Below are 230,686 nucleotides of genomic sequence, written 5' to 3'. Positions count from 1 at the left end.
ACCGACCTTACCACCCTGTCGCGCGAATTGTCGCCGGGCGATTTCCGCCAGACGCTGGAAAAACTGGCGCTCTACAAGCTGAACGATCCCGACCCGGCCAGTTCCGACGATGTCGCCGCCTGCGCCCCCGCCACGTCCGAGGCCGCGCTGGATGACATCCTGAACATCGTGGCCGAGGCACGAACGGCCGAGATCGGCCCGATCCTGAACAAGCTGCAGGCGCAGGGCGTCAACGCGGTCAGCCTGTGCATCAACGCGACCCGGCATTTCCGTACGCTCTATGCCGCCGCCGCGGATCCCGGCGGCGCAGCGCAGGGCGTGGCGCGGATGCGGCCCCCGATCTATGGCCCGCGCCGCGACCGGATGATCCGGCAGGCCCAAGCCTGGGGCGCGCCGAAACTGGAAACCGCGCTAACGCTGCTGACCGACACCGACCTGCAACTGCGGTCCGCCGGGCAACGCGCCCCGGCGATGGCGCTGGTCGAACGGATGCTGATCCGCCTGGCGATGCTGGCGCGGCGTTGAATGCAACGAAGCGTCCGGGTGGATTTCCCGGCCGATTTGCGGTCTGCTGATTCCCAACAGGGAGGAAATGGCATGTATGAAGTGATTGGTCATCCATCGAGCCGCGCTTTTCGGGTTCTGTGGATGCTGGAAGAAATGGGCGAGGCCTATACCAACATCCCCGCCAAGCCGCATTCGCCCGAAGCGCTGGACTGCAACCCCTCGGGCAAGGTCCCCGCATTGCGTATCGATGGGCAGGTGATCACCGATTCCACCGCGATCATGACCTATCTGGCCGACAAGCACGGGCAACTGACCTATCCCGCCGGAACGATCGAACGGGCGCGGCAGGATGCGGCGACACATCAGATCATCGATGAGCTTGACGCCGTTTTGTGGATGGCGACGCGGCACAAGATCATCCATCCCGAAAACCGCCGGGTGCCTGCCGTCATCGATAGTCTGAAATGGGAATACGAACGCAATATCGGCCATATCGCCGACCGGTTCGTCGGACCCTTCGTGATGGGCGACAAGATGACCATCGCCGACATCATACTGACCAACTGCCTGAATTGGGCCTTCGCCGCGAAATTCCCCGCAGCGCCCGAAAAGCTGACCGCCTATGCCAAGGCGATGCGGTCGCGCGACGCATATAAACGGGCGACAGGGAAGCCTTAAGCGCCCCCGGTTTCATTCCGGATTCGGTCCAGGTGACGCGAAAATTCGTCAATCCGAATTTTTTGATCAAATTACACCCGGTCCGGATTGACACCCCATGACCCTTGGGAAAGTCTTGCCACGAAATCGCGGCCCCGGGCCGACAGCGCAGGCCGCCGCGCCCGCGCTTTGCCCCGGACCGCGACATAAGACAAAAGGCGAGGACCCCGGAATGACAGGCCTGATGACATTCGACGAACTGAAAACTGCCGTGGCGGATGCCGACATCGACACCGTTCTGGTCTGCACGATCGACATGCAGGGCCGCCTGATGGGCAAGCGCTTCCATGCCCAGCACTTCATTGACGACGCCTGGGAAGAAACCCATTGCTGCAATTACATGCTGGCCACCGACATGGAAATGGCGACGCCCGATGGCTATGCCGCGACCAGTTGGGCGGCAGGGTACGGTGATTACATCATGAAGCCCGACCTTGGCACGATCCGGCCGGTGCCGTGGCTGGAGGGCACCGCGATGGTGCTGTGCGACCTGCTGGACCACCAAAGCCATGAAGAGGTCGAACACGCCCCGCGCACGGTGCTGAAGAAACAGATCGCCAGGGCCGAGGCGATGGGCCTGACGCCCTTTACCGCGACCGAACTGGAATTTTTCCTGTTCGCACAAAGTTTCCAGGACATCACCGATTCCGAGTTTCGCGATCTGACCCCGATTTCCGGCTACAACGAAGACTACCACATCTTCCAGACCACCAAGGAAGAGGCGATCATGCGCCCGGTGCGCAATCACCTTTTTGCCGCCGGCATCCCGGTGGAAAATTCCAAGGGCGAAGCCGAGGCCGGCCAACAGGAACTGAACATCAAGTACAGCACCGCGCTGAAAACGGCCGACCACCATTCGATCGCGAAGCATGCCACCAAGGAAATCGCATGGCAAAACGGCCATGCTGCCAGTTTTCTGGCCAAGTGGCGCGCCGACCGGGTCGGATCGGCAAGCCACGTTCACCAGTCGCTTTGGCGTAACGGGACGAACGCCTTCTATGATGCGGATGCCAAACACGGGATGTCCGATTTGATGCGCAGCTATGTCGCCGGTCAGATCAAGTATGCCCGTGACATCACACTGTTCCTGGCGCCCTATGTGAACAGCTACAAGCGGTTCCAGAAAGGCAGCTTCGCGCCTACCAAAACCTCCTGGTCGGTGGACAACCGTACCGCCGGTTTCCGGCTTTGCGGCGAGGGATCGAAATCGGTGCGGATCGAATGCCGGATCGGCGGATCGGACCTGAACCCCTACCTTGCGACCGCGGCACTTCTGGCCGCTGGGCTGGCCGGGATCGAGGAAGGCCTGGACCTGGCCCCGCCGATCACCGGGGACGTCTATGAACGCGACGACGTACCCGAGGTGCCGCGCAGCCTGCGCGAGGCGACCACGATCTTCCGCGACTCGAAGATGCTGCGCGTGGCGATGGGCGATTGGGTCGTCGACCACTACACCCGCGCCGCCGAGGTCGAGCAGGAAGATTTCGACAACGCCGTCACCGACTACGAATTGCGTCGGGGCCTGGAACGCGCCTGAGTGCAGCGGGGTCTGCCGGTCGCGATGCGCCCCGCCCCGGCGCGGGCGCATCCCGTTGCGGAGCGGCGGCATCAACAGCCCCCTCCCCGCTGGCGGCGCCGCAATTGGGCAAGCCTGCCACATTTCCGCCACATATAGGCAGTCGGAGCGAATCAGGCCTGATTTCGGCCCCAAAATCTACACTTTTGGATGTTTTTCGAATCACCTTTCGAGAAATTCAGCCCCACATTTCGGACAATCTAATGAAATTAAGCCCACTGTTTATCAACTTACATCGACTTAGAGTTGTTTTTTAACCAAATGTGTCATTATCTTGTCCGCCTTTTGGCCATACCAAACGGTTAGTCCGGTTGCCCCCGTCCCTTCGGAAACATGCGACGCGACCGGTGGTTTTGACATTTCCCGTCAATATTTCGCCTTCGCCGGGCAAAACAGACGGGAACGAAAGCCAAACCTGAAAGGAGTGCTACTGTACATGCACCTTCATCAATTGCTTTATAACGCGCCATATTGCCCCCAATTACGCGACAGTTACGACGCACAGAGCGTCAATTTTTTAGTCATTCATCGGATTTGAGCCGGCAACAAGAGGCCGTCACAAAGCGCAATACGTTTCTGAACCAAGCGAAGGCCACAGGCCGAAACACACCGCAAAACAGGACAATAAGGCGAATACCAGTACTTTCCGCCTAAGGTCTCCCCTGAGTTGCAAATGCCCTGATCTCGTTGACTGAATTCGGTTTGCTGGGCATAAAAGGCCTTACTGATTGGTTCAAATTCGCGGAAATTTTTCGCCAAACTCCACTCGAATTTGAAGAGTGCAGAAGCCTCTGGGAAAGAGGTGCGGCAGCGAATTGAGCTCCAAAAACTTGCTGCCGGGCAGGCGCTGCCTAACTGCCCGCGGTCCAGAAATACAATTTGGTCATGTCGCTCGTTGCCACGCCTACGGCAATGGGATGGGTATTTGCACGCCGCTGAAATGGCAGGACCACGCCCGATGCTCTGACGACCCTGGGGAGGGTACGCGATGAACATGCAAGTTAATGCGGTCATGGACACTGCCAAGATCGATATGGCGACGATGGTCCCGGCAAACACCCTGACCAAACGCGCGCCGGTCAAGCTGTACCGTTCGATCGGCAAACGTGTCCTGGACCTCGCCCTGGTGTTCCTGATGGCCCCGTCCGTTGCACTTGTGGTTGTTGTTCTTGCAACGATCATCGCGATGGACGGAAAATCGCCCTTCTACGCCCAGATGCGGGTCGGCCGCGACGGCCGCGTGTTCCGGATGTGGAAACTGCGCAGCATGATCCACAATGCCGACGACGCGCTGGAACATCACCTGCAGCAGAACCCCGAAGCCCGCCGCGAATGGGACCACAATCAGAAACTGAGCAACGACCCCCGGATCACCCGTTTCGGCCGTTTCATCCGCCGCACCTCGCTGGATGAATTGCCGCAGCTCTGGAATGTGCTCAAGGGCGAGATGTCACTGGTCGGCCCGCGCCCGATGATGTGCGAACAGCGCGTGCTGTACCCCGGCACCGAGTATTACGACATGCGCCCCGGCATCACCGGTTACTGGCAGACCTCGGTCCGCAACGAAAGCAGCTTCAGCGAACGCGCCGGTTTCGACGCCGCCTATCACCGTGACCAGTCGCTGGTGACCGATATCAAGCTCATACTGGCGACCGTTTCGGTGGTGCTGGCCGCGACTGGCCGGTAACCGGACCAGCTACGCGCCGCGATTTTTCACCGCCGCCTCGATCAGCTCCGCGGTGGTTTCCGCCCAGGCGTCCCAGTTCAGGCGCTGTTCGTATTCGCGCCGGGTCGACGCCCTGAGCGCGTCATAGCGTTCCGGCGCCGCGATATGATCCCGCACGACATCGGCAAAGGCCTGCGGCCCGGCATCGGGCGGCAGGGCAAACCCGTTCACGCCGTCGCGCACCGGCACCCCGCCCACCTTGCGACAGAGCGACGGCAACCCGAAGGCCGAGGCTTCGCAGAACGCGAAACCGTAGGATTCGAAGGACGGCATCATCATGAAATGCGCCTGCCGATACTGATCCTGGAACAGGGCCAGCTCCTCGGGGATCGACTTGTCCAGCGACGGGTAAACGGTCAGCGCCTCACCCAAACCGGTTTCGGGCGGGGTGCAACCCACCACGGTCAACCGGGCATCGACCCCGCTGTCACGCAGCAGCTGCACCGCCTCCGCTGTGACCGGCCCACCCTTGGCAAACCAATCGCGCCCCACCAGCAGTATCCGCACCGGCTGGCCCGCCTCGATCCGTGGCGCCTCCCTGCCCGTTCCGGGATCGGGAATATTCGCTCCCCAGGGCACCACCTGCCCGTGCGACGGATCGAGCCCGAACCAGCTTTCGGTTTCCGCCTTCAGCCAGTCCGACGGCCACAGCAGCAGTTCCGTGCTTCGCAAGACCTCCGACTCGGCCCGCCGGATCAGGGGATCGAAGCGGCGCGACAGGCTGAACAAGTTGTCGAACGCCTGCCCGACCTCGGAATTCTTGTAAACCGTCGGCGTCGCGTCCGAGGTGAAGACGGTGGTGATCTGGTAGGGCAGTTTCAGCCGGTACAGCGAATGGAAGCTGTAGGCGCAGAACAGAACGTCGAACTGCTGCCGTTTCAGCTCTTTCGCCACCGCCCTTGCGATGAACCGTGAAAACAGCAGGTGCAGCCGCCACTTGGCCCGCAGGATGATCGGTTCCGGCATCCTCAGAACCAACCGGCGCAGCGGTTCGGCCCATCCCCAGCCCAGCGGCAGGACATGGATATCGTCGAACCGCGTGCCAAGCGCGTCGAAAATCCGGGCGTTGCCCCCCGAATACAGGTTCCGGTCGCGCGGATCGGCATCGCAGAGATATGCGATCCTGATCGGGCGTTTCGGGGCAAGATTTTCCAAGGTCACCGGGCTTTGTCTGAACAGGGTCTGTCAATCATGTCTAAAGCGGCATCCTGATGGTAACACAGCGGAAAATGCGAAATCTTTCTTAAAAACCGCGGCAACGCCATCATTATGCCCTAACGTGACTATAAACGGATCGCGTAATTGATATGAAAGAAACTGGGTCAGAATGTGACGTCGGACCCAAGGGAACGAACAGGCGCTGAATGCCAAACACTTTTGCATTGCTGGTTCTGGCGCTGTGGCCGCTGGTATCGGTCGGACTGTTTCGCAGCCTGTCCGCCTGGCGCGCCCTGCTGGCAAGCCTGATCGTTGCCTACCTGTTCCTGCCGCCACAACCCGCCGCCTTCGATTTCCCGCTGGTTCCGCCGCTGACAAAGGAAACCCTGCCCAGCCTGTCGGTGGTTCTGATCTGCCTGGTGATGTTTCGCGGCAAGCTGCGGCTGATCCCCGAAAGCAAGCTGGCCGCCGGTGCATTGCTGGTCTTCATCTTCGTTCCGATCCTGACCGGGCTGACCAACCTCGACCCGGTCTTCTATGGCCAGGTCGGCCTGCCCGGCATGGGCATCAAGGACATCGTTTCGCTGATCTTGAATCAATTCCTGCTGGCTGCGCCGATGCTGCTGGCCCGCGCCTTCATGACCGGCGAACAGGACCTGAAAGACCTGCTCTACGCGCTTGTCATTGCCGGTCTGGTCTATTCCCTGCCGATGTTGCTGGAGGTCCGGCTGAGCCCGCAACTGAATGTTTGGATTTACGGCTACTTCCAGCACAGTTTCGAACAGATGGTGCGCTATGGCGGGTTCCGGCCCATCGTGTTCCTGTATCACGGGTTGTGGGTGGCGTTTTTCGCCCTGATCACCCTGACCTCGATCACCATCCTGTTCCGCGCGGAACAGGGCGGCAGGAAGGGCATGCTGATGCTCGCCATGATCTACATGGCGGTGGTTCTGGTTCTTTGCAAATCGGTCGGATCGATCCTTTATGCGCTGTTTCTGCTGCCGCTGCTGCTGTTCATTCCGAACGGGCTGCAGATCCGGATCGCGATGGTTCTGGTCGTGCTTGCCATCGCCTATCCGACATTGAAAACCGTCGATCTGGTGCCGGAAGAAGCCATCGTGCAACAGGCCGAAAAGATCGACGAGGAACGCGCCGGATCGCTTCGGTTCCGCCTCGAGAACGAAAACGTGCTGCTGGAACACGCCTTGGAACGTCCGCTCTTTGGCTGGGGCAGCTGGGGCCGCAACCACATCCTGGACCCGGTCACGGGTCGGACCGAAACGGTGACCGACGGGCTGTGGGTCATCACCTTCGGCGTCTACGGCTGGGCCGGGTTTTTCGCGCAGTTCCTGCTGCTGACCGCGCCGATCTTCCTGGTCTGGACAAAATTCCGCGCCGACCCGACGGCGATCATTCCCAGCTATGTTGGAGGTATGTGCCTGATTCTCGCGATCAACGTCCTGGACCTCCTGCCCAACGCGACATTGACGCCGATAACCTGGCTGCTGGCCGGAGCGCTGCTGGGCTATGCGGAAAAAGGGACGGTCGAACACAAGGCGCCGAAGATGACACTGCAAAGCTTGATGTAGCCATGACGCCCGACCGCCGCCCCACCCAACGCCCCCTGCGCGTTCTGATTATTGCCGAGGCTGCCAACCCCGAATGGGTCAGCGTGCCGCTGGTGGGCTGGTCGCTGGCCCGCGCCATCGGCCGGCGGGTCGATATCCATATCGTCACCCAGATTCGCAACCGCGACGCCTTCCTGCGCGCGGGTCTGGTCGAGGGGCGCGATTTCACCGCCGTGGATTCCGAGGCGATCGCCCGGCCGCTCTGGTCGCTGGGCAAGCTGTTGCGGATGGGCGAAGGCAAGGGATGGACCGCGCTGCAGCTGATCAACGCGCTGTCCTATCCCTATTTCGAGCGCCTGATCTGGAAACGGTTCGGCCCGTTGTTGCGGCTGGGGTTCTACGATGTGGTGCACCGCGTCACCCCGCTCAGCCCGACGATTTCCAGCCCGCTCGCCCGCAAATGCGCCCGCGCTGGCATACCCTTCGTCGTCGGCCCCCTGAATGGCGGAGTGCCTTGGCCGAAGGGCTTCGATGCCGAACGGCGGCGGGAACGCGAATGGCTGTCCTACCTGCGCGCGGCTTACAAGCTGCTGCCGGGGCGGCGGGCGATGCTGCGACACGCCTCCGCGATCATCGTCGGATCGCGCCACACCCGGTCGGAAATCCCCGCCCGGTTCCAGGCCAAGACGATCTATATCCCCGAAAACGCCATCGACCCGGCCCGGTTCAACGCCCGCGCCACCACGACGGCCACTCCTTTGCGCGCCTGTTTCATCGGTCGTCTGGTCCCATACAAGGGGCCCGACATGCTGCTGCAGTCCGCCCTGCCGTTGCTGCAAGCGGGCAAGCTGCATCTTGACCTGATCGGCGACGGGCCACTGATGCCGGAACTGAAGTTTTTCGTCCAGAGCCACGAAAGCGAGGATGCCGTCACATTCCACGGCTGGCTGGACCACCAACAGGTGCAGGACGTGGCGACCCGGTCACGGCTGCTTGCTTTCCCCTCGGTGCGTGAATTCGGCGGCGGCGTGGTGCTGGAGGCGATGGCGCTCGGGCTGGTGCCGCTGATCGTCGATTACGCCGGGCCGGCGGAACTGGTGACACGGGAAACCGGCTTCAAGATACCGATCGGCAGCCGCGATGAGATCGTGCAAAGGTTCCGCGCCAAGCTGACAGAACTTGCCGACGCCCCCGCGCCACTGACCGTAATGGGCGAAAACGCCCGTGCGCGGGCCGAAGAATACTTCACCTGGGATAGAAAAGCCGGACAGGTCTTGGCAGTCTATGACTGGGTGCTCGGCAAACGCGACGACAAACCGGCCCCGTTCGACGGCCACGACAACACGGGACACCACACCGGATGAGACTTGCCCCCCTTTTCAGCCTGCTTTTCCTGCTCATCGCCGCGCCGCTGCGGGCGCAACAGGACAGCGATTTCAAGGTGTTCTTCTTCGGCAATTCCCTGATCCAGCATCTCAGCGACAGTCCGGAAACCTCGGTGCCGCACTGGCTGCATGAAATCGCCAAGGCGCGCGGCCGGGGATTCGCCGTCGACGGCACCTGGGGCTTCCTCCGGCAATTCAGCGCCAATCTGCCGCCCGAACCGAACTGGTCGTTCGAAACCCTGCCCAATGCATGGAACTCCGAACGTCAGAGCTTCGCCGCCGCCGGCTTCGACGCGGTGGTGATCAACACGGCCAATTTCATCCAGTACCAGCCGCCGACCGCCGAATTCGACGGTGACAACCCGCGTGGCGAAAGCCCGCTGAGCGCGACGCTGGACGTGTTCGACTGGGCCGCCGCGCACACCCCCGAAGCGCGGTTCTTCATCTATGAAGGCTGGACGGAAATGGCCGGCAAGGTACGTTCCTTCCCCCCCGATGACGCCGGGTTCAGGACCTATCTAGAAGCCAACAAGGGCAGCCATCACGGCTGGCACGAAGCCTATGCAGATGCTGTCCGCGACGCCCGACCCGATCTGGACCTGACGCTGATCCCGGTCGCCTCGACCCTGCCCGACCTGCTTAACGATACCGCGCTGTCGGGGCTGACGGCACGGGACCTTTTCACCGACGATGCGCCGCATGGCACGCCGACGCTTTATTTTCTCGCCGCCCTGATCACCTATGGCCCGCTGTTCGGGGACAGTTTGCCGGACGCGATGGAGCTGCCTGCGTCGATCCACCGGCTGGTGCGGCAGAATTTCAAGGCCATCGCGGCGGCCCTGTCCGGCGGACATACCGCATCGGTCATGCCCGAACAGGTGCCCGCAGCCGCACCTGAGGTCCCCGGCATACCGGCTCTGGCCATGGGGCTGAACGGGATCGCCGACTGGTCGACCGAATACCCGTTCATAGACGTGATGAAGACCGCCCGCCCGTGGATCGGCCACCTGCCGGATCAATGGGGCGGCTGGGATGCCGACCGGCTGCAGGCCGAAGGGTACCTTGGCGAAAACGGCTGGCCTTTGCGTCTGCCGGATGGCGTCAACCGGCTGGAAAGCTTCATCCTGTCCGACCTGCTGGAACAGGCGGCGAACTTTCGCGGCCGCTACCGGCTGACCTATCGCGGCAAGGCCAAGCTGCAACTGCTTGGCCGGGCCAGGGATGTGGTATCCAAGCCCGGTGAGGTCTGGTTTTCCTTCACCCCCGGCGAAGGCCTGGTGGCGCTGTCGCTGACCGCGATCGACCCGGACGACCCGATCCGCGACATCCGGGTCATTCATGAAAACCACATCCCGTTTCATGATCTGGGCGAGGTGTTCAATCCCGACTGGATCGCCCTGATCCGCGATCTGCGCGCGGTACGGTTCATGGACTGGATGGATACCAACGCCTCACCCGTCGTGGGCTGGGACGACCGCCCGGCGCTGTCCGATTACACCTATGTCCGCCGCGGCGTGCCGCTGGAACTGATGCTGCGGCTGGCGAATGAAATCGGCGCCGATCCGTGGTTCAACATGCCGCACAAGGCCGATGACGATTTTGTCCGGCAATTCGCCGAAACGGTCAGGGCGGGGCTGAAACCGGGGCTGAAAGCCTATGTCGAATATTCCAACGAGCTGTGGAATTTCGGCTTTGCACAGACACGCTGGGCGCAGGAACAGGCGGCGGAACGCTGGCCGGGGAACAAGGCCAAGGATGCCTGGATGCAATTCGCCGGGATGCGTGCGGCGCAGGTGGCCGGTATCTGGACTGACGTTTTCGGCGATGAAACCAAGGACCGGCTGGTGCGGGTGATCGCCACCCATACCGGATGGCCGGGGTTGGAAGAGGCTTTGCTGCAGGCACCGCTCTGGCTTCAAGAAGGAAAGGGCATCAAGCCACCGGCAGGGTATTTCGACGCCTACGCGGTGACCGGGTACTTCGGATACGAGATGGGCGGCGACGATTTCGCGCCACGGATCAAGAAATGGCTTCGGGCCGGGACAGACGAAGCGATCGCACAGACCCTGAAGGCGTTGAAGCAAGGATCGGTGCGGGAACTGACCCAGGATCTTTTCCCCTATCACGCCAAGGTCGCCAACGAACACGGTCTCGATCTGGTGATGTACGAGGGCGGCACCCATGTCGTGGGCCACGGCACCTGGATCAATGACGAAGCCCTGACCGCTTTCTACGAACGCTTCAACTACAGCCCCGAAGTGGCGGCGCTTTACCGCGACGTGATGACAGCATGGACGGAGGTGGGCGGCACCCTGTTCAACGCCTTTGTCGATGTTGCCAACGCGTCGCAATGGGGCAGCTGGGGGGCACGCCGCCACCTTGGGGATCAAAATCCCCGCTGGGACGCGTTGATGCACTATAACCATAAACGGCCTGCCGATTGGGATCCGCGCCCGGGCGCGGCGTTCAGCAACGGCCTGTCGCTTGGCGGCCGATCCGGTCAGGACCTGGTGGAGGGCACGCCGCGGCGCGATGTCCTGGTCGGGCGGGGCGGCGACGACTGGATGATCGGCAACGGTGGCGCCGATGCGATGCATGGCGGCGACGGCACCGACACGGCCGTTCTGCCCGGTGCGTTCACCGACTACCGGTTCAGCTGGATGGGGCCGTTCCTGATGGCGGATGGCCCCCAAGGCGAAGTGAAGATGCTGTCGGTGGAACGGCTGGAATTCGACAGCGATCCGGGCCAGCTCTATGCGGTGACGCCGAAGGGCTGATCCAAGGTTCTTATTCCCGCGACGCTTCGCGGATCAGCGTATCCGCCCCCCGGCCCGCGCCGAACCGATCGACGATGGCTTGCCGCCCCGCCCGCGACAACCGGCGGCACATCTCGGGATCGCCTGCCAGCGCCGCGATCGCATCGGCCAGGGCCTCGGGCGATTTCGGAGGCACCAGAACGCCGTCCCGCCCGTCGCTGATCAATTCGCGCACCCCGCCGGCATCGGTACCGATCACCGGAACCTCGCAGCTCATCGCCTCCATATAGGCCACTCCTAGGGGTTCGCTCCAACTCGCCAGCACGAAAAGATGCGCGCCCAGCAGCTTGTCCCGCACGGTTTCTTCCGGCACCGCACCCAGCAACGTCATGTGATCCTGCAAGCCCAGTTCCGCGATCCGCTGATCCAGCACGGCATGGAACCCGCCACCGCCGACATCGTCTTCGCCAGCAATTTCCAACCGCACGTCCAGCCCCCGGTCCAGCAGCAGCCGCATGGCCTGCAAAGCCTCCAGATGCCCCTTCACCTGATGCAGCCGCGCACAGGTGAACAGGCGCAGTACCCCGCCCGGACGCGGCGGATCATAGGGCGCATCGCGGCGCAACCGGTCGGTATCGACGCCCATGGGCTGGATCACCACCCGGTCGGGAAGCGCCGCGCCCAGCTTGGGCCGGATGTCCTGCAACAGCGTTTCGGTGATCACCGTGGCGAATTTCGCCCCGCGCCATTTGAAACGCTGTCCCGGTCCGTAATCCTCCAAAGGCCCATGCAGGCTGAGGCTGTAGCTGAGACCGTACAGCCGGTGCGCCAGCGCCGCGATCATCGCCGCGCGGCCGCAGGAATGGACATGGACATGGGTGATACCCTGCGCCTTGCAGTGCTGCGTCAGCTTTCGCGCCGCCGGCAGCGAAATCAGGACGTCGCGCCAGAATGCGCGTCCCGCTCCATCGCGCAAAAGCTCGGCCAAGGGCAGGCGCGGCAGGGTTGCCAGCAAATCCGGGATCGACCTGCTGGCAAGGTATATGGTCCGGTTCATCGCCGCCTGCGACCAGGCGTGTGAAATCAGACCCGGCGGCGGCGGACGCGTGGAAAACAGGCAGACCTCGGTCCCGGCTTCCTCGATCTTCAGGATTTCGCGCCAGAAAAAGATATGGGTCTGCCCCGGGAATTGCGGCACAAGATATCCAAGCTTGGAAATACGCGGCACGTCCGGTCCCTTTCTGCGTCAAATCCCTGCGTAAAACGGCTTTAACACAGAGAAATCCACGGCAGGGACAAAGTTAAACCACAAACTGTTGCTGAACATCGGCGGCGCTGGCAATCGGCTGGGCGCTGTTGCAATATTGATTCAACTTCCGCCGCCCATCCGGGCAGAGGCGGCCCATTGGGAAGGTCATTCGGATAAGCTGATGATTTCAATAATCATCCCCGCCAACAACGAAGGCCCGCTGATCGGCGCCTGCCTGACCAGCCTGCTGGCGTCTGACATGGCCGAAGGCGGGATGGAAATCGTCGTCGTCGCCAATGGCTGTAGCGACGACACCGCGGACAGAGCGCGGGCGTTCTCGCAACAAGTACGGGCCAAGGGATGGGGTTTCGAGGTGATCGAAATGGCCGAGGGCTGCAAGCTCGGCGCGCTCAACGCGGGCGATCTGGTCGCCACCGGGTCCAGCCGCGCCTATCTCGATGCCGATGTCACGGTCAGCCCGGACCTGATGCGCCAGATCGCCGAAGCGCTGGACACCGACGCGCCGCGCTATGCCAGCGGGCAAGTCCGCATCCCGATGCCGGAAAGCGGGGCAAGCCGCGCCTATCGCGCCTTCTACCTGACCGTCCCCTTCATGACCGACGGCGTGCCGGGCTGCGGGCTGTTCGCGATGAACGCGGCGGGACGTGCCCGCTGGGACGCGTTTCCCGACATCATTTCCGACGATACCTTCGCCCGCCTGTCCTTCGCGCCCGAAGAACGGGTGCTGGTGCCCGCCCCCTATGACTGGCCGCTGGTGGAAGGGTTCGGGAACCTCGTCAAAGTACGGCGCCGGCAGAATATAGGCGTCGCCGAGATCGCCACGAAATACCCCGACCTGCTGCGCAACGACGACAAGCGACGCTATGGAACGGGTCGGCTGATCGCGACGATCCTGCGCCATCCGCTGGGCTTTGCCGTTTACGCGCTCGTTGCGCTGGTGGTGAAAATCGGCCCGAACAATTCCGGTTGGAGCCGCGGAAGATGACAGCGCCCTGTTCAAAGGTTTCCCCCGCATGATCAACGCCATTCGCCGCTTCAGCCTCGGCAGTAGCCTGACCGAACGTGCGCTGCGCAGTTCGACGATCACCTCGATGGGGTTCGTGACCTATCAATTCCTGCGGCTGCTTTCGAACCTGATCCTGACCCGTATCCTGTTCCCCGAAGCCTTCGGCCTGATGGCCTTGGTGTCGGTGGTGATGATGGGGCTGGCGATGTTTTCCGATGTGGGCGTCAGCCCGTCGATCATGCAAAGCGAACGCGGCGACGACGAAGATTTCCTCAACACCGCCTGGACGATCCAGATCATCCGCGGCACCGGGCTTTGGATCGCCACCTGCGCCTTGACCTATCCGATGTCGCTGTTCTACGAAGAACCGCAGCTGCTTTACCTGCTGCCGGTGGCGGGGCTGACCCTGCTGATCAACGGCTTCAACCCGACCAAGCTGGAAACCGCGAACCGTCATCTGCGCGCCGGGCGGGTCACCCTGATCGACATCGGCGTGCAGGTGGTCGGGCTGATCGTCGCCGTCACCGCCGCCTGGATCACCGGATCGGTATGGGCGCTGGTGATCAGCGGCATCGCCAGCGCCGTCGCGCAGGTGGTGTTCCTGGCCCATTTCCTGCCGGGCAACCCGAACCGGCTGCGGTGGGAAAAGCGGGCGGCGGACGAATTGATCCATTTCGGCAAATGGATTTTCCTCAGCACCATCTGCGGTTTCTTCATTGGCCAGAGCGACAAGCTGGTGATCGGCAAATACCTGTCGCTGGACGAATTCGGCGTCTACAATATCGGCTTCTTCCTGGCCTCCTTCCCGCTGCTTCTGGGCGGCATGGTCACCCGCAAGGTGCTGATCCCGATCTATCGCGAAAACCCGCCCCGTGAATCGCTGGAAAACTTCCTGCGGCTGCGCAAGATGCGAATCTATGCCACCGCCCTCCTGCTAGCGATGGTGATCGCCGTGGCGCTGCTGGGGGTGTGGCTGGTCGATCTGCTCTATGATCCGCGATATCAGCGCGCCGGCGCGGTGGTGGTGGTTCTGGCCTGCATGCAGATGCCGCAGATCATCGTTCTGACCTACGATCAGGCGGCGCTGGCGGCGGGGGATTCGAAACGGTTTTTCGTGCTGGCGGCGGCGCGCGGGATCCTGATCTTCGGTGGACTGCTGATCGGGCTGGAACTGGCCGGTATGCTGGGGGCGCTGCTGGGGCTGGGCGCGGCCTATGTCTGCGCCTACCCGGTGGTGGTCTGGCTGTCGCGCCACCAGGGTGCGTGGGATCCGCTGCACGACACGATCTTCGCGCTGACCGCCTTGGTGGCGGCAACCTCGATCCTGTGGCTCCATTGGGGCGAGGTGCAAAAACTGCTGCCATGAATTGTTGACGGATTCGGGGCCGGAAACGGCGATTAAGGCCAAAAAGCCGGTACAAAGCCTCAAAACTACCCAAATCTGCCCGTATCGTTACTATAAGTGTTTAAAGGAAACGGTTTGTTTTAATGTCGGAAACAAGGGACCCTGCGCCGCCCCACGCGGCGGACATCGCCATCGTTGGCATGGCGGCGCATCTTCCGGGTGCGCAATCGGTGCAGGAATACTGGACCAACCTGCGCGACGGCATCGAATCCATCAGGCATCTGTCGAGGGAAGAATTGCTCGCCGCCGGCGAAGCCCCGCACCTGATCCAGCGTGACGATTACGTCCCCGCCGCCGCGCCGCTGGACGGGTTCAAGGAATTCGACGCCGAGTTTTTCGGCTTTTCCCCGAAAGAGGCGGCGATCCTCGACCCGCAGCACCGGCACTTCCTCGAAGTATCGTGGGAAGCACTGGAAAATGCGGGACATCCGCCGGAAAACTTCGACGGTCCGATCGGCGTTTTCGGCGGCTGCGGCATGGGCAGCTATTTCTATTTCAACATCTGTTCCAACCGCGATCTGGTCGACAGCACCGGCATGTTCCTTCTGCGTCATACCGGCAATGACAAGGATTTCATGGTCACGCGCCTCAGCCACGTGCTGGACCTCAAGGGCCCGTCGGTCAACGTGCAAACCGCCTGTTCCACATCGCTGGTGGCGACCCATTATGCCTGCCAGTCGCTGCTGAACGGCGAATGCGACATGGCCTTAGCGGGCGGCGTGACGATCGAACTGCCCCAGGGGCGCGGCTATCTCTACAAGGAGGGCGAGATTCTGTCGCCCGACGGCCATTGCCACGCCTTCGACCACCGCGCGCAGGGCACCGTTTTCGGGTCCGGCGCGGGTGTCGTGGTGCTGCGGCGGCTGGAAGACGCGATTGCCGATGGCGATCACATCTGGGCCGTCATCAAAGGTTCGGCGGTCAACAACGACGGCGCGGCGAAGGCCGGATACCTTGCGCCCTCGGTCGACGGACAGGCGGCGGCGATTGCGGAGGCCCAAGCGCTATCGGATGTCAGCGCCGACACCATCGATTACGTCGAATGCCACGGCACCGGCACCTATCTGGGCGACCCGATCGAGGTCGCCGCGCTGACCCAGGCATTCAATGAGACCACCGACGAGACCCGGTTCTGCCGCATCGGGTCGGTGAAGACCAATATCGGCCATCTGGACACGGCGGCAGGCGTGGCCAGCCTGATCAAGGCCAGCCTTGCGCTGCACAACAAGCAGATGCCGCCAAGCCTCGGGTTCGAAAAACCCAACCCGGCGATTGATTTCGACCATTCGCCGTTCATCGTGAACGACCGCCTGACCGACTGGGTATCGCACAAGGGACCGCGCCGCGCCGGGGTCAATTCGCTGGGTGTCGGCGGCACCAACGCGCATGTGGTGCTGGAAGAAGCCCCCGAACGGGCGGCCTCGGAAGAAAGCGACTGTCCATTCCAGATCCTGACCGTTTCGGGCCGCACCAAATCGGCGCTGGAGGCCAACGCCGCCAACCTCGCCGCGCATCTGCGCGCCCATCCCGAACAGCCGCTGGCCGATGTCGCCTGGACCCTGAAGAAAGGCCGCCGGGCTTTCGAACGCCGCCGCGTGGTGGTGGCGGAAACTCATGAGGAAGCCGCCGACCTGCTGGAGGCGAATGATCCCCGCCGGGTTTTCACCCATCAGGTGGTGGGCGACCGCCCCGAGGTCGTCTTCATGTTCCCCGGCGGCGGCGCGCAATATGCGGGCATGGCGCATGACCTCTATGAAACCGAACCGGTGTTCGCCGAATGGATGGACCGGGGGCTGGAGGTTCTGCAGGCCAAGATCGATTACGACATTCGCGCGCTGTGGCTACCCGAACCGGGGCAGGAACAGGCGGCGGATGAAAAGCTGAAAACGCCCTCGATCCAGCTGCCGCTGATCATGATCGTGGAATATGCGCTGGCGCAGCTGTGGATCAGCTGGGGGGTGAAGCCCTCGGCGCTGGTCGGCCATTCGATGGGCGAAAACACCGCCGCCTGTCTGGCCGGCGTGATGAGCTTCGAGGATTGCATCGGGCTGGTGCATCTGCGCGGGCAGTTGTTCGACACGGTGCCCGCCGGCGGGATGCTGAGCGTATCGCTGCCCGCCGAGGAGTTGAAGCCGCTGCTGGGCGATGATCTGGACCTGGCGGGGGTGAATGCGCCCGGCCTCTCCGTCGCCTCCGGCCCGCAGGCGGCGCTGGACCGGCTGGAAGCCGAGCTGAAAGCGCGCGACGTGGACTGCCAGCGCATCCCGATCGACATCGCCGCGCATAGCCGGATGCTCGCCCCGATCCTCGACCCATTCCGCGCCTATCTGAAGTCGATCCAGCTCAACCCGCCGCAGATCCCTTTCACGTCGAACCGCACCGGTCAATTCATCACCGCCGATCAGGCCACGGACCCCGATTACTGGGTCGGCCACCTGCGCAACACGGTGATGTTCGCCGACTGCATCGGTACGCTGGCCGCCACCGGCGACAAGGTGTTCATTGAGGTCGGACCGGGCAAGGCGCTGTCTTCGCTCACCGGGCAGCACCCGGACGTGTCCTCGAACCAGGTGATCGGCACCCTGCACCACCCGCAGGACAATATCGCCGACGATACGTATTTCGCCGCGATGCTGGGGCGGGCCTGGGCCGTGGGCGTCGATTTCGACTGGCACCAGATCTGGGGCGAGGCGAAACGCAACCGCGTGGTCCTGCCTTCCTACGCCTTCCAGCAGCAGGAATATTTCATCGAACCGGCCGAGGCAGGCGCCCCCCAAGCCGACACATGGCTGATGCGGCAGGACGACATGGACGAATGGGCCTATCGCCCGGTCTGGAAACCGCGTTATGCCGATTGCGCGGTGGATGTGGCGGGCGATCTGTCCGGGGCCGCGAAGGAAACCTGGCTGATCTTCGAAGACGATACCGGCGCAGGTGCGGAAATTTCCAAACGCCTGCGTTTGGCGGGGCATAAGGTGACGTCGGTCCGGCCCGGCGATGCCTTTGCGCGCACCGAAACCGGCTATGTCCTGCCGCCCGAGCAGGGGCGAACGGGATACGACCAGTTGCTGCAGGACCTGTCGGCGCGGGGCGAATTACCCAGCCGCATCCTGCATCTGTGGCTGCTGACCGAGGACGAAAAATTCCGCCCCGGTTCCAGCTTCTTCCACCGCAATCAGGAACACGGCTTCTATTCGCTGCTGTTCCTCGCGCAGGCGATCAGCGAACAGAACGCGCCCGTGCCGCTGCATATCACCGTAGTAACCTCGGACGCGGCGCAGGTGCGGGACGAGGTCTTGCGCTATCCCGACAAGGCCACGGTGATGGGGCCCGCCCGGGTGATCCCGCGCGAATTCCCCGGAATCACCTGTTCGGTGCTGGATGTGCCGCGCGAGGGCAGGAAACCCCAAGATGCGCGGATCGCCGATCAACTGCTGGAAGAGGCGCTGGCAACGCCCGCCAACACCATCGCCGCGATCCGGGGCGACAAGCGGTTCGAACAGGATTTCGCCGAAGCCCCGTTCGAGGCGACCGAAGACCTGCCGATCCGGCAGGGCGGCACCTACATGATCACCGGCGGTTTCGGCGGCATCGGCACGACACTGGCCAAGGCGCTGATCACCCGCGCCGGGGCCAATATCGTGCTGCTGGCCCGCACGCCCCTGCCCGACCGGGCCGACTGGGACGCCATCCTGATGAAGACCGCGCCGAACGACGCGGTGGTGCGCCGCATCCGGGCGGTTGAAAGCCTGGAACAGGCCGGGGGTCAGGTTCTGGTCCTGCCCGCCGATGTCAGCAATGTCGAAAACATGCGCGGCGCCGTGCAGATCGCGACCGAAAAATTCGGCGGCATCAACGGCGTCATCCATGCCGCCGGCGTCATCGCCGACGCGCCGATCCTGGGCAAATCGCTGTCCGATATCGAGGACGTATTCACCCCGAAAATCCACGGCACCCAGGTTCTGGACGGGCTGTTCCCCGATGGGGCGCTGGATTTCATGGTGCTGTTTTCGTCCAGCTCGACCGCGACGGCGCCCGCCGGTCAGGTCGATTACGTCGCCGCCAACGAATACCTCAACGCCTTCGCCAAATCGCGGGCGGGGGGCAAGACGCGCGTGATGGCGATCGACTGGGGCATATGGGCCGATACGGGCATGGCCGCCGATGCGATGGCAACGCGGACCGGCGCAGCGAACAGGGCGGACCCGGAACCGGCGGGGCAGGCGCTGCTGGACCAGAAATGCTTCGATGCCGATGGCACCCGGACTTTCACCAGCACGCTGGCCCCCCGCGACCGTTGGGTGCTGAACGAACACCGTACCCGGCAGGGCGATATCCTGCTGCCCGGTACCGGCTATCTGGAACTGATCGACGAGGCGCTGAGGGCACAGGGCGAAACGGGGCCTTACGAAGTCCACGACCTGTTCTTCCTGTCGCCGATGCAAGTGCCCGCGCAGGGCGAGCGCCAGATGCGCCTGCGCCTGCCGCGCAGCGATCAGGGCTACGAAGTGGAAATCCAAAGCGCCGAGGCCGGGATTGACCGGTTCGAATTGAATGCACAGGGTTCGGTTGCGCTGCTGCCGTTGCAAGCCCCGGACAAGTTGGACCTGAGCGCCATCGCTGCGCGTTGCAGCGCCCCGCGAACAGCCCCCGAGGGCGGGTCGTTGACAACGCCGCAAGAAAAGCACCTGATTTTCGGACCGCGCTGGCGGGTTCTCAATACGGCATCGTATGGCGTGAACGAAGGCATCGCCCGGCTGGCGCTGCCGCTGCAGTTCCGCGGTGATCTCAATACCTATACGCTGCATCCCGGGCTTCTCGACATCGCGACCGGCTGGGCGATGGAACTGATCGACGGATACGCGGCGGCGCAGCTTTGGGTGCCGGTATCCTATCACCGTCTGAGCGTCTTCGCGCCGCTGCAGGGCGAGGTGATCAGCTGGGTCCGCAACGCCGGGGAAAACACCGATGCCGGGCCGATGGCGACCTTCGACATTACCATCGCCGCACCGGATGGTACCGTTCTGCTGGACATCGAAGGGTTTTCCATCCGCAAGCTGGACGCTAATGCAGCCTTCGCCCGGACCGAAGCGCAGGCAACCACCCCCGAACACCGCCCTCTGTCGCCCGCCGAGGAGCGGCTGCTGCACAACCTGTCGCAGGGCATCCGCCGCGCCGAGGGGGCAGAGGCGTTTTTCCGCGCCCTGGCCAGCGGGCAGTCGCAGATCGTGGTCTCCTCGCTCGACCTGCACGGCCTAATCGATCAGGCCGGGGAAACCCAATCCGAAAGCGCGGAGCAGAAATTCCAGCGCCCGGAGCTGGATCAGGATTACGCGGCGCCGGAAACCGAGGTGGAAAAGCGCTTGGCCCTGTTCTTCGAGGAACTCTTGGGCGTCGATCAGGTCGGCATCGACGACAGTTTCTTCGATCTGGGTGGTCATTCGCTGATCGCGGTGCGGCTGTTTGCCCGGATCAAGAATGCTTTCGGCACCGATTTCCCGATCTCGGTCCTGTTCGAAGCCCCCACCGTGCGCAAGATCGCCGCGATGATCCCTAATCAGGGAACGGCGGCCGGGGATGCCGCGAAACCCGCCGCCCCCGAACGCCGTTTCACCCATGTGGTGCCGATGCATCAGGGCGAAGGCGGACCGAAAACGCCCTTCTTCCTTGTCGCAGGAATGTTCGGCAACGTGTTGAACCTGCGCCACCTGGCACATCTTCTGGGCACCGACCGGCCGTTCTATGGGTTGCAGGCGCGCGGGCTTTACGGCGACGCCGATCCGCACAGTTCCATCGAAGACGCCGCGCGCGACTACATCGCCGAAATGCGCCAGCTGCAACCGCACGGGCCTTACCTGCTGGGCGGGTTTTCCGGCGGCGGCATCACCGCGTATGAAATCGCGCAGCAGCTGAAAGCGGCAGGCGAAGAGGTGGCAATTCTGGTGATGCTCGACACGCCCCTGCCGGTGCGTCGGCCGCTGACCAGACGCGACCGGGCGATGATCCAGTGGTTGGAACTGAAGCAACGCGGCCCCGCCTATCCGCTGCAATGGGCGGCCAACCGCATCCGCTGGGAATTCGCCAGGCGGCGCAAGGGCGCGGAAACCGGCGACGGCCCGGCGCAGTTCCACAATGCCGAGATCGAGGCCGCCTTCCTGCAGGCCGTCGCCGGCTACCAGCTGAAGCCCTGGAACGGGCCGCTGCATCTCTACCGCCCGCCGCTGCGGGGCAAATGGCAGGTGGCGCCGGACCGTTTGGTGAATTCCGAACGCGCCTATGTGCTGCCCGACAACGACTGGACCCAATGGGTTCCGGATCTGCAGGTCTTCGAGGTGCCGGGCGACCACGATTCGATGGTTCTGGAACCCAATGTGCGGGTGCTGGCCGCCCGTATCCGGGCCGGGATCGAAGCGGCGGAACGCCGACCGGACCAAGCCCTTGTCCACGACAAGGCCGCGGAGTGAACCGATGAACAGCCCGCGCCTTCTGACCGTGATCCTGAACTACCGCACGCCCGACATGACCGTGGAATCGGTCGACACGGCGCTGCGCGCGATGGAGGGGATCGACGGCGAAATCGTGGTCGTGGACAACGATTCCGGCGACGGGTCCTTTGAGCGGCTTTCCAAGCATGCGCAGGCGAAAGGATGGACCGATGGCAACCGGGTCCGGGTGCTGCTGTCGGACCGCAATGGCGGTTTCGGGGCGGGCAACAATTTCGGCATCCAGACCGGGCTGAGCGACGGCAGCCAGCCCGATTACATCTATGTTCTGAATTCCGATGCCTTTCCCGCAGCGGATGCGATCCGGCGTCTTCTCGATTACCTGCAAATCCATCCCGAGGCCGGGTTCGCGGGCAGCTACATCCACGGCCCCGAAGGTGATCCGCACCTGACCACCTTCCGCTTTCCCTCGATCGCCAGTGAATTCGAAGGCGCGATCCGCCTCGGCATCGTCAGCAGGGCGCTGTCCCGCAAACGCATGCCGGTGGACATCCCCGATCATACCTGCCCGGTCGACTGGCTGGCCGGGGCCAGCCTGATGATGCGGCGGTCTGTGCTCGATGAAATCGGGCTCTTCGACGAAACCTTTTTCCTGTATTTTGAGGAAACCGACCTGTGCCTGCGCGCGCATCGTGCCGGGTACCAGACCGTTTTCGTGCGCGAAAGCGACGTGACCCATATCGGATCGGTCAGCACCGGCATGAAGGAATGGCGCCGGGTACCCAATTACTGGTTCGATTCCAGGGCGTATTATTATGCCAAGAACCACGGCGCGTTTTACGCCGCGCTGGCGACCCTGTCGCATCTGGCAGGCGGCGTTCTGCACCGGATGCGGCAATACCTGCAGGGCCGCAAACCGGCCGACCCGCCCCATTTCCTGCGAACCTTGCTGCGCCATGACCTGGCCGCGATGTTCAAACCCCGCCGCCGCGCGGCCGTTCCCCGCCTGACCGAAGACTTGCCTCGGCCGGACGGGTCCCTGTTCGTATCGGAGTAATCCCATGTCGCAGTTTTCCAGCGTCCTGATCGGCAACGAATCCCTAGTGATCCAGTGCGGGGAAATCCTGCGCGGCAAGGAGCACGGGATTGCCGCCGTGGTCACCCGCAACGCGGACATCGCGAAATGGGCGACGGGCGCGGGGCTGCGGGTCGAAGCGCCGGGCAACGATCTGGGCGCTCGGCTGGGTGGGCTGCAATTCGATTGGCTGCTGAGCATCGCCAATCTCGACATCATCCCGGGCGACGTGCTGACGATGCCCGCCAAGGGCGCGGTGAATTTCCACGACGGACCGCTGCCCGCCTATGCCGGGCTGAACGCGCCGGTCTGGGCCGTGGCCGCGCAGGAACCGCGCCACGGCATCACCTGGCACATGATCGAAGGCGGCATCGACGAGGGCGATATCCTGATCCAGCGCCGTTTTGCAATCGCACCGACCGATACTGCGCTGACGCTGAACACCCGCTGCTACGAGGCGGCGATCGGCAGTTTCTCGGAACTGGCCGATGCGCTGGCCAGCGGCGCACCGGCACGGCAGCAACAGGACCTGTCGCAACGCAGCTATTTCGGCCTGTTGCATCGCCCCACAGCGGCCGGACGGCTGGATTTCACCAAACCCGCGGCTGAGGTCGACGCGCTGGTCCGGGCGCTGGATCACGGCGATTACTGGAACCCGCTGTTCTGCGCCAAGATCGACGTCGGCGGGAAGCTGGTTCTGGTCGGAAAATCCGCCCCGTCGGAAGCGACGGGTCAACCCGGCGAAGTGATCGAGATTACCGGCGACCACCTCACCGTGGCCTGCGGTGACGGCGCGGTGGAACTTCGCGGATTCAGCGCGCCGGACGGGTCTGGGGTGAACCTGCCCAAGCTCGTTTCCAAGAGCGACCTGCTGCCCAGCCCCGACGCGGCGCTAAGCGACACGCTGGACGCGGCGATGCAGAAGGCAATCAAGGGCGAACCGACCTATCGCGCCCTGTTCGAAACCTTCACCCCGGCGCAACTGCCGTTGGTCGCCACGGCATCCGAAGGGGTGCTGGAACAGCCCTTGTCGCTGGACGCGGACAGCGCGGTGAATTCGCTGGCGCTGGTCGCCGGGCGGCTGGCGGCGACCAGCACGGTCGATCTGGCGTGGGGCACCGCGACTGCGGCGCCCGAGGGATACCTGATGCCGTGGGCTCCGGTCCGGCTGGATGCCTCCGCCAGCGTCGAAACCGCCCTTGCCGGGTTCCATAACTCTCTCGCCGCCGCGCGCCGGTACGGGCCCGCGCCCGCCGACATGCCCGCCCGCCTGCCGGGGCAGGCGCGGATCGACACCCCGCAACTGGGGCTGAGCGATCAGGCCGCGCTAATCCCTGGCACGGCGATCACGCTTTGCACCGCCGGGGGCGCGGTGAAGCTGCTGGGCGATGCGGCCAAGGTCTCGCCCGAGTTCCTGCGACTGATGGCGGCCCGGATCGAGAAAGCCGCGAGTGCCGACCTGCAGGCACAGATCAAAACCCTCGACATCCTGCCCGATGCCGAACGTGAGCTGATCCTTTACGACTGGAACGCGACCAAGACGGATTACGATCCCGACCTGTGCATCCACCAGATGTTCGAACGGCAGGTCGCCAGAACGCCTGAGGCAGAAGCCCTGGTGGTGGATGGCGAAAGCCTGACCTACGCCGAATTGAACGCGCGCGCCAACCAGGTGGCGCATATTCTGACGCAGATGGGTGTGAAGCCGGGCACACTGGTGGGACTTTACACCTATCGCAGCCCGTCCCTTCTGATCGGGGCGCTTGGCATCCTCAAGGCAGGCGGCGCCTATGTGCCGCTTGACCCGGTCTACCCGACCGACCGCATCGCGCTTTACATCGAAGACAGCGCCTGCCCGGTGATCGTAACGCAACAGGCGATGGCCGTCGGCCTGCCCGATCACACCGCGCAGGTGCTGGCACTGGATACCGATCCGCGCATTCTGTCGGCGCCCACCGACAATATCGACAGCCGCGCGAAGGGCCATGACATGGCCTACATGATCTATACCTCGGGATCTACCGGGCGGCCCAAGGGGGTGATGGTCGAACACCGCAACGTGTCGAATTTCTTCACCGGAATGGACGACCGGATCGATCATGCGCAGGGCGGCGTCTGGTTGGCTGTGACCAGCCTGAGCTTCGACATCTCGGTGCTGGAACTGTTCTACACGCTGGCGCGGGGCTTCAAGCTGGTGCTTTCGAGCGACGATAACCGCGCGCTGGTGTCGAAGGGCCGGATGCCGATGACCGGCAAGGGGATGGATTTCAGCCTCTTCTACTGGGGCAACGACGATGGCGTCGGACGCGACAAGTACGAATTGCTGTTCGAAGGCGCGAAAATCGCCGATGCGAACGGGTTCTGCGCGGTCTGGACCCCGGAACGCCATTTCCACGCCTTCGGCGGCCCCTACCCGAACCCGTCGGTCACCGGCGCCGCCGTTGCCGCACTGACCAAGAACCTGGCCGTGCGCGCGGGCAGCTGCGTCGCGCCGTTGCACCACCCCGCCCGGATCGCCGAGGAATGGGCAGTGATCGACAACCTGACCAACGGGCGCACCGGGATCGGAATCGCCTCGGGCTGGCAGCCGCACGATTTCGTGCTGCGCCCGGAAAACAGCCCGCCCAACAACAAGCCCGCGATGCTGGAAACCATAGAGACCCTGCGCAAGCTCTGGGCCGGGGAAGAGGTCGAATTCCCGATGGCTAACGGCGAAATGCACGGCCTGGTCACCCAGCCGCGCCCGGTGTCGAAGACACTCAACATCTGGGTGACCACCGCTGGCAATCCCGAAACCTGGAAGGAAGCGGGCCGGATCGGTGCCAACGTGCTGACCCACCTTCTGGGCCAGAGCATCGCGGAGGTGGGAGACAAGATCAAACTCTACCACGCGGCGCTGCGCGAGGCGGGGCATGATCCGAAAGATTTCACCGTCACGCTGATGCTGCACACCTATGTGGCCGAGGATCGCGAACAGGCCCGCGAAATCGCGCGCGGGCCGATGAAGGATTACCTCAATTCCGCCGCCGGGCTGATCAAGCAATTCGCCTGGGCCTTCCCCGCCTTTAAACGGCCCGAAGGGGTGAACAATCCTTTCGAACTGGACCTCGGCACGCTGGATGCCGAAGAACTGGACGCGATCCTCGAATTCGCCTTCCTGCGCTATTTCGAGGATTCGGGGCTGTTCGGCACGGTCGAGGATTGCCTGAACCGGGTTGAACAGTTGAAACGGATCGGCGTCGACGAAATCGCCTGCCTGATCGACTACGGGATCGAGAAACAGACGGTCCTGAACGGCCTTCACCTGCTGGCCGAGGTGCTGAAAGGCGCCAATACCGAGGTTGAGCTGGACGAAGACGATTTTTCCATCGCCGCCCAGATCGTGCGCCACGGTGTGACGCACATGCAATGCACCCCGTCGATGGCGCGGATGATTTCGATGAACGACGAAGCGCGCACCGCGCTGAACCGGATCGAACACCTGATGATCGGCGGCGAAGCCCTGCCCGGCGCTCTGGTCGGCGAATTTTCCGAAATCACCCGCGCGGGCATCGAAAACATGTACGGGCCGACCGAAACCACGATCTGGTCGACCACCGAAACCGCCGCACCGGGCGACAGCGTGGTCAATATCGGCCGCCCCATCGCCAACACGCAGGTCTATGTGCTGGACGATGACCTGCGGCCGGTGCCGGTGGGCGTTCCGGGCGAGCTTTACATCGGCGGCGACGGGGTGACGCGCGGCTACTGGCAGCGGCCCGAACTGACCGCCGAACGGTTCGTCGCCGACCCTTTCGTGAAACCCGAAACCACCGCCCCCGGCGGGGCACGGATGTATCGCACCGGCGATCTGGTGCGCTGGCGCGCCGATGGCAAGCTGGATTTCCTTGGCCGGGCCGACCATCAGGTCAAGCTGCGCGGCTACCGGATCGAACTGGGCGAAATCGAAGCGGTGATGACGGATCATCCGCATGTCACCCACGCCGTGGTGATCGCACGCGAAGACACACCGGGCGCGCCCCGGCTGGTCGGCTACATGACCGCGAACGGTCCTGTGAATGAACCCGCGCTGCGCAAGCGGTTGTCGGATGCCCTGCCCGACTTCATGGTGCCGGCGCAGTTCGTGACGCTGGATGCCTTCCCGCTGACCCCGAACAAGAAGGTGGATCGCAACGCGCTACCGGCCCCCGAGGAACGTCAGGCCAATGTGCAAAGCACCGGCTTCGTCGCCCCGACCAATTCGGTCGAACGGGATATCGCGGCAATCTGGTCGCGCATTCTGGGGGTCCAGAATATCGGGTCGAAGGACAATTTCTTCGAACTGGGCGGACATTCCCTGCTGGCGGTGCAGGCGCACCGGGAAATCCGCGAAAAGCTGGGCGCGGCAAAACTCGGCATCACTGATATCTTCCGCTTCCCGGTGTTGTCATCCCTGTCCGAACGGGTGTCGGAAACGCTCGGACGGCCCAGGCCGGAACAGGCCGGGCCAGCGCCCGACACGTCCGCGCGCGCCGATGCGATGTCGCGGCGCAAGGAAATGCGCGCCCGCCGGATGGCGCGCCATACGCGATGACGCGCGACGCCATCCGAACCGGGTTGGTGCAGGTTTTCGGCGGCCGCATCGGCATCGGCTTGACCGATCCGGCATCGCCCGATCACCGGCTGCGGCCCGGGGAACGGGCGGCGGTGGCCAAGGCAGTGCCGAAACGCGTCCGCGAATTCGCCGCCGGACGGGCAGCGGCCCGCGCGGCCTTTGCGGAACTGGGATTGCAGCAACCCGCGATACCGGTGGCGGCAGATCGCAGCCCGGTCTGGCCCGGGGGTATTTCCGGGTCGATTTCGCATACCGATGAGCTTTGCCTCGCGGTGGTGTCGGATGCACCGCATTGGCGGGCGATCGGGCTGGATGCCGAAGCGACCACCCCGCTGTCGCCGGATATCTGGGACATCGTCCTGACCCCGGAAGAACTACGGGCGGTCGGTCACCTGCCGCAGGAAAAGCGCGGCCATCACGGCAAGCTGATCTTCTGCATCAAGGAAGCGGCCTACAAGGCGCAGTATCCCGTCAGCAAAACCATTTTCGATTTCCAGACATTGGCGGTTGAACTGAAAGGCCACCGCTTCCGCGCCGAGTTCCGTCGCGACGTTCCGCCGTTCCGAAATGGCGTTACAATCCAAGGCGTTTTTTTCGAAGCAGACGGGCATTTCGTCGCCGGGGCGATCCTCCCGAACGCCTGATCGCAGCGCCGCCACATTTCAGCCTGAATTCCGACCTTTTCGCGATTCGCATTTTCGGGCGATCCGCCACATTTTGCTGTATAACCCTGCCTTTCCCCTCGCCCCTAGGTGAAGTCCCCTCCAGCCGCTTGGTTCCACAACGCGCACAATCCCATGCATATCGGCGCAATTGGCGCCGTTGGGTGCATTTCCGTAGGACAAACACGCCGAAATCATCGCAACTTCATGAAAATATGGCGAAAATGTGGCGCAAAATCCCGTTTTCGAAATAGTTTGTTTCCGCAAAATGTGGCGTAAAAATTGGAAAAAATAAGGCGAAAATGGTAATTTGTGGCGCAATCAAGGCAAATTTCTGGCTCTATTAGGCGCCAAATTCTCTCTCGCTTCTGAACGGTTTTCGCAATGAACAGTCTTCTTTCTCTCTCCAGTCTGCGACGCGCGCTGAAACGGCGCGCGCTGCTGATTGCAACGGTGTTCATTTGCGGAACCATCATGGCGCTTCTGTTCGCGATCAAACGCCCCGCCGTTTTCGAGGCCACCGCGGTCATCCAGATCGAGGCGCCCAAGGTCACGACCAATCTGGCCAGCGGCGCCACCGTCACCACGACCAGCGGAAACCGTTTGAAACTGATCGAACAGAAACTGATGTCGCGCGACAGCATCCTGGCGGTGATCGAAAAATTCGACCTGTTCGGCGGCGACGCCGCGCCTTCGGATTCGATCCGGGTCGGGCTGTTCCGGGATTCGGTGCAGATCACCGAACTGATCGACCCGGCGCAGGCGTGGCGCCCGGATGTGCAGCCTTCGGGCCTGTCGATCACCGTTCGGCTGGGCGACGCCCGAAAGGCGGCCGATATAGCCAATGAACTGCTGGCGCAGGTCCTGGCCGAGGGAAAGAAACGCAGTGAAATCCGCGCGTCGCAGACGCTGGCGTTTTTCGAAACGGAAGAGGCGCGGATCGGCGCCGAAATCGAAGCCCTGTCGCTGGAATTCGCCCGTTTCAAGGAACGCAATGCGGCGTCGCTGCCCGGCAATACCGAAGCGCAGCAAGATCAGCTGTCACGGTTGCAAGAAACGCAGCTGGAATTCGAAAACCGTTTCGTCGAACTGGAAACCAACAGCAGCCGGCTGCGGGCCGAGGAACGGCAGCGTCAGTCCGAATTGCTGAGCCAACAGCTGTCGCTGGTCGAAACCCGCATTGCCGATATCGAAAAGGCCCTTGCCGCTGCGCCCGAGGTCGAACGGCTTTACCGCATGATGGAACGGGAGCTGGAACAATTGCAGGGCCAGTACTCAACCATCACCACGCGACGCACCGAAGCCGCGATGGCACAACAACTGGAAAGCCAGAACCAGTTCGAACGCTTCGAAGTCCTGGAAACCGCGCTGGTGCCGGAATACCCGGTATCCTCGGGCAAGAAAAAGATGGTTCTGGCCGGCGCCATCGCATCGCTGCTGGTGGGGCTTGGGCTGGGCTTCATCTTCGAATGGTTCAGCCCCGTCTTGCGGACCAGCGAACAGGTCGAACGGGAACTGGGCTTGCGCCCCGTGGTCATCATCCCGGTGCTGCAAAAGCCACAGACCGGCTGGCGCGGAAAGCTCGGGCTGCGCGCTGCCTGATCGCGATCAGTATCCGTATTCTTCACCGGTGGCGTTTTCGGCCTTGTTGAGCACAACGCCCAGAAGCGGGCAATCCTCGCCCAGTCGCCGCATCACTTCGCGCACCTGCGCCCCGTGGGTGCGCGTGCCGTCGATCACCACCAGCACACCATCGAAATTATCACGGAACGCGATCACGTCGTCATGCGCCAGGGCCGGCGGCAGGTCGAGAAGGATGACATCGGGCTTCAGGGCTTCTTCCATCGCCACAAGGGAATCGGCGGTGGTCGGTTCCTGCAGCAATTCCGAAGAATACTGCTCCACCCGGTCGTTCATCGCGATGGCCAGGTTGGCCCCGATGTTCAGGGTGTTGGCCCCGAACTTGAAGAAATGTTCCCGCAGCGGATCAAGCCCGCGCAGATAATCGCCGATGCTGCCGACATGTTTTTGGCCCAGCGTCTTGGCCACGCTCGGGTTGCGCATGTCCAGATCCATCAACACGGTGCGGCAGTTTTCATAGCGCGACAGCGCGATGGCGAGGTTCAGAGACAGGAAGGTTTTGCCGCAATCCCGCGTTGGCGACGTGATCGCCACGCGTTTCCAACCATTTTCCGTCAGAACCTGCATCAACCGCGCCCGCAACACATCGAAAGCCGCGTGCGAGGGATCCTTGCGCCGGGCGGAGACGATCAGGTTGCGGTCGAGCACGGCCGGATCAACGGGAATGGTCGGCAGGTCCGCCCAGAATTCCGGCGTAAGGTCCAGCACCGCGATATCTTCTCCCCGGTCTTCGTGCCCTTCGGCATACTGATCGGGTTCCCCGCCCGGTTCGCCCCATGCGAAGGCTTCACGCAGCGCGCGCTCCTGGGCTTCGACCTCGGCCTCGGGCACGCGCGGGGGGCGCGGGAATCCCGGCGATCTATCCTTCTGCGCCCGCGACTTGCGGCGGAATTGTTTCGACTGCTCTACCATCTGGCCTTTCCCCGACTACCCGGGACGGACTTTTCGGCGATTCGATGAATCACACTTATGCTTGGAGGCAGGAAAACCCAAGAAATTGGCAAAATTAAGCCTCCCCCGGGGCTAAAGGCCAAACAGGTTCGCCTCAACGATGCCGCGGGTGGCGAAACGATCCGGATCGGTTTCGGGCTGCCATCCCAGAACCGTCTTGGGGTGGCTGTTGTCGAAGGGGGAAAAATGCGCCCGCGATTTCCAGTCGCTCAGCGACGGGCGCACCACGCCCTTGCGGCGCAGCACCTTGGTTTTCAGAGCGTATTTCACCGCATCCGCGATCCAGAACGCGGTCAGGTTGCCCGGCCGCACCTTGATCCGCGCGCCCATTTTCCGCTGGATCGCGTCGAAATAGCCGCGCGCCGACCAGATCGGATCGCCGATCAGGTTGAAGCTTTCGCCCACCGCCGCGTCCTGTTCCATCATCGCGATCAAGCCATCCGACACGTCATCGGCCAGGACGAAGGGCAGGATAAGTTTGCCATCGCCCCAGATTCGCACCGCGCCCGCCCCGTGCCAGCGTCCGATGCCCCAGTGCTGCAACGGCCCGCCTTCGCCGATCACGATGCCGGGCCGCGCGATGACCAGAGGCAGGCCCTTTTCGGCATGCATCCGCATCAGCCGCGTTTCGCATTCGGCCTTGGACCGGGCATAAAGATTGCGCTCGGTCATGTCGCCGAAATCGGTGTCCTCGGTGATCGTGACGTCCGGATCCGACATGTCGTAGGACGCGATCGTGCCGGTATAGATCAACCGCTTCACCCCTGCGTCCAGCGCCGCTTCGGCCACCCTGACGGCGACGCCCACGTCGTTTTCCAGCGCCGCATCCCACGTCTTGTCCATCGACTTGGCAAGGTTGAACACCGCATCGATTCCGTCCATCGCCCGGCGCAGCCCTTCGTCATCCTTCAGCGGCACCGACACCGTTTCCACGTGTTCGGCGATATCGGCAAAAGGACCGTAGCTGCCCCGGCTCAGCACCCGCACATCGTATCCGCGCGCCACCAATGCCCGGGTCAGGTTGCGGCCGATGAACCCGGTGCCGCCGATCACCATGACGGTCGGGTTGGGCTTGCCCTTGGCGGGCACCGCCTCGACCGGGGCGGGCATCAGGGCCAGCGTGTCGTCGATGGCCTGCATCACCTGCACCACCGATTTACCTGCATAGCGGGGATCTTCCGCCGCGCCGCTGCGCAACGCGCCGTAAACCGCCCCGACCGTGCCGCGGAAGCTCAGCCCATAGGGCGATTTCTGGTTCAGCGACACCAGCTGCCGCGCGGCATTCACCACGCCTTCGCGCAGATGCTGCCCGGCGAGGTTCATCTGCTTCAGGAACGGGTTCAGCACCAGGTCGGCGGCATTGTCCTGCGAAATGATTAGCGTGTCGGCAGCGTAATCCATCCGCGCCACCCCCGAGGATCCTCGCAGGGTGACCGACCGGTCATCATGGGTTTCCACCAGCGACAGGTTGATTGTCACATCCACGTCGCCCGCACGGGCAATCACCCGCCACGACTGATGCCGCACCGCGCCGCCCGGCAGGGTGATCGGCTGCCCCAGTTCCAGATGGCGAATCTCCAGCGGCCCGAACAGATCGACGGCAAATGAAAACGGGTGCGGCCCCAGTTCCAAGAGCAGGTTCTTCGCCTCGCGCAGCAGCCAGATCCCATATGGCCCTGATCGCAGCGGCGCGAGCGGAAAACACCAGTTGATTTCCACCGACGACACCCGGCCAAGCCTGCCCGCCTCCTGCGCCGCTTTCAGGCGGCGATAGGCCGGCAACCCGAGGAAGTTATGCCCGGCGGCAAATCGCACGCCGTTCCTTTCCGCCGCCGCGAGCATTTCCGCCGTGTCCGCCGCCGACAGGGCGACCGGCTTTTCCACCAGGCAGTGCAGGCCCGCCCCGAGGCATTGCAACGCGATATCCTTGTGAAAATCCGGCGGCGTCAGGATGTGCACCGCATCACAGGTCTTTGCCGCGACCATCTCCTCGACCGATCCGAAGGCCGGTACGCCATAGGCATCGGCCAAACCTTTCGCCGCCCCCTTCGAGACGTCGCAGATGCAGGACAGTTCGGCATCCTTCACCGCGCGCAGCGCGTCAGCGTGCCAGTTGGCGATGTAACCGGCACCGATGATGCCTACTCGGATCGGGGAATGGGTCACGAAAATCTTTCCCTACTTATACTCGATGATACGCATGGCGCTGCCGCGCCATTTTCGCAGGTGATAGCGGGCCATGCCGATCAGGTTTGGAAACTTGGACAGGCTCAGGAAAACCGACTGGCGCAGCGCCATCGACCTTTCCAATCCTTCGCGCTGCAATCCCTGCGCAGTACGCAGGTAGGACAGGCCATAAAGGGCAAGAGCCGTGATCAGCACGAGGTAAAACCCGACCAACAGCGCGGTCAGAACCATCGCGGGCAAGAAGAACCCGTAAAGCATCACCCGGCGCCGTTCCTGGACGAAATAATCGGGATGCAGGTCGCCGACCTGGGCGAACCCATGGCCGCTGCGCACCGCGCGTTGCCACCATTGCGAAAACCGGGTCATCGCCGCGTCGTGCCGCGTCATCGGCAGGGGCAGGCGGATAATCCGGTGCCCCGCCTTGCGCACCCTTGTGCAGAACTCATCATCCTCGGCCGCGATCACGGTCGGGTTGAATCCGCCCACCGCATCGAACACGTCGCTGCGCACCATCATGTCGCCGCCGCAGGCCAGAATTTCGCCCGCCGGGCGGTGCCATTCGAAATCGGCCAGCGCATTGTAGATGCTGGCATCAGGGTGGATTTCCAACCGCCAGCCGGTGACGATGCCCAGGCCCTCTTGCTTGCCGAACTCGGCCAGGGCCGCCGCGATCCAGCCCGGTTCGACGCCGCAATCGCCATCGACGAATTGCACGAAATCCGGCAGGCCGCTTTTCTTCAGCGCCGCGAACCCCGCATTGCGCGCCCGCGCGGCGGTGAAGGGTTGCGCGCTGTCCAATTCCACCACCTCGATCCCTAGATCGCGGGCGGCCTGCACCGATCCGTCCGATGACCCGCTGTCGACATAGACGACGCGGTCCAGCTGATCGGTCAGCGTGGTCAGGGAGCGGATCAGCCGTTCGCCTTCGTTGCGGCCGATCGCGACCGCCGCGACAGTGCCCGTCATGCCCCGCCCTCCGGCCGTTTTACCTTGGGCGGCGCGCCATCCAGATAGCCGCGGATCAATTGGCCCAGCCAGCCCGCCTCAGATTCGATATTGAATTCCCGCGCGACCTTGACCCGCCCCCGCGCGCCCATGTCAGAGGCTTTCGCCGGATCGGCCAGCACCCGCAAAATCGCCGCCTCCAGCGCCTTTTCATTGCCCGGCGGCACCAGGATGCCGCTTTCGCCCTGCTCCACCAGTTCCGGGATTCCCGCGATCTGCGTCGCCACCACCGGCAGGCCCGCTGCCATCGCCTCCATCAGCACCACCGGAACGCCCTCGGCGAAGCTCGGCAGCACCAGCGCATCGACCGTCTGCAGCACCCCGGCCACCTCGGATTGCGATTTGTACCCTGCGAATGTGACGTGATCCGACAGGCCCATAAAGCGCGCTTCGGTTTCTAACACAGCCCGATTCGGCCCGTCGCCGATCAGCGTCAGATGGACATCGGGGCGCTGCGCGATCACCGCTTTCAGCGCCTCGAACAGCACCGGCAACCCCTTCACCGCTGCCAGCCGCCCGACGAACAGCAGGCGATTTCCCGCCCGCTCGCCGGCGCCGGCATAACGCCCCGGTTCCACGCCGCAATGCACGATATGCATCCGTTCCCAGTGGTCGCGATGGGCGAATGCCATCCCCTGCGAGCGGCAGAAATCGCTGATACAGGCGGTGAAAGCGGCCCGCGCGATTTTCTCATCCAGACGCCAGCGTATGGTCTCGAAAAAGATATCCGGCCCGTGCAGGGTGAAACTGTAGGGAATGCCGCTGATTTCATGGCACAGCATCGCCACGGTGCAGCTGGCCTTGGCGATATGGTTATGTAGGTGTAGCACGCCCCTGTCCTGCAGATACGCCGCCAGAACCACCGCTTCGGCGAAATAGAACAGCTGGTAGAGCGTCGCGCGAAACCCGCCGGGCGACGTTTGCCACGCCAGCCGCAGCGCCCGGAAATAGGCGCCCGGATTTCGCAGCGCGCGCAGATGGGCGCGCAGGCTGATCATCGGATTCGCCGCGGCGCGCAGCACGTAGAAGGTGCGCGCGGCCTCTTCGCGCTGTTCCGGCCCGACAAGGTGTTCCAATCCAGTGCGGCGGATTGAAGTTGTTTCGACCTCGAACCCCTGCTTGCGCAGCTCGGCCACTTCGCGCTGGATGAACGTATCGGTGGCACGGGGATATTCGCCGGTCAGATAGGCGATGCGGACGGGATCAGTCATCGACGGGCTCCCGCGCTTGCCGCATCAAGTCCTCGAAACGCCCCTCGGACCGCCAACCGATATCGTGCAGGCGCCGGTTGTCATAGCGCAGCGGCATCAGCCGCGCCCGCAAAACGGGCATGCGAAGCAACCCGGGCCGCGCTGTCCAGCGGCCCAGCCGCCGCGCGGCGAATTCCACCATACGCAACGGTATGGTGATTTTCGGCCAGCCGCGCCATTTCAGGGCTTTGACGAAACGTTTGCGGTCGGGCAGGTCGTCATCGACCACGTTCACCACGCCGGACCGCTCCTGCGCCGCCTCTTCGGCGGCCAAAACTAGCGCCTGCGCCGCGTGGCGGACATGGGACAGCGGGATTTCCCCGTCCTTGCCGACCTGGATCAGCAACGGCCCCAGACCGACCCCGATATGCGCGTTCCACACCCGGCCCGGACCGTAGAGCGCCCCGATGCGCATGATCTGCAGCGGCAAACCGGCATCGGCAGCCACAGTGCTACAGAGCACTTCCTGCGCAATCTTGCCCCGGCAATAAGCGTCGCGCTGATCCGCCCGGTCCTCCAGCGGGGTGTTTTCGTCGATCAGATCACCTTCGTTGACCAGCGCGCTGGAATAGACCGACATCGAACTGGCCAGCACAATGGCGGGCGGTTTCGGAAGCGACAGGCAGGCGGACAGAAACGCCTTGGTCGCATCGACCGTATCGCTTTGCTGCGCGGCATCGTCGCCTTCCAGTGATGCGGCCAGATGGACCACCACGTCGATATCCGGCGGCAGCACCTTCAGATCGTTCAGGTCGCTTGCGATCACCTGCACCTGTTCCGGCCAGTCCTGCAACAGCGCGGTCCGGTCACGTATGACCGCCGTCACCCGATGCCCCGCCGCCACAGCATACGATACCGTATGCTTCCCCAGAAATCCGGACGCCCCGGTGATCAACAGGTTCAGACCGCCCATGACATCGGCTCCATCGGATCGCATCTTGTGGTCATATCCTGTACCCCGGCGTGATCGCCCGCGTTCTGGATCGCCAGCGTCACCTCGTTCAGGTGCAGCGCGAAATCGGCGGACAGTCGGCAGGGCCGCTCTTCAGCGATCGCCTGCAGCATTTCCAGCGGGCCAAGCGCGAAGTTCATCGACGCCGCGCCCCACCGGCCCACCATCGGATGGGTCGGCCCCGGCAGCGTCACCCGCCGCCCCCACGGGCTGTCGATCAGCCGCCGGCGCAGGCGGAAGCGTTTGTGGAACTTCACCGGCGCGCCGTTGGCCCAGGCCTGTTTCACCTGCAACACGCCCTTGTCGCCGATCACCCGGATACGGTGGTCATGCGGCGCCACGATGGAACAGGTCAGCCGCGCCACCGGACCAGCCGCGAAAAACAGCGTGGCGACGGAAAAATCCGGCGCGGTGCCGGTGACACCCTTCTTGTCCGGGATCACCTCGGCCGAGGCCGCCACAACCCGGCGTACGGTGCCGAACATGGCGATCAGCCAGCTGAGGTAATATCCGGCATGTTCCAGTGTGCAGCCAACGCGGAATTCATCCTCATAGGGCCAGGGCACGCCGCTTTCGGTTTTCCAGTGTTCGACCGGAGCCTGCGAAATGAACCCGTCATCCAGTTCGGCATAGATCACCCGTGGGACCCCTGCGGTTTCGTTACGAACGGCGTGAGCCAGCGTCTGCGCCGCCTCGCCCAGCACGCTGCAGGGGGCAGAGCCCAGCATCAGCCCCTTTTCCGCCGCCAAGGCGTGTAGCGCCCGGGCCTGATCCATATCCAACGCCAGAGGTTTTTCCGAATAGGTGTGGAACCCGGCCTGAAGGCAGACCCGGTTCACCTCGAAATGCGCGCCCGGATTGGTCAGGTTCAGCACCACGCCGTCGCGCGGCAGCGCCGCGAACAGGTCATCCAGCGTGGAACATTGCGGCACCCCCCAATGGGTACAAAACGCCCCTGCCCGGTCCGCGTCGATATCGAAGGCCCCAACGACCCGCACCTGCGGCACGCTTTGCAGCGACCGCATGTAAAGGTCGGCGACAAAGCCGCAGCCGATCAATGCCACCGCCGGGCCGTTTGTTTTAGTGCTGCTCATCGTGCTCAAATGCCTGTCATTATGCCGCCGGTTCGATCATAGGAACGTGTCAAGAATTTGTCGCGCCTATAGCGTTGCCGAGGAAATGCCATCTGTGCAAAAGCGGAATTGCCTGTTAGCCATTTCACTAAGCCATTCGGGCAATTCCAGGCATTTTTTAGGTATTTGGCATGAAATTCTGGGTCGGGGCCTATGAAATCGACATCAATATCGCCGATCGGGCGGGGTTGGAGCAGGCGGTAACGGATCGCTTTGCTGCCCGTCAGGGATTTGCCCTTGCCACGCTGAACATGGATCACCTCGACAAGCTGCGCCGTGACGGCGCGTTTCGCGCCGCCTATTCCGCGCAGGATCTGGTGGTGGCCGACGGTAATCCCATCGTCTGGATGTCGAAACTTGCCGGACGGCCGGTCGACCTGATGCCCGGTTCCGACCTCGTGCTGCCGCTGGCCCGGCTTTGCGCGGCGCAGGACGTGCCGATGGCGCTGGTGGGCAGCACCGAAGACAGCCTTGATAAAGCGGCCGAGGTCTTGCGCCGCGAGGCGCCGGGGCTGGAGATCGCCCGCTGCATCGCGCCGCCTTTCGGGTTCGATCCTGCGGGCGAAGAGGCCAAGGCGATCCTGCAGGACGTCGCTGCCTCGGGCGTGCGGCTCTGTTTCCTGGCGCTCGGCGCGCCGAAACAGGAAAACTTTGCGGCACTGGGGCGGGACCTGGCGCCGGGGATTGGTTTCGCCTCGGTCGGGGCTGGGCTGGATTTCCTTGCCGGGTCGCAGGTACGCGCGCCGCGATGGGTGCGCAGGCTGGCGCTGGAATGGTTGTGGAGGCTGCTGTCCAGCCCGAAACGTCTGGCCGGGCGCTACGCGCGCAATTTCGCCATCCTGCCGGGTCATGTCATCCGGTCGCTGACGCGCAAACAATCATAGCCGCCGCCCCGCCGCCCGGCGCAACAGCAGCGCGTCCTTGATCCGCCCCTTCAGCCCGCGGGCAGGCGGGATTTCGCGATCCATCTCGAACACCGTGCCGGTCAGCGACGGGTCGTGCCACAGCGCCATATCCGCCCCCCATTTCGCCGCATGTTCCGGGGCCAGACCATCCGGAATGCCCATTTTCGTGGCCAGCATGCCGGGCATCCAGTCGTTGATGACGATATCGGGAAACCGGTCGGACAGATCGGCCACCGCCGCGCGGGTGAATATCCGCGCCGCGCCCTTGGACACGGAATAGGCCGCGCTGGCGGGCAACGGGTGCATGTCGGCGAAGGTCGAAACAGTCACGATGCGCCCGAACCCGGTCTGCACCATGCCGCGCAGCGCCGCCTGCGTGCAGGCCACCACACCGCCCAGGTTGACCGATACGGTCGCCATGAAACTGTCCGCAGTTTCGTCGAGCAGGTCGCGGCGCGGGTAAACGGCAGCGTTGTTGATCAGCAGCGCAGGATCGCCCAGATCCCGCGCGATCTTCTCAAAAGCCGCCTCGACCGCGGCGTATTCCGACACATCGGCCTGTACCGGGGAGAAAGACCCTGCGGCAAGCTCGGCGGTCTCTTGCAGCCCTGCCTCGCCGCGTCCGATCCCGGCCACCCGCACCCCGCGATGCGCCAGTTCGATGGCAAGCGCCCGGCCCAAACCGGCCCCGGCCCCGGTGACGACAGCGACGCCATCGGTCAGTCTGTGATCATTACGCGCCATCGGCTTTCCTTTCGAACTGATCGGCGATGCGGTCGGCCACCCGCAGGGCATTGGCGGCGATCGTCAGGCTGGGATTGACACCCATCGAGGTCGGGAAGACCGAGGCGTCGGTGACATAGAGGTTGTCCAGCTCATGCGCCCGGCAATCGGCATTCAGAACACTGGTCCGCGGGTCATGCCCGAAACGCAGCGTGCCGCAGGGATGGCCGAAATTCAATTCGGGCTGGAATCCCAGGAACATGCGGCGATGCCCCCTGAACGCCGCGCGGATCAACCGGCGGAACCTGCGCCGCCGCGCCCGCATTTCGCCGGATATGGTGTATTCGAAGCGGATCGCACCCGCGTCGTCGGGGTCCAGCACCACCCGGTTTTCTGGGTAGGGCAGATCCTCCATCAACCCGACGAAGACCTGCGCGGAGCCGAACAGCTTTGCTGCGATCAGCGCCGGTATCCACGTCAGCTGCTTCAGCGGTTTGATCCGCCGCAGGACAGATCGTTCCAGCAACTGGTTGAGGTAATGCACGATTTCGCCATAGCGCACCTCGACCCCCATCGCCTGCACCATGCCCAGCCGCTCGCCGCCCGCGTGATAAAGGTCGCGGAATCCCAGCGCCTTGCCCGATCCCCCGGCGGCAATGGCCTTGCCCGGCCAGACCGCGATCATCTCGTTCAGATGGAACATCAGATTGCGCCCCACCATGCCGCTGCCATTTGCCAGACCGCCTTGATCCGATCCCAGCAGCAGCCGTGGCGACCCGAAGGCCCCGGCGGCAAGCACCACGATGGGCGCCCTGAATGTCACTGCCCGCCCGTCCCTTTCCGCCTGCACCCCCGTCACCCGCCGCTTTTCTGCGACCAACCGCCGGACCGCGCAACGATCCAACAGCGCCGCGCGACCGGTTTCCAAGGCCGGTTCCACCCCGGCGGAGCGACCGTCCATCTTGCACCGCTTCGGGCACTTGAAACCAAGGCAATTCCTGCACCCCTCGACCCGGCGCAGCGCCGTATGCAGTCGGTAAGGGTGCAGCCCGTTCGCGCTCAGCCGCGATTGCAGCGCCTGATCGGCTGCCGACATCGGGGCCGGTTCGCGCAGCGAGGTACTGGCGAAGCCCGCCAGTGGATCCGGGTCGCCGCTGACATGGAACAGGTCCTCCGCCAAGTCGAAATAGGGTCGCAGATCGGCATGGGACACCGGCCAGCCACCGGTTGGGTGTGGATGTTCCGCGCTGTCGTCCAGATCATGCGGCGCGGGCCGTTCCAGCGTCGCGGCATAGAACACGGACGATCCGCCGACACCGCCACCGATGGGACCGAAGAATTCGCTGTCGCGCCCATCGATCCGGGCTTGCATCGGCTTCGGCCACGCCCCGCGCACCTGCCGTGCGACCGGATCGAACATGTCCGGATTCAGCGCGGTCTGTTCGGCCCGGTATCCCGCCGGCCCCTGTTCCAGGAACAGCACATTCAGCCCGCGTTCGGCCAACCGCCGCCCGGCCACGCCGCCACCGATCCCGGTGCCGATGACGATGACGTCCCAGTCGCGGCCAAGGGCATCTTCCAATGTCATTGCTCCGCCCTTTCGAACACCCGCCCGAACGCTGGCCTGAACACCGGTGCCACCACGGCCGCGCCTGCATTGGTCAGGTGATTGTTGTCGAAATAGATCACCCTGTCCCCGGCCCAGACCGAACAGATTTCGGAATCGCACAGATACGGGCGCGGATCGAGAAGCGAGGCGTTTTCCGTTCTGGCCAGTTCGGTGACCATCGGGTCCGAACTGGCCTGCCGGTCCTCGACCGCGCTCAATGGGGTTGAAAAGCTCTGCTCCAGCCCCTCGGCCTTGCCATGCGCCAACCGGCGCGCGCTCCTCCAGGATTCGTAGAACGGCACTTCGGGGATTTGCCGCAGGATATGGACCCGCGCGTAAGACCCGATTTCACGCACCGTTTCCCGCAGCAGATCGCGCAACAATTCGGGCTGTGCCTTGCCCTCGGGCAACAGTCTGATCTTGTTCGACTCATCGAGCCCAACACCCTGACCCTCCGCGTAGTAGCTCCACCGCCCGATCAGCACGACCTCACGCAGCCCCAGCGACGGCAGCGCCTGCCGGATACGGGCATTGTCTGCACGACAATCGGCATCCTGCGCCGGAGTGGCGGCGCTTTCGCGTTTCTTCACGCCGAAAACCGGCGGGCATCCCGCGTGCCAGATGATCCGCCCCGGCGTGTTCATCCGCATCGCCTCGGCCGCGATCCCGTCCATCAGCGCGCGCAAATGGCTGTCACCCCAGAACAGGACCTCCGGGTTGCCCGCAGGCCCGATGGCGCAGGTTTCGACCCCGGCCAGAGCACCGCTATCGGCGGTTTCGCAGCGGCTCCAATCCTGCAGGAAATCGCCCGAGGCGTCGATATGCGCACGGATCTCGACCGGGAACCGGTCGGGGAAACCGTTCCGCACGAACGCCGCCCCACCGATCGCGAGTGTCAGCGCCGAAGCCCCGCCGGCCGCCGCCAGTGTCAGCGGCAGACCCGGCCACCTGGCATGGCGCGTGGGCCGTTCGACGAAACGCCACGACAGCACGGCCAACAGGCCCGACAGCGCCATCCATGCCGCCGCTTCCAGCGGGCTGGCATAGGTTTCACGCAGGTATGTCGAAAACACCGCCACCGGCCAATGCCAGAGATAGAGCGAATAGGAAATCAACCCGACGAACACCGCCGGACCGGAACGCAGCACGCGGTTGATCCAATTGTCGTGCTGCCCGTTGAGGATGATCAGAACCGTACCCAATGTCGGGATCACCGCCCATGCGCCGGGGAATCCCGGCCCCGATTGAACGAAGACGACGCCGCAGATCACCAACGTCATCCCGGCATAGGACAGCGCCGGGTGCAGGTTCCAATCGCTGCGCGTCTGGTATCCCCAAACCGCCAGTAGAACACCCGCCAGCAATTCCCAGGCCCGGAACGGAAACAGGAAAAAAGTCGCGGTGTGATTGTCGGCCGTCAGCAAGACGCAGGAAAACAGCGACAGCAGGAAAAGGCCCAGCAACAGGTGTGGCAACTGCCTGCGCCAACCGATCAGTCCAACCAGTAGGATCAGCATCGGCAGGAACAGGTAGAACTGTTCCTCCACCGCCAAGGACCATGTGTGCAGCAGCGGCTTTTCCTCGGCCGCGGCGTCGAAATAACCCGCTTCGCGGTAGAACTGCACGTTGGACAGGTAGACCGTGGCGGCGATCAGGCTCTTGCCGAATTCGCGGTATTCGAACGGCAGCAGGACAACCCATGCCACCGCCGACACGACCAAGGCCATGACGAAAAACGCCGGCGCCAACCGCTTGAACCTGCGCAGGTAGAAATGGCGTAGCGATATCCGCCCGGTACGGTCCTGTTCCGACCACAGCAAACCGCCGATCAGGAACCCCGAAATGACAAAGAAGATGTCGACGCCAACGAAGCCGCCGGCAATACCGAAGACGCCGAAGTGGTAAAAAACCACCGACAACACGGCGATGGCGCGCAATCCATCGATTTCAGGCCTGTATCCGCTCGAAATCATTCTTGTTGTTCAGTTCCGGTTGCGGCGGAACCCGCCGATTGATTTTTCAGCGTGCCGCGAGGGCACCCGCAGGTGAACCATACAGCCAAATGCGTCAGAAATCCGAAAGGATTTGGGAATTTTCCCGCGTTTTCTGACTGTTCTCTAATTTTGGCGGTACCGGTTGCGAGGCCCGCCGTCACAAAACGTTAATCAAACTGTCAAATTGACGATTCTGTGCTGCCCTAAGCCAAGCCCCGAATGGATGGGACGCTCTATGCTTAAAATCGAAAATCTGACCAAGACCTTCGGATCGGTGAACGCTGTCGACAATATCAGCTTCACGGTGGACCGCCCGATGATGATCGGCGTGATCGGGGCGTCCGGCGCCGGGAAATCCACCATGCTGCGGATGCTGAACCAGCTTGAAACCGCCAGCAGCGGCAGGATCACCGTGGAAGGTCGGGATATCACCGGGCTGAAAGGCGCCGACAAGCGCCGCTGGCAGCGCGATTGCGCGATGATCTTCCAGCAGTTCAACCTGGTGCCGCGAATGGACGTGGTATCGAACGTGCTGCACGGCACGCTGAACAAGCGCTCGACGCTGGCCACCATGTTCAACCTCTACCCGGCCGAGGACATCCACCGCGCCATCGACATCCTGGACCGGCTGGGCATCGCCGCCCATGCCGCCAAACGGGCCGAGGCACTGTCGGGCGGCCAGCAGCAGCGCGTCGCCATTGCGCGTGCCATCATGCAGGACCCGAAAATCGTGCTTGCCGACGAACCGATCGCGTCGCTCGATCCGATGAACGCCCAGATCGTGATGGACGACCTGCGCCGCATCCACGACGAAGACGGCCGCATGGTGATCGCCAACCTGCACACGCTGGATACCGCGCGGCGCTATTGCGACCGGGTGATCGGCATGCGCATGGGTCGCATCGTGTTCGACGGCACCCCCGAACAACTGACCACCGGCGTTGCCCGCGACATCTATGGCGCCGACGCAAGTTTCAGCGAGGCCGCGACCAGCACCAGCCTCGACGCACTGGAGCGCGAGGCCGCACTGGCCTGACGCCCACACCATCGCCCGCGGCGGTGAGGCCGCGGGTTTCATCAAACCGGAGAGAGACTGATGAAAAAACTGATCGCCGCCGTTCTGGCAACCACCGCCCTGACCGCCCCGGCCATGGCTGAAGACATCAAAGAATTCCGCATCGGCATCCTGGGCGGCGAAAACGCCCAGGACCGCATGAACAACAACGAATGCCTGCGCGCCAAGACCGAAGAGCTGCTGGGCGTCGAAACCAAGCTGTTCGCCCCGGCCGATTACAACGGCGTGATCCAGGGCCTGCTGGGCGGCACCATCGACATGGCATGGCTGGGCGCATCGGGCTATGCCAAGACTTTCCTGTCGGACCCCGAAGCGGTCGAACCGATCCTGGTTAAGGTGAACAACGACGGCGGCTACGGCTACTACTCGATCGGTTTTGCCCGCAAGGACAGCGGCATCACCTCGCTGGAAGACATGAAGGGCAAGGTCTTCGGCTTCGGCGACCCGAACTCGACCTCGGGCTTCCTGATCCCGTCGATCGAAATCCCGCAGGCCACCGGCGCCAGCATGACCTCGGGCGATTACTTCGGCGAAGTGAAATTCTCCGGCGGCCACGAACAGACCATCGTCGGCGTCTATAACGGCGACTTCGACGGCGGCGTGACCTGGGCCGACGGGCTGGGCAACTGGGAAGACGGCTACAGCTCGGGCGCGCTGCGCAAGGCGGTCGATGCAGGGCTGGTGGATATGAACGACCTGGTCCAGATCTGGCAGTCGAAGCCGATCCCGGAAGGCCCGGTGGTTCTGCGCAAGGCGCTGCCGGAAGACGTGAAGCTGAAGATGACCGGCCTGATGGCTTCGCTGAAGTCGATGGACGAAGACTGCTTCTACGGCGTCGCCGCGGGCGAAGCCAAGGGCTTCATGCCGATCACCCACGACGCTTACGAAGTGATCGTCGAAGCGCGCAAACTGAAGTCGAACTGATCGCTTCACCTTATTTGAACAGGCCCCGATTCCGGGGCCTGTTTTTCTGCCCGAGGTACCAATGCCCGACCTGACCAACCATCCCGCCGCTCGCGATGTCCGATCCGACTACATGGACATGACCCGCAAGAAGCGGGCCTATAACGCCATCATGCTGGCGATCTTCGTGGCCCTGATGGCCGCGGGCTTCGTGACTGCCGACGATCGCAACGCAGGCGGCTTCTGGGACGGGCTGCACCAGCTGTTCGATTTCCCCGCCGAGGTGCTGGGCGAAGCCAGTGGCAAGCTGGCCGAAATGCCCGCGCATTTCGGAAAATTCCTTCCCTCGCTGATCGAGACGATCAATATCGCCGGCGCCTCGACCCTTCTGGGCGCGATCATCGCGATCTTCCTGTCGCTGCTGGCGGCCAACGGGCTGGCGCGCTGGCCGCGTTTGATCCCCGTGTTCCGCCGGATGATGGACATCATGCGCGCGATCCCCGAAATCGTCATCGCACTGGTGCTGATCTTCGTACTGGGCGGCGGCCCGGTGCCTGCGATGATCGCCATCGCTTTCCATACCAGCGGCGCGCTCGGCAAGCTGTTTTCCGAGGTGAACGAAAACGCCTCGCTGAAACCCGTCGAGGGGCTGCAATCCGTCGGCGCCAGCTGGGCACAGCGGATGGTGCTGGGGGTGATGCCGCTAGTGTCGCCGAACTACCTCAGCTACGCCTTGCTGCGGTTCGAAATCAACATCCGCGCCTCGGCCATCTTGGGATTCGTCGGCGCGGGCGGCATCGGTTACGACCTGAAAAACGCCATGTCCTGGGGCCAGGGCCAATATGACGAAGCCGCCGCGATCTTCCTGCTGCTGTTCGGCGCGATCATCCTCGTCGATCAAATCTCATCCATCCTGCGCCACCGCCTGACCCATGGCGCGCATATGGAGGCCACGCTATGACCATGACTGCCAACGCCGAACTGAAGGGTCAGGCCGACGCCCTGTTCCAGCGCAAGCGCCTGACCGCTTTCGGCCTGCCCGTGCTGATCCTCGCCTACCTGAGCTATATCTTCTTCGCCTTCGACATGCCGGGGCTCAACGAACGGGCCGATCTGGAAAACGGCAAGACGCTGATCCGTGACAGTTACAGCTACAAGACCCATGTCACCCGCGACAACCGCAGCGGCGATGTCACCATCGCGGTGGAAGGTGAACGCAAGGGCGCCTATGCGCCGAGCGCCGCCCCCGACTGGGTGAGCCTGGGCAACGACACGGTGATCGATCTGGGCGACGGACATGTCGTGACCTTCGGCGAAACCACCGTCAGCTACGACATTCCCGGCTATGGGTTGATCACCGCTGAACCGGGCCGCCGCGGCGTGCAGGCGGTGCTGCCCGAAGGCGACGTCCCCGACTGGATCAACGCGTCCAAGAACCGTCTGGCGATCACCACCGATGCCGGCCGCCTGACCATCACCCGCAACCGGTCGGAAGTGTTCCGATACAGCCTGGGCTGGGAACTGTTCTTCTTCACCCTCGAAAGCCCCTATCACGGCATGGGCGCGGGCGAATTGCTGTCTCGCGCCGTCAACGGCGAAGCCGGCGCGATCGTTTCGGATGTCTGGAACAACAAGATGTGGCGCCACGCCGACGTGGCCTGGGCCTTGTTCGAAACCATCCTGATGGCTTTCCTCGGCACCTTCGGCGCGGCCCTCGTGGCACTGCCGCTGGCGTTCCTCGCGGCACGCAACTTCGCGCCGCTGATGGCGATCAGGTTTGCCGCGCGCCGCCTGTTCGATTTCTTCCGCGGCGTTGACGCTCTGATCTGGACCATCGTTCTGGCCCGCGCCTTCGGCCCCGGGCCGCTGACCGGGGCATTGGCGATCCTGATCACCGATACCGGCAGCTTCGGCAAGATGTTCTCGGAAGCGCTGGAAAACGTCGACGGCAAGCAGATCGAGGGCATCCAGTCCACCGGCGCCAAGCCGCTGCAGCGCTACCGTTTCGGCGTGATCCCGCAGATCACCCCGGTGCTGCTGAGCCAGGTTCTGTATTTCCTTGAATCCAACACTCGCTCGGCCACCATCATCGGCGCGATCACCGGCGGCGGCATCGGTTTGCTGCTGACTCAGGCGATCATCACCCAGAAGGATTGGGAGGAAGTCAGCTATTACATCGTCCTGATCATCCTGATGGTGATGCTGATGGACTGGTTCTCGGGGCTGCTCCGGCGCAAGCTGATCAAGGGATAACCCGCCGGCAGCCGCCGGTCGGAACCAATGAACGAACGAAAGGATAAGCGCATGGCGAAACTGCGCGCGGATGAACCGGTGATTCATGACGATGTATCGCTGACCGAGGTGACCTTCGGCCGTTATTGCGAGATCGGCAAGGGCAGCCGGATCGGCCACAGCCATATCGGCGATTATTCCTATTGCGACCGCTACGCCGATATCGCCAATGCGGAGGTGGGCAAATTCGCCAATATCGCCAGCTTCGTGCGGATCGGCGCGACCGATCACCCGATGGACCGCGCCAGCCTGCATCATTTCCTCTATCGCAGCGCCGATTACTGGGACGACGTCGAACACGACGCCGAATTCTTCGCCCATCGCCACGGCCGCCGCGCGGTGATCGGCCATGACACATGGATCGGCCATAACGCGCAGGTGAAGCCCGAGGTGACCATCGGGCACGGTGCCATCGTTGCCTCGGGCGCGGTGGTGACGCGCGACGTGGCGCCCTACATGATCGTCGCGGGCATCCCGGCGCAGCCGATCCGGGAACGGTTTCCCGCCGCCATCGCGGACCGCCCTGATGGCGCTGGCCTGGTGGGACTGGTCGCATGACGCGCTGACGGATTTCCGGCGAATGAGCGTCGAGGCGTTTTTGGAAAAATACGAATAGGCCGCAATCGCGGAACGAAGGTTCCCTATTCGGCCGCCATCCGCAGCAGGTTGGTCCGCGACATGAAGCGGTGTGCGGCTTCCCCGGCGAGGTAGGCCAGACGCCCGTCACTGATCGTCGCCTCGATCGCGCGGGTGCGTTTGTGGATCACCACCAGGTCGGCGCGCTTGCCGTAATCGATCACGCCGCGATCGGCCAGCCGCAGGATCTGCGCCGGGCGTTCTGATACCAGCGCCCAAGCCTTGGGCAGCGACAGCACGCCCATATCGACCAGCCGGAAGGCCGCCTGCGCCAGCGCGGGATAGAAGTAGTCCGACACCAGCGCGTCGCAGAGCCCTTCGCGCACAAGCTGCGCGGCCGGGATATTGCCCGATTGCGACCCGCCGCGCACCACGTTGGGCGCGCCCATAAGGACCGGATCGCCCATTGCGGCGGCGGCCGCCGCCGGGGCCCGCTTGGTCGGGAATTCGCAAATCCGCGCACCGATCATCGCAAAGTGTTCGCGCGCTTCCGCCGTGGCATCGTCATGCGACCCATAAGCGATACCCATCGTGTCGAAGGCCTCGGCCAGCCTGCACAGGTGGCGCGGCACCTCGGCACGGCGCGCCGCCGCGACGCGCACGATGTCCATATGTTGCGCGGGCGTGCGGCCATTTTGCGACGCCCAGTGCGCGATCTTTGCGGGATTGCTCGTCACCGCTTCCAACGCCTCGTCCAGGTGGTTGTTGAAAACGACGTAGTCGATGCCATGACGACGGATCGCGGTCAGCAGCCGGTCTTCGCTTTCGACCATGTGGGTTTCATAGCGCAGTTGCAGCCGCAGATCGATCAGGCCTTGCGATCTGTACCGTTCCAGCGCCTGCATCACCTCTTCGGCGAAATCCGGGCCGCGCCTGCCGCCTTCCCAGGACCAGCTTTGCGCCAGCCAGGCCGTTGTCACCCCGTTGGCCGCCGCTTCGCGGTCGGTCGCGCGCAGCCCGGTTTCGATCGGGAACGGCGCGGTGGGGCGCGGTGCGATGTGGCGTTCGAACGCATCGCCATGCAGGTCGATGATCCCCGGCAGGATGTAGTATCCTGACAGGTCGATGGCGGGCTGTGGCCCCTTGGAAATGCGCCCGTGCTCGATCACAACCGACCGGTCCTGCATCTGCCCGTCGCGCAGAACCGTTGCCCCGGTCAGGCGCAGGGGGGGTAAAATCTGCGACATCAATCCACTCCGTCCTCGAAACGGTCAGTGGCGTTTTACGGCCCGTCTGTATCGGGCATATGACAAAGATCTTTGCTTCTAGTCCTCCACGACCAGGGTGATGCGATCACCGACAAACCAGGTATGGCCGTATTCCACCGGGCAGCCATCGGTATCCACGTTGATCCCCACCGTCCGCAAAATCGGGGCGCCTTCGGCGATGTTGAGCTGCAACGCCTGCGTCGCGGTCGCTGTCTTGGCCGTCAGCCGGGTCGAGGCACGGGTGTAGTCCTTTACCCCCACGGCCGCCAGGGCCCGGGTCACCGACCGCATGTGATCCAGATCCTCCAGCAGCCCCGGAAACCTGTCAGCGGGAAAAACCGACCGGAACAGCGCCACCGCCACGTTGTCGGCCAGCGACAGGCCCTCGTAGACATGTACCGGATCGCCCGATTTCAGCTGCAGCGCGGAGGCCTCGTCACGGTCGCAGGGGCGGGTCTGCAAGGTCAGGATGCGCTTGGCCGGCATCCGTCCGGCCGCTTCGAGGTTCTGGTGGAACCGCACCCGCTTGCCGATGGGATAGTCGGTGGCTTCCGCCAACACGAAAACCCCGGCGCCGCGGCGGGCATGTGTCAGGCCCTTTTCCTGCATGTCCTGCAGGGCGCGGCGCACCGTGTGCCGGTTCACACCGAAGCGCGCCGACAGTTCCGATTCGGTCGGCAACTTGTCCCCGGGACGGTAATGCCCGGCGGCAATTTCCGATGTCAGGGCCGTCGCAATCGATTTCCAGACCGGGGTCTTCGGCATGTCGTCACCAATGTTTCACAATTCTGCGTCTTCTTTTCCGCCGCGACTCGGCGTATGATTTGTCTAGTTGTATAGTTAAATAGACAAATCGACAAGGTGTCTAGATGCACGAGATCGAAGAGAGAAAAGGCTGGATCGGCCTGCTGGCCAAGGCGCCGGCAGACCGTTTGGCGGCATTGTGGGAAACGGCGGCGGAAAGGCCCGGTTTCACCCATTTGCGCGCCCCCGAAGTGGGGGGCGCGATGGTGCGCGGACGGATGGGCGGCACCGGCGCGCCGTTCAACCTTGGCGAAATGACGGTGACGCGCTGTTCTGTACGGCTCGACAGTGGCGAGGTCGGCCATGGCTACGTGCAGGGGCGCGACAAGGCGAAGGCGGAAACCGCCGCGCTGATCGACGCGCTGATGCAGACCCGCGCCGCCGGGGCGATCCGCGACGCGATCCTGACCCCGCTGAAGGCCGAGATGACCAAGGCCAAGGCCGACCGCGCCGAAAAGGCGGCAGCGACCAAGGTCGATTTTTTCACCATGGTAAGAGGGGAAGACTGATGCACGCCACCGCATTGACCGGCGGTTTCGCCGAAGCGCCGCAGGATGCCGCCCGCGCCTTTCGCGCGGTGATGAACGTGATGGCCCGGCCGGGCCTGATCGAGGTTCTGACTGGCGCGGAACCGCCCGCGCCGATGTCCCGTGCCGCCGGAACGCTGGCGCTGACCCTGCTTGACGGCAACACGCCGGTGCATCTGGCCGGGGCGCTGGATTGTCCCGACCTGCGCGACTGGATCACCTTCCACACCGGCGCGCCCTTTGCCGGACGCGAACACGCCGCCTTCGCTTTCGGCGAATGGGACGATTTGCTGCCGCTCAATGGCTACCCGATCGGCAATCCCGAATATCCCGACCGCGGCACCACCCTGGTGGTGGAAATGCCCGCGCTGGAAACGACCGGCGCCACGCTTCGCGGGCCGGGCATCAAGGACACCGCGGCGCTGAACCTACCCGATCCGGCGGCGTTGCAGGCCAACGCGATGCAATTCCCGCTGGGCCTGGATTTCTTCTTCACCTGCGGCGACCGCATCGCGGCCCTGCCGCGCAGCACGAAAGTGGAGGCGGCCTGATGTATGTAGCAGTCAAAGGCGGCGAAAAGGCGATCGATGCCGCTCACGCATGGCTGGCCGAGGAACGGCGCGGCGACGTGAACGTGCCCGAACTGTCGGTCGAACAGATCCGCGAACAGATGACGCTGGCGGTAAACCGGGTGATGGCGGAAGGATCGCTTTACGATCCCGATCTCGCAGCGCTTGCGATCAAGCAGTCGCGCGGCGACTTGATCGAGGCGATCTTCCTCATTCGCGCCTATCGCACCACCCTGCCCCGTTTCGGTTCCACCAACCCGGTCGACACCGAAGCGATGCAGTGCGACCGCCGCATCAGCGCGACCTTCAAGGACGCGCCGGGCGGTCAGATCCTGGGCCCGACCTTCGATTACACCCATCGTCTGCTGGATTTCAAACTGGCCGCCGATGGCGAGGCGCCCGAGGCCCCGAGGCGTGAGACGCAGGCAGGACCGGTACCGCATATCACCGATTTCCTGAACAAGGAGGGGCTGATCCAGACCGAGGCGGACAGCGATGAAACCCCGCGCGATCTGACCCGCGAACCGCTGGAACTGCCCGCCGACCGGGCGCTGCGGCTGCAATCTCTGACCCGTGGCGACGAGGGTTTCATCCTCGGCATGGCCTATTCGACGCAGCGCGGCTACGCCCGCAACCACGCCTTTGTCGGCGAATTGCGCATCGGCACCTGCGCGGTGGAAATGGACATTCCGGAACTGGGGTTCGCGGTCGAGATCGGGGAAATCGAGCTGACCGAATGCGAAACGGTGAACCAGTTCGCCGGATCGAAATCTGAGCCGCCCCAATTCACCCGCGGCTATGGATTGGTTTTCGGCCAGACCGAGCGCAAGGCGATTTCCATGGCGCTGGTCGACCGCGCGCTGCGCTGGAAGGAAATGGGCGAGGACAACATGGGCGCGCCCGCGCAGGACGAAGAATTCGTGCTGTATCACGCCGACAATATCCAGGCAACCGGGTTCCTCGAACACATCAAGCTGCCCCATTACGTCGACTTCCAGTCGGAACTGGAACTGGTGCGGAAAATGCGGGCCGAAGCACAGGCCCAAACGATGCCGGAGGCTGCGGAATGAACCAAGAATATAACTTCGCCTATCTGGATGAACAGACCAAGCGGATGATCCGCCGCGCCATCCTCAAGGGGTTGGCGATCCCCGGTTACCAGGTGCCTTTCGCGTCGCGCGAAATGCCGATGCCTTATGGCTGGGGCACCGGCGGCGTGCAGGTCAGCGCCTCGGTGCTGACGCCCGAGGACACGATGAAGGTGATCGATCAGGGCGCCGACGACACCACCAACGCGGTGTCGATCCGCAAGTTCTTCGAGAAGACGGCGGGCGTGGCGACCAGCGAGGAAACCGCGAAAGCGGACGTGATCCAGACCCGCCACCGCATCCCCGAGGAGGACCTGCGCGAAGACCAGATCCTGGTCTATCAGGTGCCAATCCCGGAACCGCTGCGCTTCCTGGAGCCGCGCGAAACCGAGACCCGCAAGATGCATGCGCTGGAAGAATACGGGCTGATGCATGTGAAGCTTTACGAGGACATTTCGAAAAACGGTGCGATTTCGACCTCCTACGCCTATCCGGTGAAGGTCGAGGGGCGCTATGTGATGGACCCCTCGCCGATCCCGAAATTCGACAATCCGAAACTGGAAATGGCGGCCATTCAGCTGTTCGGCGCGGGCCGGGAACAACGGATCTACGCGCTGCCGCCCTACACCAAGGTCGTCAGCCTGGATTTCGAGGATTACCCGTTCGAGGCCAGCAAGGCCGATCACGCCTGCGATCTGTGCGGGTCGGAAACGTCTTATCTGGACGAAGTGATCATGGACGACGCGGGCGGGCGAATGTTCGTCTGTTCCGACACAGATTTCTGCCATTCGCGCCGCGCCGCAGGCCATGTCGGCGCGCAGGGCGTCCCATTTGAGGAGGATGCGGCATGACCCCGCTGTTCCAGGTCAAGAATCTGACCAAATTCTACGGTAACCGGATCGGCTGCAAGAACGTGTCCTTCGACCTTTACCCCGGGGAGGTGATGGGCATCGTCGGCGAATCCGGGTCGGGCAAATCGACCCTGCTGAACTGCCTGGCGGGCCACCTGGCCCCGGATGCGGGCGAGGTTCTGTTCGACACCCGCGCCGACGGCATGCGCGACACGGTGACGATGAGCGAACCGGAACGCCGGATGCTGGGCCGCACCGACTGGGCCTTCGTGCACCAGCATGCCCGCGATGGGCTGCGCATGGGCGTTTCGGCGGGCGGCAATGTCGGCGAACGGCTGATGGCCGTGGGCGCGCGCCATTACGGCGATATCCGGCACAAGGCGATCGACTGGCTGGGCCGGGTCGAAATCAACGCCGAACGGATCGACGACCGGCCAAGCGCCTTTTCGGGCGGCATGCAGCAGCGGCTGCAGATCGCGCGCAACCTGGTGACCGGGCCTCGATTGGTGTTCATGGACGAACCCACCGGCGGTCTGGACGTGTCGGTGCAGGCGCGGCTGCTGGACCTGCTGCGCGGGCTGGTGCGCGAAATGGGACTGAGCGCCATCATCGTGACCCATGACCTGGCCGTGGTGCGGCTGCTGGCCGACCGGCTGATGGTGATGAAGGACGGTCACGTGGTGGAAACCGGTCTGACCGACCAGGTGCTGGACGATCCGCAGCACGGCTATACCCAGCTGCTGGTCAGTTCGGTGTTGCAGGTGTGATCGTGGGGGCGCTGCCCCCACACCCCCGGGGTATTTGTGCCAAGAAAAAGAGGCAGATGAGATGATTGAGATCAGCGGTGTTTCGAAGAGCTTCGTGCTGCATAACCAGGGGTCGGCGGTGATCCCGGTGATGCAGGATGCGGAGCTGAAGGTAGCGCCCGGCGAATGCGTGGCGCTGGTGGGCGCGTCGGGGGCGGGAAAATCGACCCTGATGCGGATGATTTACGGCAATTACCTTGCCAATGCGGGGCGCATCGTTGTGGGTGGCGTCGACGTGGCCCAGGCCGAACCGCGCGAGATTCTAGCGCTCAGGCGCGAGGTCCTGGGCTATGTCAGCCAGTTCCTGCGCGTGGTGCCGCGGGTGGCGACGATCGACGTGGTGGCCGAGCCGCTGCTGCAGGTCGGCGTGGATGGCGAGGCGGCCCAGGCTAGGGCCGAAGAGCTGCTGCGACGGCTGAACATTCCCGAACGGCTGTGGTCGCTGTCGCCCACGACCTTTTCGGGCGGCGAACAGCAGCGGGTGAACATCGCGCGCGGCTTCGCCCATACCTTCCCGGCGCTTCTGCTGGACGAACCGACGGCGAGCCTGGATGCGACCAACCGCGAAGTGGTGCTGAGCCTGATCGAAGACGCCAAGGCGCGCGGCGCGGCCATCGTCGGCATCTTCCACGACGAGGCGGCGCGCGAGCGGGTCTGTGACCGCGAAATCGACGTGACCGGCTTCACCCCCGGGATGGCGGCATGATCCCGGGCCGGTTCATAGCGGTGGTCGGCCCGTCGGGCGTTGGCAAGGACACGGTGATGGAGGCGGTCTGCGCCCGCCATCCCGAAATCCGCCGGGTCCGCCGGGTGATCACCCGCAGCGCCGAAGCCGGCTGCGAAGACGCCGAGGCAGTCACGCCGGAGGAATTCGAGGCACAGGTCCGGCGCGGCGACTTCGCGTTGCACTGGCAGGCACACGGGATGCGCTATGGCATTCCGGCCTCGGTCGATGCCGAGCTGAGCGCCGGGCGCGACGTGCTGGCCAACCTGTCGCGCGCGGTGCTGCCCGAACTGGAAAAGCGCTTCGACCGGTCGATGATCGTTTCGATCACCGCATCGCCGCAGGTTCTGGCGGCGCGGCTGGCCGCGCGCGGGCGCGAAACGGCCGAGGAGCAGGCCAAGCGCCTGCAACGCGCCGATTTCCGGCTGGCCGAGGGATTGAACCCGGTCGTGATCCGCAATGACGGCACCCTGGACGAGGCCGTCGCGGCCTTCAGCGCCGCGCTTCAGCCGGAAAGGGCGTAACGTTGGATCAGGTGGAACATGCCGTCATCATCCTCGCCCACCAGGCACAGGTCGTTGATCGCGAAGGGCGCGGGCAGCAGCGGCGCGACCAGCGGGTCGAGACGCTGCCGCACGGTTTCGGCCCGGTCCTTGCCCAACTTGCCAGTCAGGGTGATGTGAAACCGGAATTCCTCCATCACGTAGGGGTATCCCCATTGAAGCAGCAGCGCCTCCTGCCGGGTGCTCAGGTTGGCCTTGCGGCGGCGCGCCAGTTCCTCCTCGGAGGCCGGGGCGCGGAAGCCATCGAGCCCGCGCACAATCGCCGCCGCCAGATCGACGAGCGCCGCGGTATCGCCGGTCACGGTCAGCGCCAGGAACCCGCCCAGCCGGGTCAGCGCCAGACCGTCCTGCACCACCGGGGCCTGCCCCGCGCAAAGGCTTTCCGCCGCCGCCGACAGCCCGTCGAAATCGGTGCCGTCTGCCAGCCGGAACGGCGGCTTCACCGTACCGTGCAGCCCGTATTTGCGCGGCGTTTCGGTCAGCGCGGCGACATCCAGCCCCTCGACCCGCGCATGGGCCACGGGCGTACCCGCCGTCAGGTCCCAGCCCAGCCAGGACGCGCCGAAATCGGCAAACGGCCCGGGATTGGGGGCGTAGTAAATCGCGAAACGTTTGAAATGGGTCACGGGGCAGCCTCTGATCTTCTCTGCGGGGCGGCATGACGCCCAAAGGTAACAGGACAATGACAAATCAGCTTATCCTTGCGAACGCAAATGTGGTTTTGGAAAACGAGGTGATCCGTGGCGCGGTCACCGTCACCGACGGCGTCATCACCGCCATTGACCAGGGCGACACCGTCGCGCCCGGGGCCGAGGACATGGCAGGCGACCTGCTTTGCCCCGGTCTGATCGAGCTGCATACCGACAACCTCGAACGCCATATTCAGCCGCGCCCCAAGGTCGACTGGCCCCATGCCGCCGCCATCGTGGCGCATGACGCGGAACTGTCCGGGATCGGCATCACCACCGTGTTCGACGCGATGCGCGTCGGTTCGATCCCGTCGGGCAAGGGCCGTTACCTGAAATACGCGCGATCGCTGTCCAAGGAATTGTGGGGCCTGCGCGAAGCCGGGGCGCTCAGGATCAGCCATTACCTGCACCTGCGGGCCGAGGTCTGTTCCGAAACGCTGGAAGAGGAAATGGCCGAATTCGGCCCCGACGACCGGGTCGGCATCGTCAGCTTGATGGATCACACGCCGGGGCAGCGGCAGTTTCGCGACATCAGCAAGCTCAAGGCCTATGTAATGGGCAAGAACAACATGAGCGAGGACGATTTCGCCGATCACGTCGCCAACCTGAAGGACATGCGCGACCGCAACGGCGCCCGACACGAAGCCGTCGCGGTTGCCGAGGCGAAACGCTACGGCGCCGTGTTGGCCAGCCATGACGACACCACCGGCGATCACGTGGCGACATCGTCCAGATATGGCATCAGGCTGGCCGAGTTCCCCACCACGGTGGAAGCGGCGCGGGCCTGCTACGATCACGGTATCGCGGTGATGATGGGCGCCCCGAACCTGATCCGGGGCGGATCGCATTCGGGCAACGTGGCCGCCGGGGAACTGGCCGAACTGGACCTGCTGGATATCGTGTCGTCGGATTACGTGCCGGCGGCGCTGCTGTCTTCGGCGCTGCTGCTGGGCGACATGTGGGGCAATATCGCGCGCGGCATCGCCACGGTGACCAAGGCGCCGGCGGATGCGTCCGGCCTGACCGACCGGGGCCGCATCGCGCTTGGCGAACGGGCCGACATGATCCGCGTGGCGCGGATCGGCGGCGCGCCGGTGCTGCGCGGCACCTGGGTACAGGGCAAGCGCGTCGCCTGACCGCTTGCCCAATCGGGCCAAAGCGCATAGCGTCCGCCGGATTTTCGCCGCAGACGGAACGGAGACGCTATGCACCCCCCGCCGCAGGACCTGGTCGCGCTGCTGGCGCAACGGCACCGGCTACCCGCGCCCGAAACCTGGGTTGCCCTGCCGGGCGGGCAGACCAACCGGTCCTGGCGGGTTCGCGTCGATGGCGCGGTCTGGGTGGTGAAGCTGTTTGCCCGGCAGGACGACAATCCGCTTTTCCCCAATTCCGCCCGGGACGAGGCGCGGATGCTGCGCCTGCTGGGCCCCGTCGGCCTGGCGCCGCGGTTGATCGACGAGGTGGAAACACCACACGGGCCCTGCCTGATCTATGACCATGCCAAAGGGGCGCCCTGGCACGCCGAACCTGCGGCCGCTGCGCGGGCTCTGGCGCTGCTGCACCGGCAGGAAGTTCCGGACGGGCTGCGGCGGTTGGAAGGCGGGTCGGAACACCTGACCGCGCAAACCGAACGGATCATCGCCTGTTTACCCGGTTTGGACCAGAAACGCCTGCTTGCATTGCGGCCCGAAGGATCGGTTCCGCCCACACGCAGGCTGGCCCTGCTGCACGGCGATCCGGTGCCGGGCAATGTGATCGTCGATGGATCACGGGTCACCCTGATCGATTGGCAGTGCCCGGCGATCGGCGACCCGGTGGAGGATATGGCGATCTTCCTGTCCCCCGCGATGCAGCGAATCTATCGCGGCAAACCGCTTTCGGAAGCGGAGACAGCCGCCTTCCTGGATGCCTATGGCGATGCGAACATACGGGGGCGTATTGCAGCCCTCGCCCTGTGGCATCATTGGCGCATGACGGCCTATTGCGCGTGGAAAGCGGCGCAGGGATGCGCCGAATACGAAGCGGCCGGGGCGCTGGAGATCGCGGCGCTGACGGTTTAGGCCCGGCGGCCTGACGGCCTCGTTCCGGGCCTGGATTTCCTCTGAACGAAGCGGCGCCTACCCCAGCATCACCGCCAGAACGGCCCCGGCGACGCCCAGCCCGGCCCCGGCCAGCAGCAAGGCGATCCGCCCGACCCAACCGTTTCCAGTCACTTCCGCCGGCTCCGCGGCCTGGCGGATCAGGATCGCCTCGACCAGACCGGGCAGGCGCGGCCCGAACCGGCCCAGAACGGCGGCGGTTTTCGCCAGATCGCCCAGCACGGCCTTTGGCCCGATGCTTTGCTTGATGTAATCCTCGACCACCGGCTTGGCGACTTCCCAGATGTTGATCTGCGGGTGCAGCGACCGCGCCACGCCCTCGACCACCACCATGGTGCGTTGCAGCAGGATCAGTTCGGTCCGGGTTTCCATGCCGAAGCGTTCGGTCACCTCGAACAGGTAATTCAGCAGACGCCCCATCGAGATATGGCTGGCATCCATGCCGAAGATCGGTTCGCCCACCGCGCGCAGGGCGCGGGCGAATTCATCGACATCCATCGTCGCGGGCACATAACCGGCCTCGAAATGCACCTCGGCAACGCGCTTGTAGTCGCGCCGGATGAACCCGAACAGGATCTCGGCGTATACCCGGCGGGTATATTCGTCGATATAGCCCATGATGCCGAAATCATAGGCGATGATATCGCCGTTGGCGGCGACCTTCAGGTTGCCCTGATGCATGTCGGCATGGAAGAACCCGTCGCGCAACGCGTGGCTCAGGAACAATTGCAGCACCCGTTCGCCCAGCACCCGCCGGTCATGGCCCGCCGCATCCAGCGCGTCGTTGTCACCCAGCGGTTCGCCATCGGCCCAGCCCATGGTCATCACCCGGCGGCCCGACAGGTGCCACTTGACCTCGGGCAGCTGGAACCCTTGGTCGTTCGCGGTGTTGGCCGCGAATTCCGAGGCCGAAGAGCTTTCCAGCCGCAGGTCCAATTCGCCCTTCACCACGCCTTCGAAATGTTCGATCACGTCGCGCGGCCGCAACCGGCGCGAGGCGGGGGACAGCAGCTCGATCACGTCGGCGGCGAAATAGAAGGCGTCGACATCACGGCGGAACGCCTTCTCGATCCCCGGCCGCAAAACCTTGACCGCCACCAGTTCGCCGGTATCGCGCAGTCGCGCCCGGTGCACCTGCGCGATCGAGGCCGCCGCGACCGGTTCGCTGAATTCCGAAAACAGCTCGTCCACCGGCAGGCCCAGTTCGGCCTCGACAGCCTTCTTCGCCGCCTCGACGGAAAACGGCGGCAGCTTGTCCTGCAACACGCGCAGGTGCCGGGCCATTTCCTCGCCCACCACGTCGGGCCGGGTCGAAAGGATCTGGCCGAACTTGATATAGGCGGGGCCAAGCGCGGTCAGCGCCCGGGTGGCGGGCGGCATCGAAGGATCGCCCTTGTAGCCCAGGAACCGGAACGGCCAGGCCAGGACCCGCACCGCGATGCGGATGGAGCGCGGCGCCTCCATCCCGTCCAGCACTTCGCGCATCGCGCCCGAACGTTCGAACGTGGCGCCGGTGCGGATCAGCCGCCAGATGTTGTGAGGTCCGCGCATGTCAGATTTTCCATCCCGAATGCAAGCAGGCGATACCCATGGTCAGGTTGCGGTACTTGGCATTCTCGAACCCGGCCTGTTTCACCATGGAAAGGAAGGTTTCCTGATCGGGAAACTTGCGGATCGATTCGACCAGGTACTGGTAGGAATCGCGATCATTGGCGATCAGTTGCCCCATACGCGGAATTATGTTGAAGGAATAAAGGTCATAGACCTTCTGCATCAGGTGGTTCGGGATCTGGCTGAATTCCAGCACCATCAGGCGGCCGCCGGGTTTCAGCACGCGGTAGGCTTCGTTCAGCGCTTCTTGCGGCCGGGTCACGTTCCGGATGCCGAAGCTGATCGTGTAAACGTCGAAGGTGTTGTCCGCGAAAGGCAGGTTCATCGCGTCGCCCACCACCCAATCGAGGCTGTCGGCCATCGCCGCCGCCTCGGCCCGCTTGCGGCCCTCGACCAGCATCGGTTCGGTCAGGTCCAGCACCGTGGCGTGCGCCTTGCCGGCGCGTTTGAGGTAACGGAAGGAAATGTCGCCGGTGCCTCCGGCCACATCCAGCAGTTTCGTATTCGGACGCGGCGCCAGCCAATCCATCATCGCGTCTTTCCAGATGCGGTGGATGCCCATGCTCATCGCGTCGTTCATCACGTCGTATTTCGACGCGACCGACCCGAACACCCCCTGCACGCGCCCGGCCTTTTCCGACTCGGGCACGGTTTCAAATCCGAAATGGGTGGTTTTATCGGTCATGATGATCGCCTAGCTTTGACTTCGCCTCTTTATAGATGTCGGGGGCCGGATGACAATCCGAGCATATTGAAGCAGGGAAAATGATTGCAGCATTGTTCAAAGACAGGTTCGCAAAGCGTTTCGGGATTGGAGTTACGCTTTTCGCCAGCGGCTTACTAATAGCCCGATCCTATGACGGCTTCATCGCGGCGCTTGGAATTGTTTTGATCGGTGTTGGGACCATTCTATGGACAACAGGTCTGGGATGGATCGGCGCGGACACTGACCCGATCGAACCTGACGATAGCATCGTGTCCCGCTACCCAATCGGGCACGCGCTGTTTTTTCTGATCCCCGCAGTGATTGGGTTCGCCCTACTGGGAAAAGGTTTGTTCCTGTGGGACAGCGCGCCGGGTCTCCGGGAACGAAGTCTCGTCATATCCATCGGTTCCGTCATGCTTTTCTCCGGGGCGGCAATCGTCGCGCATTTCGCAAGCTTCCGGATCGTTCTGAGAGATGGTCAAATTCAATCCTCCGGCGGCATCAGGCCCAGGAACCGCAAGGGACCCTACCCGTTAGCCGAGATCAGCAAACGCAAAGGCGTCGACCTTGTTGACGGCATGTCCCCAAGAACGTACCGCCTTGCTTTCATGGGTAAACGATCCCTCGATCTGAATGCGCACATGACGGGAACAAAACATATCCTCGAAAGGGCTGCCGAGTTCTACGATCATGATTATATGTACGATCAACTTCCGAAACACTGGTAACGATAAGCGAAACGCGAATGCCTGAACTCCCCGAGGTCGAAACAGTCCGCCGCGGCCTTGCCCCGTCGATGGAAGGCGCCGTGATCGAAAGCGCGCAGGTGAACCGCCCCGATCTGCGCTGGCCATTCCCCGAAGGGATGGCTGAGCGGCTGAGGGGCCGCCGGGTGCTGTCGCTCAGGCGGCGGTCGAAATACATCCTGGCCGATCTCGATTCGGGGGAAACGCTGCTGATCCATCTCGGGATGAGCGGCCGGATGCTGGTGTCGGGCGATCCGTTGGGGCAGTTCGTGCATGACCATCCCGCGCCGGAAAAACATGACCATGTGGTCTTCGACATGGATAACGGTGCGCGCATCACCTTCAACGATCCGCGCCGCTTCGGGGCGATGGACCTGCTGGAGACCGCCACGTCGGAGGATCACAAGCTGCTGTCGATTCTCGGGCCCGAACCGTTGGGCAATGCATTCTCCGAATCCTACCTGGTGGCGGCGCTCAGGGGGAAGAACACGCCGATCAAATCGGCGCTGCTGGATCAGGGAATCATCGCCGGTCTGGGCAATATCTATGTCTGCGAAACGCTTTACCGGGCGCGCATCCACCCCAAGCGCAAGGCGGGGCAGATTGCCGCTGCACGGGTGGCCACGCTGGTGCCGATCATCCGCGACGTGCTGACCGATGCCATCGCGGCGGGCGGATCCAGCCTGAAGGATTTCCGCAGCGCAGGCGGCGAGTTGGGTTATTTTCAACACCGATTCGATGTCTACGACCGCGAAGGACAAACCTGCCACGGCGACGGCTGCAGCGCGCAGATCCGCCGCATCGTGCAGTCGGGCCGGTCGAGTTTTTACTGCCCAAGCTGTCAAAGATAGCTTGATCCGGGCGCCCGGATTGGCCATCAATCGGGACTGACTGCAACAAGGGAAAGCAAAATTCATGGCCTATGAGACGATCATCGTCGAAATAGAAGACCACATCGCGCTGGTGAAACTGAACCGCCCCGACGCGATGAATGCGCTGAACGATCAGTTGCTGACCGAACTGGCCGACGCGATGAAGTCGGCACAGGAAAACGACAAGGTGCGCTGCATCGTGCTGACCGGCTCGGAAAAGGCATTCGCCGCCGGGGCCGACATCAAGATGATGAGCGAGAAGAGCTATACCGAGGTCCTGACCGAAGACCTGTTCGGCGCCGAAATCGCTGAAATCAAGAGCGTGCGCAAACCGATCATCGCCGCCGTGTCCGGCTATGCCCTGGGCGGCGGTTGCGAATTGGCGATGATGTGCGATTTCATCATCGCGGGCGACAACGCCAAGTTCGGCCAGCCCGAAGTCAACCTGGGCGTGATGGCCGGCATCGGCGGCACCCAGCGGCTGCCCCAGGCGATCGGCAAGGCCAAGGCGATGGACATGAACCTGACGGGCCGCTTCATGGATGCCGAGGAAGCCGAACGTTCGGGCCTCGTCAGCCGTGTGGTTCCCGCCAAGAAGCTGATGGAAGAAGCGATGGCCGCCGCCGCCAAGATTGCCGAGAAATCGATGATCTCGGTCATGCTGATCAAGGAAGCGGTCGACAAGAGCTTCGAAGTGCCGCTGTCCGAGGGCTTGCTGATGGAACGCCGGATGTTCCATTCGCTGTTCGCGACCGAGGACCAGAAGGAAGGCATGGCCGCCTTCATCGACAAGCGCACACCGCAATTCCGCGACAAGTAAGAGGATCACAGCCGGTATGGTTGGAAACGGGCGGGGTTTTCCGCCCGTTTTCAGTTGCAATTCCGCAAATCTTGGCTAGAAGGGCGCGATACATGCGCGTGAAGCCCGCCTAGGCACGAATCGTTCCCGACAGAATGCACTGTCCGGTGGGGAAGCGCGTTAAACACATGCAACCCCGAACCCAAGGGAAGATTCGAAATGGCAAATTCGCCCCAGGCAAAAAAACGCGCCCGTCAGAACGAAGCGCGCTTCGCAGTTAACAAAGCCCGTCGTTCGCGCATCCGCACCTATCTGCGGAAAGTCGAAGAAGCCATCGCTTCAGGCGACAAGGAAGCCGCCGCAGCAGCACTGCGCGCCGCTCAGCCCGAACTGATGCGTGGCGTCACCAAGGGCGTGTTCCACAAGAACACCGCATCGCGCAAGATGTCGCGCCTGTCGGCCCGCGTCAAAGCACTGGGCTAATTCCGGCACCCCGGAGTTCAGACAGAGCTTATTAAAAGGCGTCACAATGGTGGCGCCTTTTTGCATTTTGGTTCTGCAATCCTGACGCATGTGTTGCAGAAAAATTCGACCGAAGAGATTCTTTTTCGGATTCTCCGAGTCAAGCCCCGAAGATCAGTTGCCCCCTCTACAGCCGTCTTGCTAGCTTCAGTCCAGCGATTCACATCGCCTTGGGGGGACAGGCGCGCCGAACCGTTCACGCGACGCAACGGGACGGCAGGTTCGAAGTTCCTGTACGGACGCATTCCATGCGGTGGATGCATTCTGTACGGGCTCGGTGGGTATTTTCCCACGCCAGTCCAACAAGTTTTTTACGCGCTCGGTGGCGCAACCTTCGATACCCCTTGCTGTTGCGTTGGGGTCACGTCGACGCGTTGCTGTTCCGGCGCTGGTTCGGTCCGGTACGGGACGGCATAACTGTTGCATGTGCTTGCAACGGTGAGGGTCGTTTTGTGCCGGTAATACAGGTCACAAGTCATGCGGCAAATGTGCAGGATGCCGCAAAAAGAGCTGATGAATAGTCGATGACAGGCTGGAATGGGGAACATGACGCAAGAACAATGGGGCAAACTGCAGCAAAACCTTCTCACCACGGTTGGCAAGAATAATTACACTACGTGGATAGAGCCGCTGGAGTTTCTTGAGATCAATGATGGCGTTGCCATCTTCGAGGTTCCGACCTCCTTTTTGGGGAATTACGTATCGCAAAATTTCGGTGACCTGATCCTGCATCAGCTGACCGAGGTCGGCGCAAGCGTGCGCCGGATCAACTTCCGCGTTGCTGCCAACCTGACCCAACGGCCTGCACCGGTTGCCAAGAAAGAGACGCCGAAGGAAGTACTGAAACAAGACGAACCCGCCGCCGCAGCCGCCGCCCCGCAGGCTGCGCGCGAAGACACCGTTCCCGGCGCGCCGCTGGATGCGCGCTTCACCTTCGATTCCTTCGTCGTCGGCAAACCGAACGAACTGGCCCATGCCGCCGCGCGCCGCGTTGCCGAAGGCGGACCGGTCACCTTCAACCCGCTGTTCCTCTATGGCGGCGTCGGTCTTGGTAAAACCCACCTGATGCACGCCATCGCCTGGGAATTGCAGACCCAGCGGCCCGACCTGAACGTCGTCTACCTGTCGGCGGAACAATTCATGTACCGCTTTGTGCAGGCGCTGCGCGATCGCAAGATGATGGATTTCAAGCAACTGTTTCGCTCGGTCGACGTGCTGATGGTGGACGATGTTCAATTTATCGCCGGCAAGGACAGCACCCAGGAAGAATTCTTCCACACCTTCAACGCGCTGGTGGATCAGAACAAGCAGATCATCATTTCCGCCGACCGTGCGCCCGGTGAAATCAAGGATCTGGAAGACCGGATCAAGTCGCGCCTGCAATGCGGGCTGGTCGTCGACCTGCACCCGACCGATTACGAACTGCGCCTTGGCATCCTGCAGTCGAAGGTGGAACAGCACCGCCAGCAATATCCCGAACTGGAATTGGCGCCCGGCGTTCTGGAATTCCTCGCCCACCGGATCAGCACCAACGTCCGCGTTCTCGAAGGCGCGCTGACCCGCCTGTTCGCCTTCGCCTCGCTGGTCGGCCGTCCGATCACCATGGAACTGACCCAGGATTGCCTCGCCGACGTGCTGCGCGCCTCCGAACGCAAGATCACGGTCGAGGAAATTCAGCGCAAGGTGTCCGAGCATTACAACATCCGACTGTCCGACATGATCGGCCCGAAGCGGGTGCGCACCTATGCCCGTCCGCGCCAGGTCGCGATGTATCTGTGCAAGCAACTGACCAGCCGGTCCTTGCCCGAAATCGGGCGCCGTTTTGGCGGCCGCGACCACACCACCGTCATGCACGGGGTGAAACGGATCGAGGAACTGCGCCAGCAGGACGGACAGATCGCCGAAGATCTGGAAATGCTGCGCCGCGCGCTCGAAGCGTAACCGGAAACGCACAGTTTGGCGTCGCTCCTTCATCGGAGCGGCGCCCTTCCCCTTGACGACCTTCCCTTTCCGACAGACAAACCAATAAAAGGCTTGAGCCGATTGGGGATTTCGCTAGGTTGCAAACCCCCGGGCATGCGCCGGAACAGGGATAGGAGCGAGGGAATGAAATTCAGCATCGAACGCGGGACGCTTCTGAAAGCCGTGTCGCAAGCGCAGTCGGTCGTCGAACGGCGCAACACGATCCCGATCCTCGCCAATGTCCTGATCGAAGCCGAAGGCGACAGCGTGTCGTACCGCGCCACCGACCTGGATATCGAGGTGGTCGACAAGGTTCCCGCCCAGGTCGAAAAGGCCGGCGCCACCACGGTGTCCGCCGTTACCCTGCACGAGATTGTCCGCAAACTGCCCGATGGCGCGCTGGTCACCCTGACCGATGACGGCGTCGCCGGCCGGCTGACCGTCGAAGCGGGCCGGTCGAACTTCAATCTGGCCACCCTGCCGAAAGAAGATTTCCCGGTCATGGCGACCTCGGAATACCAGTCGAATTTCAGCGCCCCGGCGCCGGTGCTGCGGCGGCTTTTCGACAAGTCCAAATTCGCCATCTCGACCGAGGAAACCCGTTATTACCTGAACGGCGTCTACCTGCATGTGGCCGATGCCGATGGTGGCAAGGTGCTGCGCGCGGTGGCGACCGACGGTCACCGGCTGGCCCGGATCGATGCCGACCTGCCGATGGGCGCCGAGGAACTGCCCGGCGTGATCGTGCCCCGCAAGACCGTGGGCGAGCTGCGCAAGCTCTTGGACGATGACGAGATGGAAATCGCCGTCTCGGTCTCTGAGACCAAGATCCGCTTCGCCACCCCGAACATCACGCTCACCTCCAAGGTGATCGACGGCACCTTCCCCGATTACAGCCGGGTCATCCCGGTCGGCAACACCCGCAAGATGGAAGTCGACGCCGCCGAATTCGCCGCCGCGGTCGACAGGGTTGCAACCGTTTCGTCGGAACGGTCGCGCGCGGTGAAGATGTCGCTGGACGAAGACAGGCTTGTTCTGTCCGTGAACGCCCCCGACAGCGGTGCGGCCGAGGAAGAACTGGCCGTGGCCTATAACGACGAACGGCTGGAAATCGGGTTCAACGCCAAGTACCTGCTGGAAATCGCCAGCCAGGTGGACCGCGAAAACGCCGTCTTTCTGTTCAATTCCGCCGGCGACCCGACCCTGATGCGCGAAGGCAATGACACCTCGGCGGTTTACGTGGTCATGCCCATGCGCGTCTGAGGCGCGGCGGAATTTGACACGAATTCCACCGCGTTTTCTGTGCCGGAAAACGCGGGCACCTAATGGCTGATCTTGCGCTCAAAGAACTGACCCTGTCGCATTTCCGGTCCCATAAAACGGGCCGGATCACTTGCGACGGGCGGCCGGTCGCCATTTACGGCGCCAACGGATCGGGCAAGACCAACATCCTCGAAGCGGTATCGCTGTTTTCCCCCGGCCGCGGGCTGCGCCGCGCCTCGGCCGAAGAAATGATGCGCCGGCCCGAAACGCTGGGCTGGAAAATCACCGGAGTGCTGCAGACCGGATCGCGCCTGCACGAGATCGAAATCTGGTCCGACAAGGGGGCCGCGCGGCAATTGAAGATCGACGGCAAATCGGCCGCGCAACTTGAATTGGCCCGGCTGTCGCGGGTGTTGTGGCTGATCCCCTCGATGGACCGGCTGTGGATCGAGGGCGCCGACGGGCGGCGCAGATTTCTGGACCGGATGGCGCTGTCATTCTTTCCCGCCCATGCCGACGCGACGCTGACCTATGAAAAGGCGATGCGCGAACGCAACCGGCTGCTGAAGGATCAGGTCCGCGATGCGCATTGGTATGGCGCGCTGGAATCGCAGATGGCGCAAAGCGGCGCGGCGATTCACGCCCATCGCGTCGCCACGCTCGACTTCCTGACCGAGGCGCAGGCGCGGGCCGAAACCGCCTTTCCGACCGCGACGCTGGAACTGGTGCAGAGCGAAGGCGATTTGCCGCAAACCGAAGAGGACCTGCGCAGCGCGTTGGCCGAAAGCCGGTTCCGCGATCTCGCCGCCGGGCGCAGCCTCGTCGGGCCGCACCGCACCGACCTTTACGGTGTCTTCGAAACCAAGGGGGTACCGGCGAAGGATTGTTCGACCGGCGAACAGAAAGCGCTGCTGGTGTCGCTGATCCTGGCCAATGCACGCGCCCTGTCGGACCGGATCGGCATGCCGCCGATCCTGCTGCTTGACGAGGTCTCGGCGCATCTCGATGCCGGGCGGCTGGCGGCGCTTTACGATGAAATCGTGGGGTTCGGCGCGCAAGCCTGGATGACCGGCACCGGGCCGGAACTGTTCGACGCTCTGGGCGATCGCGCACAGTATATCGAAGTACGGGAACGTGACGGAATCTCCGAACTACACCAGATTGCGGATTAAACCGCAAAGCGGAACTTGATTTCGCATTTCGGACAATCGATACTGCGCGCGACCAACGCGAAGGAGGACGCGCATGGGCCTTGTCACACCGGCCAAGCCAGCAGAAGACCCACAAAAAACCGTTACCGACGCCATCCGGGAACGGGCCAAGGAAGCCCCCGGAAAAGAGGCGATCGTCTGCGGTAATACCCGGCTGAGCTGGGCCGAATTCGACGCCCGCAGCAGCCGCGTCGCCAATGCGCTGATCGCGCTCGGCGTCGGCAAGGGCGACCGCGTTGCGGTGCTGTCGCCGAATTCCGCCGCCTATGCCGAGATCTTCATCGGCACGCTCAAGGCCGGGGCCTGCATCGTGCCGCTGTCGACCATGGCCTCGTCCGAGGCGCTGGAAAAGATGGTGAAGGACAGCGGGTCCAAGGTGTTTTTCCTCGCCGATCACTACCGCGACCTCGCCGCGCCTTTCCTCGGTGGAATCGCGGCGCATTGCGTGGCGCTGGATTTCGACGCCCCGGGTTTCGACAATTACGAAACCCTGCTGGCCGATCAGACCGAAACCGATCCGATGGTCCCGGTCGACTGGGACGATCCGCTCAACATCATCTATTCGTCCGGCACCACCGGCACGCCCAAGGGCATCCTGCATGACCACTGGATGCGCGCGGTGCAGATGGAACGCGCCGAACCCAGCGGCTATTGCGACGATGCGCGCACGCTGCTGTCGACGCCGCTTTATTCCAACACCACCATCGTTTCCTTCCTGCCGACGCTCTATGGCGGGTCCACCGTCCACCTGATGCCGAAATTCGATGCGCGCCGGTATCTCGAAATCGTCGAAAAGGAAAAGATCACTCACACGATGCTGGTACCGGTGCAATACAAACGCATCATGGACGTGCCGGATTTCGACAGCTTCGACCTGTCCTCGATGCGGGTGAAGTTTTCCACCTCAGCGCCGCTGCGCGCGGATGTGAAGGCGGACGTTCTGGCGCGTTTTCCCGGCAAGCTGATCGAATACTACGGCCTGACCGAGGGCGGTGGGGTGACCATTCTTGTCGCCGACGAAATGACGGACAAGCTGCACAGCGTGGGACAACCGGGTCCGGGCACCGAGATCAAGCTGATCGGCCCCGGCGGCAAGGAGGTTCCGACAGGAGAGATCGGCGAAATCTGCGGCCGCAGCCCGGCGATGATGGCCGGATATTTCGGGCGCGATGACCTGACCGCCGATTACATCTGGCGTGATGGAAACGGGGATATGTATTTCCGCTCCGGCGACATGGGCCATTTCGACGAAGACGGTTTCCTGATCCTGTCGGACCGAAAAAAGGACATGATCATTTCCGGCGGGCTGAACATCTATGCCAATGACCTGGAACTGATCCTGCTGCGCGATCCCGCTGTCACCGATGCCGCGGTTATCGGCATTCCGTCCGAGCAGTGGGGGGAAACGCCGCTGGGCCTGGTGGTGCGCAAACCGGGATCGGAAAAAACCACCGAGGCGATCCTGGCCGATGCCAACGCGCAGCTGGGCAAAAGCCACCGGCTGTCGCAGGTGGAAATCCGCGATACGCTACCGCGTTCCTCGATCGGGAAAATCCTGAAACGGGAATTGCGCGCGCCCTACTGGAGCGATTGATCAGGCCTGTTCACGGCGCGGCGGCGGTGATACCTAAATCCTCAGGCAAATGCGGCAAGGGTATCATCGCCGGTGACGGTCCAAGACACGAAAACAGTTCTGGTATTGGGGGCGTCCGGCAAGGTCGGGCGCCTTTTACGTGCCATCTGGACGGCCGAGCCGCCGGCCGGATTGCGCGTGATCTATCAGTTCCGCGAAACCCCGCCCGAAAGCCCCAATTGCATCCGCTTCACGCCCGGCGATCCGGCTGGCGGGCTGGGCCGGATCGATGCGATCCTGTCGCTCTGGGGCGTAACCTCGGGCGATGACCGCGCGCTGGCCGCCAACACCGACCTCGCCCTTGAGGCGATGCGGATCGCACGCGCCACCGGTGCCGATCGGGTGCTGCATGCCTCCTCGATCGCGGTCTATGCGCCATCGGATGCCCCGCTTGGCGAAAACGACCCTACCGGCGCGATCAATCCCTATGGTGCCGCCAAGGCAGCGATGGAAACGGCCGTGCGATCCGAATCCGACCCGCGCAGCTGCTGCCTGCGCATCGGGTCTGTGGCAGGGGCGGAAAGCCTCGCCGCGTCGGTCGACACCTATCTGGCGGCAAAGGCCAAAACCCCGCTGACCTTGCACCGTTTCGCATCGGGGCAGGGTCCCGCGCGCAGCTATATCGCCCCATCCGACCTTGCCGGGTCGATTGAGGCGCTTCTGCGCTGCCCGCTGGCACAGCTGCCCGAGGTTCTGAATGTCGGGGCATCCCAGCCCGTCACGATGGATGCGCTTCTGACAGCGGCAGGGATCCCCTTCGAATGGCAGCCGGCCCCGAAGGGCGCGCGCGAGATTGCCGTTTTGAATACCGAGCGCCTGCACCGCATCACCGCGCAGCGCCACGACGACGGAGACCCGGGCCGGATCGTCGCGGACTGGCTGAAATGGAGGGCGCGCGCATGACCTTGTCCAAGCGCCTGTTCGACCTCTGTGTGGCGCTGTTTCTCGCCATTCTCTTGTTGCCGCTGATCATCGTTCTGACGCTACTGATCCTGATCCGGGATGGCCCCCCGGTGCTGTATATCTCGGAACGGATGAAAACCGCCGATGAACCCTTCATGCTGTGGAAATACCGCACCATGACGGTGGTCGATCACGATAGCGGTGTATCGGGCGGCGACAAGTCGGCGCGGATCACACCGACCGGGGCCTTCATGCGCCGGTACCGGCTTGATGAAATTCCGCAGCTGTGGAACATCCTGCGCGGCGATATTTCCTTTGTCGGCCCCCGGCCGCCGCTGCGCCGCTATGTCGAAATGTTCCCCGAACTCTATGGCCGGGTGCTGCAATCGCGCCCCGGCATCACCGGGTTGGCCACCGTGCTGTTTCACCGGCACGAAGAAAAGATACTGGTCAAATGCCAAACCCCGGAAGAAACCGAACATGCCTATATCCGCCGCTGCATTCCCCGCAAGGCCGCGTTGGACCTGATTTATCAGCGCCATCGGAATCTGTGCCTGGATTTTTTGCTCATGTTGAAAACGGTGTTCCGAAAACTCCCGCTGAAGTAGGCAAATACGGCAATAACTCGCCTAAAAACATGCATGTACCGGATTCCAGCCTTGCGCGACCTGAATGCGAAAAATACAGTCAAATTGGATTTGCTGGTCACGCCTACAATTGACCGGCATCTTTTTCACTTGTGTCCCATATGCTTTCAGTGTGTTGCGTCCTGTTTGAATACCCCGGCCATCCTGGAGGCTGATAATGTCCTTGTTTAGCTTAGCCATCAGCCTGAAGGATTGGCACAAAGCTCTCATCTTTCTGTTCATCGACATGGTGCTGGTTCCCGTGTCACTGGGCATCACGCTGCTGCTGAGCCACCCAGATCTGATCCAGGGCCAGCTCCCTACCGGCCTGATCGCGCTGACCACGATTCTGACCCTGCTGGCCCCGGGTATCGCGCAGACGCTCGGACTGCCGCGGATTCGACTGAACGCTTTCGAAACCGGCGGGATACACCGGACCGCCGGATTGGCCAGCATCCTGTCGCTTGCGGGCCTGGCCCTGAATATCGTGCTCGGCGGTCCGCTTCCCGGTGCTTCTCTGGCAGTTTTCGGGATGGTTTACCTGATCGCGGTGGTGTCATCCCGCATGGTGCTGCGCGAAATCGTCAGGACGATTTACCGCCGCGGCCGAAAGCATACCCGCGTCATCATCTATGGATCGGGCCAAACCGGGCAGCAGCTGGCCGCCGCCTTGCGCACCGACGACCAGTTGGAACTGGTCGCTTTCGTCGACGACAATCCGCGACTGCAAAGCCTGACCCTGGGCGGCGCGCCGGTTTACGCGCCAAGCCGGCTGAAGGATCTGATCGCGCGCAAGGCGATCGACCGGGTGATCCTGGCCATGCCAACCGCGGCGCCATCGGTTCAGGCCCGTATCGCGCTGCGCCTGCGCGCGATGGGTTGCGAAGTGCATTCGCTTCCCTCCTTCGCCGAACTGATCACTGATCGCGACATTTCCAAGCGCAGCACACCGGTGTCGATCGGTGACCTTCTGGGCCGCAACGGGTTGGAAAGCGAATTGCCCACCGTTGCCCATACCTTCAAATCGCAAAGCATCCTTGTCACCGGCGCCGGCGGATCGATCGGATCCGAACTGTGCCGCCAGCTCGTGGCCTGCGAGCCGGAGAACCTGATCCTTCTCGACCACAGCGAACTGGCGCTTTATTCGATCGAGAAGGAATTGCAGGACCTTGCGCCCAACGTTCAGCTGACGACGGTACTGGGATCGGTGTGCGACACGATCCTGCTGCAACGGGTCTTCAGCGACTATTCGGTGAACATCGTCCTTCACGCGGCGGCCTACAAACACGTCCCGATGGTGGAAAAGAACGAACTTGTCGGGCTGTGCAACAACGTGATCGGCACCCGCACCGTTGCCGAGGCGGCCCGCCTTGCCGAGGTCGAGCGTTTCATCCTTGTCTCGTCGGACAAGGCGGTGCGGCCGACCAATATCATGGGTGCCTCAAAGCGCCTGGCCGAACTGGTGGTGCAGGATCTGGCGACCCGGTCGCAGACGACGCTTTATTCGATGGTCCGGTTCGGCAACGTTCTGGGATCCTCGGGGTCGGTCATCCCGCTGTTCGAGGAACAGATCGCCCGCGGCGGACCGGTCACGCTGACCCATAACGACGTCGCGCGGTATTTCATGACCATTTCCGAAGCGGCGCGGCTGGTGCTCCTGGCCGGGTCCTTTGCTCGCGGCGGCGATCTGTTCGTGCTCGACATGGGCGACCTGGTGCCAATCCGCAAACTGGCGCGCCAGATGATCGAAGGGGCGGGCTTCACGATAAAAGACGACGACCACCCCGACGGCGACATAGAAATCAAGGTCACCGGCCTGCGGCCGGGTGAAAAGCTGATCGAGGAATTGCTGATCAGCCCCGACATGTTGACCACGCCGCACCCGAAAATCCTGAGGGCGCAGGAAGGCTTCCTGTCCGAGATCGAAATGGCCACCGCGCTGAAGGAACTGCGCGCCGCGATCGAAGCCTGCGACACCGAAGCCGCCCGCGCCGTAGTCACCCGCTGGGTCGAACAGAATCCGGCGGTGACCCAGGAACCGGCCAGCCTGACCGAAGCCTGAAATCGCTCTGAAAATCCCGCCTGCCCGGGGACCGCGAAATCTTGTGCGGGACGTGACAATCCTCGCAAGGTTTCGTATATATTCCTGACAATAACAAAGGATGGGCGGAATGTCCGAAACCGAGCAAAACTCGCAGGAATATGGCGCAGATTCTATCAAGGTTCTCAAAGGCTTGGAAGCCGTTCGCAAGCGGCCGGGCATGTATATCGGTGACACCGATGACGGATCGGGCCTGCATCACATGGTCTACGAGGTCGTCGATAACGGCATCGACGAAGCGCTGGCGGGTCACGCGGATTTCGTTCGGGTAAAGATTCACGCCGATAACAGCGTGTCGGTGCGCGACAACGGGCGCGGTATTCCGGTCGATATCCACGAGGAAGAAGGCGTTTCCGCGGCCGAGGTCATCATGACCCAGCTGCATGCCGGCGGTAAATTCGACAGCAACTCCTACAAGGTGTCCGGCGGCCTGCACGGCGTCGGCGTGTCGGTGGTGAACGCGCTGTCGGTGTGGCTGGAACTGCGCATCTGGCGCAACGGCAAGGAACATTACGCCAAGTTCGAACATGGCGAATGCACCGAACATCTGCGCGTGGTCGGCGACGCGAACGGCGAAAAAGGTACCGAGGTGCGCTTCCTAGCCTCCACCGATACGTTTTCGAATCTCGACTATATTTTCGAAACACTGGAAAAGCGCCTGCGCGAACTGGCCTTCCTGAATTCCGGCGTCCGCATCATCCTCGAAGACGAACGCCCCGCCGAACCGCTGAAGACGGAACTTTACTACGACGGCGGTGTGAAGGAATTCGTCAAGTACCTCGACCGTCACAAGCACCCGCTGATGGATGAACCGATCTACGTGGTCGGCGAAAAGGACGATATCGGCGTGGAACTGGCGATGTGGTGGAACGATAGCTACCACGAAACCGTGCTGCCGTTTACCAACAACATCCCGCAGCGCGACGGCGGCACCCACCTGGCCGGTTTCCGCGGCGCGCTAACCCGGACGCTGTCGAAATACGCCCAGGACAGCGGCATCGCCAAGAAGGAAAAGGTCAACTTCACCGGCGACGACGCCCGCGAAGGCCTGACCTGCGTGTTGTCGGTCAAGGTGCCCGACCCGAAGTTCAGCTCGCAGACCAAGGACAAGCTGGTCAGTTCCGAAGTGCGCCCGGCAGTGGAAAGCCTTGCCGGCGAAAAGCTGGCCGAATGGTTCGAGGAAAATCCCAACGAAGCCAAGATGATCGTCGGCAAGATCGTCGAGGCGGCGCTGGCCCGCGAAGCGGCCCGCAAGGCGCGCGAACTGACCCGGCGCAAGACGGCGATGGATGTGAACTTCCTGGCCGGCAAGCTGAAGGACTGTTCCGAAAAGGACCCGTCCAAGACCGAAGTCTTCCTCGTCGAGGGTGACTCCGCCGGCGGTTCGGCGCAGACCGGCCGCGATCGGCGCACCCAGGCGATCCTGCCGCTGCGCGGCAAGATCCTGAACGTGGAACGCGCGCGGTTCGACAAGATGCTCGGCAGCCAAGAAATCGGCAACCTGGTGATGGCGCTTGGCACCGGGATCGGGCGCGACGAATTCAACATCGACAAGCTGCGCTACCACAAGATCGTCATCATGACCGATGCGGATGTCGACGGCGCCCACATCCGTACCCTGCTTTTGACCTTCTTCTATCGGCAGATGCCGGAACTGATCGAGGGCGGGTACCTCTACATCGCGCAGCCACCGCTTTATAAGGTCAGCCGCGGCAAATCCGAGGTCTACCTGAAAGACCAGGCCGCGCTGGACGATTACCTGATCGAACAGGGGACTCATGATACCGTGCTGAAACTGGGCAGCGGCATGGAAATCGCCGGGGCCGACCTGAAACGCGTGGTGGAGGAAGCCCGCCAGCTCAAGCGCGTGCTGGATGCCTTCCCGACCCATTACCCGCGCCACATTCTGGAACAGGCCGCCATCGCCGGGGCCTTCGTGCCCGGCGCGGTGGATGCCGACCTGCAGGGCGTCGCCGATAAGGTGGCGAAACGGCTGGACGACATCGCGCTGGAATACGAACGCGGCTGGCAGGGCCGGATCACCCAGGATCACGGTATCCGACTGGCCCGCATCCTGCGCGGTGTGGAAGAAGTCCGCACCCTGGACGGCCCGATGCTGCGCTCGGGCGAGGCGCGCAAGACCGGCAGCTTCACCCGGTCGCTGCAGGAAGTCTACGAATTGCCCGCCACCCTGATCCGCAAGGACCGCAGCGTGTTAATCCACGGGCCGCTGGACCTGCTGACGGCGATCCTGAAGGAAGGCGAAAAGGGCCTGACGCTGCAGCGCTACAAGGGTCTGGGCGAAATGAACCCCGATCAGCTGTGGGAAACCACGCTGGACCCCGAGGCGCGCACCCTGCTGCAGGTCCGGATCGAGGACATGACCGAAGCCGACGACCTGTTCACCAAGCTGATGGGCGACGTGGTTGAACCGCGCCGCGAATTCATCCAGCAGAACGCGCTGAGCGTGGAAAACCTCGATTTCTGATCGCTTGTAGGGAAGCGGATAAAATTACGCGGCGCGCATGAAGTTGCGCGTCGCAAAAAAGGAGAAGTGGCCCGCAGCAGCCGTTTTCGACCGCACATCATCAGGACGTGTGCTCGACTTGGCAGATTGAGCCATGGAAAATCGCACACCCTTGCTGAGCAGGAAGCGCTGGAAGCGCACTCCTTTTTTGTCGTTCACCGCGCAAACCACAAGCAATGCACCGGTTATGCGACCGCCGGGCCGATCAGTGGCAACGGATCAGCGATCCTCCTCCCACGCCTCGTCGGCGCGGCGCAGAAGGTTGTAGATCTGAAGGGCGCGCCCATCCAGCGGGCGTTCCAATTCGCCCATCACGTCAGTTTCCTGTGCCAGATGCGCCACCACCTCTTCCAGTTCCACCATCGTCGCGCCGCTGTTCATGATCTCGACGATCATGTGGTCGTTGATATCGCCGAACAGGCGCTTCACCTCGTCATGCGTGATTGTCATGCCGTCACTCCGTTTCTGTTTTGCTCTCGGCCGGGGCCTTGATGTCGTTGATGACGTCATCGACGCCCAAAATGCTCCAGCAATCCGCCTCGGCCATGGCACGTTCGGCCGGGCTGCGCACGATGCCGGTCAGGCGCACCACCCGGCCGCGCACGCCGATACGGATCTGGGTATCGTCGACATAAGGATCGCGGTCGAGAACGATGCGCGCAGCCTCCTCGATCCGGATCGGGGCATCTTCCTCGGGCGGGTCGGGCTGCAGGCTGTTGACCACGTCGCGCACGCCCGGCACCCACCAGGCCATCGCCCCGGCCAGCCGCTGCGACACCAGCCCCGGCACAGTTCCGTTCAGGATCACCACGCCGTCATGCACCTCGTAATCGATCCGCCCGCGCGCCGCGTCGGTCGGGCCGGACACCTGGGTGAAGACCGGCGCTTCGGGCCCGCCACCTGCTTCAAAGATCGCGAAATCCCGGAATGCCGGTTCATCACAGAAAAATTCGCGCAGATGCTTGTAGATGTCGCGATCCTTCATCTGCGTGGCGGCCGCAACCCGCACCCGGTCGACCACCGCGCGCACCTGTTCAGGTGCCGCCGCCAGTTCCAGCGCGCGCTTCTTGGCGGCGACGCTTTCCACCTCGGCAATCACGGTCAGCGCCCCGTCCGGGCCGAATTCCATCTTCTCAGGCGTGAAATCCGGTCCAAGGCGCGGTTCCCGCCGAAACGCGTCCTGGATGGCATTCAGAAGCTCATGATCGTTCATGATCCGATCCCCCTTCCCGACACAACTTAGGCAAGGCGGCGGCCTCTTACCTTGACACATCTCAAGGCGCCCGGCGCCAGAATTGGCAAAGCTAGCCAGCGAGGAGGACTGCAATATGGCGGATGACGCCGGATCACCGGGCTGGAGCCATTTCCCGCATCAGGGCGATGTGGGGGTGCGCGGGATCGGGCGCAGCATGGCCGAGGCGTTTGAAAACGCCGCCCGGGCGCTGACCGAAGTCGTCGCGCCGCTGGCGTCTATCCGTTCCGAACAAAGCGTCACCGTCAGCTGCCGCGCCACCGATCCGTCGATCCTGCTGCTCGACTGGCTGAACGAGGTGACCTACGCGATGGCGACGCGATCGATGCTGTTCGGCGAATTCCATGTCCGCATCTCGGGCGATGTGCTGAAAGGCGAAATGCGCGGCGAACCGGTCGATCGTGCGCGACACGAACCCTCGGTCGAACCCAAGGGCGCAACGCTGACCGAACTGTGCGTGAAACAGCAGCCCGACGGGCTGTGGCTGGCGCAATGCGTGGTGGATGTCTGAAAGGGGGGCGCTTTGGATCCGACGACACTGGAAAGGATTTCCCCCTACGAATGGCGGATTCCGCAGACCGGCGACATGCGGGTGCCGGCGGAGATCATCGCTGACGAGGATCTGATCAGGGGCATGGACGAAAAGGTCCGCCAGCAGATCACCAACGTGGCCTGCCTGCCCGGAATCGTGCGCGCCGCCTATGCCATGCCCGATGCCCATTGGGGGTACGGATTTCCCATCGGCGGGGTGGCGGCCTTCGATCCCGATCAGGGCGGCGTGATTTCGGCGGGTGGCGTGGGTTTCGACATTTCCTGCGGCGTGCGGATGCTTGCGACCGATCTGACTGCCGCCCAGATCCGCAGCAAGCAACAGGATTTCGCGCATGAAATGTCACGCTCGATCCCCGCCGGGGTCGGCAGCCAAGGACATATCCATCTCGACGACGCGGGGATGTCGGCGATGCTGTCGGGCGGCGCCCGCTGGGCGGTGGCCGAAGGATACGGAACGGTCGAGGACCTGGCGCGGATCGAGGAACAGGGCCAAATGGCGGGCGCCACGCCCGATATGGTGTCGGCAAGGGCCAAGCGGCGCCAGCGCGACGAAATGGGCACGCTGGGATCGGGAAACCATTATCTCGAAGTGCAGGAAGTGACCGATATTTTCGATGAAGCCGCCGCGCTGGCCTACGGGCTGAGCCCCGGTCAGGCGGTGGTGACGATCCATTGCGGATCGCGCGGGCTGGGCCATCAGATCGGCACCGAATACCTGCGCGAAATGGCGCTGGCCGCGCCCGGCTATGGCATCGCCCTGCCCGACCGCGAACTGGCCTGCGCGCCGATCGATTCGGAACTGGGGCAGCGATATCTGGGCGTGATGCGGGCGGGGATCAATTGTGCTTTGGCCAACCGGCAAATCCTGACCCATCTGGCGCGCGACGTTCTGGAACGGTTCTTCCCCGGCTGCAAGGCGCCGCTGCTCTACGACGTGTCGCACAACACCTGCAAGGAAGAGCTGCACGAGATCGATGGCGAGGAAAGGCGGCTCTTCGTGCATCGCAAGGGCGCGACACGGTCCTTCGGGCCGGGCATGGGCGACCTGCCCCCGCCGCTCAGCAAGGTGGGGCAGCCGGTTTTGATCGGCGGAAGCATGGGCACCGAATCCTGGGTCCTGGCTGGCGATGACCGGTCCGAAACGGTTGCTTTGAGTTCGGCTTGCCACGGCGCGGGCCGCGCGATGAGCCGCCACCAGGCCGCCCGGACATGGACCGGCAGCGGCATTCGGAAAGACCTCGCGGCGCGCGGCATCATCGTCACCAGCCCGTCGCGCCGGGGCATCGCCGAGGAGGCCCCCGGGGCCTACAAGGACGTGACCCGGGTGGTGGAAAGCGCCGAGCGGGCGGGATTGGCCCGCCGGGTGGCGCGGTTGGCGCCGCTGGTCTGCGTCAAGGGGTGATTGTCAGCCCCGCCGCGGAGCGTGATACAATTACGGTGGTTACTGCCGGAGAAAACGGAAAAGGAGCCTGCAATGAAGCTTGAACACGGAACCTGGGTCGTCGTGGCCGACGGCCAGAAATATCTGCTTTTGCGCAACAATCTGGATAGCAAGTTCATCGATCTTCGAGTCATCGGCTCGGAGGAAATCGAAAACCCGCCCGCGCATGAACATTCCTCGGATCGCTCCGGCCGGATGCATGACGCGGGTCCAGGCGGCAAAAGCGTGTGGGCCGAAACCGACTGGCACCAGATCGAAAAGGAACGCTTCGCACGGCATCTGGCCGAACAGCTTGAAACCTTTGCTGACAAGGGCCTGTACGAGGCGGTCGTGATCATCGCCGACGCGCATTCGTTGGGACAGTTGCGGGCCGCTTATGGCGCCAAGACCAAGGCGCGTCTTCAGGGCGAAATCGCCAAGGATCTGACCAATCTGTCAGTGGACAAAATCGAAGCGGTGGTGACCGCAGCATGACTGGCGGCGCCCGTCTGAACTTGCCTGTCTGACGGATCTTGGCGGATTGGGCGCCTTCGCCCCAAGCAAGGCAGGGGGCATCCGTGCGAAATCACATGGGCGCCGCGGCTTTCCAGCCTCTTCCGGCCGGGTTGCGCGACCGGGTTGCCGGCCAATCTGAATGTTTCAACGCCCTTCTTCGTTTCGTTCGCACCGGGGGCCCCGCATGCTCTCCCTTGATCATCGGGCAGTTTAGGCACTGCGGTGCTGTCGGCCGCTGGCGTTCAACTCCTGCCGGATCGTCAGGTAGGACATGATGTCCCGCAGCGTCAGCATCCCCCTGAGCTCACCGTTCTTGGCGACCATCAGGCGGCTCGTTTCCAGCTCCCGCATCCGTTTCAAGGCCTCCATCACCGGTGTTTCCGGGGTGACTGTGCCGATTTTGCCCGCTGTGGGCAGAACATCTCCGGCTGTTTTCTGCGCCCATTCCTCGCGCGCGATCCGCCCGACGTCCTCGACCCGGATGCAGCCCAGAAGCGTACTGCCGCGCACCACCGGGAATACTCTGTGATGCCTGCGGTAGAAGTAGTCTTCGATCACATCCTCGAGCGGCGTATCTGCCGGTATGGACACTGGATCGCGCACCATGATCTGGCCAACTGTCTTGTCTTCGAACCCGGTTTTGAGGGTCATCTGAAATTCGGACGAGTTCGCAACTGCGATGATGAAGAAGCCGATCAGCCCCTGCCAAATACCGGCAATGGGATTTCCGGCGACCAAGCTCAGGACCCCGGACATGATCAGGACCATTCCGAAAAACCGCCCCAGTGATGCCGCGATCCGCGTCGCCTTGGCGTAATCGTTTGTCTTCCACCACAGCGCGGCGCGAAACACGCGTCCACCATCCAGCGGAAAGGCCGGGATCAGGTTGAACGTAGCGAGCATCGTGTTGATCGTCGCCAGATAAGTAAGCAACGCTGCAAGCATTTCAACGGGCAGAAGCCCGGACAGCCCGTAGAACAGAAGCGCCAGCGCGTAGCTCATGAGCGGGCCGGCGATCGCCATGAAGAATTCGGCCCGCGCGCTTGGCGGTTCGTCCTCCATTTCGGCCACGCCGCCGAAAATGAAGAGCGTGATGCCCCGGATCGGCATGTCGAACTGCCGCGCGATCCAGGAATGCGCGAATTCATGCAGGATGATCGACGCGAAAAGCCCAACCGCCCCGGCCGCGCCCAGCCACCACGCGGCAACGGGGCTCACCCCGTCGATGATCCGCGGGAAATAACCCGTGGCGAGCGACCAGGTGATCAGAACCGCAAGAATAATCCAGCTCAGGTCAACACTGACCCTGAAGCCAAGGATCGAAAACAGCTCGATGCGATTTGAAAACACCCTGTACTCCTTGCTTGCCATCCGCCCGGGGCGCTTCGCCGAGTATCAGGGCCGGTGCTGACACCGCGCCCTGTCAGACTGCCGCCCTTTGCGGACATGTCGGACTTGGCTGCCTTACTCGGGGTTGTATTTCATTGGGCCGATCGGGCGCACCGTGCTGGCCTGCGGACCGATGTCGCTTTCGTCGGTCTGCACCACCAACTCCACCGCGTCACGGGGCTTGAGATCGTCGAAGGCCCCGCCCACGACGCTATTGCGGTGAAAATAGATCAGCCGGTGATCGGTGGCGATGATCTGACCGTAGCCTTCGTCGTAATGGATTTCGACGATCTTGCCCTGGAGCGCGCCTTCATGCAGCTTCACCTCGCCCTTCACCCTGTCCTTCCACTCCTTCAGTTCGCGCTCCATCGCGTGAAAGGCGTCGCGGATCGCGACTTCGGGATGTTCGTGTGCCGGTTCATCGCCTTTTTCGCTGCTCACGAACAAATCGTTGCCCGGCAGCCGGACCTCGATATGCACGCCATAGAGGTTGCCCGTCTTGTGCCGCTGATGCGGTGCTTTCACATAGACGTGGCAGCTGTTGATATGGTCGGCGAACTTTTCCAGGTGCGCCACTTTTTCGTGGACCAGCGCCTCGAGCTGCGGGGTGCCGTCCATGTTGGTGAATGTCAGTTCAAGGGGTGTATCCATTTGGCCCTCCCAAGAGGCAATGCATGTTCCGCTGGCTTGGCCCGTGTCACTTCTCATCCGCGGAATTTATCGCTCGCTGCGAATCACGATGACTTCCGGGGAACAAACCGAAATAAGCCACAATTTGTACCCTTCGCGAAGAATGTACCTTGTTCTGTGTCAATCAAGGCCGGATATGGCCAGATTGACCCAGAACCCTTCCACGCATGTCCTGCACCCGTCTCGGCCAAACCCTGGGCATGTGCCGCATCGGGGTCAGTTCGGCGGCGCCGGAAAACGGACCTGCCCCGATTTTGGAAAGCGTTTGGTTCACTTCCCGGGACATTCGCTTGAAGGGGATGGGGATCGCGAAACCATTCGATCGCAGTTCCCGACAATTGGACAAAACACCGTGTGAAGGCCGTCCCCTCGGGGCGCCCTCAGATTTCGCCCTCGGTACGGATATGCAGCACCGTGCCGCAATGCTTGCAATGCACCGCGTCGGCATCGTGCAGCACCAGGCCGCAGACCTCGCATTCGTGGCGCACCTTGGAGGGGCGGAACAGCACCTGCAGCAGCCGCAGGAACAGGGTGACGCCGAATATCATCACCCCCACCGACAACATCCGCCCCCATGATCCGGTCAAGGTGATATCGCCGAATCCTGTCGTGGTCAGCGTCGTGACGGTGAAATAAAGCGCGTCGGCGTAATTGCCGATCAGCGGGTTCACGCTTTCCTGGGTGGCATAGATAAGCCCGGTCATCACGAACAGGAAAACCCCGAGGTTAATCGACGCCAGCACCACGTCTTCGTTTTCGCGGAAGAATTTGAAGTCCTGGCGCAGCCGCGTGAGCAGCTGATAGGTGTGCAGCAATCGCAATGTGCGCAGAATGCGCAGGAATCCGAAACCTTCGCCGGTGATCGGCGCGAGGAAGGACAGCACGGCGGCGATATCTGCCCAGGTGGCCAGCCGCAGCCACATCCGGGCCTTTTCGCGCTCCAGCAAGAACCGGACGATGAAATCCAGCAGGATCAGGATGCCGAAAACCGCATCGGCAAATTCCAAAATGGCGGTCCGCTGGAAAAACGAAGTCGCGACAACGAAAAAGACGGTGATGAAATCAAAGGTCAGAACGGCATAGCGGAACCGATGCGCCTGGGGGGTGTCCCCTTCGTAAAGCGACCTGATCTTTTCCAGCACCTGTCGTTCCCCTGCTTACTGGCACCGGATGTTCGCACATGGGAACGGCTGTGACCAGATCGGACCGATGCAGCGGGCTGGCCTCAGTTTCCGTGCACGTAAGGGGCCAGTTTGGCCCGGTTCACCCGCAGCAACCGGATCGGCCCGTCGCCGGTATCGACGGGGCTAAGCCATGGCGGCGTTTCTCCGCGCGCAAGCCGCGATCCGATGCTGTCCTTGTCGCCATAGACCTCGCCGTCGCAGACCAGCACGTAATCGGCCAGCGTCGCCCGCAGCCGCAGCGCCATGTCCATATCCGTTCCACTGAAGGCCAGGGTGCCGTTCCAGTATCCCTCGGGCGCGCGGTGATAAGGCGCGGCGAAGATCGAATGCGGGGTATAAAGCAGGATCTTGGTGCCAAGGTTGAGCGGCGCCAGGATGCTTGCCGGTTCCAGGTCGTTCAGCCCCGCCAGCTTATCGCGGCGACTACAGTTCTGATCGGCACGCCCCAGTTTCTGGTTCTCCGACTGCGGTTGCCCCGCCAGCTGCAGCGCCTTGCCGAAAACCGGGTTGCTGGTGACGAGATGCGGGTACAGAACCAGCAACGCCACGATCAGCAGGACCACCGGTTTCGATCGGCGCAACCTCTGCCAGTCGGTGGTCACCGCCCAGTGCATGCTAGCCCCAAAGGCCATCGGCATCGCCGCCAGACCCCAGATGACGGTGCGAATCTGGTAGAACGAACCCAACAGCCCCATCAGCACGAAAACCAACAACACCGCCGGTGCTGATGTGCGCCCGGCGGGGCTGCGGATCAGTTGCCAAGCCAGCAATGCGGCCAGCAGCATCTGCGGCAACACCAGTTGCGTGGCAAGACCCGGATCCCTGTTGAACATCCGTATCGCCGACATGGATTCGGTGATGCGGCTCAGGATCAGATCCCGGATTTCGGGTGGCAGTACCGAAAACGGCCCTTCCCGGCAGGGGCTCAGCACCGGCCAGAGCGCGGCAAGTATCGCCGCGCCCATGACCATGGCCATGATCAGGCGCCCACGGACCGACCGAACGGATTCGCGGCCGAGATAGGTGATCACCGCAAAGGCCATCGCCGCCGAGGTGATCGCCAGCGTGGGCCGCGACAGCTGATCGCAACGCGGCACCGCCCACAGCGCCGGGTCGATCTGGATCAGGAACAGCAGCGGAGCCGCACCGCCCAATGCGATACCATATCCCATCAACTGATCGGTGGCGCCGGGACGGTCCAGGACATGCTGCACGGTCAGAACGATACCCGCCATGGCCAGCACCACGATCGTTTCCAGCCCAACCGCCAATGACAGCGCAGCGGTCAGACCCGCGATGATGCCGCGCCGGACCGGCGGCCCCGGCACGATCACCGAACAGATCACCACCAGCATGCAGATCAGTTGCACGTTGTTATGATCGACCCGGCCCACCGAGAACACGTTGCTGGCGATCATCGGCGTCACCGAGGCGGCGATCACCGCGAAACTTGCCGCGACATAGCCGAAGACCCGCGACACCGCCCACCCCGTGACGGCCAGGAACACGACGAACAGCATCGCCGGCCAGACGATGGCCGTCAGTGCCAACGCCCGGTCGTCGCTGGTGAACAGCGAAAACAACAGTTCCAGCCCCGCCAGCGGCATGTCGACCAGCCGCGACCAATGTATCGACAACCCCTCGGGCGGCATCGCACGATGCTGCACCATGTCGTACCAACCCTGCCCGTTCAGGAAATCCCGAACCTGCACCAGCCGCATCTGATCGTCGTTGTCGGGCAGTTCCAGATAGTTCCAAACACCCAGAAGCCGCAGGTATTGCTGTTTCAGATAGATCAGCAGGGCCAGGCCGAAGGCCACGAGGTAGCCCCGGCAATGGCCGAAAAACATCTTTTCATCAGATTGCATCGCCGCCATCCGTTCCTGCGCTCACCACACCCCGGGCTCACTTGCTTTCGTGATATTCTTCTTCGGTGTTGATGTCCCACAGTTCGTCGCGCACATCGCGGCCTTCGACGATACCGTCGACCGCGATCATCGCGGTCAACATCGAATGGTCCTGGTTGTTGTATCGGTGCATCCCGTTGCGGCCGACGCAGAACAGGTTTTCAAACTGCCTCGTATAGGTTTCGACTTCCTCGAACCGGTCATAGGTCCCGAAATAGGCCGGATAGGCCTTTTTCGTGCGCACAATCACGGCATCCAGAACGTCGGCCGGATCGGCCACGCCCAGCTTGTCCAGCTCCGCCGCGCCGAATTGCTTCAAGGCGTCCTCGTCCATGGTCCAGAAATCATCGCCTTCGTTGACGAAGTATTCCAGCCCGACCCAGATCGTATCCGGATCGGCCACGAGGTACGGGCTCCAGTTGTTGAAGATCTGCAACCGGCCGACCTTCACATCGTTGTCCTGAATGTAAATCCAGTTGTCGGACACCTTTTCGGCCAAGGTCGCGGCATCGGTGCCGCCGCCCAGCTTCAGCCGCTTCAGCAACAGGCCGACGGTCATGAAATCACGGTAGCTCAGCCCCTCGGAGACTTCGCGTATCGCCGGCGGCGCCGGCGGGGTCCAGCCGCCGATCAGTTCGGTGACCGGCATCGATGAAAACAGGTAATCGGCCTTCACCTCGCGCGTCTCGCCCTCCGGTCCCGTCACGGTGGCGCCGGTGATCCGGCTGCCGTCATGGGAAATGCCGCCGACGAAATTGCGGTAATGAATCTCGCCGCCGCGCGCCTCGATTTCGCGCGCCACCACTTCCCACAGCTGCCCCGGCCCGTGCTTGGGATAGAGGAACCGTTCGATCAGGCTGGTTTCGGTATCCTTCTGCGACAGCGACCCGGTGGCGGGCTTCAGCTTGCGCAGCATGTTCTTGATCAACCCGGTGATCGACACGCCCTTGATCCGCTGCGCGCCCCAATCGGCGGGAATGTCTTCGCAGGGAACCCCCCAGACCTTTTCGGTGTAGTCGCGGAAGAAGGTGGCATAAAGCTCCGCGCCAAATCGGTTGACGATGAAATCGCGCAGGTTGACCTCGGGCCGGATCGGGCGCAGCCGCGCCTTGGCATAGCTTGCCACGATCTTCAGCGTGCGCAGAAAACCCAGGTTGGCAAAGGTCTGCACGCTGAACTTCAGCGGGTAATCATACATCTTTCGGTCATACAGGATGCGCGACACCCGGTTGCGCACCAACATCACCTCGTCCGCCTCGTCGGGATCGGGGCCCGGCCCCGCCGCGACCTCGCGCTGACGATTGTGATAGGTGATGGTCAGCCCTTCCTCACCGTCCTTCAGCGCCTGCAGCGGCAGGATATGCGTCCACCATTCCATCACCCGGTCGGATTTGGAAAAGAACCGGTGGCCGCCGATATCGATCCGGTTGCCCTTGTAATTGACGGTCTTGGAAATGCCGCCGACCTGGCTGTCGGCCTCGAAAATGATCGGCTTGATATCGGTCCGGGTGACAAGTTCGTAGGCGGCGGTCAATCCGGCAGGGCCGGCCCCGACGATGACGGCGATCTTCTGGGTCATTCGTGATCCCTATGCGAAAGGAGAATTGGATTCGGCGCGGGCACTGCGGAAACTGACATGCCTGTGCGCGAAGAAAGAATAAAAGGCGGTGAGGCCGACCGCCATGACATGCGCGGCGACCTCCAGTGCGACCGGCAGGCCCCACTGCCCGACCGCCAGCCATTTCAGGCCGCTCAGGAAAAGGCGCGCCATCATCGTGGTCAGGGCCAGGCCGAAAACCGAAACGAAGAAGAAATCCCGCAACTCCTCTTTCGGATGGCGACCGGACGGGTCGTAGGTATAGGCACGGTTCAAAATGAAACTGACCCCCATCCCCATGACAAAAGCCAGCGCAACCGAAACCGGGTATCCCAGCGAGCCGTTGAATCCCAGCACGCCGTAGAACAGATACCCCGCCGCCAGGTTCACCGCGGCAGCCAGACCGGAGCAAAGTAAAAATTTAACAAACATAACTGCCTTTCGGGCGTCTGAACTGAAGCGCGGCCTGCGGACAGACCGGGTGTGGCCCACACTTGTCGCTGAAAATGCGGGCAGAAATGGGCGGAATCCGGGGAAACTTTACGAATCGATAACCTAGAAAACAACGCCTAAGCACCCGTATTCCGAGTTAAAATCGCTTCGGGCACGCCGCACCGGGGCGAATTTCGCTGTTGCATCCGCACGCCTCGTGCAGTCTAGAAAGGCGCCAAAACCCCTCTATCAAGGAAAAAGCGATGACCGATCCGCTCCGTTTCCCCCCGATCCCCGACGCGGCCTGGCCCGATCAGGTCGCCGATCTGCGCGACGGTTTCGCCGGCCGCCTGAACGTCTATCGCACCATGGCGCACAATCCCGAACTGCTGAAGGCCTGGGCGCCGCTGCGCCAACACGTGGTCATCGACAACGCGCTCGGCGCACAGCTGAGCGAGGTGACGATCCTGCGCACCGGCCACAACCTCGGCTCGTCCTATGAATGGAACCAGCATGTCCACCGCGCCCGCGTCTGCGGCATGTCGGACGCCCGGATCGGATCGATCCGCGGGCCGCTGTCGGGCATGGACGCGGACGACGCCACCATCGCTGGCGCTGTGGACGAATTGTTCACTGCAAAGCGCCTTTCGTCGGAAACGCAAAAGGCCCTGATCGCGCTGGTGGGCGAAAAGGGCCTTTTCGACGTGATCGCCACGGTGGGGTTCTATTCCACCCTCGGCTATATCCTGAACAGCTGCGACACACCGCTGGACGACGATATCGCGGCGGACCTGGCGGCGCAGCCCTTTACGGGCTGATCACACCCCGCTCAGTTCCTTCTTGTGCATCCAGTCGGCGTGCTTGGGGGCTTTCTTGGTGCGCGACCATTCTTCCAGCATCTCCCATTTCACGTCGTTCAGCTTTTCCAGCATCGCGTCTTCTTCCGGATCCGGGCAGGCCAGCTCGATCCGGTGCCCGTTCGGATCGAAGAAATAGATCGAATGGAAAATCGAATGGTCGGTGACGCCCAGCACCTCGACGCCCTTGGCTTCAAGATGCTCCTTATATTCGATCAGCGCATCGCGGTCCTTCACCTTGAAGGCGATATGCTGCACCCAGATCGGCGTGTTGGGATCGCGGCCCATCTCCGGCTTGGTCGGCAATTCGAAAAACGCCAACACGTTGCCATCCCCTGCATCGAGGAAAATATGCATGTAGGGATCGGGTTCATGGGTTGACGGTACATGGTCCTCGGCAATCGCCAGGATGAAATCCATGTTCAGCATATCGCGGTACCATTCCACCGTCTCCTTGGCATCCTTGCAGCGATAGGCGACGTGGTGAATCTTCTCGATTTTCATGGCTAAGGCCCTCCTTTGCAGAAGGGCCTAGTGGTTACATTTGTAACCAACAAGCCTTTTCAGAAAAAATCGGCAGCTTCTTCTTTTCAGAAATATCCCAGGGGGCGAGGAAGGCCCGGAAATTGATCCAGTGAATCAATTTCAGTGACGAGCGCCCGCAAGGCGACGGGGTAAAGCCCCCCACCGCTTCGGCCTCGGGCGAAGCAAATCGTGCGCGCCCGGGGACCGGGCGCACATTCCGATAACAGCCCCGCCGCTCAGAGCGTGGCGAGCAAGGCATCGACACCGGCCTGGGCCACCTCGGTGTCCTGCGCCGGGGTGCCGGAACTGACACCGATGCCGCCGACGCATTCATCGTTCACGAAGACCGGCAAACCGCCGCCCACCACCATCAGGCGGCCGCCGATAGCCGACCCGATGCCGTAGGCCGGCGCGCCCGGCTGGCTGGCGGCGCCGTATTCATGGGTGGCCTTCTTCGCGCCCGAAGCGGTGAAGCTCTTGTCGATCGCGATGGTGCTCGAGGTCACCTTGCCGCCATCCATCCGCTCGAAGGCGATCAGGTTGCCGCCCTCGTCGGTGATCGCGATGCACATCGGCACCCCGATCTCGTCGGCCTTGGCGCGGGCGCCTTCGATCATCACGCGCGCGTCGGCGCAATCCAGTCTGGTCACGGTAATCATCGTTACGCTCCCTGTTGCGCCTTGGCTTCGCGGCGGCGGGCATGCAGCACCGGCTCGGTATAGCCCGACGGCTGCTCGGCCCCCTTGAAGATCAGGTCGCAGGCGGCGGCAAAGGCCACGCCGTCATAGCCCGGCGCCATCGGCGTATAGGCCGGGTCGTTCGCGTTCTGGCGGTCCACTTCCTGGGCCATCCGCTTGAGGCTTTCCATCACCTGGTCCTCGGTCACCAGTCCGTGCATCAGCCAGTTCGCCAGGTATTGCGACGAAATCCGCAGCGTCGCGCGGTCTTCCATCAGGCCGACATCGTTGATGTCGGGCACCTTGGAACAGCCGACACCCTGGTCGATCCAGCGCACGACATAGCCCAGGATGCCCTGGCAGTTGTTGTCCACGTCGCGGCGCACCTCGTCCTCGGTCAGGTTACGCCCCGCCAGCAGCGGCGGGGTAAGCAGCGCGTCGCGGCTGGCCGCTTCGCGCCCCTTCAACTCGTCCTGCCGGGCGAACACGTCGACCTGATGGTAATGCGTGGCGTGCAGCGTCGCGGCGGTGGGCGACGGCACCCAGGCGGTATTGGCGCCCGACATCGGGTGGCCGATCTTGGCCTCCAGCATTTCGGCCATCGCATCGGGCTTCGCCCACATGCCCTTGCCGATCTGGCCCTTGCCCTGCATTCCGGTGGCAAGACCGGTATCGACGTTGCCGTCCTCATAGGCGGCCAGCCAACCGGCATCCTTCATCTCGCCCTTCGGGATGAACGGCCCGGCCTGCATGCTGGTATGGATCTCGTCGCCGGTGCGGTCGAGGAACCCGGTATTGATGAAAACCAGGCGTTCCTTCACGGCGCGGATACATTCCTTCAGGTTGGCCGAGGTGCGGCGTTCTTCGTCCATCACGCCCAGTTTCACGGTATTGGCGGGCAGGCCAAGGATGTCTTCGACCCGGCCATACATGGTGTTGGCGAAGGCCACCTCTTCCGGTCCGTGCATCTTCGGCTTCACCACGTAAACCGACCCGGTGCGCGAATTGCGCGGGCCTTCGGTCTTCTTCAGGTCATGCATAGCGCAGGCGACGGTGATCAGCGCATCCAGCATGCCTTCGGGGGTTTCTTCGCCGTCCATCAGCACCGCGTCGGTGGTCATCAGGTGCCCTACGTTGCGCACCAGCAGCAATGCCCGACCCTGCAGGGTCAGCGTCGACCCGTCCGGCGCGGTCAGCACCTTGTCGTCGGCCAGACGGCGGGTCATCTGCTTGCCGCCCTTCTCGAAGGTCTCGGCCAGGTCGCCCTTCATCAGGCCCAGCCACTTGGCATAGACATCCGTTTTGTCCTCGGCATCCACCGCCGCGACGCTGTCTTCGCAATCCTGGATCGCGGTCAGGGCGCTTTCCAGCACCACGTCGCGCAGACCGGCCGGATGGGTCGCCCCCACCGGGTGCGACGGGTCGATCAGCAGCTCGATATGCATGCCGTTGTGGCGCAGCATGTAGGAGGCTTTGTCGCCGTCTTCGGTGTAACCCACGAAAGCGGCCGGATCTGCAAACGGCACTTCGCGCGCATCGATCAGAGCCAGCAGCTCGCCGCCTTCGCGCTGATACGCGGTCACGTCCTTGTGCGACGCGCCGACCAGCGGCACCGCCTTGTCGAGGAAATCCGCGGCCCATGCCACGGCCTGCGCGCCGCGCTTGGGATCGTAACCTGTCCCTTCCGGCGCGCCCGGCAATGCATCGGTGCCGTACAGCGCATCATAGAGCGATCCCCAGCGGGCATTCGCCGCGTTCAGCGCGAAACGCGCGTTCATCACCGGCACCACCAGCTGCGGCCCGGCGATGCGTGCGATTTCGTCATCGGCATTCGCGGTGGTGATTTCGAAATCGTCGCCTTCGGGCACCAGGTATCCGATTTCGCGCAGGAACGCCTGATAGGCGTCGTTGTCCCAGTCCTGTCCCTTGCGGGCGGTCAGCCAGTCGTCAATCTGCTTCTGCAGGGTTTCGCGCACTTCCAGCAGGCGACGGTTTTCCGGTGCCAGCTCGGCCAGCATCTTGGCATAGCCGGACCAGACCGCTTCGGCCTCCAGCCCCAGATCGGGCAGGATCTGCGTTTCAACGAGTTCGGCCAGTTCGCTGGCCACCTGCAGCCCGGCGCGGGTCACGTAATCAGTCATCGCGACTCTCCTTTCATGATTGCGCGCAGAATAAGAATACCATGGGATGCCGTCTCGCCCCTTGTCAAAGTTTTCCATATCGTGGAAAAATATCTTCCGAAAATGGAAAGAGCGACAATGGCAGAGAAGCAAACAGGCGGCGTTCAGTCGGTGCACCGGGCGCTGGAACTGCTGGAACGAATCGCGCAGGTCAGCGACGGCGCGCGGCTGTCGGACCTTGCGAAAGAGGCGGGCCTGGCCGTGTCCACCACCCATCGCCTGCTGACCACACTGGAACAGCGCGGCTTCGTTCAGTCGGATGCCGCCAGCGGTCGCTGGCATGTCGGCCAGCGCGCCTTTGCCGTCGGGTCTGCCTATGCCAAGCAGCGCAGCTTCGTGGCCCCCGCCCTGCCCTTCCTGCGCCGGTTGCGCGACATCACCCGCGAAACCGCCAATCTAGGCGTGATCGAAGATGGCGAGGTCGTCACCCTGTCACAGGTGGAAAGCCGCGAAATCATGCGCGCCATTTCGCCCCCCGGCGGCCGGGTGCCGGTGATGTGTTCCGGCATGGGCAAGGCGATCCTTGCCACCTGGGAAGACGACGCGATCGACCGGATCATCGACCGCCACGGATTGCGCACGATGACATCGCACAGCCTGACCAGCCGCGACGCCGTGCATGACGAAATCGCCCGGATTCGCGAACGTGGCTTCGCGCTGGACGACGAGGAATTCGTGCTGGGCCTGCGCTGTGTTGCCGCCGTGGTCTGGGGCCCGCAGGGCGAAGCGGCCTGCGCAATTTCAGTATCGGGGCTGGCGGCGCGGATGACACCTGAAAAGGTGGCCGAAACCGGCGCGGTGGTGATGAAGCTGGCCGATGAACTGACCGAGGTTCTGGGCGGCCGCCCCCCGGTGCGTTGAACGGTCTTGTACCACGCACCTCCGCCATGCGACCAATGCCCGCACAAAGAAAAAGGATACAGCCATGACCCTGCCCTCCACGCCCAATGAACCCGGTATCGACGACGGATTGTGCGTTCCCGTATCGCTGGGCGCGACGCGGTTGATCTGGCTGAACCAGCCGAAGCGACGCAACGCGTTGTCGCCGGACCTGCGTGGCGCCCTGAAGGCGTTGTTGGAAGAAGCGATGCAGGACGAAACGGTCAGGGCGATCGTGATCTGCGGCGCACAGGGCAACTTCAGCGCTGGCGGGGACCTGTCCACGATGAAGGGCATCACTTCGGTCGCCGGGCGCGAGAGGATGAACAATGCCGCCGACCTGATGCGGGTGATGATCCAGGGGCCGAAACCCATCGTCGCCGCCGTCGAAGGCTGGTGCGTGGGGGCGGGCATGTCGCTGGCGGCTGCCTGCGATATCGTCGTCGCGGCGCCGGATGCCAAATTTTCCCTGCCCTTCGGCAAGCTGGGACTGATCCCCGACCTGGGATCGCTGCACACGCTGACCGCTCGGATCGGCATGGGCCGGACCAAGTGGCTGGCCTTCACCCGCCGCACCATCGACGCGGCAACCGCGATGAACTGGGGCGCGGTGGAAGACATCGCCGACGAAGGCGCGACGCTTTCCCATGCCTTGGCGCTGGCCGAAGAAATCGCCGAAGGCGCGCCGCTGACCAACAGCTATACCAAGCAATTGCTGGCGAGGCTGCCGATGGGTTTCGACGAATTCCTTGCTGCCGAACGCGATACCCAGGCGATTCTCTATACCTCCGAGGATTTCAACGAAGGCATCGACGCCTTCTTCGAAAAACGCCCCGCGACGTTCCGGGGACGGTGAATTGATTCGCGCTTAGCACGACACCGCTGAGCGCGACACATCCGATGGCTGCTCTGCCTTTTGCACAGAAAACTAGCCTAAAGTCGTGTCCCTCCATCACTTAGTGCAGCGGAACACGAACTTATAACCCTGATTCTGAACAATTTTTTAGAACCCACACAGTATCTTAAACTGTGCGAAATCGGTAAACTGATCGGGTAAAGAGTTCTACTTGGTAATCAGGAAAGGCGGGAAATAATCGCTCATGCGTGTGCTCTTGGCCGACGATCATCTTCTTCTCCTCGAAATGCTGGTTACGTTTCTGTCCCATGATGGAAGCATGAAGGTGGACAAGGCCGGAACCCTGCCCACGGCGATGCAGATCATCGAAAAAGGGGCGCATTACGACCTCGTCGTCCTTGATTACATGATGCCCGGGATGAACGGACTGGCCGGCCTGCGCCAGGTCCTGGCCGCCCCCAACGCAGCGCATGTTGCCCTGATGTCGGGTCAGATTCCGCGCGCCGACGCGCTGGAGGCCATTCGCATGGGAGCCTCGGGAATCATCGCGAAATCCGCGACGCCCGACTATTTCGCCCATACGCTTAAATACCTCGCGATGGGGGGCAAGCATCTGCCCGACGAATTGTTCGAATCGCCCGACGACCAGCCGGAAAACCCCTTCTTCGAAAACCTGTCGAAGCGCGAAACCGAAATCCTGCGGGAACTGGCCACCGGCAAGACGAACAAGCATATCGCCCGCGACCTGGGCATTCAGGAAACCACGGTGAAACAGTTCGTGACCCTGATCAACAAGAAGCTGAACGTGCAGAACCGAACCCAGGCGGCGCTGCTGGCGCGCGATTACGGTCTGGTCTGATTCACACCGCTTCCTCCGCGAAAACACTGGCGATCCACGTATCAGATTTTTTATTTCAGGCCGATAAGGACGACCGCTCGGCCACTTGGCGCCCCGCCCGATGGCATCCTTTGCGCTTCATGCCCCACCGCGAAAAAATGATCCCGGCGACAAGCACCGGGATCCCAGGACATCACGAAGAGAGAAGTACCGGTGATTGAGAAAAAAAGGAGCGCGAGAATTAATGGGGGACATCGAAAACAACGGTTGACTGCCTAGACGTGTTTTCTACTCGCGCTCCTGTACTCGTTACTACTCGTTACGCTTTACTTAGAACAAAGGAACTCATCACCAGTACCTTGGTATCGGTTTTACCCTGAAGCGCCGCCCGTCGGATATCCGGTTAATGGTATGGGGACACATACTTTCGATAGAAAGCCCGTGACTTACGCGGGGCCTTGGGAATTAATTTCACGTACAAACAGTCACTTAGGAAACATTCTGGTTTTTGAAATTTTCGTGACGCACGCCACGCAAAACGTCAATTTACCGTCAGGACCTTGGTATTGGCCGCCCCGAAGGCGGAGTTTCGCGACTCGATTCCCCGGCTCGGCTTGGCAAAGCCCCGCGAAATGCCCTAGAACCCTTTCAAATCGGGCGGTTTCGGCCCTGAAGCCCCCCATGCCATCCAGATTTCGAATCGTCATCCCCGCGCGGGGCGCAGAAGGAACAGTCATGACGAACCATCTTTATCAGAATGACCTGCCGGACGGGCTGGACCTTGGTCCAGTCGTGGCGATCGATTGCGAAACCATGGGGCTGAACCCGCACCGGGACCGCCTTTGCGTGGTGCAGATGTCGGGCGGCGACGGACATACCCATATCGTGCAGATCGAAAAGGGCCAGACCGAAGCACCGAACCTGTGCCGGATGCTGGAAAACCCCGATGTACTGAAACTGTTCCATTTCGGGCGTTTCGACATCGCCGCGATGTACAACGCCTTCGGGGCGTTGACCACCCCGGTCTACTGCACCAAGATAGCATCGAAACTGGTGCGGACCTATACCGACCGGCACGGGCTGAAAAACCTGCTGCAAGACCTGCTGTCCACCGATATTTCCAAACAACAACAGATGTCGGATTGGGGCGCGCCGGAGCTGAGTTCGGCGCAGCTTGAGTATGCCGCGTCCGACGTTCTGTACCTGCACCGGCTGAAAACCGAACTTGACCGCATGCTGGAACGCGAAGGCCGCGTCGAGCTGGCGCAATCGTGTTTCGATTTCCTGCCGACCCGTGCCAAGCTGGATCTGGCCGGCTGGCCCGAAATCGACATTTTCGCCCACTGACACCGGGCCCCGAGCGGCGGACACAAATGGCATCGCGCGACGGTTTCTATTCAAGGCTTATCGCCTGGCTGAAAATCCTGCTGCCGCTGGCGGCGCTGGCGCTGTTGTCGACTCTGTTCCTGCTGTCGCGGGGCCGCGACACCAGCGGCGAACTGCCGTTTTCCCAGATCGGCCTGCAGGAGCGCGTACAGGAAGAAGTCATTTCCGCCCCGCGCTTCGCCGGGGCCACCGCGCAGGGCGACCTGATTACCTTTACCGCCGAAACCGCACAGCCCGATCCGGATATCGACAATGTCGCCCATGCCAGCAATCTCAACGCCGAGATTGATTTGACCAGCGGAACGCATATCTCTTTCGAGGCCACCGATGCCGTTCTGGACAGTCAAAACGAAAGGGCCGAACTGACCGGTGGCGTGGTGATCACGTCTTCGACCGGCTACACCATCCGCAGCGAAAACCTGAGGACCCGGATCAGCGCGATCGACGCAGAAACCGACGGACCAGTTTCCGGCGAAGGACCGCCCGGAACCATCGAAGCGGGAAAAATGCTGCTGACCAGCGATCCCGATGGCGGTGATGTCCATTTGCTTTTCACAAACGGCGTAAAGCTGGTATATCAACCGCGAGAATAGGATTTATCCCGTGCGACTTTCACGACTTGCCACTTTTGCCCTGTGCTTTTTCCTGACCGCGCCCGCATTGCCCGCGCTGGCCGAGGATGTGGCGTTCGGCAAGGCCCGGCAGGACAGCGACCTGCCGGTGGAAGTCAGCGCCGACAAACTGTCGGTCAGCCAGAAAGACGGCACCGCGACCTTCACCGGAAACGTGGTCATCACACAGGGCGACATGATCCTGAACGCGCCAAGCGTCCTGGTCGTCTACAAGGAAGATGAAAGCAAGATTTCGCGGCTCGAAGCATCGGGCGGCATCACCATGGTCAGCGGCGAAGATGCGGCCGAAGCGCAAAGCGCCGAATACGATATCGACGCAGGCACGGTTCTGCTGCTGGGATCGGTGCTGCTCAGCCAGGGGCCGAATGTGATGTCGGGCGACCGGATCACCATCAACCTCGACGCGGGCACGGCCCAGGTCGGCGGGCGCGTGAAAACCACGCTGCAATCCGGGGACTGATCGCATGGCCGCCCCCGAACTGACCGTGACCGAAGGCGATTCCGGCCTGGTGATCCGAAATCTGCGCAAGAGCTACAAAACCCGGTTGGTGATTCGCGATTTCAGCATGGAACTGAACCGTGGCGAGGTGGTCGCGCTGCTGGGGCCGAACGGCAGCGGCAAATCGACGACGTTTTACGCGGTCTGCGGCCTGGTCTATCCCGAAGGTGGCCAGGTTCTGATCGACGGACGCGATGTGACCAATTTGCCGATGTATCGCCGCGCCAAGCTGGGCATTGGATACCTGCCGCAGGAAATGTCGATTTTCCGCGGCATGAACGTCGAAGACAACATCTCGGCGGTGCTGGATATTGCCGAAAAGGACCGGCACAAGCGGCGCGAACGGCTCGAAGAGCTGCTGTCGGAATTTTCCATCGAACACCTGCGTCGCGCGCCGGCGCTGGCCCTGTCGGGCGGTGAACGGCGCCGGGTGGAAATCGCCCGCTGCCTTGCGGCCAATCCGAAATACCTGTTGCTGGACGAACCCTTTGCCGGGGTCGATCCGATCAGCGTCGACGATATCCGCCATCTGGTGGCTGACCTGAAAAAGCGCGGTATCGGGGTGTTGATCACCGATCACAACGTGCGCGAAACGCTGGAAATCGTCGATCGTGCCTATATCCTTCATGACGGCAAGGTGCTGATGTCGGGCACGCCGACCGACGTGGTGGAAAACGAAAATGTCCGCCGGGTCTACCTTGGCGAAAGCTTCAGGATTTCCTGAAAAACCGCCCGATCTGCCGAAGCGCCGTCACTTTTCTTTCACACGTCGATTGACATCGGGACGCCGACTCGCCTCAAATAGTGAGTATGACATTCGTGAAACTCGCAGCGCTGATGCTTGTGGTCTTGTTGCCAAGGCCTGATCGCGGCCAAACCCACGAGATGTCGAAATCCAGCATTCGGGGATAACAAGAACCGGTCGCGTGATGCGGGCCGGCAAAGCACCCGATTTGTCACGTAAAGGAGACAAGATGCGCTATCAGATCAGTGGGAAACAGATTGATATCGGCGAAGCGCTGCAGGTTCACGTCAAGGAGGAGCTGGATACCGCCGTCAAGAAATACGCGGAACGACCGACCGACGCGAATGTGGTCTTTTCAAAATCCGCCAACGAATACGTGTGCGAAGCCACCGTGCATCTGTCCACCGGCCTGACGGCCCAGGCCAAGGCGCATGACCACGAAATCTATGCTTCCTTCGAAAAATGCTGCGACAAGATGGAAAAGCAGCTGCGCCGCTACAAGCGCCGGCTGAAGGACCATCACAGCGCCCGGACCGAGCCGGTTGAACAATTCGGCGCAGCCGCGTATATCCTCGCGCCTGAAAGCGACGAGTCGGATTCGGAACCGGAAAAACTGGAGCCGATCATCGTTGCAGAGATGGAAACCAAGATTCCGTCGCTGACCGTAGGCGAAGCCGTCATGCAGATGGAGTTGGCCGGGGCGCCGGTACTTGTTTTCCGAAACGAGGGAAAAAAAGAGGTAAACGTCGTGTATCGCCGCGATGACGGCAATATCGGCTGGATCGACCCACAGCAGTAAAGGTGGGGAAACCCCCACCTGCGGAGCAACGTAAGTTAAATGTTACTTTCCACAATCCTCAAGCCGGAGGCCGTAAAGGTTATTGCCTCAGCCTCCAGTAAGAAGCGTTTGTTGCATGACCTCGGTGACCTGGCCTATTCGGCTTACGGCGCCAAGCCCGAGGCTGCTGTCGAAGCGCTGCTGGAACGTGAAACGCTGGGACCGACCGGCGTCGGTCACGGCGTCGCCCTGCCGCACGCCCGGCTGGCCGACCTGGACCGCGTCGTCGGCGCCTTCATCCTGCTGGAAAAACCGATCGATTTCGAATCCATCGACCGTCAGCCGGTCGACCTGGTCTTCGCCCTGTTCGCCCCCGAAGAAGCCGGGGTCGAACACCTCAAGGCGCTGGCGCTGGTGTCACGGACACTGCGCGAAAGCGCCCTGTGCGCCAAGCTGCGGGCCAATAACGATCCCAGCACGCTTTACACCATCCTGACCGCTTCCCAGGGGGCGCAGGCGGCCTGATCAGGCCCAGCTCGCGAAACCGAAGCTGACATAGTCCTTCTGGTAGATATTGCTGACCCGCTGCTCGATCTCGTCATCGTAGATCGCTTGCAGCGGTACCGGCGCCGTGCTGTCGGCAATATCCGGCACGGGCGCGTTGGCATGGCCGACCCGTGCGGCGACGAAGGGCAGCATGGTGTCCATTTCGTCCTCGCGCAGGATGAAATCCGGCGGCGCGAGATCGGCAAATCCCTGCAACACGTGGCTCTGACTTGCCCAGGCCGCATCAACCCGCACCCCGGTCTGACCTGCCAGGTTTGCCTTCACGAAATCCAGGAAGCCGATGAAACAGGTGCGGTGGGTGCCGGCGTCGTAGCTTTCATCCACCACGTCGGGCAGCGGCAGCTTGAAGTTCTTTTGAATCGTCTTGCGGATCTTGGCAAAACTGCCCGGACCGGTGGACAGTATCTTGTCGCAGAACGCGGCGTGAGCGCGTGCCACGGGATGGCGCAACACGGTAAAGCTGCGGAAACCGGTGTTGTTCTTTTTCCACTGGCGCAGGGTTTTCTGGCTGAATCCCGATTGCAGGTCGCTTTCCGTCACACCGTCCAGCGCCGCCAGCCAGCGCAGCACCTCTGCTTCCGGGCTTGAGCGCACCGGCAGGTACAAAAGCGGCGACTGCGCGGCAGCGACATAGCTCGGCACCACGGCGTTGCGTCGCGGTTCGAAATTCGGCGTGCGGGCAAGGTTGAACCGGTCCAGCCGCGCCAGCGCCTGTTCCATCTCGGCGAAATTTTCCACCTTCTCGGACACCGGCGCAGGATTTTGCTTCTTCAGCTTGTCGTCGAGCGCATCCAGCTGATCGCCCTGCCCCAGCCAGCGACCCAACCCATTCATCACATCCAGATCCTGCAGGTCCTCGTAGGCGACGTAGAACGCCGTCTGCCCGGTTTTCTGCAACCCGTTAAGCAGCGTGACCTGAAAATCCTGCAATGCGCCAACGTGGCGTTCGAATTCGGCACGGTCAAAACGCGCCTTGCTGTCGCGGCGCTTCTTCACGTTGGTCAGTTTCCACTGCCCGGTCGCTTTCGCGATCTTCCAGCTGACATAGCTGTCGACGGGATTGCGGGTCAGGATGATCTTGGCGCAGCGCAGATCGTTCAGGCACAGGTCCAGAACGCGCGGATCATGGTCGTGGAAATAGCGGAACCCGCCCAGAACACCGTCCTGCCGCCGGATCGTTTCGATCAGCTGCGCCGGATCGGCGTCGCGCATGTCCTGGCTGATGCCAAGGATTTCGGTGCTGTTCGGGTAGCCGATGAAATGCGGATTGAACGCTTCGCCGTGGCAAACCAGCCCGGGAAAGGCGTTCAGGTTCGCTTCGAGGAAATTGGACCCGGTGCGCATTTCGGCGAACACGACAAAATAATCGAACCTGTCAGTCATCTAGGGTCATCTTACCAGATAGGGTTTTCGTTTCGGGCGGTCGCCCTTGGACAGGCCGCGCTCGACCGCGAAATCGCCCATGAGATAGGGATGCATGCCCTGATTTTTCAGGTTCTGCAGGAATTGCCCAAAACCGGTCAAATCCGCCATCTTGGGGGCTTCGGTCAGCCGGCGACGCGACCGGTTTCCGATTTCGTCGATGATCGTCTGCAACGGTTCCATCGGATTTTCGATGAATTCCGCCATCGTCCAGATCCGGATCCGCGCCTTGGCATATGGGGACCGCAGCACTTTCAGATGCTCCGCCTCGATCTTCTGCAATTGAGCCGCCTCTTTCCGCAGATCGGCGAAATTCCGGTTCGACTTGAACAGCGGCACCGCCCAGGCACCGGAAATCACCGACACCTGGGCGTTGGGGTCCTTGGCAAAAATCCAATCGATATCCTGCGCATCGCCCGGCCCGAACTGGAAACACTGCCGTTCGCCGCGTGCGTTCCAGATCAGGCTGGTCAGGAAGGCCTGCGGATTGTAATCGCGGTGCAACGTGCTGTCGGACAGCGCGCCGTTCATCACGGTCTGCCCCTCGGCAAACTCGACGCGCTCGGTCGCAAACAGGTGGCCATGCACCCGCGTGCCGGTCACCTTCGTCAGCCAGCCCTCGAAATCCTCGAACAGGTCGGAAAAGCCTTCGAACACCGAATACTGCCCCGAGGTCACACCGTTTTCCCATCCCTCGTGCGGGAACCTGCTCTGCATATAAAGCCCGGGCCGGCCGCGCGTTCGCCGGTCGACGGCCTTGGCGAAGATGCGGTCGATCTTGCCGGGGTTGGGTTCGGCCCCCTTCATCGTGCCCGCCGGATCGGTCAGGAACGCTTCGTACAGGCGATCGGCATGGGGCCAGATCTTGCGCGCCACGAAGCAATCCGACCGGCGCAACAATTGCAGGTGGTCGTCGTAGAAGATATGCGGCTTGCCCTGGAAATCGAATTTCGAAAGGGTCAGCGACCGGCTTTCGATATTGCTGGAATAGAGCCGCGCCAGGGTCTGGAAGTAGCTTTCATCCGGAATCCAGACCCGTTTGAAGAAGCGGTCGTAAAGATCACGATCCGGGTCTTCCAGGATCGCCGACAGGGTCTGCCGGGTCAGGCACCACCACTGGCTGCCCATATGCGGCACGATGCCGTTGGGCATTTTCCGTTTCAGCCCCAGCTTGCGCTGGATTCTCACCCATCTGTCGAACAGTTGCCGATGCCGTTTCCAGGAGAAGGGAAAACTGAGCGTGAACCGTTCCTCATCCAGCCCGCCCACGGTCCAGGGTACGTCCGGCGTGGTGGCGCTTTCGATGAAATCGGTGCGCGGGCGGTCGGCCAGGTAATCGATCAGGTCCTGCACCGGACGAAGCGGCAGGCAGGACCCCGAGGACAGGTAGACATGGCGCACATCGGGGAAATCCGACAGCATCATTTCCGACGCGCTTTGCGACGCGGCGACGATGCCCCAGGTGCCCCATTCACATCGGTGGCGGCTGGAAAAGCGCACATCGGGCAGATCGGCCAACGCCGTGCGGAACGCGGTGAAGGTGGCGCGGTCGACTTTGCGGTCGACATGGATCACCACAGGGCAGCCCGCGGCGGCCCAGTGCCGCGCGACCTGTTCGGCGCGGCCCAGTGCGGTATGCACCAGCATGACGATCCCGACGGTCCCCACCTGCGCCCCCTTACGCCCAGTTGCCCTTGGACATCAGCCCGAGGATCTCGAGCTGACGCCAGTTGATGTATTTTTCGGACCACTTGCACCACAGGTCCGGGTTGTCGTTCAGACTTTCGGCATAGGCGACGTATTCGACGCTGGCCGAATAATGCTGCTTGCGCTGCAATTCTTCTTCGGCCTTTGCATGGAACGTGTCCAGAAATTTGGTGTGCAAAAGCGCCCCGCTGGCTTTTTCACCGCCCCATTCGTCGTAAACCAGGTTCAGACCGCGCGGCAGCAGCATGTGGGTGGAGCTTTCATAGGCATATTTCCTGTCCCACTTCACCAGAGGAATCTTGTTCAGTGCAGGCGCCTTTTCCGGTGCATCGGTGAAGAACACCCGCGACCTCGGCCCGCCCTGGATCCACAGATTGCCGAATTTCCAGTTCCGTTTGATCGTGTAATTGCCGGAATCGAACCAGTTGGCGATCTCCAGCGGGTCCTGTCCCGCACGATAGGGCTGCTGGTCGATCGGCCCCTTGGGATACATGTCCAGAAGCATCGCCGAAAAACTGCGAATGGACGAATTGTCCAGCCAATCCGTCAGCCCGCGGATCGGCCGGGTATCACAGAATGGGTAGATGAAGAATTCATCCGGGTCGACGACCAGCACCCAATGCCCATGCGCATATTTTCGCTTCAGGTAGTTCATCCAGTCGACGCCGAAGGTGGCGCGTTTGTAACTGGCATTGGTGTACCAGACCGACACGTCCGGCATCCCGGTCAGATAGGGAACCGTGCCGTCGGTCGACCCATTGTCCACGAACAGGAAATGATTGATCCCCATGTCCCGATAATACTGCAGGAAATAGGGCAGCCGGATCTGTTCGTTGCGCATGGTGCAAACCAGCAGGATATCCCCGCGACGGATACGGTTGGTGTTATCCTGAACCGGGGTCAGTTCGCGCGACTTTCGCACGGCCCGAATGATGCGGCGTTTCCGCCGCAGCCGCATCCGATATGAATCCCACAGACCCAAACCTACCCCAACCTCTTTTATCGGCGGCGCGCTCTCGTAGTACAGGCGGCCCATGCCGTCCGGCGACATGTTTCGGCCAATATGTCACGAACGCATGATCCTGCCAACATCTGTGAAAACGGCTTCCCGCCCATACAGATAAGCACGTTCCCCTGTGACGGGGACCGGTTTCAATCCGCCCAGTCGGGGCCGCGTAACAAACCGAGGGCAGCCAGTTGCTCGGGCCCTTCGTAGCGCACCGACCGCGTGGTCCAGAAATCCGGCGCACCGGTGAGGCTGTCGTAATAGGAATCGAATTCGGCGGGCCTGGCGAAATGCTGACCCCGCTGCTTTTCTATTGCCGATTTGGAAACGATCTCGGGCAGGAACTTGGTATGGATCAGCGCGCCGGACGCTTCCCCCCCGCCCGGGCCGGAATAGATCGCGTTCAAACGCGGCGGCAAAGCGGAATGGGTGGAATTCACATAGGCAAAGCGGCGGTTCCACTTGATCAGCGGGATCTTGTTCAGGGTCGGAGATTTCTGCGGCTCATCGGCAAAGAACATCCGTTCGCGCACACCGCCCTGAACCCACAGATTGCCCATCGGCCGCTGCCGCACCGACCGGTAGGGGGCCGGATCGAACCATTGAAGCACGTCCAGCGGATCCTGACCGGGGGCATAGCCGTGTCCGTCCAACGGTCCTTTCGGATAAAGGTCCAGCATCAGGGCGCCAAAGCCCAAACGCCCCTTCGCGTCGAGCCAACTGGTCAGATCACGCAGATCGTGCCGGTCCTGCCCGGGATAGACCAGAAATTCGTCGGCATCGACGACCAGGGTCCAATGCCCGTGGCAATACCGGATTTGCAGCCAGGTCAGCCAATCCAGACCGAAGCGCGAATCCCGATAGCTTTGCGACGTGCGCCACAGCGAAACATCGTATTCCGCAGCCAGATACTCCGCGCTTCCGTCATCGCTTGCATTATCGACGACAAGGAAACGGGAAACGCCCAGATCCCGGTAGTATTTCAAGAAGTAGGGAAGGCGGTTCATCTCGTTGCGCAATACCGCAACGACAAGAAGGTCATCGGGATGAATTTGGCTTGTCCGGTCGGCGACCGCTTGCAACTGGTGCCGCGCCCGGAAAGACCGCCAAAGCAACCGGCGGCGCTTTAGTCTCAGGCGGTAGGCGTCCAAGCCGGACGGAACCGGGAAGGCAATATCCGCCGTCCCGCTCTGTGTGTGTTCATCCGTCATTCCACCGCCAGAGATCCCCCGAAGCATCTGCCGCCCCGGTCACCTTGCTTAGGCGATCATGCGAATTCAAGCAAATTGACCGCGCTGCCGCGCTTCGGATCACGCGTCGTAATGGCCAGTTTGATGCCAGCGCCACGCGTCTGCGATCATCCGGTCCAGGGTCGAACGGGTGGGTTTCCATCCCAGCTCCTCCTTGGCTCGGACCGACCCGGAAACGAGCTTGGTGCAATCGCCCGGACGGCGCGGACCTTCGGTATAGGGCACTTCTCGGTTGGTCACCGCGCGGGCATGATCGATCACTTCGCGCACCGAAAACCCGTCGCCGGTGCCAAGGTTGAACACCCGGCTGCCCTTGTCGTCCTCCAGCCATTTCAGGCCCAGAACATGGGCGTCGACCAGATCACAGACATGCACGTAATCGCGGATGCAGGTGCCGTCGGGCGTGTCGTAATCGGTGCCGAAGATGGTCAGCGCATCGCGCCGCCCGTCGATCGCGTCCAGCATGATCGGGATCAGGTGGGTTTCGGGCCGGTGGAATTCGCCCACCTCGGCGTCTTCATCGCCGCCCGCCACGTTGAAATAGCGGAAGATCACCGACTTCAGCCCGTGGCTGGAATCGAAATCTTTCAGCATATCCTCGATCGCGCGTTTCGATCCGCCATATGAATTGATCGGCTGCTGCACGCTGTCTTCGTTCAGCACCACGTTATCCTGTTCGCCATAGGTCGCGCAGGTCGAGGAAAAGACGAAGTTCAGACAGCCGGCATCGACCGCCGCCTCGATCAGATTCAGCGATCCGAAACTGTTGTTGCGCCAGTACTTGCCCGGATCGGTCATGCTTTCTCCGACAAGGCTGAGCGCCGCGAAGTGCATCACCGCAACGGGCTGATACTTGACAAACACCTCGTCCAGCCGGGCGCGATCCATCAGGTCGCCCTTTTCGAACGGCCCGAACTTGACCGCCTGTTCCCACCCGGTGGAAAGATTGTCGAAGGTGACCGGCTGGTAGCCAGCCGCTTTCAAAGCCTTGCAGGCATGCGAACCGATATAGCCCGCCCCGCCCGTCACAAGTACGGATTTCACGTCAGCCCCCTGATAAAACCGCTGTTACTGCGCAGCTTTATCCAACGCGATAACTTCTTGCAAATAGGCCATCAACTCGTCCTTCAGGTCGTCACGCGACAGGCCGAAGGACACGGTGGCTTGCAGGAACCCCGCTTTCGATCCGCAATCGAAACGCTGGCCGCGGAAACGGAAACCATAGACACCGCGCTCGGTGCCGATTTCCTTGGCGATGGCGTCGGTCAGCTGGATTTCCCCGCCTGCGCCGGTTTCCTTCTTGTTCAAGGCTTTCAGAACATGCGGATTCAGGATGTAGCGGCCAATGACGGCCAGGTTCGACGGCGCGGCTTCCGGGGCGGGCTTTTCCACCATGCCCTTGACCGACACGACGGACCCCATGTCTTCCTGAACGTCCAGCACACCATAAGCCGAAGCTTTCTCCGGCGGCACTTCCATCGCGGCGACCATCGACCCGCCGGTTTCGGCATAGGCTTCGACCATCTGTTGCAGGCAGGGCTTTTCGGCGGCGATCACGTCATCGGGCAGGATAACGGCGAAGGGTTCGTTGTGGATCAGGCGGCGCGCGCACCACACAGCGTGGCCCAGACCCAAGGCCTTGTGCTGACGCACATAGGCGATTTCGCCCGAATCCATGTTGGTTTCCTTGAGGATTTCCAACAGTTCGGTCTTGCCCTTCTTGCGCAGTTCGGATTCGAGCTGCTGCGCATGATCGAAATAATCCTCAAGCGCCGACTTGCCGCGCGAGGTGACGAAAATGAATTCCTTGATCCCAGCCGCCCGGGCTTCGTCGATCGCGTACTGAATGAGCGGACGGTCAACCAAGGTCATGATTTCTTTCGGCACGGACTTGGTCGCCGGAAGGAACCTGGTTCCCAGCCCTGCGACTGGAAAAATCGCCTTCGTAACTTTTGCTCTCATCTCAAACCCTCGAACCGAACAAGCCGCAGCTTTGTCACTTAAAGTATAAACGCCATGTTAGCCATTCCCTTAAGACAAGGACAACAAGCGTTATGCGCCACTACCAGAGGAGGGGAGCAATTTTGTGACGCTATTGCCCGGATTTTAGGCAATCCTGACGGAACTTTGCAACCCATCCGGGTTTCACCCTCGATCGGGTCGCGAAAGCCGGGGCGGAAACCGTGGTCGTCATGCCTTGCCGGCGCCGACCCGATCGCCCCGTTTCGGCGAACGGTCCGGCACAACGACATATGGACCACCAGCCCCCGCCGGGGCAATCAGGCTTCTTTCAGATCGACGCTGGGCGAGTAGGCGATGAAGAACGGATTGGCATAGCCGTCCTTGCCATAGGCCAGGGGGCTGTGATCGTCGAACCGAACCACCTTGCCGCCGGCACCATGCAGAACCGCGTGACCCGCGGCGGTGTCCCATTCCATCGTCCGCCCGACGCGGGGGTAGAGATCGGCCTCGCCGGTGGCGACAAGGCAGAACTTGAGCGACGACCCGGCGCTCTTGGAATCCGCGACGCGGTACTTGTTGATGTAATCGTCGGTGGCCTGGTCACGGTGCGATTTCGACGCGACGACCAGAAGCGCATCATTGTCGGCCTGCGATACATTGATCGGTGCGGTATGACCGATCACGCCCTTGTCCAGCGCACCGGTTTCTTCCACCGCGCTGCCATCGGCCAGCGTATAGAACATGCGGTTCCGGGCCGGGGCATAGACCACGCCGCGGGTCGGCGCGCCGTTTTCGACATAGGCGATGTTCACGGTGAAATCGCCGCGACGGTGGATGAATTCCTTGGTCCCGTCCAGCGGATCGACGATCAGGAACGTATCTGCCTTTTCCGAATGCGACGCCGCCTGTTCCTCGGTCACCAGAACGACATCGGGGAACGCCGCGCGCAGGCCCGCCGAAATCAGCGCATCGGCGGCTTCGTCTGCCGCGGTCACCGGGCTGTCGTCGGATTTCACCTTCACTTCGAAATCGTCCGAATTGTAGATTTCCATGATCTTGTCGCCGGCCTCCAAGGCCAGCCTGCGCATGACCTCGGTCAGTTTCTGGTAATCCAAACTGAAACTCCTCGTCCTGGATCGGCCCCTGCGGGCATTTGTTGAAAAGAAAAGTCACACACCTTATGATCCGGTACTTAGCAAACGGCAAGAATGCGCCGTGACAATAACCGCAAGATGCGGGGGCAGTGCGTTGATGTTTGGTAATTCCCGGAAAGACTCCGGCTTCGTGGCGGCCTTCACGATTGCCGAGCTGATTTATCACAGCATCGCCCGCAAGATCCGTAAAACGCACAGCAACGCGCTGATGTCGATCATCGTGAACCTGCTGCAGTTGGTCATCTTCGTGCTGGCCTTCTACGTGATGTTTTCGCTGCTCGGGCTGCGCTCCTCGGCTGTGCGCGGCGATTTCCTGCTTTACCTGATGTCGGGCATCTTCCTCTACATGACCCACTCCAAGACATTGGGCGCGGTGGTCGGGTCCGAAGGTCCGACATCGCCGATGATGCTGCACGCACCGATGAACACGATCATCGCGATCCTGTCCTCCGCGCTCAGCGCGCTTTACGTTCAGGTCCTGTCGCTATCGCTGATCCTGTTCGTCTACTATGTGGGCTTCAAGCACTTCGAGATCGACAATGCGGCCGGGGCCTTTGGCATGCTGATGCTGGCCTGGTTCGCCGGGCTGTCGATCGGGATGGTGCTGCTGGCGATCAAGCCGTGGTTCCCTACCGCCGTCAACATGATCACCCTGGTCTATCAGCGCGCCAACATGATCGCCTCGGGCAAGATGTTCCTGGCCAATTCCCTCCCGACCTTCATGCTGAACATGTTCGACTGGAACCCACTGTTTCACTGCATCGACCAGGCCCGCGGCTTCACCTTCATCAACTACGTTCCGCGCAACAGTTCCATCACCTATCCGATCATCGTCAGCCTGGTTTTCCTGATGATCGGGTTGATGGGCGAATTCTACGCCCGCAAGAACACCTCGATCAGCCTCAGCGCCCGCCGCTGAGGACGAAGCTGCGGAAACGGGCGATCGCTTGCGCCCCGGCGGAACGCTTTTCCCCGCTCCGGCCAGCGCATGATGACCCCGCTATCCTGCAGCGCCGCTGCGGCTGTAACCCAACGAAGCCTCGAGAAGTTGCGCGGTGTAGGGATGGCTGGGCTGCATCGCCCGCATGTCCTCGACGCTCATCACCTCGACGATATCGCCGGCCTGCATCACCGCGATGCGTTCGCACATATGGGCGACCACGGCCAGGTCATGCGACACCATCAGGAAGGTCAGGTCGTGTTCCGCGCGCAGGTCGGTCAGCAGGTTCAGTATCTCGGCCTGCACCGACACATCGAGCGCCGAGGTCGGTTCGTCCAGGAGAAGGATCGATGGTTCGGGCGCCAGCGCCCGGGCGATCGCCACCCGCTGCCGCTGCCCGCCCGAAAGCTGGTGCGGATAGCGGAAACGGAAAGACGGGCCAAGCCCGACATCCTCCAACAGCTTTTCGATGCGCGGTTCGATATCGCGGAACCCGTGCAGGTGAAGCGTTTCCGACAAGGTCTGGTCGACCGACTGGCGCGGGTGCAGCGATGCGTAAGGGTCCTGAAACACCATCTGCACGGTCTTGTAGAACGTCTTGTCGCGCCGGTGCCCGACGGGGCGGCCATTCACCGACATCTGCCCCGACCAATGCGGCGCCAGCCCGGTCAGCGCCCGCATGATGGTGGACTTGCCCGACCCGCTTTCGCCCACAAGACCGAAGCTTTCGCCGCGCGCGACCTTGAAAGTCGCGTTCTTCACCGCGTCAACATGATCGCGCCCCTCGCCGAACCAGACGTTCAGCCCCTGAAAACTCAGCGCGCTCATGTGTCCGGCCCCACGCTTGCCGCCTCGGCCCAGGCCGGATCGCGTTGCAACACCTCAAGCCGCTTTTGCGGCGCGTCGAACCGGGGCAGCGAATTCAGCAGCCCGCGCGTATACGGGTGTTTCGCCTTGTGCAGCTTGTCGGCATCGCAGGTTTCCACCACGCGGCCGGCATACATGATCAGCACCCGGTCGCAGAACTGCGACACCAGGTTCAGGTCATGGCTGATGAAGATCAATCCCATGCCGCGATCGCGCACCAGCTTGTCCATGATTTCCAGCACCTGCCCCTGCACTGACACGTCCAGCGCCGAGGTCGGTTCGTCCGCTATCAGAAGGTCGGGATCGGGAATCTGCATCATCGCGATCATGATCCGCTGACCCATGCCGCCCGACACTTCGTGCGGATAGGCGCGCATGACCCGTTCGGGATCGCGGATCGACACCGCTTCGAGCATCTCCAGCGCCCTCTTGCGGGCCTCGGCCTTGCCGCCCTTGGCGTGCAGCCGGTAGGCCTCCATCAACTGTTCGCCGATGGTCATCACCGGGTTGAGCGAAAATTTCGGGTCCTGCATCACCATCGAAATCCGGTCGCCGCGGATCTTGCGCATCTCGGCCTCGGATTTCGTCAGCAAATCCTCGCCGTCGAGCTTGATGTAATCGGCCTCGACCTCGCCCGGTGCCCGGATCAGGCGCAGGATGGCGCGGCCGGTCATCGATTTGCCCGAACCGCTTTCACCGACGATGCCCAGCCGTTCGCGGCCCAGCTTGAAGGACACGCCGCGCACCGCGTCGAACACGCCCTTGCGGGTGGGGAAACGCACCCAGAGGTTTTTCACGTCCAGTAGTTCGGTCATTTCGTGTCCTTCGGGTCCAATACGTCGCGCAGCCCGTCACCCAGCAGGTTGAAGGCCAGCGAAACAGTGAAGATCGCTAGCCCCGGCATGGTGGCCACCCACCAGTGATCGAGGATGAAGCGGCGGCCTTCGGAAATCATCGCGCCCCATTCCGGGCTCGGCGGCTGTGCACCCAGGACAAGGAAACCCAGACCGGCGGCGGCCAGGATGATGCCCGCCATGTCCAGCGTCACCCGCACGATCAACGACGAGATGCAGAGCGGCCAGATATGTTTGGTGATGATGCGGATCGGCCCGGCGCCCTGCAGCCGCACCGCGCTGATGAAGTCGGAATTGCGGATGGTCAGCGTTTCGGCCCGCGCGATCCGCGCATAGGGCGGCCAGGCGGTCAGCGAAATCGCCAGCACCGCGTTTTCGATCCCGGCGCCAAGCGCCGCCACGAAGGCCAGCGCCAGCACCAGCCGCGGAAAGGCGAGGAAGATGTCGGTGATCCGCATCAGCACGACGTCGACCCAGCCACCGGCATAGCCCGCGATAGTGCCGACCAGAAGCCCCGCCAGCGGCGCGATCAGCGCCACCAGCGTGACGATGTAAAGCGTGATGCGCGACCCGTAGATCAGCCGCGACAGGATATCCCGCCCCAGCGAATCCGTGCCCAGAAGATGGCCCTCGGCGCCCAGCGGCTTCAGCCGGTTGGCGAGGTCCTGGGTGAAGGGATCATGCGGCGCGATCAACGGCGCCAGCGCCGCCGCCAGCAGCAGGACGACAAGGATGGAAAGGCCGAACATGGCCAGGGAATTCGACCGGAACGACAGCCAGCCGTGATACAGCGCCGACAGCCGCGCCTGCAGGCGCGAACGCGGCGTGTCGGTCAGCAGCCAGTCACGCAGGCCGGTTTGGGTATCGCTCATTTCGCCCTCGGATCAAGGAAACGGTAAAGAAGGTCGGAACCGACGTTCAGGATGATGAAGATCAGGCCTATCACCACGGTGCCGCCCAGCACCGCGCTCATGTCCGCGGACAGCAGTGCATTGGTGATGTAAGATCCGATGCCCGGCCAGGCGAAGATGATCTCGGTCAGCACCGATCCTTCCAGCAGGTTGGCATAGCTCAGCGCGATCACTGTGATCAGCTGCACCCGGATGTTGCGGAAGGCATGGCGCCAGATCACCGCGCGTTCGGACATGCCCTTGACCCGCGCGGTGGTGATGTATTCGGCGCTCAGCTGTTCCAGCATGAAGGACCGGGTCATGCGGCTGATATAGGCCAGGCTGTAATAGCCCAGCAGCGAGGCCGGCAGCACGATGTGGCTCAACGCGTCGCGGAACACGTCCCAGTTGCCGTCCAGCGCGCTGTCGATCAGGATCATGCCGGTCACCGGCGGCACCACGTCGGCATAGGAAATGCCCACCCGGCCCGGTCCGCCGACCCAGCCGAGAATGCCGTAGAAGATCAGAAGCCCCATCAGCCCGAGCCAGAAGATCGGCATCGAATAGCCGACCAGCGCCACCACGCGGGCGATCTGGTCGATCCAGCTGTCGCGACTGACGGCGGCGATGACGCCCAACGGCACGCCCAGCAGCACCCCCATCAGGGTGCCCAGTGTCGCCAGCTCCAGCGTGGCGGGAAAGACCCGGCCGATGTCTTCGGACACCGGATGCGCGGTCAGCAGCGAGACGCCGAAATCGCCGTGCAGCACGTCCCACAGGTAATAACCGAACTGCACCAGCAGCGGCTTGTCGAGGCCGAGATCCTCGAACACCTGCTGATAGGTTTCGGCCGAAGCGCGTTCGCCGACGATGGCCAGGACGGGATCGATCGGCATCACCCTGCCGATCAGGAATGTCACGAAAAGAAGGCCCAGCATGGTGATCGCGATCAACCCCAGCATATAGGCCGGCCGCTTCAGCCAGCGGGGAAGGAGCGCCGGGCGGCGCCCCTTCGTGTTTTGCTCTGCCAGCGACACTTACTTCGTGACCTGCCAGTAAGAGGCCGCGGTGATCGCCTGACCGGTGGAGAAGTTCGTCACGTTGTCGCGCATCGCCGATTGTTCGATCTTCTGGAACATCACGGCGAAGGGCGAGGTTTCGCGGAACGTCGCCTGGATTTCGTGATACATCTGGGCCCGCTTTTCGCGGTCGTTCTCAACCACGGCGGCGTCGACCTTTTCGGTCAGCCCGGCGGTGTTCCAGCTGTTGCGCCATGCCAGAAGGCCGGTCAGGCCCGCCTCTTTCGAGTTGTCGGGGTTATAGGCGAAGGTGCCGGCGTTGGTCTGCGGATCGGGGTAATCCGGGCCCCAGGCGCCGATATAGACGTCCAGTTCCCGCGCCCGGTACATGCCGAGGACCTGTTTGGCTGTGCCGACGGTCAGGTTCAGCTTGATCCCGGCCTGGGCAAAGGTGTTCTGCAGCGACTGGGCGATTTCCAGGCGTTCCTGCGCCTCGCGCACGCCCGCGGTCAGTTCCAGCCCGTCAACGCCTGCCTCCGCCAGCAGCGCCTTGGCCTTTTCCACGTTCAGCGAGAACGGGTTTTCCTTGACCGACCCGAGATAGGTCAGCGGCAGGAAGTTCTGGTGGATGGTGTACTGCCCCTTGAGGAAACTGTCCTGCATCCCCTCGTAGTCGATCAGGTACTTGATCGCCTGGCGCACCTGCGGTTTCGCCAGATCGGGATGCTGCTGACCAAGCGACACATACATCAGCCGGCCCTTGAGTTCGTCGGAAATCTTGATCCCGTCTTCGGCGCGCGCGCCGGCGACATCCTCGGGGTTGAGGTCGCGGGCGATGTCGATGTCGCCGCGTTCCAGCAACAGGCGCTGGGTGGCGCTTTCCAGGATGTGGCGGACGATCACGCGCTCCATCTCTGGAGCGCCGAGATAGAAATCGGGGTTCGATTGCAGCGTCACCGCTTCATTCGGTTTCCAGCTCACCAGCTTGTAAGCGCCGGAACCCGCCGCGTTGGTTTTCAGCCAGGTGTTGCCCAGATCGCCATCCACCTCGTGTTCCATCACCAGCTTCTTGTCGACGATGCCGCCTATGGTGGCGGTCAGGCAGTTCAGCACGAAGGAGGTCGCGTAGCGCTTGTCGGTGATGATGCTGAGCTTGTTGCCCTCGGCGCGGATGGTTTACTCGACGTTTTCGGGGGTGAAGCCGAACTGGGTCAGGATGAAGGCCGGGGTCTTGTTCAGGATCACCGCGCGGCGCAGCGAAAATTCGGCATCCTCGGCGGTCACCGGATTGCCGGAATGGAACTTGACGCCCTCGCGCATGGTGAAGGTGATGGTGCGGCCGTCCTCCGAGACTTCCCAGCTTTCGGCCAGGTCGGGCTGATAGCCCGCGTCGAGGTTCAGCGGATCGAAGTTGATCAGCTTGCCATAGATGTTGCGGCTGACATCGGATCCCGCGAATTCAAAGGATTCCGCCGGGTCCAGCGTGGTGATGTCGTCGATCCGGTTGGCGATCACCAGCATGTTGGCAGGCGTTGCGGCAAAACCGGGAAGCCCGGTGACGGACAGCGCCAGACCCAGCGCGGCCCCGGACATCAATTTCGTAAAAGCATTCATTTCCAGTTCTCTCCTGTTGAAAAGGTAGTTCGACACCGGGGTCTTAAGCGCCCCAGGTTTTTTCGAGGACACGCAGCCAGTTGCCGTGGCACAGCTTCTCGATCAGCGCGTCGTCGTAGCCATGCGCGCCCATCGCGGCGCGCATGGCGGGCAGCCCGGAAATCGAGCCGATTTCGGACGGCACCATCGCGCCGTCGAAATCCGATCCCAGCCCGACCCGGGTTTCGCCCAGCCGCCCGATCATGTGATCGAGATGGCGCAGCATCTGGTCGATGCCGGTATCCGCCATCTGGCCGTCCTCGCGCAGGAAGGCCACGGCGAAATTCAGCCCCACCATGCCATCGCTGTCGCGGATCGCGTCGAGCTGATCGTCGGTCAGGTTGCGGGCATGCGGGGTGATCGCGTGGGCATTGGAATGGGTGGCGACCAGCGGCGCATCGGAATGGCGCGCGACGTCCCAAAACCCGGCCATGTTCAGATGCGACAGGTCGATCATGATGCCCAATTCGTTGCAGCGCTTGACCAGCCGCAGCCCGTGATCGGTCAGCCCGCCGCCGGTATCGCCGTCGCTGGGATAGCGGAAGGGCACGCCTTCGCCGAACAGGGTGGTGCGGCTCCAGACCGGCCCGATGGAGCGCAGGCCCGCGTGATACAGCACATCCAGCGTGTTCAGTTCGGGGGTCGATCGCCTCGGCCCCCTCGATATGCAGGATGGCGGCCATGGTGCCGGAATTCAGGCATTCGCGGATATCGGCGGCACTGCGGCAGATCCTGAGCGCGCCCAGCTCTTCCAGCCGGAACAGGATGGCGGTCTGGTTCAGCGCCACCGGCAGGGCGTCTTCCCAATCGATCGGCTCGGGCAGCGGCAAGTCGTAGCTGGGCTGGTTCATCTGATCGAACTTGTCGTCGAGGTCGATCTCGGAGGGCACATAGATGGCGAAAAACCCGCCACCGAACCCGCCCTCGGCGGCGCGGGGCAGGTCGATATGACCCTCAAGGCCGGTGACGAAGCCGTCGGCCGCCGCCGGGCCGCCCGCGCGGTAAAGTTTCAATAGAACGTCGTTATGACCGTCGAACACGGCTGGAGTGGTGAGATGCGCCACGGAAATTCCTGTTTTGTGAGCGGGTCAGGGATACTGACAGACAGCAGCGTAGCGACATTTTCATCATGGACGAACGGAAATAGCATGAGTAATGCTCATACACCCATGAGAGAAAATGAAGGGCGATATGGCGCGCCATGCGGGTCACAGCCTGTCGGAGTATCAGGCGTTGCGTGCGATGATGGAAAGCGGCACCGCCACCGCGGCGGCGCGGCGGCTGGGACTGACGCAATCGGCAGTCAGCCGTGCGGTTGCCAGCCTTGAAGCGCGCACCGGCCGCATACTGTTCGAGCGCGAAGCCGGCCGGCTGCGCCCCACCGCCGAAGCGATCCGGCTGAACCGCCGCCTCGATTCGCTGTTCGAGGCTCTGGACCGGATCGACGCTCCTCCCACGGCGGTGCGCGAAACCCTGCGCCTGATCGCGCCGCCCTCGCTGGCACATCGCTTCCTCGTGTCGCTGGTGACCGGCTTTCTCAAGGCCAATCCGCATTTCTTTGTCAGCCTCGAGGTGAACACCTCGGACGAGGTGATCCGCGGGCTGGTGGAGGATCGTTTCGACCTCGGCATTATCAGGGTCGAGATGTCGCGCGCGGGGCTGCGCATGATCCCCTACCGGGTATCCTCGGTGGTCTGCGCGATGGCATCTGATCACCCGCTGAGCAGCCTTGAAACCATTTCGCCCAGCGATCTCGACGGCCACCGGATGATCGCGCTCACCCACCGTCACGCCCGCCGGGCGCAGCTCGACAAGATCCTGCTCGAAGCGGGGGCGCATCCCGAAATCGTCGCCGAGGTTTCGACCACTTTCGCGGCGATGGACCTGGCCAAGGAGGGGCTGGGCGTGTCGGTGGTCAACCCGTTCCCGGCGGTCCATTATCGCGGCAGCGAAATGACCTTCCGCCCTTTTGACGTGCCGATGATCTATCGCAGCTATTTCGCGGTTTCCGACCAGCGCCCGCTGCCACGCATCGCGCGCGCCTTCATCCGGCATGTGCGGTTGAACACCCCAACCGATCCGTTTTCAGAGAAGGCCTGAACCGGTTCGCGCGGGGCCAGATGCGACCGCGCCTTCAGCCGCAAACCGGGCCTCACTCGGCGTGACATTCAGCGACAAATCTCAAGAACCCATGCCCGGCACCCGGATGCGTTGCCGGGCCGCAAGATGCGAAACCCGCGCAAAGGCAGGCGCAAGCAACTGAAAGAACATGTGTTTTTCCATCATGTTCGTTTTGCATGGGCAATATGAAATTGGCATTGGTGGACCTCCGAGGGATTGGAATAGGGTCCCGCCACCAAACTTTGAGGAAAGATATTGGCCCTACATGGAGGAAATGGAATGAATAAACCGTTACGTATGGCTGCGGCTGTCGCACTGGTAGGTGCGTTCGCAGGCGTCGCCAACGCGGAAACCACGGTCAAAGTCGCTTATGACGCCGACCCTGTTTCGCTCGACCCGCATGAACAGCTTTCCGGTGGTACGCTGCAGCTGTCGCATATGGTGTTTGATCCGCTGGTGCGCTGGACTCAGGACCTGCAGTTCGAACCTCGGCTGGCCGAAAGCTGGGAACAGATCGACAGTACGACCACGCGTTTCCATCTGCGCGACGGCGTGAAATTCCACAGCGGCAACGAACTGACCGCGGCGGACGTCGAATGGACCTTTGACCGGCTCAAGGAAAGCCCGGACTTCAAAGGCATCTTCAGCCCGTTCAGCGACCTCAAGGTGATCGACGAAGACACCTTCGACCTGATCACCTCCGAACCGTATCCGCTGGTGCTGCACACCGCGACTTACATCTTCCCGATGGACAGCGCCTTCTACACCGGCACCACTGAAGACGGCAAAGACAAGTCCGAACTGGTCAAGCACGGCGACAGCTTCGCGTCGCGCAACGTGTCGGGCACCGGTCCCTTCGTCGTGTCCGAGCGTGAGCAGGGCGTGAAGATGGTGTTCGACCGCTTTGACGGTTACTGGGACAAGGCGTCCAAGGGCAATGTCGACAAGATCGTCCTGACCCCGATCAAGGAAGACCCGACCCGTGTGGCCGCGCTTCTGTCCGGGGACGTGGATTTCATCGCACCGGTGCCGCCGACCGACCTCAAGCGGATCGAGGATGCTGAAGGCGTGAACCTGATCACCATGCCCGGCACCCGGATCATCACCTTCCAGATGAACCAGGAACGGGTCGAGGCGTTCAAGGACAAGCGCGTGCGTCAGGCCATCGACTATGCGGTGAACAACGCCGGTATCGTCGATCGCATCATGCGCGGCTTCGGCACCGTGGCAGCCCAGGCTTCGCCGGCTGGCTACCTTGGCCACGATCCGGCCCTGACTCCGCGCTACGATCTGGAAAAAGCCAAGGCCCTGATGGCCGAAGCGGGTTACGCGGACGGTTTCTCGATCACTATGATGGCGCCCAACAACCGCTATGTGAACGACGACAAGATCGCTCAGGCCGTGGCCTCGATGCTGTCGAAGATCAACATCAAGGTTGACCTGCAGGCGATGCCCAAGGCGCAATACTGGCCCAAGTTCGACGAGCGCGCCGCGGACATGATGATGATCGGCTGGCACTCGGACACCGAGGACAGCGCGAACTTCCACCAGTTCCTGAGCGCCTGCCCGAGCAAAGAGACCGGCAACGGTCAGTACAACTCGGGCAACTACTGCAGCACCGAAGCGGATGCGCTGATGGCCGCGTCCAACAGCGAAACCGACCCGGCAAAACGCGCCGAGATGCTGAAGCAGCTGGAAGGCATCCTGTATAACGAAGCCGCCTTCATCCCGCTGCACTGGCAGAACCTTGCCTGGGGTGCGCGCGAAGGTGTCCACGCGGATGCTATCGTGAACGCTCTGAACTTCCCGTACTTCGGTGACCTCGTAGTCGACTAAGACGGACCTTCCGGGGCGGGCCAATTCAGCCCGCCCCGGTTTTTTACCTTCCTATTTTTTTTCTTTTCTTGATGGGCATGCCGGTTCCTACTGGTCATGGGACAGCCGTGCCTATCAACAAGAGAAACAACAGGGTTCTGAAAATGCTCGCCTATCTAGTGAAACGCGTCTTTCAGGCCATCGCGGTGATGTTTGTCATCTCGCTGGTCGGCTTCGCCATTCAGGACAATCTCGGTGATCCGCTGCGTGAACTTGTCGGCCAGTCGGTTTCCGACGAGGTTCGCCAACAGTTGCGTGATGAACTGGGGCTGAATGACAGCTTCGTGAAACAGTATCTGCGCTTTCTGGGCAATGCCCTGCAGGGCGACTTGGGGACCAGCTACTTCTTCAAGGAACCGGCGCTCGATGTCATCCTGAAGAAACTGCCGGCAACGCTTGAACTGGTCGCCGGCGCGACCCTGATCATCATCGGCCTGTCGGTGCCGCTGGGCGTTTACACCGCGACCCGGCCGAACACGATTTTCAGCAAGATCGTCATGGGCGTGTCCATCGTGGGCATCTCGATCCCGGTCTTCCTGACCGCCATCCTGATGATCTTCGTCTTCTCGGTCGGTTATGGCTGGTTCCCGTCCTACGGCCGCGGCGAGGTGGTGCACGTCTTCGGGTACTGGGACACCAACTTCGCCACCGCGGACGGCTGGATGCACATCATCCTGCCCTCGATCGCGCTGGCGTCGATCATGCTGCCGCTTTTCGTGCGGCTGATCCGCGCCGAGATGATGGAAGTGCTGCAAAGCGAATACGTCAAATACGCAAAGGCAAAGGGCATCCGCCCCCGGCGCATCTATTTCGTGCACGCGCTGAAGAACACGTTGCTGCCGGTCATCACCGTGGGCGGCGTGCAGATCGGCACGATGGTGGCCTATACGATCCTGACGGAAACGGTGTTCCAGTGGCCCGGCATGGGTTTCATGTTCCTCGAGGCGGTGAACCGCGTCGATACCCCGCTGATCGTTGCCTACCTGATCGTCGTGGGTTTCATCTTCGTGGTGACGAACACCATCGTCGACCTGATCTATGGCCTTGTTAATCCCACCGTCAATCTTGCGAGGATGGGCGCATGAGCACTCTGAGCACCAATACCGAAATCTCGCGCTGGTCGAAGATCTGGAACTCGAACATGGGTTACAGCTTCCGCCGCAACCCCGTGGCGATCGTATCGCTGGCCGTGTTCATCGTCATCGCGATCATGTCGCTGCTTGCGCCGCTGATCGCACCGTTCGATCCTTATGATCCGGCACAGATCGACATCATGAATTCGGAATACCCCCCGGTCTGGGTTGACGGTTCGGATCCGCAATTCATCTTCGGCACCGACGACCAGGGCCGCGATCTCTGGTCGACGATCCTGTACGGCACGCGGCTGTCTCTGATGATCGGCCTGTGCGCCGTCGCCTTGCAGGCGTTCCTGGGGATTTCGATCGGTCTGATCGCCGGCTATGTCGGCGGACGGATCGACAGCCTGCTGATGCGCATGGCCGACATTCAGCTATCGTTTTCGACCCTGATGGTTGCCATCATCTTTCTCGCCGTGACCCAGGCGATGTTCGGCAGCGAGACGTTCAATCAATATGCGATCTACTTCCTTGTCGCCGTGATCGGCGTCGCCGAGTGGCCGCAATATGCCCGTACCGTGCGCGCAACCGTTCTGGCCGAGAAGAAAAAGGAATATGTCGACAGCGCCCGGGTGCTGGGATTCGGCCCGCTGCGCATCATGGTGCGGCACATCCTGCCGAATTCGCTGTCGCCGATCTTCGTGATCTCGACCGTTCAGGTTGCCAACGCGATCATTTCCGAGGCCTCGCTCTCTTTCCTCGGGCTGGGCATGCCGCCGAGCCAGCCGTCGCTCGGGTCGCTGATTTCGTCCGGGTTCGACTACATCTTCTCGGGCAGCTGGTGGATCACCGCCATCCCCGGTGTCGTGCTGGTTGTTTTGGTTCTCGTCATCAACCTGCTCGGGGATTGGATGCGCGATATCCTCAACCCAAAACTCTATAAGGGGTAATTGGCATGTCCATGCTTTCAGTCCGCGATTTGACTGTCAAATTCGCCATGCGGGATCAGAACGTCACGGCGTTGGATAACATCAGTTTCGACCTTGGCGAAGGCGAACGGCTGGGGATCGTCGGTGAATCCGGCGCCGGCAAGTCGATCACCGGGTTTGCCCTGATGAACCTGCTGTCGCGCCCGGGCTATATCGACAACGGCTCGATCCTGTTCGAAGGCGAAGACATCGTGCAGAAGTCCGAATCCCAGATGCGCAAGATCCGGGGCGACCGCATCGCGATGATCTTCCAGGACCCGATGGTCACGCTGAATCCGGTCCTGACCATCGGCCAGCAGATGATCGAAACACTGATGGCGCATCGCAAGCTGTCGAAGGCCGAAGCGGAGCAAATCGCAATCGTCAAACTGCGCGAGGTCTACATTCCTTCGCCGCAGGAGCGCCTGCGCCAGTATCCGCACGAACTGTCGGGCGGGATGCGGCAGCGGATCATCATCGCGATCGCGCTGTTGCTCGATCCCGATCTGATCATTGCGGACGAACCCACCACGGCGCTGGACGTGACCATCCAGGCAGACATCATGGAATTGCTGCTGGAGCTGTGCCAATCCAACAAGGTCGGGCTGATCCTGATCACGCACGATCTGGGCGTTGTCAGCCAGATGGCCGAGCGGACGCTGGTTATGTATGCCGGGCGCATCATCGAATCCGGCCCCACCCGCGAAATCATCAACGACCCGCAGCATCCCTATACCCAGGGGCTGATCAATGCATTGCCGCAGCAGACACTGCCCGGGCACAAGCTGAAGCAGATCCCTGGCAGCATGCCGTCGCTGACGACGATCCCAGAGGGCTGCCCGTTCAGCCCGCGCTGCCAGTACGCGACGGACAAATGTCGCAGAATCCGGCCGGAGATCGTGAAATATGGCCCTGCGGAAGTCGCCTGCCACGAGGTCAACCGGCTGCACGAAACGCAATCCGAGGAACAGAGCGCATGAAGGACATGTCCAATAGCCCGGCGATCCTTGAACTGAAGAACCTTGAGAAGCGCTTCGAGCTCGACAAGGGATTTCTTGAAACCATCAAGCTGAAAGACAAGCGGCTGGTGCGCGAAAAGCGCGAGGTCCACGCGGTCAACAACGTTTCGCTCGAAATGGAACGGGGCGAGGCGCTGTGCGTCGTGGGCGAATCCGGCTGCGGCAAATCCACCGTTGCGCGGCTGGTAGCGGGGCTGCTCGACCCGAGCGGCGGTGAAATCCACTATGACGGTGAACGCATCGATGGCCGCTCGCGCCGTGAACTGATCGGGTTGCGAAAGAAAATGCAGATGATCTTTCAAAACCCCTATGCGTCTCTCAACCCGCGCATGACGATCCAGCAGGCGCTGGAAGAACCGGTGCGCTACCACAACAAGGACCTCAGCAACGCGGAAATCCGTGACAAGGTGCGGGAGGTCATGAAGTCGGTCGGCGTCGATCCGAGCTGGGCCGCGCGCTACCCGCATGAATTTTCCGGCGGGCAAAGGCAGCGGATCGCGATCGCGCGGGCGCTGACCGTGGACCCCGAATTCATCATCGCGGACGAACCGATTTCGGCTTTGGACGTTTCGATTCAGGCGCAGGTTCTCAACCTGATGCTCGAAGCGAAGGAAGAGCGCGGGCTGACCTATCTTTTCATCACCCACGATCTGAGCGTGGTGCAGCACTTCGGTACCCGCGTCGTGGTGTTGTACCTGGGATCGGTCTGTGAACTGTCGGACACCAAGACGCTGTTCGAGGCGCCCAAGCATCCCTATACAAAGGCGCTGCTTTCGGCGGTTCCGCAGCTGAAGGACGACAAACCCAACCACATCCGGCTCAAGGGCGAAATCCCGACGCCGATCAATCTTCCGGTCGGGTGCCCGTTTGAAAGCCGCTGTGGATTTGCCGACAAAAGGTGCAAGTTGGAAAAACCGCGCCCGCTGAAGCAACCTGACGGCAGCATCGTTGCCTGCCATGCTGTTGAAGAAGACAGGCTGGATGTTTAGCTGAGCGCCGAAACCTAGGAGGATCGGAAATCGCACCGTGGAAATTCTATGGCTCAGAGATTTTGAAGCTCTTGTCGCGCAGAAAAACTTCTCGCGCGCGGCGGAAGAGCGCAATGTCAGCCAACCCGCGTTTTCCCGCCGCATCCGCGCGCTCGAGGAAGAGGTCGGGGCGAAACTGATCAATCGGCAGACCCTGCCGCTTTCGCTGACGGCAGCCGGCGAAGTCTTCCTGCCGCAGGCCCGGCTGATTCTGCGAACCTATGAAGAAACGCTGGAAAGATGCCAAACCGTCGATGCCGCCGGTGAAAACGTCATCCGGTTCGCAACCACGCAATCGCTGTACCTGACGCATTACAAGACACATATCGCCCCCCTGGTCGAACAAGGCGGTCTGGAAATCGACCTGAACTCGACAAGCTGGTCGGCAAGCCAGTTCGTGTCGGCGCTTCAGCAGAGGTATTGCGATGTGATCCTGACCTATTGGCATCCGGCGATGGATTTTCTGTCGCCTTTGGAAGTTGCCAATTGCGAATACCTGACCCTGGGCAGGGACGACTTCATCCCGGTTTCGAAATCAGGCGCCGATGGGCCGTTGTTTCACCTGGATCAGGGCGACAAGAAATCGGTGCCGCTTTTGTCCTATGGGACCGTTTCGGCTTTGCGTTCGGTTGTCGATCATTCCGTCCGGCAACAGCTCAAGGCCCCGAAGACTCTTGTCGTCAGTCAAAGCGCCCTCGCGATCTCGGTGAAGGCGATGATCCTCGAAGGCTTCGGGCTTGGCTGGCTACCGCGGGAACTGTGCAAGAGCGAACTGTCCAAGGGATTGCTGGAAATCGCCGGTTCGGAAAAGTTTTCACAGCAGTTGGAAATCCGCCTGTATCGCGACAACGACAATCAAAAACCGACGCTGAAAAAACTATGGCGCGACATGCAGGCCCTGACGGGAAAATCCGGCACGTCGGCCGGCGCTGATGGCGATCATTCCCAACCGGATGATTTGAACTGAGCGCCGGCGCATGATCGATCCCCGAGGTTTGCGCTGATGCGTCCCGCACCGGCGCTCTCAGGCAAACGGTGACAGGGGAACCCGCCCCCTGAAAGGCCGCACGACCTGGTAGCGGCTGCATTCAATCCACCACCCGGCAGGTCAGGTTGATCCGCCCCCCCCTTGGGCAGCAGCCGCGACGATCCAAACCGGATCCGATCGATGCCGTGATAGGTCAGCCGTGCTTCGCCCCCCATGACCACCACGTCGCCCGAACGCAGCCAGATCGATTCGGTCGGGCCACCGCGGGTTTCGTTGCCGATGCGGAAAAGCCCATCGTCGCCCAGCGATACCGAAAGGACCGGCCAGGAAAAGTCGGCCTCATCGCAATCCTGATGCAGCCCCATCCGCGCGCCCTCGCCATAGTAATTGATCAGGCAGCAATCAGGGTCGCGCTCGGGATCGACCAATTCGTGCCACAGCGCCAGCACGCTGTCCGGGATCGGCGGCCACGCCCCGCCACCGGGATGGCGGCGTTCGTAGCGATAGCCCTTGCGATCCGAGTACCAGCCATACTTTCCCGCCGAGGTCATCCGCACCGACATCTGTTTGCCCCGGGATGTCTGCGGCGAAAACATCTGCGCGGCGGCGATCACCCGGCGCAGGTCCTCTACCAGCGCGCGCTGCGCTTGCGCATCCAGTTTGCCGGGATGGATTTCGAATCCCCGCACCTTCACCGGTCCGGTCATGATCGCCCTCCGTTGCTCAAAACGCCTGATATCGCCTCGTCGTCAATTTTTTGCATATGAATTGCGATTTCCACCCGTCCACAGTGCTTGCAGGGCTGTTTCCGCCTCCCTATATACGCCGGGAAGCGTGATGGTGCACCGCCATCGCACAAACGGATCGGGGCAGGATGCCAAAACGGGTCCCCGCCTCGTGTCATCGCCTTGAAATATAGAGGGATCGAATAACATGTCGAAAGTCATCGGTATTGACCTTGGGACCACCAACAGCTGCGTCGCCATCATGGACGGTTCGCAGCCGAAAGTGATCGAAAACTCCGAAGGCGCGCGCACCACGCCGTCGATCGTTGCCTTCACCGACGATGAGCGTCTGGTCGGACAGGCCGCCAAGCGTCAGGCCGTCACCAACGCCTCCAACACCATTTTCGGCGTCAAGCGCCTGATCGGCCGCCGGTTCGACGATGCGGATTTGGCCAAAGACAAGAAAAACCTGCCCTTCGCCGTGGTCGATGGCGGCAATGGCGACGCCTGGGTCGAATCCAAGGGCGAAAAATACAGCCCCTCGCAAATCTCCGCCTTCATCCTCGGCAAGATGAAGGAAACCGCAGAATCCTACCTCGGCGAAGAAGTGTCCCAGGCAGTGATCACGGTTCCCGCCTATTTCAACGACGCCCAGCGTCAGGCCACCAAGGACGCCGGCAAGATCGCCGGCCTCGAAGTGCTGCGGATCATCAACGAACCGACCGCCGCCGCGCTGGCCTATGGCCTGGACAAGGAAGAAACCCACACCATCGCGGTCTATGACCTTGGCGGCGGTACCTTCGACGTGACCATCCTGGAAATCGACGATGGCCTGTTCGAGGTGAAGTCGACCAACGGCGACACTTTCCTCGGTGGTGAAGACTTCGACATGCGGATCGTCAATTACCTCGCCGACGAGTTCAAGAAGGAACACGGCGTCGACCTGACCAAGGACAAGATGGCGCTGCAGCGCCTGAAGGAAGCCGCCGAAAAGGCCAAGATCGAACTGTCGAGCTCCTCGCAGACCGAAATCAACCAGCCGTTCATCTCGATGGATCCGAACGGTGGTCAGCCGCTGCACATGGTGATGAAACTGACCCGCGCCAAGCTGGAAAGCCTGGTCGGCGACCTGATCAAATCCTCGATCAAACCCTGCCAGGCGGCGCTGAAAGACGCCGGTCTGACCACGTCGGACATCGACGAAGTCGTTCTGGTCGGTGGTATGACCCGGATGCCGAAAGTGATCGAAGAGGTCACCAAGTTCTTCGGCAAGGAACCGCACAAGGGCGTGAACCCGGATGAAGTGGTCGCCATGGGCGCCGCGATCCAGGCCGGCGTTCTGCAGGGCGACGTGAAAGACGTCGTGCTGCTCGACGTGACCCCGCTGTCGCTGGGTATCGAAACCCTGGGCGGCGTCTTCACCCGCCTGATCGACCGCAACACCACCATCCCGACCAAGAAGAGCCAGATCTTCTCGACCGCCGAGGACAACCAGAACGCGGTGACCATCCGCGTGTTCCAGGGCGAACGGGAAATGGCGGCCGACAACAAGCTGCTGGGTCAGTTCAACCTCGAAGACATCCCGCCGGCACCGCGCGGCATGCCGCAGATCGAGGTGACCTTCGACATCGATGCCAACGGCATCGTGTCGGTTTCGGCCAAGGACAAGGGCACCGGCAAGGAACAGAACATCACGATCCAGGCGTCGGGCGGTCTGTCCGACGAGGACATCGAACAGATGGTCAAGGATGCCGAGGCCAACGCCGAAGCGGACAAGGAACGCAAGGAAATAGTCGAGGCGCGCAACCAGGCCGAAAGCCTGATCCATTCGACCGAAAAGTCGATGGAAGAACATGGCGACAAGGTGGATCCCACCACCATCGAAGCCATCGAGCTTGCCATCGCGGCCCTGAAGGACGATCTCGAGAAAGACGATATCGCCGCCGACAAGATCAAGTCGGGCATCCAGAACGTGACCGAAGCCGCCATGAAACTGGGCGAAGCCATCTACAAGGCCAGCCAGGAAGAAGGCGAAGCGGCCCCTGCGGATGTCGATGAGGCGGCTGGCGGAGCCGGCGACGACGATATCGTCGACGCCGATTTCGAAGACCTCGACGACGACAAACGCTCGTAAGCGTTTTCCCGGAAAGTTCGGGGCCGGTCCTTGCCGGACCGGCCCCTGACGTTCCTCATGGAGGGGAGACCCAATGGCAAAACGTGATTTTTACGACGTGCTTGGCGTGGCCAAGGGGGCCTCTGCCGACGAAATCAAGAAGGCCTACCGCAAGAAGGCCAAGGAACTGCATCCCGACCGCAATTCCGACAATCCCGACGCCGAGGCCCAGTTCAAGGAAGCGAACGAAGCCTATGAATGCCTGAAGGATCCCGAAAAGAAAGCCGCCTATGACCGGTTCGGCCATGCCGCTTTCGAAGGTGGTATGGGCGGCGGTCGTCCCGGTGGCGGGTTCCACGGCGGCGGTCAGGGCGATTTCGCCAGCGCCTTCTCGGACGTGTTCGACGACCTGTTCGGCGACATGATGGGCGGGCGTGGTGGCGGCGGACGCAGTCGCGCGGCACGCGGTGCCGACCTGCGTTACAACCTGCGTGTCACGCTGGAAGAAGCCTATTCGGGCCTGCAGAAAACCATCAAGGTGCCGACCTCGGTGACCTGTGGCGCCTGCGACGGCTCGGGGGCCGAAGGCGGCGCCGAACCGCAGACCTGCCCGACCTGTTCCGGCATGGGCAAGGTGCGTGCGCAACAGGGGTTCTTCACCGTTGAACGCACATGTCCGACCTGCTCGGGCATGGGTCAGATCATTCAGAATCCGTGTAAAAGCTGCGGCGGTCAGGGCCGTGTCCACAAGGACCGGTCGCTGTCGGTGAACATCCCGGCAGGGGTCGAAACCGGCACCCGCATCCGGCTTGCCGGCGAAGGCGAAGCAGGCATGCGCGGCGGACCTTCCGGCGATCTCTACATCTTCATCGAGGTGAAGAAGCACGAAATCTTCGAACGCGAGGACACTAACCTCTTCTGCCGGGTGCCGGTGGCGATGGCCGTGGCGGCGCTCGGCGGCGATATCGAGGTGCCGACCATCGATGGCGGCCGCTCGCGGGTAAAGATCCCCGCCGGGTCGCAGTCGGGCCGCCAGATGCGCCTGCGCGGCAAGGGCATGCCGGCCCTGCGCGGCGGCCACGAGGGCGACATGTTCATCGAACTGGCGGTGGAAACCCCGGTCAACCTGACCGGTAAGCAGAAGGAACTGCTGAAGGAATTCGAAGCGCTTTCGGAAAACAACAACCCCGAAAGCTCCAGCTTCTTCTCCTCGGTGAAAAACTTCTGGGATTCGATGAAGGGCTGAACCCGCCACATCGCAGAAATCCGAAAAAGGGGGGCCGCCGTGCTCCCCTTTTTCACATTCCTTCTGCTTTTCGAAAATATCCCGGGGTGAATGCGTTGAAGATCCGGCGGATTTTCAACGGAGAGGGGCAGCGCCCCTCCCTGTCCCATTTAACCCTTCGATAACCAATCTCGGGCACCCTTCGCGGCATGCCCAAGCGCCGCGCCTTCGCCGAAAAGACCCTGCCGCTCTTCGCAGCGGACGAAGCGCCTCAGCGTCCGGTCGCCGCCGGCAAGCTGCCTTCCTATATCAAGGATCACCGCAAACGCTTGCGCGCCCGCTTCCTGCAGGGTGGTGCGGGTGCGATGCCCGATTACGAGATGCTGGAACTGGTGCTGTTCCGCGCCATTCCGCGCCAGGACGTGAAACCGCTGGCCCGGCGGCTACTCGACCGGTTCGGCGATTTCAACCGGGTGCTGTCGGCCCCGATCCCGCGACTGTGCGAGGTCGAAGGCGTCGGCCCCGCCGTCATCACCGAGCTGAAAATCGTCGAGGCCGCGGCGCACCGGCTGGCCCGCGCGCGGGTGCTGCGACGCCATGTGGTCAGCAGCTGGGACGCGTTGGTGGATTACTGCCACACCGCCATGGCGCATCGCGACACCGAACAGTTCCGGGTGCTCTACCTTGACCGGAAAAACGTCCTGATCGCGGACGAGGAACAGGCGCGGGGCACCGTCGATCACGTTCCGGTCTATCCCCGCGAAGTGGTGAAACGGGCGTTGGAGCTGAATGCCAGCGCGCTGATCCTGGTACATAATCACCCCTCGGGCGATCCCACCCCGTCGCAATCCGATATCGCCATGACGCAGCAGGTGGAATCGGCGGCGTCGGCGCTTGGCCTGACGCTGCACGATCACCTGATCATCGGCAAATCACGCGAACTCAGCTTCCGGTCTGAAGGGTTGCTGTGAGGCCGGGTACGCGCTCAGCGCAGCCAGACCTCGACGCGGCGGTTGACGCGGCGGCCCCACGCGCTGTCGTCGCAGGCCATCGGCAGGGCTTCGCCAAACCCTTCCACCTGCATCTCCAGCCGATCGAAATTCGCCGTTTCCGCCGCCTGCTTCAGCGCCGCCAGAACCACCTTGGCGCGGCGCAGCGCGATCGCCTTGTTGGTCTGCGCCGGCCCATCGCCATCGCTGAATCCCACGAACAGCAATGCACGGCCGTCATAAGCTCCGGCCTCCAGCGCGTGGGCCAGTTGCTCGACGTTCGAACGCGATTGCGCGTCAAGCCGCGCCGCCCCCGCTTCGAACCGGAACGATGTGGTCAGCCGCTTGCGGCCCGACAGAACCGACACCAGCCGCTGCAGCTCGGTAAGCCCGACTTCGTTTCCGGCCCGGGCGATCGCGTTGGCGAAACGGTTGCCCTGGCTGTCGATATCGATCTCCTCGGGCTGCTGATCGGTGAACCCGGCGCGGCGGATCACGGTCTGCGCCGCCGTCGAACGGGTGAAAGTCAGGAAATCGCGCGCCAGCTTCGGCAGCCGCCGTGCCGGCAGGTACAGGAACATCGGTGCCGTCAGCGGGTAATCCTCGGTCTTGATCGTCTTGCGGCTGGCGGCAAGGGCGAACCCGCACTCACCGCTCAGCGCCAGTTGCTGGGCATTACCGATCTCTGTCACGCTGGCCAGACCGATCCCGAACGGGTCGCGTTCCACCGCCCGCGCCAGTTCAGGGTCGCTGTCATGCCGTATGGCCGTCGCGGCCAGGGACTTGCCGACCGGGGCCAGCAACCGGTCCTCGACCGCCTGCCAGATGCCGGATCGGCTGTCGCGCATATGCACGGTGATCGGCGCGTCGGGGCCGCCCAGTTCGGCCCAGTTGTCGATTTCGCCCGCCACCACGCGGGCCAGGTCCGGCGTGCCGATCAGGCGCAGCGGGTTGCCCGGCGCCACGATCGGCACCAGCGCATCGAGCGCCAGAACCCTGCTGCGCCCGCGGCCGGTCATGTCGCCCAGTCCCGCCTCCTGCGCCAGCTTCGCCTCGGCCGGGCGGACCTCGCGCAGCGACATGACGATATCGGCCTCGTCGGCCAGAAGATCGGCAAATCCTTCGTCGCTGTTGGTCAGCCGGATGGTGAACCGGCCTGCGACCTTGCCACCCTCCGCCTCGGTCAGGGTGAACTGGGTACGGTCGTCATCCATGCCGGTCCGGGTCACCTCGTGGCCGGATTTCTGCGCGAAAACCTCGATCAGCGCCGGCAGTAACACCCGTCCCATCGAACCGGCGCCGGAAATCGTCAGCTCGGCGACGTAATCGGTCAGGTTGGGACAGCCCGGGCCGTCGCAACTGACGCCGGACCCGTCCACGGTCAATTCGCCATAGATGGTGTGGACACGGTAGAATTCGCCGTCAAATCCCAGCAACGTGCCGGAAATTTCAACCGACCCGTCGCGCGACATCAGGGTGACATCCTGCGCCCGGGCCAGCGGCGCCGTTACCAAAAGAAAAAGTGCGGCGAGAACCGCCGCACATCGCATTGCCATGCACCCACCCCGGATCGTCGTTTTCAGTTCGCGGCGATTTTCAGGTCTTGCAGAAGGTTTTTCAACACCAGAAAATCACCCACCGTGTCGCATTGCGGCATGGAAAGCACAAGTTCGCGCGCCGCCAATGCGCCACCCCGGCTGAGCTGCAGTGCCTCGGCATTCAGGTCCTTCTGGCAATTGCCGTTTGTCACCTCGACATCGGCGCTGAGCGCGATGTCGCCCACGCGCGCCGCCTGCCCGGAAGGGAAAGTGTAAATTTCGGCGTGGTGGCCGTCTTGCAGATCGGCGTCACCCAGACGGGTGAAAAACCCACCCTGCCCCGCAAGCGCCAGTTCGACCGTTCCGGGCTGTTCCGCCCAGACATGTCCGTCCTGCCCGAAACCCGCGCCGAACTCCATCGCGTGCAGATGCAGCCCCGCATCGCCCTGCCATTGCAGAACCGCGCGATCGAAACCGGCCAGATCGGGCACGACGCTATGGGCCACCGCGCCCATGTCATTGCCGAAATCGGCGATGAAAACAGACGATTGCGCCAGCGCGGGCACCTGCACGGTCAGCTTTCCGTCGGCATCGGTCATCGCGGAAAACATCATTCCGTTATGATGGATGGTGACGCGCTGCTGCGGCAGGCAGGGCGCTTCGACCGACAGTTCGACCATGGCCGCGGGCATAGACCGGGCGGTCATGTCCGGATCGCAGGAGGCCGCTGGCTGATCCAGTACCGGGGTTTCCTCGACCGGGGAAATATCGAGCTGCGGCGTGGCCGCCGCATAGACGACCGTGCCTTCCTGATCCGGCAGGATCGCTGGCGCCGCTTCCTCGATCGGAGCAGCGACCGTCAGGGCGATCGCGTCCAGATCGATGCGGTCCGTTGCAGCGGTGGCGGAAGCAACGCGCGCAGGCTCCTGCTCCGGTTTTGGCGCTTCAGCCTGTGGCAGGACCGAAACGGCGACCTCGGCGGGCTGGTACTGCGGTTGCGGCCCGTATTGCATCACGAATCCGATCGCCAAAGCGGCAGAGACGGATGCGGCGCCCATCAAGATACGATTCGGAATTGCCATTGCTGCCTCCAGAACGGGTCTGATTAGTTTTAATCAAACACTCGAAAAAGGGCATCCATATGGCAGGGGCGCGGAGTCTTTCTGACCCGCGCCCGTTCCGGATCAAGCGCAGATCAGGCAAGACGGCCGTGACAATGCTTGAATTTCTTGCCCGATCCGCAGGGGCAGGCCTCGTTCCGGCCCGGATTGCCCCAGGTCGACGGATCGTTTTCGTCGAACCCTTCGCGGGCTTCCCCCGACGCTTCCTCGTCAGGTTCGGGCTGGTCGGCGGGCGGCTGCATCGCGGCCTGCTGCGCCGCCATCTGCTGGATCATCTGCTGCTGTTCTTCCTCGGTCATCGGCCGGATCTGACCCAGTTTCAGGGTCACGTCCTCCCGCAGACCGTCGAGCATGGATTCGAACAGCTGGAAGCTTTCGGTCTTGTATTCGTTCAGCGGATCGCGTTGCGCGTAGCCGCGGAAACCCACCACCGAGCGCAGATGTTCCAGCGTCAGCAAATGTTCGCGCCATTTCTCGTCGATGGTCTGCAGCAGCACCTGCTTTTCGATCTGGCGCATGGTGTCGGCGCCGAAGGCTTCGGCCTTCTCGGCCATCATCTTGTCGGCCGCTTCTTCCAGCCGTTCGGCGATCACGTCGCCGTCGACGCCTTCTTCCCCGGCCCATGTGATGACCGGCAGGTCCATGTTCAGCTTCTCGATCACTGCGGCGTAAAGCCCTTCGGTGTTCCACTGGTCGGCATAGGATTTCGGCGGGATGAACGTGTCGACCAGATCGTCGATTACTTGGTCGCGCATGTCCTTGGTGATCTCGGACAGGTCCGAGGCTTCCATGATCTCAAGCCGCTGGCTGAAGATCACCTTGCGCTGCTCGTTCATCACGTCGTCGAATTTCAGCAGCTGCTTGCGGATGTCGAAGTTGCGCCCCTCGACCTTGGCCTGCGCCCGTTCCAGCGACTTGTTCACCCAGGGGTGAATGATCGCTTCGCCTTCCTTCATGCCCAGCGACGACAACACCTTGTCGAGCCGTTCGGACCCGAAGATGCGCATCAGATCGTCTTCGAGGCTGAGGAAGAACGACGACCGCCCCGGGTCGCCCTGACGGCCCGAGCGGCCGCGCAGCTGGTTGTCGATGCGGCGGCTTTCGTGCCGTTCGGTGGCCAGAACGAACAGGCCCCCGGCATCTTTCACCGCCTGTTCATCGGCTTCGTGTTCCTTTTCGATCCGTTCGCGGATCGCCTGATGGTCGCCCTCGGCATTGCCTTCGATGGCTTCCATGATCTTGAATTCGACATTGCCGCCCAGCTTGATGTCGGTGCCGCGCCCGGCCATGTTGGTGGCGATGGTCACCGCGCCCAGTTTGCCGGCATCGGCGACGATCTGCGCCTCTTGCTCGTGCTGGCGCGCGTTCAGCACGTTATGCTTGATCCCCGCCTCGGTCAGAAGCTGGCTGAGGAATTCCGATTTCTCGATCGAGGTGGTGCCGACCAGAACCGGCTGCTGCTTTTCATGCGCTTCCTTGATGGTGCGCACGACGGCATCGAATTTTTCCTTTGCCGTGCGATAGACCTGATCGTCCTCGTCAATCCGGGCGATCGGGCGGTTGGTCGGCACTTCGACCACGCCCAGGCCGTAGATTTCCATGAATTCCTCGGCCTCAGTCACAGCGGTACCGGTCATGCCGGCCAGCTTGTCGTAAAGCCGGAAATAGTTCTGGAAGGTCACCTGCGCCAGCGTCACGTTCTCGGCCTGGATCGGGCAGCCTTCCTTGGCCTCGATCGCCTGGTGCAGCCCGTCCGACAGGCGGCGGCCTGCCATCATCCGGCCGGTGAATTCGTCGATCAGGACCACGTTGCCGTCGCGGACGATGTAATCCTTGTCCCGGGTGAACAGCTTATGAGCCCGCAGGCCCTGGTTCACGTGGTGCACCAGCGTCGTGCTTTCCGGGTCATAAAGGCTCTGCCCCTCGGGCAGCAGGCCGGCCTTTTGCAGCGTCGCTTCGAGAAATTCGTTGCCTTCGTCGGTGTAGGTGACGTTGCGGGTCTTTTCGTCCAGCGAAAAGTGGTCGTCGGACAATTCCGGGATCAGCTTGTCGATGGCGATATAAAGATCCGACCGGTCCTGCGCCGGGCCGGAAATGATCAGCGGCGTTCGCGCTTCGTCGATCAGGATCGAATCGACCTCGTCGACGATGGCGAAATAGTGATCGCGCTGGTTCATGTCGGTGAGTTCCGACTTCATGTTGTCGCGCAGGTAATCGAAACCCAGTTCGTTGTTGGTGGCATAGGTGACGTCGCAGGCGTAAGCCGCCTTCTTTTCGTCCTCGGGCTGCTGCGGGTAAACCACCCCGGTGGACAGCCCCAATGCGCCGTAGACGTTGCTCATCCATTCGGCGTCACGCTTGGCCAGGTAATCGTTGACGGTGACGATCTGAACGCCGCGCCCGGTCAGCGCGTTCAGATAGGCCGGGAAGGTCGCGACCAGCGTCTTGCCCTCGCCCGTCTTCATTTCGGAAATGTTGCCCTGATGCAGGAAAATCCCGCCCATCAGCTGGGTATCGAAGGCGCGCAGGCCCAGGGCCCGCTTGGCGGCTTCGCGGCAGTTGGCAAAGGCCTCGGGCAGGATCGCATCAAGGCTTTCGCCCTCGGCCACCCGCTTTTTCAGTTCTTCCGTCTTTTCGATCAGACCTTCGTCAGACAGTTTTTCGAATTCCGGTTCCAGCGCGTTGATCTGTTCCACCAATGGACGCGTCGCCTTGATCTTGCGGTCGTTTGGTGTGCCGAAGACCTTTTTGGCGAGAGTTCCGAAACCCAGCATGTTCTATCCGATCTGGTCGTTGACGATATCGTGCGTGGCATTTGCTTGCCGCCCCCGAGCGCACCGAATAAAACAGGCGCGAAGTCCAGCGGTCCAAATGCCTTATGGCGATGTAAGGGGCGGCTGGTGCAGTGTCAACGTCACGCGCCCGAAGCGCGCCTTCAAAGGACCCAGCTCATGTCAAAACGCCTCACTTTCCTGTCAGCCGCGGCCCTTTCCGTCGGACTCGCGCTGCCCGCGATGGCCGAAGACGCACCGAAGGCGGACACCGTCATCGCGACGGTGAACGGGACCGAAATCACCCTGGGCCACCTGCTGCAGACCCGTCAGTCGCTGCCGGCGCAATACCAGCAGTTTCCCGTGGAAGTGCTCTATCCCGGCCTCCTCGATCAGGTGATCCAGCAAACCCTGCTCGAACAGACGCTTCAGGGCAGCATGCCGCTGGCAACGCAGTACACGCTGGAAAACCAGCGTCGTAGCGCGCTGGCCAACCTCGCCATCGAGGCGGCGCTGGAAAACGCGATCACCGACGAAGCGCTGCAGGCCGAATACGATGCCAGCTTTGCCAACGCCGAACCGACCCCGGAATACAAGGCGGCGCATATCCTCGTTGAAACCGAGGAAGAGGCGAAGAAACTGTCCGAAGAAGCCCGCGGCGGCGGCGATTTCGCCGAACTGGCCAAGGCCAACTCCACCGGCCCCTCGGGTCCCAATGGCGGTGATCTGGGCTGGTTCGGGCCGGGCATGATGGTCAAGCCGTTCGAAGACGCAGTGGTCGCAATGGAACCGGGGCAGGTTTCCGATCCGGTTCAGACCCAGTTCGGCTGGCACGTGATCAAGCTGAACGAAACTCGCATGCAGCCAGCCCCGGCACTGGAGGAAGTGCGCGGTGAACTGGTCAACACGTTGCAGGAAAAAACCATCAGCGCCCTGCTGGAGGATCTGACCGGAAAGGCCGAAATCGACCGCGCCGCCGCCGATGCACTTGATCCCGCCATCCTGAACGATAGCACGATTTTCGAGGACTGATCGATGGCCGGAAACATCCCCGTTTCGCCGCTTGCGCCGGAAAGCTTCCCCGATCTGCCGGTGATCGAAGGCGTCACCTTCGCCACCGCCCAGGCCGGGGTGAAATACAAAGGTCGCACCGACGTGATGCTGGCGCTGCTGGCGCCCGGCACCACCATGACCGGCGTGTTCACGCGTTCGTCCACCCGGTCGGCCAATGTGCTGGATTGCCAGGACAAGATCGGCAGCGACAGCGATGCGGGGGCGGCGATCATCGTCAATTCCGGCAACTCCAATGCCTTCACCGGCAGCGCCGGTGAAGGATCGGTCGCGGCGATCTGCGCCGCGGTGGCCGAGGCCACGGGCCTGCCGGCCGAGCGTGTCTTCACCAGCTCCACCGGAGTGATCGGCGAACGGCTGCCGCATGACCGGATCACCGCCAAGGTGGCAGAACTGGTCGAAAACCAGGACGCGGGCAATATGGCCGATGCAGCCCGCGCGATCATGACCACCGACACCTTCCCGAAAGGCGCCACCGAAACCGCCACGCTCGACGGGGTCGAAGTCAAGATCGCGGGCTTTGCCAAGGGCTCCGGCATGATCGCCCCCGATATGGCGACCATGCTCTGCTATATCTTCACCGACACCGCGATTTCACGCGAGGTGCTGCAGCAATGCCTCTGGCTCGACAATGCCTCGACCTTCAACTGCGTGACGGTGGATGGGGATACATCGACCTCGGACACGGTTCTGGTTGCCGCCACCGGCAAGGCCGATATGGAGCCGATCACCGATTTCGCCGATCCGCGCGTACGGGTCTTCCGAGATGCGCTGCATGCGGTGATGAAGGATCTCGCGATCCAGATCGCCCGCGACGGCGAAGGCGCGACCAAGCTGATCGAGGTGCAGGTCACCGGCGCAAATGCCAATGGCCCCGCGCATCGTGTTGCCATGGCCATCGCCAATTCGCCGCTGGTGAAAACCGCCGTGGCCGGCGAAGATCCGAACTGGGGTCGTATCGTCATGGCCGTCGGCAAGGCGGGAGAGCGTGCCGAGCGTGACCGGCTAACCATCTGGTTCGGCGATATTCTCGTGGCTGAAAATGGCTGGGTCGCCCCGTCCTACACCGAGGAAGCCGGCGCCGCGTACATGAAGAGGGACGAGATTGTCATTCGAGTCGATCTCGGCCTCGACAATGGCACGGCCACGGTTTGGTCCTGCGACCTGACCCACGGCTACATCTCGATCAACGCCGATTACCGGTCCTGAGGCGGGCGCGATGAAAACCGTTCTGGTCTCTGCCGTTGCGCTGATCGATACCGACGGCCGCGTGCTTCTTGCACAGCGGCCGGAAGGCAAATCCATGGCCGGGCTGTGGGAATTTCCCGGCGGAAAGGTCGAACCGGGCGAAACCCCCGAACACGCGCTGATACGCGAATTGCAGGAAGAACTGGGCATCGACACCTGGGCCAGCTGCCTCGCGCCACTGACCTTTGCCAGCCACAGCTATGACGATTTCCACCTGTTAATGCCGCTCTTTGCCTGCCGCAAATGGCAGGGCATTCCGCAGCCGAAGGAAGGCCAGACGCTGAAATGGGTGCATGCAAGGGATCTGCGCGATTACCCGATGCCGCCCGCCGACATTCCGCTGATCCCCATTCTGCGCGATTGGCTCTGACCCGGAACCGACGCGCCCGGACAGATGAAACGGGGATCAAGGCTCCCAATTGATATAGGTCACTCGATAATCACATACTTTTTTATAGGATTTGTGGCAAAACCCTGTACCTTTTGAATATCTCAACAAACCAATCTCTTGGGGAGACTCGAGCAATGCTGCGTACAATCGTGATCGGGAACTATATTTCCGTTCAGGGGACGTTTGTGCGGAAACTTCCGGATGGGAAAATCCTCGTCCGGGTCGGCGATCGCGAATTCGCAGGGAAACCGGTGCCGAACAAAGCCGCCTGACGCACATGATACCGGAACAGAAAAAGGGGAGAGCTTTCGCTCTCCCCTTTCTTATTGCCTATGATGGGCCGCAGATCAGTCGAGCCGACGCTCGACTTCCTCGCGCTCGAAGATCTCGATGACGTCGCCGGGGCGGATATCATCATAGTTTTCGAACGCCATGCCGCATTCCTGGCCGGACTGGACTTCCTTGACCTCGTCCTTGAAGCGCTTCAGCGTCTTCAGCGTGCCTTCGTGGATCACCACGTCGTCGCGCAGCAGGCGCACACCGGCGGAACGGCGGGCAACGCCTTCGGTGACCAGACAACCGGCGACCTTGCCGACGCCCGTCACCTTGAACACTTCGCGGATCTCGGCATAGCCGATGAAATGTTCGCGGACTTCCGCGGACAGCAGGCCCGAAGCGGCGGCTTTAACATCGTCCACAAGGTCATAGATGACCGAATAGTAGCGGATTTCCACGCCCTTCTGGTTGGCCGAGTTCCGTGCCGATGCGTTGGCCCGTACGTTGAAGCCCATGATCGGGGCACCCGAGGCTTCGGCAAGGCCGACATCGGTTTCGGTGATCGCACCGACGCCGTAATGCAGGACCCGCACGCGGACTTCCTCGTTGCCGATCTTTTCCATCGCCTGAACGATGGCTTCGGCCGACCCCTGCACATCGGCTTTCACCAGGATGGGCAGTTCCTTGACGTTTTCGTCTTCCTTGGCCTTCTGCATCAGCTGTTCCAGCGTCGCAGCGGCGCCGGCGGCGGCACGTTTTTCCTTGGCGGCGCTTTCGCGGTATTCCGCGATCTCGCGTGCCTGGGCTTCGGTATCCACCACGTTCAGAACGTCGCCCGCTTCCGGCGTGCCGTTCAGGCCCAGAACCTCGACCGGAACCGACGGACCGGCTTCTTCGATCCGCTCGCCCTTGTCGTCGACCAGCGCCCGGACCCGGCCCCATTGTTCTCCGACGACGAAGATGTCGCCCTGCTTCAGGGTGCCCTTCTGGACCAGAACCGTCGCGACGGGACCACGGCCCACATCCAGCTGCGCCTCGATCACTGCGCCTTCGGCGGCGCGGTCGGGATTGGCCTTCAGTTCAAGGATTTCCGCCTGCAGCGCGATCGATTCCAGCAGTTCGTCGAGGCCCTGACCGGTCTTGGCGGACACTTCCACGTCCTGCACGTCGCCCGACATCTCTTCGACGATCACTTCGTGCTGCAACAGTTCGGCGCGCACCTTGTTGGGGTCGGCGGCCGGTTTGTCGCATTTGTTGATCGCCACGATCATCGGCACTTCGGCGGCCTTGGCGTGGTTAATCGCCTCGATCGTCTGCGGCATGACAGAATCGTCTGCGGCGACGACCAGAACCACGATATCGGTGACCTGCGCACCGCGCGACCGCATCGAGGTAAAGGCCGCGTGGCCCGGCGTGTCGAGGAAGGTCAGAATCGACCCGCTATCGGTTTTCACCTGGTAGGCGCCGATATGCTGGGTGATGCCGCCGGCTTCGCCGGACACAACCTTGGCGTTGCGGATCGCGTCCAGCAGCGAGGTCTTGCCGTGGTCGACGTGGCCCATGATGGTGATGACCGGCGGACGCGGCTTCAGATCGGCTTCATCTTCTTCGATCTGCTGGATCACGTCTTCGACGTCGGCATCCGACACCCGCTGGATGCGGTGGCCGAATTCCTCGACGATCAGTTCGGCGGTATCGGCGTCAATGGGTTGGTTCTGAGTGACCATCATCCCCATCTTCATCAGCGACTTGACCACGTCGGCGACGCGTTCCGCCATCCGGTTGGCCAGTTCCGACACCACGATCGTTTCGGGCACCCGAACGTCGCGGACAACCTTTTCGCGCTCAACCGGCTGGCCCATTGCCTTCTGCCGGGCACGTTCCTGTTTCCGCTTCATCGCTGCCAGCGATTTCGTCCGTCCGCCTTCACGACCCGAAAGCGCCTGATTGACCGTCAGCTTGCCCGAGCGGCGACCATCGTCGCGGCCCTTGCTGCGGCTGCGATCCTCTTCGCGTTCTTTCTTGCGGCCGGGCGCGGCGGCACCACCGGACGGTGCCGGTTTCTGCGCCCGTGCCGGGGCCTTCTGTTCGGTGGCCTGTGGCGCGGCGGCGGCCGCGGCGGCGCGCTTGGCGGCGTCTTCCGCCTCTTTCTTCTTGCGCGCCTCTTCCTCGGCCTTGGCCTTCAGCGCCTCTTCGCGCTCGCGTTCTTCGCGCTCCTTGGCTTCGGCTTCCTCGCGGCGGCGCTGACGTTCTTCCTCGCGCGCCTTTTCATCGGCCTCGCGCTGCGCAGCTTCTTCCGCTTCGCGCGCCTTGGCCGCCTGCAACGCCTTCAGGCGGCGTTCCATTTCCGCATCGGAAATCCCGGCGGGGCGCTTGGACGGATCGCCAATGGACTTGCCGGCCTTGCCGGTGCCCGTCTTGGCAGCGCCGGGTTTGGGAACCACGACGCGCTTGCGCTTGGTTTCCACCACGACGTTCTTGGTCCGCCCGTGGCTGAAGCTCTGCTTCACGTTGCCCGAACGGGGCCCGCCACGTACACCCAAAGTCTTTTTACCGTCGTTGTCGCTCATCTGGCTTCTTCATCCTTTCCGGCGGTCATCGTCGCCGCCCCGGGTCGCATACCCTTAAGTCTTGCGGCTTCCTCTACTACACGCTGGGTCAAACCGCCAGCGCCAAGGGCCACATGTATTACAGTTTGTCGCCCAAAGGCCTGACCCAGCTCATCCGCGGTCATCCAGCCTATGAACGATCCGCCTTCCGGCGTACGCAGTTTCGACTTGCCCCGGCCCGATCCGTCGCAGGCCTGGATCAGCACCTCGGCCTGATCCTTGATCAGCCAGTCCTTCACCTTCTCGAACCCCGACACCGCCTCGCCGCCCTTGCGGGCCAGGCTGACCAGATCGACCAGCCGGCGCACCAGCGCCCGTTCGACCAGATCCGACAGATCGTCGGGCACCGTCACCTGCTGTTTGGCAGCACGGGAAAACAGTCCCTTCTTTGCCGCCTTGTCGATCGCCGCGCGATCCGCGGAAACCCATATCCCACGACCCGGCAGTTTTTCCATCAGGTCGGGCACCAGCCGACCGTCAGGGCCGACCACGAAGCGGATCAGCCCGGATTTGGGCTGAACCGCACCAGTGGCGATACACTTGCGCTCGGGACCGTTTTCCCGGTCCTTATTGCGTCCCCCGCGTGTCATGCGGCCGATTTCCGAGGCCCTGCAATCAGGCCTCGGCCTCCTCTGCGTTGTCTTCTTCGCCTTCTTCGACCGCTTCCTCGGTCTCCAGTTCGGCGGGATCGACCCAACCCAGCAGGATGCGGGCGTTCATGATAAGGCTCTGCGCTTCTTCCAACGACACGTCGAACGGTTCCAGAAGACCGTCATCCTTGACCCGCTCGCCATCAACCGAGGTCCAGCCGCCGGCCAGTTCCCAGTCGGCGCAGGTGGCGAAGTCTTCCAGCGTCTTCACGCCATCTTCGGCCAGCGCCTGAATCATTTGGGGTGTCAGACCCTCAAAGTCAAACAGGCTGTCCTCGACGCCCAGTTCGCGGGCCTTTTCAATGGCCGCACGCGCCTGCGCCTCGAGGTGATCGCGGGCCCGCGCCTGCAATTCGCTGGCGGTGTCCTCGTCCACCCCGTCGATGACCAGAAGTTCATCCATTTCGACATAGGCGACTTCTTCGAGGTTGGTGAAGCCCTCGGAGACCAGAAGCTGGGCGAAGAATTCGTCGACGTCCAGAGTGTTGACGAAGAGCTGGGTGCGTTCTTCGAATTCCTTCTGACGACGCGCCGATTCATCCGATTCGGTCATGATGTCGATATCCAGGTTGGTCAGCTGCGACGCCAGGCGCACGTTCTGACCGCGCCGGCCGATGGCCAGGCTCAGCTGTTCGTCGGGCACCACGACTTCGATCCGTTCGGCGACCTCGTCCAGAACAACCTTGGACACTTCCGCCGGCTGCAGCGCGTTGACCAGGAAGGTCGGCACGTCTTCGTTCCAGGGGATGATGTCGATCTTTTCACCCTGCAGTTCGTTCACCACGGCCTGAACCCGGCTGCCGCGCATACCGACGCAGGCACCGACGGGGTCGATCGAGTTGTCATAGGACACCACGGCGATCTTGGCGCGCGATCCGGGATCGCGGGCCACGGCCTTGATCTCGATGATGCCGTCATAGATTTCCGGCACTTCCATCTTGAACAGCTCGGCCATGAATTCCGGCGCGGTGCGCGACAGGAAGATCTGCGGCCCGCGGGTTTCGCGGCGCACATCCTTGATGTAGCAGCGCACGCGGTCGTTCGGGCGATAGCTTTCGCGGCCGATCTTTTCGTTGCGGCGCAGGATCGCTTCGCCCCGGCCCACGTCGACGATGACGTTGCCGTATTCTTCGCGCTTGACCACACCGTTGATGATGGTGCCCTGGCGATCCTTGAATTCTTCGTACTGGCGGTCGCGCTCGGCTTCGCGCACCTTCTGCAGGATCACCTGCTTGGCCGATTGCGCCGCGATCCGGCCCAGTTCGACCGGGGGCACTTCCTCGACGAACGTGTCGCCCACTTTCGGTTCCGACATGTATTGGCGCGCCTGATCGACGGTCATTTCGGCCTGGTAGTTTTCCAGTTCCTCATCCTCGACCACGGTGCGGACGCGGGTGAAGGTGGCCTTGCCGGTCTTGCGGTCGATCGACACGCGGATGTCCATTTCCGCGCCGTAACGCGACTTCGCCGCACGGGCGAGCGATTCTTCCATCGCTTCCACGACCAGCGAGGGGTCGATCATCTTTTCGCGAGCCACGGCTTCGGCGGTTTGCAACAGCTCCAGCTGGTTTGCAGAGGTGATTGCCATTGTCTTCAGTCCTCCTGGGAACCGGATTCGGTTTCAATCTCGTCAAATGCGTCTTCGTTCAGGGTGCCGTCGGCCTTGCGCGCCTTGAGCATTTCCTTGATCAGGTCGTCGGTCAGAACCAGCTTGGCGTCGCTCAGCCAGTCGAAATTCAGACCCACGGTAACCTCTTCGCCGTTCTGATCGATGTTGATCAGGACTTCGTCGCCCTCAACCCCGGCCAGAACGCCCTTGAAGCGGCGGCGGCCGTCGATCAGCTCGGTGGTTTCGATCTTGGCTTCGTAGCCCTCGAAGGTCTCGAAATCCTTCAGCCGGGTCAGCGGCCGGTCGATACCGGGGCTGGACACCTCCAGCATGTATTGATCCATGATCGGATCCTCGACATCCAGCACGGCGGAAACCGCGGTGGAAATCCTGGCGCAATCGTCGACCTCGATACCGCCCTCGGGGCGTTCGGCCATGATCTGCAACGTGTCGGTCTTGCCGCTCATCAACCGCAGGCGCACCAGCTCGAACCCCATGTCTTCGATCACGGGGGTGATGATTTCGGCGAGGCGACGGTCCATCGCGGCTTTGGCTATCAAGTCGTTGGTCATATCATCCAAACACAAAAAAACGGGCGCGCGGCCCGTCGATCTTTCCCGGTGGAGCGTCAGAGGTCCGACGCGCCGCTGTTGAGAGGGGATATAGGCCGGTTCGGCCTCAGTTGCAAGGGGATTGCTGATCTTCGCCAGCGTCAGCCCAGCCCGCCCTCTTCGGCGATCTGATCCATCACCCGGACCAGTTCGGCGCTGATCCCCGGTTCCGACAGCGCATGGCCGGCGTTGCGGATCATCTTCAGGTCGGCATTGGGCCAGCGCTTGGCCAGTGCCCAGGCCGATGTCGGCGGGCAGATCATGTCGTAGCGGCCCTGCACGATCACGCCGGGGATATGGATGATCCGGTGCATGTCCTGCAGGATCTGCCCGTCGCGTTCCAGAAAGGCCGCGTTGGTGAAATAGTGGTTTTCCAGCCGCGCGAAGGCGCGGGCGTAATCACCCGGGCTGTCGCCGCCATGACCGGTGGAATAGACCGAGGCCAGCGCGTTTTCCCATTGCGCCCAGGCCTTGGCGTATTTGGTTTCGGTCGGCAGGTGGCCGGAAAACAACCGCTTGTGATAGGCCGCGATCATGTCGCCTTGTTCCTCTTCCGGGATCAGGTCGGCAAACCGCGCCCAGGTTTCCGGCCAGAACTTGCCGGCACCGCCGCCATAGAACCAGTCGAGCTCGGACTTCGTGGCGAGGAACACGCCGCGCAGGATCAGCCCCTTGACCGTTTCGGGATGCGCCTGGGCATAGATCAGCGCCAGCGTCGCGCCCCAACTGCCACCGAAAACGTACCAGCGATCGATCTCCAGCTCCTGACGAATCAGTTCGATATCGCGGACCAGGTGCCAGGTGGTGTTGTTTTCGACGCTCGCATGCGGGATCGACCGGCCGCAGCCGCGCTGATCGAACAGCACGATGCGATAGACGCGCGGATCGAAATAGCGCCGCATCGCCGGGCTGCAACCGCCGCCCGGACCGCCATGGAACACCACCACCGGCACGCCCTCGGGATTGCCCGACTGTTCCAGATAAATCTTGTGACCGTCGCCCACGTCGAGCATACGCTGATCGAACGGGTCGACCGGCGGGTGCAGGTAATGAACTGCGCTTTTTTGGCCCGAGTATTTGTCCATGATCGTCCTATATAGTGGCGCAGACCCAAAAGAGCATATGGAGAGCAGAATGCAAACCGCTCAGACAACCGTCGACCCGTCCGAGGTCGCAAAGTTCGAAGCGATGGCCGCGGAATGGTGGAATCCCAAGGGCAAGTTCAAGCCGCTGCATATGCTCAACCCCTGCCGATTGGATTATATCACACAACAGATCGCGGGCGAATTCGGGCGCGATCTGTCGCAGGACCGTCCGTTCGAAGGGCTGCGGCTGCTGGATATCGGCTGCGGCGGCGGGCTTTTGTCGGAACCGATGGCGCGTCTTGGCGCGACGGTGGTGGGCGCCGACGCGGCGGCGGGCAATATCCCGGTGGCGCAGGTCCATGCGCAGCAATCCGGTCTCGACATCGACTACCGCAACGTGACCGCCGAGGCGCTAGCCGCTGCGGGCGAAAGGTTCGATGTGGTGCTGAACATGGAAGTTGTGGAACACGTGGCCGATCCGATGGCCTACATGACCGCCTGCCAGCAATTGCTGAAACCCGGCGGGCTGATGATCTGTTCGACCATCAACCGCAATGCCAAGAGCTTCGCGGTGGCCATCGTGGGCGCTGAATTCGTGATGCGGTGGCTGCCCAAGGGTACCCATGAATGGTCGAAATTCATCACCCCGGACGAACTTTACGACCTGATCGCCAAGGCCGGGCTGGAACCGGTCGACCGCAAGGGATTCGTGTTCAACCCGATCAGCTGGCAATGGTCGCTGTCGGATCGCGACCTGAGCGTGAATTACGTCACCGCCAGCGTGAAGCCGGGCTGACGACCGTCTCAATCCTCTTCCAGCTTGACCCGCAGTTCACGCAGGATCGGCAGGGCGGCGCGCACCTTGCCTTCGCCCAGCTCGCCAACCAGTTCGGAAATCATCGGCGAAATCGCCGCCAGAGCCGCGTCGCGCGCCTGCCGTCCGGCCGGGCTGATCGCCACCAGCTTGCGCCGCGCATCGTCCCAGTCGGGGCGGATATGGACGTAACCGGCCCATTCCAGTTTCGACAGCGTGTTGGTCATCGCGCCACGGGTGACGTGGAAGCTCTTGGCCAGTTGCGCAGGGGTGCGTTCATCGCCCGCCCGCGCCAATTGGTTCAGCACGGAAAAATGCGAAATTTCCATCCCCTTGGGCAGCACTTTCGACAGCCGGTTGCGCACCAGCTGGTCGGCGGTCAACAGTTCGCTGAACAGCGCGATGGCAAGGGGATTTGTGTCGTCACTCAAGGGCCGTCAAACTTTCGGTCATGGGTCAGCGACGGAACCTTCCGGCGCGCATCTATGACAGCCTTGGTATCAAGATCAACGAATGTGACGCAAGCCTCTGTTCCGGCATCAACCAGAACCTCGCCCCAGGGTGCTACCGCCAGCGAATGCCCGAAGGTCCGGCGCGGCTGCCCGCGATGGGTGTCATGGCTGCCGGTCTGTGCCGGGGCCAGCACGTAGCACCCGTTTTCGATCGCCCGGGCGCGCATCAGCGCATGCCAATGCGCTTCGCCGGTCACCTGCGAAAACGCCGCCGGCACCGTCAGGATCGTCGCGCCCGCCTGTGCCAGTGCCCGGTGAAGATGGGGAAAGCGCACGTCGTAGCAGACGGTCATGCCCACCGTTCCGAATGGTGTCGGCACGCAGACCGCGCGGTTGCCAGGACGATAGCCATCCGATTCGCGGTAGGTCTCGGCATCGGAAACCTGAACATCGAACATGTGGATCTTGTCGTACCAGCCCGCGATGTCGCCCGCCGGATCGATCATGAAGGACCGGTTGGCAAACCGTCCGTCCGGGTCGTCGGTCTTCAGCCCTAGCGACCCGATCAGCAGCCAGATGCCCAGTTCCTTCGCATCCGACCGCAGCGCCGCAAGCGTGATGTCGTTTTCCTGCCGCTGCAGCACCTCGCGCTGCCGGCCGCGGCTGGACGACAGGCAATTGGTCACCTCGGGGGTCAGAACGAAATCCGCCCCGCCCTCCGCCGCCTCGCGCAGGAAGGCGCGGGTGATGGGCAGGTTAACCTCCGGATCGTCCGAGGCGTTCAGCTGCAAAAGCGCGGCGCGGGTCATCGATCAGCCCGCCAGCAGCGGATCGAGCTGGCCGGTGCGTTCCAGGGCATAAAGTTCATCGCAACCACCGACATGGCGTTCGCCGATGAAAATCTGCGGCACGGTACGGCTGCCATTGGCGCGTTCGATCATCTGCGGCTTCAGCGCCGGGTTGGTCAGCACGTTGAATTCGGTGAATTCGACGCCCTTTTCGTTCAGCAACCGCTTGGCCGCGTGGCAGAAACCGCACAGCGGCGAGGAGTAGATTTCGATCTTGGGCATGTTTGTCTTTCCTGAAACTGGCCGTTGAGTTGTCTGTTATTTAGGAAGACTTGGCAACACGCGCCAGTAGCAGCACGGAAACCTGCGTTGCATTTGCCGCAAGGCAGGCCTCGGCCGTGGCGGATAAAGTGGCGCCGGTGGTCATCACGTCATCGATCAGCAAAACATGCCGGCCGGCGATTCGCCCTGCGTTGCGGGGGTGGGCACGGATCGCCCGCTGCATCGTCGCGAAGCGTTCCTCCACCCCCTGCCCCTTGGTCGATCGGGTCGCCCGGTAACGCTGCAACAGGTCGGGGCAGTACTCGTACCCCGCCAGTTGCGCCACCCGTTCGGCCAGAAGCGCCGATTGATTGAACCGCCGCCGCGCCAGCCGCAGCCAATGCAGCGGCACCGGCGCGACCAGCATGTCGCGGGTCAGGATCGGGCCCGCCGCCGCCAGCATCCATTGCGCCGCGGGACGGACGATATCGTGCCTGTCGCCATGTTTCAGCGCCAGCACCAGCTTGCGGCCGTTGTCCTGATACAGCAGCGCCGCCCGCCCCCGCGCCCACGGGCGCGGGACCCTCAGGCAATCGTCGCACAGCACCGCATCACCGCCCGCCTCGCCCGGCAGCGGCGCGCCGCAGGCTTCGCAGGTCAGCCCGCCGATGAACGGCGTGTCGCGGCGACAGGGGCCGCACAGGCCGAAGGCGCTTTCAACCATGTCGCCGCAATTCAGGCAGCGCGGCGGATAGATCACCCGCAACGCGGTTTGAATCTTCTGCCAAGCCATTCTATTTACGCCTCATGACCGATGCCCCTCGCCTGACCGATCGCCATGCGCTGCAACGCAACCGGACCCGCGCCCAGCGCGATCCGGCCCTGTTCCTGCATGAAACCGCCGCCGAGGAGCTTCAGGATCGGCTGGCCATGATTAACAGGACATTTACGAAACCGGCCATCGTGACCGGCTTCCCCGATTTCTGGTCGGGTGTCCTGCCCGATGCGACCGTGGTGCCCGATGACGAGGTCCTGGCGCTGGAACCGGGCGCGCATGACCTGGTGATCCACGCAATGGCGCTGCATTGGGCCAACGACCCGGTCGGCCAGATTATCCAGAGCCGCCGCGCGCTGGCCCCCGACGGGTTCTTCCTTGCCGCAATGTTCGGCGGTCAGACCCTGTCGCAGCTGCGCAGCGCGCTGGCCGAAGCCGAAATCGCGATCAGCGGCGGATTGTCGCCGCGGGTACTACCGATGGCGGAAATCCGCGATCTGGGCGCCCTGCTGCAACGCGCCGGACTGACCCTGCCGGTGGCCGACAATCTGGCGCTCAATGTCAGTTACCAGACCCCGTTCCACCTGATGCGCGATCTGCGCGCGATGGGCGAGGTCAACGCGCTCGAAGGCCGGTTGCGCCGCCCGACCCGACCGTCGGTGCTGCACAGGGCGGCCGAGATTTACCAAACCCACCATGCCGACGACGAAAACCGCGTCGCCGCCACGTTCGAACTGATTTTCCTTACCGGCTGGGCCCCCGATCCCAGCCAGCCGCAGCCCTTACGCCCCGGAAGTGCGACCGCTCGTCTCGCCGAGGCATTGGGAACCCGCGAAACGCGTCTGCCGGATTGACCTGCGGCGGCAACCGGTTATCTCCTGCTCAACGCCACTCAGGAACCAATGAAGGGACCCAAGATGCCGGATGCTTTGAAGAACGCCACACGCCCTGCCCACGCCCCGACCGATCACCCCAAGATCGCGGCGCAAAAGGTTGGCGTTCTGCTGGCCAATCTGGGCACGCCTGACGCGACCGATTACTGGTCGATGCGTCGGTACCTGAGCGAATTCCTGTCCGACAAGCGGGTGATCGATTTTCCGGCCTGGAAGTGGCAGCCGCTGCTGCAGCTGATCATCCTGTCCAAGCGGCCCTTCACGTCGGGCGCGGCCTACCGGTCGATCTGGAACAAAGAAAAGAACGAAAGCCCGCTGCTTACCATCACCAAGGAACAGACCGCCGCGCTGGCCGACCTGATGGCGGATCGCTACGGCGACGACGTGATGGTCGATTTCTGCATGCGCTACGGTAACCCGTCGACCGAATCCAAGGTCCGCGCGATGGTCGAAGCGGGATGCACCAAGATCCTGTTCTTCCCGCTGTATCCACAATATGCCGGCGCCACCACCGCCACCGCCAACGATCAGTTCTTCCGCGCGCTGATGAAGGAACCCTATCAGCCCGCCGCGCGCACCGTGCCGGACTATTTCGAACACCCCACCTATATCGAGGCCCTGGCGCAATCGGTGGAAAAATCCTACGCCGCCGCCGAATCAAAGCCCGAACTGCTGGTCGTGTCCTATCACGGCATGCCCAAGCGCTACCTGACGCAGGGCGATCCCTATCACTGCAAATGCCAGAAAAACACGCGGCTCTTGAAGGAACGCCTGGGCTGGGACGACACCCAGATCATCACCAGCTTCCAATCTGTGTTCGGAACCGAGGAATGGCTGCGCCCCTACACGGTCGAGGAAGTCGCCCGCCAGGCCGCCGAGGAAGGCAAGAAACATATCGCGGTGATCGCGCCGGCCTTTTCCGCCGATTGCATCGAAACGCTGGAAGAAATCAACGAAGAGATACGCGAAAGTTTCGAACATGCGGGCGGCGAGAAATTTACCTACATCCCCTGCCTGAATGCCGATCCGATGCACATGCAGGCGCTGGCCGAACTGGTCGAGGAAAACCTCAAGGGCTGGCTCGACTGACCGTCAGTCAGCGGCATGCCCGGAAAAAGAAAAAGGCGGTGGAAATCCACCGCCTTTCCAATTCGTATCGCGAAGATCGCTTAGTTGGCTGCGACTGCGGCAACGACCGCCAGCAGAACCAGCGGCACGATGATGCCAGCGTTCGACGAGCTTGCGGCTTCTTCGACGATGACGGCCGGTTCCATGACGGGCTCAGCCATGCTGCCGGCGAATGCGGTCGAAGCGGCAACGGACAGAGTAGCGGCCAGAACGAGTTTTTTCATGATATTCTCTCCAATTAATTGCTTAGCGCGCATCAATTTATGGCACTAAGCACCTAAGACATGCCTTGTTTTATTTTCTAACAAGCAAATCCGCCAGATTGCAAATACTAGTTGACCCAGATTCCGCTCAGTTCGCCGGTTTGGCGTCAAATAAGCAACACTTGCGTACCGACCTTTGTCAGCCCGTAAAGTTCGGAAATGTGTTCGTTGTAGAGCCCGATGCAGCCGTTGGAGGACCGCCTGCCGATCTTGCGCGTGTCGTGCGTGCCGTGAATGCGGTAGTAGGTCCAGCTGAGGTAAAGCGCGTGGGTGCCAAGCGGATTTTCCGGCCCTGCCGGGATGAAATCGGGCCATTCCGGATTGCGTTTCTTCATCGACGGCGTCGGCCGCCATTCCGGCCCTACGACCTTGCGCACCACCCGGGTGCGTCCCCGGCGGGTCAATTCGTCGGTCAGCGGCACGCTGGAAGGGTATAGTTTGTAAGTCTCGCCATCCTCGGACCAGAAATGCAGCGCCCGCGAGTCGATATCGACCAGGATCGCACCGTTTTTCAGGCTGCTGAAATAGGGCTGCCAGTCCATCGAACGGAAACTTGAGATATTGTGGCGCACCGTGGCGGAGACGTCCTTTTCCACTTCGACGCTGTCCGCACCGTCAACGTCCTGGGCCAGGACCGGGCTGCCAATAAGCGCCGCCGTTCCTGCCAGGAATCCCCGCCGATTCAACTTGTTCACGCGATCTTCAGTCATCGATAGTCTCCACTCGCCGCATATGCCGCAACAGCGCGCATATTATGGCGCGAAAGCCTCAGTCGCAAATCAAACACCCGTCAATAGGTCAACTCACGCTTATGTGGGTTTGAATCGCAACGCATGGCGATATAGGACTTTTCCAGATTTCCTTGTGTGGTGAAAGAAATGCTGCGTCTTATCGGTCTTGTCCTCATCTCCGTCTTGTCGCTTTCGGCCTGTGTCGATTCGAACCCGGCAGTGGGCCCTGATGGCAAACCACTGCCAAAGCTCTATCGGATCCGGGCCGGCGACACCTCGGCAATCCAGTACAGGATGCTGGATTCGGTCAACGCCCTGCGCCAGGCCGCCGGCTCCGCTCCGGTCGAACTGAACGCGCAGCTCAACGCCGCCTCCGCCACCCATGCCCGCGACATGTCGGTGCAGAACCGGCCGTGGCATTTCGGATCCGATGGATCGTCGCCGATGGATCGGGTCAAGCGGGTCGGATACGCAGGAGAGTTCCGCGGCGAAACGATTTCGGAAACCTATGAAACCGAAATCGAAACCCTCGGCGCCTGGATGGATCAGACCGACACCCGCCGGGTCATCCTCGATCCCAAGGCGACCGGAATGGGATTTGCCTGGCACCAGGAACCCAATGGCAAGATCTGGTGGACCCTGGTGATGGGCGGCTGAGCAGCCCGTCGCGAAACCATCCCTGACCCCGAACCACGCCGTCCCCGCCGCACGGCGTGGCGCGTTCTCCACACTCGACCGGCCCCATCGCGCGGATGCCGCAATTTGGACTTGTGCACCGCCCGTCAGCATGCACCCTTTTTCAAAATGCTGCCGGAACAGGCGCGACGACGAAAGACGGACAGGGAAAGATCGGAATGGGGAACGGTCAAGGGCCGAGCCTGAGGCAATTGACCCGGGCATATACCGACCGCAACAACACCATCGCCACGGTCAATGTCGTTGTCACGCTTGCCATCTACATCGCGGCTCTGATCGCCGCGATCCTGCTGGCGAAAACGCAGTACTGGCCGCTGGCCCTGCCCTTGATGTGCGTGAACGGAACCGCTGCGGTACGGCTTTACATGCTGCAGCACGATTGCGGCCACGGTTCGTTTTTCACCACCCGCCGGATCAACGACCTTGTCGGATCTTTCCTGTCGCCCTTCACGCTGACGCCCTACAAGGCGACGCGCTATAACCACAATCTGCATCACGCCCATATCGGCGACCTCGACCGGCGCGACGCGACCGAAATCTACGTCATGACGGTTGCCGAATATCAGGCTGCGCCGTGGTGGCGCAGGCTTGGCTATCGGATCTATCGCAGCTTTTTCGTGCTGTTCATCATCGGGCCGACGCTGCTTTATGCCGTGATGTACCGCTGGCCGCGCAATGCGCGCGCTTCCGGTATCGGCGACGTGATCGTGCATGATATTATGGTGGCCGGTGTTCTGGCCGCGCTTTATCTTGGCTTCGGCCCGATCGCGCTGCTGGTCTGGCTGGGGTCGGTGGTGATCGGCACCTCCTGCGGCGTGATCATTCCTTACGTTCAGCATAATTTCGAAACCGTGTACTGGAGCCGCAAACCCGATCTGGATTTCGAAACCGCGGCGATGCAGGGCTCGGCGGTGCTGGATTTCGGATGGTTCTTCGACCTGTGCACCGCCAACATCGCCTATCACGACCTGCACCACCTGAACGCCAATATCCCCTGCTACAACCTGAAACGCTGCCACCGGGAACTGTCGCCGCATTTCAGATCGGTCCGGATCGGTTTTCTCGAAGGGCTCGGATGTCTGCGCTGGAAACTCTGGGACGAAGAAACCTGCCGCATGGTACCGTTTCCCAAGCCCCCCGTGCGGCACCCCGCGAATGCCCAGGTCGACCTCTGACCGGCGTCAGGGATAGATCGTAATCGGCGTGCCGTCCTTGACCATCGCATAGATCTGCTCGATCTCGCGGTCAGTCACGGCAATGCATCCGGCGGTCCAGTCGCGGCCCTTCGTCGGATCGTAATCCCGTCCCTGCCCGTGGATGAAAATATCACCGCCGGGATCGTTGCCCGCTTCCCGGGCAAGCCGCCAGGCAGAGGCATCGGGATAGGAAATCCCCAAGGACAGATGGAAGCGACTGTTGGGATTGCGGCGATTGATCCGATAGGTGCCTTCGGGCGTCTTGCCGTCGCCGAGCCGGGTCTTTTGGCCGACAGGTTCATTGCCCAGCCCGATCTGGTAGCTTTTCAGCGCCTTGTCTTCGTGCATCAGGTGCAACAGGCGCTTTTCCTTCTGAACGACCACGCCGGTGACTTCTGCACCCTGATAGGATCTGAACTTAGAACTGCACGCCGCCACGGCGCACAGGACAAATCCCATCGTCAACAGTTTCAGAAACCGCTTCATGCCTGCCTCGTTTTATTTTTTTGCTAATTTATACAGCATATCCGCCGAAATGAGGAGCGGTTATCGAGTTCTCAGACGTCTTTCCCGGTAAAATACGCGACAAGTTCGACATGGGCGGACCAGCGGAACTGATCCACCACCTGCACCCACTGCAAATCATACCCCGCCTCGGTCAGGATCCGGGCGTCGCGCGCGAAGGTGACCGGATTGCAGGACACGAAGGCGATCTTGGGCACCTCGGAGCCGGCCAGTTCCCTGACCTGCGCCTCGGCCCCGGCGCGCGGCGGATCGATCACCACGGCGTCGAATTTGCGCAGCTCGTCGGGCATCAAGGGGCGGCGGAACAGGTCGCGCGCCTCGTGCGTGACCTTCTTTAGCCCCTCGGCCCGGCGCCATCCCAGGTCAAGCGCCGCAACCATCGCCGCCTCGCCCTCGACCGCGTGCACCTCGGCCCGTTCGGCCAAGGGCAGCGCGAAGGTGCCGCAACCGGCGAACAGGTCCGCCACCTGCGCCGCATTCCCAACGATTTCGCGCACGGCGGCCAGCAGGGCGGCTTCGCCATCCGGCGTGGCCTGCATGAAGGCGCCCGGCGGCGGCGCGACAAGCGCCTTGCCGAAGCGTTGAACGGGCGGTTCGCGCTGGCCGATCACTTCGCCATCCCAGGCCAGCCGCGCCAGCTTATGCGTCTCTGTTTCGGCCGAAAGCGCCAGCCGCAGAGGCTCGTCCAGTTCCTTGCCGCCGCTCACCGCGATATCGAGCCCCACCTCGGACAGGGTGACCAGGACGCTCAGTTCGCCCTTCCGGCTGCCACCGATCGTGGCCAGCTTTTCGGCCACCGGGATCGCCGCCATCAGGTTGGGATTCAGCAGCTGGCAATCGGGGATCTGAATGATCACGTCCGACCCGCGCGCGTGGAACCCGGCCATCGCACCCTTCTTGGTGCGCTTGACCGACAGGCTCGCCCGGCGGCGGGTTTTCGGGGCCGATGTCACGATGGGGCGGAATTCGGCTTCCAACCCCTGCGCCGCCAGCGCCTGGCGCACCACACCCAGCTTCCAGTCGGCCACGAACGTGTCCGAGGCGTGCTGCAACTGGCAGCCGCCGCAGCTCTTGTAATGGCGACAGGGGGCGGCGACGCGATCACCGGACGGCGTCACGATCCGCAAATCGCGCAAACGGTTGCCGTCCAGCGTTCCGCTGACGACCTCGCCCGGCAGGGTCATCGGGGCGAAAACCGGCCCCTCGGCGATGCCATCGCCCTGATGGCCCAGTCGTATGATGGTGAATTCGCTCATGCGCGCCCAATAGCGCGCGAATGCCCGCTTCGGAAGCCCTATTCGGCCGCTTCCGCCGCATCCGACCCGATGAACCCGCCCGATTGCCGTTCCCAGTAGCGCGCGTACAGCCCGCCCAGTACCAGCAATTCGTCATGGGTTCCCTGTTCCACGATACGGCCCTGATCCAGCACGATGATCCGGTCCATCTGCGAAATCGTCGACAGGCGGTGGGCGATGGCCAGCACGGTCTTGCCCTCCATCACCCGTTCCAGCGCGGTCTGGATCGCCGCCTCCACCTCGCTGTCCAAGGCGCTGGTCGCTTCGTCCAACACCAGAATCGGCGCGTCCTTCAGGATCGCGCGGGCCAAGGCGATGCGCTGGCGTTGCCCGCCCGACAGTTTCACCCCGCGTTCGCCAAGGTAGGCCGCGTATCCCTCGCGCCCCTCGTGATCGCGCAGGGTCAGGATGAAATCATGCGCCTCGGCCTTTTGCGCCGCCGCGATCATTTCGGCCTCGCTGGCATCGGGGCGGCCATACAGGATGTTGTCGCGCGCCGACCGGTTGAACATCGCGGTTTCCTGCGTGACCATGCCAATCTGTTGGCGCAGGCTTTCCTGCGTGACGCTGCGCAGGTCTTGGCCGTCGATTTCCAGATGCCCTTCCTCGGGGTCGTAAAGCCGCAGCAGCAGCGCCACCAGCGTCGATTTCCCCGCCCCCGAGGCGCCGACGATGCCCAGCTTTTCGCCGGGGCGCACCACCAGGTCGACATCGCTGACCCCGCCGATTTCGCGGCCATAGGCGAAACTGACATCGCGCAGCGCGATCTCGCCCTGTTCCACCCGCAGATCCCCCGCACCGGCCGCGTTTTCCAGCCGCACCCGCGGGGTCAGCGTTTTCATCCCATCCTCGACCTCGCCGAGGCTGGCATAGATGCCCATCAGCGAAAAACTGAACCAGCCGGTCATCTGCGACAGCCGCAGCGACACGGTGCCGGCGGCCACGATGTCCCCCGCCGTCGCCTGCCCCAGCGACCATAGCCACAGCGTCGCCCCGATCAGCAAGATCGGCAGCAGCCCGGCCACGAACATCAGCGACAACCGGAACCCGGTGGACAGCCACCCGAATTGCAGCGCCTTGTCGCGGAACACGTCCATCGCGCCCAACGCGGCGCGGTCTTCGTGATCGGCCAGCGCGAAGAGCTTCACCGTCTTGATATTGGTGATGGTATCGACCACCTGCCCCGACACCGCTGCGCGCGCGCCCGCCCGTGCGCCGGCGCGTTTGCGCACCCGCGGCAGGAACCAGCGGATCAGCAGGATATAAAGACTAAACCAGCCTAAAAAGGTCAAAGCGATGCGGAAATCGATGGTCAGAAGCAGCACCACCGACCCGATGACCGAAGCCATGGCGAAGGTCACCACATGGATCGATTCCAGTGTCACCTGCGCCAGCGCATTGGCCGCCTGCATCTGTTTCTGCGCGATCCGCCCGGCGAAATCATTGTCGAAAAATTCCACCGACTGGCCCAGAGTCCAGCGATGCAGGCGCGACAGGACCAAGGGCGTCACGTTGGGACCAAGGATCACCCCGTTGGCCAGCGCCGACAGACCGAAGACAACAGGCCGGATCAGGATGAAAAACGCCACGCCAAAGCCGATCAGGGCAAGGTTGGAGCCAGAAAAGTAACCTTCCGGCGCGGCACCCGTCGTGCTGTCGATCACCTTGCCCAGCAGGTAGGCGGTGCCGGCATCGAACATGCCAGCGGCGCTGGACAGCACCGCAGCAACCCCGACCGCGCCCCAGGCATCGGCCAGCGCCCAGCGGATAAAAGCAGCAAGTTTTTGCGGCGGCGGACGGTCGGACGGGCGAAAAGGATCAATCAATCGGGTTGTCATGGCAAACTCACGGGCAAACTGCCTGCCATGAGATAGCACGCTGAAACGAAGGACAAGGGCGGCTCAGCCCAACAACTGGTCCTTACCCGACGTGAAACCTGAAGCGATCCACTCCGCCTCCAGCTGTTTCAGCCGCGCGCCCAAAGCCGGCCCCTGATAATCGGGCATCAGGTCAGCGGCTTTCACCGGGAATTCGCGCCCGGCCGCCGATTTCGCCTCTGCGACCTCGGATTCGGCCAACGGCTGTTCCAACATCGCGGCGCGCAGCGCAAGGATGCCGATGGCGGCCTCGGCCCCGTGTCGATACCCCAGTTCCGCCGCGCCCGTCACCGATGCCATGCCATCGCGATAAAGCTGCAGCCGCTTTTTTTCCCCGTTCGACAGGCGCAGCCCGTGGCCGTCACCGCCAAGACAGGCCAGCCGCAGCATGGGATCGTGCGCCATGTGAAAATGATGCTCGATCGATACCAGCGGCCCCAATGCCCGGTCGTCGGACCCTTCAAGGACCCGCGCCAAGGTGCCGGTCATCCGCATCGAGGCGACCGCTGGCGCCGGTTCCGGCGCGGCCAGCAATTTGCGCATCTCCGCACCGATCCGTTCGCGCGAAAGCGTCTCTATCCCGTCCAGATTCGCCGCGATCGCGGCCAGCGCCTCGGGATCCGGGCCGCCGAACGAATCACCGTACCAGGCGTGGAAGCGGAAAAACCGCAGGATGCGCAGGTAATCTTCGCGGATGCGCAGTTCGGGATCTTCGATGAACCGGACCCGGCGTGCCGACAGATCGTCGATCCCTTCACCCAGCGGATCGGAGATATTGCCAGCCGAATCGGCGTAAAGCGCATTCATGGTGAAATCGCGCCGTTTCGCATCGTCGATCATATGGCTGGAAAACGCCACCACTGCGCGGCGGCCATCGGTTTCCACGTCGCGGCGGAAAGTGGTGATTTCATGCGGAATGTGACCCGAAACCACCGTGATCGTGCCATGATCGATCCCGGTGGGGATCGCCTTCAGCCCGGCGTTGCGGGCCAGTTCGATCACCTTTTCCGGGACCGCGTCGGTGGAAATGTCCAGATCGCTGACCGGGGTCCGCAGCAGCGCGTTGCGCACGCAACCGCCGACGAAATAGGCCTTGTACCCGGCCTCGGTCAGGGCGCGGCAAACGGCCTGTGTTTCAGGTTGGGTTATCCACGCATCCGCAATCTTCATTCCGCCATCCGATCCGCCAACCCCCGCAGGATACGGGCGGTTGCGCCCCAGATATAGTAGGGACCGAAAGGAACGGTGAAATAGTGCCGCTTCCGGCCACGCCATCGGCGCGCCTGAATCTGGAAATTTGCCGGGTTGGCGATGTGATGGAGCGGCACCTCGAACACTTCGTCCACCTCGCCCGGTTCGGGGATGGGCGAAAACTCCGGGCTGACCCGGGCCAGAACCGGTGTGACCTGAAAACTGGTCACGGTTTCATGCGACGGCAGATGACCCAGAACCTGCGCCATGTCGGGATGCAGCCCGACTTCTTCATGCGCCTCGCGCAGTGCCGCGGCGGTCACGTCGGCATCGCCCTCGTCGACCTTCCCCCCCGGAAAGGCGATCTGCCCCGGGTGATGTTTCAGATGCGAGGCCCGCTTGGTCAGGATCAGCTTGATCCCGTCATGACGCTCGACAAATCCGACCAACACGCCGGCGGCGCGCAGCTTGCGCCCCTCGGGCAGCTCAAATTCGGGATTGAGGTCGAAATCTGATGACGACGTGCTGGGACGGCCCAGCGCCCGCATCACCGGATCGAGAGGATCAGGCATCGCCCGGCGTCTTTTTCGCATCGAACCCGACCGTTTCGGGATCAAGATCGTAATGCGCGCCGCAGAACTGGCAATCGGCGGTGACCCGTCCATCTTCCGTGGTCATCTTCTGGATGTCCTTGGCGGAATAGATCGACAGGGTCTGGCGCACGCGGTCTTCGGAACAGGTACAGCCGAACCGGACCGGCTGCGCATCGTACACCCGCGGCTGTTCCTCGTGAAACAAACGCACCAACAGGTCGGTCACGGTCACATGCGGGCCGATCAGTTCCATTTCCTCGACCGAATCGAGCAGGATATTGGCCCGGTTCCAGTTTTCCTCGGCCTCGTCATCCACCAGGTCGCGTGCGTGAAGAAGCCCGCTTTCACCGGTGGCCTCGCTGCCCTTGGCGAAGGGTGACGCTTTCGGCATGTGCTGGATCATCACGCCACCGGCGCGCCAGGATTCGGCGGAACCCGGCTGGGTGGATTTGCCGAAACTCAGCTCGAACCGGGTCGGGATCTGTTCCGACTGCGCGAAATAGGCTTCGGCACATTCCGACAGCGATTTGCCGGCCAGCGGCGTCAGCCCCTGGTACGGCGTCATGCCTTTGCCCTGGTCGATCATGATCGCGAAATAGCCTTCGCCGACCTGATCGAACGGGGTCCCGTCGGTCAGCCGCTCGTCATCATAGCTGGCATAGGCGCGAATCCGGGCCGGTTCGCCTTCTTTCGTCGGTCCGTAGTAATCGGTGGCGATCATCCGCACCGGACCTTTCGACTGCACCTGCAGAGACAGCTTCCAGCGCAGCTTGATCGTCTGGCCGATCAGCGCGGTCAGAAGCGCCATCTCGGCGACCAGAGCTTCAACCACCGGCGGGTAGTCGTGCTGTTCCAGAATATTGCCCAATACCCCGTCGAGCCGCGCAACGCGGCCGCGGATATCGGCTTTGTCCAGCTGGAACGGCAGAACGGTGTCGTCCCAGGCGAGTTTCGATCCAAGTGTCATGGGGTTCCCTTATGCGCTTGGCGTTGGCATACATCCTCAATATAGGCGCGGCAAGCAACACTCCAAGGAAAGCCCGATGATCAGACGCTTCGGAACCCCACCCGAAACCGGGCGGCGCTATACGCTTCGGCCGGGGGCCTATGCGGTTCTCATGCTGGGGAATCAGGTGTTGCTGACCCATCAGGCCGACCCCTGGCCGGAATTCCAGCTGCCCGGCGGCGGAATCGACAAGGGCGAATCGCCGCTGCACGCGCTGCATCGAGAAGTGTCCGAGGAAACAGGTTGGTCGATCGCGGCGCCGCGGCGGCTGGGCGCGTTCCGCCGCTTCACCTTCATGCCAGAATACGACATCTGGGCGGAAAAGCTGTGCACCATCTACGCCGCCCGTCCGGTGCGGCAATTGCGGGCGCCGAGCGAACCCGGCCACAGCGCGGTCTGGATGCCCTTCGACGCCGCCGTCGATGCGCTTGGCAATCCGGGCGACCGGCATTTCCTGTCGCGACTGGACTAGGTCACCTTGTATTCGAACAGGGTGGCGGAAATATCGTCTTCGATATCCTGCCCCGGCTGCAAAAGGCCTTGCAGTTGCTCGAACAGGTGATCGAGGAAATCCTGACCGGTCTTTTTCTGTTCATCGCTGGCGCGCACTAGCCGGATCAACCCTTCCTCGCCCAGCATGTCACCGCCATCCACGTGGCATTCGGTGAAGCCGTCGGAATAGAACAAAAGCCGGTCGCCCGGTTCCATCACCGTTTCGAAATCCTCGTAGTCAAGCCCGGGCAACAGCCCCACCGGCACGCCGCCCTGACCCAGGAATTCCACCGTCCCGTCGGCGCGCAGCAGCAACGGATGCGGATGGCCCGCCTGCACGATCCGCACATGGCCGTTGCTGAGGTCGGCCACGCCGTAAAGCATGGTGAAATATTCCTCCACCTCGGTGTCCGAGGTCACGCGTTCGTTCAGTATTCGCACCGCGTCGGCTGGCGGACGCATCGCGTAAAGCGATTCGAACCGTTTGATCATCGCGACGTTCTGGTCGAAATAGGTGCTCGACAGATTGCCGGCCAGCCGCGCGGTCATCATCGCCGATGTGATCCCGTGGCCGGACACGTCGATGCAATAGAACCCGACGATCGTTTCGTCGGGCGAAAACATGCCCACGAGGTCGCCACCGATATGACCGCAGGGCCTGAGCAGCAAGCTGACCCGCGACGATCCGAAACGGCGCGACAGTTCCGGCAACAGCGATTCTTGTATCTTGCGCGCCTGGATCAGGTCCTTGTCGATTTCTTCATGGGCCTGGCGCAGCCGCTTCAGCGTCTTCGAAATCAACCGGTTCTTTCGCGACAATTCGCGCTGCATGCTCAGGATCCGGGCTCCGGCCGAAATCCGGGCCCGCAATTCATGTGAACTCACCGGTTTGAGCAAGAAATCGTCCGCCCCGGTATCGAGCCCGCGCGCCACCGCACCCTTTTCGTTCTTCGCGGTCAACAGAATGAAGTAACTGTAGTTTTCCTGTGGCAGTTCCCGGAAGGCCTTGCAAAACTCCAGCCCATCCATCCCCGGCATCATCCAGTCACTCAAGATCAGGTCGGGCGGATCGGTACTGCATATCGTCAGGGCTTCTTCCGCCGATGCCGCCTCGGACGTGCTGTATCCCCAGCCCTGCAGGAAGCAGGTCAGAAGCCGCCGTTCCATTTGACTGTCATCGACAACCAGCACCCGCAAGGTCTTTGCATCGGTCGCCGGTATGTCTCTGGCCCGGGAAAAGGCGGACAAGGTTACATCCTTTGCATCCAATAGTTGAACCACGATCCTACACTTCTCGATTTAAAAAGCTGTGAATCAAGTTAATTTTCCGTTCTCTGCGTACAGACTCAGAAATTCTTAAGACCCGCTGCCGATGATGTTCGAGATTTCAAGGGGGTTGAAATGATTGACTGGAACAGGATTGCCGAATTGCGCGAAGATATCGGCCCGGAAGATTTCGAAGAAGTATTCGAACTCTTCCTGGACGAAGTGCACGGCGTGATCGAAAAGCTGCGCAACTGCCCCGATGCAAGCGACCTGGAAAGCGACCTTCACTTTCTCAAGGGCAGCGCCATGAATCTCGGCTTCGCCAACTTTTCGGAAAAATGCTATGTCGGGGAACGCCTGGCCGCGGATGGCCGCAGCGACCGGATCGACATCGCCGCGATCCTCGATTGCTACGACCGCTCGCTGGCGGAATTCACCCAGGACCTGCCAAAGAAATTCGCGGCCTAGATGTTGCCGTCTAGACCAGGAATTCGGCCAGAACCTCGTCATCCGTGATGTCCTGGAAGGTCATCCCGATTTCATCGAGCTGCGTATAAAGCACCTCGAAATTCTCCGGCCGCGACGTTTCGATGCCCAACAGGACCGACCCGAAATTGCGCGCCGATTTCTTCAGGTATTCGAACCTGGTGATATCGTCATCCGGGCCCAGCACGTTCAGAAATTCCTTCAATGCTCCGGGGCGTTGCGGCAGCCGCAGCAGGAAATACTTCTTCACCCCGGCAAAGCGCTGCGCGCGTTCCTTGACCTCGGGCAGCCGTTCGAAATCGAAATTCCCCCCCGACGTGACGCAGACCACAGTTTTGCCCCGGATGTCGTCGCGCAGATCGGCCAGCGCGTCGACCGACAGGGCGCCTGCCGGTTCCAGAACGATGCCTTCGACATTCAGCATATCAAGGATCGTGGTACAGATCCGGTCCTCGGGTGCGGCCAGCACGTGATCGGGATCGGTATGGGCCAGGATTTCGAACGGATAGCCGCCGATCTGCGCCACCGCCGCGCCGTCGACGAAACTGTCGATCTTGTTCAGCTTCACCGGATGCTTGTCGCGCAAGGCCGCGCGCAAACTGGCCCCGCCCGCCGGTTCGACATAGCGCAGCGCGGTATCGGGCGACACCTCGCCCATGTAGCGGGTGATCCCCGCCGACAAACCGCCGCCGCCTACCGGCAGCACCACCATGTCGGGATCGCGGCCCAGCTGCGCGGTGATTTCCGCCGCCACGCTCGCCTGCCCCTCGATCACGTCCAGATCGTCGAAGGGCGACAGGAAATGCCCGCCCTCAGCCGCGCAGTATTCCTGCGCCGCCGCCAGCGTGTCGTCGAAATAGTCCCCGACCATGCGAATTTCGACATTGTCGCCGCCGAAAATCCGGGTCTTGTCGATCTTCTGCTGCGGCGTGGTGACAGGCATGAAAATCACGCCCTTCACGCCGAAATGGCGGCTGACATAGGCCACGCCCTGCGCATGGTTGCCGGCGCTGGCGCAAACGAAAACCTCGCGCGACGGATCGGCGGCCAACACCTTGCCCATCGCGTTCAGCGCGCCGCGGATCTTGTAGCTGCGCACCGGGCTCAGGTCTTCGCGCTTGAGCCAGATATCGGCGCCGTACTTGGCCGACAGGTGATCGTTGCGCAAAAGCGGCGTCGCCGGAAACAGCGCCCGCATCTGTTGTTCGGCCACCCGGGCCTTTTTCAGAAAATCGCTCATGAGACCCTGAGTGGATCATCCTTTGCCCCAAGGCAAGGCCCCGGGGCAAAGAAGACGACAGTATACCGGTCAGGAAAGTTCGCGCCCCTCGACGTAATGGCCGTAGATGGTGGTCATGATACTAAGCGACACCATTCCCACCAATAGGTTAGCAGCATGCTGTATCCCCACGGCAAACGGGATTGAAACTTTCGCGACGAGCAACGGAAGGTAGTAAAACGCTTGGGAAAACAGGGTCGGTAGTGCTGCACAAATAAAAATGGCTCCGACCGCGCCAGAAGTCGCCAAAATGGCATCGTTGATATGAGGCTTTCCGCCGATTTCTGCTTCGGGAAGGACCGGACTGAGACAAAGAAAAGCCGTCATCCCGATCGTGCTCAACAGGACATTAATGCCTACGAAAGCCCAAATTCCAAAGGATTGAAACAAGGCTACTGCCACGAATCCTCCAATGGAAAGCAACACCAGGGCTGGCAAGATAAGGATCAAGGTAATCAGCAGGGACAAACCCAGATACCGCACCATTTGATTGATTTTAAGCGGGGGTATGAAGCCTTTTGGACGTTCATCCAGCAAAATGAACCGGTGCCAGGCAACGGCAGTCCACAAGGCAAGGAACGCGAAGAGTAGCAAAAACAGAAAAAACAGCAGGAATTGGCCTCCACCGGGATTTAGTATGTTTATCTTTGCTCCCGAGAGTAGAAGCTTCGGATTGATGCCAAGAGACAAGCCAGCAGCTGCTATACATCCGATAGTCAGCAATGTTGGTACGAGGAATATCTGAACCACTTCCTTCAAATTTCCAAACACCATCCGCACCGAATGGGTAAACAATTTCAGTCCCTTCATCGGACCCCCTCAAATACAATTTTGAGACACATAAGCGAATTACGATTCGCCCCGCAATCCCCGCCCGCAAGCGCGCCGCCTTGCCCTTGGCCGCAAAACCCGGTATCGCGCTTGAAAAATTGACATATCAGGAGCTCCCATGTCCGCGCCCAAGAAAGTTGTCCTGGCCTATTCCGGTGGCCTCGATACCTCGATCATCCTGAAATGGCTGCAGACCGAATATGGCTGCGAAGTCGTCACCTTCACCGCCGACCTCGGTCAGGGCGAAGAACTGGAACCGGCCCGCAAGAAGGCCGAGCTTCTGGGGATCAAGCCCGAAAACATCTATATCGAAGATGTCCGCGAAGAATTCGTGCGCGATTTCGTCTTCCCGATGTTCCGCGCCAATGCCGTTTACGAAGGGCTGTACCTGCTGGGCACCTCGATCGCGCGGCCGCTGATTTCCAAGCGCATGGTCGAAATCGCCGAGGAAACCGGCGCCGATGCCGTCGCCCACGGCGCCACCGGCAAGGGCAACGACCAGGTCCGTTTCGAACTGGCCGCCTACGCGCTGAACCCCGACATCAAGGTGATCGCGCCGTGGCGGGAATGGGACCTGTCAAGCCGCACCAAGCTGCTGGCTTTCGCCGAACAGAACCAGATCCCGATCGCCAAGGACAAGCGCGGCGAAGCGCCGTTTTCGGTCGACGCGAACCTGCTGCACACCTCGTCCGAGGGCAAGGTTCTGGAAGACCCCGCCGAAACCGCACCCGATTACGTTTACCAGCGCACGGTGAACCCCGAGGATGCGCCGGATCAGCCCGAATTCATCGAAGTAACCTTCGAAAAGGGTGACGCGGTGGCGATCAACGGCGTGGCGATGTCGCCCGCAACGATCCTGACCGAGCTGAACGAACTGGGGCGCAAGCACGGCATCGGCCGTCTGGATTTCGTCGAAAACCGCTTCGTCGGCATGAAGTCGCGCGGCATCTACGAAACCCCCGGCGGCACCATCCTGCTCGAAGCACATCGCGGCATCGAACAAATCACGCTCGACAGCGGCGCCGGTCACCTGAAGGATTCGATCATGCCGCGCTATGCGGAGCTGATCTATAACGGGTTCTGGTACTCGCCCGAACGCGAAATGCTGCAGGCGCTGATCGACAAATCGCAAGAACACGTCACCGGCACCGTGAAGCTGAAGCTTTACAAGGGCTCGGCCTTCACCGTCGCCCGCTGGTCGGATCATTCGCTTTATTCCGAAGCGCACGTGACCTTCGAGGAAGACGCCGGCGCCTACAACCAGGAAGACGCGGCGGGCTTCATCCAACTCAACGCGCTGCGCCTGAAGCTGCTGGCCGCGCGGAACCGCCGCCTGAAAGGCTGACCCGGTTTCCCATCGCAGAACATGAAACGCCCTTCGGAAACGGGGGGCGTTTTCTTTTGGTCAAAACAGATGCGTTCAAAGCTTCAGGGCTGCCAACTGCTCGTAATGCGGCAGCGCCTGTTCCAGTATCTCCGCCGCCTTGCCCTCCAGCACGGGGAGATCACCCTCGGCCGGGTCGAACCCGGTCGATCCATGCACCGCCCCGTACCAATGCGCCGCCCAAACGCCATCATCGGGATGCCCGCCCCGGGGCCAGTGCAGCATCGACGGGATGAAATCCAGCCCGATCGCGGCGCACAGCCTGGTCAGCATCGCTTCGGGATCGCGACGGATATCGCCGCTGTCGATCACCACCGGTTTCTGGCCCAGAGCACGGGCATGATCGTATAGCGCGGTCTGTTGCACAAACCCGATATCGTCCAGCCCGATCCCGTCCCATTTCGCCCCGAAACTGGCGATCACCCGCGCCGGGTGGCGGATCAGGAACACGTTGGCGACCTCGGCCATCCAATCGCGCGGAATGCCGGGGATCATGTGCTGGGTCATGTGTTTCTGGTAAAAATGCGGCTTGTCGCCCGGAACAGGGCCTAACAATGCCTTCGCGACCTTGGCCGGATCCTGCGGCTGCGACGCCATGATCTCGGCCCGCATCGGGTGGTTCAGCCCGGTCAATCGCAGATAGGCGGCATAGAACGGTTCGTCCACCACAGCGCAATCGCCCCGGGCTGCAAAGGAATACATCATCGCCGTCGACAGGTTGCGCGGCCCAGACCACATCGCAATACGCATCGGACTGCTCCTTTTTTAGTATCAGGCTAGACCCGTTCCAGCCGCTTGAGAAGACCGTAAAAAATCGCGGTAACGGGTGCTCAACCCTGCGTGAAATTCGATTGCATCCGCTGGTCAGATCCGAACCGTCCATGCACGATAAGGTCAGGAGGCCAAAGCCATGCTGACATTCACCGACATGAAACCGATATTGCTGTCCTTCGCCATTTTGATCGGCTGGGCGGTGCATTGCGACCGCGCCAACGCCGCGGCGAACGAGGTCCTGACCGTTGCGGGCGGTTGTTTCTGGTGCGTCGAATCCGATTTCGAATCCGTCAAGGGCGTCGAAGGCGTGGTGTCGGGCTATACCGGAGGCCATATCGAAAACCCGACCTATAAACAGGTCAGCCGCGGCGGGTCGGGCCATTACGAGGCGGTGCAGATCCATTTCGATCCCGCCATCGTGTCGCGCGCAACCTTGCTGGACCTGTTTTTCCGGTCGGTCGATCCCACCGACGCGGGCGGCCAGTTCTGCGATCGCGGCGACAGCTACCGCACCGCGATTTTCGTCTCTGATCCGGCCGAAAAGCAGCTTGCGGAACAGGCCAGGGCACGCGCCGAGGCCGCCTTGGGCCGCAAAATCGTGACCCCGATCCTGCAGGCCCGAGCGTTTTACGAGGCCGAAGGCTATCACCAGGATTACTACAAGGGCGACAAGCGCGTGCTGACCCGTTTCGGCCCGATCAAGCAGTCGAAAGCCTATAAACGCTACCGCGATGCCTGCGGCCGCGACCAGCGGGTGCGCGAACTATGGGGCGACGCAGCGCCGTTCGCCAACCACTAGAAAACCGTGCCGGGATGCCGTTCAGGACCAGTCCAGAACCTCTTTCAGGTCCGGGATCACATCCGCCGTGCCCCGCCGCGTCACCATCAGCGCCGAAGCCTTGATCGCGGTCCCGATCGCCTCTTCCGGCGCCATGCCGCGATCGATCCCGGCCAGGAAATAGCCGGTAAAGGTGTCCCCCGCCCCGGTCGTGTCGACCGCATCGACCGGAATCGCATCGAAGCCTATCGCGTCGAACCCGTTCGACCGGTCATAGAACACGCAGCCGGCGGCCCCCTTGGTCACGATCACCGTATCGACGCCCAGCTTCGGCCCCGGCAGCAGACCGGTTTCCTCGACCAGTTGCGCCATTTCGATGTGGTTGAGCACCAGAATGTCGAGATGAGGCAAAACTTGCCGAACCGCCTGCGCCGAAAAGGGCGCGGCGGCATAGGCCACTTTCAGGCCCAGTTTCGATCCTGTTTCGGCTGCATACGCCTGTTCATTTGTTTCGTTCTGCATCAGCAGGATGTCCCCCGGCGCGGCCTCGGACAGAGCCAGGCCGATCGCATCGCGGGAAATTTCACGATTGGCGCCGGGGAAGACGATGATGTGATTTTCCCCCGCCGCATCCAGCGCGATCACCGCGTGCCCGGTCGGTGTATCGAGCTGCGCGATGGGCCGCGTATCGACGCCGTATTCGGTCAGCCGGTCGACCGCCCATTGCCCGTCCGGTCCCACCGCGCCGATATGGCTGACATGGGCGGCGGCGCGGGCGGCGGCGACCGACATGTTGGCCCCCTTGCCGCCCAGCCCCCGTTCCATCGTTTCGGACAGAACGGTTTCGCCGGGTTCCGGCAGATGGTCGACCCCGTAGAAATGGTCGGAATTGATCGACCCGAGGTTCCAGATGGTCATCGGGGCGGTCCTTCCTTATCCGATCTTGCAGGCGGCCAGCAGCGCCATGTTCAGGATGTCGTTCGCGGTCGAGTTGGTCGAACAGATCTGGATTGGTTCATCGACACCTGACAGGATCGGGCCGACCACGGTCGCCCCCGCCATTTCCTGCATCAGCTTGACCGAGATCGACGCCGAATGCCGCGCCGGAACCACCAGGATATTGGCCGGGCCGGTCAGCCGCTGGAACGGATAGGCCTCGGCCGCTTTCGGGTTCAACGCCACGTCGACGGTCATTTCGCCTTCGAATTCGAAATCCACGCCGCGTTTTTCCAGCATACCCGGGGCCAGGTGCATCTTCTCGGCCCGTTCCGATATCGGGTATCCGAAGGTCGAGAAACTGACGAAGGCCACCCGCGGCTCCAGCCCCAGATGCCGCGCCACATCCGCCGACCGTTGAGCGATGGTGGCGAGGTCTTCCTCGTCCGGCCATTCATGCACCAATGTATCCGAAATCAGGACGATCCGGCCCTTGTGCAACAGCGCGGTCACGCCCACTGCGCCGTGTTCGGCATCGGCGTCGAACACGTGGTTGATCAGCTTCAGCACATGCGCCGATTTCCGCGTCGCCCCGGTGATCAGCCCGTCGCCATGGCCATGCGCCAGCATCAGCGACGAAAACACATGCCGGTCGCGCGCGGCCAGCCGGTGAATGTCGTGCCGGTCGAATCCCCTGCGCTGCAGGCGGCGGTACAGGAAATCCTTGTAGGTATCGAGATGCCGGGTATTGGCGGCGTTCACGACTTCCAGTTCGCGCACCGCGTCGCCCATGCCGGCGGCTTCCAGTTTCTGTTTCACATCCGGTTCGCGGCCCACCACCAGCGCCTTGCCCAGGCCGGCCCGCTGATACTGTACGGCGGCGCGCAACACGCGGGGATCGTCGCCCTCGGCGAAAATCATCCGTGCCTGCGCCTTGCGGGCGCGGGCATGGATGCCGCGCATCACGTTTGCGGTCGGGTCCATCCGCGATTTCAGCGACACCTCATAGGCATCCATGTCAATGATCGGGCGGCGTGCCGCGCCGGTATCCATGCCCGCCTTGGCCACCGCCGGCGGGATGGTGTGGATCAGCCGCGGATCGAACGGCGTCGGGATGATGTAATCGCGCCCGAAGGTCAGCGCCTTGCCATAGGCCATCGCGACCTCGTCCGGCACGTCTTCGCGGGCCAGTTTCGCCAGCGCTTCGGCGCAGGCGATCTTCATTTCGTCATTGATCGCGCGGGCGTGGATATCCAGCGCACCGCGGAACAGGTAGGGGAAGCCCAGCACGTTGTTGACCTGGTTGGGATAATCCGACCGCCCCGTCGCCACGATGGCATCGGCGCGTACCGCGTGGGCCTCTTCCGGGGTAATCTCGGGATCGGGGTTCGCCATGGCGAAGATCACCGGGTTGTCGGCCATCGCTTCGACCATTTCGGGCGTCACCGCTCCCTTGACCGACACGCCAAGGAACACGTCGGCGCCCTTCATCGCTTCGTCCAGCGTGCGCAGGTCGGTTTTCACCGCATGGGCCGATTTCCACTGGTTCATGCCCTCGGTCCGGCCCTGGTAAATCACACCCTTGGTGTCGCACACGATGCAGTTCTGATGCTTCGCGCCCATCGTCTTCAACAACTCGATACAGGCGATCCCGGCAGCACCCGCGCCGTTCAGCACGATTTTCACATCCTCGATCTTCTTGCCCGAGATATGCAGCGCATTGATCAGACCCGCCGCACAGATCACCGCCGTGCCGTGCTGGTCGTCGTGGAAGACCGGAATATCCATTTCTTCCTTCAGGCGCTGTTCGATGATGAAGCATTCCGGCGCCTTGATGTCCTCGAGGTTGATGCCACCGAAGGTCGGCCCCATCAGCTTCACCGCCTTGATGATTTCTTCGGGATCCTCGCTATCCAGTTCGATATCGATGGAATTGACGTCGGCGAAACGCTTGAACAGCACCGCCTTGCCTTCCATCACCGGTTTCGAGGCCAGCGCACCCAGATTGCCCAGGCCCAGAACGGCGGTGCCGTTGGAAATCACCGCAACGAGGTTGCCCTTGTTGGTGTAATCGTAGGCCGTTTCGGGATTTTCCGCGATCGCTTCGCAGGGCACCGCGACGCCGGGGGAATAGGCCAGGGACAGGTCGCGCTGCGTGGTCATCGGTACGGTCGCGGTGATTTCGAATTTCCCGGGGGTTGGTTCCAAATGGAAGGCCAAGGCCTCTTCCGGGGTAACTTTCTGCTTTGTCATCTGTCTGGCCTGAAATTAATGTAGTCGAAGCCTCTTACAGCGGGAACGCCCGCGTCTCAACAGAAACACGTTTTCGCCTTTCGTCCCGGTCCCGTGATTTGTAAGGTCTGCCGAAACGAAACGGGGGTAAATCGTGTCAGCAGTAACGCCCATGATGGCGCAATATCTGGAAATCAAGGACGCGCATAAGGACGCGCTTCTGTTCTACCGGATGGGCGATTTTTACGAGATGTTCTTCGACGATGCGGTCGCCGCATCCGAGGCGCTGGACATCGCTTTAACCAAGCGCGGCAAGCACGCGGGCGAAGACATCCCGATGTGCGGCGTGCCGGTGCATTCCGCCGAAGGCTACTTGCTGACCCTGATCCGCAAGGGATTCCGCGTCGCCGTCTGCGAACAGATGGAAGACCCGGCCGAGGCCAAGAAACGCGGGTCGAAATCCGTGGTGCGGCGCGAAGTGGTGCGGCTGGTGACCCCCGGGACGCTGACCGAGGAATCCCTTCTGGAGGCCCGGCGACACAATTTCCTCAGCGCCTACGCTCTGGTGCGGGACGAAGCCGCGCTGGCCTGGGTCGATATTTCGACCGGGGAATTCCACGTGATGCCGCTGCCCCCGGTGCGGCTTGGCCCCGAATTGGCGCGGTTGATGCCGTCCGAGGTCGTGGTGTCCGAGGCGCAAGAGGCCGATTTGGCCGAAATAGTGTCTGAATCCGGTGCATCCCTGACCCCGCTGTCTCGCGCCGTTTTCGACAGCACCAGCGCCGAAAAACGGCTGTGCGCGCTGTTCGAAGTGTCGTCGCTGGACGCGTTCGGCCAGTTTTCCCGCGCCGAGGTGTCGGCGATGGGCGCCGTGGTCGAATATCTGGAAATCACTCAGAAGGGCAAACTGCCGCTGTTGCGCAAACCGCATCGCGAAGCGCAAGCGCGGGTGATGCAGATCGACGCAGCCACAAGGCGCAACCTGGAACTGACCCACGCGATGAACGGCGGACGAGCCGGTTCTCTGCTGGCCACCATCGACCGCACCGTCACCGCCGCGGGCGCGCGGTTGCTGGAACGGCGGGTATCCAGCCCCTCGCGCGTGCTGTCGGTGATCCATGACCGGCTGGCTGCAGTGGATTTTGCGGTGGAACAGGGTCGAATGCGGGCCGAGCTGCGTGACGAGCTGCGCAAGGTGCCCGATCTGGATCGCGCCCTGTCGCGGCTGGGGTTGGATCGTGGCGGGCCGCGCGATCTGGCGGCGATCCGCAACGGGCTGGATCAGGCCGGGCAGATTTCGCAACACATCTCGCCGCTCGACCTGCCTGCGCTGCTGAAGGATGCCGCTGGCGCGCTGGTGGGCCATGACGAATTGCTGGACCTGCTGGATCAGGCGCTGATCGCCGAACCGCCGCTGCTGGCCCGCGATGGCGGGTTCATAGCGCCGGGTTTCGACGAAGAACTCGACGAAATGCGCCAGTTGCGCGACGAAGGCCGCGGCGTGATCGCGCAGATGCAGGCTCAATACCAGCAGGAAACCGGCATTTCCTCGCTCAAGATCAAGCACAACAACGTTCTGGGGTACTTCGTCGAGGTCACCGCGACCCATGCCGACAAGATGCTGTCGGAACCGCTGTCCAACACGTTCAAGCACCGGCAGACCACGGCAAACCAGGTCCGTTTCACCACCGTGCCGCTGTCGGAAATGGAAACCAAGATCCTGAACGCGGGCGGCCGGGCGCTGGAGATCGAAAAGCGTCTGTTCGAAACCCTGCGTCAGGCCATCCTGACCCACGCCGACCAGATCAGCGTCGCCTCGCGCGCGCTGGCGGAACTGGACCTTGCCACATCGCTGGCCGATCTGGCCCGGTCCGAGGATTGGGCGCGGCCCACGGTAGATGACAGCCGAAGATTGCACATCGAAGGCGGCCGTCACCCGGTGGTCGAACAGGCACTAAAGAAACAGGGCGGCGCACCCTTCATCGCCAATGATTGCGATCTGGCCGAGGGCAGCGACGGCGCCGATATTTGGCTGCTGACCGGCCCCAACATGGCCGGTAAATCGACCTTCCTGAGGCAGAATGCGCTGATCGCGCTGCTGGCGCAGATGGGCAGCTATGTGCCAGCAAGAAAAGCCGAGATTGGACTGGTCAGCCAGCTGTTCAGCCGCGTCGGCGCGTCGGATGACCTGGCGCGCGGGCGGTCGACCTTCATGGTGGAAATGGTGGAAACCGCCGTGATCCTCAATCAGGCCGACGACCGGGCGCTGGTGATCCTCGACGAAATCGGGCGTGGCACGGCGACCTATGACGGGCTGTCCATCGCCTGGGCGACGCTGGAACATCTGCATGACGTGAACCGCTGCCGGGCGCTTTTCGCCACCCATTACCACGAATTGACCAACCTCGCGGCGAAGCTCGACGGGGTGGAAAACGCCACCGTCGCGGTGAAGGAATTCGAAGGCGAGGTGATTTTCCTGCATGAGGTGCGCAAAGGCGCCGCCGACCGGTCCTATGGTGTGCAGGTGGCGAAACTGGCCGGCCTGCCCGATGCGGTGGTGGAACGCGCGCGGGTGGTTCTGGACGCGCTGGAAAAGGGCGAACGGGAAGGCGGCAAGAAACAGGCGGTGATCGACGATCTGCCGCTGTTTTCCGCCGCGCCCGCCCCTGCCCCTGCCACGCAAAAGGGCCCCGATCCGCTGGAACAGAGACTGGATGGCATCATCCCCGACGAACTTACCCCGCGCGAGGCATTGAACCTGATCTATGAGTTGAAAGCGCTGAAAGCAGGCTGATCACCAGCTGCCGCTGGCGCCGCCGCCGCTGGATGATCCTCCACCGAAGGACCCGCTGGACGAACTGGAGGAAGATTTGCGTGGAATGATCCGCGTCACCGACCAGCGGTCGTCGCAATTCAGGCAATGGTAATCGATCCGTTTCGTACCGGTCGACGCGGTGGTCGCGGCTTGCAGAATCTCGGTATCGCCTTCGACCGTCTTGTATCCGCAGGACCGGCAGGCGGAATAGCGGCTGAACCAGGCCTTGTAGGCTTCGATCGTCACGTGGTCGCATTTCGGGCATTGCCAGACATCGTAATCGACGCTTTTCAGTTCCTCTTCGGTGATCTGGCCTTTTTGCAGGTGTTTGTCGTCCCATCCTTCGTCCAGCCGTTCCATCCGCGACCCGTCATTCGGGCAAATCCGCGGCTTGTTGCGCTGCCATCGGCGGTACGCCTGCACCGGAAAGCCCAGCAACGGCGCCAGGATCACGAAAATCCAGCCGCCTATCCAATCGAGGAACCGCCTGCCCCGGCTCAGCGCCTTTTGCGCGAGGTTGGCGTCGTATTCCCCGGGAAAGCTGCCGGTGAGATCGAAAATCACCGCATCCACCCCGTCCTCGATCCCCGTCACATAGTCGTCGCGCTTGAAGCTGGGAACGATCTCTTCGTCGATGATCCGCTGCATCGGGGCGTTTTTCGATACGCCGTAGCCGGATCCCACCTCGATCCGTAATTTCCGGTCATACCGCGCCACCAGCAGCATCACACCGTCATTGCGTTCGGCATTGCCGACGGCCCAGTAGTTGAAGAGCCCGGTGGCGAAGGGTTCGATGCCGCCTTGATGCCCGTAATCCGACATCCTGTAGATGGTGACCACGGTAAACTCGATACCGCGCGCGACGCGCAATTCCTTCAGCTTGTCTCGAATGCGGTCCTCGTCCTGTTCCGGCAGCAGGCCGGCAAGGTCGTTCACATAAATCTCTGTGTAGTCGGGATAGGTCTGCGCCTGCGCGGCAATCGCGGAAAGGCCCAGGAAAAGAAAAGCTATGAGGTGTTTCAAAACAAAAAAGCCCCCAAAAGAATGGGGGCCTTTTAACATGACTGCGGTCTTCTGTTTAGCCGGGATTGGACGACACGCCGACCTGCGCCGGGCGCAGCAGGCGATCGTGCAGCATGAAACCGTCGGCGGAAACCTGAATGATTTCGCCCGCCACCGTGTTCGGCACCGGGGCTTCGAACATCGCTTCGTGCACCTGCGGGTCGAACTTGTCGCCGATTTCCGGCGAAATCACTTCGATCCCATGTTTTTTGAACACGTTCAGCAATTCGCGCATGGTCAGTTCGATCCCTTCGATCATCGCGCCCATCTGTTCGCGCTGTTCATCGGTCACCGCATCCATCGCGCGTTTCAAGTTGTCGAACACCGGCAGCATGTCGCGGGACAGCTTCGACCCGCCGTACTGTTCGGCTTCGCGGCGCTGCTTGTCGGCGCGCTTGCGGGAATTTTCCGCATCCGCCAGGGCGCGCATGAACTTGTCCTTGTAATCGTCACGCTCGGTGCGCAAGGCGTCGATTTCGGCTGCCTCGTCCGTGATCTCGGTTTCTTCCTCGGCAAAGGCTTCGGCCTCGGCGGCCTCGATATCGTCGAGAAATTCGTTTTCCTTGGGCATGTGCCACCTTCCAACTTTAGCTGCGGTCGGAAATCATCCGTCCAACCAGCTGTGCCGTATAGTCCACAATCGGCACGATCCGCCCATAATTGAGGCGTGTGGGCCCGATGACCCCGACCGCACCGACTATCTTACGATCAGCGTTCATATAGGGAGACACCACCAAAGAGGAACCCGAAAGTGAGAAAAGTTTGTTCTCCGAGCCGATAAAAATCCGCACGCCATCGCCTGCTTCGGTCAGATCAAGGAAATCGGCAATGTCCCGCTTGCGTTCCAGGTCATCGAACAGGCTCCGGATGCGGTCCAGGTCCTCTTCTCCGCCCTCGCCCTGCAACAGATTCGACCGGCCCCGCACGATCAGGCGTTCATGTTCGTCGCCGTCGCCATCCCACAGCGCCAGCCCGCTTTCCACCAGGTCGCGCGCCAGAACATCGATTTCCTGCCGCCGCTCATCGATCTGCTGCCGGATCGCGCCGCTCAGTTCGCTCAGCGTTTTGCCTTCGACCAGGGCATTGACGAAATTCGCCGCCTCCCGCATCGAGGACGGGGTTTGCCCGGCCGGCGGGGTGAACAGGCGGTTTTCGACGTGGCCGTCGGCAAACACCAGAACCACCAGCGCCCGGTCCGCGCCCAGCGACACGAATTCGACATGCTTGATCGGCGCTTCATGCTTCGGCGCCAGGACCAGCGATGCCCCCCGTGTCACGCCGGACAAGGCGGTGCTGACCCGGTTCAGGATGTCGGGCACGTCGCCTGCATTGCTGCTGACGGTTTCATCCAGCTTCTGGCGGTCGGATTGATCCAGATCGCGCACTTCCAGCAACCCGTCGACGAACATCCGCAGGCCGATCTGAGTCGGCACCCGCCCGGCGGACACATGCGGGCTGTCCAGCAGGCCCATGAATTCCAGATCCTGCATCACGTTGCGGATCGTGGCAGCGCTGACCTTTTCGCTCATTTCACGGGTCAGGCTGCGCGACCCGACCGGATCGCCGCTCGACAGATAGCTTTCGACGACGCGGCGAAACACTTCGCGCGACCGATCGTTCATCTGTGCCAGAATGTTCTTGCCGTCATCCATTCGCGAAACCCTGCTCAGGGTCATTAAAGAGGTTGTGCCGCAAAGGTCAATCGGGGTTGCGTTTGACGCGCCCAGCCCTGTATCCCCGCACTAAACGGACAAGGGGAAATGTCATGCGGCCATCTGGTAGAGATTTAAGTGAAATGCGCACGGTTTCAATCGAAACCGGCGTAACAAAACATGCAGAAGGGTCCTGCATGATCCGTATGGGCGATACCCATGTCCTGTGCACCGCGACGCTGGAAAACCGCGTTCCGCCCTTCATCAAGGGGTCCGGGCTGGGCTGGGTCACGGCGGAATACGGCATGCTGCCGCGGTCGACCACGTCGCGCATGCGCCGCGAAGCCACCGCGGGCAAGCAGGGTGGAAGAACCGTTGAAATTCAGAGGCTTATCGGTCGCTCCCTGCGAGCAGGCGTGGATCGCGTGGCGCTTGGCGAACGCCAGATCACCATCGATTGCGACGTGATCCAGGCCGATGGCGGTACCCGCTGCGCCGCGATCACCGGCGGCTGGGTGGCGTTGCGCCTGGCGGTGGACAAGCTGATGAAGGCCGGCGACGTCTATTCCGATCCCCTGATCCAGCCGGTCGCCGCGGTCAGCTGCGGCGTTTATGCCGGTCAGCCGGTACTGGATCTGGATTACCCCGAAGACAGCGAAGCGGGCGTTGACGGCAATTTCATCATGCTGGGCAACAAGCAGCTTATCGAGGTGCAGATGTCGGCCGAGGGCGCGACCTATTCGCGCGACCAGATGAACCAGCTGCTGGACCTGGCTGAAAAAGGCGTCGAAGAACTGGTTTCGGCGCAGCGGGCTGCGGTCGATGCAGCGTAAGTTCGACGGAGATCAGCTGGTCCTGGCCAGCCACAACAAGGGCAAGCTGCGCGAAATCGCGGCTTTGCTCGCCCCGTTCGGGATCACCGTGACCTCGGCCGCCGATCACGGGCTTGAGGAACCGGAAGAAACCGAAGACACCTTCGCCGGCAATGCCCGGATCAAGGCGCATTACGCGGCCAAGCAAACCGGCCTGCCCGCCCTGTCCGACGACAGCGGCATCACGATCGAAGCGCTGGACGGCGCGCCGGGCGTCTACACCGCCGATTGGGCCGAAACGCCGAACGGGCGCGATTTCCCGATGGCGATGGAAAAGACCTGGAATCTGCTGGAGGAAAAGAACGCTCCCTTCCCGCGCAAGGCGGCGTTCAACTGCACCCTCTGCCTTGCCTGGCCCGATGGCCATGACGAAATTTTCGAGGGCAAGGTCGAAGGTCAGGTCACATGGCCGATGCGCGGCGAACAGGGCTTCGGCTACGATCCGATCTTTGTTCCCGACGGGTTCGACATTACATTTGGTGAAATGGACCCGGAAAAGAAACAGGACATGAGCCACCGCGCGGACGCCTTCCGCAAGCTTGTGAAGGGCTGCTTTGAGTGAAGATTGGCAACAGGGGGGCTTCGGCCTCTACCTGCATTGGCCGTTTTGCGCCGCCAAGTGCCCCTATTGCGATTTCAACAGCCATGTGGCGCGTAAAATCGACCAATCCCGCTGGCTCAAGGCCTATCTGGCCGAACTAGACCGCTACGCCGAAGAAGTCCCGCACCGCGTTCTGAATTCCATCTTCTTCGGCGGCGGCACGCCCAGTCTGATGGACCCCGAGGTGGTAAACGCCATCCTGGAACGTGTCCGCCAGATCTGGCCGCAGGCAAACGATCTGGAAGTCACTCTTGAAGCTAATCCCGGATCCGTCGAAGCGGGCCGGTTCGCGGCCTATGCACAGGCCGGGGTCAGCCGCGTATCGATGGGGATTCAGGCCCTGAACGACCGCGATCTGCGCCGTCTGGGCCGCATCCACACCGTCGAGGAAGCGCGCAAGGCCTTCGACATCGCCCGCACGCAGTTCGACCGCGTCAGTTTCGACCTGATCTATGCCCGCCAGGACCAAAGCCTGCAGGATTGGCGCGCCGAACTGACCGAGGCGCTGTCGATGGCGATCGACCATGTATCGCTGTACCAACTGACCATCGAACAGGGCACCGCCTTCGGCGACCGCTACAACCGCGGATCGCTGCGGGGCTTGCCCGAAGACGATACCGCAGCCGACATGTACGAGGCGACGCAGGACATTTGCGGTGCCGCCGGGTTCACCGCCTATGAGGTGTCGAACCACGCCAAACCCGGCGCGGAATCGCGCCATAACCTGATTTACTGGCGCTATGGCGATTACGTCGGTATCGGCCCGGGCGCCCATGGCCGCATCACCCTGAACGGCCAACGCATCGCCAGTGAAACCGAACTGGCCCCCGGAAAATGGCTGCACGGCGTGGAAAGCGGCACCGGGGCGGAAACCCGGCGCGCGCTGACAGGGTTGGATCAGGCCGGTGAATACCTGATGATGGGGCTGCGGATCAGCGAAGGCATAGATGTTGATCGCTATACGGCTCTCGCCGGACAGCCCTTGAACGCGGGAAAACTGAGCTATCTGACGGATATCGGAATGATTACGCCGTCTGCGTCAAATCTGCGCGTGACAGATCAGGGGCGCATGGTACTGAATGCGGTGATCAGGGAATTGTTGGTGGACGGCTGATGCGCGTTTTCTGGGCTATCTTGGGTTTGATCAGTGTCGCTTTGGGCCTGATCGGTGTCTTTTTGCCGCTTATCCCGACGGTGCCCTTCATGTTGCTGGCCGCTTTCTCATTCGCCCGTTCCAGCGAACGTTTGCACGGCTGGCTGATCGAACACCCGACATTCGGGCCTTCGATCGTCGATTGGCAAGAACGCGGCGCGATCAGCGCCAAGGGCAAACGGATCGCCACCCTGTCCATCGTCGCGGTTTTCACGATATCGCTGATCATGGGGCTGCGCCCCATGATCCTTGTCATTCAGGCAATCACGCTTGGCGCGGTCCTGACGTTCATCTGGACCCGGCCTAACTCATGACCGACAGCTTGCGACACAATTCGTCCAGCTGATCGAAATCCCTGTAGGAAATCATCAACATCCCGCTTTCCTTGCCGGGATCGTGGTCGATCAGCACCTTCATGCCCAAAGCGGCGGACAGATCATCCTCCAGCGCGCGGGTATCGGCATCCTTTTCAAGCGACTTCGGCGCCTTCTTTTCCGGCTTTGCGGTCTCGTTAAAGATATCGCTGGCAGGCTTCTTGGCCAGCCGTTCGGTTTCCCGCACCGACAGCCCGGAATGGATCACCTTTTTCGCCAAGGTCACCGGATCGTCCGAGGTGATCAGCGCCCGGGCATGCCCGGCGCTCAGCTTGCCTTCGCGCAGGAATTCCTGCACCTCCTCGGGCAATTGCAGCAGCCGCACCAGGTTGGCGATGTAGCTGCGGCTTTTGCCCAGAACCTCGGACAGCTTTTCCTGGGTATGGCCGAATTTTTCCATCAACTGCTTGTAACCGGCGGCTTCTTCGACCGGGTTCAGATCGGCGCGCTGGATGTTTTCGATGATCGCGACTTCCAGAACCTCGGTATCGTCGAAATCGCGCACGATCACCGGGACCGTGTGCTGCATCGCCATCTGTGCCGCCCGCCAGCGACGTTCACCGGCGACGATTTCGTAAATTCCCTTTGCGCCCGGCTTTTCCCGCACGATCAGCGGCTGGATGATGCCCTTTTCCCGGATCGAAGACGCCAGTTCGTCCAGTTGTTCCTTGGTGAAGGTGCGGCGCGGCTGATCCGGATTCGGCTGTACCTTTTCGATCGGCACCATCATGTCGGGCCGGCGCGTGGTTTCACCGGTTTCGATGCTTGGCGGTGTCGGGTTCACATCGGCCATCAGCGCCGACAATCCACGGCCCAGGCCACGGGTTTTGGGTTTCTCGCTCATTTTTGCCCCTTTTTTTATTGTGCCGCGATGCGGATATTCTTCGACAGCAATTCCTTGGCCAGTTGCAGATAGGCCTGCGCGCCCTTCGATGTCGGGTCGTAATCCAGAACCGGCACCGCGTAAGACGGCGCTTCGCTGACCCGGACGTTGCGCGGAATCACCGTGCTGAACACCAGATCGCCGAGGTTGTCTCGCGCATCCGCTTCAACCTGTTGGGACAAGTTGTTGCGTGCGTCATACATGGTCAACACAATACCTTCGATCCGCAGCCCCGGATTGGCGCTTTGCCGCACCTCGCGGATCGTCAGCATCAGCTGCGACAGCCCTTCCAGTGCAAAGAATTCCGATTGCAGCGGAACCAGTACCGAATGCGACGCGACCATCGCGTTCACCGTCAGCAGGTTCAGCGAGGGCGGACAATCGATCAGGATGAAATCGTATTCATGCGCGTCCATCGCGTGCTGGCGCAGCGCGTCATGCAGCAGGAAGGACCGCTTTTCGTTTGACATCAGCTCGATATCGGCCGAGCTCAGATCGACGGTGGCCGGGATGATATCCATCCGCTCGGTGCGGGTCGGCTGAATCACCTTGTCCAGATCGCTGTCGTCGATCAGCAGGTCGTAGGTGGTGTAATCGCGGTTTTCGGGGTCGATGCCCAGCCCGGTCGACGCGTTACCCTGCGGATCCAGATCGACCACGAGAACCTTCATGCCTTCCGCCGCCAGCGCCGCGCCGAGGTTGATCGTCGTCGTGGTTTTGCCCACCCCGCCCTTCTGGTTGGCCACGGCGATGATTTTCGGCCCCGGAAGGCGGGTCGGATCAGACATGTTCGATTCCCTCGATTCGCAAAATGACGGCTCCGCTATCGGTTTCACTTGTAAATGGCTTACAGGTGAATCGCCACTTTTGCTGCGCTTCCCGAACTTCTTTTTCCCAATTGACGCCTTTTGGAAACAAGGCCACGCCGCCCTGCCCCAAATGTCGGGCAGCAAAGCCCAGAAGCGTCGAAAGGTCGGCCAGCGCCCGGGCTGAAATCACATCCGAATGCAAGGGCGGGATGTTTTCGATCCGTTCATCCATCACCCGCACCGAAATTCCGGTTTCCCGGATCACCGTGCGCAGGAAGGCCGCCTTGCGGGTATCGCTTTCAACCAGCGTCACCAGCATATCCGGCGCCTTTTCCGCCGCCAGGATCGCAATCACCAGCCCGGGGAATCCGCCGCCACTGCCTAAGTCGGCCCAGCTTCGCGCGCCCTCGGGAAGATGACGGAACACCTGCGCCGAATCGACAAAATGCCTGTCCCACAGGGTTTCCAGCGTGGACCGGGCGACGAGGTTGATCTTGGGATTCCACTTTTCCAGCAGCGCGGCATAGCGTTCCAGCCGCGCCATTGTTTCACGTGAAACATCGATGCCGATCTGTCTCACGCGGATTTTTCCCGTTTCACCTGCCGCAGCTTGGCCAGCAGCAGCGTCAGCGCCGCCGGGGTCATGCCCTCTACCCGCGATGCCCGCGCAAGGTTCTCCGGCCGTGCCTGTTTCAGCTTCAACTTCAATTCGTTCGACAGGCCTTCAATGCTGTCATAGCTGAAATCTGCTGGAATCACCTGCAGCTCATCGCGCTTCACCGCTTCGACATCGCGTTGCTGCCGTTCGATGTAATTGGCGTAAAGCGCGTCCTTTTCCAGCTGGCCGCGGGTTTCCATGTCGATATCCGACAGCTGCGGGTCCAGATCGATCAGCTTGTCGAAATCGACATCCGGGAAGGACAACACCTGGTACAGGCTGCGCCGCGCGCCGTCCTGATTGACGTTGAACCCGTGTTCCTTCAGGTGGCGCGGGGTGAAGCTCGACGTTTTCAGACGCGCCTCGCCGGCTTGAAGCCTCTCCATCTTGTCCTCGAACGCGGCTTTGCGCGTCTCACAGACGCAGCCGACCTCGATCCCCTTGGGCGTCAGCCGCTGATCGGCGTTGTCGGCGCGCAAGGAAAGCCGGAATTCGGCGCGAGAGGTGAACATGCGATAGGGTTCCGACACGCCACGCGTGATCAGGTCGTCGATCATCACGCCGATATAGCTGTCAGAACGGCTGAACAGCACCGGATCGCGACCCAGGGCCAAGGCGGCGGCGTTCAGTCCGGCAACCACCCCCTGCGCGGCGGCTTCCTCATAACCGGTCGTGCCGTTGATCTGCCCGGCCAGGAACAGCCCCGGTACCGATTTCACCGCAAGCCGCGAATCCAAAGCGCGGGGATCGACGTAGTCGTATTCGATGGCATAGCCGGGCTGCAGGATCTCGGTATCTTCCAGCCCATAGATCGAATGCACGTAATCGCGCTGCACATCTTCGGGCAGCGATGTCGAAATCCCGTTGGGATAGACGGTGTGATCATCCAGCCCTTCGGGTTCCAGGAACACCTGGTGCGAGGTCTTGTCGGCGAACCTTACGATTTTGTCCTCAATCGACGGGCAGTATCGCGGCCCTACCCCTTCGATATGGCCGCCATACATCGCCGAGCGTTCCAAGTTTTCACGGATGATGTCGTGCGTGCGTTCATTTGTGTGGGTGATGCCGCAGGAAATCTGCCGCACCGACGGGCCCTTGGACAGGAAGGAAAACATCACCGGGTCGTCATCGCCCGGCTGCATTTCCAGCAGGTCCCACTTGATCGTGCGTCCGTCCAGACGCGGCGGGGTGCCGGTTTTCAGACGGCCCAACGGCAATTCGAACCCATCGATCCGCTCGGCCAGCTTGACCGAGGGCTTGTCGCCCATCCGCCCGCCGGGGCGCCGTTCGTCGCCGATATGAATGACGCCGCGCAGGAACGTCCCGGTGGTCAGAACCACCTGTTTCGCCTTCAATTCCGACCCATCGGCCAAAACCACACCGGCAACGCTGTCGCCCTGCATGATGAAATCGGTGGCTTCGCCTTCGACGATGCTCAGGTTCGGCTGCGCCTCGATCTCGGCCAGCATCGCCTGGCGGTATAGCTTTCGGTCGGATTGACAGCGCGGCCCCTGCACCGCCGGGCCCTTGCGGCGGTTGAGCAGCCGGAACTGGATGCCGGACACATCCGCGACACGCCCCATTACACCATCGAGCGCATCGACCTCGCGCACAAGGTGGCCCTTGCCCAGACCGCCGATCGCCGGGTTGCAGGACATCACGCCGATGCCGTCTTTGCGCAGGGTAATCAGCGCAGTGCGCGCACCCATCCGGGCCGCGGCATGGGCCGCGTCCGATCCGGCATGCCCGCCGCCAATCACGATCACATCGAAGTCGAATTGTTTCACGTGAAACACTCCTCACTTCCCAAGGCAGAAACTGGCGAAGATTTCGTCCAGCAGGTTTTCAACATCGATCCGGCCGACCAGCGCATCCAGAGCGCGGATCGCCGTCCGCATTTCTTCGGCCGCGATATCGGTCATGTCCTCGCCCATCGCCACCAGTCTTTTCGCCTCATCGAGCGCGGCAACCGCGTTCTGCATCGACACGCGATGACGTTCACGGGTGGCGATGCCGATATTTGCGGTGCGCTGCGACAGGCGTTCGGTGATCTGATCTATCAGATTCGCAACGCCTTCTCCACTCGCTCCGGACACAGCACCGGATTTATCGCTCAGCAGGTCGGCCTTGGCCTTCAAAACGATATCGTCGGGCAGCGGTTCGAAATCCGGTTTCTGGTCGCCCTCGACCAGGAACACCCGCAGATCGGCCAGCCCGGCCCGTTCGCGGGCGCGCTTGATGCCAATCTCTTCGACCTTGTCCTGGGTTTCTCGCAATCCGGCTGTATCCAGCAGCGTCACCGGCAGCCCGGCCAGATCCATTCGGACCTCGATCACATCGCGCGTCGTGCCGGCATATTCCGAGGTGATCGCCGCATCGCGCCCCGCCAGGGCGTTGAGCAGGGTCGATTTCCCGACATTCGGCGCGCCGACGATGGCGACCTCGAACCCGGTACGGACCCGTTCAGCCGCCGAAACCCCCGCGATTTCCTTGGACAGAGACGCAATCACACGATCCAGAAGTTCGTTCACTTCCGGCGACACGTCGACCGGGATGTCCTCATCCGCGAAGTCGATCGTCGCTTCCAGAAGCGAGGCCGCGCGGATCAGGTCGCGTCGCCATTCCTCGGCCCAGTTGCCCAGATCGCCGGACAGAACGCGCAGCGCCTGGCGCCTCTGTGCCTCGGTTTCCGCCTCAATCAGGTCGGCCAGCCCTTCGACCTGGGCCAGGTCCAGACGGCCGTTTTCAAGCGCTCGGCGGGTGAATTCCCCCGGTTCCGCCTGCCGCAGCCCATCCATGTTGCCCAGTTCGCGCAGGACCGAGGCCACAACCGCCACCGATCCGTGCAATTGAAGCTCGACCACCGCTTCGCCGGTGAAACTGGATTTGTCCGGGAAGGTCAGGACCAACGCCTCGTCCAGCCGCACCCCCTGCCCGTCCCTGAGCAGCCGCAGGCCGGCCTTGCGCGGATCCGGCAACATTCCGGCCAGCCGTTCACCCGCGGCATGCGCCAGCGGGCCGGACACGCGGATCACCGCGACCCCGGCCTTACCGTGGGCCGTGGCAAGGGCGAAAATCGTGTCCATCTGTCAGGTCCCGCAAAGGCTTCAGCCGTTCATCGAATCGAAGAACTCGCTGTTGGTCTTGGTCTGTTTCAACTTCGAAATCAGGAATTCGATCGCGTCGGTGGTTCCCATCGGGTTCAGGATGCGGCGCAGAACAAAGGTTTTCTGCAGATCCTTCGGATCGACCAGCAGGTCTTCTTTCCGGGTACCCGATTTAAGGATGTCCATCGCCGGGAACACGCGCTTGTCGGCGACCTTGCGGTCGAGAACGATCTCGCTGTTGCCGGTGCCCTTGAATTCTTCGAAGATCACTTCGTCCATGCGCGAACCGGTATCGATCAGCGCGGTGGCGATGATGGTCAGCGATCCGCCTTCTTCGATATTCCGGGCCGCACCGAAGAACCGCTTCGGCCGCTGCAGCGCGTTGGCATCCACACCACCGGTCAGAACCTTACCCGAGGACGGCACCACGGTATTGAAAGCCCTACCAAGTCTTGTGATCGAATCGAGAAGGATAACAACATCTCGTTTATGTTCGACCAAGCGCTTGGCCTTTTCGATGACCATTTCCGACACCGCAACGTGACGGGTCGCAGGTTCGTCGAAGGTCGAGGAAATCACTTCCCCTTTCACAGACCGCTGCATGTCGGTGACTTCTTCGGGCCGTTCGTCGATCAGCAGAACGATCAGGTAGGTTTCCGGGTGGTTGGTTTCGATCGAATGCGCGATGTTCTGCAGCAGAACCGTCTTACCGGTCCGCGGCGGCGCCACGATCAGCGACCGCTGGCCCTTGCCGATGGGCGCGACCAGGTCAATGATCCGGGCCGACCGGTCCTTGATCGTCGGATCCTCGATTTCCATCTTCAGACGTTCATCGGGATAAAGCGGCGTCAAGTTGTCGAAAGCGATCTTGTGACGCGCTTTTTCCGGTTCTTCGAAATTGATCGTGGTGACAGAGGTCAGGGCGAAGTAACGCTCGTTTTCCTCGGGCGCCTTGATCACGCCTTCGACGGTGTCACCAGTGCGCAGCGAATATTTGCGGATCATGTCGGGCGACACGTAGATGTCATCGGGACCCGGCAGATAGTTCGCTTCGGGAGAGCGCAGGAAGCCGAATCCGTCCTGCAACACTTCCAGAACGCCGTCACCGCCGACTTCCCAGCCTTCATCAGCCATTTCCCGAAGGATCTGGAACATCATTTCGCCCTTCCGCATGGTCGAGGCGTTTTCGATTTCCAGCTCTTCGGCCATGGCGAGAAGGTCTTTGGGGCTCTTGGCCTTGAGATCGGCCAGGTTCAGGCGCTGTTGCTGCTCTGTCATGGGAATAATCCTGCGAACAATCCCACCGGGATTGCTATCTTCTTTACTGAAGGAAAATCGGTCCCCCGGACGGGGGCTTGTGAAGCGATATAAGGCGCGGTCCTTTCTGAGTCAATTCCGATCCCGGGAGTGAACACGCAGGTCCCCCGGCAGGCATCCTTAAATAAATAAAGAAAGATAAAAGGATTGTTTTTGGTTTAGGGCGCCGGAATCCTGTGGATTATCGAGTTATCCATAGAGATTTTCACGCTCTTCGCGTCCTGTAGAGAAATCTATGGAAAAACCCGGTACACTTTCTGAATATTTCAAAAATTATTTTTAGATTTCAGATAGTTATGCTTGACATTTTCGTTTCCGGAATCGGGGATAAATACTGGACTAAGCGGGCGTAACCGCGGTTTATCACAGTCCTGGAGTTATCCTTGCCCCGAAAGGATAAGCGTCATGCAAGCGGGGCATCGAATGGTGAGTTTCGCACAACTTGCAAAGATCCCCGGAACCATCCAGTACTCTTCACCAAGTCATGCCATCGCTTTCCCACGGGGTTATCCACATGCAGAAAAATCTGATCCTCGCTTCGGGGTCCGAAATTCGGCAATCTCTGCTCCGAAACGCCAACGTTTCCTTCACCGTCGAACGGCCGCGAATCGATGAAGAGATGGTGAAAGCGGCGCTTCTGGCCGAAGATGCCACGCCGCGCGACATCGCCGATACGCTGGCCGAGATGAAAGCGACGAAGATCAGCGAAAAATTCCCCGATTCCTTGGTGATCGGCTGCGATCAGGTGCTCGATTTCAACGGATTGATGCTGTCGAAGCCCGAAACCCGGGACGAAGCGCGCGATCAGCTTCGCCAGATGCGCGGTCAGCGGCACATGTTGCTGTCGGCGGCGGTGATCTGCGAGGCGGGCAAGCCGCTTTGGCGCCATATCGGGCAAGTCCGTTTGCGGATGCGCGATTTCTCGGACGACTTTCTTGAGGGCTATCTGGATCGCAACTGGCCGGAAATCGGCCACTGCGTCGGCGGTTACAAGCTGGAAGAGGAAGGCGTACGGTTGTTTTCCCGTATCGACGGCGATTATTTTACGGTTCTGGGGCTGCCGCTTCTGGAACTCCTGTCCTACCTGACCCTGCGAGGAGAGCTGCAACAATGAGTGTCGAGCGTATTCCCCTGGCCGGCGTGATCGGATCGCCGATCGCCCATTCGAAATCGCCGCTTCTGCATGGTCACTGGCTGAAAACCCTCGGCATCAAGGGTTTTTATGTTCCGATGGACGTGGCGCCGGACGATCTGGAAAACGTTTTGCGCACCCTGCCACGGATGGGATTTGTCGGTGTAAACATCACCGTGCCGCACAAGGTCGCCGCGATGCAGATCGCCGATCTGGTCACCGACCGGGCGACGCTGATTGGCGCGGCGAACACGCTGATATTCCGCGAAGACGGCAAAATTCACGCAGACAACACCGATGGCTATGGTTTCATCGAAAATCTGCGCCAGAACGCGCCGGATTGGGATCCTGCCGCCGGACCGGCCGCGGTTCTGGGCTCCGGTGGGGCCGCGCGGGCGGTCGTGGCTTCGCTTCTCGATGCCGGGGTGCCGGAAATCATGCTCAGCAACCGCACTCGGGCGCGCGCCGACAGCCTGCAACAGGATTTCGGCAGCAGGGTGAAGGTTGTTGAATGGGTACAGGCCGGCAACATGCTGGAAGAAGCCGCAACGGTGGTGAACACGACGTCACTCGGCATGTTGGGGAAACCGGAGCTGCGGGTGCCGCTGGACGGATTGCAGAAGGGCGCGTTGGTGACCGACCTGGTTTACAACCCGCTGCGCACGCGCCTGTTGCGCGAAGCCGAAGATATGGGATGCGTCACGGTGGATGGATTGGGCATGCTGATCCACCAGGCGGTGCCGGGATTCGAACGCTGGTTCGGCCAACGGCCCGAGGTCGACGCGGCAACCCGCGCGGTGTTGCTGCGATGAGGTTCAAGCTGGGCCTGACCGGTTCGATCGGCATGGGCAAATCCACCACCGCCAAGATGTTCGCCGAAGCGGGCTGCGCCGTCTGGGATGCGGATGCCGCCGTGCATCGGCTGTATTCCAAGGGTGGCAAGGCGGTGCCCGCGTTTCAGCGTGATTTTCCCGAGGCGGTGATCGACGGCTCGGTATCGCGCGATGTGCTGAAGCAGATCATCGGTCGCGATCCAGGGGCGTTGAAACGGATCGAGGCGATCGTGCACCCACTGGTCGGCGAAGATCGCGCGGATTTCATCACCAATGCGAGTGCCGATATCCTTGTCTTTGACATCCCGTTGCTGTTCGAAACCGGCGGCGACGCGGCGATGGATGCGGTGGCGACCGTGTCGGCCCCGCCGGAGATCCAGAAACAAAGGGTGATGGAGCGCGGCACGATGAACGCGGCGCAATTCAAAACCATCCGTGAAAAACAGATGCCGGATGCGGAAAAACGCGCCCGCGCCGATTATGTGATCGTGACCGATACTCTGGACCATGCGCGCGCGCAGGTGCAGGCGGTGATTGACGACATTCAGGGGAAACTACGCAATGCGTGAAATCGTGATGGATACGGAAACCACCGGTTTTGACCCGAATTCGGGCGACCGGATCGTCGAAATCGGCTGCCTCGAACTTTATAACCACATGCCGACCGGCGAAACCTATCACGTCTATATCAACCCCGAACGCCACATGCCGGACGAGGCTTTCGGCGTGCACGGCATCGGGCCCGACCTGTTGCAGCCGCCGCAGGACCCGAAACCGGGGCAGATCACCCTGAAGGACAAGCCGGTTTTCAAGGAAGTGGGCCAAAGTTTTCTGGATTTCATCCGCGATTCCAAGCTGGTGATCCACAACGCCGCCTTCGACATCAAGTTCCTCAATGCCGAACTGGGCTGGATGGGGCTGCCGCAGATTCCGTGGGAACAGGCGCTCGATACGCTGGCGATCGCGCGCAAGAAATTTCCCGGCTCGCCCGCGACGCTGGATGCGCTTTGCCGCCGCTTCGGGATCGACAATTCGTCGCGCACGCTGCACGGCGCGTTGCTCGACTCCGAAATCCTGGCCGATGTCTATCTGGAACTGACCGGCGGCCGGCAGCCCGATTTTGGGCTCAGCGCGGTGTCCACCGGGTCATCGGGCGGTGATGGTGGCGACGATTGGCGCCCGTTCCCGCGCCCGGCGCCCCTGCCGCTGCGGATCACCGAAGAAGAAACCGCCGCCCATGCTGCCTTTGTCGAGGCGATGGGCGACGGCGCGCTTTGGAAAAAGCTGTCTGAGTGATCAGTTCGCCGGCGCGGTCTGACCTTCGGCCTGGCGGCGGGCCAGTTCGTTGCGATACAGCTGAACGAAATCGATGTTTTCCAGGTTCAGCGGCGGGAAACCGCCGTCGCGGGTCACGTCGCTGACGATGCGGCGCAGGAACGGGAACATCATGCGGGGGCATTCGATCAGCAGGAACGGATGCATCTGGTCTTCGGGCACGCCATCGATCTGGAAGATACCGGCATAATCGATTTCCAGCAGGAACAGCTTTTCGTCGCTGCCCTTGGCCGAGGAATCCACGGTCAGCTTGATGGCGACTTCGAACTGGTTGTCCTGCGGACGCTTCTTGGCGTCGAGATTGACCAGTACCTTGACGTCCGGCTGCACTTCGCCCGACGCACCTTTCTGCGCCAGGATGTTTTCGAAAGACATGTCGCGGATGAACTGGTTCAGGACGTTCATGCGGAAGGACGGGGCCTGCGGGTCGGTGGCGGCTTCAGCCATTTCTTGCTCCTAGAAAATGCGTTTGCTCCGTCCTTATCAGGATGAATCACGCGCCTCAATGCTTGGTCCAGCCAGAAGGCCGGTGGGTCGGTCGTTTTGACGGATCGACCTCGTAAAATTCGCCTTCGATCACGTCGTCATCCTGCATCGGGCGGTATTCCCGCCGGGCACCCGCCGCCCCCATGGTGAAACTTTGCACCCGCACCCTTTTGCGCAGGTAGTGGAACACGGCCGACCGTATCGCCGGTACCAGCAGCGCGAAACCAAGCGCATCGGTGAAAAATCCCGGTGTCAGAAGCAGAACGCCGGAAATCAAAACCATTGCCCCATGTGCCAAGGGTTCCGTCGGATCATCGAGCTGCGAAAAGGATCGCTGCAGATTGCCGATCGCCAGCCGTCCCTGCGCCCGCACCAGGTAGGTGCCCAGGATCGCGGTCAGCACCACGATTCCGATCGTCGGCCATGTCCCGATCGCGCCGCCGACCTGAATGAAAAGCGATATCTCGATGATGGGAACGGCGATGAAAGCGATTAGCAGCCACATATTTGGCATTCTCCTGTAATCTTGACGCAGTGGACTTGGCCGCCTGCCTCACCTACATAAGAACCAAACGGGCAGGTTTCCACGCCCCGTGGTTCGAGAGGATAATATGAATTCGCCGATTTTGCAGCTTCTGGTCCTTGCCGGCATCGCAATCTTCCTGATTTTGCGGTTGAAAAACGTGCTGGGAACCCGTGAAGGGTTTGAAAAGCCTCCCGTTCAGCGAGTGACGGAAAAACCCGGCCCACGCCGCGACTTTGAGGTGATCGAAGGTGGTCCCGACCGCGATATTACCGATCACGTCGCCGAAGGCAGCGCCGCGGCGCATGCGCTGGCGCAGATGAAGCGCGTCGAGCCGTCGTTCAACGTGTCCGAATTCCTGGGCGGCGCGCGCGGCGCCTATGAAATGATCCTCATGGGGTTCGAACGTGGCGATCTGGCCGAAATCAAGCCGTTCCTCAGCGATGATGTCTATGGCAGCTTCGCCGAAGTGGTCGAAGCGCGCGACGCGCAGGGCCTGAAAATCGAGGCGGATTTCGTGGGCATCCGCGAAATGGCGCTGGTCGACGCGGAATTCGAAGACAATATTGCCGAGATTTCGGTGAAATTCGTTGGCGAACTGACCTCGGTCGTGCGCGACAGTTCCGGCGAAATCGTCGAAGGAAAACCGAACGAGATCAAGCGTCAGAAGGACGTCTGGACCTTTGCCCGCAAGATGGGAACCGACGACCCGAACTGGCAACTGGTCGCCACGGGCGAATGATCCGGCGGCTGCCAGCCGCCGTTCTGGCAGGGGCGTTGATGACGGGTGCGGCGCAGGCCGCCGACCTGTCCTACGAGGTGCATGATTTCGCTGATCTCGACGGTTGGGAACGCGACGATCATGCCGCCGCGCTTGATGTGTTCCTGAACACCTGCCCTGATATCGGCGCGCCGGATTGGCAATCGCTTTGTGCGGTGGCGCAGACGATCGAGAACCCCAAGACGTTCTTCGAACTTTTCTTCCGCCCGGTGCTGATCGAGAACGGGCAAAAGCCGCTTTTCACCGGCTATTTCGAACCGGAACTCGACGGGGCGCTGGAGCGCACCGAACGGTTCCGCTTCCCGATCTATCGCCAGCCCGCCGAGGCGCGCCGCGCCAAGCGCTGGCTGTCGCGCCGCGAAATCGAAACCGGCGGCGTGATGGAGGGTCGCGGGCTTGAAATCGCCTGGGTCGATGATCCGGTGGAACTGTTTTTTCTGCAAATCCAGGGATCTGGGCGCATCCGCCTGCCGAACGGGCACCATGTCCGGGTCGGCTATGGCGGATCGAACGGGCATGACTACCGTTCGATCGGGGTCGAACTGATCCGCCGCGGCATATACAAGAAACACCAGGTGTCGGCGCAGGTGATCAAGTCATGGGTGCGGCGCAACCCGGAGGATGGGCAGGAATTGCTGCGCCATAATCCGTCCTACGTCTTCTTCCGCAGGATCGACAGCGTGTCGCCCGAAAACGGCCCCCTGGGCGCGATGAACCGGTCGGTCACCACCGGCCGCAGCATCGCCGTCGACCCGGCATATACGCCGCTGGGCGCGCCGGTCTGGCTGGAAAAACAGGGCGAAAATCCGATCCGTCGGCTGATGGTCGCGCAGGATACCGGGTCGGCGATCAAGGGGCCGCAGCGGGCCGACATTTTCTTTGGCACCGGCGACGCGGCGGGCCGTGCCGCCGGCAAGCTGCGCGATACCGGCCGGATGATGGTTCTGCTGCCGATACAGCGCGCCTATGCCTTGCTGCCGGAGACCGAGCAATGACGCGACGGAGGCTGAAGCCCGAGGAAGTCGAGCTTTGGAAGAAGGTGGCGGAAACGGCCGAAAGGCTGCATCCGGAACGGCCCAAGTCCGAATTGCCGAAACCCAAACCGAAACCGCAGAAAACACCGACGTTCCGCATGCCCGATTTCCAGGTCGGTGCCAAAGCGGGCGCAACACCGTCCCGCGATGACCTGATGCCGTCGATTGCCGAACAGCTGGGCAGCGGTCCGGTGCGCATGGATCGCAAGACCTTCGGCAAGATGAAACGCGGCAAACTGGTGCCCGAGGGCAAGATCGACCTGCACGGTATGACCTTGGACCGCGCGCATTCGGTGTTGAACGGGTTCATCATGCGGTCGCATGGACAGGGCAAGCGGTTGGTCCTGGTGATCACCGGCAAGGGCAAGCATCGCGATGAGGGCGGGCCGATCCCGGTCCGCTTCGGCGTGCTGAAACACAATGTGCCGCAATGGCTGACCATGCCGCCGCTGTCGGCGGTGGTCCTGCAGGTGTCCGAGGCGCATCTCAGCCACGGTGGTTCGGGCGCCTATTACGTTTATCTGCGGCGGAACCGTTAATTCAGCAACAACAGCGGTGACAGGATCAGCTGGGTCGCGTTCTGGGCGGTGATCACGGTGCCGGGCAATAGCCCGGACCGGCCGGCGCGGTCGCGGCCGAAGGCTTCGTTCACCGCGGCGCTGTTGCTCAGCAGCGCGATCAGCAGCGGCGACGTGCCCACCGTGAAATGCCGCGTGCCGGTTGCCTTCGCGAACTGGGAAACATCGATCAGCGTGACCGGATATTCGGCCAGTTCCTCGGGATCGGTCAGGTTTCCCAGCCGTCTGCGGCTGCCGTTGAGCCGCGCCGACAATTGCAGCGCGCGGTCGCGCGAAGACACGAAGATCGCGAAGGGCTGCGGCAGCCCGGCTAGACGATCCGCCTGCGTCTTGAACAGGTCGATATCCAGATCGGGCGACACCAGAACCACACCGCCGAGGGTCCGCCTGGACCATCCCGGCGTGGCGATTTCGATCTGCCGCAGCGTTTCCATTACCAGCATCGTGCCCAGCGAATGCCCGACAAGGATGATCCGCCCCGGCTGCGCGACGCGGACCTGCCGCAGCAGGATTTCGAAACCATCGCGGGCATAGAGCACGCTGTCGCGGTCATGGGTATAGGCCAGCGGATTTGCCGCACTGGGCCAGGAATAATGCACCACGACGCCGGGCAAGTCGAAATCGTGCTTCATCTGGACGGTGCGGAACACCCCGTCGCTGAAGCTGTTGTTGTAGCCATGCACGTAAACCAATACGTCGCGGTCGCCCTTCGGCTGCTTTGCCAGCGTTTTGCGCAGCGCGCCGGTAAAGGCGGTGGCGCTGCCGTAATCCTGCTTGCCGACAACGGTGAAGTGCTTTTCCGGGTTTACGCTGCGCATGCCGATCTTGATCTGACCGACCTGTCGCTGCGGCGGTACCGACACGTCGACCGACAGGTAGTCAAGCTCTCTTTCCCGCGCTTCGCCGTACCATCCGGCATCGTTCCGGCCGCGACTGGTGGCGACGAAAGCGGTATAGACCTGCCCGGTTTCCCGCGCCCCTGGCTGTATCACGATCGCTTCGCGGTCGCTGCAGGCGGCAAGGAAGATCAGGCAGATTATCAAAGCACGTCTGACCACGGTCGGCTCCGGCACTGGTGTATGGTGCCAGAGCTAGCGGTTTTCCCCGGCGCAATCCAGTGCTTGCTTGGGGGCGGCTTTGCCCGGTCCCGTCGTTACAGCACGTAGCGGCTTACATCGGCCGATTTGGTCAGTTCGCCCAGGTTCTTGTCGACGAATGCCGCATCCACGGTCACCGACTGGCCCGGTTGGTCAGGCGCGGTGAACGACAGTTCCTCGAACACCCGTTCCATCACCGTGTAAAGCCGCCGCGCGCCGATGTTTTCCACCGACTGGTTCACGTCCGCCGCGATCTTTGCCAATGCCGCGATGCCGTCATCGGTGAAGGTCACCGTGACCTCTTCGGTCGCCATCAGCGCGGTGTACTGACGGGTCAGCGCGTTGTCGGTTTCGGTCAGGATGCGGACGAAATCGTCCTCGGTCAGCGCCCGCAGTTCGACCCGGATCGGCAACCGGCCCTGCAATTCGGGCAGCAGGTCCGACGGTTTGGCGATGTGGAAGGCGCCAGAGGCGATGAACAGGATATGGTCGGTCTTCACCGGCCCGTATTTGGTGCTGACAGTGGTGCCCTCGATCAGCGGCAGCAGGTCGCGCTGCACGCCTTCGCGGGACACGTCAGCGCCGCGCGCGTCGGAACGGGCGCAGACCTTGTCGATCTCATCAAGGAAAACGATGCCGTTTTCCTCGACCGATTCCAGCGCGGTCTTGGTCACGGTTTCGTCGTCCAGCAGCTTGTCGGCCTCTTCCCCGATCAGCACTTCGTAGCTTTCGGAAACGGTCATGCGGCGGCGTGTGGTCCGGCCGCCGAAGGCCTTGCCGAAGATATCGCCCAGGTTCATCATGCCCATCTGGCTGCCCGGCTGGCCGGGAATGTCCATCATCGGCATCGGGTTCGACGTGTCGGCCACGTCCAGTTCAATGATGGTATCGTCCAGTTCGCCCGCCTTCAGCTTCTTGCGGAACATGTCGCGGGTCGCTTCGCGCGCGTCTTCGCCGGCGATCGCTTCGATCACCCGGTCCTCGGCGGCCTGATGCGCCTTGGCCTTGACGTCTTCGCGCATGTATTCGCGGGTCATCGCAATCGCCGCATCGACCAAATCGCGGACGATCTGTTCCACGTCACGGCCGACATACCCCACCTCGGTGAACTTGGTTGCCTCGACCTTGATGAAGGGCGCCTTGGCCAGCTTGGCCAACCGGCGGCTGATTTCGGTTTTGCCGACCCCGGTCGGCCCGATCATCAGGATGTTTTTCGGATAGACCTCGTCGCGCAGGTCATCCGAAAGCTGCTTGCGCCGCCAGCGGTTGCGCAGCGCCACGGCGACGGCGCGCTTGGCGTCCTTCTGGCCGATGATGAACCGGTCGAGTTCGGAAACGATTTCGCGGGGGGTAAGATTGGTCATGACAGTCCCGTATCAGTGTGAGGGCGGCAGCCGATGCAGCGGCAGCAGCCCGGACAGGGGTGAAAGAAGCGCGGCGCGGATCCGTGCCCAGAACGCACCGAGGATCACCAGGAAAAATCCCAGGATCAGAATGGTCATCGCCGCACCCCCGCCGTCGAAAACGGTGCCGGCAAGGGTGACGATATAGCCGATCGCGGCGATCAGGAAGGACCGCCGGTCGATCACGATGGCGACGGCGGCGAAAAGAACCAGAACGCCGAGCAGGATCAGGTAAGCACCCGACGAGCCCTTTGCCAGCAGGCTGAGCGCGATGGTGTTGACCAGCGCGGGGGCCGCGACGACATGCAGCCAGAATCCCTGCGCCGACCGGCGGGTGACGCGGTGCGGGTCGCTCATGTCAAAAAACATCGCCACGGCGAAGACGGCCAGCCCGACCAGAAGCGTGATCCAGGCGAACGGCCCGCTGGCCGACAGCAGGAAGAAGTCGGTGATTTCCGCGGGCCTTCCCCCGGCCTGGTTGGCCCCAATCAGCATTGCCAGCGCGAAGATGCCAAGCGCGATCAGCGCCATTGCGAAGGGTACCCGGAACCGGATCCAGAAAACCGCGATCGCCGCTGTGGTCAGCGCCAGCGGAAAAGGCAGGCTGGTCAGGTCGTTCTGCGCCACCATGAAGGGTTGTGAAAACCACGTGGTCAGCCCGGTCGCGGCGTTCATCGCGAACAGCACCGAAAGCGCGATGGCCGGCGCCACCATGCGGCGGCGGCGGATGAAATATTCCGACAGCAGCCAAATCGCCCCGGCGGCAATCGCGGCGGCGGTGGCCACCTCGGTCTGCACGTTCACGATCTGACCGGTCAGCGCCGCACCGGTCACCCCGGCCCAGCCCCCGGCCAGGATCAGCAGCCCGACGACGATGAAGATTTCGTTGAATCCCTTGAACAGCTCGAAAGGTTCATCCCCCGGCGACAGATTTTCGCGCGCACCGCGACGACTGTCGGCCAGGGCCGCCAGCGATGCCGCCTGCGCTTCGGACAACAGGCCCGAGCCGACGGCGGCGCGAAGATCGTCGTCGGATATCATTTGGAAATCGTCTCCACCGTCAGATTTCCATTGGTGTAGACGCAGATATCGGCGGCGATCGCCATCGCTTTGCGGGCGATGTCTTCGGCGTTCATGTCGCTGTCCATCATGCCGCGCGCGGCGGCCAGCGCGTAGTTGCCGCCCGACCCGATGGCGGTGACGTCATGTTCGGGTTCCAGCACGTCGCCCGCGCCGGTGATCACGAACATTTCCGCGCCGTCGGTCACGATCAGCATCGCTTCGAGCTTTTGCAGGTACTTGTCGGTGCGCCAATCCTTGGCCAGTTCGACGCTGGCGCGGGCCAGTTGGCCGGGGGTAGCTTCCAGCTTCGCCTCCAGCCGTTCCAGCAGGGTGAAGGCATCCGCCGTCGACCCGGCGAACCCCGCCACGACGTCGTAGCCGCCGGGGCTGAGCCTGCGCACCTTGCGCGCGGTGCCCTTGATCACGGTCTGCCCCAGTGAAACCTGCCCGTCACCCGCGATCACCACCTTGCCGCCCTTCTTGACGCCGATGATGGTGGTGCCGTGCCATCCGGGGAATTTATCCTCAGCCATGTGATGCCTCCTGTCGTTGCCGCCTATATGGAAGCTGGCGCGCGGCGGCACAAGGGTAGCGCTTGCCCGCTGCGGTTGCGGCCAGTAGCTTTCCCGCCATGAGCAGTGAAAAACACCTCGATTTCTACCTTCATCCCGGTCTTCTGAAGAATGCGCGGGCAGGTAATCACAATTTCATCGCCAAGATCGTCGAGGTGGCCGAGCAAGGCGGATTTACCGTCGGTTTCCGCGGCGATTCGTTGCGTGAACGGGACGAAAGCCGTAACCGTCCCGGCTACACGATGTTCCACATGCAGGAACCTAACGGGCCGCGCGCCCTGACATTTCGGCGGGTGTATCACTATCCGTTCTGGCAGATCGAACCGACGAACAAACGCTGGGACTGGCGGGTGGCGCAAACCCGGTTCGACACGGCAAGGATCGACGAAACCGAAGCGCGGCGTTTTTACGGATACTGGCGCAAGCGGCTGTTCGGGGACGCCGCGGATAAGGCGACGCGCGACGGCATCGTTTACGTACCGCTACAGGGCCGGTTGACGGAAAGGCGGTCGTTTCAGACCTGTTCACCAATGGAAATGCTGGTGTCTACGTTGCAGCACGACCCATCGCGCCGGGTGATCGCGACCCTTCACCCGAAAGAACACTATTCGGCCTCGGAAATTTCCAAGCTGGATGCGCTGGAGGCCCGGTTTCCGCGCCTGACGGTGCAGGAAATCGACATGGCCGAGATGCTGCAGCGCTGCGATTACGTGGTGACGCAGAATTCCAGCGCTGCCTTCAACGGCTATTTCTTCGGCAAACCCTGCGTGTTGTTCGCGCGGGTGGATTTCCACCATATCGCGGCGGATGTGTACCGGATGGGGCTGGACCGGGCGTTCGAAACCGTGCTGACTGAAACACCCGATTACGCAAGCTACATCTGGTGGTTCTGGCAAAAAATGTCGATCAATGCCGACCGGCCCGAGGCCACGAACAAGATACGGCAGGCGCTGCGCCGGGCCGGGTGGCCTGTCTAAAGTCACCATACCGCAAAGAAAAAGCCCCGGCGCGACGACCGGGGCTTTTCGAATTCACTGTCGGCAACCGATCAGATCGAATCCTGGATCCAGCTTTGCAGCGCGGCCTTCGGGGCGGCGCCGGCGCGGTTCGAAACGACCTGACCGTCCTTGAAGATGAACAGCGCCGGGATGCCGCGCACGCCCATGGCGGCGGCGGCGTTCGGGTTGCTGTCCACGTCGACCTTGGCGATCTTGACTTTGCCTTCCATTTCGGCGGCCAGTTCTTCCAGAGCCGGGCCGATCTGCTTGCAGGGGCCGCACCATTCGGCCCAGAAATCCACCACGACGGGGATATCGGAATTCTTCACTTCTGCGTCGAAGGTGTCGTCGGTAACGGCTACGGTGCCCATTTGGTTTCTCCTGAGGATTTGGGTTGCGGCAAACCTAGGTTTGGAACCCGATATCGTCAAGACGAACAGATCGTTTCAAGCGAATGTGTCAGTAGGTGATCGGGCAGCGGCATGAGCCGCGCCGTGCGGGTCCAAAGCAGCGCGGTCTTGACCTCGCGACCGGGATAAACCCGTGTCAAAGCATCGGCATAGGCTGCCATCTGCCGGATCAGGCCCAGCGGGCAATCCTCGGGTGTATTGGGCGTCACGGCATTGGTTTTGAAATCCACCGCCATCACGGATTTTTCATTGACGATCAGCCGGTCGATGGTGCCGTGGATGCGTTGCCCGCCCAAGGCGTCGATCGTCGCGGTCACCGGCACCTCGGCCAGCGCCGCATCGGTGAACAGCGGCTGCAATTCGGGATTGGTCAAAACGCGGGTCGCTTCGTCCAGCAGGGCGGGGATGTCCTCTGTGGCCGCCGCGTCGGCGCCGGGCAACAACAGCTTCCTTGCCATTTCGGGCCAATCCGACTGTTCGGACTCGGGCAGGTGCTCCAGCAGCAGGTGAATCTGCCGGCCGCGTTTCTTGGCCGCGTCTTCGTCCAGGTTATCCTCGCCTGGCAAGGCCTTGGCGCCGCCCAGATCGGTCGAGGGGCTAAGCGTCTTGGTAATCGGTTCTGGCGCTGCGGCGGCCACCGTCGCCCAATCGGGCAGAGCGACCTTTTCCTCCGCGATCCGTTTGGGCGCAGCGATGGTTTCGCCGCGCCAATCACCGTGGCTCAGCCTCAAACCGGCGCCGAAGGGGAAATCGTGCGCTTCGGCCGCCATGTCCTGCATCGCGCCGCCGATCTTGTCGTACCAGCTTGACCCGTCCTTGCCCAAATCGCCCGCCGCCGCCACGATCAGCCATTTTTCCGCCCGCGTCATCGCGACGTACAAAAGCCGGTCGCGCTCGGCCTCTTCCGAGGCAAGCCGTTTGTCGCGTGCCGCCTGCATCCGTTCCGGCATCTGCCCGCTGCCGGTGCGCCACATCACCTGACCTTCGTCGGCCAGCACGTCGTCGCGCAGCTGCACGTTGCGTTTGCCGGTGTCGGGCAGGATCACGATCGGGGCTTCCAGCCCCTTGGCTCCATGTACCGTCATCACCCGGATGCGATTCCCGGCGCTGTCCATCTGCCGCTTGACTTCCAGCTCGTCGGTTTCCATCCATTGCAGGAACCCGATCAGGCTGGGGATCGCGCTGCGTTCATAGGCCAGCGCCTGGGACAGGAAGGCATTGATGCCGTCCTCGGCCTCGGCCCCAAGGCGCGCCAGCAATTTGCGCCGCCCGTCATGGCGGGTCAGGATGCGTTCGATCAGGTCATAGGGCCGCAGGTAATCGGCCTTGTCGCGCAGATCGTTCAGCACCGCCATCACCTCGGGGATGTCATCCTGTCGGTGGCGGAAGGTTTCCCACAGGTGTTTTTCTTTGCGGCGATGGGCGAAGTCGAACAGCTTCTGTTCATCCCAGCCGAACAAGGGCGATTTCAGCGCCACGGCCAGCGAATAGCTGTCTTCGGGCGTGGCAAGGAAGCTCATCAAGGCGGCGAGGTCACGCACCGCCAGTTCCGCCCCGACCTTCAGCCGGTCGGCCCCGGCGATGGCCAGCCCCTGTTCCTTGCAGGCGCGGATGATTTCCGCGAACAGGTCCGAGCGCCGCTGCACCAGGATCAGGAAATCGCCTTCGCTGACCGGGCGCATCTGATAGTCGCCAGAATGGCCGATTTCCGCCGGAATAGTCTCTTTATTGTCGATCATCGTGCGAATCTGCCGGGCGATCCGTTCGGCCAGCAAAACGGTGTGATGCTTGACGCCCAGCCGGTCCACAGGCGCGGCCCAGTCCTCGTCTTCCTCCTCGCCGGTCTTTTCCACAACCGGCCACAGATCGACCCGCCCCGGCATCCGGTCCTTGAACGCCCGGTGTTCGGATCCGGTGTGGAACCCCGACGCCTCGTGGCCCTTGAACACCTCGTCCACCAGCGAAAGGATCACGTGCGACGAGCGGAAGCTGAATTGAAGTTCCATCTCGTTCAGCGGCCGTTCGGTGGTGGCAAGGCGCTGGGCGAATTCCGCCTGCATCCGGTCGAATTCGCGCGGATCGGCGCCCTGGAAGGAATAGATCGACTGTTTCTTGTCGCCGACCACGAAAATCGTGCGCTCCACGTCCGATCGCGCGCCGGAACCGGAAGTGAATTCCTGCGCCAGAAGCTCGATTACCTTCCATTGGGCGGGGCTGGTGTCCTGCGCCTCGTCCACCAGGATATGGTCGATGCCGCCATCGAGCCGGTACAGCACCCAGGCCGCCACCGCCGGATCGGTCAGCAGGTCGCGCGCCTTCAGGATCAGGTCATCGAAGTCGAGCCACCCCATCTGCTGTTTGCGGGCCTCGTAGGCGGGCAGGAAGATGCGGGCGAAATCCTGCAGTGCGTGGGTCTTGCGCGCCGCCGACAGGGATAGCCGCCGGTTCCGCGCGTCTTCGACGCGGCGCATGAAATCTTCCAGCCGGGGCAGAAGCGACCCCATGGATTCGCGGGTCTTTTTCGTCGGGAAAGACCCTATCTTGGCGCCAAACGGCGATTTCGCCGTCGCCCCGAACAGGAAAACGCTTTCCAGCACCGGCAACGCCGCCAGATCAAGGCGCTGGATCAGCCGCAGCTTGTCCGCCGCTTTCGCATCGGCGGCACTGCCGGCGGCAAGCATCGCGATCACATCGCGCAACAGGTCGTCTTCGCCACCGAGGAAAACCAGTTTTTCCAGCGCATCTTCGTCGAAGCCGGGATCGAGGTCGAACAGCGTCAGGCAATCGTCCGGCCCAAGCGGCGTTTGCAGCAGAGCACGCTGGTTGACGATCGAAGCGGTGAGGCTGTCAAAATCTTCGCCGGTGAAATGGTGCGCTACGCGGCGGATCACCGGGGCGTCGGGCGCGTCGGCCAGATCCTGCACGATTTCGCCGCGCAGCAGGGCCGCTGCGCGGTCTTCCATTTCGGCGAATTGCGGGCTGACCCGTGCTTCCAGCGGGAACCGGCGCAGCAGCGAGGAACAGAACGAGTGAATGGTCTGGATCTTCAGCCCGCCCGGCGTTTCGATGGCGCGGGCGAACAGGGTCCGGGCATTGCGCAGGTCTTCGTCGCTGATCCCGCCAGTGATGCCCAGATCCAGCAATTGCTTGCGCAGCTTGTCATCGGCCAGCATCGCCCATTCGCCCAGCCGCTTGAACAGGCGGTTCTGCATCTCGCTCGCCGCGGCCTTGGTATAGGTCAGGCAAAGGATGTGCTGCGGCTGTACCTTTTCCAACAGCAGCCGCGCCACCCGGTCGGTCAGAACCCGCGTCTTGCCCGATCCGGCATTGGCCGACAGCCATGTCGAATGCTTGGGCCGGGCCGCGTGGACCTGCTTTTCTGTCGCTTCATCGCGGGTCATGTCAGGTCCTCCGGTTCGGCTTCGGTGGTGACATCCCATTCGCCAAAGCGCGACAGCTGGTCGTAATCGGAAATATCGGTGTCCTTGAACAGCGCCCGGCGCGCCGTGTAGCCCTGTTTCGGTTCGAAATAGCGTTTGATCAGGGTTTCGAATTTTTCCCAGACCTGTTCGACCGGTTCTTCGTCCAGGGGGGCGGGGACTTCTTTCGGGGCTGATCCCAGCCCGATGAACACGGCCTCGGCCACGTCGGCCGGACCGATGTTTTCAAATCCTCCCTTGGCGATCATCGCCGCCTCAAGCAGCAGTTGCTTGTCGAAAATGCGCTGCTGCTTTGCGCTCGGCGGGGCGCCGGTCTTGTAGTCGTAGATATGGGCGCGGCCTTGCGCGTCCATGTCGATCCGGTCGGCCTTGGCCGACAGGGTGAAATCGATGTCGTCGAACTTCACCATGCCCTTTTCTTCGAAGAAACCGGGATTGGCGCGCGCCTGGCGCTGTTCCTCGGTCGCGACTAACCAATCGGCGATCCGGGCGATCCGCGCCGCCCAAAGCGCGCGGATTTCCGGCCAGGGCACGTTTTCGGACAGAACAGTCTCTGCGATCCGGTTCAGCCGTTCCGCCGTCAACGCCGCCGGGTCGGCGCGGGTTTCGTGGATGAACTGTTCCAGAACCGAATGGGTGACGATCCCGCGCAGCAAGGCGTCGGGCGCGCGCATCAGCGGATCAAGCGGTCGCAGCCGCAGTACGTGGCGGGCATAGATGGCATAGGGGTCGCGGATCAGACGCTTGATTTCGGTCACCGAAAGCCGGGTGGGACGCGACGCGACCGGCGGGCGCGGCGACGGGCGTGGCGCGGCGGGGGTTGTTCCCGGTTCTTCCAGCTTGCGCGCCAGCGCCAACCATTCGTCGCCGCGCGCGCGGGCGCCTTGCAGCGCCTTGTCGCCGCCTTGCCCCGGCAATCCGTTCAAAAGGTTTGTCATCCGGTTCAGCCAGCGCGAGGGCACGGTTTCGGCATCATCCGACCGGATCGACCGGGTCAGCCAAACCTGCGGCGCGCCGGCCGCCTGCTGGAAATCATGTGCCGACAGCCCGATGCGCCGTTCGGGCAGCAACAGCCCGGCATCGTGGCGCATGCGGCGGTTCAGCCACGGATCGGGATTGGGCATTTCCGGCCAGCTACCTTCGTTCAGACCGCCCAGGATCACCAGGTCGGCGCCCTGAACCCGGGCCTCCAGCGTACCCCAGATCAGGATCCTGGGGTGCGGTTCGTCGGGGTTGCGCACCTCGCCCTGCGACAGGATCGCGCCGAACATGTCGGCGTAATCCGATGCCGTCAGAACACCGCCATGTTCGGCCTCGCCCTGCAGCGTCGCCACCACGTCCCGCGCCGCCTGCCCGGAATCCCCGGACCACAGCGCGTTGTCCCCTGCCGCGGTGCTGCCGGTGGCGATCTTTTCGGCCAGGTCGATATGGCGTTCGATGTGATCGGTCAGCGCCATTGTGCCGGCCGCATCCTTGTCGATGAACTGACCGATCACCCATTCCATCCAGTCCACGGCCATCGGTCGGTCCAGAACGGCGGCCCAGGCGCGCATCTGGACCGGATCGGGGAACGGCATGCCGGTACGGCGGATATGCAGTTCCAATTCGCGGGTCAGCAACAGGTGCGGGCCACGCTCGCCGCCCGAATGGGTCAGCGGGTGCATCAGCAGCGTCAGCAGCGCTTCCGAAGTCAGCTTGCGGTGAAACAGCGCCCCGACATGGCGCAGGAACCGCCCCGGCGGCGACAGTTGCAAAGGCGTGCCGGCGGAATCGTCGGGCGTGATGCCCCAGCGGTCGAGCGCCGAGGTCACCTGCCGGGTCAGCATCCGATCGGGGGTGATCAGCGCGGCGGTGATGCCTTCTTCGGCGGCGCGACGCAGGCGCAACGCGATGGCCAGCGCTTCGTCGCGTTTCGAGGGGGCTTCGATCAGGGTCAGGTCGGCGCAGGCCTGATCAAGGTCCTGCAGGCGCGGACCTTCCTCCAGCCAGCGGTCGGTGACCGGGGCCGGGCGCAGCGCCAGCGACAGCAGCCGGTTGCGCGGCGGGCACGGCGCCGGCGCTTCGGTCCAAGGCTCAATGTCCTGCGGGCCGATGCCCAGTTCGTTCATCAGCCTGCGGAAGCGGTATTGCGGATGATCCTCGGCCGCCAGCGCGTCGTCCAGATCGTCCCAGCCCGACAGCGGCATGTCGAAATCGAATCCGGGCAGCACGATCGCGCCCTGCGGCAGTTTCGCCACCGCCTTCATCAACAGCATCGTGGTGCCGCGCGATCCTGTCGACCCAGCGATGATCAGCGGGTTTTGCGGCGGGTTTTCCTGCCAGTCTTCGGCCAGGGCGGTGACGATCATCCGGGCGCGGGTTTCGCTGTCGGGGGCCTCGTCTCCGCCCTCGAAATAATGCTGCACGATGTCGAGGAAGTTCAGCGCGCGTTTCCAATGGCCGGATTCGTCGCTGACATCGAGGTTGCGCAGCACATCCGGCGCCACCCCTTCGCCCTGCATTTCGTCCATCAAGGCGGCCAAGCTGTCGGACAGGTCGTAAAGCGAGGCGCGCGACGCCAGATCCGGTTGGCTGTCGAGCAGGCGCGATACCAGCTGCGCCACTTCCAGACGGCGACGCAGCGGCGACACCGCGTCGGGGATGTCGGGCAGGATCCGGCCCATCGCCGGGTCGGTCACCAATCCCATTCGCGGCAGCAGCAGAGCCGGGCCGGCATCGAACAGGTCGCGGATGCGCCGCGCCATCCGGCGGGTGTTCACCATCAGCGTGGTCCGCGCAAGGTCTTCGGGCGGTGCATCGCCGTGGCGCTGCATCAGGCCCTCGACCAGCACCTTCGGAAAATCCGATCCGGACGGAATGCCGAAGATCCGCAGTTTGGACGGGTCAAACATCGCCGAATCCCACCATCCGTTCGGCCAGTTCGATCCCTTCGGGATGGCCCACGTCGCACCATTGGCCGGGATAGGTCAGCCCGAACAGTCGTTCCTGTTCCAGCATCCGGTCCCACAGCAGGTTGAGCGAAAAAGCTTCTTCCTCGATATCGCTCAGCCGGTCGGTTTTCACGATCTGCACGCCGCCATAGATCGCGCCGGGGCCACGGGTCAGGCGGCCGCGGTCGTCGGCGACGAAATCGCCCTGCCCGGCATGGCCGACGGCGCTTTCGCGCGGGATGCAGACCAACAGCGCATCCATCCGGTCCGGATCCCAGGCCTCGGCCAGCAATTGCAAGGGATTGGGCCCGTTCCACACCGCGTCGGTGTTCATCGTCATCACCGGCCCCTGCCCCAGCATCGGCAGCGCGGCGCGCAATCCGCCGCCGGTTTCTAAAATCTCGGGCTGTTCCTCGGAAAAACCGATCGCGCGCCCGGCCAGATGGGTGCGCAGCATGTCGGATTTGTAATGCAGGTTGGCGACGACCCTCTCGGCGCCGAAGGCATCGACGAAATCCAGCGCGTGATCGATCAGCGGGCGGCCCGCGACCTCGATCAAAGGCTTGGGTTTTTCCGCCGTCAGCGCCCCCATCCGGGTGCCGAAGCCGGCGGCGAACAGCATCACGGCTTGCGGGCGCATTTCAGCCTCAATTCCTGCAGGGTTTCGGGGGTCGGTTCGGGCAGCGTGTCTAGTATCAGCGACCTGACCGGCGCCAGCGCCGGATGGTCGAGGTCGCGCTTCATCAGGTCCCAGACCCGCGGGATCAGGTCGACATAATGCGCCTTGCCGTCGCGGATGCACAGCCGGGCGAAGATGCCGACGATGCGCAGGTTGCGTTGCGCGCCCAGCACCGCGTAGGCGGTTTGGAATGCCTCGGGGTCGATGTCGTTGTGATCGACATAGCGGTCGATCATCGCCGCTTCGATCGCGGGCGGCACGTCGCGGCGCGCGTCCTGCAGCAGCGATACCAGGTCATAAGCGCGGTGGCCGGTCATCGCGTCCTGGAAATCCAGCAGCCCGACCCGCGCCTCGCCCGTCCTTCCGGGCAGCCAGAGCAGGTTTTCGGCGTGGTAATCGCGCTGGATCAGCACCGATTGGTCGCCGGCATGACGGCTCAGGATCGGCCCGAAAGCGTCGCGGAACGCCCGTTCCGATGCATCATCGCTGCCGATGCTGCCCGCCCGGTACCACTGCCAGGCCAGCGCGGCCATGTCGGTCATCACCTGCGGCGAATAGGGATCGAGTTCCGGCGGATCGGCCTTGTGCAGCCGGGTCAGGACGTCGGTGGCGGCCTCGTATAACGGGGTTTCCAGACCGGGGTCACGGGGAATGACCCGCGCGAACAGGTCGTCGCCCAGGTCTTCGAGGATCAGGAACCCGTTTTCGGCATCCTCGGCAATGATTCGCGGCGCGCTCAGCCCCAGCCCGGTCAGGTGACGGGCGATCCGGGTGAAGGGGCGGATGTCTTCGCCCTTTTCGGGCGGCGCATCCATCAGCACGGCGGTGTCGCCGTCCCGGTGCAGACGTTCATAGCGCCGGTTCGAGGCATCGCCGGCCAGCGGGCGGCGATCCGCCCCGGCCCAATCGGTGCCCGCGATAAAACGCCCTATCAAATCCGCCCGGCCCGTCATGGTGCCACCCCGTCCAGCTTGTCGTTCCATTTGTTATCGCTCCAGCTGCAGATCACGCGGCGTTCTTCGTCCCCGGTGACCTCGAACGACAGGGTCAGGGCGTTGTCGGGCGCCAGTTCGGCCAGCCGGTCGGGCCATTCGACGAGGCAGATCGCGGTTTCGAAAGCGTCTTCCAGCCCCAGTTCGACCGCTTCGTCCGGACCTGTCAGGCGATAGAGATCGGTGTGCCAGATTTCCGTATCAGGGGTGTCATAGACCTGTACCAGCGTAAAGGTGGGGGATGGCACGTCCTCGGGTTCGGGCAGCAGGGATTGGATCAGGGCACGGGCGAAATGGGTTTTGCCGGCACCGATGCCGCCCTCCATCAGGATCACGTCGCCGGGGCGCAACGCGGAAGCGATTGCACGGGCCAGAGACGCGGTTTCGTCGGGCGTTGCGAGGTCGATGATCAAGGGGCAGCTGGCCATGCCCGGAGATTACCCGGAAGCGCGCGGGCTGCAAGCGGGTTCAGGCGCTTTCGGCGACCCTGATCCGTCGTTTCGCCGGGCGGGCAAAATCGAAGATCACCATGCTGGCGCCGCCACGGATCCGTTCCATCCGGGTATTCAGCCTGGTGCCATCGCGCAATTGCACGGTGCCGCCATGGTCGCGGTCGGGATTGGCATCGGTAACGAAACAGGCGATTTCATCCCATCTGTCCGACGGCAGGCAAGCGTCCTGCCACAGGCGCAGGGAATCGTGGATCGACACGTCGCTGCAACTGCGGTCGGGATCGGTTTTCCAGATATCGCGATACATGTCGTTGCACAGGTAAAGCTGCCCGCTTGCGGAAAACACGGCCACGGCGAGGTCGAGGTGATCGATCACCGACTGGTTCAGTTCCAGGTCGGCGCGGAACCGCCGGGCCAGCGAAATCTCGGCGCTGATATCTTCGATCAGGAAGGCCACGGCGCCGTCGGGATGCGGTCGGCCGCTGACCCGGAAGGTCAGCCCCGAAGGAAGGTTCCAGGTTTCCAGATAGCGCCCGTCGGCGGCGGCGTTGGCCAGATCATCCATCTTTTCGCGCCACGAATTGTAGTTCTTCGGTTCCGGCATGGTCTGATTGTCGCGCAACCGGTCGAAGAAGCCGAGCAGGCTGGGCCGGTTGCTGAGGAATTCCACCGGCAGGCCGGTCAGGTCGGTCAGTGCCGGATTGAACAGGGCCAATTCGCGTTTGCGGTCGAAAATCGCCAAGCCGATCGACAGCTGGGCAAAGGTCTTGGTCAGCGTTTGCACGAAATTTTTCTGTGCCGCCTGCGCCTGTACCACCGCGTTTATGTCCACCGCGTAATGCATGGCGAAGTCACCCGTCTGCACCGAGGTCACGTCGTACCACACTTCCTCGGCCCGTTTGTTCAGGGTCAGCGACAAACGGTTGTTCGACGGTGCGGAAGGGTGTTGGCCTTCAAGATCGAAAAGCGGCGGAGGATTTGCCGAAACCGGCTTCGAACAGGCCCGCGCCAGCAGATCATAGGCGTCATTGGTCCAGCGGATTTCGCCATGTTGATCGGTCTGCCAGATTGGATAGGGCGCGCCATGGGCCGCGTTGCACAAGGTTTCGATCTGCGCCGCCTGCAGGCGCTGCCGGTGCAGTTCGCCCGTGGTCGGTGCCGTGGGGCCGGAATGTTCGATCAGGCTGACGCGGATCAGTCCCCTTACGTTTTCGATCACCACCTGCGAACGGGCGCCGATATCGGCCGAATTCAGCTTGATCGGTTCCGTGATCAATCCTTCCGGAGGGATGGCAGGGAAACCGGGAAAGCGCGGTGTCAGAAACCGGGCCAGTTCCTGCCAGTCGCAGCGGTCGCTGCTGCACATACCAAGCAGGAATTCCCCCCCGTCGCTGGCATCGAGAAGATCCGTCCCGTCATAAAGAAACCGGGTTGCCCGCGCCGCGCCCTGCTGGGGGGGCGGCGCGGTGACCGTGGTGCGGGAAGCGATGTAAAAGGTGAGCGCGGCAACCGATAATGAAATGGCGCTAACCACCAGCAAACTTTGAAAATCAAGCATTGAAAAAACCCTTCAAAGCAAGCGCAAGGGTTGTACAAAATCGGTTAATAAAATCTTAATCGCCGGTGGCTCAGACCTCGAGGGGTCGGTTTTCACCAACCGGGATCGGGTTTTCACCGCTTTCGGCATCGATTTTGCGCCGTGGCCAGACCACTTCAATGATGGCGCCGCATTTCTTGGAATCGGTGCGGCGCCGCAGGTGCGGATCGCGGCCATTGGCGAAACTCAGCTCGGCCCCCGAGCGTTCCAGCAATGTCTTGGCGATGAACAGACCGAGCCCCATGCCTTCGTATTCGGGGCGCTTGGTCCGGTCGCTCTGGCCGCGCTTGCGGCGCATGAAGGGATCGCCGATCCGTCCGATCAGGTGCGGCGGGAATCCGCGCCCGTCATCCATGATGCGGACGCAGATCGTTTCCTCGTTCCAGCCCGCTTCGATCCAGACGTTCCGGGCGGCGAAATCGACGCCGTTCTGGATCAGGTTGCGCACCCCGTGGATGATTTCGGGACGGCGCAGGATCGATGGCTGTTCCAGCGGATCGAGGTCTTCGCTGGCCTGATCGAAATGCAGGACCTTGCCGCGATCCATATGTGGTTCGGCCGCTTCGCGCAGCACCGCCATCAACGGCGCCTGGCGCAGGTGCAGGTCGTCTTTGCCCGCCCGCCCCATCGAATGCAGGATGTCGCGGCACCTGTCGGCCTGTTCACGGATCAGCCGCGCGTCTTCCTGCAGGTCCGGCCTGTCGTCCAGATCGTAGATCAATTCGGAACTGGTCAGCTTGATGGTGGCCAAGGGCGTGCCCAGTTCGTGCGCGGCGGCCGCCACCACGCCACCGATATCGGTCAGTTTCTGTTCCCGCGAAAGCGCCATGTAGGTCGCCTGCAGCGCATCCGACATCGCGTGCATTTCCACCGTCACCCGGCGCGAATAGGCGCCGAGGAAGATGATCGCGATCACCGTGGCGATCCAGTTGCCGAAAACGAAGATATCCGGCACCCGCATGATGAACCCCTGTTCGGTCCTCAGCGGCAGGTGATATTTGGCCAGAAGCGTGACCGCCAGGATCGCGGTGATGCTCAGAAACACCGTCGAGCGCAGCGACAGGGCCGAGGCCGATACCGTGACCGGGCCGAGGATCAGGATCGAAAACGGGTTGTGCAGCCCGCCGGTCAGGTACAGCAGCGCCGACAGCTGCAGCAGGTCGAACAGCACCATCAGCAGGTTTTCGGTTTCCGTCAGCCGCTTGCTTTCGGGAAAGATGAACATCGCCACGAGGTTGCCGAGGATCGACACCGAGATGACCAGCAGGCACAGGCTGAGTTCCAATTGCAGGTCGAACATGTGCTGCGCGACGACGATCGCCGTCAGTTGCCCCGCAATGGCGCCCCATCTGAGCAGGGTGATGGTGCGCAGCTTGATCCAGTTGCCGCGCTCCTGCCCTTTCAGAACTTCGAATTTGGTTTCGGCCATCTGCGCGACTTCGTCCCGTTGAACTTTTGAATCCAGTGTTAGATATGCAAGAGGTTGCTATCAATACCACCGTTCGCGAACCAAGGACATTATCATGAACCGTACTCTTATCGCTTCGATCTCGGCCGTGGCCGTAACCGCCTTGCTGGGTGTGACATGGTTCGTGACCTCGGGACCGGATGACAAATATGCCGACTGCCGCACCGGCGCCGTGGCCGGTGGCGCCAGTATCGGCGGGCCTTTCACGCTGGTCGATGAAACCGGCAAGACGGTGACCGACACTGACGTGATCGATCAGCCGACGCTGCTTTATTTCGGCTACACCTTCTGCCCCGATGTCTGTCCGTTGGATAATTCGCGCAACGCCGAGGCGATCGAGATCCTCGAAAACCGCGATAGGATCGTAAAGCCGGTGTTCATTTCCATCGATCCCGAACGCGACACGCCCGAACTTCTGGCCGATTTCACCGATTACCTGCATCCGCGCATGGTCGGCCTGACCGGCACCCCGGAACAGGTCAAGGCGGCCAGCCAGGCCTATCGCACCTACTACAAGAAACAGGAACCGGAACCGGGCGACGAGGAATATTACCTGGTCGACCATTCCACCTTCACCTATCTGGTGTTCCCCGACGACGGCTTCGTCGAGTTTTTCCGCCGCGACCTGACGCCCGAGCAAATGGCTGACAGGGTTCAGTGTTTTCTGGACGCGCATGGTTGAAATCGGGCCGGTCCGGGATCATTTGACGCAAGGTAGCCCGCGCTATAGAACCATTGAGACAGCGAGCGCGCGACGTTGGGAGGAACCACATGGCGGATCAGTTGCAGGACATTGGCGAGGACAAGTCGCTTCTGATCGTCGATGACGACGAACCCTTCCTGAAGCGGTTGGCGAAGGCGATGGAAAAGCGCGGTTTCGAAGTGGAAACCGCCGGGTCCGTTGCCGCCGGCAGGGCCATCGCTACCGCCCGGCCGCCGGCCTATGCCGTCTGCGATCTGCGGCTTGGGGACGGCAACGGTCTGGACGTGGTCGAGGTGCTGCGCGAAAAACGCCCCGACAGCCGGATCGTGGTTCTGACCGGCTATGGCGCGATCGCCACCGCCGTGGCGGCGGTCAAGATCGGCGCCACCGATTACCTGTCGAAACCGGCCGATGCGACCGACATCACCAATGCTCTTCTGGCGACCGGGGACGAATTGCCGCCGCCGCCGGAAAACCCGATGAGCGCGGATCGCGTGCGCTGGGAACACATTCAGCGTGTGTACGAATTGTGCGACCGCAATGTCAGCGAAACCGCCCGGCGCCTGAACATGCACCGCCGCACGCTGCAGCGCATTCTGGCCAAGCGCAGCCCGCGCTGAGGTCCGCACCGCCCATCGTCTTGTCGTGAAAACGCCCTGCCCCGGCTGCGGGGCTGTGGATGTTTGGGCACGAAACTGCCGGGCGTGATCAGTCGAGGTCGAAGCGTTTCAAGACCTTGTCGACCACCTGCCCGTCGTTCAGCCGGTAATCCCGCACATGGCCGTAAACACGGAATCCACGGCTTTGGTAATAGGTCAGACCGCTGTCGTTGTCGGCGCGGATATTGGCGTTGATCCAGGCGTAACCAAGATCCCGCGCGGCCTCCTGCGTCGCGTCGAACAATTTCGATCCGATGCCCAGCCCGGTCTGGCCGATCCGCACGAAAGACGCGATATCGCAGGCCCCTTCCGGCAGGTCATCCTGCGGCCCGATCCATTGAAATCCGACGATTTCGCCATCCTGCTCCGCCACGTGCCAGGCGGCGCGGTCGCTGCCGGTTTCGATCCAGTCCCACAGCATGTCGCCGGTGACCGGATCGGTAAGCGCCGTCGTGCCGCCCGCCGCGATGATGCCGTTCAGCAGATCGGCCATCTGCCGGGTGTCGAGCCGGGTCGCGCGGCGGATCTTCATTTCAGCATTCCCGTAACAGGGTTTCAATCCGCGCGGTGTAATCGTTGCGCGCCTCGACCGGCGGGCGCAGGCGGATCGACAGGCCCTCGATCACCTGCGGGTCGGGTTCGCCGAAGAACTTGTTCGCTTCGGTCACCGAAAACCCGGCGATTTGCGTGGCTTCCATCCAGGCGCTGATCCGGTCGGCCTTCTTGATCTGCTTCTTCACCTTGACCGGGATCGCCGCAGGCAGGCCGAAGCGGATGTGGATCGCCGCGATCAACCGCTTGTCCAGTTCGTCATATCCCGGCCCCACCGCCGCCTTGACCGGCGAAATCATGTCGCCGATCACGTATTCCGGCGCGTCGTGCAGCAGCGCGGCCAGCCGCCATTTCACCGGTGCGGCGGGATACATGCGGGTGAACAGATCCTCGACCAGCAGCGAATGTTCGGCCACCGAATAGGCGAAATCGCCCAGCGTCTGCCCGTTCCAGCGCGCCACGAAGGCCAGCCCGTGGGCGATATCCTCGACCTCGATATCCATCGGGGTCGGGTCCAGCAGGTCCAGCCGGCGGCCCGAAAGCATCCTTTGCCATGCGCGGGGTTGTTTGGCGGGCATTCAGCGCTCTCCTGTCGGTTACCAATGAACTAGCGCGCCCGACCCCGATGCGCAACGAACACAGAGCCGCACAGAACCGTGTTTGGCCGTGCATCGCAAATTCCTGCCTGAAATCCCATATTTGTATCAATCCGACACCGGGCGCACGCGCCTGTTTCGACGTGCGCCCCAACCCAAGGAGCGCATCATGTTCAAACGTCTATTTTCCGCAGCAGTAATCTTTGGCGCCGCAGCCATGGCCCCGCCGGTTCAGGCGCAATCGCAGTCCTGCATGCCGCGTACGGCCCTGATTGAAAGCCTGAAAAACCGCTATGACGAAAACCTGACCGGAGGCGAGCTGTAAAATCCGCAGCAGCTGATCGAAATCTGGTCGTCGGATCAGTCCGGCAGTTTCACGGTCTTCATCACGACGCCCGAAGGTATCAGCTGTATCGTCGCCAGTGGGCAGCATTGGAATTCGGTCGCCGCGGCCCCGCCGCAAGACGTGGAAAGCTGAGCGGGCGATCAGGTTCGGACAAACACGCTGCACCGGGTCGCAATAGAGCCTGCATCGTCAAAAGGATGCCGCCAAAAGGCATGAAAGGCCAATCGTTCATTGTCTGCTCTGGGGGCGAATGCTATCTGCCTTGCAAACGTTGATTGCAAGGAGCCATCCGGATGGCAAACGACTATATCGTAAAAGACATCAATCTGGCTGAGTTCGGTCGCAAGGAACTCGACATCGCCGAAACCGAAATGCCGGGGCTGATGGCGCTGCGCGAAGAATACGGCGACAGCAAGCCGCTGAAGGGCGCGCGCATCGCCGGGTCGCTGCATATGACGATCCAGACGGCCGTTCTGATCGAAACGCTGGTGGCGCTGGGCGCCGAAGTCCGCTGGGCATCGTGCAACATCTTTTCCACCCAAGACCACGCTGCCGCCGCCATTGCCGCGGGCGGTACGCCGGTATTCGCCGTCAAGGGCGAGACGCTGGAGGAATACTGGGACTACGCCGATCGCATCTTCCAATTCGAGGAAGGCGGCGCCAACATGATCCTCGACGATGGTGGTGACGCGACGCTGTACATCCTGATCGGCGCGCGGGTCGAAGAAGGTGAAACCGACCTGATCGAAACGCCGACCTCGGAAGAGGAAGTCGCGCTGTTTGCGCAGATCAAGAAGCGGCTGAAGGAAAGCCCCGGCTGGTTCACCAAGCAGCGCCACATGATCAAGGGCGTGACCGAGGAAACCACCACCGGCGTGCATCGCCTGTACCAGATGATGGAAAAGGGCCACCTGCCCTTCCCCGCCATCAACGTGAACGATTCCGTCACCAAGTCAAAATTCGACAACAAGTATGGCTGCAAGGAATCGCTGGTCGACGGCATCCGCCGCGCTACCGACACCATGATGGCCGGCAAGGTCGCCGTGGTCTGCGGTTACGGCGACGTGGGCAAAGGGTCCGCTGCCTCGCTTCGCGGCGCCGGCGCCCGGGTCAAGGTGACCGAGGTCGATCCGATCTGCGCCCTGCAGGCGGCGATGGACGGGTTCGAGGTGGTGACGCTGGAAGACGCGGTGTCGACTGCCGACATCTTCATCACCACCACCGGCAACAAGGACATCATCCGCATCGAGCACATGCGCGAGATGAAGGACATGGCGATCGTCGGCAATATCGGCCATTTCGACAACGAAATTCAGGTCGCGGCGCTGAAGAACCACAAATGGACCAACATCAAGGACCAGGTGGACATGATCGAAATGCCCTCGGGCGCGCGGATCATCCTGCTGTCCGAAGGCCGCCTGCTGAACCTCGGCAACGCCACCGGTCACCCGTCCTTCGTGATGTCGGCCAGCTTCACCAACCAGACGCTGGCGCAGATCGAGCTGTGGACCCGTGGCGATCAGTACAACAACGAGGTCTATATCCTGCCCAAGCATCTGGACGAAAAGGTCGCCCGGTTGCATCTGGACCGGATCGGCGTGAAGCTCAGCAAGCTGAGCCAGGACCAGGCCGATTACATCGGCGTCAGCCCAGAAGGCCCGTTCAAGCCGGAACATTACCGCTATTGATCCGGCTGGTTCGAAAAAGGGGCGCCGCACCGGGAAACCGGTGCGGCGCTTTTTCATTGGCGATGACCGGTCAGCCGAGGAAATCCAGCAGACGCTTGTCAAAGGCGTCAGGTTCTTCCAGTTGCGGGGTGTGGCCGCTGCGGTCGAAGACGGCGATTTGCGCCCCGGGCGCATCGGCCAACAGGGGCGCCCAGCTTTCCGCGGGCGCGACAAGGTAATCGTGCCGCCCCATGCAGATCAGCAGCGGCGCGGAAATATCCGCCAGCGCCTCCCTGATCGGGTAACCTGCAAAGGTTTCGCCCCAAAGCGCGTCGAAAATCGGCATCTGGGTCGTCACCCCATCCCATAGCGGGCGCGCGTCATAGCCCGGATTGTACCAGCTGCGCGCCGCCATCCCGAGGCACATCCAGACGAAACGCCGTTCCGGCGCGGTGCGGATGTCGGCCTCCATCAGTGGCAGATCTCGGGCCAGCAGCGCCCGCCGTTCCGGTTCGGCGCGGGTTTCCCAAGCGTGTTGGGCGGCCTGCATATGGGCGGGCGCTTGGCTGGGCCCGGTGCCGACCAGAACCACCCGCCCTACGTGATCGGGAAAGCGGCGGGCGTAGTCCAACGCCATGTAGCCGTGGCCGGAATGGCCCAGCACGTCGCAGCGGCCCAGGTCGAGATGGCGGCGTAGCGCCTCGATATCGTCCAGGATCGTGTCCAGTTGCATATCGCGCGGCGCCAGCGGGCGGTCACAGCGAGCAAAACCGCGATGATCGACAAAGATCAGCGTCCGGTGTTGGCGCAGATACCGTGAAAAGCTACGCGGGTAATAGATATGGCTGCCCGGGATCAGCAGCGGCGCGCCCTGCCCTTCGATGGCATAGCCAAGGTGAAAGCCGTCACGGCGCAGAAAGCCCTGCCTGCGGCGGGCCGGTTGGTTTGAAATGTCCATGTGTCATGTCCGCGAAGGGGATGCCCTTCGCGCTCCGTCATTTTGGTGCAAAAACGATTTCGCCGGGTTGCTGCCCGGCGCCGATGTCGTTGCCCCAGTATCGCTAACGGATGAGTTTCATGACCGCCTCTTGTTTCCGGATTGCCCGGATGTGGCACGGTTAGGCGATGCGTCCGCGCCCTGTCAATGCCGGACTTTTGGGGCATTCGAGCGGGGGGATCGATCCCGGAACGGCGGCGCCGCCCGGCGCCGCATCGCCCGAGCGCGCGCTCGGGCATACCCTCTTGCCGCAAGTTTTTCTTTGTCCTTGGTGTCTAGGCGGCTAGGCTTTGATCGGTTCTTTTCGGGCGGACTTGTGCAGGATTAGGCACTGAATCACGAGGGCAAAGCGATGGGCAAGCGGGGCGAATTGATCGCGAAATATGCCGAGGATCTGAAATCCAAATGCGGCATGGAACCGGATATGGACCTGCTGGAAAAGGTGACCATCGGTTGCGGCCCGGCGATCTATGATCCCGACGGCTCGATCGTGGCGGCAACCCAGCAATCCGAACTGGCGCTGATCCGCAACAACTTCCTGATCCGCAAGCTCAGCCTGGAAGACGGGCCGGAACTGATGGCGGCGATAAGATCGGTGATCGACGATTATGGCCGCGACGAGCCGCGCAAATACCGCGCCGTCGTCTATTACATGCTGGTCAAGCATTTCGGCCGGGAATCGATTTACGGCTGATCACGGCACCGTCGAAATGTTTCAGACTGTGTCGCGATCACGCCGGAACCGGCGAGTTTATGCGCAAAATGCCCGTGACGGTACCAGCGTTCGGGTGGACTTGATCGGACCCGGTGCGTAGGAACGGGCCAAATAAAAGAAATCTGAGGGGTCAGCGGGCAATGACACGGTCTCTTTTCGGCACCGACGGGGTGCGCGGGCTTACCAACAGTTATCCGATGACGGCGGAACTGGCGATGAAGCTCGGCGCGGCGGCGGGGCGGTATTTCCGCCGCGACCAGCAGGAACACCGGGTGGTGATCGGCAAGGATACCCGGCTGTCGGGCTACATGCTGGAAAACGCGCTGACCGCCGGGTTCACCTCCACCGGCATGAACGTGCTGCTGCTCGGCCCGATGCCGACCCCGGCGATTGGGTATTTGACCCATTCGATGCGCGCCGATGTCGGCGTGATGATTTCGGCCAGCCACAACCCCGCCTATGACAACGGCATCAAGTTCTTCGGCCCCGACGGGTACAAGTTGTCGGATGACGCCGAGGTGGAAATCGAACGGCTGCTGAACGAAGGTGTGGCGCTGGCCGCGCCGGAAAACATCGGCCGCGCCAAGCGGATCGACGACGCCCTGGGCCGCTACGTGGAATATGCCAAGACGACCTTCCCCAACAAGTTGCGGCTCGACGGGCTGCGGGTGGTTCTGGATTGCGCCAACGGCGCCGCCTACAAGGCCGCACCGGCGGTTCTGTGGGAACTGGGCGCCGAGGTGGTGCCGCTGGGCGTCACCCCGAACGGGCGCAACATCAACGACGGTTGCGGATCGACAGATACCGCGCTTGCGGCGGCCAAGGTGCGCGAAACCCGCGCCAACCTGGGCATCTGCCTCGATGGCGATGCCGACCGGGTGATCATCCTCGATGAAAACGGCGACCAGGCCGATGGCGACCAGATCATGGCGCTGATCGCGTCGCTCTGGAAACGCGACGGCATTCTCGCGGGTGATACCCTGGTGGCGACGGTGATGTCGAACCTCGGCATGGAACGCTACCTTGCCGATCAGGGCATCGCTCTGGAACGGACTGCCGTGGGCGATCGTTACGTGGTCGAAAAGATGCGCCAAAAAGGCTTCAACCTGGGCGGCGAACAGTCGGGCCATATTGTGATGACCGATTACGCCACCACCGGCGATGGGTTGATCGCGGCGCTGCAATTCCTGCGCGCGATGGTCGAAACCGGCCGCAAGGCCAGCGATCTGGCCCGCGTCTTCGATCCGGTGCCGCAGATCCTGCGCAACGTGCGCTATGCGCCGGGCAAGTTGCCGCTTGAAACCGATTGCGTGCAGCAGGCCATCGCCGACGGCGAAAAGCGGCTGGACGGCGACGGGCGGCTTCTGATCCGCAAATCGGGCACCGAACCGTTGATCCGGGTGATGGGCGAATCCACCGATCAGGCCCTGCTGGACGACGTCATCACGTCAATCTGCAGCGCGGTCGAAACCGTCTGCTAGGCCGGAACAGAGCCTTTTTCGGGATCAGAACAGGGTCAGCACCGCCCCGATGATGGTGCAGCCGCCGGTGGCATAACCGCCGTCGATCAGGCTCAGCGCGCGGGGTTTGCGTGCAAAGGTGTAATTTGTGACGATCCACGGCGTCACCAGGAACAGCCCGACACCAAGCCCGGCCACCACGCCCATCCCCAGCGTGTCGATCCCCGCCAGCGAAAAGACGTGCCGCATCATCCCGGCCACGATCACCACGCAGATGAAGGATACGATATAGGGCATCGGCGAACGGTCCTTCGGTTGTCCGTCCGCGCCCAGTTCCACGCCCGAGGCCTCCATCCAGGTCTTGGAATTGACCATGTACCAGAGCGCGCCGAAACCATAGGCGGCAATTGCCGCCGCGAAGACGTTCACGAATTCCATTGCTTTCTCCCCTGTTCGCAATGTGTTGCGCGGGAAGACTGCCCGATCTTTTCGAGCAAGGCTAGGGACTTACACCCGCCATGGCACAGACGATTTGCCATTGCTCGGCCGTGACCGGCTGCACCGACAGGCGGGAATTCTTCACCAGAACCATGTCGGACAGCCGTTCGTCGGCCTTGATCTGGTCCAGCGTGACCGGGGTTTTCACTGGCTCGACCGCCTTGATGTCGACGCATTCCCAACGCGGATCGTCGGTGGTGCTGTCGGGATGCGCCTCGGCGCAGACCTCGACAATGCCGACGACCGCCTTTTCCTTCTGCGAATGGTAGAAGAAACCGCGATCGCCGAGTTTCATGTCGCGCATGAAATTGCGCGCTTGGTAGTTGCGCACGCCGTCCCATTCCTCGCCCTGCTCGCCCTTGCCGATCTGGTCGTGCCAGCCCCAGGTCGAGGGTTCGGATTTGAACAGCCAGTACCGCATCAGCCGATCACCTTTTTCCATTCGATCAGCTCGACCTTATCGAACAGGCCCGCCTTGGCATAGGGGTCGTTCGCGGCCCAGTCTTCCGCCGCCGCCATGTCGGCCACGTCGAGGATGACCAGCGAACCGGCCATGTCGTCGTTTTCGATCAGCGGGCCGGCCTGTGCGACAACGCCGGTCGCATCAATATAGGCCAGGTGGGCGTCTCGGTTGGCCTTGCGGATATCAAGCGCGCCTTTCTTGTCGCGCGCGATCAGGGCTATCAGCATTCATTCCTCCTTCAGGGGTCGGGACAGCAGCATTTCCATCGCCTGACGCAGCTGCAAAGTGCCGTCAAGCATTGCCACCACCGCTTCGGTGATCGGCATGTCGATCTTCATCTCGCGTGCCTGGTCCAGCACGGCGCGGGACGTGGCGGCGCCTTCGACGGTGATATCCGCATCGAAGCTTTCGCCCCGGCCCAGCGATTGGCCATAGCGGTAATTGCGCGACTGTTCGGAAGTGCAGGTCAAAGCCAGGTCGCCGAACCCCGACAGACCGGCCAATGTATCGGGCCGCGCGCCGAGTTCGAGCGCCATACGCTGCATTTCGGCAAAGCCGCGGGTCATCAGCGCCGCGCGGGCGCTTTCGCCCAATCCCGCTCCCATCACCGCGCCCGAGGCGATGGCGATCACGTTCTTCACCGCGCCGCCCAGTTCGGCGCCGACCGTGTCGGTGGTGCGATAAATCCTCAGATTCGGCGTTGTCAGGGCCTGTTGCAGCGCCCGGCCCGCGTCGCGATCGCGGCAGGCCAGCGTCAGCGCGGTGGGCAGGCCATGGGCGATATCGGTGGCGAAACTGGGGCCGGTCAGGATCGCGGGCTTCGCCGAGGGGATCAGTTCCTCGATGATTCCGGTCGGGCCCAGCCCGGTGGATAGCTCCACGCCCTTGCAGCAGGCCACCAGCGGCCGGCCGCCAAGCGCCAGCTTGTGCAGCACCAGCATGTCGCGCAGCCGCTGCATGGGGGCTGCCAGGAGAACCGGCATTTCGGCTGCAATAGTCTCTAGTTCGGTGATGATCTGCAGGTTGTCGGGCAATTCCACGCCAGGCAGGCGGCGGGTATTTTCGCGCGCCTGCCGCATTTCGTCGGCATGGGCGGGATCGCGCGCCCAAAGCTGCACCCCCTGACCGGTGGCGGCCAGCGATATCGCCAGCGCCGTTCCGAATGCCCCTGATCCTGCGACCGCGATCATGCCTTGGCTCCTTTCTTGCCCGATCCAAGCAGGGCTTTGGCCTGTTTGTCCAGTGGCCAGCGTGGCCGGGCGACCAGCGTCATGTCATCGCAATGCCCCAGCCGGAACCGTTCCAGGCCGGCATAGGCGATCATCGCAGCGTTGTCGGTGCATAGGGCCAGCGGCGGGGCGGTGAAACTGACCTTCATTTCATCCGAAGCAGTCTCTAACCCGGCCCGAATCGCGGTATTCGCGGCCACGCCACCGGCCACCGCCAGAACCGGTTGCGCGGGGTTTTCGGCCAGGTAGAGCGCCAGCGCGCGGCGGGTTTTTTCCACCAGAACGTCGCGCACGGCGGCCTGGAAACCGGCGGCAAGATCGGCGCGGTCCCGTGTCGTCAGCCCGCCCTTTTCCGCCACGACCTGATCGCGGGCACGCAACAAAGCGGTTTTCAGCCCGGAAAACGACATGTCGCAGCCGGGACGATCCAGCAGCGGCCGGGGAAAGCGGAACCGTTTCGGATCGCCCTTTTCCGCCTCGGCCTGCACTGCAGGCCCGCCCGGTTGCGGCAGGCCCAGAAGCCGCGCGGTCTTGTCGAAGGCTTCGCCGGGCGCGTCGTCGATGGTGCCGCCAAGGCGGGTGAAATCCTCGGGGCCTTTCACCAGCAGGAACTGGCAATGCCCGCCCGACACCAGAAGCATCAGGTAGGGAAAGGCGATCCCGTCGGTCAGCCGCGGCGTCAAGGCATGCCCGGCCAGGTGGTTCACCCCGATCAGGGGCTTGCCCGATCCGGCGGCCAATCCCTTGGCGCACATCACGCCGGACAGCACGCCGCCGATCAGGCCAGGACCGGCGGTCACCGCGAGGGCGTCGATATCGGCCAGCGTCAAATTTGCCTGTTCCAGAGCCTGTTTCACGCAAATATCGATTTTTTCGGCATGGGCACGGGCGGCGATTTCGGGCACCACGCCGCCGAATTCGGCATGAAGCTCGGTCTGGCCAAAGACGACCGAGGACAGGATTTCCGGAACTTCGCCTTCGCTTTGGCGCACAACGGCGGCCGCTGTATCGTCGCAGCTGCTTTCCAGTCCCAGAATGGTGTGCGTTATGCCCATGATCCCGCCCGTTGCATGAATGGTGCCCCGCAGGTAACACCGCAGACAGGTTCAAACAATCCCGGCGGTGACATGGCGACACTCCTGCTGACCCGGCCCTTGGCGTCTTCGCAGCGTTTCGCGGCGCAGCTGCGGCAGCGGCTGGGCGATGTGCCAATGATGATTTCGCCACTTTTGCAGATCGACCCGGTAGGACGCGCGCCCGATCTTGCCGGTGCCCGGGCGGTGATTTTCACCTCGCAGAATGCCCTGTTGGCGGTGGCCGAGGGGCAGGGCATGCCGTGCTACGCGGTCGGGTCGGCGACTGCCGATGCGGCGCGGGCGGCGGGGTTCGATCCGATCGCGGTGGAACGGAACGCCGAGGACCTGTTTCAGCGGATAATGGCCGATCATCCGTCGGGGCCTCTGTTGCATCTGCACGGCCGCCACGCGCGCGGGCGGCTGGCCGAACGGCTGACGGATGCAGGGATCGAAACGCGCGAAGAAGTGGTTTACGAACAGCGTGAAACACCGCTGAGCACGGTGGCAGAAACGCTGCTTCGTGGTGAACAGACGGTGATCGTGCCGCTTTTTTCGCCGCGCAGCGCGAAAATCTTCGCCCGCCAGCATGTGGGCCAGGCGCCGCTTTTCATCGCCGCGATGAGCGATGCGGTGATCGAAGCCCTTGGCACATTGCCGGTGCGGCGGGTCGAGCGGGCGCAAACGCCTGACGCGACCGCGATGATCGCCGCGATAGAGAGACTGATGGCCGCAGGGTGATCGCTTGAGGGTTCATTCGGCGGAAAGTAAGCTTACATCACTATTCAGGTTCACGAATTTCAGAGATTCGAAAGGTGGGCGCAGGTGTCCGATCCCAAGAAAACCGCAGATCAATCCGAAGACAGCCCTGCAGAGATCGAAGATGCGGTTATCGCTGACGATGTTGCAGAGGAAACGGGCGCCAAACAGGATGATGCCGTTTCCGGGGAAGAGACCGGGGAAGGGGACGCAGAACCCGGTGAAAGCGCTGAATCGGACATCGCGGCGGAACCCGAAGCGGTTGAAGAACCTGAGCCCAGTTCCGATTTCGCTGAACAGTCCGAAGAGCTGGATGTTGCCGAAGAAGCGGACCGCGGGGCGGAACCGCCCGAGGAAGAACCCGTTGAAGACACGCCCGTTGCGCCAGCGCCCGAACCTGTCGTGGTGCGCAAGGGCGGGTTCTGGCCCGCGATTCTGGGCGGCGTGATCGCCGCCGGGATCGGGGCCGGGGGCGCGCTTTACTTGCTGCCCGGTGGTTTGTCCGGTGGTAGCGGAATCGACGATCTGCGAACCCAGATGCAAACCGGCCTAGCGGCGCAGGCCAAGAAGGTCGATGCGCTGGCCGACAAGGTCGACAGCCTCAAGATACCGTCCGATCCGAGCGCAGACCTTGGGCAGCTTGCGGAAAGGGTTGACCAGAACGGCACCCGTTTGCAGCAGCTTGCAGCCCAGATCGACGGCTACCAAGCGCGCCTGACCGACATGGAAAAGCGCCCCATCACCGAATCCGCATCGCAAGAGGTGGTCGAGGCTTACGAGCGCGAACTGAAGGCGCTGCAGCAGTCGATGGCCAACCAGCGCAGCGAGATCGAGGACATGCTGGCCGTGGCCGAGGCGAAGAAAGCAGAAGCCGTCGCAACCGCCCGCGATACCGTTTTGCGTGGCGCACTGGCCCGGATTCAGGTTGCCATGGACACCGGCGCGTCTTTCGCCGAACCGGTGAGCGACCTGAAACAGGCCGGGATCAAAGTGCCGGAGGCGTTGGACCGCATGGTCGACGGCGTGCCGACCCGTGCCGCGTTGCAGGAAGCTTTCCCCGATGCGGCGCGTGCCGCGCTGAAGGCCGCGCGCCAGGCCGAAACCGATGGCGGCGCGTTGAATTTCCTGCGCGATCATCTGGGCGTGCGGTCGCTGGAACCGCGTGAAGGCAATGACGCCGACGCGATCCTGTCACGGGCCGAGGCGGCGCTGAAAGCCGGCCACCTGAGCGATGCGATGGCCGAATTGGAGGCCTTGCCGGAACAGGGCCGGGTCGAATTGACCGATTGGATGGCGCTGGCCACCCAGCGGGCCGATGGTTTGGCCGCCGCCGAGGCGCTGAGCCAGCAGTTGATGAGCAATTAAGAGGAAAACGATTGATGCTTTGGTCTCTTATCAAGATTGTGCTTTTCGTTGTCCTCGTCGCGTCGGCGGCCTTGGGCGCGGCGCATCTGCTTGAAATGGAAGGCGGTTTGCGCATCGCCTTTGCCGGTATCGAATTGAACCTGACGCCGCTGACCTCGGTCATCGCGCTGGTGGTTCTGCTGCTGTCGTTGTGGCTGGTGTTGAAACTGGCGTCGCTGGGCGTGGCGGTTCTGAAATTCCTCAACGGCGATGAAACCGCGCTGTCGCGCTATTTCGATCGCAACCGCGAACGCAAAGGGTACCAGGCGCTGACCGAAGGGATGATGGCGCTGGCCTCGGGCGAACCGCGTGTGGCGATGAACAAGGCGGCGCGGGCCGAGAAATTCCTCGGCAAGCCGGGACTGACCAACCTTCTGACCGCGCAGGCGGCGGAAATGGCCGGCGACACCAAGAAGGCGCAGGATGTCTACAAGCGGCTGCTGAAGGACGACAAGACGCGCTTCGTGGGCGTGCGCGGCATCATGAAACAGAAACTGTCCGAAGGCGATGCCGATACCGCGCGGAAACTGGCGGAAAAGGCCATCGCGCTGAAGCCCAAGCACGAGGAAACCCAGGATACGCTGCTGCAATTGCAGGCCCAGGCCCGCGATTGGTCCGGCGCACGCGGCACGCTGAACCTGAAGCTGAAAAACGGCTCGCTGCCGCGCGACGTGCACAAGCGCCGCGACGCGGTTCTGGCGTTGTCGGAAGCCAAAGCGATCCTGCAGCAAGGCAACAGCGCCGAGGCGATGGACGAAGCGATCGAGGCCAACCGCCTGTCGCCCGATTTGGTGCCGGCAGCGGCGCTGGCGGCGCGCGCATTGATCGAAAAGCAGCAACTGCGCAAGGCGGCGCGGATGCTGAAAAAGGCCTGGTCGGTGCATCCGCATCCCGACCTAGCCGCCGCTTTCGCGGCGATCCACCCTGACGAAAGCGCCGCCGAGCGGCTGAAACGGTTCCAGCCGCTGTTGCACCTGGTGCCCGATCACCGCGAATCCAGGCTGCTGGAGGCCGAATTGCAGATCGCGGCGGAAGATTTCCCCGCCGCCCGTCGCGCTCTGGGGGATCTGGTCGACGACAACCCCGATTCACGGGCGCTGACCATCATGGCGGCGGTGGCGCGCGGCGAAGGCGCCAGCGACACGGTGGTCAAGGGATGGCTGGCGCGGGCGCTGAACGCGCCGCGCGGGCCGCAATGGGTTTGCGACAAGTGCCATACCATCCATAACGAATGGGTGCCGGTCTGCGAAAACTGCGGCGGTTTCGACACCCTGAGCTGGCAATCCCCGCCCGAAAGCGAGGTCGCCTCGGCCACCGGCGTCGCCATGCTGCCGCTGATCGTCGGATCGCTGGAGGATCACAGCAAAGCGGCCGAACCCGAGCCAGAAGAACAGGTCGAGGAGGCCGAGGTGGTGGATCCGATTGCCGAACTGGAAGACGGTACGGTCAGGGCAGGGGATATGGCCGAGGACGTCGAAGAAGCCGCCGAAAAATAGGTCTTTTCCAAGATCGGTCGGGGTGCTATAGCCCCGCCTACCAGGCCGCTGTAGCTCAGCTGGTAGAGCACGTCATTCGTAATGATGGGGTCGGGGGTTCGAGTCCCTTCAGCGGCACCACTTGTTCCAAATTTTTTTTCTATTTCAATTTCTTGGGGTAGTATTAGTGGTGCCAGTTTACCCTCTGGTCCACCTTTCTGATGTCGGCTGAGTCTCAAGTATTGGCCGCATGCTACGCTCACCAATCAGAAAAGACTATTCATCATGCCCTCTGTTTTTGGGGCAGGTGAAATGCGACCAAGCGACATGCAATCAATAAATGGGTCTTGAGCCTGGTGCTTGAACCGGTCCCGCGTTGTCTCAGGGGGAAACGTCCGCTTTGGGTCGTTTGCTTCAGTTTGCGCCGGACGCTTGATGAAATCGAGGTAATTGCGCCTGAGCTGCCAGGATTCGGGGTGGCTCGGAACCGTTCGCTCTGAAAAAACGAGAGGACGAGGACCAAGAGCCGGGTGTTCAGTGGCCTGCCACCCCGAAACCGTGATCTTATTTTGCTGCGAGAACCAGCACTTCGATCAGGTAATGCGGCTGGGCCATGCGCGCCTCGACGCAGACACGGGTGGGTGGGGTTATGCCGGATACCCAGTCATCCCATTCGGCGTTCATGCCGGCATAGTCGTCCATGTCGGCGAGCCAGATCTGTACGGAAATCATTTTGTCACGGGTGGTTCCCGCCTGTTCCAGCAATGCGTCGACCTTGGCGAACACGTCGCGGCTTTGTTCGCGGATGTCCGCGTCTTTCAGCTGCGACACCTGACCGGCCAGATGGACGGTATCGTTGTGAATGGCGATGGCCGAAAAACGGGCCGATCCGCCGATCTTGATCAATTCGCTTGGCATGGTTTGAATCCTCGGTTTGTTGCTATGTTGCGGGAAACGTCCAAGCGCGCGTATGGACGAAATACTGCACTGCAGGTAGGCTGAATTTTGTTGAAATACTTTCAGGAATACTGAAGTTGGCGATCAAGGTCGAAATGATGCGTTGCTTCCGGGCGGTGGCGGATCACGGCAGCTTGGCGGAAGCGGCCGCGCATCTGGGGCGGACGGCTTCGGCCGTGTCGATGATGCTGAAGCAGTTCGAGGATCACATCGGCGCGCCGCTTTTCGAAGCCGCGCGCAAATCCAACCTGACTCCCCTTGGCCGGATGATCTATGCCGAGGTGCGCAACGAACTGGATCATTTCGACCGTACGATCTCGACCATCGAAGACCTGTCGCGCGGGCAACAGGGGCATGTGCGTTTAGCTGTAACGCCATCGGTGGCGCAAATGGTGCTGCCCCGGCTCCTGACCCGTTTTCTGGACGAACACCCCGATGTCCGGATCGATATCCGCGACATGGACAGTGAAGGCGTGCAATCCGACCTGATGGCCGAACGCGCCGATATCGGTTTGGCCAGTATCGGCCCGATGCCGGGTTTCGAACGTTACGAGTTGTTTTCGGATCACTTCGGCGTGGTTTGCCGCGCCGACTGTCCCTTGGTCGAGGGATGGGACAACAGGACTTGGGAAGACCTCGCCGGCGAACGCTTCATCGCCAACGGCCTGTGTGCCCAGATCAGGGATCCCGGTTTCCTGCCATTGCTGGACAGATCGGTGTTGACGGTGCGCAATACGGCGTCGCTGCTGGGCCTGGTGAAGGCGGGGGTCGGGGTGACCGTCTTGCCGCGCCTGACCGTAATGCCAGAATTTTCCGACCTTGCCTTTCTGCCCCTCGCGGATGTCGAGGCGCGCCGCACGGTCTGGATCGTGATCCAGCCGAAGAGGCTGCTTACCCCTGCGGCACGGGCCCTGGCCAACATGATCCGCACGACCAGGGTCGAAGGTGTCGCTCCTTAATTCAGTTCTACTGAATTCAAATCAATTTCTTTGAGATTGCCTGAATCGGCTTCCTCGTGGCTTTTGGGCGCATCCCGTCAATCGGGCAAGCGCAAAGAGATCACGAACCAAGGAGATTCGGCATGACCACCACTCAGCTTAACTACATTGCAGGAGAATGGGTGGCCGGGTCGTCCGAGATCGAAAACCGCAACCCTTCGGATTTGTCCGATCTGGTCGGTATCTATGCCCAGGCATCGTCGTCGCAACTGGATGACGCTCTGGCGGCGGCGGCGCGTGCGCAGTCCGAATGGGCGGCCTATGGAATGGAGCGCAAGCAGGCCGTCCTGATGAATATCGGCAACGAGCTGATGGCCCGTTCCGAAGAGCTTGGCACATTGCTGTCGCGCGAAGAGGGCAAGCCGCTGGCCGAGGGCAAGGGTGAAGTGTACCGCGCCGGTCAGTTCTTCACCTTTTACGCTGCCGAATGCCTGCGCCAGATCGGGGAAAACGCCGACAGCGTACGCCCGAATATCGAGGTCGACATCCGCCGTGAACCGGTCGGTGTCGTTGCCGTCATCAGCCCGTGGAATTTCCCCACCGCCACCGCAAGCTGGAAAATCGCCCCCGCGCTCGCCTACGGCAACGCGGTGGTCTGGAAGCCTGCCAACGCGACGCCGGCCTCGGCGGTGGCCCTGACCGAGATCATCAGCCGTCAGGACATTCCCGCGGGCCTGTTCAACCTGGTGATGGGCGCCGGGCGCGACGTGGGGCAGCGCCTCGTGGAAAGCCCGAAAATCAACGCGATTTCGTTCACCGGTTCGGTGCCCGTAGGCCGCGGCATTGCCAGCGCAGCGGTGCAGAACTTCACCAAGATCCAGGCGGAGATGGGCAGCAAGAACGCCCTGGCCGTCATGGATGACGCTGATCTGGATCTGGCGGTTTCGCTGGCACTGGGCGGCGCCTTCGGCGGCACCGGACAGAGATGCACCGCTTCTTCGCGGCTGGTGGTGCACGAGGCGATCCACGACGCCTTCGTCGAAAAGCTGGTCGCCGGGGCGAAGGCGATGAAGGTGGGGCATGCGCTGTCCGAGGGCACCCAGATGGGCCCGGTTGTCAGCGAACAGCAGCTGGATGAGAACCTTGCCTATGTCGAGCTCGGCAAGTCCGAGGGCGCGGAACTGGCCTGCGGAGGCGCCCGGCTGAACATGGAGACCGAGGGCTATTACATGTCGCCCGGCGTGTTCGTGAACACCACCAACGGCATGCGCATCAACCGCGAAGAAATGTTCGCGCCGCTGACCTCGGTGATCAAGGTCGGCAGCTATGACGAAGCGCTGGCCACCGTCAACGACACCAATTTCGGCCTGACCTCGGGGATTGTCACGCAAAGCCTCGCGCGTGCCACCCATTTCCGGCGCAATGCGAAGACCGGCGTCGTGACCGTCAACCTGCCCACCGCGGGGACCGATTATCACGTGCCCTTCGGCGGCCGGGGCGACAGTTCCTACGGTCCGCGCGAGCAGGGCAAGGCCGCAGCCGAGTTCTATACCACGGTCAAGACGGCCTATATCAGCGCCGGGGAGCCGGTCTGATGCGACCCGGACCTAGAATAGACAACCTGCAATACGCCAATTGGTCGGAAAAGATCTTTCGCCAGATGCGGGAAGGTGGCGTCGACGCCGTTCATGTCACCATCGCCTATCACGAATCCTTCCGCGAAACGGTCCTGAACTTCGAGAAATGGAATCGCTGGTTCGAACGTTTTCCGGACCTGATCATGAAGGGCCAGTGGGCGGAAGACGTGGACACGGCGCGGGAAACGGGCCGGACCGCCATTTTCTTCGGCTTCCAGAATCCCAGCCCGATTGAGGACGACATCGGCCTGGTCGAAATCGTCCACACGCTGGGCGCGCGCTTTATGCAGCTGACATACAACAACCAGTCGCTTCTGGCGACGGGATGCTACGAGGCCGAAGACAACGGCATCACCCGGATGGGCCGGCAGGTCATCAAGGAAATGAACCGCGTCGGCCTGGTCGTCGACATGTCGCATTCGGCGGACCGTTCGACCATAGAGGCAGCCGAGATTTCCGAACGGCCAATCGCGATCACCCACGCCAATCCCTACGATTGGGCCCCGGCGCTGCGCAACAAGAAGGATGATGTGATCCGCGCGGTGACGGAAAACGGCGGCATGATGGGATTTTCGGTCTATCCGCATCACCTGAAAGACAAATCCGACTGCACGCTGGAAAGCTTCTGCGAAATGATCGCACGGACCGCCGAAAAGTTCGGGACCGAGCATTTCGGTATCGGCACCGACCTTTGCCAGGACCAGCCCGACAGTGTCGTCGAATGGATGCGCGTCGGCCGCTGGACTAAGGAAATCGACTACGGCGAAGGGTCGGCCAGTGCGCCGGGCTTCCCGGCCATGCCGGGCTGGTTCGAGGACAACCGCGACTTCGGCAACATCGAATCCGGGCTCAAAGCGGTCGGCTTTGCCGAGGACGAGGTCGCCGGGATCATGGGGGGGAACTGGCACCGTTTCTACAAATCGAACTTCGTTGCTGCGGGGAGTTCCTGACAGCGCATCGAATGCGGCCGAATCCGGCGCATCACCGTCGTTAAAGGGAGGACAAAATGGCGGACACTTCAATCGAAAATCCGGGCGTACAGGGGCGGCGCGTTCTGCCGCTCTTCGCGATCACCGGGGGATTCATCACCCTTTTCTGCCTGACTGCTCTGTTCAGCCTCGATACCTTGTCGGCCGTGGTGGACTGGGGCTTCAACGTCTCGGCCACTTATTTCGGCCTCTACTGGCAGGTTCTGTTGCTGGCGACTTTCCTGATCGGGCTCGTGTTGTGCGTCCTGCCCGGTAGCAAGGCGGTCATGGGCGGCCTCGCCAAGCCGGAATTCACCGTATTCCAGTGGGGTGCGATGATCATGTGCACGCTTCTTGCCGGGGGCGGCGTGTTCTGGGCCGCGGGGGAGCCGATGGCGCATTTCCTGTCTTCGCCGCCGCTTTTCGGGGCCGAGTCCGGCACCCAAGCCGCCGTGAACTCCGCGCTGGCGCAAAGCTACATGCACTGGGGTTTCCTAGCTTGGGCGATCCTCGGGTCGCTTTCGACCGTGATGCTGATGTACTACCACTACGAAAAGGGCCTGCCGCTGGCGCCGCGCACGCTTCTATACCCGGTCTTCGGTGACAGGGCGATCAACGGCCCCATCGGCCTGATCGCCGACGCGTCGGCCATCATCGCCGTGGTTGCCGGCACCGTCGGTCCGATCGGATTTCTCGGCCTGCAGGTCAGCTATGGCCTCAACGCCCTGTTCGGAATCCCGAACGGATTTGGCACCCAGCTCGTGGTAATCGCTGGCCTGGTCGCTCTTTACACCGGTTCGGCCATCACCGGGGTGAACAAGGGCATCCAGATTCTCAGCCGGATCAACGTGGTCCTTGCCGCAGTGCTGCTGCTGTTCATGCTGATCGCCGGGCCGACGCTTTTCATCTTCAAGGGCTTCTTCGCCGGTTTCGCCACCTATCTCGGCAGCTTCTTCGATATGGCGCTTTATCGCGGCGATGCAGGTCTTTTCGGCGCGCCGGGCTGGCTTGGCTGGTGGACCGTGTTCTTCTGGGGCTGGTTCATGGGGTACGGTCCGCTGATGGCGATGTTCATCGCCCGTGTTTCGCGCGGCCGCTCGATCCGTTCGATCATCATCATGCTGTCGATCGTCGCGCCGATCGTGACCAACTTCTGGTTCACCATCGTCGGTGGTTCGGGCATCGCCTTCGAACTGGCCAATCCCGGCTCGGTTTCGACCGCCTTCGAAGGCTTCAACCTGCCTGCCGCCCTGCTGGCGATCACCCAGCAACTGCCGATGGGATTCATCGTCTCACTGCTGTTCCTGATCCTGACCACCATTTTCGTGGCGACCACGGGCGATTCGATGACCTATGTTATCGCGGTGACGATGAGCCAGGACGAGCATCCCAAGACGGCGATGCGCGTGTTCTGGGGCGTGGCGATGGGTCTGATGGCGCTGATCCTGATTTCGGTCGGTTCGGGCGGTGTCGGCAAGCTGCAGAGCTTCATCGTGGTCACCGCCGTGCCGGTGTCGCTGATCCTGTTGCCGTCACTGTGGGATGCCGCCCGTATCACCATGCTGAAAGGCCGGGAACAACGCGGCTGATCAACGTCACATCCGGGGCGCGTGCCTGCGTGCCCCGGATCTCGAAACCGGGGAGGAAAGTCATGAAAGCCCAACGCGAAGACGCACCCAAGGTACCGCTGCGGTCACCGGATGTGGTGATGCGCCTGGCCCGTCTCGGATCGGCCCACCAGTGCCGCCTGTCCTTCATGCGCAGCCTGATGCGCCGGATGAAGACCGAGAACTGGAGCTTCGAACGCCCGGTCTTCGATATCGACGACAAAGGCGTCGGCGTCGCGGTCTATTCCGCCAAGGGGCCGGAGCGCACCTATTCGCTGGTCTGTTTCGCCCATGACCTGCCGGCCGACCAGCGTTCGGATCGCGTGATCGCCCACGCCTGGGATTCCACCTTCACCCTGTTCGACGGTGTCCCTACGGCAGACGATATCGAACGTCTGTCGCGGAACGTCCCGAAACAGGAAGCGGGCCGTGTCAACCAAAGCGAGGTTTCTGTTTCGCGGGCCAATCGTTCGGTCCGGCTGTTTGAACATGTGGTGTCGCGGCTGGCCGCCGGCCAGCAGCCCGATCCCGAACAGATCGAGGCCGTCGGATACCTGATGCGCACCACCGCCGTCTATGGATCGGGCAAGCTGGGCGCAGCGGACCGCGAGGCAATTGCGGGCCGCCCGGAATGCGCCGGCCCGTTCATGGCCGAGATGCTTTCGGTCTACCTGACCAGGGCCTATACGCTCGACCTGGTTGAACATATGGCCCGGTCCCGCTCGCCCGATACCGCCGTGGCGCTCGATCCCGACCTGCGTCGCCGCTTTGGTGTCGGCAACTCCACCGGGCTTGGCCTGGCGCCGTTCATCGTCAACCACCCTGTCCTGCTGAACAACTGGATCGCCGCGCGGGAAATGGCCCTTTCCCGTGTCCGCAGCCTGGCCCATGCCAGCGCCGACGAGACCGCATCATTCCGCCAGATGCTTGCCCGTGCCCGGATCAATGCCGACGAATGGCGATCGGAGCATCCGATCCAGATCGAGAAGCTGTCCTGGCTTCGGGCCGATCTGGCGCGTCTTGAGGAACATGTGGACACCGGCGCGCTTGAAGGCCTCGATCCCTGGGATCGGCTCTATCGCTGGGCCGAGGAAACCCTTTCCGTCGAAGGTCAGGAACAGTTGGTTTCGCTGATGATGGAACCCTACGGTGATCTGGTCGACGACCTTGCCACCGCGATGAGTGCCGACGAAGCCGGCGCCTTTCACATTGACGGCGCGATGTCGCTCGAACGCCTGCGCGAGATTGTCGAAGATGTCTATGGCTGGGCGCTCCAGATCGACTGGCAGTCGTCCGACAGCCGGGCGCGGGTTTGGTACACTTCGGAAGAAAAGCTCGAACCTCGCCTCGGCGAACGCTTCGAGGAACCGGTGGAACCCTACGAACAGCCGCTGGCCCCGGGCCGTGATGCCGCCCGCATGTTCGGCGATCTGACGGCCTGGACCGGCGGCAACACCGTCGCGGCCTTTCTGTTGCGCCACCCAGAACACCGGCACGTTGTCCGCCGGGCCCAGATCACCGCGCGCTTCCCCTATGCCGAGATCCGCGACAACACGATTTCGGCCGCGCTTCTGCCGATCGACTTGCTGCGCTGCAAGCTGGCCTTTTTCGGCGCCACCCATTTCGATCCGCGGTCGGATCGGTGGGTGCGCATCACGATGTTCCAGGACGCGCCCTTCCCGCACGAACTGGCCACCTGCGATGCCGACGACTGGTCCTACCCCCATGAAAGCGAGGTCTGAGCGATGTTTTCGTTGAACGAGATCGAAGTCACCGGAAAACGGGCGGCTCGTGGCGCGGGCCTGCCCTGGGGTATTGCCGAGGAAGCGGGCAAGGCCGCCCGCTGGCTGGTCGAACGCGGACTGCCGGGGCCGCGGTTGCTGGCCGAGGTCCTGACCCGCAATGATGGCCGGGACTATGCCGATCTCGCGCCGGTATCGGATCAAGGCACCTGGCAGGCTCCGTCCGGCCGGCTTTGCCCGCTCATCGCCGGGGCTGCGTTGGCCGACCGCGCTTCGGAACTGGCGGCGGGTGGCGAGATCGCTCTTGCCGCCACCTCGCTGCCGCTCCTGCTGGCACCCTACGCCGCCTGCGTCGCTGGTCAGACGGGCGCGGCCATCGAAATCGGGTGGACGGGCGCCACGCTGACGCTGATGCCTGACGGTTGCGCCATCGTCGCCGAGGGGGATGCGCTGACCGTGCGCAGTGCCGAACACGTGTATTGCCGCCGCGCGCGGGCGATTCCGGCGGCCATGACCTTCACCGCCGACCGCGATGTGGACGCCGATACCTGGAGCCGTCTGGGTGACTTCGCCCAACGCACCTTCGCGCCCGCCACCGAGGCGTCGCGCCTTGCCGGTGCCGGCGCCGGGTTGACGGATAACGATTGAAGCGGAAATCCGACACCCGCCGGACCGCCCGTGCCGGGGTGGTCAACGGCGGGTTTCAGCCCCAAAGCGGGCTGTTTCAATTCGTTGATCCAGATGCGGCGCTTATGACCTTTCGCATCGCGCCGATGCCGGGCCGCGGTCAGGTCGCATGCGATTTGACGGGCTGCAGCTTTTCGATTGTTTCGAATATTTGCGCGCGAAGCCATCTGTGAGCCGCTGAGCGGTCGTGCCTGCGATGCCAGTAGAGCCGCAGTTCTTGTGGCGGCACTTCGACAGGCGGGCGATAGACGGAAAGACCCAAGATGCCAGCCGCGTCTTGGGCGGTCTGCTCGGGCAGGGTGGCGATCAGCTCGCTTTTCGAGGCGGCCACGGCGACCGCGTGAAAATGCGGCAGTGCCAGAGCAACGTGACGCTTGCGCCCGAGCTTGGACAACGCCGTGTCGACGATGCCCGCCAGGCTTCCATCGACCGAACGCAGGGCGTGGGGCAGTGCGCAGAAAAGATCGAGCGGCAATGCATCACCGGGGGCGATCCCGGCCTCGCGGATTCGGGGATGGTCCTTCGCCGCGACGACCAGAAAGCGCGATTGCATCAGCGCCGCGCTTGATACCCAGTCCGATTGCTGCATCGGCATGGCCCGTTCGAGAGCCATGTCGATCGTGCTGTCCCGCAGCAGCGTTGCCACCTCGCCCGTTGCGCCTTCGATCATGCGAAGAGTGACGCGCGGCGCCATCCGGGTGACCCGCGAATGGAGCCGGGGCATCACGAGGGCCGAGAAGAAGTCAGCGCCGCTCAGGGTGAAGACGCGCTCCAATTCTTCGGGCTGGAAGGTCTTTTCATCGGTCACCGCGCTTTCGATTTCCGAAAGCGCCTTCTGAATCTTGACCGCAAGGGCTTCCGCGCGCGGCGTCGGCACCATGTCGTTGCCGCGTCGCACGAACAGTTCATCGGCGAAATGATGGCGGAGCCGCGACAACGCATTGCTGACCGCGGGCTGGCTCAGTCCGATCAATTCACCCGCGCGAGTCACGCTGCGTTCCCGGATGAGAGCATCGAAGACCCGAAGCAGGTTGAGATCGAAAGTCGCGAAATTCACGTCGGTTATGGGCCCCATACAAATTCGGAATTCGGCCTGTGAGACAGGAAGAAGTATGGATGGGATGCGGGGCGCAGAACAAGCCCTGATCCTTCGAAACCAGGATGAAACGATCCCGGCGGCGCAGAATATGCGCCTGCCGCAACAGGAGAAGTACATCATGACCAAGCCATGCGAAATCGAAGCCATCTGGATTCTCGGCGCGCTGTTCCGCAGCTTCCGCCAGGACGGCGCTCCTCCCGGCGGCGTCTATCTGTTGGAACAGGTGCTGCCCGAGGGGTTTTCACCGCCGCGCCACATTCATCACAACGAGGATGAAACCTTTTACATGATCGAGGGAGAGATCGAATTCCTCGTCGGTGACGAAATGGTCACGATCCGGCCCGGCGACATTCTCGTCGCACCGAAGGGCATCGCGCATACGTTTCTGGTGACCAGCCCGGGCGGCGCGCGCATGCTGACGGTCACCACCGAGGGCGAATTCGAATCCATGGCCCGATCGGCCGGACGACCCGCAGAGTACGATGGTCTGCCGCCCCGTCAGGAGAAACCGACACCTGAACAAAGAGCGCAACTCGAAGCGGCTTGCCGTGCAAACGCGATTGAGGTCGTCGGTCCGCCGCTGGCCATGGCCGTCTGAACGGAGGTGCAGAGGATGACCGCATCCAGAATATCGTTCACGCTGGCTCCGCTGATTGCCCTTACCGGGATGGGGTGGGGGATCGCCATGGCGATCAGCCACGATCACGCCACGGCGCCGGCCCACGCGCACCTGAACCTGCTCGGCTGGGTGTCTCTTTTCCTCATGGGGCTGTTCTACCGGTTTCACACGGAACTGGATCGCAGCCGTCTTGCAAGATTCCAAGTAGTGGTCTGGGCGGCGGCATCGATCGCAATTGCCATCGGAATAGGCTTGATCTACCTGGGCACACCGCAGGCCGAACCCCTTGCCGCGATCAGTTCCATTGTTCTTTTCGCCGATATGCTCGTTTTTGCGTGGCTGGTAATTCGGACGGTTCGCTAGCGATGCCGTTCGTCCACGAGGATATTTTGCACGGCCGATCTGCCACCGCCAATGGCACGTGACCGGGGCACAAGCCTGCCCTGAGCTGTGAAGTGCACATGCATCGTTGCCTGGTCGGCGCCCGGTTCGTCCCGCGGCGCCGCACCTGTCCCTGTATTCGTTTGTCTTGCCCTCTGAGAAAGAGGCATGAAAACAGTATGTTATTTCTTATTATAGATAGTGTACTAATTAAATCTTGACCAAAAGTGATGAGTGCAAGTATCAATTCAGCATCTGAACAATGCTTGTGGCTGCGTGACAGGGAGGAATTACGATGCAATTTTACGTGGATGGTTTTCGCGGCGGTGATCCCGACATCAAGAACGCGGCGCCGAACCGCCGCGACCGTGACGCGCATGCCCCGCTGCCCGAAAAGGTGGACGTGCTGATCGCCGGGTGCGGCCCGGCGGGCCTTTGCCTTGCCGCGCAGTTGTCGCAATTCCCCGAAATCGACACCATGATCGTCGACCCTAAACCGGGCCCGATCGAAAAGGGACAGGCCGACGGCGTCAACACCCGCACGATGGAGATGTTCCAGGCCTTCGGCTTCGGCGAAACCGTCAAGCGTGAAAGCTACTGGGTGAACCAGACCGCATTCTGGACGCCCGACCCGGACAATCCCGCGCATATCAAGCGGATCGGCCGGGTGCAGGACGTGGCCGACGATTCCTCGGAAATGCCACA

At 62.4% G+C, this 230,686-nt stretch carries 205 protein-coding genes, 1 tRNA gene and 4 pseudogenes (2 of these 210 only partly in view); 109 read left to right on the top strand and 101 right to left on the bottom strand.

Annotation, left to right across the window (positions count from 1 at the left end; genetic code table 11):
* From holA to IT775_RS05485, 4 genes are all read left to right on the top strand, one after another.
* Positions 1-525, top strand: the 3' portion of a protein-coding gene (gene holA / locus IT775_RS05500) for a DNA polymerase III subunit delta (protein WP_212700083.1). Its footprint begins 501 nt before the window's first position; the window shows 525 of its 1,026 coding nt (coding positions 502-1,026); its start codon lies beyond the left edge, outside the window; it ends in the stop codon at positions 523-525.
* A 72-nt stretch (positions 526-597) separates the two neighbouring features.
* A complete protein-coding gene (locus IT775_RS05495; RefSeq protein WP_212700082.1) occupies positions 598-1,185 on the top strand; it encodes a glutathione S-transferase family protein in 588 nt (195 codons plus the stop codon).
* 211 nt (positions 1,186-1,396) lie between these two features.
* Complete coding sequence (locus IT775_RS05490; protein WP_212700081.1) at positions 1,397-2,761, top strand: glutamine synthetase family protein; 1,365 nt, start codon at positions 1,397-1,399, stop codon at positions 2,759-2,761.
* Positions 2,762-3,842: 1,081 nt separating this feature from the next.
* Positions 3,843-4,487 (top strand): sugar transferase, encoded by a 645-nt coding sequence (locus tag IT775_RS05485; RefSeq protein WP_281414342.1) that lies wholly within the window; start codon positions 3,843-3,845, stop codon positions 4,485-4,487.
* A 9-nt stretch (positions 4,488-4,496) separates the two neighbouring features.
* Here the strand turns inward: IT775_RS05485 and IT775_RS05480 are convergent, their stop codons facing one another.
* A complete protein-coding gene (locus IT775_RS05480) occupies positions 4,497-5,681 on the bottom strand; it encodes a glycosyltransferase family 4 protein (RefSeq protein ID WP_218958548.1) in 1,185 nt (394 codons plus the stop codon).
* A gap of 209 nt (positions 5,682-5,890) precedes the next feature.
* Between IT775_RS05480 and IT775_RS05475 the strand changes: the two genes are divergently transcribed.
* The 3 genes from IT775_RS05475 to IT775_RS05465 are packed head-to-tail and all read left to right on the top strand — an operon-like array spanning position 5,891 to position 11,414.
* Complete coding sequence (locus IT775_RS05475) at positions 5,891-7,273, top strand: hypothetical protein (protein ID WP_212700079.1); 1,383 nt, start codon at positions 5,891-5,893, stop codon at positions 7,271-7,273.
* 2 nt (positions 7,274-7,275) lie between these two features.
* Entirely contained in the window at positions 7,276-8,616 is a 1,341-nt protein-coding gene (locus tag IT775_RS05470; RefSeq protein WP_212700078.1) for a glycosyltransferase family 4 protein, read from the top strand.
* On the top strand, positions 8,613-11,414 hold the full coding sequence (locus IT775_RS05465) for a calcium-binding protein (protein WP_212700077.1): 2,802 nt from the start codon (positions 8,613-8,615) through the stop codon (positions 11,412-11,414). Before IT775_RS05470 ends, IT775_RS05465 begins: the two co-directional genes overlap by 4 nt.
* A gap of 10 nt (positions 11,415-11,424) precedes the next feature.
* Here the strand turns inward: IT775_RS05465 and epsE are convergent, their stop codons facing one another.
* On the bottom strand, positions 11,425-12,621 hold the full coding sequence (gene epsE, locus IT775_RS05460) for an exopolysaccharide biosynthesis GT4 family glycosyltransferase EpsE (RefSeq protein WP_212700076.1): 1,197 nt from the start codon (positions 12,619-12,621) through the stop codon (positions 11,425-11,427).
* A gap of 202 nt (positions 12,622-12,823) precedes the next feature.
* Here epsE and IT775_RS05455 point away from each other — a divergent pair, with 202 nt between their 5' ends.
* From IT775_RS05455 to IT775_RS05425, 7 genes are all read left to right on the top strand, one after another.
* Positions 12,824-13,648, top strand: a complete 825-nt coding sequence (locus IT775_RS05455; protein WP_212700075.1) for a glycosyltransferase family 2 protein — start codon at positions 12,824-12,826, stop codon at positions 13,646-13,648.
* Between the two features lie 28 nt (positions 13,649-13,676).
* Positions 13,677-15,035, top strand: a complete 1,359-nt coding sequence (locus IT775_RS05450; protein WP_212700074.1) for an oligosaccharide flippase family protein — start codon at positions 13,677-13,679, stop codon at positions 15,033-15,035.
* Positions 15,036-15,157: 122 nt separating this feature from the next.
* A complete protein-coding gene (locus IT775_RS05445) occupies positions 15,158-21,538 on the top strand; it encodes a type I polyketide synthase (protein ID WP_212700073.1) in 6,381 nt (2,126 codons plus the stop codon).
* A gap of 4 nt (positions 21,539-21,542) precedes the next feature.
* Positions 21,543-22,574 (top strand): glycosyltransferase family 2 protein, encoded by a 1,032-nt coding sequence (locus IT775_RS05440; protein WP_212700072.1) that lies wholly within the window; start codon positions 21,543-21,545, stop codon positions 22,572-22,574.
* Between the two features lie 4 nt (positions 22,575-22,578).
* Positions 22,579-27,165 (top strand): MupA/Atu3671 family FMN-dependent luciferase-like monooxygenase, encoded by a 4,587-nt coding sequence (locus tag IT775_RS05435; RefSeq protein WP_212700071.1) that lies wholly within the window; start codon positions 22,579-22,581, stop codon positions 27,163-27,165.
* A complete protein-coding gene (locus IT775_RS05430; protein WP_212700070.1) occupies positions 27,162-27,830 on the top strand; it encodes a 4'-phosphopantetheinyl transferase family protein in 669 nt (222 codons plus the stop codon). Before IT775_RS05435 ends, IT775_RS05430 begins: the two co-directional genes overlap by 4 nt.
* Positions 27,831-28,232: 402 nt before the next feature.
* Positions 28,233-29,450 (top strand): GumC family protein, encoded by a 1,218-nt coding sequence (locus tag IT775_RS05425; RefSeq protein WP_212700069.1) that lies wholly within the window; start codon positions 28,233-28,235, stop codon positions 29,448-29,450.
* A 6-nt stretch (positions 29,451-29,456) separates the two neighbouring features.
* Here the strand turns inward: IT775_RS05425 and IT775_RS05420 are convergent, their stop codons facing one another.
* The 6 genes from IT775_RS05420 to IT775_RS05395 form a co-directional block, all read right to left on the bottom strand.
* Positions 29,457-30,401 carry a CpsD/CapB family tyrosine-protein kinase gene (locus IT775_RS05420; RefSeq protein ID WP_212700068.1) on the bottom strand — a complete coding sequence of 315 codons (945 nt, stop codon included), beginning with the start codon at positions 30,399-30,401 and terminating at the stop codon, positions 29,457-29,459.
* 111 nt (positions 30,402-30,512) lie between these two features.
* Complete coding sequence (locus tag IT775_RS05415; protein ID WP_212700067.1) at positions 30,513-32,606, bottom strand: NAD-dependent epimerase/dehydratase family protein; 2,094 nt, start codon at positions 32,604-32,606, stop codon at positions 30,513-30,515.
* A gap of 12 nt (positions 32,607-32,618) precedes the next feature.
* Entirely contained in the window at positions 32,619-33,593 is a 975-nt protein-coding gene (locus IT775_RS05410) for a glycosyltransferase family 2 protein (RefSeq protein ID WP_212700066.1), read from the bottom strand.
* The gene (locus IT775_RS05405; RefSeq protein ID WP_212700065.1) at positions 33,590-34,843 is read right to left on the bottom strand and encodes a glycosyltransferase; all 1,254 of its coding nucleotides are present in this window, start codon (positions 34,841-34,843) and stop codon (positions 33,590-33,592) included. Before IT775_RS05405 ends, IT775_RS05410 begins: the two co-directional genes overlap by 4 nt.
* On the bottom strand, positions 34,836-35,819 hold the full coding sequence (locus IT775_RS05400; RefSeq protein WP_212700064.1) for an NAD-dependent epimerase/dehydratase family protein: 984 nt from the start codon (positions 35,817-35,819) through the stop codon (positions 34,836-34,838). The genes IT775_RS05405 and IT775_RS05400 overlap by 8 nt, the downstream gene beginning before the upstream one ends.
* Complete coding sequence (locus IT775_RS05395; RefSeq protein WP_212700063.1) at positions 35,783-36,928, bottom strand: Gfo/Idh/MocA family protein; 1,146 nt, start codon at positions 36,926-36,928, stop codon at positions 35,783-35,785. The genes IT775_RS05400 and IT775_RS05395 overlap by 37 nt, the downstream gene beginning before the upstream one ends.
* Before the next feature lie 170 nt (positions 36,929-37,098).
* Between IT775_RS05395 and IT775_RS05390 the strand changes: the two genes are divergently transcribed.
* Complete coding sequence (locus IT775_RS05390; protein WP_212700062.1) at positions 37,099-37,851, top strand: WecB/TagA/CpsF family glycosyltransferase; 753 nt, start codon at positions 37,099-37,101, stop codon at positions 37,849-37,851.
* Here the strand turns inward: IT775_RS05390 and IT775_RS05385 are convergent.
* From IT775_RS05385 to IT775_RS05375, 3 genes are read right to left on the bottom strand one after another with little or no spacing between them, the layout of a single operon-like run.
* On the bottom strand, positions 37,846-38,616 hold the full coding sequence (locus IT775_RS05385; protein ID WP_212700061.1) for an SDR family oxidoreductase: 771 nt from the start codon (positions 38,614-38,616) through the stop codon (positions 37,846-37,848). The genes IT775_RS05390 and IT775_RS05385 overlap by 6 nt on opposite strands.
* The gene (locus IT775_RS05380) at positions 38,606-40,183 is read right to left on the bottom strand and encodes a GMC oxidoreductase (RefSeq protein WP_212700060.1); all 1,578 of its coding nucleotides are present in this window, start codon (positions 40,181-40,183) and stop codon (positions 38,606-38,608) included. The genes IT775_RS05385 and IT775_RS05380 overlap by 11 nt, the downstream gene beginning before the upstream one ends.
* The gene (locus IT775_RS05375; protein ID WP_212700059.1) at positions 40,180-42,177 is read right to left on the bottom strand and encodes an acyltransferase family protein; all 1,998 of its coding nucleotides are present in this window, start codon (positions 42,175-42,177) and stop codon (positions 40,180-40,182) included. The genes IT775_RS05380 and IT775_RS05375 overlap by 4 nt, the downstream gene beginning before the upstream one ends.
* A gap of 256 nt (positions 42,178-42,433) precedes the next feature.
* Between IT775_RS05375 and phnC the strand changes: the two genes are divergently transcribed.
* From phnC to IT775_RS05350, 5 genes and pseudogenes are all read left to right on the top strand, one after another.
* Positions 42,434-43,234 carry a phosphonate ABC transporter ATP-binding protein gene (phnC, locus tag IT775_RS05370; RefSeq protein WP_212700058.1) on the top strand — a complete coding sequence of 267 codons (801 nt, stop codon included), beginning with the start codon at positions 42,434-42,436 and terminating at the stop codon, positions 43,232-43,234.
* A gap of 60 nt (positions 43,235-43,294) precedes the next feature.
* On the top strand, positions 43,295-44,197 hold the full coding sequence (gene phnD / locus IT775_RS05365; protein ID WP_212700057.1) for a phosphonate ABC transporter substrate-binding protein: 903 nt from the start codon (positions 43,295-43,297) through the stop codon (positions 44,195-44,197).
* Positions 44,198-44,258: 61 nt separating this feature from the next.
* Positions 44,259-45,137, top strand: a complete 879-nt coding sequence (gene phnE / locus IT775_RS05360) for a phosphonate ABC transporter, permease protein PhnE (RefSeq protein ID WP_212700056.1) — start codon at positions 44,259-44,261, stop codon at positions 45,135-45,137.
* Between the two features lie 2 nt (positions 45,138-45,139).
* The gene (gene phnE, locus IT775_RS05355) at positions 45,140-46,429 is read left to right on the top strand and encodes a phosphonate ABC transporter, permease protein PhnE (RefSeq protein WP_212700109.1); all 1,290 of its coding nucleotides are present in this window, start codon (positions 45,140-45,142) and stop codon (positions 46,427-46,429) included.
* A gap of 51 nt (positions 46,430-46,480) precedes the next feature.
* Positions 46,481-47,084 (top strand): annotated as a pseudogene (locus IT775_RS05350) (LbetaH domain-containing protein).
* Between the two features lie 25 nt (positions 47,085-47,109).
* Here IT775_RS05350 and IT775_RS05345 read toward each other — a convergent pair.
* Positions 47,110-48,291 (bottom strand): alpha-D-ribose 1-methylphosphonate 5-triphosphate diphosphatase, encoded by a 1,182-nt coding sequence (locus IT775_RS05345; protein WP_212700055.1) that lies wholly within the window; start codon positions 48,289-48,291, stop codon positions 47,110-47,112.
* Between the two features lie 78 nt (positions 48,292-48,369).
* Positions 48,370-49,077: a phosphonate metabolism transcriptional regulator PhnF gene (gene phnF / locus IT775_RS05340; RefSeq protein WP_212700054.1), complete on the bottom strand. Its 708-nt coding sequence runs from the start codon at positions 49,075-49,077 to the stop codon at positions 48,370-48,372.
* Positions 49,078-49,181: 104 nt separating this feature from the next.
* Between phnF and phnG the strand changes: the two genes are divergently transcribed.
* From phnG to phnN, 7 genes are all read left to right on the top strand, one after another.
* A complete protein-coding gene (gene phnG / locus IT775_RS05335; protein ID WP_212700053.1) occupies positions 49,182-49,625 on the top strand; it encodes a phosphonate C-P lyase system protein PhnG in 444 nt (147 codons plus the stop codon).
* Positions 49,625-50,194 (top strand): phosphonate C-P lyase system protein PhnH, encoded by a 570-nt coding sequence (gene phnH / locus IT775_RS05330; RefSeq protein ID WP_212700052.1) that lies wholly within the window; start codon positions 49,625-49,627, stop codon positions 50,192-50,194. The genes phnG and phnH overlap by 1 nt, the downstream gene beginning before the upstream one ends.
* Positions 50,194-51,282 carry a carbon-phosphorus lyase complex subunit gene (locus tag IT775_RS05325; RefSeq protein ID WP_212700051.1) on the top strand — a complete coding sequence of 363 codons (1,089 nt, stop codon included), beginning with the start codon at positions 50,194-50,196 and terminating at the stop codon, positions 51,280-51,282. Before phnH ends, IT775_RS05325 begins: the two co-directional genes overlap by 1 nt.
* Positions 51,279-52,151: an alpha-D-ribose 1-methylphosphonate 5-phosphate C-P-lyase PhnJ gene (locus tag IT775_RS05320; RefSeq protein ID WP_212700050.1), complete on the top strand. Its 873-nt coding sequence runs from the start codon at positions 51,279-51,281 to the stop codon at positions 52,149-52,151. The genes IT775_RS05325 and IT775_RS05320 overlap by 4 nt, the downstream gene beginning before the upstream one ends.
* The gene (phnK, locus tag IT775_RS05315) at positions 52,148-52,918 is read left to right on the top strand and encodes a phosphonate C-P lyase system protein PhnK (RefSeq protein WP_212700049.1); all 771 of its coding nucleotides are present in this window, start codon (positions 52,148-52,150) and stop codon (positions 52,916-52,918) included. Before IT775_RS05320 ends, phnK begins: the two co-directional genes overlap by 4 nt.
* Before the next feature lie 61 nt (positions 52,919-52,979).
* Positions 52,980-53,663 (top strand): phosphonate C-P lyase system protein PhnL, encoded by a 684-nt coding sequence (gene phnL, locus IT775_RS05310; protein WP_212700048.1) that lies wholly within the window; start codon positions 52,980-52,982, stop codon positions 53,661-53,663.
* Positions 53,660-54,205: a phosphonate metabolism protein/1,5-bisphosphokinase (PRPP-forming) PhnN gene (gene phnN, locus IT775_RS05305; RefSeq protein ID WP_212700047.1), complete on the top strand. Its 546-nt coding sequence runs from the start codon at positions 53,660-53,662 to the stop codon at positions 54,203-54,205. Before phnL ends, phnN begins: the two co-directional genes overlap by 4 nt.
* Here phnN and IT775_RS05300 read toward each other — a convergent pair.
* Positions 54,187-54,870, bottom strand: a complete 684-nt coding sequence (locus tag IT775_RS05300; protein ID WP_212700046.1) for a DUF1045 domain-containing protein — start codon at positions 54,868-54,870, stop codon at positions 54,187-54,189. The two genes, phnN and IT775_RS05300, sit on opposite strands and share 19 nt — an antisense overlap.
* Positions 54,871-54,926: 56 nt before the next feature.
* On the opposite strand from IT775_RS05300, the gene IT775_RS05295 reads away from it, so the two are divergent.
* Together IT775_RS05295 and IT775_RS05290 are read left to right on the top strand one after the other, a co-directional pair.
* The gene (locus tag IT775_RS05295) at positions 54,927-56,069 is read left to right on the top strand and encodes an alpha-D-ribose 1-methylphosphonate 5-triphosphate diphosphatase (protein ID WP_212700045.1); all 1,143 of its coding nucleotides are present in this window, start codon (positions 54,927-54,929) and stop codon (positions 56,067-56,069) included.
* A gap of 69 nt (positions 56,070-56,138) precedes the next feature.
* Positions 56,139-56,993: a phosphotransferase family protein gene (locus IT775_RS05290; RefSeq protein WP_212700044.1), complete on the top strand. Its 855-nt coding sequence runs from the start codon at positions 56,139-56,141 to the stop codon at positions 56,991-56,993.
* Positions 56,994-57,050: 57 nt separating this feature from the next.
* Here IT775_RS05290 and ubiB read toward each other — a convergent pair whose 3' ends face one another.
* Complete coding sequence (gene ubiB / locus IT775_RS05285; RefSeq protein WP_212700043.1) at positions 57,051-58,583, bottom strand: 2-polyprenylphenol 6-hydroxylase; 1,533 nt, start codon at positions 58,581-58,583, stop codon at positions 57,051-57,053.
* Position 58,584: 1 nt separating this feature from the next.
* Positions 58,585-59,328 (bottom strand): bifunctional demethylmenaquinone methyltransferase/2-methoxy-6-polyprenyl-1,4-benzoquinol methylase UbiE, encoded by a 744-nt coding sequence (ubiE, locus tag IT775_RS05280; RefSeq protein ID WP_212700042.1) that lies wholly within the window; start codon positions 59,326-59,328, stop codon positions 58,585-58,587.
* A gap of 80 nt (positions 59,329-59,408) precedes the next feature.
* Between ubiE and IT775_RS05275 the strand changes: the two genes are divergently transcribed.
* From IT775_RS05275 to gyrB, 12 genes are all read left to right on the top strand, one after another.
* Entirely contained in the window at positions 59,409-60,077 is a 669-nt protein-coding gene (locus IT775_RS05275; protein ID WP_212700041.1) for a hypothetical protein, read from the top strand.
* 17 nt (positions 60,078-60,094) lie between these two features.
* The gene (gene mutM / locus IT775_RS05270; protein WP_212700040.1) at positions 60,095-60,946 is read left to right on the top strand and encodes a bifunctional DNA-formamidopyrimidine glycosylase/DNA-(apurinic or apyrimidinic site) lyase; all 852 of its coding nucleotides are present in this window, start codon (positions 60,095-60,097) and stop codon (positions 60,944-60,946) included.
* Between the two features lie 64 nt (positions 60,947-61,010).
* Positions 61,011-61,787, top strand: coding sequence for an enoyl-CoA hydratase (locus IT775_RS05265; RefSeq protein ID WP_212700039.1), 777 nt, complete (start codon positions 61,011-61,013; stop codon positions 61,785-61,787).
* A gap of 198 nt (positions 61,788-61,985) precedes the next feature.
* Positions 61,986-62,249: a 30S ribosomal protein S20 gene (rpsT, locus tag IT775_RS05260; RefSeq protein WP_212700038.1), complete on the top strand. Its 264-nt coding sequence runs from the start codon at positions 61,986-61,988 to the stop codon at positions 62,247-62,249.
* Between the two features lie 585 nt (positions 62,250-62,834).
* Entirely contained in the window at positions 62,835-64,229 is a 1,395-nt protein-coding gene (dnaA, locus tag IT775_RS05255) for a chromosomal replication initiator protein DnaA (protein WP_212700037.1), read from the top strand.
* Between the two features lie 165 nt (positions 64,230-64,394).
* Positions 64,395-65,513, top strand: coding sequence for a DNA polymerase III subunit beta (gene dnaN / locus IT775_RS05250; protein ID WP_212700036.1), 1,119 nt, complete (start codon positions 64,395-64,397; stop codon positions 65,511-65,513).
* A 62-nt stretch (positions 65,514-65,575) separates the two neighbouring features.
* A complete protein-coding gene (gene recF / locus IT775_RS05245; protein WP_212700035.1) occupies positions 65,576-66,685 on the top strand; it encodes a DNA replication/repair protein RecF in 1,110 nt (369 codons plus the stop codon).
* 73 nt (positions 66,686-66,758) lie between these two features.
* Positions 66,759-68,318, top strand: a complete 1,560-nt coding sequence (locus tag IT775_RS05240) for a class I adenylate-forming enzyme family protein (RefSeq protein ID WP_212700034.1) — start codon at positions 66,759-66,761, stop codon at positions 68,316-68,318.
* A 72-nt stretch (positions 68,319-68,390) separates the two neighbouring features.
* Positions 68,391-69,260: an NAD-dependent epimerase/dehydratase family protein gene (locus tag IT775_RS05235; RefSeq protein WP_343231108.1), complete on the top strand. Its 870-nt coding sequence runs from the start codon at positions 68,391-68,393 to the stop codon at positions 69,258-69,260.
* Positions 69,257-69,868: a sugar transferase gene (locus IT775_RS05230; RefSeq protein ID WP_212700032.1), complete on the top strand. Its 612-nt coding sequence runs from the start codon at positions 69,257-69,259 to the stop codon at positions 69,866-69,868. The genes IT775_RS05235 and IT775_RS05230 overlap by 4 nt, the downstream gene beginning before the upstream one ends.
* 196 nt (positions 69,869-70,064) lie before the next feature.
* Complete coding sequence (locus IT775_RS05225) at positions 70,065-71,948, top strand: polysaccharide biosynthesis protein (protein WP_212700031.1); 1,884 nt, start codon at positions 70,065-70,067, stop codon at positions 71,946-71,948.
* Between the two features lie 109 nt (positions 71,949-72,057).
* The gene (gyrB, locus tag IT775_RS05220) at positions 72,058-74,475 is read left to right on the top strand and encodes a DNA topoisomerase (ATP-hydrolyzing) subunit B (RefSeq protein ID WP_212700030.1); all 2,418 of its coding nucleotides are present in this window, start codon (positions 72,058-72,060) and stop codon (positions 74,473-74,475) included.
* 24 nt (positions 74,476-74,499) lie between these two features.
* Here the strand turns inward: gyrB and IT775_RS05215 are convergent, their stop codons facing one another.
* The 3 genes from IT775_RS05215 to IT775_RS05205 are packed head-to-tail and all read right to left on the bottom strand — an operon-like array spanning position 74,500 to position 75,727.
* Complete coding sequence (locus IT775_RS05215) at positions 74,500-74,673, bottom strand: hypothetical protein (RefSeq protein WP_212700029.1); 174 nt, start codon at positions 74,671-74,673, stop codon at positions 74,500-74,502.
* Between the two features lie 60 nt (positions 74,674-74,733).
* Positions 74,734-74,964: a hypothetical protein gene (locus IT775_RS05210; protein WP_212700028.1), complete on the bottom strand. Its 231-nt coding sequence runs from the start codon at positions 74,962-74,964 to the stop codon at positions 74,734-74,736.
* A 4-nt stretch (positions 74,965-74,968) separates the two neighbouring features.
* Positions 74,969-75,727, bottom strand: coding sequence for a BON domain-containing protein (locus tag IT775_RS05205; protein WP_212700027.1), 759 nt, complete (start codon positions 75,725-75,727; stop codon positions 74,969-74,971).
* Between the two features lie 115 nt (positions 75,728-75,842).
* Between IT775_RS05205 and IT775_RS05200 the strand changes: the two genes are divergently transcribed.
* The 3 genes from IT775_RS05200 to IT775_RS05190 all read left to right on the top strand — a co-directional run bounded on the left by IT775_RS05200 (position 75,843) and on the right by IT775_RS05190 (position 78,233).
* Entirely contained in the window at positions 75,843-76,277 is a 435-nt protein-coding gene (locus IT775_RS05200) for an archease (RefSeq protein ID WP_212700026.1), read from the top strand.
* 12 nt (positions 76,278-76,289) lie between these two features.
* Positions 76,290-77,720 (top strand): RtcB family protein, encoded by a 1,431-nt coding sequence (locus IT775_RS05195; protein WP_281414337.1) that lies wholly within the window; start codon positions 76,290-76,292, stop codon positions 77,718-77,720.
* Between the two features lie 72 nt (positions 77,721-77,792).
* Complete coding sequence (locus IT775_RS05190; RefSeq protein WP_212700025.1) at positions 77,793-78,233, top strand: baeRF12 domain-containing protein; 441 nt, start codon at positions 77,793-77,795, stop codon at positions 78,231-78,233.
* Between the two features lie 231 nt (positions 78,234-78,464).
* On the opposite strand, the gene IT775_RS05185 is transcribed toward IT775_RS05190, so the two are convergent.
* From IT775_RS05185 to IT775_RS05160, 6 genes are all read right to left on the bottom strand, one after another.
* Complete coding sequence (locus IT775_RS05185; RefSeq protein ID WP_212700024.1) at positions 78,465-79,604, bottom strand: site-2 protease family protein; 1,140 nt, start codon at positions 79,602-79,604, stop codon at positions 78,465-78,467.
* A gap of 114 nt (positions 79,605-79,718) precedes the next feature.
* Positions 79,719-80,294, bottom strand: a complete 576-nt coding sequence (locus IT775_RS05180) for an HPF/RaiA family ribosome-associated protein (RefSeq protein WP_212700023.1) — start codon at positions 80,292-80,294, stop codon at positions 79,719-79,721.
* A gap of 419 nt (positions 80,295-80,713) precedes the next feature.
* Complete coding sequence (locus IT775_RS05175; protein ID WP_212700022.1) at positions 80,714-81,475, bottom strand: ion channel; 762 nt, start codon at positions 81,473-81,475, stop codon at positions 80,714-80,716.
* A gap of 83 nt (positions 81,476-81,558) precedes the next feature.
* On the bottom strand, positions 81,559-83,385 hold the full coding sequence (locus IT775_RS05170; protein WP_212700021.1) for a hypothetical protein: 1,827 nt from the start codon (positions 83,383-83,385) through the stop codon (positions 81,559-81,561).
* A 37-nt stretch (positions 83,386-83,422) separates the two neighbouring features.
* Positions 83,423-85,003, bottom strand: a complete 1,581-nt coding sequence (locus tag IT775_RS05165; RefSeq protein ID WP_212700020.1) for an NAD(P)/FAD-dependent oxidoreductase — start codon at positions 85,001-85,003, stop codon at positions 83,423-83,425.
* Positions 85,004-85,012: 9 nt separating this feature from the next.
* Entirely contained in the window at positions 85,013-85,513 is a 501-nt protein-coding gene (locus IT775_RS05160) for a GtrA family protein (protein WP_212700019.1), read from the bottom strand.
* Positions 85,514-85,716: 203 nt separating this feature from the next.
* Here IT775_RS05160 and IT775_RS05155 point away from each other — a divergent pair, with 203 nt between their 5' ends.
* Positions 85,717-86,271, top strand: a complete 555-nt coding sequence (locus IT775_RS05155; protein WP_212700018.1) for a carboxymuconolactone decarboxylase family protein — start codon at positions 85,717-85,719, stop codon at positions 86,269-86,271.
* Here IT775_RS05155 and IT775_RS05150 read toward each other — a convergent pair whose 3' ends face one another.
* The 3 genes from IT775_RS05150 to IT775_RS05140 form a co-directional block, all read right to left on the bottom strand.
* Complete coding sequence (locus IT775_RS05150) at positions 86,272-86,814, bottom strand: VOC family protein (RefSeq protein ID WP_212700017.1); 543 nt, start codon at positions 86,812-86,814, stop codon at positions 86,272-86,274. It abuts the gene before it with no gap.
* A gap of 257 nt (positions 86,815-87,071) precedes the next feature.
* Positions 87,072-87,494 carry a GlcG/HbpS family heme-binding protein gene (locus tag IT775_RS05145; RefSeq protein WP_212700016.1) on the bottom strand — a complete coding sequence of 141 codons (423 nt, stop codon included), beginning with the start codon at positions 87,492-87,494 and terminating at the stop codon, positions 87,072-87,074.
* A gap of 2 nt (positions 87,495-87,496) precedes the next feature.
* A complete protein-coding gene (locus tag IT775_RS05140; RefSeq protein WP_212700015.1) occupies positions 87,497-89,653 on the bottom strand; it encodes a malate synthase G in 2,157 nt (718 codons plus the stop codon).
* 117 nt (positions 89,654-89,770) lie between these two features.
* Between IT775_RS05140 and IT775_RS05135 the strand changes: the two genes are divergently transcribed.
* The 9 genes from IT775_RS05135 to IT775_RS05095 all read left to right on the top strand — a co-directional run bounded on the left by IT775_RS05135 (position 89,771) and on the right by IT775_RS05095 (position 96,830).
* Positions 89,771-90,553, top strand: coding sequence for an IclR family transcriptional regulator (locus tag IT775_RS05135; RefSeq protein WP_212700014.1), 783 nt, complete (start codon positions 89,771-89,773; stop codon positions 90,551-90,553).
* Positions 90,554-90,617: 64 nt separating this feature from the next.
* The gene (locus tag IT775_RS05130) at positions 90,618-91,427 is read left to right on the top strand and encodes an enoyl-CoA hydratase/isomerase family protein (RefSeq protein ID WP_212700013.1); all 810 of its coding nucleotides are present in this window, start codon (positions 90,618-90,620) and stop codon (positions 91,425-91,427) included.
* Positions 91,428-91,671: 244 nt separating this feature from the next.
* A complete protein-coding gene (locus IT775_RS05125) occupies positions 91,672-92,286 on the top strand; it encodes a response regulator transcription factor (protein ID WP_212700012.1) in 615 nt (204 codons plus the stop codon).
* Positions 92,287-93,000: 714 nt separating this feature from the next.
* Positions 93,001-93,612 carry a ribonuclease D gene (locus IT775_RS05120; protein ID WP_212700011.1) on the top strand — a complete coding sequence of 204 codons (612 nt, stop codon included), beginning with the start codon at positions 93,001-93,003 and terminating at the stop codon, positions 93,610-93,612.
* A 26-nt stretch (positions 93,613-93,638) separates the two neighbouring features.
* Positions 93,639-94,244 carry an LPS export ABC transporter periplasmic protein LptC gene (gene lptC / locus IT775_RS05115; RefSeq protein WP_212700010.1) on the top strand — a complete coding sequence of 202 codons (606 nt, stop codon included), beginning with the start codon at positions 93,639-93,641 and terminating at the stop codon, positions 94,242-94,244.
* A gap of 10 nt (positions 94,245-94,254) precedes the next feature.
* On the top strand, positions 94,255-94,743 hold the full coding sequence (lptA, locus tag IT775_RS05110) for a lipopolysaccharide transport periplasmic protein LptA (protein WP_212700009.1): 489 nt from the start codon (positions 94,255-94,257) through the stop codon (positions 94,741-94,743).
* Positions 94,744-94,747: 4 nt separating this feature from the next.
* Entirely contained in the window at positions 94,748-95,506 is a 759-nt protein-coding gene (gene lptB / locus IT775_RS05105; protein WP_212700008.1) for an LPS export ABC transporter ATP-binding protein, read from the top strand.
* 250 nt (positions 95,507-95,756) lie between these two features.
* On the top strand, positions 95,757-96,326 hold the full coding sequence (gene hpf / locus IT775_RS05100; protein WP_212700107.1) for a ribosome hibernation-promoting factor, HPF/YfiA family: 570 nt from the start codon (positions 95,757-95,759) through the stop codon (positions 96,324-96,326).
* A 39-nt stretch (positions 96,327-96,365) separates the two neighbouring features.
* Positions 96,366-96,830, top strand: coding sequence for a PTS sugar transporter subunit IIA (locus IT775_RS05095; protein ID WP_212700007.1), 465 nt, complete (start codon positions 96,366-96,368; stop codon positions 96,828-96,830).
* Here IT775_RS05095 and IT775_RS05090 read toward each other — a convergent pair whose 3' ends face one another.
* The 7 genes from IT775_RS05090 to cysQ all read right to left on the bottom strand — a co-directional run bounded on the left by IT775_RS05090 (position 96,831) and on the right by cysQ (position 105,334).
* A complete protein-coding gene (locus IT775_RS05090) occupies positions 96,831-98,255 on the bottom strand; it encodes a sulfotransferase family 2 domain-containing protein (protein WP_212700006.1) in 1,425 nt (474 codons plus the stop codon).
* Positions 98,256-98,261: 6 nt separating this feature from the next.
* On the bottom strand, positions 98,262-99,941 hold the full coding sequence (locus IT775_RS05085; RefSeq protein WP_212700106.1) for a DUF5927 domain-containing protein: 1,680 nt from the start codon (positions 99,939-99,941) through the stop codon (positions 98,262-98,264).
* 31 nt (positions 99,942-99,972) lie between these two features.
* Positions 99,973-100,959, bottom strand: a complete 987-nt coding sequence (locus IT775_RS05080; protein WP_212700005.1) for a glycosyltransferase family 2 protein — start codon at positions 100,957-100,959, stop codon at positions 99,973-99,975.
* A gap of 194 nt (positions 100,960-101,153) precedes the next feature.
* Entirely contained in the window at positions 101,154-102,218 is a 1,065-nt protein-coding gene (locus IT775_RS05075) for a glycosyltransferase family 2 protein (RefSeq protein ID WP_212700004.1), read from the bottom strand.
* A gap of 99 nt (positions 102,219-102,317) precedes the next feature.
* Complete coding sequence (gene galE / locus IT775_RS05070) at positions 102,318-103,301, bottom strand: UDP-glucose 4-epimerase GalE (RefSeq protein WP_212700003.1); 984 nt, start codon at positions 103,299-103,301, stop codon at positions 102,318-102,320.
* Between the two features lie 24 nt (positions 103,302-103,325).
* Positions 103,326-104,219, bottom strand: coding sequence for a UTP--glucose-1-phosphate uridylyltransferase GalU (gene galU / locus IT775_RS05065; protein ID WP_212700002.1), 894 nt, complete (start codon positions 104,217-104,219; stop codon positions 103,326-103,328).
* Positions 104,220-104,536: 317 nt separating this feature from the next.
* Positions 104,537-105,334 (bottom strand): 3'(2'),5'-bisphosphate nucleotidase CysQ, encoded by a 798-nt coding sequence (gene cysQ, locus IT775_RS05060; protein WP_212700001.1) that lies wholly within the window; start codon positions 105,332-105,334, stop codon positions 104,537-104,539.
* 136 nt (positions 105,335-105,470) lie between these two features.
* Between cysQ and IT775_RS05055 the strand changes: the two genes are divergently transcribed.
* Positions 105,471-106,292, top strand: coding sequence for an ABC transporter permease (locus tag IT775_RS05055; RefSeq protein WP_212700000.1), 822 nt, complete (start codon positions 105,471-105,473; stop codon positions 106,290-106,292).
* A gap of 81 nt (positions 106,293-106,373) precedes the next feature.
* On the opposite strand, the gene IT775_RS05050 is transcribed toward IT775_RS05055, so the two are convergent.
* The 6 genes and pseudogenes from IT775_RS05050 to IT775_RS05025 form a co-directional block, all read right to left on the bottom strand.
* The gene (locus IT775_RS05050; RefSeq protein ID WP_212699999.1) at positions 106,374-107,141 is read right to left on the bottom strand and encodes an ABC transporter ATP-binding protein; all 768 of its coding nucleotides are present in this window, start codon (positions 107,139-107,141) and stop codon (positions 106,374-106,376) included.
* Complete coding sequence (locus tag IT775_RS05045; protein ID WP_212699998.1) at positions 107,138-107,995, bottom strand: ABC transporter ATP-binding protein; 858 nt, start codon at positions 107,993-107,995, stop codon at positions 107,138-107,140. The genes IT775_RS05050 and IT775_RS05045 overlap by 4 nt, the downstream gene beginning before the upstream one ends.
* The gene (locus IT775_RS05040) at positions 107,992-108,906 is read right to left on the bottom strand and encodes an ABC transporter permease (protein ID WP_212699997.1); all 915 of its coding nucleotides are present in this window, start codon (positions 108,904-108,906) and stop codon (positions 107,992-107,994) included. Before IT775_RS05040 ends, IT775_RS05045 begins: the two co-directional genes overlap by 4 nt.
* Positions 108,903-109,886 carry an ABC transporter permease gene (locus IT775_RS05035; RefSeq protein WP_212699996.1) on the bottom strand — a complete coding sequence of 328 codons (984 nt, stop codon included), beginning with the start codon at positions 109,884-109,886 and terminating at the stop codon, positions 108,903-108,905. The genes IT775_RS05040 and IT775_RS05035 overlap by 4 nt, the downstream gene beginning before the upstream one ends.
* 75 nt (positions 109,887-109,961) lie before the next feature.
* Positions 109,962-111,557, bottom strand: a pseudogene (locus IT775_RS05030) (ABC transporter substrate-binding protein).
* A 43-nt stretch (positions 111,558-111,600) separates the two neighbouring features.
* Positions 111,601-112,660 (bottom strand): annotated as a pseudogene (locus IT775_RS05025) (dipeptidase).
* A gap of 115 nt (positions 112,661-112,775) precedes the next feature.
* Between IT775_RS05025 and IT775_RS05020 the strand changes: the two are divergent.
* The 7 genes from IT775_RS05020 to IT775_RS04990 all read left to right on the top strand — a co-directional run bounded on the left by IT775_RS05020 (position 112,776) and on the right by IT775_RS04990 (position 120,650).
* Positions 112,776-113,696: a LysR family transcriptional regulator gene (locus IT775_RS05020; RefSeq protein ID WP_246525340.1), complete on the top strand. Its 921-nt coding sequence runs from the start codon at positions 112,776-112,778 to the stop codon at positions 113,694-113,696.
* Between the two features lie 300 nt (positions 113,697-113,996).
* Entirely contained in the window at positions 113,997-115,553 is a 1,557-nt protein-coding gene (locus IT775_RS05015) for an ABC transporter substrate-binding protein (RefSeq protein ID WP_212699995.1), read from the top strand.
* 143 nt (positions 115,554-115,696) lie between these two features.
* Positions 115,697-116,677: an ABC transporter permease gene (locus IT775_RS05010; protein ID WP_212699994.1), complete on the top strand. Its 981-nt coding sequence runs from the start codon at positions 115,697-115,699 to the stop codon at positions 116,675-116,677.
* On the top strand, positions 116,674-117,618 hold the full coding sequence (locus IT775_RS05005; RefSeq protein WP_212699993.1) for an ABC transporter permease: 945 nt from the start codon (positions 116,674-116,676) through the stop codon (positions 117,616-117,618). The genes IT775_RS05010 and IT775_RS05005 overlap by 4 nt, the downstream gene beginning before the upstream one ends.
* 5 nt (positions 117,619-117,623) lie before the next feature.
* Complete coding sequence (locus IT775_RS05000; protein WP_212699992.1) at positions 117,624-118,616, top strand: ABC transporter ATP-binding protein; 993 nt, start codon at positions 117,624-117,626, stop codon at positions 118,614-118,616.
* A complete protein-coding gene (locus IT775_RS04995) occupies positions 118,613-119,644 on the top strand; it encodes an ABC transporter ATP-binding protein (RefSeq protein WP_212699991.1) in 1,032 nt (343 codons plus the stop codon). The genes IT775_RS05000 and IT775_RS04995 overlap by 4 nt, the downstream gene beginning before the upstream one ends.
* Before the next feature lie 37 nt (positions 119,645-119,681).
* A complete protein-coding gene (locus tag IT775_RS04990) occupies positions 119,682-120,650 on the top strand; it encodes a LysR family transcriptional regulator (RefSeq protein WP_212699990.1) in 969 nt (322 codons plus the stop codon).
* A gap of 121 nt (positions 120,651-120,771) precedes the next feature.
* Here the strand turns inward: IT775_RS04990 and IT775_RS04985 are convergent.
* Positions 120,772-121,378 (bottom strand): annotated as a pseudogene (locus tag IT775_RS04985) (alpha-ketoglutarate-dependent dioxygenase AlkB family protein).
* Between the two features lie 226 nt (positions 121,379-121,604).
* On the opposite strand from IT775_RS04985, the gene dnaK reads away from it, so the two are divergent.
* From dnaK to radC, 3 genes are all read left to right on the top strand, one after another.
* Complete coding sequence (gene dnaK, locus IT775_RS04980) at positions 121,605-123,530, top strand: molecular chaperone DnaK (RefSeq protein ID WP_212699989.1); 1,926 nt, start codon at positions 121,605-121,607, stop codon at positions 123,528-123,530.
* A gap of 73 nt (positions 123,531-123,603) precedes the next feature.
* A complete protein-coding gene (gene dnaJ / locus IT775_RS04975; RefSeq protein ID WP_212699988.1) occupies positions 123,604-124,755 on the top strand; it encodes a molecular chaperone DnaJ in 1,152 nt (383 codons plus the stop codon).
* 188 nt (positions 124,756-124,943) lie between these two features.
* Positions 124,944-125,705 (top strand): RadC family protein, encoded by a 762-nt coding sequence (gene radC, locus IT775_RS04970; RefSeq protein ID WP_212699987.1) that lies wholly within the window; start codon positions 124,944-124,946, stop codon positions 125,703-125,705.
* Between the two features lie 14 nt (positions 125,706-125,719).
* Here the strand turns inward: radC and IT775_RS04965 are convergent, their stop codons facing one another.
* The 3 genes from IT775_RS04965 to secA form a co-directional block, all read right to left on the bottom strand.
* The gene (locus IT775_RS04965) at positions 125,720-127,279 is read right to left on the bottom strand and encodes a phosphate ABC transporter substrate-binding/OmpA family protein (protein ID WP_212699986.1); all 1,560 of its coding nucleotides are present in this window, start codon (positions 127,277-127,279) and stop codon (positions 125,720-125,722) included.
* Positions 127,280-127,302: 23 nt separating this feature from the next.
* Entirely contained in the window at positions 127,303-128,343 is a 1,041-nt protein-coding gene (locus tag IT775_RS04960) for a hypothetical protein (protein ID WP_212699985.1), read from the bottom strand.
* A gap of 113 nt (positions 128,344-128,456) precedes the next feature.
* Positions 128,457-131,156 carry a preprotein translocase subunit SecA gene (gene secA, locus IT775_RS04955; protein WP_212699984.1) on the bottom strand — a complete coding sequence of 900 codons (2,700 nt, stop codon included), beginning with the start codon at positions 131,154-131,156 and terminating at the stop codon, positions 128,457-128,459.
* A gap of 177 nt (positions 131,157-131,333) precedes the next feature.
* Between secA and IT775_RS04950 the strand changes: the two genes are divergently transcribed.
* From IT775_RS04950 to mutT, 3 genes are read left to right on the top strand one after another with little or no spacing between them, the layout of a single operon-like run.
* Entirely contained in the window at positions 131,334-132,185 is an 852-nt protein-coding gene (locus IT775_RS04950; RefSeq protein WP_212699983.1) for a peptidylprolyl isomerase, read from the top strand.
* A 3-nt stretch (positions 132,186-132,188) separates the two neighbouring features.
* Positions 132,189-133,433 (top strand): bifunctional glutamate N-acetyltransferase/amino-acid acetyltransferase ArgJ, encoded by a 1,245-nt coding sequence (argJ, locus tag IT775_RS04945; protein WP_212699982.1) that lies wholly within the window; start codon positions 132,189-132,191, stop codon positions 133,431-133,433.
* Between the two features lie 10 nt (positions 133,434-133,443).
* Entirely contained in the window at positions 133,444-133,842 is a 399-nt protein-coding gene (gene mutT, locus IT775_RS04940; protein ID WP_212699981.1) for an 8-oxo-dGTP diphosphatase MutT, read from the top strand.
* A gap of 368 nt (positions 133,843-134,210) precedes the next feature.
* On the opposite strand, the gene infB is transcribed toward mutT, so the two are convergent.
* The 5 genes from infB to pip form a co-directional block, all read right to left on the bottom strand.
* The gene (infB, locus tag IT775_RS04935; protein WP_212699980.1) at positions 134,211-136,709 is read right to left on the bottom strand and encodes a translation initiation factor IF-2; all 2,499 of its coding nucleotides are present in this window, start codon (positions 136,707-136,709) and stop codon (positions 134,211-134,213) included.
* A complete protein-coding gene (locus tag IT775_RS04930) occupies positions 136,706-137,338 on the bottom strand; it encodes an RNA-binding protein (protein ID WP_212699979.1) in 633 nt (210 codons plus the stop codon). The genes infB and IT775_RS04930 overlap by 4 nt, the downstream gene beginning before the upstream one ends.
* A 25-nt stretch (positions 137,339-137,363) precedes the next feature.
* Entirely contained in the window at positions 137,364-138,986 is a 1,623-nt protein-coding gene (nusA, locus tag IT775_RS04925; protein ID WP_212699978.1) for a transcription termination factor NusA, read from the bottom strand.
* Positions 138,987-138,991: 5 nt separating this feature from the next.
* Positions 138,992-139,579, bottom strand: coding sequence for a ribosome maturation factor RimP (gene rimP, locus IT775_RS04920; protein ID WP_212699977.1), 588 nt, complete (start codon positions 139,577-139,579; stop codon positions 138,992-138,994).
* 140 nt (positions 139,580-139,719) lie between these two features.
* Positions 139,720-140,703 carry a prolyl aminopeptidase gene (gene pip, locus IT775_RS04915; RefSeq protein WP_212699976.1) on the bottom strand — a complete coding sequence of 328 codons (984 nt, stop codon included), beginning with the start codon at positions 140,701-140,703 and terminating at the stop codon, positions 139,720-139,722.
* Between the two features lie 49 nt (positions 140,704-140,752).
* Between pip and ubiG the strand changes: the two genes are divergently transcribed.
* The gene (ubiG, locus tag IT775_RS04910) at positions 140,753-141,499 is read left to right on the top strand and encodes a bifunctional 2-polyprenyl-6-hydroxyphenol methylase/3-demethylubiquinol 3-O-methyltransferase UbiG (RefSeq protein WP_212699975.1); all 747 of its coding nucleotides are present in this window, start codon (positions 140,753-140,755) and stop codon (positions 141,497-141,499) included.
* 8 nt (positions 141,500-141,507) lie between these two features.
* Here the strand turns inward: ubiG and IT775_RS04905 are convergent, their stop codons facing one another.
* The 4 genes from IT775_RS04905 to IT775_RS04890 are packed head-to-tail and all read right to left on the bottom strand — an operon-like array spanning position 141,508 to position 143,811.
* Positions 141,508-141,948 carry a MarR family winged helix-turn-helix transcriptional regulator gene (locus IT775_RS04905; RefSeq protein WP_212699974.1) on the bottom strand — a complete coding sequence of 147 codons (441 nt, stop codon included), beginning with the start codon at positions 141,946-141,948 and terminating at the stop codon, positions 141,508-141,510.
* A complete protein-coding gene (locus IT775_RS04900) occupies positions 141,945-142,778 on the bottom strand; it encodes a carbon-nitrogen hydrolase family protein (protein WP_212699973.1) in 834 nt (277 codons plus the stop codon). The genes IT775_RS04905 and IT775_RS04900 overlap by 4 nt, the downstream gene beginning before the upstream one ends.
* Positions 142,779-142,781: 3 nt before the next feature.
* Positions 142,782-143,039 carry a glutaredoxin 3 gene (gene grxC, locus IT775_RS04895; protein ID WP_212699972.1) on the bottom strand — a complete coding sequence of 86 codons (258 nt, stop codon included), beginning with the start codon at positions 143,037-143,039 and terminating at the stop codon, positions 142,782-142,784.
* 40 nt (positions 143,040-143,079) lie between these two features.
* On the bottom strand, positions 143,080-143,811 hold the full coding sequence (locus IT775_RS04890) for a ComF family protein (RefSeq protein WP_212699971.1): 732 nt from the start codon (positions 143,809-143,811) through the stop codon (positions 143,080-143,082).
* Between the two features lie 14 nt (positions 143,812-143,825).
* Here IT775_RS04890 and IT775_RS04885 point away from each other — a divergent pair, with 14 nt between their 5' ends.
* Together IT775_RS04885 and hemH are read left to right on the top strand one after the other, a co-directional pair.
* Positions 143,826-144,647, top strand: a complete 822-nt coding sequence (locus IT775_RS04885; RefSeq protein ID WP_212699970.1) for a class I SAM-dependent methyltransferase — start codon at positions 143,826-143,828, stop codon at positions 144,645-144,647.
* Between the two features lie 63 nt (positions 144,648-144,710).
* Positions 144,711-145,775 (top strand): ferrochelatase, encoded by a 1,065-nt coding sequence (gene hemH / locus IT775_RS04880; RefSeq protein ID WP_212699969.1) that lies wholly within the window; start codon positions 144,711-144,713, stop codon positions 145,773-145,775.
* Between the two features lie 80 nt (positions 145,776-145,855).
* On the opposite strand, the gene IT775_RS04875 is transcribed toward hemH, so the two are convergent.
* Both IT775_RS04875 and IT775_RS04870 read right to left on the bottom strand, forming a co-directional pair.
* Entirely contained in the window at positions 145,856-146,038 is a 183-nt protein-coding gene (locus tag IT775_RS04875; RefSeq protein WP_212699968.1) for a hypothetical protein, read from the bottom strand.
* A gap of 146 nt (positions 146,039-146,184) precedes the next feature.
* The gene (locus IT775_RS04870; RefSeq protein WP_212699967.1) at positions 146,185-146,787 is read right to left on the bottom strand and encodes a L,D-transpeptidase; all 603 of its coding nucleotides are present in this window, start codon (positions 146,785-146,787) and stop codon (positions 146,185-146,187) included.
* A gap of 168 nt (positions 146,788-146,955) precedes the next feature.
* On the opposite strand from IT775_RS04870, the gene dalA reads away from it, so the two are divergent.
* Positions 146,956-147,465: a divisome-associated lipoprotein DalA gene (gene dalA / locus IT775_RS04865; RefSeq protein WP_212699966.1), complete on the top strand. Its 510-nt coding sequence runs from the start codon at positions 146,956-146,958 to the stop codon at positions 147,463-147,465.
* A 197-nt stretch (positions 147,466-147,662) separates the two neighbouring features.
* Positions 147,663-148,679: a fatty acid desaturase gene (locus IT775_RS04860; RefSeq protein ID WP_212699965.1), complete on the top strand. Its 1,017-nt coding sequence runs from the start codon at positions 147,663-147,665 to the stop codon at positions 148,677-148,679.
* A 6-nt stretch (positions 148,680-148,685) separates the two neighbouring features.
* On the opposite strand, the gene IT775_RS04855 is transcribed toward IT775_RS04860, so the two are convergent.
* From IT775_RS04855 to hslO, 6 genes are all read right to left on the bottom strand, one after another.
* Entirely contained in the window at positions 148,686-149,186 is a 501-nt protein-coding gene (locus IT775_RS04855) for a L,D-transpeptidase family protein (protein WP_246525338.1), read from the bottom strand.
* A 71-nt stretch (positions 149,187-149,257) separates the two neighbouring features.
* A complete protein-coding gene (locus IT775_RS04850) occupies positions 149,258-150,481 on the bottom strand; it encodes a class I SAM-dependent RNA methyltransferase (protein ID WP_212699964.1) in 1,224 nt (407 codons plus the stop codon).
* Between the two features lie 38 nt (positions 150,482-150,519).
* Entirely contained in the window at positions 150,520-152,358 is a 1,839-nt protein-coding gene (locus IT775_RS04845) for an ABC transporter ATP-binding protein (protein WP_212699963.1), read from the bottom strand.
* Between the two features lie 63 nt (positions 152,359-152,421).
* Positions 152,422-153,567: a CCA tRNA nucleotidyltransferase gene (locus IT775_RS04840; RefSeq protein ID WP_212699962.1), complete on the bottom strand. Its 1,146-nt coding sequence runs from the start codon at positions 153,565-153,567 to the stop codon at positions 152,422-152,424.
* Positions 153,564-154,160, bottom strand: coding sequence for a CoA pyrophosphatase (locus tag IT775_RS04835; protein WP_246525337.1), 597 nt, complete (start codon positions 154,158-154,160; stop codon positions 153,564-153,566). The genes IT775_RS04840 and IT775_RS04835 overlap by 4 nt, the downstream gene beginning before the upstream one ends.
* Positions 154,153-155,148, bottom strand: coding sequence for an Hsp33 family molecular chaperone HslO (gene hslO, locus IT775_RS04830; protein WP_212699961.1), 996 nt, complete (start codon positions 155,146-155,148; stop codon positions 154,153-154,155). The genes IT775_RS04835 and hslO overlap by 8 nt, the downstream gene beginning before the upstream one ends.
* Before the next feature lie 76 nt (positions 155,149-155,224).
* Between hslO and IT775_RS04825 the strand changes: the two genes are divergently transcribed.
* Positions 155,225-155,659: an NUDIX hydrolase gene (locus tag IT775_RS04825; RefSeq protein ID WP_212699960.1), complete on the top strand. Its 435-nt coding sequence runs from the start codon at positions 155,225-155,227 to the stop codon at positions 155,657-155,659.
* On the opposite strand, the gene IT775_RS04820 is transcribed toward IT775_RS04825, so the two are convergent.
* Positions 155,656-156,927 carry a PP2C family protein-serine/threonine phosphatase gene (locus tag IT775_RS04820; protein ID WP_281414336.1) on the bottom strand — a complete coding sequence of 424 codons (1,272 nt, stop codon included), beginning with the start codon at positions 156,925-156,927 and terminating at the stop codon, positions 155,656-155,658. The genes IT775_RS04825 and IT775_RS04820 overlap by 4 nt on opposite strands.
* Before the next feature lie 153 nt (positions 156,928-157,080).
* On the opposite strand from IT775_RS04820, the gene IT775_RS04815 reads away from it, so the two are divergent.
* Entirely contained in the window at positions 157,081-157,413 is a 333-nt protein-coding gene (locus IT775_RS04815) for an Hpt domain-containing protein (protein ID WP_212699959.1), read from the top strand.
* A gap of 10 nt (positions 157,414-157,423) precedes the next feature.
* Here the strand turns inward: IT775_RS04815 and ilvA are convergent, their stop codons facing one another.
* Both ilvA and IT775_RS04805 read right to left on the bottom strand, forming a co-directional pair.
* Entirely contained in the window at positions 157,424-158,671 is a 1,248-nt protein-coding gene (gene ilvA / locus IT775_RS04810; protein ID WP_212699958.1) for a threonine ammonia-lyase IlvA, read from the bottom strand.
* Between the two features lie 69 nt (positions 158,672-158,740).
* A complete protein-coding gene (locus IT775_RS04805; RefSeq protein ID WP_212699957.1) occupies positions 158,741-159,520 on the bottom strand; it encodes a hypothetical protein in 780 nt (259 codons plus the stop codon).
* A gap of 139 nt (positions 159,521-159,659) precedes the next feature.
* Between IT775_RS04805 and IT775_RS04800 the strand changes: the two genes are divergently transcribed.
* Positions 159,660-160,886: an argininosuccinate synthase gene (locus IT775_RS04800; RefSeq protein ID WP_212699956.1), complete on the top strand. Its 1,227-nt coding sequence runs from the start codon at positions 159,660-159,662 to the stop codon at positions 160,884-160,886.
* 75 nt (positions 160,887-160,961) lie between these two features.
* Here the strand turns inward: IT775_RS04800 and IT775_RS04795 are convergent, their stop codons facing one another.
* Complete coding sequence (locus IT775_RS04795) at positions 160,962-161,675, bottom strand: sulfotransferase-like domain-containing protein (RefSeq protein ID WP_212699955.1); 714 nt, start codon at positions 161,673-161,675, stop codon at positions 160,962-160,964.
* A 160-nt stretch (positions 161,676-161,835) separates the two neighbouring features.
* Here IT775_RS04795 and msrA point away from each other — a divergent pair, with 160 nt between their 5' ends.
* Positions 161,836-162,498 (top strand): peptide-methionine (S)-S-oxide reductase MsrA, encoded by a 663-nt coding sequence (msrA, locus tag IT775_RS04790; protein ID WP_212699954.1) that lies wholly within the window; start codon positions 161,836-161,838, stop codon positions 162,496-162,498.
* Positions 162,499-162,519: 21 nt separating this feature from the next.
* Here the strand turns inward: msrA and IT775_RS04785 are convergent, their stop codons facing one another.
* Both IT775_RS04785 and IT775_RS04780 read right to left on the bottom strand, forming a co-directional pair.
* On the bottom strand, positions 162,520-163,395 hold the full coding sequence (locus IT775_RS04785; protein ID WP_212699953.1) for a ribokinase: 876 nt from the start codon (positions 163,393-163,395) through the stop codon (positions 162,520-162,522).
* Between the two features lie 15 nt (positions 163,396-163,410).
* Entirely contained in the window at positions 163,411-165,666 is a 2,256-nt protein-coding gene (locus IT775_RS04780) for an NADP-dependent malic enzyme (RefSeq protein WP_212699952.1), read from the bottom strand.
* 151 nt (positions 165,667-165,817) lie between these two features.
* Between IT775_RS04780 and mutS the strand changes: the two genes are divergently transcribed.
* Positions 165,818-168,439, top strand: a complete 2,622-nt coding sequence (gene mutS / locus IT775_RS04775; protein ID WP_212699951.1) for a DNA mismatch repair protein MutS — start codon at positions 165,818-165,820, stop codon at positions 168,437-168,439.
* Here mutS and IT775_RS04770 read toward each other — a convergent pair whose 3' ends face one another.
* Genes IT775_RS04770 through hrcA form a run of 3 tightly spaced genes read right to left on the bottom strand, consistent with a single transcriptional unit; the run spans position 168,440 to position 171,174 of the window.
* Positions 168,440-169,483: a TPM domain-containing protein gene (locus IT775_RS04770; protein WP_212699950.1), complete on the bottom strand. Its 1,044-nt coding sequence runs from the start codon at positions 169,481-169,483 to the stop codon at positions 168,440-168,442.
* Positions 169,484-169,538: 55 nt separating this feature from the next.
* Positions 169,539-170,093: a nucleotide exchange factor GrpE gene (locus IT775_RS04765; protein ID WP_212699949.1), complete on the bottom strand. Its 555-nt coding sequence runs from the start codon at positions 170,091-170,093 to the stop codon at positions 169,539-169,541.
* A gap of 16 nt (positions 170,094-170,109) precedes the next feature.
* Positions 170,110-171,174 carry a heat-inducible transcriptional repressor HrcA gene (hrcA, locus tag IT775_RS04760; RefSeq protein ID WP_212699948.1) on the bottom strand — a complete coding sequence of 355 codons (1,065 nt, stop codon included), beginning with the start codon at positions 171,172-171,174 and terminating at the stop codon, positions 170,110-170,112.
* Between the two features lie 113 nt (positions 171,175-171,287).
* On the opposite strand from hrcA, the gene rph reads away from it, so the two are divergent.
* From rph to IT775_RS04740, 4 genes are read left to right on the top strand one after another with little or no spacing between them, the layout of a single operon-like run.
* A complete protein-coding gene (gene rph, locus IT775_RS04755) occupies positions 171,288-172,007 on the top strand; it encodes a ribonuclease PH (RefSeq protein ID WP_212699947.1) in 720 nt (239 codons plus the stop codon).
* Positions 171,997-172,608, top strand: a complete 612-nt coding sequence (gene rdgB / locus IT775_RS04750; RefSeq protein WP_212699946.1) for an RdgB/HAM1 family non-canonical purine NTP pyrophosphatase — start codon at positions 171,997-171,999, stop codon at positions 172,606-172,608. Before rph ends, rdgB begins: the two co-directional genes overlap by 11 nt.
* Positions 172,601-173,761 (top strand): radical SAM family heme chaperone HemW, encoded by a 1,161-nt coding sequence (gene hemW, locus IT775_RS04745; protein ID WP_212699945.1) that lies wholly within the window; start codon positions 172,601-172,603, stop codon positions 173,759-173,761. The genes rdgB and hemW overlap by 8 nt, the downstream gene beginning before the upstream one ends.
* On the top strand, positions 173,761-174,114 hold the full coding sequence (locus tag IT775_RS04740) for a YbaN family protein (RefSeq protein WP_212699944.1): 354 nt from the start codon (positions 173,761-173,763) through the stop codon (positions 174,112-174,114). The genes hemW and IT775_RS04740 overlap by 1 nt, the downstream gene beginning before the upstream one ends.
* On the opposite strand, the gene IT775_RS04735 is transcribed toward IT775_RS04740, so the two are convergent.
* The 6 genes from IT775_RS04735 to rho are packed head-to-tail and all read right to left on the bottom strand — an operon-like array spanning position 174,104 to position 180,909.
* Positions 174,104-175,018 carry a ParB/RepB/Spo0J family partition protein gene (locus IT775_RS04735; protein WP_212699943.1) on the bottom strand — a complete coding sequence of 305 codons (915 nt, stop codon included), beginning with the start codon at positions 175,016-175,018 and terminating at the stop codon, positions 174,104-174,106. The two genes, IT775_RS04740 and IT775_RS04735, sit on opposite strands and share 11 nt — an antisense overlap.
* 14 nt (positions 175,019-175,032) lie before the next feature.
* The gene (locus IT775_RS04730; protein ID WP_212699942.1) at positions 175,033-175,845 is read right to left on the bottom strand and encodes a ParA family protein; all 813 of its coding nucleotides are present in this window, start codon (positions 175,843-175,845) and stop codon (positions 175,033-175,035) included.
* Entirely contained in the window at positions 175,838-176,410 is a 573-nt protein-coding gene (gene rsmG / locus IT775_RS04725; RefSeq protein WP_212700101.1) for a 16S rRNA (guanine(527)-N(7))-methyltransferase RsmG, read from the bottom strand. Before rsmG ends, IT775_RS04730 begins: the two co-directional genes overlap by 8 nt.
* A 32-nt stretch (positions 176,411-176,442) precedes the next feature.
* Positions 176,443-178,311 carry a tRNA uridine-5-carboxymethylaminomethyl(34) synthesis enzyme MnmG gene (mnmG, locus tag IT775_RS04720; protein ID WP_212699941.1) on the bottom strand — a complete coding sequence of 623 codons (1,869 nt, stop codon included), beginning with the start codon at positions 178,309-178,311 and terminating at the stop codon, positions 176,443-176,445.
* Between the two features lie 12 nt (positions 178,312-178,323).
* Complete coding sequence (gene mnmE, locus IT775_RS04715; RefSeq protein ID WP_212699940.1) at positions 178,324-179,610, bottom strand: tRNA uridine-5-carboxymethylaminomethyl(34) synthesis GTPase MnmE; 1,287 nt, start codon at positions 179,608-179,610, stop codon at positions 178,324-178,326.
* A gap of 21 nt (positions 179,611-179,631) precedes the next feature.
* Complete coding sequence (gene rho, locus IT775_RS04710) at positions 179,632-180,909, bottom strand: transcription termination factor Rho (RefSeq protein WP_212699939.1); 1,278 nt, start codon at positions 180,907-180,909, stop codon at positions 179,632-179,634.
* 553 nt (positions 180,910-181,462) lie between these two features.
* On the opposite strand from rho, the gene IT775_RS04705 reads away from it, so the two are divergent.
* From IT775_RS04705 to dnaQ, 4 genes are read left to right on the top strand one after another with little or no spacing between them, the layout of a single operon-like run.
* On the top strand, positions 181,463-182,062 hold the full coding sequence (locus IT775_RS04705; protein ID WP_212699938.1) for a Maf family protein: 600 nt from the start codon (positions 181,463-181,465) through the stop codon (positions 182,060-182,062).
* Entirely contained in the window at positions 182,059-182,892 is an 834-nt protein-coding gene (locus IT775_RS04700; RefSeq protein ID WP_212699937.1) for a shikimate dehydrogenase, read from the top strand. Before IT775_RS04705 ends, IT775_RS04700 begins: the two co-directional genes overlap by 4 nt.
* Complete coding sequence (gene coaE / locus IT775_RS04695; RefSeq protein ID WP_212699936.1) at positions 182,889-183,482, top strand: dephospho-CoA kinase; 594 nt, start codon at positions 182,889-182,891, stop codon at positions 183,480-183,482. Before IT775_RS04700 ends, coaE begins: the two co-directional genes overlap by 4 nt.
* Positions 183,475-184,209 (top strand): DNA polymerase III subunit epsilon, encoded by a 735-nt coding sequence (gene dnaQ, locus IT775_RS04690; RefSeq protein ID WP_212699935.1) that lies wholly within the window; start codon positions 183,475-183,477, stop codon positions 184,207-184,209. The genes coaE and dnaQ overlap by 8 nt, the downstream gene beginning before the upstream one ends.
* Here the strand turns inward: dnaQ and secB are convergent, their stop codons facing one another.
* Positions 184,210-184,695 carry a protein-export chaperone SecB gene (secB, locus tag IT775_RS04685; RefSeq protein ID WP_212699934.1) on the bottom strand — a complete coding sequence of 162 codons (486 nt, stop codon included), beginning with the start codon at positions 184,693-184,695 and terminating at the stop codon, positions 184,210-184,212.
* Between the two features lie 55 nt (positions 184,696-184,750).
* Complete coding sequence (locus IT775_RS04680) at positions 184,751-185,239, bottom strand: FxsA family protein (RefSeq protein ID WP_212699933.1); 489 nt, start codon at positions 185,237-185,239, stop codon at positions 184,751-184,753.
* Between the two features lie 106 nt (positions 185,240-185,345).
* Between IT775_RS04680 and IT775_RS04675 the strand changes: the two genes are divergently transcribed.
* From IT775_RS04675 to IT775_RS04665, 3 genes are read left to right on the top strand one after another with little or no spacing between them, the layout of a single operon-like run.
* The gene (locus IT775_RS04675; RefSeq protein ID WP_212699932.1) at positions 185,346-185,999 is read left to right on the top strand and encodes a Tim44/TimA family putative adaptor protein; all 654 of its coding nucleotides are present in this window, start codon (positions 185,346-185,348) and stop codon (positions 185,997-185,999) included.
* Positions 185,996-187,033: a murein transglycosylase A gene (gene mltA, locus IT775_RS04670; protein WP_212699931.1), complete on the top strand. Its 1,038-nt coding sequence runs from the start codon at positions 185,996-185,998 to the stop codon at positions 187,031-187,033. Before IT775_RS04675 ends, mltA begins: the two co-directional genes overlap by 4 nt.
* A complete protein-coding gene (locus tag IT775_RS04665; RefSeq protein WP_212699930.1) occupies positions 187,030-187,611 on the top strand; it encodes a Smr/MutS family protein in 582 nt (193 codons plus the stop codon). Before mltA ends, IT775_RS04665 begins: the two co-directional genes overlap by 4 nt.
* On the opposite strand, the gene IT775_RS04660 is transcribed toward IT775_RS04665, so the two are convergent.
* From IT775_RS04660 to hslV, 4 genes are all read right to left on the bottom strand, one after another.
* Positions 187,608-188,708: an alpha/beta hydrolase gene (locus IT775_RS04660; RefSeq protein ID WP_212699929.1), complete on the bottom strand. Its 1,101-nt coding sequence runs from the start codon at positions 188,706-188,708 to the stop codon at positions 187,608-187,610. The two genes, IT775_RS04665 and IT775_RS04660, sit on opposite strands and share 4 nt — an antisense overlap.
* A gap of 95 nt (positions 188,709-188,803) precedes the next feature.
* On the bottom strand, positions 188,804-190,111 hold the full coding sequence (gene hslU / locus IT775_RS04655) for an ATP-dependent protease ATPase subunit HslU (protein ID WP_212699928.1): 1,308 nt from the start codon (positions 190,109-190,111) through the stop codon (positions 188,804-188,806).
* 12 nt (positions 190,112-190,123) lie between these two features.
* Complete coding sequence (locus IT775_RS04650; RefSeq protein ID WP_212699927.1) at positions 190,124-191,191, bottom strand: hypothetical protein; 1,068 nt, start codon at positions 191,189-191,191, stop codon at positions 190,124-190,126.
* Positions 191,188-191,745 (bottom strand): ATP-dependent protease subunit HslV, encoded by a 558-nt coding sequence (hslV, locus tag IT775_RS04645; protein ID WP_212699926.1) that lies wholly within the window; start codon positions 191,743-191,745, stop codon positions 191,188-191,190. Before hslV ends, IT775_RS04650 begins: the two co-directional genes overlap by 4 nt.
* Before the next feature lie 98 nt (positions 191,746-191,843).
* Here hslV and IT775_RS04640 point away from each other — a divergent pair, with 98 nt between their 5' ends.
* Positions 191,844-192,761: a hypothetical protein gene (locus tag IT775_RS04640; RefSeq protein ID WP_212699925.1), complete on the top strand. Its 918-nt coding sequence runs from the start codon at positions 191,844-191,846 to the stop codon at positions 192,759-192,761.
* Positions 192,762-192,832: 71 nt separating this feature from the next.
* Here IT775_RS04640 and trxA read toward each other — a convergent pair whose 3' ends face one another.
* The 8 genes from trxA to regB form a co-directional block, all read right to left on the bottom strand.
* Entirely contained in the window at positions 192,833-193,153 is a 321-nt protein-coding gene (trxA, locus tag IT775_RS04635) for a thioredoxin (RefSeq protein ID WP_212699924.1), read from the bottom strand.
* Between the two features lie 56 nt (positions 193,154-193,209).
* Positions 193,210-196,593: a double-strand break repair helicase AddA gene (gene addA, locus IT775_RS04630; protein ID WP_212699923.1), complete on the bottom strand. Its 3,384-nt coding sequence runs from the start codon at positions 196,591-196,593 to the stop codon at positions 193,210-193,212.
* Entirely contained in the window at positions 196,590-199,523 is a 2,934-nt protein-coding gene (gene addB, locus IT775_RS04625) for a double-strand break repair protein AddB (RefSeq protein ID WP_212699922.1), read from the bottom strand. The genes addA and addB overlap by 4 nt, the downstream gene beginning before the upstream one ends.
* On the bottom strand, positions 199,516-200,202 hold the full coding sequence (locus tag IT775_RS04620) for a nucleotidyltransferase family protein (RefSeq protein WP_212699921.1): 687 nt from the start codon (positions 200,200-200,202) through the stop codon (positions 199,516-199,518). The genes addB and IT775_RS04620 overlap by 8 nt, the downstream gene beginning before the upstream one ends.
* The gene (locus IT775_RS04615; protein ID WP_212699920.1) at positions 200,184-201,194 is read right to left on the bottom strand and encodes an aminoglycoside phosphotransferase family protein; all 1,011 of its coding nucleotides are present in this window, start codon (positions 201,192-201,194) and stop codon (positions 200,184-200,186) included. The genes IT775_RS04620 and IT775_RS04615 overlap by 19 nt, the downstream gene beginning before the upstream one ends.
* Positions 201,191-201,661, bottom strand: coding sequence for a tRNA (adenosine(37)-N6)-threonylcarbamoyltransferase complex ATPase subunit type 1 TsaE (gene tsaE, locus IT775_RS04610; RefSeq protein ID WP_212699919.1), 471 nt, complete (start codon positions 201,659-201,661; stop codon positions 201,191-201,193). Before tsaE ends, IT775_RS04615 begins: the two co-directional genes overlap by 4 nt.
* A 40-nt stretch (positions 201,662-201,701) precedes the next feature.
* Complete coding sequence (locus IT775_RS04605; protein ID WP_212699918.1) at positions 201,702-203,243, bottom strand: PAS-domain containing protein; 1,542 nt, start codon at positions 203,241-203,243, stop codon at positions 201,702-201,704.
* Positions 203,244-203,313: 70 nt separating this feature from the next.
* Positions 203,314-204,711, bottom strand: a complete 1,398-nt coding sequence (gene regB / locus IT775_RS04600; RefSeq protein ID WP_212699917.1) for a sensor histidine kinase RegB — start codon at positions 204,709-204,711, stop codon at positions 203,314-203,316.
* A gap of 94 nt (positions 204,712-204,805) precedes the next feature.
* Between regB and IT775_RS04595 the strand changes: the two genes are divergently transcribed.
* Both IT775_RS04595 and IT775_RS04590 read left to right on the top strand, forming a co-directional pair.
* Positions 204,806-205,432 carry an SCO family protein gene (locus IT775_RS04595; protein WP_212699916.1) on the top strand — a complete coding sequence of 209 codons (627 nt, stop codon included), beginning with the start codon at positions 204,806-204,808 and terminating at the stop codon, positions 205,430-205,432.
* Between the two features lie 89 nt (positions 205,433-205,521).
* The gene (locus tag IT775_RS04590) at positions 205,522-206,073 is read left to right on the top strand and encodes an ActR/PrrA/RegA family redox response regulator transcription factor (protein WP_212699915.1); all 552 of its coding nucleotides are present in this window, start codon (positions 205,522-205,524) and stop codon (positions 206,071-206,073) included.
* Positions 206,074-206,161: 88 nt separating this feature from the next.
* Here IT775_RS04590 and IT775_RS04585 read toward each other — a convergent pair whose 3' ends face one another.
* Together IT775_RS04585 and IT775_RS04580 are read right to left on the bottom strand one after the other, a co-directional pair.
* Entirely contained in the window at positions 206,162-206,644 is a 483-nt protein-coding gene (locus IT775_RS04585) for a GNAT family N-acetyltransferase (RefSeq protein WP_212699914.1), read from the bottom strand.
* Between the two features lies 1 nt (position 206,645).
* Complete coding sequence (locus tag IT775_RS04580) at positions 206,646-207,242, bottom strand: HD domain-containing protein (protein ID WP_212699913.1); 597 nt, start codon at positions 207,240-207,242, stop codon at positions 206,646-206,648.
* 82 nt (positions 207,243-207,324) lie between these two features.
* Between IT775_RS04580 and IT775_RS21250 the strand changes: the two genes are divergently transcribed.
* Together IT775_RS21250 and ahcY are read left to right on the top strand one after the other, a co-directional pair.
* Positions 207,325-207,585, top strand: coding sequence for a hypothetical protein (locus IT775_RS21250; RefSeq protein WP_246525336.1), 261 nt, complete (start codon positions 207,325-207,327; stop codon positions 207,583-207,585).
* A 314-nt stretch (positions 207,586-207,899) separates the two neighbouring features.
* Positions 207,900-209,294, top strand: coding sequence for an adenosylhomocysteinase (gene ahcY / locus IT775_RS04570; protein ID WP_212699912.1), 1,395 nt, complete (start codon positions 207,900-207,902; stop codon positions 209,292-209,294).
* A 70-nt stretch (positions 209,295-209,364) separates the two neighbouring features.
* On the opposite strand, the gene IT775_RS04565 is transcribed toward ahcY, so the two are convergent.
* Positions 209,365-210,231: an alpha/beta fold hydrolase gene (locus tag IT775_RS04565; RefSeq protein WP_212699911.1), complete on the bottom strand. Its 867-nt coding sequence runs from the start codon at positions 210,229-210,231 to the stop codon at positions 209,365-209,367.
* A 391-nt stretch (positions 210,232-210,622) separates the two neighbouring features.
* On the opposite strand from IT775_RS04565, the gene IT775_RS04560 reads away from it, so the two are divergent.
* Both IT775_RS04560 and glmM read left to right on the top strand, forming a co-directional pair.
* The gene (locus tag IT775_RS04560; RefSeq protein WP_212699910.1) at positions 210,623-210,964 is read left to right on the top strand and encodes a DUF2853 family protein; all 342 of its coding nucleotides are present in this window, start codon (positions 210,623-210,625) and stop codon (positions 210,962-210,964) included.
* A 161-nt stretch (positions 210,965-211,125) separates the two neighbouring features.
* The gene (gene glmM / locus IT775_RS04555) at positions 211,126-212,466 is read left to right on the top strand and encodes a phosphoglucosamine mutase (RefSeq protein ID WP_212699909.1); all 1,341 of its coding nucleotides are present in this window, start codon (positions 211,126-211,128) and stop codon (positions 212,464-212,466) included.
* 24 nt (positions 212,467-212,490) lie between these two features.
* Here the strand turns inward: glmM and IT775_RS04550 are convergent, their stop codons facing one another.
* The 5 genes from IT775_RS04550 to tsaD all read right to left on the bottom strand — a co-directional run bounded on the left by IT775_RS04550 (position 212,491) and on the right by tsaD (position 215,690).
* Positions 212,491-212,883, bottom strand: a complete 393-nt coding sequence (locus IT775_RS04550) for a DUF1761 domain-containing protein (protein ID WP_212699908.1) — start codon at positions 212,881-212,883, stop codon at positions 212,491-212,493.
* Between the two features lie 61 nt (positions 212,884-212,944).
* Positions 212,945-213,364: an EVE domain-containing protein gene (locus IT775_RS04545; RefSeq protein WP_212700100.1), complete on the bottom strand. Its 420-nt coding sequence runs from the start codon at positions 213,362-213,364 to the stop codon at positions 212,945-212,947.
* The gene (locus IT775_RS04540) at positions 213,364-213,633 is read right to left on the bottom strand and encodes a YciI family protein (RefSeq protein WP_212699907.1); all 270 of its coding nucleotides are present in this window, start codon (positions 213,631-213,633) and stop codon (positions 213,364-213,366) included. Before IT775_RS04540 ends, IT775_RS04545 begins: the two co-directional genes overlap by 1 nt.
* Positions 213,634-214,596 carry an NAD(P)H-dependent glycerol-3-phosphate dehydrogenase gene (locus IT775_RS04535; protein WP_212699906.1) on the bottom strand — a complete coding sequence of 321 codons (963 nt, stop codon included), beginning with the start codon at positions 214,594-214,596 and terminating at the stop codon, positions 213,634-213,636. It abuts the gene before it with no gap.
* Positions 214,593-215,690: a tRNA (adenosine(37)-N6)-threonylcarbamoyltransferase complex transferase subunit TsaD gene (tsaD, locus tag IT775_RS04530; RefSeq protein ID WP_212699905.1), complete on the bottom strand. Its 1,098-nt coding sequence runs from the start codon at positions 215,688-215,690 to the stop codon at positions 214,593-214,595. Before tsaD ends, IT775_RS04535 begins: the two co-directional genes overlap by 4 nt.
* Positions 215,691-215,762: 72 nt before the next feature.
* Between tsaD and IT775_RS04525 the strand changes: the two genes are divergently transcribed.
* The 4 genes from IT775_RS04525 to IT775_RS04510 all read left to right on the top strand — a co-directional run bounded on the left by IT775_RS04525 (position 215,763) and on the right by IT775_RS04510 (position 219,487).
* On the top strand, positions 215,763-216,449 hold the full coding sequence (locus IT775_RS04525) for a uroporphyrinogen-III synthase (protein ID WP_212699904.1): 687 nt from the start codon (positions 215,763-215,765) through the stop codon (positions 216,447-216,449).
* 84 nt (positions 216,450-216,533) lie between these two features.
* Positions 216,534-217,832 carry a COG4223 family protein gene (locus IT775_RS04520; protein WP_212699903.1) on the top strand — a complete coding sequence of 433 codons (1,299 nt, stop codon included), beginning with the start codon at positions 216,534-216,536 and terminating at the stop codon, positions 217,830-217,832.
* 14 nt (positions 217,833-217,846) lie between these two features.
* Positions 217,847-219,367 (top strand): heme biosynthesis protein HemY, encoded by a 1,521-nt coding sequence (locus IT775_RS04515; RefSeq protein ID WP_212699902.1) that lies wholly within the window; start codon positions 217,847-217,849, stop codon positions 219,365-219,367.
* Positions 219,368-219,411: 44 nt separating this feature from the next.
* Positions 219,412-219,487, top strand: a tRNA-Thr gene (locus IT775_RS04510).
* A gap of 423 nt (positions 219,488-219,910) precedes the next feature.
* Here the strand turns inward: IT775_RS04510 and IT775_RS04505 are convergent.
* Complete coding sequence (locus IT775_RS04505; protein ID WP_212699901.1) at positions 219,911-220,264, bottom strand: RidA family protein; 354 nt, start codon at positions 220,262-220,264, stop codon at positions 219,911-219,913.
* Positions 220,265-220,380: 116 nt separating this feature from the next.
* Between IT775_RS04505 and IT775_RS04500 the strand changes: the two genes are divergently transcribed.
* From IT775_RS04500 to IT775_RS04475, 6 genes are all read left to right on the top strand, one after another.
* The gene (locus IT775_RS04500; RefSeq protein ID WP_212699900.1) at positions 220,381-221,262 is read left to right on the top strand and encodes a LysR family transcriptional regulator; all 882 of its coding nucleotides are present in this window, start codon (positions 220,381-220,383) and stop codon (positions 221,260-221,262) included.
* Between the two features lie 122 nt (positions 221,263-221,384).
* Positions 221,385-222,836 (top strand): aldehyde dehydrogenase family protein, encoded by a 1,452-nt coding sequence (locus IT775_RS04495; RefSeq protein ID WP_212699899.1) that lies wholly within the window; start codon positions 221,385-221,387, stop codon positions 222,834-222,836.
* Positions 222,836-223,828 (top strand): membrane dipeptidase, encoded by a 993-nt coding sequence (locus IT775_RS04490; RefSeq protein ID WP_212699898.1) that lies wholly within the window; start codon positions 222,836-222,838, stop codon positions 223,826-223,828. The genes IT775_RS04495 and IT775_RS04490 overlap by 1 nt, the downstream gene beginning before the upstream one ends.
* Before the next feature lie 56 nt (positions 223,829-223,884).
* Positions 223,885-225,435 carry a BCCT family transporter gene (locus IT775_RS04485; protein WP_212699897.1) on the top strand — a complete coding sequence of 517 codons (1,551 nt, stop codon included), beginning with the start codon at positions 223,885-223,887 and terminating at the stop codon, positions 225,433-225,435.
* Positions 225,436-225,497: 62 nt separating this feature from the next.
* Complete coding sequence (locus tag IT775_RS04480) at positions 225,498-227,195, top strand: hypothetical protein (RefSeq protein WP_212699896.1); 1,698 nt, start codon at positions 225,498-225,500, stop codon at positions 227,193-227,195.
* Positions 227,196-227,198: 3 nt separating this feature from the next.
* Positions 227,199-227,843, top strand: a complete 645-nt coding sequence (locus IT775_RS04475; RefSeq protein WP_212699895.1) for a DUF3726 domain-containing protein — start codon at positions 227,199-227,201, stop codon at positions 227,841-227,843.
* Positions 227,844-227,982: 139 nt separating this feature from the next.
* On the opposite strand, the gene IT775_RS04470 is transcribed toward IT775_RS04475, so the two are convergent.
* Positions 227,983-228,957: a LysR family transcriptional regulator gene (locus tag IT775_RS04470; protein ID WP_212699894.1), complete on the bottom strand. Its 975-nt coding sequence runs from the start codon at positions 228,955-228,957 to the stop codon at positions 227,983-227,985.
* Between the two features lie 37 nt (positions 228,958-228,994).
* On the opposite strand from IT775_RS04470, the gene IT775_RS04465 reads away from it, so the two are divergent.
* From IT775_RS04465 to IT775_RS04455, 3 genes are all read left to right on the top strand, one after another.
* On the top strand, positions 228,995-229,579 hold the full coding sequence (locus tag IT775_RS04465) for a cupin domain-containing protein (RefSeq protein WP_212699893.1): 585 nt from the start codon (positions 228,995-228,997) through the stop codon (positions 229,577-229,579).
* Between the two features lie 15 nt (positions 229,580-229,594).
* A complete protein-coding gene (locus IT775_RS04460; protein WP_212699892.1) occupies positions 229,595-229,963 on the top strand; it encodes a hypothetical protein in 369 nt (122 codons plus the stop codon).
* A gap of 313 nt (positions 229,964-230,276) precedes the next feature.
* Positions 230,277-230,686, top strand: partial view of an FAD-binding monooxygenase gene (locus tag IT775_RS04455; protein ID WP_212699891.1) — the start only. It continues 1,513 nt past the right edge of the window; the window shows 410 of its 1,923 coding nt (coding positions 1-410); the start codon lies at positions 230,277-230,279; its stop codon lies beyond the right edge, outside the window.

This window comes from Thalassovita aquimarina (assembly GCF_018219815.1).
Classification (GTDB): domain Bacteria; phylum Pseudomonadota; class Alphaproteobacteria; order Rhodobacterales; family Rhodobacteraceae; genus Thalassobius; species Thalassobius aquimarinus.
The sequence above is the reverse complement of the archived record's forward strand: the minus strand, read 5'-3'. Positions and strand labels throughout refer to the sequence as shown.

Bases quoted from the DNA above. Each gene is read 5' to 3' on its own strand.
- IT775_RS05495 (WP_212700082.1), top strand. From the start codon at position 598: ATGTATGAAGTGATTGGTCATCCATCGAGCCGCGCTTTTCGGGTTCTG.
- IT775_RS05490 (WP_212700081.1), top strand. From the start codon at position 1,397: ATGACAGGCCTGATGACATTCGACGAACTGAAAACTGCCGTGGCGGAT.
- IT775_RS05485 (WP_281414342.1), top strand. From the start codon at position 3,843: ATGGTCCCGGCAAACACCCTGACCAAACGCGCGCCGGTCAAGCTGTAC.
- IT775_RS05475 (WP_212700079.1), top strand. From the start codon at position 5,891: ATGCCAAACACTTTTGCATTGCTGGTTCTGGCGCTGTGGCCGCTGGTA.
- IT775_RS05470 (WP_212700078.1), top strand. From the start codon at position 7,276: ATGACGCCCGACCGCCGCCCCACCCAACGCCCCCTGCGCGTTCTGATT.
- IT775_RS05465 (WP_212700077.1), top strand. From the start codon at position 8,613: ATGAGACTTGCCCCCCTTTTCAGCCTGCTTTTCCTGCTCATCGCCGCG.
- IT775_RS05455 (WP_212700075.1), top strand. From the start codon at position 12,824: ATGATTTCAATAATCATCCCCGCCAACAACGAAGGCCCGCTGATCGGC.
- IT775_RS05450 (WP_212700074.1), top strand. From the start codon at position 13,677: ATGATCAACGCCATTCGCCGCTTCAGCCTCGGCAGTAGCCTGACCGAA.
- IT775_RS05445 (WP_212700073.1), top strand. From the start codon at position 15,158: ATGTCGGAAACAAGGGACCCTGCGCCGCCCCACGCGGCGGACATCGCC.
- IT775_RS05440 (WP_212700072.1), top strand. From the start codon at position 21,543: ATGAACAGCCCGCGCCTTCTGACCGTGATCCTGAACTACCGCACGCCC.
- IT775_RS05435 (WP_212700071.1), top strand. From the start codon at position 22,579: ATGTCGCAGTTTTCCAGCGTCCTGATCGGCAACGAATCCCTAGTGATC.
- IT775_RS05430 (WP_212700070.1), top strand. From the start codon at position 27,162: ATGACGCGCGACGCCATCCGAACCGGGTTGGTGCAGGTTTTCGGCGGC.
- IT775_RS05425 (WP_212700069.1), top strand. From the start codon at position 28,233: ATGAACAGTCTTCTTTCTCTCTCCAGTCTGCGACGCGCGCTGAAACGG.
- IT775_RS05420 (WP_212700068.1), bottom strand. From the start codon at position 30,401: ATGGTAGAGCAGTCGAAACAATTCCGCCGCAAGTCGCGGGCGCAGAAG.
- IT775_RS05410 (WP_212700066.1), bottom strand. From the start codon at position 33,593: ATGACGGGCACTGTCGCGGCGGTCGCGATCGGCCGCAACGAAGGCGAA.
- IT775_RS05405 (WP_212700065.1), bottom strand. From the start codon at position 34,843: ATGACTGATCCCGTCCGCATCGCCTATCTGACCGGCGAATATCCCCGT.
- IT775_RS05400 (WP_212700064.1), bottom strand. From the start codon at position 35,819: ATGCGATCCGATGGAGCCGATGTCATGGGCGGTCTGAACCTGTTGATC.
- IT775_RS05395 (WP_212700063.1), bottom strand. From the start codon at position 36,928: ATGAGCAGCACTAAAACAAACGGCCCGGCGGTGGCATTGATCGGCTGC.
- IT775_RS05390 (WP_212700062.1), top strand. From the start codon at position 37,099: ATGAAATTCTGGGTCGGGGCCTATGAAATCGACATCAATATCGCCGAT.
- IT775_RS05385 (WP_212700061.1), bottom strand. From the start codon at position 38,616: ATGGCGCGTAATGATCACAGACTGACCGATGGCGTCGCTGTCGTCACC.
- IT775_RS05380 (WP_212700060.1), bottom strand. From the start codon at position 40,183: ATGACATTGGAAGATGCCCTTGGCCGCGACTGGGACGTCATCGTCATC.
- IT775_RS05375 (WP_212700059.1), bottom strand. From the start codon at position 42,177: ATGATTTCGAGCGGATACAGGCCTGAAATCGATGGATTGCGCGCCATC.
- phnC (WP_212700058.1), top strand. From the start codon at position 42,434: ATGCTTAAAATCGAAAATCTGACCAAGACCTTCGGATCGGTGAACGCT.
- phnD (WP_212700057.1), top strand. From the start codon at position 43,295: ATGAAAAAACTGATCGCCGCCGTTCTGGCAACCACCGCCCTGACCGCC.
- phnE (WP_212700056.1), top strand. From the start codon at position 44,259: ATGCCCGACCTGACCAACCATCCCGCCGCTCGCGATGTCCGATCCGAC.
- phnE (WP_212700109.1), top strand. From the start codon at position 45,140: ATGACTGCCAACGCCGAACTGAAGGGTCAGGCCGACGCCCTGTTCCAG.
- IT775_RS05345 (WP_212700055.1), bottom strand. From the start codon at position 48,291: ATGTCGCAGATTTTACCCCCCCTGCGCCTGACCGGGGCAACGGTTCTG.
- phnF (WP_212700054.1), bottom strand. From the start codon at position 49,077: ATGCCGAAGACCCCGGTCTGGAAATCGATTGCGACGGCCCTGACATCG.
- phnG (WP_212700053.1), top strand. From the start codon at position 49,182: ATGCACGAGATCGAAGAGAGAAAAGGCTGGATCGGCCTGCTGGCCAAG.
- phnH (WP_212700052.1), top strand. From the start codon at position 49,625: ATGCACGCCACCGCATTGACCGGCGGTTTCGCCGAAGCGCCGCAGGAT.
- IT775_RS05325 (WP_212700051.1), top strand. From the start codon at position 50,194: ATGTATGTAGCAGTCAAAGGCGGCGAAAAGGCGATCGATGCCGCTCAC.
- IT775_RS05320 (WP_212700050.1), top strand. From the start codon at position 51,279: ATGAACCAAGAATATAACTTCGCCTATCTGGATGAACAGACCAAGCGG.
- phnK (WP_212700049.1), top strand. From the start codon at position 52,148: ATGACCCCGCTGTTCCAGGTCAAGAATCTGACCAAATTCTACGGTAAC.
- phnL (WP_212700048.1), top strand. From the start codon at position 52,980: ATGATTGAGATCAGCGGTGTTTCGAAGAGCTTCGTGCTGCATAACCAG.
- phnN (WP_212700047.1), top strand. From the start codon at position 53,660: ATGATCCCGGGCCGGTTCATAGCGGTGGTCGGCCCGTCGGGCGTTGGC.
- IT775_RS05295 (WP_212700045.1), top strand. From the start codon at position 54,927: ATGACAAATCAGCTTATCCTTGCGAACGCAAATGTGGTTTTGGAAAAC.
- IT775_RS05290 (WP_212700044.1), top strand. From the start codon at position 56,139: ATGCACCCCCCGCCGCAGGACCTGGTCGCGCTGCTGGCGCAACGGCAC.
- ubiB (WP_212700043.1), bottom strand. From the start codon at position 58,583: ATGCGCGGACCTCACAACATCTGGCGGCTGATCCGCACCGGCGCCACG.
- ubiE (WP_212700042.1), bottom strand. From the start codon at position 59,328: ATGACCGATAAAACCACCCATTTCGGATTTGAAACCGTGCCCGAGTCG.
- IT775_RS05275 (WP_212700041.1), top strand. From the start codon at position 59,409: ATGATTGCAGCATTGTTCAAAGACAGGTTCGCAAAGCGTTTCGGGATT.
- mutM (WP_212700040.1), top strand. From the start codon at position 60,095: ATGCCTGAACTCCCCGAGGTCGAAACAGTCCGCCGCGGCCTTGCCCCG.
- IT775_RS05265 (WP_212700039.1), top strand. From the start codon at position 61,011: ATGGCCTATGAGACGATCATCGTCGAAATAGAAGACCACATCGCGCTG.
- rpsT (WP_212700038.1), top strand. From the start codon at position 61,986: ATGGCAAATTCGCCCCAGGCAAAAAAACGCGCCCGTCAGAACGAAGCG.
- dnaA (WP_212700037.1), top strand. From the start codon at position 62,835: ATGACGCAAGAACAATGGGGCAAACTGCAGCAAAACCTTCTCACCACG.
- dnaN (WP_212700036.1), top strand. From the start codon at position 64,395: ATGAAATTCAGCATCGAACGCGGGACGCTTCTGAAAGCCGTGTCGCAA.
- recF (WP_212700035.1), top strand. From the start codon at position 65,576: ATGGCTGATCTTGCGCTCAAAGAACTGACCCTGTCGCATTTCCGGTCC.
- IT775_RS05240 (WP_212700034.1), top strand. From the start codon at position 66,759: ATGGGCCTTGTCACACCGGCCAAGCCAGCAGAAGACCCACAAAAAACC.
- IT775_RS05230 (WP_212700032.1), top strand. From the start codon at position 69,257: ATGACCTTGTCCAAGCGCCTGTTCGACCTCTGTGTGGCGCTGTTTCTC.
- IT775_RS05225 (WP_212700031.1), top strand. From the start codon at position 70,065: ATGTCCTTGTTTAGCTTAGCCATCAGCCTGAAGGATTGGCACAAAGCT.
- gyrB (WP_212700030.1), top strand. From the start codon at position 72,058: ATGTCCGAAACCGAGCAAAACTCGCAGGAATATGGCGCAGATTCTATC.
- IT775_RS05210 (WP_212700028.1), bottom strand. From the start codon at position 74,964: ATGACAATCACGCATGACGAGGTGAAGCGCCTGTTCGGCGATATCAAC.
- IT775_RS05205 (WP_212700027.1), bottom strand. From the start codon at position 75,727: ATGAACGATCATGAGCTTCTGAATGCCATCCAGGACGCGTTTCGGCGG.
- IT775_RS05200 (WP_212700026.1), top strand. From the start codon at position 75,843: ATGGCGGATGACGCCGGATCACCGGGCTGGAGCCATTTCCCGCATCAG.
- IT775_RS05190 (WP_212700025.1), top strand. From the start codon at position 77,793: ATGAAGCTTGAACACGGAACCTGGGTCGTCGTGGCCGACGGCCAGAAA.
- IT775_RS05180 (WP_212700023.1), bottom strand. From the start codon at position 80,294: ATGGATACACCCCTTGAACTGACATTCACCAACATGGACGGCACCCCG.
- IT775_RS05170 (WP_212700021.1), bottom strand. From the start codon at position 83,385: ATGCAATCTGATGAAAAGATGTTTTTCGGCCATTGCCGGGGCTACCTC.
- IT775_RS05165 (WP_212700020.1), bottom strand. From the start codon at position 85,003: ATGACCCAGAAGATCGCCGTCATCGTCGGGGCCGGCCCTGCCGGATTG.
- IT775_RS05155 (WP_212700018.1), top strand. From the start codon at position 85,717: ATGACCGATCCGCTCCGTTTCCCCCCGATCCCCGACGCGGCCTGGCCC.
- IT775_RS05150 (WP_212700017.1), bottom strand. From the start codon at position 86,814: ATGAAAATCGAGAAGATTCACCACGTCGCCTATCGCTGCAAGGATGCC.
- IT775_RS05145 (WP_212700016.1), bottom strand. From the start codon at position 87,494: ATGATTACCGTGACCAGACTGGATTGCGCCGACGCGCGCGTGATGATC.
- IT775_RS05140 (WP_212700015.1), bottom strand. From the start codon at position 89,653: ATGACTGATTACGTGACCCGCGCCGGGCTGCAGGTGGCCAGCGAACTG.
- IT775_RS05135 (WP_212700014.1), top strand. From the start codon at position 89,771: ATGGCAGAGAAGCAAACAGGCGGCGTTCAGTCGGTGCACCGGGCGCTG.
- IT775_RS05130 (WP_212700013.1), top strand. From the start codon at position 90,618: ATGACCCTGCCCTCCACGCCCAATGAACCCGGTATCGACGACGGATTG.
- IT775_RS05125 (WP_212700012.1), top strand. From the start codon at position 91,672: ATGCGTGTGCTCTTGGCCGACGATCATCTTCTTCTCCTCGAAATGCTG.
- IT775_RS05120 (WP_212700011.1), top strand. From the start codon at position 93,001: ATGACGAACCATCTTTATCAGAATGACCTGCCGGACGGGCTGGACCTT.
- lptC (WP_212700010.1), top strand. From the start codon at position 93,639: ATGGCATCGCGCGACGGTTTCTATTCAAGGCTTATCGCCTGGCTGAAA.
- lptB (WP_212700008.1), top strand. From the start codon at position 94,748: ATGGCCGCCCCCGAACTGACCGTGACCGAAGGCGATTCCGGCCTGGTG.
- hpf (WP_212700107.1), top strand. From the start codon at position 95,757: ATGCGCTATCAGATCAGTGGGAAACAGATTGATATCGGCGAAGCGCTG.
- IT775_RS05095 (WP_212700007.1), top strand. From the start codon at position 96,366: ATGTTACTTTCCACAATCCTCAAGCCGGAGGCCGTAAAGGTTATTGCC.
- IT775_RS05090 (WP_212700006.1), bottom strand. From the start codon at position 98,255: ATGACTGACAGGTTCGATTATTTTGTCGTGTTCGCCGAAATGCGCACC.
- IT775_RS05085 (WP_212700106.1), bottom strand. From the start codon at position 99,941: ATGCTGGTGCATACCGCACTGGGCCGCGCCGAACAGGTCGCGCGGCAC.
- IT775_RS05080 (WP_212700005.1), bottom strand. From the start codon at position 100,959: ATGCGGCTGCGGCGGAAACGCCGCATCATTCGGGCCGTGCGAAAGTCG.
- IT775_RS05075 (WP_212700004.1), bottom strand. From the start codon at position 102,218: ATGACGGATGAACACACACAGAGCGGGACGGCGGATATTGCCTTCCCG.
- galU (WP_212700002.1), bottom strand. From the start codon at position 104,219: ATGAGAGCAAAAGTTACGAAGGCGATTTTTCCAGTCGCAGGGCTGGGA.
- IT775_RS05055 (WP_212700000.1), top strand. From the start codon at position 105,471: ATGTTTGGTAATTCCCGGAAAGACTCCGGCTTCGTGGCGGCCTTCACG.
- IT775_RS05050 (WP_212699999.1), bottom strand. From the start codon at position 107,141: ATGAGCGCGCTGAGTTTTCAGGGGCTGAACGTCTGGTTCGGCGAGGGG.
- IT775_RS05045 (WP_212699998.1), bottom strand. From the start codon at position 107,995: ATGACCGAACTACTGGACGTGAAAAACCTCTGGGTGCGTTTCCCCACC.
- IT775_RS05040 (WP_212699997.1), bottom strand. From the start codon at position 108,906: ATGAGCGATACCCAAACCGGCCTGCGTGACTGGCTGCTGACCGACACG.
- IT775_RS05035 (WP_212699996.1), bottom strand. From the start codon at position 109,886: ATGCTGGGGTTGATCGCGATCACCATGCTGGGCCTTCTTTTCGTGACA.
- IT775_RS05020 (WP_246525340.1), top strand. From the start codon at position 112,776: ATGAAGGGCGATATGGCGCGCCATGCGGGTCACAGCCTGTCGGAGTAT.
- IT775_RS05015 (WP_212699995.1), top strand. From the start codon at position 113,997: ATGAATAAACCGTTACGTATGGCTGCGGCTGTCGCACTGGTAGGTGCG.
- IT775_RS05010 (WP_212699994.1), top strand. From the start codon at position 115,697: ATGCTCGCCTATCTAGTGAAACGCGTCTTTCAGGCCATCGCGGTGATG.
- IT775_RS05005 (WP_212699993.1), top strand. From the start codon at position 116,674: ATGAGCACTCTGAGCACCAATACCGAAATCTCGCGCTGGTCGAAGATC.
- IT775_RS05000 (WP_212699992.1), top strand. From the start codon at position 117,624: ATGTCCATGCTTTCAGTCCGCGATTTGACTGTCAAATTCGCCATGCGG.
- IT775_RS04995 (WP_212699991.1), top strand. From the start codon at position 118,613: ATGAAGGACATGTCCAATAGCCCGGCGATCCTTGAACTGAAGAACCTT.
- dnaK (WP_212699989.1), top strand. From the start codon at position 121,605: ATGTCGAAAGTCATCGGTATTGACCTTGGGACCACCAACAGCTGCGTC.
- dnaJ (WP_212699988.1), top strand. From the start codon at position 123,604: ATGGCAAAACGTGATTTTTACGACGTGCTTGGCGTGGCCAAGGGGGCC.
- radC (WP_212699987.1), top strand. From the start codon at position 124,944: ATGCCCAAGCGCCGCGCCTTCGCCGAAAAGACCCTGCCGCTCTTCGCA.
- IT775_RS04965 (WP_212699986.1), bottom strand. From the start codon at position 127,279: ATGGCAATGCGATGTGCGGCGGTTCTCGCCGCACTTTTTCTTTTGGTA.
- IT775_RS04960 (WP_212699985.1), bottom strand. From the start codon at position 128,343: ATGGCAATTCCGAATCGTATCTTGATGGGCGCCGCATCCGTCTCTGCC.
- secA (WP_212699984.1), bottom strand. From the start codon at position 131,156: ATGCTGGGTTTCGGAACTCTCGCCAAAAAGGTCTTCGGCACACCAAAC.
- IT775_RS04950 (WP_212699983.1), top strand. From the start codon at position 131,334: ATGTCAAAACGCCTCACTTTCCTGTCAGCCGCGGCCCTTTCCGTCGGA.
- argJ (WP_212699982.1), top strand. From the start codon at position 132,189: ATGGCCGGAAACATCCCCGTTTCGCCGCTTGCGCCGGAAAGCTTCCCC.
- mutT (WP_212699981.1), top strand. From the start codon at position 133,444: ATGAAAACCGTTCTGGTCTCTGCCGTTGCGCTGATCGATACCGACGGC.
- infB (WP_212699980.1), bottom strand. From the start codon at position 136,709: ATGAGCGACAACGACGGTAAAAAGACTTTGGGTGTACGTGGCGGGCCC.
- IT775_RS04930 (WP_212699979.1), bottom strand. From the start codon at position 137,338: ATGACACGCGGGGGACGCAATAAGGACCGGGAAAACGGTCCCGAGCGC.
- nusA (WP_212699978.1), bottom strand. From the start codon at position 138,986: ATGGCAATCACCTCTGCAAACCAGCTGGAGCTGTTGCAAACCGCCGAA.
- rimP (WP_212699977.1), bottom strand. From the start codon at position 139,579: ATGACCAACGACTTGATAGCCAAAGCCGCGATGGACCGTCGCCTCGCC.
- pip (WP_212699976.1), bottom strand. From the start codon at position 140,703: ATGGACAAATACTCGGGCCAAAAAAGCGCAGTTCATTACCTGCACCCG.
- ubiG (WP_212699975.1), top strand. From the start codon at position 140,753: ATGCAAACCGCTCAGACAACCGTCGACCCGTCCGAGGTCGCAAAGTTC.
- IT775_RS04900 (WP_212699973.1), bottom strand. From the start codon at position 142,778: ATGACCCGCGCCGCGCTTTTGCAGCTGAACGCCTCGGACGATCCGGAG.
- grxC (WP_212699972.1), bottom strand. From the start codon at position 143,039: ATGCCCAAGATCGAAATCTACTCCTCGCCGCTGTGCGGTTTCTGCCAC.
- IT775_RS04890 (WP_212699971.1), bottom strand. From the start codon at position 143,811: ATGGCTTGGCAGAAGATTCAAACCGCGTTGCGGGTGATCTATCCGCCG.
- IT775_RS04885 (WP_212699970.1), top strand. From the start codon at position 143,826: ATGACCGATGCCCCTCGCCTGACCGATCGCCATGCGCTGCAACGCAAC.
- hemH (WP_212699969.1), top strand. From the start codon at position 144,711: ATGCCGGATGCTTTGAAGAACGCCACACGCCCTGCCCACGCCCCGACC.
- IT775_RS04875 (WP_212699968.1), bottom strand. From the start codon at position 146,038: ATGAAAAAACTCGTTCTGGCCGCTACTCTGTCCGTTGCCGCTTCGACC.
- IT775_RS04870 (WP_212699967.1), bottom strand. From the start codon at position 146,787: ATGACTGAAGATCGCGTGAACAAGTTGAATCGGCGGGGATTCCTGGCA.
- dalA (WP_212699966.1), top strand. From the start codon at position 146,956: ATGCTGCGTCTTATCGGTCTTGTCCTCATCTCCGTCTTGTCGCTTTCG.
- IT775_RS04860 (WP_212699965.1), top strand. From the start codon at position 147,663: ATGGGGAACGGTCAAGGGCCGAGCCTGAGGCAATTGACCCGGGCATAT.
- IT775_RS04855 (WP_246525338.1), bottom strand. From the start codon at position 149,186: ATGAAGCGGTTTCTGAAACTGTTGACGATGGGATTTGTCCTGTGCGCC.
- IT775_RS04850 (WP_212699964.1), bottom strand. From the start codon at position 150,481: ATGAGCGAATTCACCATCATACGACTGGGCCATCAGGGCGATGGCATC.
- IT775_RS04845 (WP_212699963.1), bottom strand. From the start codon at position 152,358: ATGACAACCCGATTGATTGATCCTTTTCGCCCGTCCGACCGTCCGCCG.
- IT775_RS04840 (WP_212699962.1), bottom strand. From the start codon at position 153,567: ATGAAGATTGCGGATGCGTGGATAACCCAACCTGAAACACAGGCCGTT.
- IT775_RS04835 (WP_246525337.1), bottom strand. From the start codon at position 154,160: ATGCCTGATCCTCTCGATCCGGTGATGCGGGCGCTGGGCCGTCCCAGC.
- hslO (WP_212699961.1), bottom strand. From the start codon at position 155,148: ATGACACTTGGATCGAAACTCGCCTGGGACGACACCGTTCTGCCGTTC.
- IT775_RS04825 (WP_212699960.1), top strand. From the start codon at position 155,225: ATGATCAGACGCTTCGGAACCCCACCCGAAACCGGGCGGCGCTATACG.
- IT775_RS04815 (WP_212699959.1), top strand. From the start codon at position 157,081: ATGATTGACTGGAACAGGATTGCCGAATTGCGCGAAGATATCGGCCCG.
- ilvA (WP_212699958.1), bottom strand. From the start codon at position 158,671: ATGAGCGATTTTCTGAAAAAGGCCCGGGTGGCCGAACAACAGATGCGG.
- IT775_RS04805 (WP_212699957.1), bottom strand. From the start codon at position 159,520: ATGAAGGGACTGAAATTGTTTACCCATTCGGTGCGGATGGTGTTTGGA.
- IT775_RS04800 (WP_212699956.1), top strand. From the start codon at position 159,660: ATGTCCGCGCCCAAGAAAGTTGTCCTGGCCTATTCCGGTGGCCTCGAT.
- IT775_RS04795 (WP_212699955.1), bottom strand. From the start codon at position 161,675: ATGCGTATTGCGATGTGGTCTGGGCCGCGCAACCTGTCGACGGCGATG.
- msrA (WP_212699954.1), top strand. From the start codon at position 161,836: ATGCTGACATTCACCGACATGAAACCGATATTGCTGTCCTTCGCCATT.
- IT775_RS04785 (WP_212699953.1), bottom strand. From the start codon at position 163,395: ATGACCATCTGGAACCTCGGGTCGATCAATTCCGACCATTTCTACGGG.
- IT775_RS04780 (WP_212699952.1), bottom strand. From the start codon at position 165,666: ATGACAAAGCAGAAAGTTACCCCGGAAGAGGCCTTGGCCTTCCATTTG.
- mutS (WP_212699951.1), top strand. From the start codon at position 165,818: ATGATGGCGCAATATCTGGAAATCAAGGACGCGCATAAGGACGCGCTT.
- IT775_RS04765 (WP_212699949.1), bottom strand. From the start codon at position 170,093: ATGCCCAAGGAAAACGAATTTCTCGACGATATCGAGGCCGCCGAGGCC.
- hrcA (WP_212699948.1), bottom strand. From the start codon at position 171,174: ATGGATGACGGCAAGAACATTCTGGCACAGATGAACGATCGGTCGCGC.
- rph (WP_212699947.1), top strand. From the start codon at position 171,288: ATGCGGCCATCTGGTAGAGATTTAAGTGAAATGCGCACGGTTTCAATC.
- rdgB (WP_212699946.1), top strand. From the start codon at position 171,997: ATGCAGCGTAAGTTCGACGGAGATCAGCTGGTCCTGGCCAGCCACAAC.
- IT775_RS04740 (WP_212699944.1), top strand. From the start codon at position 173,761: ATGCGCGTTTTCTGGGCTATCTTGGGTTTGATCAGTGTCGCTTTGGGC.
- IT775_RS04735 (WP_212699943.1), bottom strand. From the start codon at position 175,018: ATGAGCGAGAAACCCAAAACCCGTGGCCTGGGCCGTGGATTGTCGGCG.
- IT775_RS04730 (WP_212699942.1), bottom strand. From the start codon at position 175,845: ATGTCTGATCCGACCCGCCTTCCGGGGCCGAAAATCATCGCCGTGGCC.
- rsmG (WP_212700101.1), bottom strand. From the start codon at position 176,410: ATGGCGCGGCTGGAACGCTATGCCGCGCTGCTGGAAAAGTGGAATCCC.
- mnmE (WP_212699940.1), bottom strand. From the start codon at position 179,610: ATGGACACGATTTTCGCCCTTGCCACGGCCCACGGTAAGGCCGGGGTC.
- rho (WP_212699939.1), bottom strand. From the start codon at position 180,909: ATGACAGAGCAGCAACAGCGCCTGAACCTGGCCGATCTCAAGGCCAAG.
- IT775_RS04705 (WP_212699938.1), top strand. From the start codon at position 181,463: ATGCAGAAAAATCTGATCCTCGCTTCGGGGTCCGAAATTCGGCAATCT.
- IT775_RS04700 (WP_212699937.1), top strand. From the start codon at position 182,059: ATGAGTGTCGAGCGTATTCCCCTGGCCGGCGTGATCGGATCGCCGATC.
- coaE (WP_212699936.1), top strand. From the start codon at position 182,889: ATGAGGTTCAAGCTGGGCCTGACCGGTTCGATCGGCATGGGCAAATCC.
- dnaQ (WP_212699935.1), top strand. From the start codon at position 183,475: ATGCGTGAAATCGTGATGGATACGGAAACCACCGGTTTTGACCCGAAT.
- secB (WP_212699934.1), bottom strand. From the start codon at position 184,695: ATGGCTGAAGCCGCCACCGACCCGCAGGCCCCGTCCTTCCGCATGAAC.
- IT775_RS04680 (WP_212699933.1), bottom strand. From the start codon at position 185,239: ATGTGGCTGCTAATCGCTTTCATCGCCGTTCCCATCATCGAGATATCG.
- IT775_RS04675 (WP_212699932.1), top strand. From the start codon at position 185,346: ATGAATTCGCCGATTTTGCAGCTTCTGGTCCTTGCCGGCATCGCAATC.
- mltA (WP_212699931.1), top strand. From the start codon at position 185,996: ATGATCCGGCGGCTGCCAGCCGCCGTTCTGGCAGGGGCGTTGATGACG.
- IT775_RS04665 (WP_212699930.1), top strand. From the start codon at position 187,030: ATGACGCGACGGAGGCTGAAGCCCGAGGAAGTCGAGCTTTGGAAGAAG.
- hslU (WP_212699928.1), bottom strand. From the start codon at position 190,111: ATGACCAATCTTACCCCCCGCGAAATCGTTTCCGAACTCGACCGGTTC.
- IT775_RS04650 (WP_212699927.1), bottom strand. From the start codon at position 191,191: ATGATATCCGACGACGATCTTCGCGCCGCCGTCGGCTCGGGCCTGTTG.
- hslV (WP_212699926.1), bottom strand. From the start codon at position 191,745: ATGGCTGAGGATAAATTCCCCGGATGGCACGGCACCACCATCATCGGC.
- IT775_RS04640 (WP_212699925.1), top strand. From the start codon at position 191,844: ATGAGCAGTGAAAAACACCTCGATTTCTACCTTCATCCCGGTCTTCTG.
- trxA (WP_212699924.1), bottom strand. From the start codon at position 193,153: ATGGGCACCGTAGCCGTTACCGACGACACCTTCGACGCAGAAGTGAAG.
- addA (WP_212699923.1), bottom strand. From the start codon at position 196,593: ATGACCCGCGATGAAGCGACAGAAAAGCAGGTCCACGCGGCCCGGCCC.
- addB (WP_212699922.1), bottom strand. From the start codon at position 199,523: ATGTTTGACCCGTCCAAACTGCGGATCTTCGGCATTCCGTCCGGATCG.
- IT775_RS04620 (WP_212699921.1), bottom strand. From the start codon at position 200,202: ATGCGCCCGCAAGCCGTGATGCTGTTCGCCGCCGGCTTCGGCACCCGG.
- IT775_RS04615 (WP_212699920.1), bottom strand. From the start codon at position 201,194: ATGACGGGCCGGGCGGATTTGATAGGGCGTTTTATCGCGGGCACCGAT.
- tsaE (WP_212699919.1), bottom strand. From the start codon at position 201,661: ATGGCCAGCTGCCCCTTGATCATCGACCTCGCAACGCCCGACGAAACC.
- IT775_RS04605 (WP_212699918.1), bottom strand. From the start codon at position 203,243: ATGCTTGATTTTCAAAGTTTGCTGGTGGTTAGCGCCATTTCATTATCG.
- regB (WP_212699917.1), bottom strand. From the start codon at position 204,711: ATGGCCGAAACCAAATTCGAAGTTCTGAAAGGGCAGGAGCGCGGCAAC.
- IT775_RS04595 (WP_212699916.1), top strand. From the start codon at position 204,806: ATGAACCGTACTCTTATCGCTTCGATCTCGGCCGTGGCCGTAACCGCC.
- IT775_RS04590 (WP_212699915.1), top strand. From the start codon at position 205,522: ATGGCGGATCAGTTGCAGGACATTGGCGAGGACAAGTCGCTTCTGATC.
- IT775_RS04585 (WP_212699914.1), bottom strand. From the start codon at position 206,644: ATGAAGATCCGCCGCGCGACCCGGCTCGACACCCGGCAGATGGCCGAT.
- IT775_RS04580 (WP_212699913.1), bottom strand. From the start codon at position 207,242: ATGCCCGCCAAACAACCCCGCGCATGGCAAAGGATGCTTTCGGGCCGC.
- ahcY (WP_212699912.1), top strand. From the start codon at position 207,900: ATGGCAAACGACTATATCGTAAAAGACATCAATCTGGCTGAGTTCGGT.
- IT775_RS04565 (WP_212699911.1), bottom strand. From the start codon at position 210,231: ATGGACATTTCAAACCAACCGGCCCGCCGCAGGCAGGGCTTTCTGCGC.
- IT775_RS04560 (WP_212699910.1), top strand. From the start codon at position 210,623: ATGGGCAAGCGGGGCGAATTGATCGCGAAATATGCCGAGGATCTGAAA.
- glmM (WP_212699909.1), top strand. From the start codon at position 211,126: ATGACACGGTCTCTTTTCGGCACCGACGGGGTGCGCGGGCTTACCAAC.
- IT775_RS04550 (WP_212699908.1), bottom strand. From the start codon at position 212,883: ATGGAATTCGTGAACGTCTTCGCGGCGGCAATTGCCGCCTATGGTTTC.
- IT775_RS04545 (WP_212700100.1), bottom strand. From the start codon at position 213,364: ATGCGGTACTGGCTGTTCAAATCCGAACCCTCGACCTGGGGCTGGCAC.
- IT775_RS04540 (WP_212699907.1), bottom strand. From the start codon at position 213,633: ATGCTGATAGCCCTGATCGCGCGCGACAAGAAAGGCGCGCTTGATATC.
- IT775_RS04535 (WP_212699906.1), bottom strand. From the start codon at position 214,596: ATGATCGCGGTCGCAGGATCAGGGGCATTCGGAACGGCGCTGGCGATA.
- tsaD (WP_212699905.1), bottom strand. From the start codon at position 215,690: ATGGGCATAACGCACACCATTCTGGGACTGGAAAGCAGCTGCGACGAT.
- IT775_RS04525 (WP_212699904.1), top strand. From the start codon at position 215,763: ATGGCGACACTCCTGCTGACCCGGCCCTTGGCGTCTTCGCAGCGTTTC.
- IT775_RS04515 (WP_212699902.1), top strand. From the start codon at position 217,847: ATGCTTTGGTCTCTTATCAAGATTGTGCTTTTCGTTGTCCTCGTCGCG.
- IT775_RS04505 (WP_212699901.1), bottom strand. From the start codon at position 220,264: ATGCCAAGCGAATTGATCAAGATCGGCGGATCGGCCCGTTTTTCGGCC.
- IT775_RS04495 (WP_212699899.1), top strand. From the start codon at position 221,385: ATGACCACCACTCAGCTTAACTACATTGCAGGAGAATGGGTGGCCGGG.
- IT775_RS04490 (WP_212699898.1), top strand. From the start codon at position 222,836: ATGCGACCCGGACCTAGAATAGACAACCTGCAATACGCCAATTGGTCG.
- IT775_RS04485 (WP_212699897.1), top strand. From the start codon at position 223,885: ATGGCGGACACTTCAATCGAAAATCCGGGCGTACAGGGGCGGCGCGTT.
- IT775_RS04480 (WP_212699896.1), top strand. From the start codon at position 225,498: ATGAAAGCCCAACGCGAAGACGCACCCAAGGTACCGCTGCGGTCACCG.
- IT775_RS04475 (WP_212699895.1), top strand. From the start codon at position 227,199: ATGTTTTCGTTGAACGAGATCGAAGTCACCGGAAAACGGGCGGCTCGT.
- IT775_RS04470 (WP_212699894.1), bottom strand. From the start codon at position 228,957: ATGGGGCCCATAACCGACGTGAATTTCGCGACTTTCGATCTCAACCTG.
- IT775_RS04465 (WP_212699893.1), top strand. From the start codon at position 228,995: ATGGATGGGATGCGGGGCGCAGAACAAGCCCTGATCCTTCGAAACCAG.
- IT775_RS04460 (WP_212699892.1), top strand. From the start codon at position 229,595: ATGACCGCATCCAGAATATCGTTCACGCTGGCTCCGCTGATTGCCCTT.